The sequence below is a fragment of the Spirosoma horti genome, assembly GCF_054776595.1.
Window position 1 is genome coordinate 173,015 of the sequence record NZ_BAAHBQ010000007.1, and the last position, 230,686, is coordinate 403,700.

General features: G+C 50.1%; 172 protein-coding genes (1 of these 172 only partly in view). 112 read left to right on the forward strand and 60 right to left on the reverse strand.

All coding sequences use genetic code 11. The features are described from left to right. Positions 1 to 13: 13 nt before the first annotated feature. The 5 genes from ACYVAM_RS22330 to ACYVAM_RS22350 all read right to left on the reverse strand — a co-directional run bounded on the left by ACYVAM_RS22330 (position 14) and on the right by ACYVAM_RS22350 (position 6,056). A complete protein-coding gene (locus tag ACYVAM_RS22330; protein WP_461071180.1) occupies positions 14 to 910 on the reverse strand; it encodes a hypothetical protein in 897 nt (298 codons plus the stop codon). A gap of 31 nt (positions 911 to 941) precedes the next feature. Beyond that, complete coding sequence (locus ACYVAM_RS22335) at positions 942 to 3,200, reverse strand: TonB-dependent receptor family protein (protein WP_461071182.1); 2,259 nt, start codon at positions 3,198 to 3,200, stop codon at positions 942 to 944. Positions 3,201 to 3,231: 31 nt separating this feature from the next. After that, positions 3,232 to 4,347 (reverse strand): hypothetical protein, encoded by a 1,116-nt coding sequence (locus ACYVAM_RS22340; protein WP_461071184.1) that lies wholly within the window; start codon positions 4,345 to 4,347, stop codon positions 3,232 to 3,234. 303 nt (positions 4,348 to 4,650) lie between these two features. Then, positions 4,651 to 5,190: a hypothetical protein gene (locus ACYVAM_RS22345; protein ID WP_461071186.1), complete on the reverse strand. Its 540-nt coding sequence runs from the start codon at positions 5,188 to 5,190 to the stop codon at positions 4,651 to 4,653. 83 nt (positions 5,191 to 5,273) lie between these two features. Further along, on the reverse strand, positions 5,274 to 6,056 hold the full coding sequence (locus ACYVAM_RS22350) for a DUF2490 domain-containing protein (protein WP_461071188.1): 783 nt from the start codon (positions 6,054 to 6,056) through the stop codon (positions 5,274 to 5,276). Between the two features lie 201 nt (positions 6,057 to 6,257). On the opposite strand from ACYVAM_RS22350, the gene moaA reads away from it, so the two are divergent. After that, positions 6,258 to 7,238 carry a GTP 3',8-cyclase MoaA gene (gene moaA / locus ACYVAM_RS22355; RefSeq protein WP_461071190.1) on the forward strand — a complete coding sequence of 327 codons (981 nt, stop codon included), beginning with the start codon at positions 6,258 to 6,260 and terminating at the stop codon, positions 7,236 to 7,238. A gap of 34 nt (positions 7,239 to 7,272) precedes the next feature. Here the strand turns inward: moaA and ACYVAM_RS22360 are convergent, their stop codons facing one another. After that, a complete protein-coding gene (locus tag ACYVAM_RS22360) occupies positions 7,273 to 8,229 on the reverse strand; it encodes an ABC transporter substrate-binding protein (protein ID WP_461071192.1) in 957 nt (318 codons plus the stop codon). A 287-nt stretch (positions 8,230 to 8,516) separates the two neighbouring features. Then, on the reverse strand, positions 8,517 to 9,287 hold the full coding sequence (locus ACYVAM_RS22365; protein WP_461071194.1) for an NUDIX hydrolase: 771 nt from the start codon (positions 9,285 to 9,287) through the stop codon (positions 8,517 to 8,519). Between the two features lie 85 nt (positions 9,288 to 9,372). Between ACYVAM_RS22365 and ACYVAM_RS22370 the strand changes: the two genes are divergently transcribed. From ACYVAM_RS22370 to ACYVAM_RS22380, 3 genes are all read left to right on the forward strand, one after another. Further along, positions 9,373 to 12,162, forward strand: coding sequence for a PQQ-dependent sugar dehydrogenase (locus ACYVAM_RS22370; RefSeq protein WP_461071196.1), 2,790 nt, complete (start codon positions 9,373 to 9,375; stop codon positions 12,160 to 12,162). A 122-nt stretch (positions 12,163 to 12,284) separates the two neighbouring features. Beyond that, positions 12,285 to 13,310 (forward strand): sugar phosphate isomerase/epimerase family protein, encoded by a 1,026-nt coding sequence (locus ACYVAM_RS22375; RefSeq protein ID WP_461071198.1) that lies wholly within the window; start codon positions 12,285 to 12,287, stop codon positions 13,308 to 13,310. A 25-nt stretch (positions 13,311 to 13,335) separates the two neighbouring features. After that, entirely contained in the window at positions 13,336 to 14,175 is an 840-nt protein-coding gene (locus ACYVAM_RS22380; protein ID WP_461071200.1) for a ThuA domain-containing protein, read from the forward strand. Between the two features lie 63 nt (positions 14,176 to 14,238). Here the strand turns inward: ACYVAM_RS22380 and ACYVAM_RS22385 are convergent, their stop codons facing one another. The 4 genes from ACYVAM_RS22385 to ACYVAM_RS22400 form a co-directional block, all read right to left on the reverse strand. Continuing rightward, entirely contained in the window at positions 14,239 to 15,102 is an 864-nt protein-coding gene (locus ACYVAM_RS22385) for a polysaccharide deacetylase family protein (RefSeq protein WP_461071201.1), read from the reverse strand. Between the two features lie 127 nt (positions 15,103 to 15,229). Continuing rightward, the gene (locus ACYVAM_RS22390) at positions 15,230 to 16,168 is read right to left on the reverse strand and encodes a polysaccharide deacetylase family protein (protein ID WP_461071203.1); all 939 of its coding nucleotides are present in this window, start codon (positions 16,166 to 16,168) and stop codon (positions 15,230 to 15,232) included. A 189-nt stretch (positions 16,169 to 16,357) separates the two neighbouring features. Beyond that, complete coding sequence (locus ACYVAM_RS22395) at positions 16,358 to 16,645, reverse strand: hypothetical protein (protein WP_461071205.1); 288 nt, start codon at positions 16,643 to 16,645, stop codon at positions 16,358 to 16,360. Positions 16,646 to 16,691: 46 nt separating this feature from the next. Beyond that, on the reverse strand, positions 16,692 to 17,651 hold the full coding sequence (locus tag ACYVAM_RS22400; protein WP_461071207.1) for an HNH endonuclease: 960 nt from the start codon (positions 17,649 to 17,651) through the stop codon (positions 16,692 to 16,694). Between the two features lie 184 nt (positions 17,652 to 17,835). Here ACYVAM_RS22400 and ACYVAM_RS22405 point away from each other — a divergent pair, with 184 nt between their 5' ends. The 10 genes from ACYVAM_RS22405 to ACYVAM_RS22450 all read left to right on the forward strand — a co-directional run bounded on the left by ACYVAM_RS22405 (position 17,836) and on the right by ACYVAM_RS22450 (position 29,786). Further along, positions 17,836 to 18,393, forward strand: a complete 558-nt coding sequence (locus ACYVAM_RS22405; protein WP_461071209.1) for a gluconate 2-dehydrogenase subunit 3 family protein — start codon at positions 17,836 to 17,838, stop codon at positions 18,391 to 18,393. 28 nt (positions 18,394 to 18,421) lie between these two features. Continuing rightward, positions 18,422 to 20,131 carry a GMC oxidoreductase gene (locus ACYVAM_RS22410; RefSeq protein ID WP_461071211.1) on the forward strand — a complete coding sequence of 570 codons (1,710 nt, stop codon included), beginning with the start codon at positions 18,422 to 18,424 and terminating at the stop codon, positions 20,129 to 20,131. Positions 20,132 to 20,335: 204 nt separating this feature from the next. After that, positions 20,336 to 21,310, forward strand: coding sequence for an NAD(P)/FAD-dependent oxidoreductase (locus ACYVAM_RS22415; protein WP_461071213.1), 975 nt, complete (start codon positions 20,336 to 20,338; stop codon positions 21,308 to 21,310). A 150-nt stretch (positions 21,311 to 21,460) separates the two neighbouring features. Continuing rightward, complete coding sequence (locus tag ACYVAM_RS22420) at positions 21,461 to 23,626, forward strand: alpha-amylase family protein (protein WP_461071215.1); 2,166 nt, start codon at positions 21,461 to 21,463, stop codon at positions 23,624 to 23,626. Between the two features lie 89 nt (positions 23,627 to 23,715). Beyond that, the gene (locus ACYVAM_RS22425) at positions 23,716 to 25,485 is read left to right on the forward strand and encodes an L-lactate permease (RefSeq protein ID WP_461071217.1); all 1,770 of its coding nucleotides are present in this window, start codon (positions 23,716 to 23,718) and stop codon (positions 25,483 to 25,485) included. A gap of 56 nt (positions 25,486 to 25,541) precedes the next feature. Next, positions 25,542 to 26,498, forward strand: coding sequence for a D-2-hydroxyacid dehydrogenase (locus ACYVAM_RS22430; RefSeq protein ID WP_461071219.1), 957 nt, complete (start codon positions 25,542 to 25,544; stop codon positions 26,496 to 26,498). 10 nt (positions 26,499 to 26,508) lie between these two features. Next, positions 26,509 to 27,654 carry a glycerate kinase gene (locus ACYVAM_RS22435; protein WP_461071221.1) on the forward strand — a complete coding sequence of 382 codons (1,146 nt, stop codon included), beginning with the start codon at positions 26,509 to 26,511 and terminating at the stop codon, positions 27,652 to 27,654. A gap of 121 nt (positions 27,655 to 27,775) precedes the next feature. Next, positions 27,776 to 28,063, forward strand: coding sequence for a hypothetical protein (locus ACYVAM_RS22440; RefSeq protein ID WP_461071223.1), 288 nt, complete (start codon positions 27,776 to 27,778; stop codon positions 28,061 to 28,063). 92 nt (positions 28,064 to 28,155) lie between these two features. Beyond that, positions 28,156 to 29,148 carry an aldo/keto reductase gene (locus tag ACYVAM_RS22445; RefSeq protein ID WP_461071225.1) on the forward strand — a complete coding sequence of 331 codons (993 nt, stop codon included), beginning with the start codon at positions 28,156 to 28,158 and terminating at the stop codon, positions 29,146 to 29,148. A gap of 230 nt (positions 29,149 to 29,378) precedes the next feature. Beyond that, positions 29,379 to 29,786 carry a putative quinol monooxygenase gene (locus tag ACYVAM_RS22450; RefSeq protein ID WP_461071227.1) on the forward strand — a complete coding sequence of 136 codons (408 nt, stop codon included), beginning with the start codon at positions 29,379 to 29,381 and terminating at the stop codon, positions 29,784 to 29,786. A gap of 46 nt (positions 29,787 to 29,832) precedes the next feature. Here the strand turns inward: ACYVAM_RS22450 and ACYVAM_RS22455 are convergent, their stop codons facing one another. After that, on the reverse strand, positions 29,833 to 31,809 hold the full coding sequence (locus ACYVAM_RS22455) for a glycoside hydrolase family 127 protein (protein ID WP_461071229.1): 1,977 nt from the start codon (positions 31,807 to 31,809) through the stop codon (positions 29,833 to 29,835). Between the two features lie 280 nt (positions 31,810 to 32,089). Between ACYVAM_RS22455 and ACYVAM_RS22460 the strand changes: the two genes are divergently transcribed. Next, entirely contained in the window at positions 32,090 to 33,373 is a 1,284-nt protein-coding gene (locus ACYVAM_RS22460; protein WP_461071231.1) for a Gfo/Idh/MocA family protein, read from the forward strand. A 16-nt stretch (positions 33,374 to 33,389) separates the two neighbouring features. On the opposite strand, the gene ACYVAM_RS22465 is transcribed toward ACYVAM_RS22460, so the two are convergent. Next, on the reverse strand, positions 33,390 to 33,521 hold the full coding sequence (locus tag ACYVAM_RS22465) for a LuxR C-terminal-related transcriptional regulator (protein ID WP_461071233.1): 132 nt from the start codon (positions 33,519 to 33,521) through the stop codon (positions 33,390 to 33,392). A 136-nt stretch (positions 33,522 to 33,657) separates the two neighbouring features. On the opposite strand from ACYVAM_RS22465, the gene ACYVAM_RS22470 reads away from it, so the two are divergent. Beyond that, on the forward strand, positions 33,658 to 34,128 hold the full coding sequence (locus ACYVAM_RS22470) for a glucoamylase family protein (protein ID WP_461071234.1): 471 nt from the start codon (positions 33,658 to 33,660) through the stop codon (positions 34,126 to 34,128). Positions 34,129 to 34,162: 34 nt separating this feature from the next. On the opposite strand, the gene ACYVAM_RS22475 is transcribed toward ACYVAM_RS22470, so the two are convergent. Continuing rightward, entirely contained in the window at positions 34,163 to 35,659 is a 1,497-nt protein-coding gene (locus ACYVAM_RS22475) for an FG-GAP-like repeat-containing protein (protein ID WP_461071236.1), read from the reverse strand. A 177-nt stretch (positions 35,660 to 35,836) separates the two neighbouring features. Further along, positions 35,837 to 37,954, reverse strand: coding sequence for a S9 family peptidase (locus ACYVAM_RS22480; protein WP_461071238.1), 2,118 nt, complete (start codon positions 37,952 to 37,954; stop codon positions 35,837 to 35,839). Positions 37,955 to 38,098: 144 nt separating this feature from the next. Between ACYVAM_RS22480 and ACYVAM_RS22485 the strand changes: the two genes are divergently transcribed. The 23 genes from ACYVAM_RS22485 to ACYVAM_RS22595 all read left to right on the forward strand — a co-directional run bounded on the left by ACYVAM_RS22485 (position 38,099) and on the right by ACYVAM_RS22595 (position 62,273). Continuing rightward, the gene (locus ACYVAM_RS22485; RefSeq protein WP_461071240.1) at positions 38,099 to 38,800 is read left to right on the forward strand and encodes a DUF3431 domain-containing protein; all 702 of its coding nucleotides are present in this window, start codon (positions 38,099 to 38,101) and stop codon (positions 38,798 to 38,800) included. Positions 38,801 to 38,991: 191 nt separating this feature from the next. Then, positions 38,992 to 40,485, forward strand: coding sequence for a M20/M25/M40 family metallo-hydrolase (locus ACYVAM_RS22490; protein ID WP_461071242.1), 1,494 nt, complete (start codon positions 38,992 to 38,994; stop codon positions 40,483 to 40,485). 93 nt (positions 40,486 to 40,578) lie between these two features. After that, positions 40,579 to 40,977 carry an FtsL-like putative cell division protein gene (locus ACYVAM_RS22495; protein ID WP_460940378.1) on the forward strand — a complete coding sequence of 133 codons (399 nt, stop codon included), beginning with the start codon at positions 40,579 to 40,581 and terminating at the stop codon, positions 40,975 to 40,977. Next, positions 40,967 to 43,099, forward strand: a complete 2,133-nt coding sequence (locus ACYVAM_RS22500) for a penicillin-binding protein (RefSeq protein ID WP_461071244.1) — start codon at positions 40,967 to 40,969, stop codon at positions 43,097 to 43,099. The genes ACYVAM_RS22495 and ACYVAM_RS22500 overlap by 11 nt, the downstream gene beginning before the upstream one ends. 86 nt (positions 43,100 to 43,185) lie before the next feature. After that, the gene (locus tag ACYVAM_RS22505) at positions 43,186 to 44,664 is read left to right on the forward strand and encodes a UDP-N-acetylmuramoyl-L-alanyl-D-glutamate--2,6-diaminopimelate ligase (protein ID WP_461071246.1); all 1,479 of its coding nucleotides are present in this window, start codon (positions 43,186 to 43,188) and stop codon (positions 44,662 to 44,664) included. 105 nt (positions 44,665 to 44,769) lie between these two features. Continuing rightward, on the forward strand, positions 44,770 to 45,978 hold the full coding sequence (gene mraY / locus ACYVAM_RS22510) for a phospho-N-acetylmuramoyl-pentapeptide-transferase (protein ID WP_461071248.1): 1,209 nt from the start codon (positions 44,770 to 44,772) through the stop codon (positions 45,976 to 45,978). Positions 45,979 to 46,104: 126 nt separating this feature from the next. Next, entirely contained in the window at positions 46,105 to 46,548 is a 444-nt protein-coding gene (gene rplM / locus ACYVAM_RS22515) for a 50S ribosomal protein L13 (protein WP_461071250.1), read from the forward strand. Between the two features lie 6 nt (positions 46,549 to 46,554). Then, positions 46,555 to 46,941 carry a 30S ribosomal protein S9 gene (rpsI, locus tag ACYVAM_RS22520; protein ID WP_012929223.1) on the forward strand — a complete coding sequence of 129 codons (387 nt, stop codon included), beginning with the start codon at positions 46,555 to 46,557 and terminating at the stop codon, positions 46,939 to 46,941. Between the two features lie 171 nt (positions 46,942 to 47,112). Continuing rightward, positions 47,113 to 47,943 (forward strand): 30S ribosomal protein S2, encoded by an 831-nt coding sequence (gene rpsB / locus ACYVAM_RS22525; protein WP_461071252.1) that lies wholly within the window; start codon positions 47,113 to 47,115, stop codon positions 47,941 to 47,943. 193 nt (positions 47,944 to 48,136) lie between these two features. Further along, positions 48,137 to 48,970, forward strand: a complete 834-nt coding sequence (gene tsf, locus ACYVAM_RS22530; RefSeq protein ID WP_461071254.1) for a translation elongation factor Ts — start codon at positions 48,137 to 48,139, stop codon at positions 48,968 to 48,970. A gap of 472 nt (positions 48,971 to 49,442) precedes the next feature. Then, entirely contained in the window at positions 49,443 to 50,048 is a 606-nt protein-coding gene (locus tag ACYVAM_RS22535; protein ID WP_461071256.1) for an RNA polymerase sigma factor, read from the forward strand. Between the two features lie 10 nt (positions 50,049 to 50,058). Next, entirely contained in the window at positions 50,059 to 50,262 is a 204-nt protein-coding gene (locus tag ACYVAM_RS22540; RefSeq protein WP_461071258.1) for a hypothetical protein, read from the forward strand. Next, positions 50,259 to 51,101 (forward strand): mechanosensitive ion channel family protein, encoded by an 843-nt coding sequence (locus tag ACYVAM_RS22545; protein WP_461071260.1) that lies wholly within the window; start codon positions 50,259 to 50,261, stop codon positions 51,099 to 51,101. The genes ACYVAM_RS22540 and ACYVAM_RS22545 overlap by 4 nt, the downstream gene beginning before the upstream one ends. Positions 51,102 to 51,130: 29 nt before the next feature. After that, entirely contained in the window at positions 51,131 to 52,120 is a 990-nt protein-coding gene (locus tag ACYVAM_RS22550) for a DUF3078 domain-containing protein (protein WP_461071262.1), read from the forward strand. Positions 52,121 to 52,155: 35 nt separating this feature from the next. Continuing rightward, the gene (gene mscL / locus ACYVAM_RS22555) at positions 52,156 to 52,488 is read left to right on the forward strand and encodes a large-conductance mechanosensitive channel protein MscL (protein ID WP_461071264.1); all 333 of its coding nucleotides are present in this window, start codon (positions 52,156 to 52,158) and stop codon (positions 52,486 to 52,488) included. A 91-nt stretch (positions 52,489 to 52,579) separates the two neighbouring features. Further along, on the forward strand, positions 52,580 to 53,935 hold the full coding sequence (gene murD, locus ACYVAM_RS22560) for a UDP-N-acetylmuramoyl-L-alanine--D-glutamate ligase (protein ID WP_461071266.1): 1,356 nt from the start codon (positions 52,580 to 52,582) through the stop codon (positions 53,933 to 53,935). A gap of 61 nt (positions 53,936 to 53,996) precedes the next feature. Next, entirely contained in the window at positions 53,997 to 55,118 is a 1,122-nt protein-coding gene (locus ACYVAM_RS22565) for an FtsW/RodA/SpoVE family cell cycle protein (RefSeq protein WP_046576897.1), read from the forward strand. A gap of 109 nt (positions 55,119 to 55,227) precedes the next feature. Next, complete coding sequence (gene murG, locus ACYVAM_RS22570; RefSeq protein ID WP_461071268.1) at positions 55,228 to 56,319, forward strand: undecaprenyldiphospho-muramoylpentapeptide beta-N-acetylglucosaminyltransferase; 1,092 nt, start codon at positions 55,228 to 55,230, stop codon at positions 56,317 to 56,319. Between the two features lie 69 nt (positions 56,320 to 56,388). Further along, positions 56,389 to 57,774, forward strand: coding sequence for a UDP-N-acetylmuramate--L-alanine ligase (gene murC, locus ACYVAM_RS22575; RefSeq protein WP_461071270.1), 1,386 nt, complete (start codon positions 56,389 to 56,391; stop codon positions 57,772 to 57,774). 37 nt (positions 57,775 to 57,811) lie between these two features. After that, entirely contained in the window at positions 57,812 to 58,585 is a 774-nt protein-coding gene (locus ACYVAM_RS22580) for a cell division protein FtsQ/DivIB (RefSeq protein ID WP_461071272.1), read from the forward strand. Further along, complete coding sequence (gene ftsA / locus ACYVAM_RS22585; RefSeq protein WP_461071274.1) at positions 58,582 to 59,979, forward strand: cell division protein FtsA; 1,398 nt, start codon at positions 58,582 to 58,584, stop codon at positions 59,977 to 59,979. The genes ACYVAM_RS22580 and ftsA overlap by 4 nt, the downstream gene beginning before the upstream one ends. Before the next feature lie 80 nt (positions 59,980 to 60,059). Then, complete coding sequence (ftsZ, locus tag ACYVAM_RS22590) at positions 60,060 to 61,499, forward strand: cell division protein FtsZ (protein ID WP_461071687.1); 1,440 nt, start codon at positions 60,060 to 60,062, stop codon at positions 61,497 to 61,499. Positions 61,500 to 61,568: 69 nt separating this feature from the next. Continuing rightward, a complete protein-coding gene (locus ACYVAM_RS22595) occupies positions 61,569 to 62,273 on the forward strand; it encodes a DNA alkylation repair protein (RefSeq protein ID WP_461071276.1) in 705 nt (234 codons plus the stop codon). 71 nt (positions 62,274 to 62,344) lie between these two features. Here the strand turns inward: ACYVAM_RS22595 and ffh are convergent, their stop codons facing one another. Beyond that, positions 62,345 to 63,664 carry a signal recognition particle protein gene (ffh, locus tag ACYVAM_RS22600; RefSeq protein WP_461071278.1) on the reverse strand — a complete coding sequence of 440 codons (1,320 nt, stop codon included), beginning with the start codon at positions 63,662 to 63,664 and terminating at the stop codon, positions 62,345 to 62,347. A gap of 379 nt (positions 63,665 to 64,043) precedes the next feature. Here ffh and ACYVAM_RS22605 point away from each other — a divergent pair, with 379 nt between their 5' ends. From ACYVAM_RS22605 to ACYVAM_RS22620, 4 genes are all read left to right on the forward strand, one after another. Further along, positions 64,044 to 64,391, forward strand: a complete 348-nt coding sequence (locus ACYVAM_RS22605) for a hypothetical protein (protein ID WP_461071280.1) — start codon at positions 64,044 to 64,046, stop codon at positions 64,389 to 64,391. A 268-nt stretch (positions 64,392 to 64,659) separates the two neighbouring features. Continuing rightward, positions 64,660 to 68,004 carry a SusC/RagA family TonB-linked outer membrane protein gene (locus ACYVAM_RS22610; RefSeq protein WP_461071282.1) on the forward strand — a complete coding sequence of 1,115 codons (3,345 nt, stop codon included), beginning with the start codon at positions 64,660 to 64,662 and terminating at the stop codon, positions 68,002 to 68,004. Positions 68,005 to 68,022: 18 nt separating this feature from the next. Further along, the gene (locus ACYVAM_RS22615; protein ID WP_461071284.1) at positions 68,023 to 69,810 is read left to right on the forward strand and encodes a RagB/SusD family nutrient uptake outer membrane protein; all 1,788 of its coding nucleotides are present in this window, start codon (positions 68,023 to 68,025) and stop codon (positions 69,808 to 69,810) included. A 110-nt stretch (positions 69,811 to 69,920) separates the two neighbouring features. Continuing rightward, complete coding sequence (locus ACYVAM_RS22620; protein WP_461071286.1) at positions 69,921 to 70,760, forward strand: endonuclease/exonuclease/phosphatase family protein; 840 nt, start codon at positions 69,921 to 69,923, stop codon at positions 70,758 to 70,760. Between the two features lie 87 nt (positions 70,761 to 70,847). On the opposite strand, the gene ACYVAM_RS22625 is transcribed toward ACYVAM_RS22620, so the two are convergent. Beyond that, positions 70,848 to 72,551, reverse strand: a complete 1,704-nt coding sequence (locus tag ACYVAM_RS22625; protein ID WP_461071288.1) for an amidohydrolase — start codon at positions 72,549 to 72,551, stop codon at positions 70,848 to 70,850. A gap of 332 nt (positions 72,552 to 72,883) precedes the next feature. On the opposite strand from ACYVAM_RS22625, the gene ACYVAM_RS22630 reads away from it, so the two are divergent. Both ACYVAM_RS22630 and ACYVAM_RS22635 read left to right on the forward strand, forming a co-directional pair. Continuing rightward, positions 72,884 to 74,101, forward strand: a complete 1,218-nt coding sequence (locus ACYVAM_RS22630; protein WP_461071290.1) for an NADP-dependent isocitrate dehydrogenase — start codon at positions 72,884 to 72,886, stop codon at positions 74,099 to 74,101. 98 nt (positions 74,102 to 74,199) lie between these two features. Beyond that, complete coding sequence (locus ACYVAM_RS22635; RefSeq protein WP_461071292.1) at positions 74,200 to 74,607, forward strand: Dabb family protein; 408 nt, start codon at positions 74,200 to 74,202, stop codon at positions 74,605 to 74,607. A 234-nt stretch (positions 74,608 to 74,841) separates the two neighbouring features. Here ACYVAM_RS22635 and ACYVAM_RS22640 read toward each other — a convergent pair whose 3' ends face one another. Next, positions 74,842 to 75,348 (reverse strand): SixA phosphatase family protein, encoded by a 507-nt coding sequence (locus ACYVAM_RS22640; RefSeq protein ID WP_461071294.1) that lies wholly within the window; start codon positions 75,346 to 75,348, stop codon positions 74,842 to 74,844. A 112-nt stretch (positions 75,349 to 75,460) separates the two neighbouring features. Then, a complete protein-coding gene (locus ACYVAM_RS22645; protein WP_461071296.1) occupies positions 75,461 to 76,258 on the reverse strand; it encodes a 3-keto-disaccharide hydrolase in 798 nt (265 codons plus the stop codon). 123 nt (positions 76,259 to 76,381) lie between these two features. Here ACYVAM_RS22645 and ACYVAM_RS22650 point away from each other — a divergent pair, with 123 nt between their 5' ends. From ACYVAM_RS22650 to ACYVAM_RS22750, 21 genes are all read left to right on the forward strand, one after another. Further along, positions 76,382 to 78,283: a family 16 glycoside hydrolase gene (locus tag ACYVAM_RS22650; protein WP_461071298.1), complete on the forward strand. Its 1,902-nt coding sequence runs from the start codon at positions 76,382 to 76,384 to the stop codon at positions 78,281 to 78,283. A 5-nt stretch (positions 78,284 to 78,288) separates the two neighbouring features. Further along, positions 78,289 to 80,298: a c-type cytochrome gene (locus ACYVAM_RS22655; RefSeq protein ID WP_461071300.1), complete on the forward strand. Its 2,010-nt coding sequence runs from the start codon at positions 78,289 to 78,291 to the stop codon at positions 80,296 to 80,298. Between the two features lie 1,448 nt (positions 80,299 to 81,746). Further along, positions 81,747 to 84,071 (forward strand): GumC family protein, encoded by a 2,325-nt coding sequence (locus ACYVAM_RS22660; RefSeq protein WP_461071302.1) that lies wholly within the window; start codon positions 81,747 to 81,749, stop codon positions 84,069 to 84,071. A gap of 54 nt (positions 84,072 to 84,125) precedes the next feature. After that, a complete protein-coding gene (locus tag ACYVAM_RS22665; protein WP_461071304.1) occupies positions 84,126 to 84,791 on the forward strand; it encodes a sugar transferase in 666 nt (221 codons plus the stop codon). Between the two features lie 106 nt (positions 84,792 to 84,897). Further along, entirely contained in the window at positions 84,898 to 86,448 is a 1,551-nt protein-coding gene (locus ACYVAM_RS22670; RefSeq protein WP_461071691.1) for a lipopolysaccharide biosynthesis protein, read from the forward strand. A gap of 468 nt (positions 86,449 to 86,916) precedes the next feature. Continuing rightward, on the forward strand, positions 86,917 to 88,248 hold the full coding sequence (locus tag ACYVAM_RS22675) for a hypothetical protein (protein WP_461071306.1): 1,332 nt from the start codon (positions 86,917 to 86,919) through the stop codon (positions 88,246 to 88,248). A 79-nt stretch (positions 88,249 to 88,327) separates the two neighbouring features. Then, a complete protein-coding gene (locus ACYVAM_RS22680) occupies positions 88,328 to 89,404 on the forward strand; it encodes a glycosyltransferase family 9 protein (RefSeq protein ID WP_461071308.1) in 1,077 nt (358 codons plus the stop codon). A 62-nt stretch (positions 89,405 to 89,466) separates the two neighbouring features. Then, a complete protein-coding gene (locus ACYVAM_RS22685; RefSeq protein ID WP_461071310.1) occupies positions 89,467 to 90,705 on the forward strand; it encodes a glycosyltransferase in 1,239 nt (412 codons plus the stop codon). A gap of 89 nt (positions 90,706 to 90,794) precedes the next feature. Next, entirely contained in the window at positions 90,795 to 91,799 is a 1,005-nt protein-coding gene (locus ACYVAM_RS22690) for an acyltransferase family protein (RefSeq protein WP_461071312.1), read from the forward strand. A 200-nt stretch (positions 91,800 to 91,999) separates the two neighbouring features. Further along, positions 92,000 to 92,581 (forward strand): LbetaH domain-containing protein, encoded by a 582-nt coding sequence (locus ACYVAM_RS22695; protein ID WP_461071314.1) that lies wholly within the window; start codon positions 92,000 to 92,002, stop codon positions 92,579 to 92,581. Position 92,582: 1 nt separating this feature from the next. After that, positions 92,583 to 94,253: a GMC oxidoreductase gene (locus tag ACYVAM_RS22700; RefSeq protein ID WP_461071316.1), complete on the forward strand. Its 1,671-nt coding sequence runs from the start codon at positions 92,583 to 92,585 to the stop codon at positions 94,251 to 94,253. Next, positions 94,231 to 95,076, forward strand: a complete 846-nt coding sequence (locus tag ACYVAM_RS22705) for an aldo/keto reductase (protein ID WP_461071318.1) — start codon at positions 94,231 to 94,233, stop codon at positions 95,074 to 95,076. The genes ACYVAM_RS22700 and ACYVAM_RS22705 overlap by 23 nt, the downstream gene beginning before the upstream one ends. Positions 95,077 to 96,375: 1,299 nt before the next feature. Then, a complete protein-coding gene (locus ACYVAM_RS22710; RefSeq protein ID WP_461071320.1) occupies positions 96,376 to 97,209 on the forward strand; it encodes a glycosyltransferase family 2 protein in 834 nt (277 codons plus the stop codon). A 54-nt stretch (positions 97,210 to 97,263) separates the two neighbouring features. Next, on the forward strand, positions 97,264 to 98,547 hold the full coding sequence (locus ACYVAM_RS22715) for a WcaI family glycosyltransferase (RefSeq protein WP_461071322.1): 1,284 nt from the start codon (positions 97,264 to 97,266) through the stop codon (positions 98,545 to 98,547). Positions 98,548 to 98,850: 303 nt separating this feature from the next. Then, entirely contained in the window at positions 98,851 to 105,525 is a 6,675-nt protein-coding gene (locus ACYVAM_RS22720) for an amino acid adenylation domain-containing protein (protein WP_461071324.1), read from the forward strand. Between the two features lie 5 nt (positions 105,526 to 105,530). Continuing rightward, positions 105,531 to 110,723 carry an amino acid adenylation domain-containing protein gene (locus ACYVAM_RS22725; protein ID WP_461071326.1) on the forward strand — a complete coding sequence of 1,731 codons (5,193 nt, stop codon included), beginning with the start codon at positions 105,531 to 105,533 and terminating at the stop codon, positions 110,721 to 110,723. A gap of 1,287 nt (positions 110,724 to 112,010) precedes the next feature. Continuing rightward, complete coding sequence (locus ACYVAM_RS22730) at positions 112,011 to 114,596, forward strand: glycosyl hydrolase family 28-related protein (RefSeq protein ID WP_461071328.1); 2,586 nt, start codon at positions 112,011 to 112,013, stop codon at positions 114,594 to 114,596. Between the two features lie 530 nt (positions 114,597 to 115,126). Continuing rightward, positions 115,127 to 117,697 (forward strand): glycosyl hydrolase family 28-related protein, encoded by a 2,571-nt coding sequence (locus tag ACYVAM_RS22735; protein WP_461071330.1) that lies wholly within the window; start codon positions 115,127 to 115,129, stop codon positions 117,695 to 117,697. A gap of 903 nt (positions 117,698 to 118,600) precedes the next feature. Next, positions 118,601 to 119,077, forward strand: a complete 477-nt coding sequence (locus ACYVAM_RS22740) for a response regulator (protein WP_461071331.1) — start codon at positions 118,601 to 118,603, stop codon at positions 119,075 to 119,077. Positions 119,078 to 119,320: 243 nt separating this feature from the next. Then, positions 119,321 to 120,457, forward strand: coding sequence for a redoxin domain-containing protein (locus tag ACYVAM_RS22745; protein ID WP_461071333.1), 1,137 nt, complete (start codon positions 119,321 to 119,323; stop codon positions 120,455 to 120,457). A 12-nt stretch (positions 120,458 to 120,469) separates the two neighbouring features. Then, the gene (locus ACYVAM_RS22750) at positions 120,470 to 121,537 is read left to right on the forward strand and encodes a PLP-dependent cysteine synthase family protein (protein WP_461071335.1); all 1,068 of its coding nucleotides are present in this window, start codon (positions 120,470 to 120,472) and stop codon (positions 121,535 to 121,537) included. Between the two features lie 30 nt (positions 121,538 to 121,567). On the opposite strand, the gene ACYVAM_RS22755 is transcribed toward ACYVAM_RS22750, so the two are convergent. Beyond that, on the reverse strand, positions 121,568 to 123,043 hold the full coding sequence (locus ACYVAM_RS22755; RefSeq protein WP_461071337.1) for a M48 family metalloprotease: 1,476 nt from the start codon (positions 123,041 to 123,043) through the stop codon (positions 121,568 to 121,570). Positions 123,044 to 123,220: 177 nt separating this feature from the next. Here ACYVAM_RS22755 and ACYVAM_RS22760 point away from each other — a divergent pair, with 177 nt between their 5' ends. The 8 genes from ACYVAM_RS22760 to ACYVAM_RS22795 all read left to right on the forward strand — a co-directional run bounded on the left by ACYVAM_RS22760 (position 123,221) and on the right by ACYVAM_RS22795 (position 131,877). Next, a complete protein-coding gene (locus ACYVAM_RS22760) occupies positions 123,221 to 123,433 on the forward strand; it encodes a hypothetical protein (RefSeq protein WP_461071339.1) in 213 nt (70 codons plus the stop codon). Between the two features lie 61 nt (positions 123,434 to 123,494). Continuing rightward, a complete protein-coding gene (locus ACYVAM_RS22765) occupies positions 123,495 to 124,814 on the forward strand; it encodes a Gfo/Idh/MocA family protein (protein WP_461071341.1) in 1,320 nt (439 codons plus the stop codon). Between the two features lie 225 nt (positions 124,815 to 125,039). Next, the gene (locus tag ACYVAM_RS22770) at positions 125,040 to 125,579 is read left to right on the forward strand and encodes a hypothetical protein (protein WP_461071343.1); all 540 of its coding nucleotides are present in this window, start codon (positions 125,040 to 125,042) and stop codon (positions 125,577 to 125,579) included. A 358-nt stretch (positions 125,580 to 125,937) separates the two neighbouring features. Continuing rightward, positions 125,938 to 126,513 carry a carboxymuconolactone decarboxylase family protein gene (locus ACYVAM_RS22775; protein ID WP_461071345.1) on the forward strand — a complete coding sequence of 192 codons (576 nt, stop codon included), beginning with the start codon at positions 125,938 to 125,940 and terminating at the stop codon, positions 126,511 to 126,513. Positions 126,514 to 126,605: 92 nt separating this feature from the next. Continuing rightward, positions 126,606 to 129,383: a TonB-dependent receptor gene (locus ACYVAM_RS22780; RefSeq protein ID WP_461071347.1), complete on the forward strand. Its 2,778-nt coding sequence runs from the start codon at positions 126,606 to 126,608 to the stop codon at positions 129,381 to 129,383. Between the two features lie 68 nt (positions 129,384 to 129,451). Next, complete coding sequence (locus tag ACYVAM_RS22785; RefSeq protein ID WP_461071349.1) at positions 129,452 to 130,678, forward strand: MFS transporter; 1,227 nt, start codon at positions 129,452 to 129,454, stop codon at positions 130,676 to 130,678. Positions 130,679 to 130,732: 54 nt separating this feature from the next. After that, positions 130,733 to 131,287, forward strand: a complete 555-nt coding sequence (locus ACYVAM_RS22790; RefSeq protein WP_461071351.1) for a carboxymuconolactone decarboxylase family protein — start codon at positions 130,733 to 130,735, stop codon at positions 131,285 to 131,287. Positions 131,288 to 131,301: 14 nt separating this feature from the next. Beyond that, the gene (locus ACYVAM_RS22795; RefSeq protein ID WP_461071353.1) at positions 131,302 to 131,877 is read left to right on the forward strand and encodes a carboxymuconolactone decarboxylase family protein; all 576 of its coding nucleotides are present in this window, start codon (positions 131,302 to 131,304) and stop codon (positions 131,875 to 131,877) included. A gap of 168 nt (positions 131,878 to 132,045) precedes the next feature. Here ACYVAM_RS22795 and ACYVAM_RS22800 read toward each other — a convergent pair whose 3' ends face one another. Further along, positions 132,046 to 132,444 carry a hypothetical protein gene (locus ACYVAM_RS22800; RefSeq protein ID WP_461071355.1) on the reverse strand — a complete coding sequence of 133 codons (399 nt, stop codon included), beginning with the start codon at positions 132,442 to 132,444 and terminating at the stop codon, positions 132,046 to 132,048. 258 nt (positions 132,445 to 132,702) lie between these two features. On the opposite strand from ACYVAM_RS22800, the gene ACYVAM_RS22805 reads away from it, so the two are divergent. Together ACYVAM_RS22805 and ACYVAM_RS22810 are read left to right on the forward strand one after the other, a co-directional pair. Next, on the forward strand, positions 132,703 to 134,307 hold the full coding sequence (locus ACYVAM_RS22805; RefSeq protein WP_461071357.1) for a DUF1800 domain-containing protein: 1,605 nt from the start codon (positions 132,703 to 132,705) through the stop codon (positions 134,305 to 134,307). Between the two features lie 85 nt (positions 134,308 to 134,392). Further along, a complete protein-coding gene (locus ACYVAM_RS22810; protein ID WP_461071359.1) occupies positions 134,393 to 135,679 on the forward strand; it encodes a DUF1501 domain-containing protein in 1,287 nt (428 codons plus the stop codon). Positions 135,680 to 135,697: 18 nt separating this feature from the next. Here the strand turns inward: ACYVAM_RS22810 and ACYVAM_RS22815 are convergent, their stop codons facing one another. The 7 genes from ACYVAM_RS22815 to ACYVAM_RS22845 form a co-directional block, all read right to left on the reverse strand. Continuing rightward, positions 135,698 to 136,501, reverse strand: coding sequence for a mycofactocin-coupled SDR family oxidoreductase (locus tag ACYVAM_RS22815; RefSeq protein ID WP_461071361.1), 804 nt, complete (start codon positions 136,499 to 136,501; stop codon positions 135,698 to 135,700). A 3-nt stretch (positions 136,502 to 136,504) separates the two neighbouring features. Continuing rightward, a complete protein-coding gene (locus tag ACYVAM_RS22820; protein WP_461071363.1) occupies positions 136,505 to 137,053 on the reverse strand; it encodes a carboxymuconolactone decarboxylase family protein in 549 nt (182 codons plus the stop codon). Positions 137,054 to 137,247: 194 nt separating this feature from the next. Beyond that, complete coding sequence (locus ACYVAM_RS22825) at positions 137,248 to 138,420, reverse strand: methionine aminotransferase (protein WP_461071365.1); 1,173 nt, start codon at positions 138,418 to 138,420, stop codon at positions 137,248 to 137,250. Between the two features lie 36 nt (positions 138,421 to 138,456). After that, positions 138,457 to 139,416, reverse strand: a complete 960-nt coding sequence (locus ACYVAM_RS22830; protein WP_461071367.1) for a DUF1684 domain-containing protein — start codon at positions 139,414 to 139,416, stop codon at positions 138,457 to 138,459. Next, entirely contained in the window at positions 139,403 to 140,026 is a 624-nt protein-coding gene (locus ACYVAM_RS22835) for a redoxin domain-containing protein (RefSeq protein ID WP_461071369.1), read from the reverse strand. The genes ACYVAM_RS22830 and ACYVAM_RS22835 overlap by 14 nt, the downstream gene beginning before the upstream one ends. 65 nt (positions 140,027 to 140,091) lie before the next feature. Continuing rightward, positions 140,092 to 140,493 (reverse strand): hypothetical protein, encoded by a 402-nt coding sequence (locus ACYVAM_RS22840; RefSeq protein ID WP_461071371.1) that lies wholly within the window; start codon positions 140,491 to 140,493, stop codon positions 140,092 to 140,094. 84 nt (positions 140,494 to 140,577) lie between these two features. Continuing rightward, on the reverse strand, positions 140,578 to 141,399 hold the full coding sequence (locus ACYVAM_RS22845) for a phytanoyl-CoA dioxygenase family protein (RefSeq protein WP_461071373.1): 822 nt from the start codon (positions 141,397 to 141,399) through the stop codon (positions 140,578 to 140,580). A gap of 470 nt (positions 141,400 to 141,869) precedes the next feature. On the opposite strand from ACYVAM_RS22845, the gene ACYVAM_RS22850 reads away from it, so the two are divergent. Together ACYVAM_RS22850 and ACYVAM_RS22855 are read left to right on the forward strand one after the other, a co-directional pair. Continuing rightward, a complete protein-coding gene (locus ACYVAM_RS22850) occupies positions 141,870 to 145,091 on the forward strand; it encodes a SusC/RagA family TonB-linked outer membrane protein (RefSeq protein WP_461071375.1) in 3,222 nt (1,073 codons plus the stop codon). 106 nt (positions 145,092 to 145,197) lie between these two features. Beyond that, the gene (locus tag ACYVAM_RS22855) at positions 145,198 to 146,733 is read left to right on the forward strand and encodes a SusD/RagB family nutrient-binding outer membrane lipoprotein (RefSeq protein ID WP_461071377.1); all 1,536 of its coding nucleotides are present in this window, start codon (positions 145,198 to 145,200) and stop codon (positions 146,731 to 146,733) included. 129 nt (positions 146,734 to 146,862) lie between these two features. Here the strand turns inward: ACYVAM_RS22855 and ACYVAM_RS22860 are convergent, their stop codons facing one another. The 6 genes from ACYVAM_RS22860 to ACYVAM_RS22885 form a co-directional block, all read right to left on the reverse strand. Then, entirely contained in the window at positions 146,863 to 147,816 is a 954-nt protein-coding gene (locus tag ACYVAM_RS22860) for a phytanoyl-CoA dioxygenase family protein (RefSeq protein WP_461071379.1), read from the reverse strand. A 555-nt stretch (positions 147,817 to 148,371) separates the two neighbouring features. After that, positions 148,372 to 149,445: an L-histidine N(alpha)-methyltransferase gene (egtD, locus tag ACYVAM_RS22865; RefSeq protein WP_461071381.1), complete on the reverse strand. Its 1,074-nt coding sequence runs from the start codon at positions 149,443 to 149,445 to the stop codon at positions 148,372 to 148,374. Continuing rightward, positions 149,409 to 150,590 (reverse strand): ergothioneine biosynthesis protein EgtB, encoded by a 1,182-nt coding sequence (gene egtB / locus ACYVAM_RS22870; RefSeq protein ID WP_461071383.1) that lies wholly within the window; start codon positions 150,588 to 150,590, stop codon positions 149,409 to 149,411. Before egtB ends, egtD begins: the two co-directional genes overlap by 37 nt. Positions 150,591 to 150,665: 75 nt before the next feature. After that, a complete protein-coding gene (locus ACYVAM_RS22875) occupies positions 150,666 to 150,938 on the reverse strand; it encodes a UBP-type zinc finger domain-containing protein (RefSeq protein WP_461071385.1) in 273 nt (90 codons plus the stop codon). 90 nt (positions 150,939 to 151,028) lie between these two features. Next, on the reverse strand, positions 151,029 to 152,690 hold the full coding sequence (locus ACYVAM_RS22880; protein ID WP_461071387.1) for an NAD(P)/FAD-dependent oxidoreductase: 1,662 nt from the start codon (positions 152,688 to 152,690) through the stop codon (positions 151,029 to 151,031). Positions 152,691 to 152,748: 58 nt separating this feature from the next. After that, positions 152,749 to 154,158: an ATP-binding protein gene (locus ACYVAM_RS22885; protein WP_461071389.1), complete on the reverse strand. Its 1,410-nt coding sequence runs from the start codon at positions 154,156 to 154,158 to the stop codon at positions 152,749 to 152,751. A gap of 92 nt (positions 154,159 to 154,250) precedes the next feature. Between ACYVAM_RS22885 and ACYVAM_RS22890 the strand changes: the two genes are divergently transcribed. Beyond that, the gene (locus tag ACYVAM_RS22890) at positions 154,251 to 155,144 is read left to right on the forward strand and encodes a ChaN family lipoprotein (RefSeq protein ID WP_461071391.1); all 894 of its coding nucleotides are present in this window, start codon (positions 154,251 to 154,253) and stop codon (positions 155,142 to 155,144) included. A 177-nt stretch (positions 155,145 to 155,321) separates the two neighbouring features. Here ACYVAM_RS22890 and ACYVAM_RS22895 read toward each other — a convergent pair whose 3' ends face one another. Both ACYVAM_RS22895 and ACYVAM_RS22900 read right to left on the reverse strand, forming a co-directional pair. Beyond that, positions 155,322 to 157,769, reverse strand: coding sequence for an alpha-L-rhamnosidase-related protein (locus ACYVAM_RS22895; RefSeq protein ID WP_461071393.1), 2,448 nt, complete (start codon positions 157,767 to 157,769; stop codon positions 155,322 to 155,324). A gap of 89 nt (positions 157,770 to 157,858) precedes the next feature. After that, complete coding sequence (locus ACYVAM_RS22900; RefSeq protein ID WP_461071395.1) at positions 157,859 to 158,941, reverse strand: hypothetical protein; 1,083 nt, start codon at positions 158,939 to 158,941, stop codon at positions 157,859 to 157,861. Positions 158,942 to 159,001: 60 nt separating this feature from the next. Here ACYVAM_RS22900 and ACYVAM_RS22905 point away from each other — a divergent pair, with 60 nt between their 5' ends. The 6 genes from ACYVAM_RS22905 to ACYVAM_RS22930 all read left to right on the forward strand — a co-directional run bounded on the left by ACYVAM_RS22905 (position 159,002) and on the right by ACYVAM_RS22930 (position 164,613). Beyond that, the gene (locus ACYVAM_RS22905; protein WP_461071398.1) at positions 159,002 to 160,192 is read left to right on the forward strand and encodes a GlmU family protein; all 1,191 of its coding nucleotides are present in this window, start codon (positions 159,002 to 159,004) and stop codon (positions 160,190 to 160,192) included. Between the two features lie 71 nt (positions 160,193 to 160,263). Continuing rightward, complete coding sequence (gene holB, locus ACYVAM_RS22910; RefSeq protein WP_461071400.1) at positions 160,264 to 161,382, forward strand: DNA polymerase III subunit delta'; 1,119 nt, start codon at positions 160,264 to 160,266, stop codon at positions 161,380 to 161,382. Between the two features lie 126 nt (positions 161,383 to 161,508). Further along, on the forward strand, positions 161,509 to 161,997 hold the full coding sequence (locus ACYVAM_RS22915; protein ID WP_461071402.1) for an ATP-dependent zinc protease family protein: 489 nt from the start codon (positions 161,509 to 161,511) through the stop codon (positions 161,995 to 161,997). A gap of 55 nt (positions 161,998 to 162,052) precedes the next feature. Further along, entirely contained in the window at positions 162,053 to 162,961 is a 909-nt protein-coding gene (rimK, locus tag ACYVAM_RS22920) for a 30S ribosomal protein S6--L-glutamate ligase (protein WP_461071404.1), read from the forward strand. A 115-nt stretch (positions 162,962 to 163,076) separates the two neighbouring features. Further along, a complete protein-coding gene (locus ACYVAM_RS22925; RefSeq protein ID WP_461071406.1) occupies positions 163,077 to 163,631 on the forward strand; it encodes a hypothetical protein in 555 nt (184 codons plus the stop codon). 70 nt (positions 163,632 to 163,701) lie between these two features. Further along, positions 163,702 to 164,613 carry a TIGR01777 family oxidoreductase gene (locus ACYVAM_RS22930; RefSeq protein ID WP_461071408.1) on the forward strand — a complete coding sequence of 304 codons (912 nt, stop codon included), beginning with the start codon at positions 163,702 to 163,704 and terminating at the stop codon, positions 164,611 to 164,613. 105 nt (positions 164,614 to 164,718) lie between these two features. On the opposite strand, the gene ACYVAM_RS22935 is transcribed toward ACYVAM_RS22930, so the two are convergent. Further along, positions 164,719 to 166,155: a mandelate racemase/muconate lactonizing enzyme family protein gene (locus tag ACYVAM_RS22935; protein WP_461071409.1), complete on the reverse strand. Its 1,437-nt coding sequence runs from the start codon at positions 166,153 to 166,155 to the stop codon at positions 164,719 to 164,721. A 273-nt stretch (positions 166,156 to 166,428) separates the two neighbouring features. Here ACYVAM_RS22935 and ACYVAM_RS22940 point away from each other — a divergent pair, with 273 nt between their 5' ends. The 10 genes from ACYVAM_RS22940 (at position 166,429) to ACYVAM_RS22985 (ending at position 177,239) form a co-directional block, all read left to right on the forward strand. Then, positions 166,429 to 167,367: an RraA family protein gene (locus ACYVAM_RS22940; RefSeq protein WP_461071411.1), complete on the forward strand. Its 939-nt coding sequence runs from the start codon at positions 166,429 to 166,431 to the stop codon at positions 167,365 to 167,367. A 145-nt stretch (positions 167,368 to 167,512) separates the two neighbouring features. Continuing rightward, positions 167,513 to 168,445, forward strand: coding sequence for an RraA family protein (locus ACYVAM_RS22945; RefSeq protein WP_461071413.1), 933 nt, complete (start codon positions 167,513 to 167,515; stop codon positions 168,443 to 168,445). 1,274 nt (positions 168,446 to 169,719) lie between these two features. Beyond that, on the forward strand, positions 169,720 to 170,760 hold the full coding sequence (locus tag ACYVAM_RS22950; RefSeq protein ID WP_461071415.1) for a hypothetical protein: 1,041 nt from the start codon (positions 169,720 to 169,722) through the stop codon (positions 170,758 to 170,760). 120 nt (positions 170,761 to 170,880) lie between these two features. Next, positions 170,881 to 171,909 carry a hypothetical protein gene (locus tag ACYVAM_RS22955; RefSeq protein ID WP_461071417.1) on the forward strand — a complete coding sequence of 343 codons (1,029 nt, stop codon included), beginning with the start codon at positions 170,881 to 170,883 and terminating at the stop codon, positions 171,907 to 171,909. Between the two features lie 65 nt (positions 171,910 to 171,974). Beyond that, complete coding sequence (locus tag ACYVAM_RS22960) at positions 171,975 to 172,370, forward strand: hypothetical protein (protein WP_461071419.1); 396 nt, start codon at positions 171,975 to 171,977, stop codon at positions 172,368 to 172,370. A gap of 153 nt (positions 172,371 to 172,523) precedes the next feature. Further along, positions 172,524 to 173,129, forward strand: a complete 606-nt coding sequence (locus ACYVAM_RS22965; RefSeq protein ID WP_461071421.1) for a hypothetical protein — start codon at positions 172,524 to 172,526, stop codon at positions 173,127 to 173,129. A 4-nt stretch (positions 173,130 to 173,133) separates the two neighbouring features. Beyond that, positions 173,134 to 173,658, forward strand: coding sequence for a CsgE family curli-type amyloid fiber assembly protein (locus ACYVAM_RS22970; protein ID WP_461071423.1), 525 nt, complete (start codon positions 173,134 to 173,136; stop codon positions 173,656 to 173,658). Between the two features lie 48 nt (positions 173,659 to 173,706). Then, positions 173,707 to 174,132, forward strand: a complete 426-nt coding sequence (locus ACYVAM_RS22975; RefSeq protein ID WP_461071425.1) for a curli production assembly/transport component CsgF — start codon at positions 173,707 to 173,709, stop codon at positions 174,130 to 174,132. Positions 174,133 to 174,200: 68 nt separating this feature from the next. Then, on the forward strand, positions 174,201 to 175,664 hold the full coding sequence (locus tag ACYVAM_RS22980) for a CsgG/HfaB family protein (RefSeq protein ID WP_461071427.1): 1,464 nt from the start codon (positions 174,201 to 174,203) through the stop codon (positions 175,662 to 175,664). Between the two features lie 42 nt (positions 175,665 to 175,706). Continuing rightward, positions 175,707 to 177,239 carry a carboxypeptidase regulatory-like domain-containing protein gene (locus tag ACYVAM_RS22985; RefSeq protein WP_461071429.1) on the forward strand — a complete coding sequence of 511 codons (1,533 nt, stop codon included), beginning with the start codon at positions 175,707 to 175,709 and terminating at the stop codon, positions 177,237 to 177,239. 478 nt (positions 177,240 to 177,717) lie between these two features. Here ACYVAM_RS22985 and lgt read toward each other — a convergent pair whose 3' ends face one another. From lgt to ACYVAM_RS23015, 6 genes are all read right to left on the reverse strand, one after another. After that, positions 177,718 to 178,692: a prolipoprotein diacylglyceryl transferase gene (lgt, locus tag ACYVAM_RS22990; RefSeq protein WP_461071431.1), complete on the reverse strand. Its 975-nt coding sequence runs from the start codon at positions 178,690 to 178,692 to the stop codon at positions 177,718 to 177,720. 107 nt (positions 178,693 to 178,799) lie between these two features. Further along, a complete protein-coding gene (locus ACYVAM_RS22995) occupies positions 178,800 to 180,455 on the reverse strand; it encodes a glycerol-3-phosphate dehydrogenase/oxidase (RefSeq protein ID WP_461071433.1) in 1,656 nt (551 codons plus the stop codon). A gap of 131 nt (positions 180,456 to 180,586) precedes the next feature. Next, complete coding sequence (locus ACYVAM_RS23000) at positions 180,587 to 181,204, reverse strand: hypothetical protein (RefSeq protein WP_461071435.1); 618 nt, start codon at positions 181,202 to 181,204, stop codon at positions 180,587 to 180,589. A gap of 98 nt (positions 181,205 to 181,302) precedes the next feature. Further along, on the reverse strand, positions 181,303 to 182,055 hold the full coding sequence (locus ACYVAM_RS23005; protein ID WP_461071437.1) for a hypothetical protein: 753 nt from the start codon (positions 182,053 to 182,055) through the stop codon (positions 181,303 to 181,305). Positions 182,056 to 182,170: 115 nt separating this feature from the next. Further along, on the reverse strand, positions 182,171 to 183,694 hold the full coding sequence (gene treF / locus ACYVAM_RS23010; protein WP_461071439.1) for an alpha,alpha-trehalase TreF: 1,524 nt from the start codon (positions 183,692 to 183,694) through the stop codon (positions 182,171 to 182,173). Positions 183,695 to 183,792: 98 nt separating this feature from the next. Next, the gene (locus tag ACYVAM_RS23015; protein WP_461071441.1) at positions 183,793 to 185,382 is read right to left on the reverse strand and encodes an N-acyl-D-amino-acid deacylase family protein; all 1,590 of its coding nucleotides are present in this window, start codon (positions 185,380 to 185,382) and stop codon (positions 183,793 to 183,795) included. Between the two features lie 359 nt (positions 185,383 to 185,741). On the opposite strand from ACYVAM_RS23015, the gene mscL (ACYVAM_RS23020) reads away from it, so the two are divergent. From mscL (ACYVAM_RS23020) to ACYVAM_RS23035, 4 genes are all read left to right on the forward strand, one after another. Beyond that, positions 185,742 to 186,221, forward strand: coding sequence for a large conductance mechanosensitive channel protein MscL (gene mscL, locus ACYVAM_RS23020; protein ID WP_461071443.1), 480 nt, complete (start codon positions 185,742 to 185,744; stop codon positions 186,219 to 186,221). Positions 186,222 to 186,351: 130 nt separating this feature from the next. Continuing rightward, positions 186,352 to 188,334 carry a M1 family metallopeptidase gene (locus ACYVAM_RS23025; protein ID WP_461071444.1) on the forward strand — a complete coding sequence of 661 codons (1,983 nt, stop codon included), beginning with the start codon at positions 186,352 to 186,354 and terminating at the stop codon, positions 188,332 to 188,334. A 26-nt stretch (positions 188,335 to 188,360) separates the two neighbouring features. Next, positions 188,361 to 188,855 carry an NADH-quinone oxidoreductase subunit C gene (locus ACYVAM_RS23030; RefSeq protein WP_461071446.1) on the forward strand — a complete coding sequence of 165 codons (495 nt, stop codon included), beginning with the start codon at positions 188,361 to 188,363 and terminating at the stop codon, positions 188,853 to 188,855. A gap of 76 nt (positions 188,856 to 188,931) precedes the next feature. Continuing rightward, entirely contained in the window at positions 188,932 to 190,602 is a 1,671-nt protein-coding gene (locus ACYVAM_RS23035) for a hypothetical protein (RefSeq protein ID WP_461071448.1), read from the forward strand. A 15-nt stretch (positions 190,603 to 190,617) separates the two neighbouring features. On the opposite strand, the gene ACYVAM_RS23040 is transcribed toward ACYVAM_RS23035, so the two are convergent. Together ACYVAM_RS23040 and lpdA are read right to left on the reverse strand one after the other, a co-directional pair. Beyond that, positions 190,618 to 191,982 carry a M28 family peptidase gene (locus ACYVAM_RS23040; protein WP_461071450.1) on the reverse strand — a complete coding sequence of 455 codons (1,365 nt, stop codon included), beginning with the start codon at positions 191,980 to 191,982 and terminating at the stop codon, positions 190,618 to 190,620. Between the two features lie 92 nt (positions 191,983 to 192,074). Beyond that, the gene (lpdA, locus tag ACYVAM_RS23045) at positions 192,075 to 193,487 is read right to left on the reverse strand and encodes a dihydrolipoyl dehydrogenase (RefSeq protein WP_461071689.1); all 1,413 of its coding nucleotides are present in this window, start codon (positions 193,485 to 193,487) and stop codon (positions 192,075 to 192,077) included. A gap of 221 nt (positions 193,488 to 193,708) precedes the next feature. Here lpdA and ACYVAM_RS23050 point away from each other — a divergent pair, with 221 nt between their 5' ends. Then, the gene (locus ACYVAM_RS23050; RefSeq protein ID WP_461071452.1) at positions 193,709 to 194,278 is read left to right on the forward strand and encodes a hypothetical protein; all 570 of its coding nucleotides are present in this window, start codon (positions 193,709 to 193,711) and stop codon (positions 194,276 to 194,278) included. Between the two features lie 14 nt (positions 194,279 to 194,292). Here the strand turns inward: ACYVAM_RS23050 and ACYVAM_RS23055 are convergent, their stop codons facing one another. Further along, positions 194,293 to 196,473, reverse strand: coding sequence for an ATP-binding protein (locus ACYVAM_RS23055; protein ID WP_461071454.1), 2,181 nt, complete (start codon positions 196,471 to 196,473; stop codon positions 194,293 to 194,295). Between the two features lie 513 nt (positions 196,474 to 196,986). Between ACYVAM_RS23055 and ACYVAM_RS23060 the strand changes: the two genes are divergently transcribed. The 3 genes from ACYVAM_RS23060 (at position 196,987) to nth (ending at position 198,554) form a co-directional block, all read left to right on the forward strand. Further along, on the forward strand, positions 196,987 to 197,586 hold the full coding sequence (locus tag ACYVAM_RS23060; RefSeq protein WP_460941295.1) for an RNA polymerase sigma factor: 600 nt from the start codon (positions 196,987 to 196,989) through the stop codon (positions 197,584 to 197,586). After that, complete coding sequence (locus tag ACYVAM_RS23065; RefSeq protein WP_461071456.1) at positions 197,561 to 197,812, forward strand: hypothetical protein; 252 nt, start codon at positions 197,561 to 197,563, stop codon at positions 197,810 to 197,812. Before ACYVAM_RS23060 ends, ACYVAM_RS23065 begins: the two co-directional genes overlap by 26 nt. An 88-nt stretch (positions 197,813 to 197,900) precedes the next feature. Then, positions 197,901 to 198,554: an endonuclease III gene (gene nth, locus ACYVAM_RS23070; protein ID WP_461071458.1), complete on the forward strand. Its 654-nt coding sequence runs from the start codon at positions 197,901 to 197,903 to the stop codon at positions 198,552 to 198,554. A gap of 104 nt (positions 198,555 to 198,658) precedes the next feature. On the opposite strand, the gene ACYVAM_RS23075 is transcribed toward nth, so the two are convergent. Beyond that, positions 198,659 to 199,078, reverse strand: coding sequence for a nucleoside-diphosphate kinase (locus ACYVAM_RS23075; protein WP_461071460.1), 420 nt, complete (start codon positions 199,076 to 199,078; stop codon positions 198,659 to 198,661). Between the two features lie 218 nt (positions 199,079 to 199,296). On the opposite strand from ACYVAM_RS23075, the gene ACYVAM_RS23080 reads away from it, so the two are divergent. From ACYVAM_RS23080 to rdgB, 3 genes are all read left to right on the forward strand, one after another. Beyond that, entirely contained in the window at positions 199,297 to 200,313 is a 1,017-nt protein-coding gene (locus ACYVAM_RS23080) for a DHH family phosphoesterase (RefSeq protein WP_461071462.1), read from the forward strand. Positions 200,314 to 200,442: 129 nt separating this feature from the next. Beyond that, entirely contained in the window at positions 200,443 to 201,360 is a 918-nt protein-coding gene (locus ACYVAM_RS23085; RefSeq protein ID WP_461071464.1) for an FKBP-type peptidyl-prolyl cis-trans isomerase, read from the forward strand. Positions 201,361 to 201,426: 66 nt separating this feature from the next. Beyond that, a complete protein-coding gene (rdgB, locus tag ACYVAM_RS23090) occupies positions 201,427 to 202,005 on the forward strand; it encodes an RdgB/HAM1 family non-canonical purine NTP pyrophosphatase (RefSeq protein ID WP_461071466.1) in 579 nt (192 codons plus the stop codon). 88 nt (positions 202,006 to 202,093) lie between these two features. Here the strand turns inward: rdgB and ACYVAM_RS23095 are convergent, their stop codons facing one another. The 3 genes from ACYVAM_RS23095 to ACYVAM_RS23105 all read right to left on the reverse strand — a co-directional run bounded on the left by ACYVAM_RS23095 (position 202,094) and on the right by ACYVAM_RS23105 (position 205,688). Next, complete coding sequence (locus ACYVAM_RS23095) at positions 202,094 to 204,214, reverse strand: peptidylprolyl isomerase (protein ID WP_461071468.1); 2,121 nt, start codon at positions 204,212 to 204,214, stop codon at positions 202,094 to 202,096. A gap of 186 nt (positions 204,215 to 204,400) precedes the next feature. After that, positions 204,401 to 204,952, reverse strand: coding sequence for a sll1863 family stress response protein (locus tag ACYVAM_RS23100; protein ID WP_461071470.1), 552 nt, complete (start codon positions 204,950 to 204,952; stop codon positions 204,401 to 204,403). Positions 204,953 to 205,070: 118 nt separating this feature from the next. After that, positions 205,071 to 205,688, reverse strand: a complete 618-nt coding sequence (locus ACYVAM_RS23105) for a thioredoxin family protein (RefSeq protein ID WP_461071472.1) — start codon at positions 205,686 to 205,688, stop codon at positions 205,071 to 205,073. 755 nt (positions 205,689 to 206,443) lie between these two features. Between ACYVAM_RS23105 and ACYVAM_RS23110 the strand changes: the two genes are divergently transcribed. Beyond that, the gene (locus ACYVAM_RS23110) at positions 206,444 to 209,692 is read left to right on the forward strand and encodes an endonuclease/exonuclease/phosphatase family protein (protein WP_461071474.1); all 3,249 of its coding nucleotides are present in this window, start codon (positions 206,444 to 206,446) and stop codon (positions 209,690 to 209,692) included. 136 nt (positions 209,693 to 209,828) lie between these two features. On the opposite strand, the gene ACYVAM_RS23115 is transcribed toward ACYVAM_RS23110, so the two are convergent. The 3 genes from ACYVAM_RS23115 to ACYVAM_RS23125 form a co-directional block, all read right to left on the reverse strand. Beyond that, positions 209,829 to 210,929 carry a T9SS type A sorting domain-containing protein gene (locus ACYVAM_RS23115; RefSeq protein ID WP_461071476.1) on the reverse strand — a complete coding sequence of 367 codons (1,101 nt, stop codon included), beginning with the start codon at positions 210,927 to 210,929 and terminating at the stop codon, positions 209,829 to 209,831. 62 nt (positions 210,930 to 210,991) lie between these two features. After that, on the reverse strand, positions 210,992 to 212,194 hold the full coding sequence (locus ACYVAM_RS23120) for an AIR synthase related protein (protein WP_461071478.1): 1,203 nt from the start codon (positions 212,192 to 212,194) through the stop codon (positions 210,992 to 210,994). A gap of 139 nt (positions 212,195 to 212,333) precedes the next feature. After that, positions 212,334 to 213,302, reverse strand: coding sequence for a Gfo/Idh/MocA family protein (locus tag ACYVAM_RS23125; protein WP_461071480.1), 969 nt, complete (start codon positions 213,300 to 213,302; stop codon positions 212,334 to 212,336). A gap of 104 nt (positions 213,303 to 213,406) precedes the next feature. Between ACYVAM_RS23125 and ACYVAM_RS23130 the strand changes: the two genes are divergently transcribed. Continuing rightward, positions 213,407 to 214,270, forward strand: coding sequence for a DUF481 domain-containing protein (locus ACYVAM_RS23130; protein WP_461071482.1), 864 nt, complete (start codon positions 213,407 to 213,409; stop codon positions 214,268 to 214,270). Between the two features lie 67 nt (positions 214,271 to 214,337). Here ACYVAM_RS23130 and ACYVAM_RS23135 read toward each other — a convergent pair whose 3' ends face one another. Both ACYVAM_RS23135 and purE read right to left on the reverse strand, forming a co-directional pair. Next, positions 214,338 to 215,159, reverse strand: a complete 822-nt coding sequence (locus ACYVAM_RS23135; protein WP_461071484.1) for a LysM peptidoglycan-binding domain-containing protein — start codon at positions 215,157 to 215,159, stop codon at positions 214,338 to 214,340. Positions 215,160 to 215,185: 26 nt separating this feature from the next. Further along, entirely contained in the window at positions 215,186 to 215,659 is a 474-nt protein-coding gene (purE, locus tag ACYVAM_RS23140) for a 5-(carboxyamino)imidazole ribonucleotide mutase (RefSeq protein ID WP_461071486.1), read from the reverse strand. Between the two features lie 10 nt (positions 215,660 to 215,669). Here purE and ACYVAM_RS23145 point away from each other — a divergent pair, with 10 nt between their 5' ends. Beyond that, on the forward strand, positions 215,670 to 215,804 hold the full coding sequence (locus tag ACYVAM_RS23145; protein ID WP_461071488.1) for a hypothetical protein: 135 nt from the start codon (positions 215,670 to 215,672) through the stop codon (positions 215,802 to 215,804). Positions 215,805 to 215,843: 39 nt separating this feature from the next. Here ACYVAM_RS23145 and ACYVAM_RS23150 read toward each other — a convergent pair whose 3' ends face one another. Together ACYVAM_RS23150 and ACYVAM_RS23155 are read right to left on the reverse strand one after the other, a co-directional pair. Next, positions 215,844 to 217,091, reverse strand: coding sequence for a DUF1501 domain-containing protein (locus ACYVAM_RS23150; protein WP_461071490.1), 1,248 nt, complete (start codon positions 217,089 to 217,091; stop codon positions 215,844 to 215,846). Positions 217,092 to 217,195: 104 nt separating this feature from the next. Beyond that, entirely contained in the window at positions 217,196 to 218,635 is a 1,440-nt protein-coding gene (locus tag ACYVAM_RS23155; RefSeq protein WP_461071492.1) for a DUF1800 domain-containing protein, read from the reverse strand. A 26-nt stretch (positions 218,636 to 218,661) separates the two neighbouring features. Here ACYVAM_RS23155 and ACYVAM_RS23160 point away from each other — a divergent pair, with 26 nt between their 5' ends. Further along, positions 218,662 to 218,865: a hypothetical protein gene (locus ACYVAM_RS23160; protein ID WP_461071494.1), complete on the forward strand. Its 204-nt coding sequence runs from the start codon at positions 218,662 to 218,664 to the stop codon at positions 218,863 to 218,865. Between the two features lie 243 nt (positions 218,866 to 219,108). On the opposite strand, the gene ACYVAM_RS23165 is transcribed toward ACYVAM_RS23160, so the two are convergent. Together ACYVAM_RS23165 and ACYVAM_RS23170 are read right to left on the reverse strand one after the other, a co-directional pair. After that, the gene (locus ACYVAM_RS23165) at positions 219,109 to 219,615 is read right to left on the reverse strand and encodes a hypothetical protein (protein ID WP_461071496.1); all 507 of its coding nucleotides are present in this window, start codon (positions 219,613 to 219,615) and stop codon (positions 219,109 to 219,111) included. 32 nt (positions 219,616 to 219,647) lie between these two features. Continuing rightward, complete coding sequence (locus ACYVAM_RS23170) at positions 219,648 to 222,191, reverse strand: hypothetical protein (RefSeq protein ID WP_461071498.1); 2,544 nt, start codon at positions 222,189 to 222,191, stop codon at positions 219,648 to 219,650. 859 nt (positions 222,192 to 223,050) lie between these two features. Between ACYVAM_RS23170 and ACYVAM_RS23175 the strand changes: the two genes are divergently transcribed. Together ACYVAM_RS23175 and ACYVAM_RS23180 are read left to right on the forward strand one after the other, a co-directional pair. Beyond that, positions 223,051 to 227,106, forward strand: a complete 4,056-nt coding sequence (locus ACYVAM_RS23175) for a GEVED domain-containing protein (RefSeq protein WP_461071500.1) — start codon at positions 223,051 to 223,053, stop codon at positions 227,104 to 227,106. Between the two features lie 102 nt (positions 227,107 to 227,208). Then, positions 227,209 to 229,965: a S8 family peptidase gene (locus tag ACYVAM_RS23180; protein WP_461071502.1), complete on the forward strand. Its 2,757-nt coding sequence runs from the start codon at positions 227,209 to 227,211 to the stop codon at positions 229,963 to 229,965. 83 nt (positions 229,966 to 230,048) lie between these two features. Here the strand turns inward: ACYVAM_RS23180 and ACYVAM_RS23185 are convergent, their stop codons facing one another. Then, on the reverse strand, positions 230,049 to 230,686 hold the 3' portion of the coding sequence (locus ACYVAM_RS23185) for a S8 family peptidase (RefSeq protein ID WP_461071504.1). Its footprint extends 967 nt past the window's final position; the window shows 638 of its 1,605 coding nt (coding positions 968-1,605); its start codon lies beyond the right edge, outside the window — the gene reads right to left on this strand; its stop codon occupies positions 230,049 to 230,051.

The following is a 230,686-nucleotide window of genomic DNA, read 5'->3' on the forward strand; positions in this document are numbered from 1 at the left end:
TACGGTAGCTTACTTATTTCTTAAAATTGATTTGATACAACAGTCCCACCATGTAGCTGGTGCTCTGACCCACGTTCAACCCGTCTACGACATACCCGACGCGGGCATTGACGCCAATGTTATGCGGCTGCACTTTGGCGTACCAGCCTACGGATGTCGACTGCATGTTATTACTCGGGAATGGCATATCGTTCCGGCGAATATTGTCGCCGTTAAGGCACGATACCCGCTCAGCCCAGAACTCCGTTTGCCAACCCTTCCGCAGCACCCCCAGCCGAACGGCCGCATCGTACGTATTGGGGACGTGCACTTCGTTGGTGTTGTATACCCGGTCATCGGCCTGATAAGCGTCCTGATCGATTCGGGTATTGCTCCGCCAGCCATAACTGCCGTGGGCCGTCAGATAAAGACCCGTTCTTGGCTCCCGGTAGTTGGCCAGCAACCGCCCCGTAAACGTGCGGCACTGCAACCCAATCGACATGGGCAGAAAACTCGGCACGTAATTACCCAGCGGAATCGAGCCACCAACAACTGCGTTGAGCGAAAATCCACCGGCCTGAACCGCTTTCACTTTCAGCCAGGCCGACAAGTCCTGCACGCCATGCTGGCCCATAAGGTTGCCCGCGCTGGTGCTCGTCCAGACATACGGCAGGCTCAGAATAACGTTAACCCGTTTGCTGATCCCGATAACGGGCATCAGCATAAAGCTCTGGGTCGTTTGCGTGCCGATATTCAGGTTCTCGCGTTTGAGGCTGTTTTCCCAGTATTGATTCCAGGAACTGTGGGTATACATACCCGCCACGCAGACCTGGTTTTTATTCATGTAAATGGCATCCTGCGGCATCTGAGCCCGGACCACGAATGGGGTCAGCAGAAGGGCCAGGAGCAGATAGTTGAGATGTGTTTTCATTTGTCTGTTTTACGTTATAGTACGATGGATGTTAAATAGTCAGGCCAACCGTTAATACGGCACTGCGGCCATCCGATGGCCAGACACCCGGCCCCGGATAAAATGTCGGGCGTTTGGTAAAGTATTGCCGGTTCAGCAGGTTATTGATACTTCCGCGAATCGTTAAGCCACCTTTGCTATGCCAGGTGCCGTTCAAATCCCAGAGACTGTAGGCGGGCACCGGACCAACAGCACCATTGGCAGACGCAACGGGCGTGTTCAGCGCATCGGAAAACGTCTGGCTGACATAACTGTATTGCAGTGTCAGACTAGTGGTTCCACAGCGGGCGGTCAGTCCATTACGGCTGGTCCATTCCGGAGCCGATTCCACCTGATTTCCCGTTACCGACCGGTTCTCCGCGCCCGTCGAAACCCGCCCGTTGAGGTAACGCGCCTTGTTATAGGCCGTTGAGGTAAAGCCGCTGATCAGGATTCGATCCGTTCGAACCAGTTGGGTCTCCACGAGGGCTTCTACGCCTGTGCTCCGGCTATCGCCAATGTTCGTGCGGAAAATGTAGTTGGTGCCGTCCGCGTTGGTGAGCAGGACCGTACCCAGCCGATTCCGGTAGAGCAGGTCAAACACGGTAACATTCAGATGCAATCCCTGCCAGCGCCCATCAATCCCAAGTTCGGCATTGTATCCGTAGGCATCTTTCAGGTTCTTGTCGATTCGTTCATAGACGGATGTCGGAATGATATCCTTGAAAACGACCGGCCGATAGGCCTGTGACCAGCCGCCATACACTTTAACGGACTCATTGACCCGGTACTCACCATTGACGCCCAACAGCAGGAAATGATGGCTAATGTCGGTCGGTAGATTTTCCGGTGCGTAGTAGGTAATCGTACCGCGCATCTGCGTCTTCCCCCTTTCGAGCCGCATCCCCGGCGAAACGGTCAGCCGGTTCGTCAGGTGAAACTGGTTTTCGGCGAAAGCCGCTACATTTTGGGTTCGGTAATGCAGGTCGCGCTTAAAGGGGCTGGTCAACGATAGATCAAAATCCGTATCGGTCGTGCCCAGGCCGAGCTGCCGACGGTGCAGGTCATTATCCATTAATTGCACACCCACCGCCAAGGCGGAACCAACGTTGCCCAGCTTGTACTGATGCAGTAGCCGCCACTCGGAGGTGTAGCTATTAAAGTTGTCGATGTCGACCTGCCGGGGTTTGTATTGGCCCGTTATCCGGCTGATGGTATCGGGAACGGTAGCGAACGCATCCAGCTGAACACTGTTACGAGCGCCCAGAACAGCCGATAGCGTCCAGAGAATTCGGGTCCGGTCGGACAGTTGCCAGTCTGTTTTCAGCGACGGAATATAAATGTCCGGGTTGAAGTAATTCCGGCTTCGGGTCGACTGGCGCGGGTTCTGGGCAAACATGGCGTCCGTTAATGGCCCCGGAATCTGGTAGTTGTACGTTGACCGACCCAACTCGGCCGTAAAGCCCAGCCGTTGGGTTGCCTGGTACTGAACGCGGCCCAATTGCGCATTGGCGTCGGAGCGGCTATTTTCCCGGTACCCGTTCGAATGGCGCCGGTAATAATAGACATAATAAGTCCACTTCCCTACCCGACCGCCGAGGGCATTGTAGGTGCTCAGCAGCCCATAGGAACCAACCGAGTTTACCGTTTCAAAACCAAACGCACGTGTTGTATCGGCGCTCTTTGTTACGTAGTTAAGCATACCGCCAAATTGAGCCCCGTATTGCAGCGAGGCCGTGCCGCGAACCAACTCGATCCGGTTAATACTTTCCATCGGGGGCGAATAGTGGCTGGCGGGATAGCCGTACATATCGGAATTGGTAATGACGTCATTCTGGCGGATATTATTCTCCCAGGAGCGGTGCGGATCGAGCCCCCGAGTAGCGATATTGATCTGATTTCCGGTGCCATCCATATCGTATACGAACACCCCCGGAATCCGCGCAAATAGCTGACGGGGCGTTTTCTCGGCTACGTTGGCATCGATATCGGTCAGGCGAATTACTTCATTTCGCTTTCCACTCATTAGGTATGTACCGTGTACAATGGGTAACGACTCGACCACCGTTGGGCGGAAACCTTTCACCGTAACCTGCTTCAGCGTTCGGCTGGGCAACGAGTCTGTTGGTTGCCCTTGAGAGGCTCGTTGATTAAACGACCGAGCCGACAGGTTGCCAGCAAAGCTTATAGCCAGGCTGAACATCCAAAGTAGCTTTATCGCTTTATTTTTCATGGTCAGATTGCGCAGCGAAGAGAAAATGGCCGTTGCCATTTCTCTTCGTTCTGCCTTCAACGTCATTCACTTAAAACCAACGGGATACATTAATCGAAACCAGGTAATCGGCAAAGGCCGCATCGCCATGTTTCAGACCCAGGGGATCGAGCCGATCGGCATAACTCGTGATACGGTTGCGGTAAACGGCGACCGGCACTGTGGCTGCGATCGACGTTTTATGACGCATGTAGGCCAGGCCCGGCTCCACCGATACGATATAGCCAGGGCGACGGAACCCGTTGCTACCCCCGAAGGCATCGATGGCAGGTACCCCTTCTACCCGGCCACCCAACATAATGGCCAGGCCCGGAATCGCTTTGATGGATTGGCTTAAGCCAAGACGAGCGGCAAACTGATCGGCTACGGAGAAATTACCTGTTACGAGGTCAATCGTGGTGGCTTCCGGATTGCGCACTGTGCTGTTCGTTTCGCGCGGGTTGAACAGGTAAAAGCCGTTTGCGTAGGCGGTCAGCGTTTTGGTGAGCGATACATAGCCCTGAAGCTCCACGCTCACACCCACACCACCATCACCGAGCTGAATCGACTGATCGACGGGCTTATTGATCGTATAATCCGTGCCTTCCTTGGTCAGTTTGTGGAAATCATCGGTTGCGCCATAATTGCCCGTTGGAAGCTTTACCCCCAAACCCACCGCCAGGTTAGCTTTGGGTAACTTCACCGGATTCACCAGCCAATAGCTACCCGAAAGGCGAAGATCGCCAATCCCCTGCGATTTCGTATCGAACCGTTTCTGCTGAGGATTCTGGGCGATGGCATTGCCATAATGCTCATACAGCGACGAACGGTCATTGTATTGAATAGGCAAATTGACCGAGAACGACAACCGCTGGTTGACCATGTACGTGAGGCCCAGATCGATAGCGTGCGATATGTTGATGACGTTGGTGCCTTGCTGAACGCGCTGTTTCTGTTCTTCATCGCCAACAAAATGCTTGTAGGACCGGAAGAATCGGTAGCCTGCCGACACCTGCCAGTGGCCAGTCCGTTGTTTGAAATAATCGGCTGAGCCCGCCGGAGCAGCACAACTCATGTGGCGGACAGCCACACAACCCTGCGCCAATGCAGACGCACAAAAAATAACGGTACAGGCGAACGCCAATACGATTGTATAAATCGATTTCATAAAGAATAAAGTCTGAGTAAGAGAAAATGAATCGGGGTAGAATGCCTGTCGACAGGAGCCAACGCATAGCGTCCAGCCAGTGCAAAACACAAGCGGGCAACAGCCATTAGCTCATTGATAGCAGGAAACAGCCCTACAACCGTGTATGGAGCCAGTTAAGTAGCGGTGGGTAGTATAGACGATTGGCTGGTACCACGGCGGGCATCGATGCGCATCATCTACAGCCTGCTTACGCCATAAAGCGCAGCCAGACAGCCAGCAAAAGCTACTTGGAACAACCAGAAACACGATCAGGAATTCACCTCATACTTCGGGAGGGGGCGAATGAACGGGGAGGGCGCGGGCCGCCATCACAAACAGAAAGCCTGGGATGCGGGTCGCTTCACGCCAGACGGGAGAGCAAAAACTAAAAATATCGCGCGAATTGGGCGAGTATTCTTTTAAGAGAAACTTGAGCAGCTTACTGGCTTTTTTGTGCGAATCGGACGCACCGGAAACATGGTCGTTCATGAACGACAATAAATCGCTCTGCCAGAACGAATGACTCTCCGCCTGTAAGCCAGTGATGTGCAGTACATCGCCCTGAATTTCGAGGCTGACAACGCTATAATACTGACCGTGGTAGCTAAACCCGTCGGAGGTCGTGCGGGTGAGGGCGTTGGCATCGGGTTTGTCTTTCAGCGGAATCTGGAACTCCACCATACTATCGACCGAGCGGTATACCATAAGCTGTTCCGATAAGTCATGCTCTGCCTGCCACCACGTACCAACGAACACCAGCACATAGGCCAGCGTGTGGTAGAGGAACAGGCCAAAGAGACCAATGGAAACCGCCTTCTTCAAAACTAGAGTCAGTTAAAGTTTTCTCAAAAATAATACAAATTTTCCAACAAAAGGTATGTCTATCCGGTTTCTCGTAATTTTACTCAATTTTGAGGGGTAAAAAACCAGACGCCGACTTCTGATAAGTCAAAATTAGTGATCCAGGTGGCCTGTAACAAGTGCAGATAACGATGATCCTGCTGCGGATTACGAATTAAGTACTGATACATGTAGCCTAGTTCCAGTTTACCATATCGGCCTGTGTTGTAGCCAATCCCACCATACAACCAGTTCTCCCCATAAAAGGCATTTTTGGAACTGATCGGGCTATTTTTTGCGCCTGACAGACAAAGGAAAGCTTCGTTGGAAGCCGATGCATAAAACCCCTTCGACTGCTGTTTAGGATCGTACAAAGACAGATTAACGCCCAGTTGATACCGAAATAAGGTGGCGTAGGACCATTGGTTCGTCTTCATATTGAGCGGATACCGTTCTTCGTACCGCAGCCGATGCGATACTTTCAACCGACCCAGACTGGCTACATCGTGCGTAACAGCCACCTGCGCCCAAAGCCTGTTTTCGTTGACATGCAACCCAAACAGGTTGTGCTTTACATAGGCATACCCGACGCCCAACTGTATGTTCGGCCGGAATTTGTAGAGCAGACTCGGTTGCAGATAATATTGAAGGGCAGTGGCCGGAAACTCCTTTGTTTCAACGGTCTGGTGAAAAGCATCTATTGTCGACGACAGGTATACGTTGTACTGGAGCTTTTTACTCAGATTACCTGATTGGGAGATGGCTGGAAAAAAGCCATAAAACGTCCAGTCCTGCGCCAAGCTGATCGAACCTTGTACCAATAAACAAAAAAGATATACGTATCGCATTGATTAGTAGAACAGTGGGGTGAGGGCATTTCCACCGTTTACTTACCAAATAGCATGCCAGCGCAGACCTACATATAAACTTTTTCATCTCGAGTGCATAGTTAGATGGTGGCATGTTCCTTTCCGGGCAATGGACACGGGCAGATTTGGGATTGCGCTCTGCAATCAAAAGCTGTAGATTTGTGTTAGGTAGTCTACCGCATGATTTACGATAACCACAACCGCCCCATTACGTACGTCCGGCTGGCCGTAACGGACCGCTGCAACCTACGGTGCTTCTACTGCATGCCCGAAGAAGGCATTAAGTATCTACCGAAGCACCAGGTGCTGACCTACGAAGAAATGGAGCGGCTAGTTCGGGTACTGGCTCAGTTAGGCGTTCAGAAAGTACGGATTACGGGGGGCGAACCGTTTGTACGGGCTGGTCTAATGGATTTCCTGCATCGACTGGCCGAAATTGATGGGCTGAATGACATATCGCTGACCACGAACGGCGTTTTAACCGCTCCGCATGTCAGCGCCTTGGCTGCTTTGGGTGTCAAATCCGTGAATTTAAGTCTGGATACACTCAACCGGGAGCGATTCCATCAGATTACCCGCCGTGATGAGCTACCCGCCGTTCTGAAAACCCTCGATGCGCTGCTGGCAGCCGGTATTCATACGAAGATTAATGCGGTGGTGATGGACGGGCAGAACACGCAGGATCTGGTTCCGCTGACGGATATGACCCGCACAATGCCCGTAGATGTCCGGTTCATTGAAGAAATGCCCTTCAATGGGGAAGGCAGCCACTATCCGGTTCTTAACTGGACCCATCGCCGGATCGTAGAAGAGATACGCACCTACTTCCCCGATTTACAAAAGTTACCAGACCCGCCGTTTTCTACCTCGGCCAATTATCAGGTGCCGGGACACCAGGGTACCATTGGTGTCATTGCGGCTTTTAGTCGGACGTTTTGTGGCACCTGCAACCGAATTCGTATGACGGCACAGGGCACCCTGAAAACCTGCCTGTATGACAACGGTGTGCTGGATGTTCGGGCCTTACTCCGAGGAGGAGCTTCGGACGATGAGCTAACGGCCGCCTTCCTGAAAGCCTTTTCTCACCGCCCGGCCAATGGCTTTGAAGCGGAACAGCAGCGGGATACCGTCACCGAATCGATGTCTACCATTGGCGGATAAGTTATAAATACGTCGGCGTTCGTCTGCTTATTTATTAACGCATCATGGCGGGAACGCCATCCAGAAATTTGTTCGTGAACAAGGTATCGACATCCATGCGCTGAATCAACTCGCCATCCCGATCGCTGAGCAGGTGGTTTCGCACCATCCAGTTTACAAAAGACACCCACACATTGCGGTGCATAAAGCCCCAATGTCCTTCGCCATCCAGGTAGTAACCCGAAACCAGTTGCTGGCTTTGTTCCAGAAAATTTCGTTTTGTCAATGTCGGGTGATTGGCCGTTTTCATCAACAGCCGAACCGATTCATCCGGGTTTTTTATGGCGAACCGGTAGCCAGCCGCCGTCTCCTCCAGGAACCGGCGTAACGCATCCCCATTTTGTTCTGTCCACTGGCTGTGGGCTGTCAGCACAGGGTTATAGCCATACGGAATCTCGTATTCGTCAAACAAAAACTGGTTCAGGTCAACGCCCTGAATATCGGCCTGCACACCTTCCCAGGTCAACCAGCACCAGGCCGCATCGACTTCGCGGGTCAACAGAGCCCGCCAAATACCATCCCACCCTAGTTTATGGGAGATAAACTGCCCGCGTCCATCGTCATTCTGGATGAGCTGACGGATCATATCATCCTCATAACGAGCTCCGTAGGAGCCATACACTTTACCATCTAGCTCCCTCGGACGGCTGATGCCACTTTCTTTAAGGGTGACAATGGCGCTGATGTCCCGTGCAAGAACAGCCGCTACAGCTATCAGAGGAACCCCATTTGTCTGGTAGCTAACTACGCTCTCAGACGGCGTGATGGCCAGCTCGGCCTCCCCTGTCGAAACCCGGCGGGCGGGCATGGTCCGGTAATCATCCTGATCAGGCGATATGAGCGTTACATCGAGCCCAACCTGGCTATAGAACCCTTTGGCAAGGGCAACATAAAATCCTGTATGATTAGTATTAGGTGTCCTATCAAGGGCCAAACGAATGCGAGTATTCATACTACGGTAATGCTACGGCTTTTTTACGTGCCAGATTAAAAGGTAAATGACACTATCCAGGCCACTGAGAACAAGATTAATTTACTGATAACGAACAGGTTAACTAATACATCAATCAGGGTGACAACCTACCTACCTAATGCCATTAATTAACTCTACAACCGAATTAAGGTTTTTTTAATTAAAGACTGTTGGCCAGAAAAGTCAGTACCCGAATCAGTTACTACGAATCGGAAGAAGCCGCAGAAGCCACGTTCTGCTATTACTAACTCCGTTACACTACTCATTTAGCCCACAAACAAAATTTCGTCCTGTAGGGCTTTCTCGTATTTCACTTTATCGAACCGGTATAGGTACGGGGCCTTGTGGGCACCACCCGTTTTGCGCTCTTCCAGCCGTTCCAGAATGTCGTACCCGAGCATCCGTTTCTGAAAATTTCGCCGGTCAAGCGATTGGCCTAGAATCGTTTCATAAAGTTGTTGTAAATCGGGCATGGTGAATTTATCCGGCAACAGATTGTAACCAATAGGCTGATAGCTCAGTTGACGACGCAGGGTTTTCAGAGCGAGCGCAACCATATCGTCGTGATCGAAAAGCAAAGGGGGAATCTGATCGATATCCCACCAGCGGCATTCCTCCGTAAAAAAATCAGGTGAGGGCGTCACTTCGGCAAACTCGACCAGCGCGTAATACCCCACCGATACATCACGGGTAATGATTTCTTTTCCTATTTCGACGGGCAGACCCAGCTTTGTCAATGTTTCCTGGAATGTGTAATTTTTGTAACGCTCCACATTCCCAAAGGTGTGAAACTGTTGCAGAAAAATTTCACTCAGACCAGTCCGTTCCTGTAAGCTCCGGTGAGCTGCGTCATCCAGGTTCTCTCCGTGAAGCACCCGCCCACCCGGCAGGCACCAGTCTTCGGTTCCTTTCCAGCGCAACAACAACACCTTCAGTTGCCCATCGTGAAACCCGAATATGGTACAGTCGAGGGACACATGCGGCAAATAGTCCTTTAGCTCGTCCAGGAACCGCAACACTTCTTTTTGGTACTCCATACAGGAAATTTTAACTTATTTATAGTGTGTAAAATCAACACAATGAAAAATAATACTATTATTGTGTTGATTTTACACATCAAATATGCAACCTAGCTTCTATACCCCGAAAGCCTATCGTACGCTAACGGCCTTATGCCTGGGGGCTATAGGCCTGTGGGCTTACTCAGCCAAACCAGTAGTCGATCCGGGCAACTTACCCGACGAGAATCGCTTCACAAAGGTAGTACTCGCCGAAAAGTTAAACGAACCGCTCGAAATGGCCATTTTGCCCGATGAGCGGGTGTTACTCGTTGAACGACATGGGGATGTTCGCCTGTATTCGCCGGTGACCAAACAGCTCAAAACAATTGCGACGATTCCGGTCAGCACAAAATATAAAGATAAAGAAGGGAATGAAACCGAAGCCGAAGATGGGCTATTAGGCGTCAATATTGACCCCAATTTCGAGAAAAACCATTGGGTTTATCTCTATTACTCACCGGCTGGCACCGAGTCGAAGAATAGTTTAACCCGCTATGAGCTGCGGGGCGATGAACTGGTTCTTTCGTCTAAAAAAGTGTTGCTGGAAGTAGCCACCCAGCGCGAACAATGCTGCCACACGGGTGGCTCAATTGACTGGGACCGAGATGGGAATCTGTACCTTTCTACCGGCGATAACACCAGCCCCCGTGCAACACTCTACGCCCCCATCGACGAGCGCCCCGGCCGTGGCCCCTGGGACGCCCAGAAATCATCGGCAAATACCAACGATCTGCGTGGAAAAATCCTCCGCATCCACCCCGAAGCGGACGGTTCCTACACCATTCCCGACGGTAACTTGTTTCCCAAAGGTACCCCGAATACCCGCCCGGAGATTTACACGATGGGCCACCGCAATCCATACCGTATTTCGGTCGATAAACGAACGGGCTATGTGTATTGGGGTGATGTGGGACCCGATGCAGGCAGCGATTCGGTTGGGGTTGGACCAACAGCCGAAGATGAATACAATCAGGCCAGAAAGCCGGGAAATTTCGGCTGGCCATATTTTGTGGGCGACAACAAAGCGTATAACGACCTTGATTTTGCCACCACTAAATCGGGAGCCAAGTTCGACCCGGCTCACCCAGTCAACGACTCGCCCAACAATACAGGTTTACATGATCTCCCGCCCGCTCAACCGGCTCTGATTTCGTATCCGGCAGCGGAGACCAAAAAATTTCCGCTGATGGGGAGCGGGGGCCGCAGCGCCATGGCGGGTCCAACGTTTTATAAAGACGATTTCAAAAACGCGAAACGGCCGTTCCCTGATTACTACAACGGTAAAGTATTCATGTATGAGTGGATGCGCGACATGATTCTGGCCGTCAGCTTCGATGGTAAAGGCGACATGACCAACATGGAACGCTTCCTGCCTAACATGCCGTTCAGCCACCCGATTGATATGGCATTTGGCCCAAACGGCGACTTGTATGTACTGGAATATGGTACGGGCTGGTTCCTTAAAAACGACGACTCTCGTTTAGTACGTATTGAATTCAACGCGGGGAATCGTAAACCTACTATTCAGGTTGCAGCCAGCCAAAAAGCGGGCGCGGTACCGCTGAAGGTGAATTTATCGTCGGCCGGTACAAAAGATTTCGACGGAGATGCCTTAACCTATCAGTGGAAAATCGTTCGTCGGGCGGGCGGGCCAAAAGCTGGTGACCAGCCAGTTATTCTGAACGAGCCTAACCCGACGTTTACGTTTCAGAAACCGGGGCAGTACAAAGCCATTCTGACTGTGACCGATGCGAAAGGCCTGAAAGATTCCCGCGAGATCGATATCATGGCGGGCAACCAGCCGCCCCAGGTAACACTTGACGTCGCAAAAGGCAACAAGAGCTTTTATTTCCCCGGCCAAGCCATTGCCTATCAGGTCAATGTAACGGATAAAGAAGATGGTAGCCTCGCCAATGGTCGCATTCTACCTAAGCAGGTGATGGTGCGGGCGAGCTATCAGGACGAAGCTAACGCGAAGAGTGAGAGCCAGGCAGGCCATAAATTCTCCGAAGCGACTTATCTGGGTACCGGACAAGTGCTCATGGAGAAAAGCGACTGCAAGGCCTGCCATTTTATGGATAAAAAATCGGTTGGGCCAGCCTTCACCGAAGTGGCGAAACGCTACAAAAGCGATGCAAATGCCGTAGCCAGCCTGTCGAACAAGATTATCAAGGGCGGAGGTGGTTCCTGGGGCGACGCCATCATGACGGCGCACCCGCAACTGGCTATGCCCGATGCAAACGAAATTGTCAAGTATATTCTGACGCTATCAGATAAGAAAGTAGCTAGCCCGTCGCTACCGACGAAGGGTACCTACAAGCCCAAAGAAAACGAGAAAGGGGATTTAGTGTTACAGGCGTCCTATACCGACAAAGGCGCCAGTGGTTTACCAGCACAAATGGCCGAACAGGTGTTAGTCCTGCGCAATCCGCTGGTGGCCCTGGGCACCTCAAACAGCCAATCGAAGGGTGTGACGTTGTTTAAAATGGGTACTCAGCCGCACCCACTTGTGATTGTCATGGCTTCGGATACCTATGTAAAGTTCGATCAGCTCGATCTGACGGGCGTGCGAGCCATGGAGTTTGCCGTAGCCGTTCCTAAAGCGCAGTTGAACGCGGTTGGTGGGCGCATCGAAGTGCGGATTGATTCGCCAACGGGGCAACTACTAGGCCAGACAGACGACATTTCGGTGAACGAAAGCAAAGACCCGGCCGCCATGTTTAAACCCAGTATGGCCAAAGCGTCGATTACATCGACAGCCGGTCAACACGACATCTACTTTGTGTTCAAAAATGAAAAAGCGGGGAAATTACCCCTGTTTGTACCCATCACTGTCCAGTTTTTTAACTAAACTCACCTACCCCTTGCCCCCTCTTCCAGAGAAAAGAAAAAGGGGTGAATACTATAACTCCGGTTTCACCTATCTCCTGTTTTTCGGGAGAGGGGCTGGGGGTGAGGTAAACCCGTTCAACCATGACACAATCCCGTCGCGCTTTCCTGAATCAACTTGGCCTGACAGCCGCTGGCCTGGGGCTTGCCTCCACGTTTTCACCTGACCTATTTGCCGAAATGGCCCCGACTAAATTTACCTTCGACATCTCGCTGGCAGAGTTCTCCTTCGCGGGCGAACTGATGTCGGGAAAGATGACCAACATGGAATTCCCGGCCCGAGCCAAAAACGATTTCGGGATCAACGTCTTGGAATACGTTTCCATGTTTTTCAATGATAAACATACCGACCAGACCTATCTGAAAGAGCTCAAGCAACGTTGCGATGACCTCGGCATGAAGAACAACATGATCATGGTCGATGGCGCGAACATCGCCGATCTGGATGCAAAAAAACGGCAGCAAGCGGTGGAAGCGCACCATGCCTGGGTCGATGCCGCCAAGTTTCTGGGTTGCTCTTCCATTCGGGTTAACCTGGGAGATACGTCCAAAGCGCTGACGGGCGTAGCCGATGACCCGGCCGATGAAGCCGCCAAATCGGCTGCGGATGGATATCATAAATTGCTCGAATATGCCGCCAAATCGAACATGAACGTCATCGTGGAAAACCACTTCGGCAATTCCACCGATATCGACTGGCTGGTTGGCGTTCTTAAACAGGTCAACATGCCCAACGCTGGCCTCCTGCCCGATTTCGGGAACTTCTGTCGGCAGCGCAGCAAACCCGAAACCAACGATATCAAGGGCATTATGGGCACCAAATGCATTAAGGAATACGACCGATACGAGGGCGTTAAAAAGATGATGCCTTATGCCAAAGGAATCAGTGCCAAAACGCATAAGTTCGACGCTAGCGGCAATGAGACCGAAACGGACTTTCGGAAGATGTTCAAGATCATCAAAGACGCGGGTTTCAAAGGATACGTGGGCGTTGAATACGAAGGTGGCATTATGAGCCTGTATAACCCAACGGGTGGCTATTTACCAACCACCGAAGGTATTCGGGCAACAAAAACCCTGCTCGAACGCGTTCGTACTGAATTAGCTTAATTCTATCTTAGTCATTCCTTAAGCGATGCTCCGTAAACTCCTGAAAATTCTGCTGGGTCTGGTCTTGTTTTTGGCTCTGCTGGTGAGCGGATTCGTTGTGTTCGGGATGTACGTGACCCGCCAGCTGCCGTGGCAGAAACCCGTTTTTGATACCGTTCGACCGGCGGATCCGGGTCCGGTTGGCGAGAAAGGGGTGCTCATTTTTTCAAAAACCAACGGCTTCCGACACGAATCCATTGAACCAGGTATCGACGCCCTCAACAAAGTGGGCAAAGAAAAAGGCTGGGACGTTCGTACAACCGAAAACGGCGCTTTCTTCAACGACGATTACCTCCGTCGTTTTAAAACAGTGATCTTTTTGTCGACTACGGGGGATATTCTGACACTGGAACAGGAAAAAGCGTTTGAGAAATTCATCGAGAACGGCGGTGGCTACGTGGGTATCCATGCCGCTTCCGACACTGAATACGGTTGGGACTGGTACGACCACATGCTCGGCACGCATTTTCGGGATCACCCGTTGTATCCCGAACACCTGCCCGAAGCGGAAATTATTACCGATACCCAAACCCATCCCACGACCAAACATTTACCTGCCAAATTCCGACGCGTCGATGAATGGTATAATTTCAAACAGAGCGTGCGGGGCAAAGACAGTATTCAGGTATTGCTAACCCTGAACGAAGCTACCTATAAAGCCGTCTGGCCAAAAGCCATGGGTGGCGATCACCCCATTTCGTGGACGAACGTAGTGGGCAAAGGCCGCGTGTTCTATACCGGTTTTGGTCACACCAACGAAACCTTCAGCGATACATACGCCATGCCGCATATTGTCGCGGGTATCGAATGGGCCGGGCGATTTTGATGCGAGTTTGCAGACCCTATATTGTTGTGCTGTCGGTTTCTCAAAACTGACAGCACTAGACAATTACTTTCCCAGGTCATTATACCCAATCAGTTGAATCCCTTTTGTCTTGATCAGTTCTTTAACGCGGGGGTTCGTCCAGGTATCCGTTACGCCCTGCCGATCAGCGGCAACGTTCTCATAGCCAATGTGATGAATCGCCTGTACTTCGGGGGTATTCAGTCCGGGATGATCGACAAAAATATAGGTCTTCCCGGCTTCAAGGCTTTCGAGCATCTTCATAAAGCTTTGTAGCTTTTCGTCCGATGTCGTGTGCGCGCCAACGTAGCCCGCATGAATCACGCCAGCCTCGCCAAGCTTCACGTCATATTGAGGAATATGATACTCCTGCGCTAATTTCCTGACCAGTGCGTTTACTTCATCATTCAGACTCGTGCAGCCCATATGCCCCGACAGATGGCTTATCCGGGGAATTTTTCGCATGGCCAACTCAATTTGTGCCCGGAACTCCTTTTCAATATCGGCCAGTTTCCAGTCATTTTCCACGACCGAGCGTTTGGGATAGTTTTTGTTGGGACGAACCATAGGGTAAAAGTAGCCATCGGCATCCCGCAGACTGGGGCAGTCGGACAAGGGTCGCCATTTGACATTATCCCATTCGCTGGTGAGAGTCAAATGGATACCCACGTCGGCCGTCGGGATTTGTTCGAGCATGGTAACCGCTTCCGGAAACCAGGGCGAAGGGACCAGCACTTCGATCGATTTCTCGATACCGTCTTTATAACATGTCAGAATGGCTTCGTTACCCGCGTGCGAATAACCCATATCGTCTCCCCGAACGATCAGGCGAGGTGGATTCGACTGCGCCTGGACGAAACAAGGTCCAAAAAAAAGAAATGCTACCGTAAGTAGGGCTTTGCTGGTCATCAGGTATACGAACGCGTTGACGTTGATCTGTTGACGTAAAAGCAGCTCTCGAGTAAATCTCCTGATACGGTAAACGACAAAAAGCGACCGAAGCCGCTTTTGTCAGGTATAAAACACGTTAATGACTTTAATCAAAGCTCTGAATCATGTTCCGATACATGGTTGTGGCTTTCCACTGACCACCGGCAATGATCCGCCGAACAGTATAGAGCGGCATGCTATCATCACGCTTATCGGCCAGCGTAAACGCGGCTGCATAGCCCCGTTTCTGTAGCTCAGGCAGTGCCTGTTTATTCCACAGACCAAACGGATAGGCGAAATACTTAATGGGTTTGCCAACAATGGCTTCCAGTTTCGCTTTCGGTTCCTCGATCTGAATTTTCCAGTCCTCGCCCTGGTATTTTTTCACGTTGTGGTGATCCCAGGTATGGGCGCCAATGGCGTGTCCCCGATCCGACAGATCTTTGATCTGCGTTTTGTCCATGTATGGCTGTTTTCCATGTCGGCCAATGGCCACGGTCATGATAAAGAAAGCGCCTTTGAACCCATGTTTTTCAAGTTCGGGAGCCGCCACGGTATACTGATCGAGGTCGCCGTCATCGAAGGTAAGCATGATTGGTTTTGGCGGCAGCGGGGCGCCGGTAGCCAGGTAGGCATAAAGCTGATCGGGCAACACGGTATGGTAACCGCTATCGGCCAGCATCTTCATCTGTTCGCGGAAAGCGGCCACGGGAATAATATAATCTTTCGCCGATTTGGAGTCACTCGCACGCCAGTCGCGGATCTGGTGGTAACACAAAATGGGAACCTGCGGACGCGCCAGAATCGTAGCCGCATCGGCTATTTTACCAGCGGGAATGTTGGCTGGCGTCTCGGTCACGCTTTTTTCAGCGGCCTTATCGGTTGGTTTTTCGGCGACTGTTGCGCTGCCAGACGAATCAGTTGCTGAATCAGCAGCGTTTTCGGTGGCCGTAGATCCTTTGGACTGGCAACTCGACAACCCATTGGTGAATAACACAGAGAGGCCAAAGGCCAGGGCAAGCGGTAGAAACTGACGACTGAACATAAGACAGGAATATGCGCCAAACATAGTGAAAACTATAGTGTCACCAACAGAAAACGGAGAAATAGAGTAAACTTTATTTCTGATTATATAGGCCAGGTAGTTTAAACGCGATCCGCCCGACCCAGCCGTATGAACCAACACGTTTGCCGTGGGTGAATTGGCAACGAGAGGGCAATTTGATTATCGTTTCTAATCTGTTTTGGTCGACGGATCCTTATGCGTAGCCGTAAAATCCCCTTTTAGCCAACGCGGCTTAGGCGTCATACTATTATCAATCAAATAGTTACCCGTTTTTGTGTCAAGAATGATGATACTACCCTTCTCGCCCATAACCACCTGGTAGCGACGCACTTCATCGGAGGCTTCGTTTCGGTGTTCATCGGCTTTGTTAAAATTGGATAGCGACACAATGGCAAGTACGCTCAGGGCGCCAACGCAAATGGATTTAAGATCGAGGGTGATGGTTATGTTTTTCATGAATGAGTTTTGAAAAATAGTGGTTTAATGAGTGAGCAACTGCAAATTACCATTTAAATCGTTCCCGCATGTGCCACCGGAAACTCTCCATTTTTGGGTTGTGTACGTCACCGAAGGGCAATCGTAAGGGTTGGCCGTGAAACTGCTTTAAATTATAAGGGCTGGCCATGTTATCGGCTAAAGACGGCGAGACGACTACGCGTAACTGGTCATCAACGCCAATCATACCCCGATCAAAAGCAGTGTGCAGGTTGGGGCAAAGGGCAATGCCGTTGGTAACTTTGTCATCGCCCGATACGCTGATGGGTACGATATGACAAGCCTCCACCAGCGAGGCCCCATCAACCGAAATGACTTTCATTCCCGAAATCGCGCAGGTAAAATCATAGACTTTAGGTACCAGTTTCTTGAACAGACCACCCCGTACAAAACGTGTCTCTTCATCCTCCGTGGCTGCAAGGGATGCGTAAGGCACTTCTTTTTCGTTCAACAGGTAGGTTTCCAGATCGTGCAGGTAGCTACGTCCAGCGTTTTTGATACGAAGAAATTCGGCTTTGGTTGCGGGGAAATAAACGTCAAGAAGGGTGGTTTTCAAGTGCAGACGAGCGTAATCATTCAGTAGAAGATTGAACAGATCGTCGGCAAAGTAACCACAGTCGAGCCGGTCGCTGAGGGTTTGAACACTTCGGATATAGGCATCGAGCTTCTCCCCGGTTTTGGTCTTCAGAAACCAGAAGCCATCGTTTTGGAGGTAATAAAATGGCTGTGTGAAATCGTCCTTATGAGCCGTTTGTACCAGCAGCGAAAAGTTCTCTTTAAAGATCGCTACCAGTTCGGGCGTAATCGTCACCCGGTTTTCGGTGATGAGCCGCTTTTCAACCAGTTCAAGCAACGTGAGCAGGAAAACAGGTTTATGAGGAGCCTTGCCGTATTTAGTGCCACCTTGTTTAAGCTTCGTAAACTTTCGGGTGTAGAGGGCTACTTGTGTCTGGTCAAAAAGAGGCATAAGTCAAGGAAAATTGAACAGCTAAATATAGCGTAGCATCTGATAAACTTTTGGTCATACTTATTTTCTATCTTTAGTCTTCCTAAACTTCCTTACCAATACAATCAACAATAAAATCGAGGCACCAGCGCGGTATTAATTGCCCTCAATCGCCTTTACTAAACGTACTTAGCTAATACAACGAATGAACAGACGGGAAGCATTATCACGGGTTAGCCTCATGCTGGGCGGAACCCTATCAGCCCCGACATTACTGGCCTTCGACCGCTGGAACCAGACGGCCCCGGAAAGCCGGGCAAACAGCGCGTCCATACTGAATGAGGAGCAGCGCGAAATTATGGCGCGGGTGGCCGAACTCATTATTCCCAAAACCGATACGCCCGGTGCTATCGATGCAGGCGTTCCTGATTTTATTGAGATCATCCTGCGCGATTGCTATGCCAAACCCGTACAGGATACGTTTCTGGCGGGCCTCGGCGATCTGGCGGGAAATCGTTTCCTGACCGCTTCGGCCGATCAACAGACATCGCTCCTCAAACAGGTCGAAGCCAATGCGCTGGCCAACGCCAAAGCCGGTTCGGTATCGTTCTGGCAACTGATCAAAGAGCTGACCGTCTGGGGCTATTTTACATCGGAAGCGGGCATCAAGTCCTCATTCGATTACCAGCCTATTCCGGGAAAATTCGAGGCTATCAAGATCAGGCCGGGTCAGAAAGATTTTATGTACGGCAACCAGGTTTAACATCATCACCAGGTCGATCATTCACAGTATGAATCTGAATATAAACGCACAAAAAGCCCAAACCTACGACGCCATCGTGGTGGGTTCCGGTATGACGGGTGGCTGGGCCGCTAAAGAACTAACCGAAAAAGGGCTGAACGTACTCGTGCTGGAGCGCGGCTACGAAATCAAACACGTTGAGGATTATAAAACCGCCATGCAGGACCCCTGGGAGTTCGAGCACCGGGGCAAGATCACGACGGTAGCGGCCGAAGAGCACTATGCCAGCATGTTCTTCTCGGCCAAAGAGGGCAGCCAGTTCAATTTCACCAACGACAAAGAGCATCCGTATATCCAGAAACGGCCGTTCAACTGGATTCGGGGGTACCATACGGGCGGCAAATCGCTGATCTGGGGGAAACATACCTACCGCTGGAGTCGGGAAGATTTTCTGGCCAATGCCAAAGAGGGACTCGGAATCGACTGGCCCATTCGCTACGAGGATCTGGTGCCCTGGTACACCTACGTCGAGAAATTTGTGGGCGTTAGCGGACAAGCCGAGGGCTTAGCCGTGTTGCCTGACAGCACCTTTCTGCCGCCCATGGCGATGACCGCCCCGGAAGTGCATTTTAAAAAATCGGTCGCGCAGAAGTTAAATCGGCCCATTACCATTGGACGGGTGGCGCACCTCACCAAACCGCAGCCCTGGCATACGGCGGTGGGTCGGGCGAGTTGCCAGTTTCGGAACCGGTGTACGCGGGGCTGTCCGTTCGGGGCGTATTTCAGCTCCCTGGCGGCCACGCTGCCAGCCGCCCGAAGCACGAACCGGCTGACGATCATTCACAATGCCATCGTAAAAGAGATTATTCTGGACGATCATGCTCAGAAAGCCAAAGGTGTGCGGGTCATCGACCAGAACACGATGGAGGTGCGGGAGTTTTATGCCAAAGTGCTGTTCCTCAATGCAGGAACGATTGGCTCCACGTCGATTCTGATGAACTCAAAATCAGCCCGTTTCCCCAATGGACTGGGCAACGACAGCGATCAGCTGGGCCGCAACCTGATGGACCATCACCTGGCTGTTGGGGCCAGAGCCGATATCGAAGGATTCGAGAATGATCACTATTTCGGAGCGCGTCCGGGTAGTCTGTATATTCCCCGTTTCCGGAACTGGGGCAAGGACAAACGCGACTACCTGCGCGGCTTTGGCTACCAGGGCGGAGCGTCCCGTGCCGACTGGTCGAGGGGTGGTGCAGAACCGGGTTTCGGGGCCGATTTCAAGAAGAGAATGACGCAGCCCGGCCCCTGGAAAATGAGCCTGACCGGCTTCGGCGAGGTGCTACCCGACCCGAACAACCGGTTCTACCTCAGCCCCGACAAAACCGACAAATGGGGCCTGCCGCAGGTGGTATTCGACGCCGATTTCAGTGCCAACGACCGGGCCATGCGGAAAGACATCATGAACGACGGAGCCGAAATGCTGGAGGCCGCCGGTTTCAAAAACGTGGTTCCTTACGATAACCCGGCGGCACACATGGGACTGGGTATCCACGAGATGGGCACCGCCCGCATGGGACGCGACCCCAAAACGTCGGTGCTCAACAAGTACAACCAGGTACACACCTGCAAAAACGTATTTGTCACGGATGGCTCGGCCATGGCGTCGGCCTCGAACGTAAACCCATCGCTAACCTACATGGCCCTCACTGCCCGAGCCGCCAGCTACGCCGTAGCGCAGCTGAAAGCGAGGAGTTTGTGAGGAAGTACTGTCTGGGCCAATAACATATCCGTTAGGTTTCTCAAAACCTAACATGTCAGTTTAAGAAACTGACACCACTTACGGATCGGAGAGCCCCAACGTCCGGCTCTTAGCCCCTCCCCTGTTTTCAGGGGAGGGGTTGGGGTGGGGTAGATTCCACCCCAACCCCCTACCTTGCGCCCCCAACCATCATTGTCAACTTAAATGCCGTCTTCTCTTATTATTGGTGCGGGTATGGCCGGTCTGACCGCGGCCCGCGCATTACGCTTACAGGGTTGGGATGTCGTCGTGCTCGATAAAGGTCGGGGTGTGGGTGGACGCATGGCTACCCGGCGCATCGAACAGGCCCGAGCCGATCATGGTGCCCAATATTTCTCGGCTACAACACCCGAATTCCAACAAGTCGTCCAGCATTTGTTAGCTGATCAGGTCATTACCGAATGGAATCCGGAGCACTCCGGCCCGGCCGACACCTCCCCTGACCAGCCACACTACGTGGGTATAGGGGGTATGAACACCGTGGCCAAAGACCTCAGCAAAGACCTCACCGTGCTGACATCCGAAACCGTTATTTTCTTCGGTATAGAGAATAGCCAATGGCTCGTGAAGACCGAATCGGGGGGGCAATACCGGGCCGATACCTTGCTGATCACCATCCCGGCTCCGCAGGCACTGGCCTTGGCCCAGAAAAGTGGATTTACGTTATCAACCGCTGACCAATCGGCACTCGCGGCCATCCAGTACCAGCCCTCCATTGCTGTGATGGTGGCGCTGAACCGACCTGTTCAGTTGCCCGCTTCCGGTGCCGTTCGCTACGCAACCGGCGATATTGCCTGGGTAGCCGACAACGCCCACAAAGGAATTTCGCCCGCTCAACCCTCCCTAACCATCCACGCCAGCGCCGATTTCAGCCGAACGCATTTCGACGATGACCTCACCGCCGTTGGTCGACAACTTACCGATCAGTTACGGGCCTGGCTTCCGGTCGATAGCATCAGCACCATTCAGGTACACCGTTGGCGCTACAGCCTGGCCGACCAGCGGCATCCGGCCCCGTTTCTGGCTGTAGAAGCCCCGCTCCCACTGTTATTTGGGGGCGATGGATTTGGCGAAGGCAATGTAGAAGGGGCGTTTACGTCTGGGTTGGCGATGGCGGAGGCTTGTAGCGCGGATCTCTAGTCCGCGTAGCGTCAGGCTAAGATAGGGCGTATTAGTAGCCTGACGGCTACGCGGACTAACGATCCGCGGGTAGAGAGGTAAGAGTAGAATACGACCAAAACAATCTCTGTTTTTTTGAGAACCTGTCGTGTTCACCCGGGCCCTTACCTCATGGAACGAAGAGAGTTTATTAAGACGACCGGCCTGATTGGCGGAGCCTATGCACTAGCTAGTCAGTCGCTGGTTGCCAACGCCTTGTCGCCAACCGAAACACGCTGGCTCGACGGACCGATGCGCTGGGCGCAACTGGCGTTTGTAGAGCGCGACCCCGGCCACTACGATCCCGATTTCTGGCTGAGTTATTTCAAACGGATTCATGCCGATGGTGCACTACTCAGTGCCGGGGGCGTCGTGGCCTTTTACCCGACCAACATCCCGCTGCATCACCGAAGCGATTATCTGGGCAACGCCGATACGCTGGGCTATCTGGTAGAAGGCTGCAAAAAGCAGGGCATGAAAATCATGCTCCGCACCGATCCCCATGCCGCCCGGCAAAACGTATACGACGCCCACCCCGACTGGATTGCGGTCAACGTCGATGGTAGTAAACGCCGTCACTGGGCTAATCCGGAGTTGTGGGTGACCTGCTCACTGGGGCCGTACAACTTCGAGTTTATGCCCCAGGTGAACAAAGAAATCATGCAGCGGTTTCAGCCCGAAGGCATCTTCTCGAATCGCTGGGCCGGTCACGACATTTGCTACTGCGAACACTGCACCCGTAATTTTAAAGCGGCAACGGGTCTGGAACTGCCGAAGAAAATAGAGCGACTGGACCCTACCTACCGCAAATGGTCGGAATGGCGGACGAACCGGTTGCGGGAAGTGTGGGCCTTGTGGGATGCCGGTATCCGTCAGCAACGGCCCGCATCCCGCTTCATCCCTAACGGCTTTCCTGACAAAATTGTAACGGGCAAAGAAGCCGACCTTTTCTTCGCCGACCAGCAGGCCCGGCGGGGGCTCATGGCTCCGTGGTCGAATGGAAAAGGGGCCAAAGAATTACGCTCAACGCTGGGCATGAAACCGCTGATCGGCATTTTCAGCGTGGGTATTGAAGAGGAATACCGCTGGAAAGACTCTGTACAGAGCGACGCCGAAATCCGAATCTGGGTAGCCGAAGGAACGGCCAACGGGATGCGGCCGTGCTTCGTTAAGTTCGGGGGCGACATCTACGACAAACGCTGGATGGAAGCCGTAGCGAAGGTGTACGAAGGTTATCACAAAAACGAAACCTACCTCCGCAATACAGCGTCGATGGCGCGTGTCGGGGTGGTGTATTCCGAGCAAACCGACCGCAACTACGGTGGCAAACCCTGGCAGCAGAAAAGCAGCGACCACCTCGACGGTATCTACCAGACCCTGGTCGAAAGCCGGGTTCCGTTCGATATGGTAAACGATCGCCTGCTCACACCCGACGATCTGAAACGGTTCAAACTGCTGATTCTGCCAAATATTGCGGCCCTTTCTGATGCGCAATGTGGCCAGTTACAGGCCTTTGTGAAGGCGGGCGGGAGCCTGATGGCTACCTTCGAAACGTCGTTGTATGATGAAGAAGGCAACCAGCGCCCGGATTTTGGGCTGGCAAGTTTGCTCGGCGTATCGTACAATCAGAAAGTAGAAGGACCGATGCGGAACAGCTATCTGCATCTTCGTCACGATGCCAAAAACAGCCAGAGCCAGGCCATTCTGAAAGGGCTGGACGGTACACCCCGCATCATCAACGCCATTTATAAAGTCGATGTGAAACCCACGGCGACTTTCCCCAGTCCGGTCACGCTCATTCCCACCTACCCTGATTTGCCGATGGAAGACGTGTACCCACGCGTGGCCGAGACCGATACGCGGGAGATTTACCTGAGGCAGGTAGGCAAAGGGCGCGTAGCCTATATTCCCGGCGATCTGGACCGTTCGTTCTGGCAACTGCTCAACATGGACCACGGTCAACTGTTAAGTAACGTCATTAACTGGGCACTCGACGAGGCCCCCGTTGCCGCCGTAACGGGGCCGGGTGTGATCGATGTCAACGTCTGGCGGCAGGCCAGTTCCATGACCGTCCACCTCGTCAACCTAACCAACCCCATGATGCTGAAAGGCCCGTTCCGGGAGTTGATTCCGGTCGATGCGCAGGTGTCGGTTCAGGTTCCGGCCGGGGCCAAAGTGACGGGTGTAAAATTGCTCATGAGCGGACAAACACCAAGATTTGAGGTCAAAAATGGTCAAGTAACGGTCAATGTGCCGAAGGTTCTCGACCACGAAATTGTAGCGCTGGATTTGGCATAAGTGTGATAGCTATTGGGTTAAGGGTTATTCGATCCTTCAGAATACGACTTCACTCAATAACGACTAACCCAACAACCACTAACTAACTTATGACCTGGAAACAAGTTATTGACCCGTTCAACAGCATCGCTCTCTCGGTATTGGTAGCCTTGATACCCATCCTATTCATTTTCTGGGCGCTCATCATCCGAAAGATGAAGGGCTATCAGGCTAGCTTGATCGCTACCGCCCTCGCCATGCTGATTGCCACGCTCGTGTATGGCATGCCCGTCAAACTGGCGTTGCTGTCGGCGGCACACGGGGCGCTGTACGGCTTGTTCCCGATTTGCTGGCTGGTGATCATGGCCGTTTTTCTATTCAACATTACCGTCAGAAGTGGTCAATTCGAAATCATCAAACACGTCATGGGTGCCATCACGGCCGACCGGCGATTGCAGGCGCTGCTGATTGCCTTTTCGTTCGGCTCATTTCTGGAGGGTACCGCCGGTTTCGGTGCTCCCGTGGCCATTACGGCGGCTATGCTGGTGGGGCTGGGGTTCAACCCGCTTTATGCGTCGGGGATTTGTTTGATTGCCAATACCGCTCCGGTGGCGTTTGGCTCTATCGGCATCCCCATTACGGTGGCCTCGCAGGTGTCGGGTATTCCGGAGTTGCCCATTTCGCAGATGGTGGGCCGGACGCTGCCCATCCTGTCGGTCATGCTGCCGTTTTACCTGGTCAGTATTATTGCCGGATTCAGAAAAGCGCGGGAGATATGGCCCGCCGTGGTGGTGTCGGGCATCTCGTTTGCCTTTCTCCAATATTTTTCGTCCAACTTCCTCGGCCCCGCCCTACCCGACGTCATTGCAGGATTAGGGTCGATAATATGCCTGATGACCTTCCTGCGCTACTGGAAACCTAAAACCATCTGGCGCTTTGCCAATGAACCAGCCGCCACAGTCGATACCAGCATCAGCTACACCGCCGGGCAGGTGATCCGGGCATGGTCGCCGTTCATCGTGCTGACGATTATCATTATTTCGTGGGGAATGCAGCCGATCAAGGATGTGCTCAACTCCGCCGGTCTGTTCCAGTTCGAATTTCCGGGTCTGCACAACGCCATTCTGGGCAGCGACGGTAATCCAATACCGAAGCTCTTCAAAGTCAATTACCTCTCGGCGGCCGGAACGGCTATTCTGCTGGCAGCACTCATCGCTATTCCGCTGGTCGGGCTGACGTACCGGCAAGGGGTAAAGGTATTTGGCGAAACCCTGGTTCAGTTGCGGTTTCCCATTCTGTCGGTGGCCTCGGTGCTGGCGTTCGCGTATATTCTGAACGATTCAGGCATCACACTCACGCTGGCCGCCATACTGGCCAGCACGGGTAGTATGTTTCCCTTTTTCGCCCCTGTGCTGGGCTGGCTGGGTGTGTTCATCACCGGTTCGGATACCTCGGCCAATGCGTTGTTCAGCAAACTTCAGTACGCCACGGCGCAGTCTATCGGCGTCGATCCGGTAGTGACGGTGGCGGCCAATGTGTCGGGGGGCGTAGTGGGTAAAATGATTTCGCCCCAGTCCATTGCCGTAGCAGCTGCAGCCGGCAATTTAGTCGGTAAAGAATCGCAGTTATTCCGCTTTACGGTGAAGCACAGTTTTTTCATGCTGATCTTCATTAGCTTTCTGACGCTGGCACAGGCCTACGTACTGAAATGGATGATTCCGGTCTACGAAATGCTCGACGGCAAGAAAGCGGTTGTTCTGCCGGATCTGTCAAAAGGGTATCTGTATCTGGGTATATTGGCCTTGGTTTTGGTGGGGATAGCGGTTACGATCAGGTCAGTGGCGGGGAAGGTAAAACCAGCGACAACGGTGGCGAATTGACCAGAATCCGCCCCGTCCATACACCGTTTATCAAACGAACAAAAGAAAACACACTAATGAAGATTGTCGTATTAGATGGCTACACCCTGAATCCGGGTGATTTGTCCTGGGAAGGTATTGAAAAGCTGGCCGACGTAACGGTGTTTGACCGAACGCCCGCCGACCAAGTCGTAGAACGGGCCAAAGACGCCGATATTATTTTTACCAATAAAACACCTCTGAACGAGGCCACTCTTGGCCAATTACCCAACCTGAAATTCATCAGCGTCCTGGCTACGGGCTTTAATATTGTCGATATCGCCACCGCCAAAAAGAATGGGGTTGTGGTGAGCAATGTACCCGGCTACGGTACACCCTCCGTTGTTCAACTCACCTTCGCGCTGCTGCTCGAACTGACGCTGCACGTGCAGCGTCACAGCGATTCGGTGCGGGATGGCAAATGGGCGCGGTCGGTGGATTTCTGTTTCTGGGATTACCCGCTTATCGAGCTGTCGGGCAAAACGATGGGCATCCTTGGGTTCGGGAGTATCGGTGAGAAAGTAGCCGATGTGGCCACGGCCTTTGGCATGAACATCATCGGCTCCAAACGGCACCGCACCGACCAGTCGCACCGAACCAATTTCAAATGGGCGGAGATCCCCGAACTGCTGGCGGAGTCGGATGTGGTGAGCATCCACACGCCGTTGGTACCCGAAACGCAGGGATTGATCAACAAGGAAAATCTGGCCCTGATGAAGCCATCGGCCTTTCTGCTCAACACATCGCGCGGGCCAATCATCGTCGATCAGGACCTGGCCGATGCGCTCAACAACGGCGTCATTGCCGGTGCGGGAATTGATGTACTGTCGAAGGAACCTCCCCTGCCCGGCAACCCGCTATTCACCGCCAAAAACTGCCTCATCACCCCACACATTGCCTGGGCAACGCTGGAAGCCCGCACTCGGCTCATGAAAATTACCGTCGATAATCTGGCGGCATTCTTAAGCGGGAACCCTGTCAATGTAGTCAATTAGTCATTTTTACATGAAGCCTATTCGCATCCTGATTGCACCCAATGCATTTAAAAACAGCCTGAACGCAACAGATGTAGCGACGGCCATCGAACAGGGCCTAACGCAAAGCAACCTCGATTGCCGTTGTGAATGCTTTCCAATTGGCGACGGGGGCGATGGCACAGGGTCATTAATGATTCAAAAACGCGATGGTATTCTCGTTTCAGCAACCGTCAATGACCCACTCGATCGACCTATATCCTCTTCTTTTGGATTGGTGAACAATGGGCACACGGCAGTCATCGAAATGGCAAATGCATCAGGTCTTCAACTTCTGAAACCCGACGAGTTAGATCCCCTACGAACCACGTCATTCGGTACCGGCGAACTGATCAGGCTGGCCCTCGACAAGGGTGTCCGGGAAATTGTGCTGGCCATTGGCGGATCGGCAACGGTAGACGGCGGCACCGGCATTTTACGGGCCCTCGGTATTCAATTCCTGGCGGCAGATGACACGGTGCTCACTACCCCGGAAAGCCTGACCAACCTGGCAACCATTGACGTATCCGGGCTCGATCCGCGCCTATTGGCCTGTACAATAACTATCCTCTGCGATGTCGACAATCCGTTAGTTGGCGACCAGGGATCGGCGGCCGTTTTCGGTCCGCAGAAAGGGGCCACTCTCGAAAGTGTACGGAAACTTGAGACCAGCCTGCGCCGGTTTGCCGACGTAGCGCACCGCCAAACCGGTGTAGATATGACGCAAGTAAAGCATGGTGGTGCCGCCGGAGGAGTTGCGGCCGGGTTGCACACATTTCTCAACGCGAAGCTGGTCAATGGCATCGACTTTTTTCTTGCGTTTACAAGTTTCGGAAAAGCGCTGGATCAGGCTGATCTGGTCATTACGGGTGAGGGTAGCCTGGACGAGCAGACCCTGCATGGCAAAGGTCCGTTTGGCGTTGCGTTCCAGGCAAAGGAAAAGAAACTGCCTGTGCTGGGCATAGCGGGCAACGTGCCGCTGGAGCCAAACGAAGCATTAAACCAGTATTTCGACGTACTGCTGGCCATCGGCAATAGCCCCTCTTCCATAGAAACGGCTATACAACTGACCCGGCAGAACCTGATCCGTACGGCCCGTCAGTTAGGGAATTTACTGGCCCTAACGGAAAGGCCTTAGCGTAAAGATCTGTTGTATAAACCAATTGCCATTCGCTCGGTATAGCCTTTTTGGGTAGCCTTTCTGGTCTGTTTGTCGTTACATACTGGTAGATAACACAACCACTTGAAAAACGACGGATATGAAAAGGCTACTAATAATGAGTGTTCTGCTGGCTGGAATAACGGCTTTCGGTGCCGAGGCCCAAACGACCAACTCGGGTAACCGGAGCAAAAAGGGAAACTATAAATCGGGCAGGCGCTCACCGGATAGCAATCCGGCAGCTGACAGCGCGGCCATGATGAGTGCAACAGACGACGGGGCAAGTGGGCAGAGTGGCCGACCAATCGTTAACCCGGCGGCTCCCGTTACTAAAAGTGATTCGCTCAAAAACAAAGGCCGTAACCGCAAGGCCAAACAGGGTTCCTGAAGAAATGGCCAACGAGACCCTAACCACGTCAAGTTTAACAAAACAACGCGTTATCCGTTGGTAAGAGCGACTACGCGTTATATATACAACCTATGGAATACAGAAAACTGGGAGAATCTGATTTAAGCGTTTCCGCTATTACGTTCGGGGCCTGGGCCGCTGGCGGCTGGATGTGGGGCGGAACCGAACGACAGGGTGCAATCGATGCCATTCGGGCTTCGTATGATTTGGGCGTTACGTCCATCGATACGGCTCCGATTTATGGGCAAGGGACGAGTGAAGAAATTGTAGGAGAAGCCATCAAAGGCATCCCTCGCGACAAGGTGCAGATTCTGACCAAGTACGGCATGCGCTGGGATTTGGTGAAGGGTGATTTTGGCTTCAAAAGTCAGGATAACGATGGAAACCCGATTGATGTCTATAAATATTCCGGGAAGGAAAGCATCATCAAAGAATGCGAAGATAGCCTGAAACGGTTAGGCACCGATTACATCGACCTGTATCAGATGCATTGGCCCGATGTAACGACGCCCATTGAGGAAAGTATGGAAGCCGTACTCCGGCTGATCGAGCAGGGTAAGGTGCGCCAGGCCGGGGTGAGCAATTACAACGTCGACCAGATGAAACAGGCGGAAACGGTTCTCAAACTCGCATCGAACCAGGTGCCGTTCAGCATGATCAATCGGGGAATCGAAACGGAGCTTGTTCCCTACTGCATCGAAAACAAAAAGGCCATTTTGGCTTACAGTCCGATGGAGCGCGGGCTGTTGACGGGCAAAATCAAGCCCGGCCATCAGTTTGCCGAAGGCGACCACCGGGCGGGTTATCGGTTTTTCAACGAGGAGAATATTAAACAAACCGATGCCTTTCTGCAAAAGATCAAGCCGTTAGCCGATAGCAAAAATGCCAGTTTGAGCCAGTTGGTCATTCGCTGGACCATCGAACGTCCCGGCATCACGGTGGCACTGGTAGGTGCCCGCAATGCCGAACAGGCCATCCAGAATGCCAAAGCCATTGATATTCAGCTAACCGCAGAGGAGATTGCGTTTATCAATGAGCAATTGGAAGAGCTGGAACTGGTGTAGATTGATGTGATGTACTTGTGGTGTACTCCAAGGGCTGTGTCCCCACAGCCCTCCTGTATCGGTCCGCCGGATGAGTAGCTCGTTCAAGCGACTGAAAATCAGGCTCGAAGTGTGTTTTTTGTTAGTCTGACCATAGGAGTCATTAAGATTCCTGCTATGGCCAGACTAACAAAAAACACCTATTTTGATCTGAGAATGACCGTTTCAAACAGAATAAAACGACATAACCAATGATCGTAAAAACAGAAAAATGGGCCGTCAACTATGTTATTTTCATTCTGGGGGCATTCTTGGTTACCTGTTGCAGCCATGCGTTTTCACAGGATAAAAAACAAATGGTTCGGCTGGCCAAACTCGTCATTGATTCCCCTCAGTTAGAAGGCTACAAAGCCGCTCTTAAGGAGGAAATAGAAGCATCGGTGCGCCTTGAACCCGGTGTGCTGACGTTATATGCCGTTTCGGAGAAAGGCAATCCTACGCATATGACTATTCTGGAAATTTATGCCGATACAACGGCCTATAAGGCGCATTTGAAAACACCTCATTTTATAAAATATAAGACGGCTACAACGAAAATGGTCAAGTCGCTGGAACTTGTCGAAGCCACTCCGCTTGTGCCCGGCATGAAAATCAAGTAATGCTCGCTTCCTTTTGCTTTGACAAAAAGCAACCTCAACAATTGCGTTATCGCTTCACCTGCCCAAACCAGACGGCCATTTCGTTGGGTCCCCTGTGCGACCAGGCATAATAGGGAATCAGATTGAGCGAACGACCAGCCGACTTGCCCGATAATGACACAATACCACCCAGCTTCTCGGGCTGCAGCATTGGGCTGAACGTCATGCCAGCCGGAATCGCCAGGGCCAGGGCTTTGCCTCCGTTATCGACGCCTTCGGCACAATACAAAATGGGGCCGCGCTCGATGGCTACTTTATTCTGATCATCGGCCACCTGTCCATTTGCTTTTACTTCCCGAACGGGCATGTCCAGCGTCCACTCAAGCCGGTCGCCGGGTTTCCAGGTCCGGCTGATTCGGGCGTATCCATTTTCGACAGTATACTTGACCGACTGACCATTTACCCGCAGGACCAGCGGTTTTGATGCCGTGTTCACGTAGCTATACAAGCTTCCGGGCATGGGTTTCCCCGACGCCCAGCCCGGCATCCGAATCTGAAGCGTGAACGTCTGGGCTTTCTCCGGCCGAACCGTCACGGACACCTTGCCGTTCCAGGGATAGTTCGTCGCCTGCTGGATTTGCACTGGCTTGCCATTGACAACCAGCTTCGATTGGTTGGTCAGAAACAGGTTGACAAACACGTTATCCCCTTTTGTGGCATACACATAACCAGGCAGCGACGGCATAAACCGAACGACGTTAGTCGGGCAGCAGGATGTCCCGAACCAGGGCGCGCGGGTAGCGGCCTGCCCCACGTTGAATTTGCGCTGACCGTCGGAAGCTAGTGGGTTGACGTAAAAAAATGAATCGCCTTCGAGCGAAACGCCCGCCAGAAACCCGTTGTAAAGTACCCGCTCAAACACGTCCATGTATTTTGATTCGCCCGTCAGCAGAAACATGCGGTGGTTCCAGAGCATATTGGCTACGGCCGCACAAGTCTCGGCATAGGCAACATCGTTGGGCAGTTCGTAGGCCGCCCCAAACGCTTCCCCGTGTCCGCGGGCACCCAGGCCACCGGTCAGGTATTGTTTGCGTTCGACAACGTCGTGCCAAATGGCCAGCAGCGCATTCATGTAGGCTTTATCCTGCTGAATGGCCGCAATGTCGCTCATGGCGGCATACATATACCCCGCCCGCACGGCATGCCCAACGGCCTCTTTTTGTTGCGTAACCGGCATCTGATCCTGGAGATAACTAGCTCCCTGACCCGTATTGGCCGGATCGGGAAAGAGGGGCCGCTTGTCGGACCGGCCGCGCATATCGAGCAGAAAACGAGCGAAATCAAGGTATCGTTTGTCATTCGTAACCCGATAGAGCTTAACCAGACCTAGTTCGATTTCCTGATGCCCCGGCACGACAATCAGCTTATCGGGCCCAATGGTTCGCATGAGGTAATCGGCATTTTTCAGCGCCACATTCAGAAATGACCGCTTGCCCGTTGCCAGAAAATGAGCAACGGCCGCTTCGTACATATGCCCCACGTTATAGAGTTCGTGACTACCGGCTACGTACGAAAACCGGGTTGGCCCGGCCTGATTATCTTTTTTATTCGTACTGTCTTTCAGAATGGTACGGATGGTGTACAAATAGCCATCCGGCTCCTGGGCCGCGGCAAAAAGCGTAATCAGACTGTCCAGGTAGTGATCCAGTTGAGCGTCATATTTTGTCTGGAGCGAATAGGAAGCCCCCTCCACAACCTTAAACACATCGGAGTCGTCGTATCGTAGCCCACGAAAGGTCCCTTTGGCCAGTCCTCCGGCAATGGCGAAGTTGCTGATTCGGCCCGTTTCTTCGCATTTCTTAAAATCGAACGGAATAGTTACCGTTCGGTTGGTTGCCAGCCGGGGTTGCCAGAAACCGCCGTTTATCGTCACGCTCGTGAAGGGAACCGGAACAATGGGGTAGTCCTGTGCCCGGCCAATGCTTGTCCACAAAAGTAGTATGGCCACGATAGCCCTTCGCTGCGTCATGTAGGATGGATTCATGTGGGTATCTTCTATAAATTTTCATCTTGCGCACTACCCGCTGTGGCAGTATGCAAGATGAAGAATTGACTACTAAACCAACTTAATCCCAGACTAACCCCGATAAGCGTATTGGTTAACCTGATCAGGTAGATTAAGCAGCTTTTAGGCAAAACCTACCGGTCGTTTATGTAATTGATTTGGCTGGCTCAGAATTAACACTCTGATACAGTAGATACAGCGCTCAGATGCCATTATAGTCAAGAATTAATAACCTGTAAACCAAGTTGCTCCTACTGCCATGACACGCCAACCCAACCGCCGTGATTTTCTGAAACAGGGAAGTGCAGCCGCCCTGAGCCTGGCGCTGTTTCCGGGGATGAAACGAAAAGTAGCTCCCAGCGACAAGCTGCGGGTGGCGCATATTGGGTTGAACGGCATGGGCACCAATCACCTCAACTGGTTTGCCCGACTTCCCGAAGTCGACGTCGTTGGGTTATGCGATCTGGACGAGACGCATCTGAATAAAGCGCTCAATACCTTACAAACGATACAGCCGAACACGACCGCTAAAACATACGCTGACTTCCGGCACCTGCTCGACCGCAACGACATTGATGCCATCACCTGCGCGACCCCCGACCATTGGCACGCTCAGATTGCAATTATGGCTTTTCAAGCCGGTAAAGATGTGTATGGCGAAAAACCGCTCTCTTACAGCGTTCGGGAAGGGCAGAAAATGCTGAAGGCTGTCAATCGGTACGACCGGATTTTTCAGTTGGGCACTCAGATTCACGCAGGCGATAATTATCACCGTGTGGTCGAACTGATTCAGGGCGGGGCCATTGGCAAGGTGCATACCGTTCGGCTCTGGAAAACGGGCTTCCCGCCCGTGCTGGGGCCAGCTGTTTACCAGACTCCACCGGCTACCCTCAACTGGGACATGTGGCAAGGACCCGCCCCGGTTTCACTGTATACGCCCGAACGTTGCCATTTTACCTATCGCTATTTCCTGGATTACTCGGGTGGGGTGTTTCAGGATTTCTGGTGCCACATTGCCGACGTAGTCTGGTGGGCCATCAACCCAACCGGGCTGAAGAGCATCAGTGCCAAAGGGGCGGCTCCCGAAGGCATTGGCGATGCGCCCAAATGGATAGACATCGATTATGAATTCGATAACCTTTCGCTGCACTGGACGAGTACACCGCCCAACGTTCCGGGTGCCGAAAAGCGGGGCATCGGCGCTTATTTCGAAGGGGACAAGGGCACACTTCTGTGCGACTACAGTACGCGGGAAATTACCATTAATGGCGTCGTGATGAACGATATTGCCGAGATTCCTGTCACGCTGGAACGGTCGCCGGGGCATCAGCAGAATTTTGTCGACGCAGTGAAGTCCCGCAAACAGCCGGAATCCAATCTGGCCTACGCCCGCCAGATGACCATGCCCATGCACCTCGGGTTAATTTCGTACCGACTCGGCCAGCCCCTGGAATGGAACGCTCACAAAGAGAAATTCCGGCATAATGCCGATGCAAACGCGATGCTATCGCGGGACTACCGGAAAGGATGGAATTTGATGTGATAGTCTGCTTTCAGTACTAAATCATAAATTCACTCAGGTTCGTATCCGCATCCAGATCGAGTTTTTTCCGGAGCCGGTACCGCTTCAATTCAACGCTGCGGTGGGTTATGTTGAGCAGTTGGGCAATTTCTTTGGTAGACAGGTTCATGCGCAGGTAAGCGGCCAGTTTCAGGTCACCCTGGCCCAGGTCAGGGTATTTTTCCAGCAGGTGTTTCAGGAACTGTTCGTGTACCTTATTAAAGTTGGACTCAAATAGCTTCCAGTCCTGCTCACTCGAAATAGTATTGCAAGACTATAGTTCAACGATCTGGGGACTGACTGCCTGCGATGGGCCAAAGGATACAACGGTGGCCGACCGAAATTTCTTTTCCTACCGGGCACGGGGAGCCGCCATTCAGCAAGTTGTCGACGATGGGACTATTGCACCCACGGCTGCGGGCGGCTCGCTGGCGTTCGCACCTGAAATTTGCCTGCCTGCCTTGAAAGCTATGAAGACCAACTATGGCCGCAAACTATATGGTAAGTATGGCTTCCGTGATGCCTTTAATCCAACATATCGGTTCGCATCAGCTTATGCCAACGGCTCCACAACAAACGGATGGTTCGATATTGACTACCTTGGCATCGACCAGGGCCCGATTCTGCTAATGGCCGAAAACGCCCGAACAAATTTTGTCTGGAATTTGATGAAGCGCAATCCACATATTCAGAAAGGATTGAAACGCGCCGGCTTTACGGGTGGGTGGCTGAACTAAATTAATCTATATAGACACTTAGGATTCGTTTGCTTCATCGCGTCTTATTTCTCAATACGATCAATGGCAAATGCATATCCCAAGTTGGTTTTAGTCCCTCCTGAATAATAAACGTTTTCGAGAAGTTGCCCAGAATGACATCGGCATCCCCATCGTTGTCCCAGTCGTTCACGTCCATACAAATCCAGCGCCCAAGTCCGCTGACGGGTGGAGCATGCGGATGAAACTGCAATGGTTTTTGCTGCTCAAATAAAAGAAAGCTCTCGGCAGGATTGTGTTCAAAATCAGCAAAAAAGGCAATCGTCGCGATATCCAGATCGCCATCCTGATCAAAATCGGTGGCGACGGCTTTTGTACAGCCATTGATGGGATAAAAGTAGGCTTGTTTATAGCGCGTTCCCCCTTCGTTCAGGTAGATGTACACGCCATGATACGGTTTCAGCACTTTCGAATAATCGCTGTTATCGCCACAGGTATACAGAATATCCAACCGGCCATCTTTATTGAAATCGACTAATTGGAAGCTCGTAGAACCATAAACGGATGGAAACCGAAGCAGATTCCGTTCCGTAAAACCGCCCTTTTTATCGTTCAGGAACAGCCAGATGCCCTCATCGGCATGCGCAAATAAAACCATCAGGTCGGTCCAGCCATCGGCGTTGAAATCGCCCGTGACGGCCTGACTGGCTCCGGCCACCTCCCGAATAGGTACTTTGGTATACTGATGATTCGTGCCCTGTTTCAGCCAGTACAACCCGCCCATGTTGTGCCCGAATCCACAAACCACCCAATCCGTTAGTCCATCCTTATTGAAGTCGGCGACTATCGATTGAAGTGGCCGGGGTAAGTCGGTAGCTACTGCCGATGAATCGGCACCTTGTTTACCGGCTACGGCCAACGATATGAGTTCACCCTTCGAAATATCGGCAGCCCGCATCGTTCCCAAGCAACTGAACATACCCAACTCACGGCCTGCTTTGTCCCGAAAAAACGTAGCACTGACCCCGGCCGAATTCAGCTTGTTAAATAGGGCTGGTTGCAACGCCCGATTCCACCGATACAGGTTATTCAGAAACGCGTCGCTTGAATACAACTGATGACCAATTGTATCCATCGCCACCAGAGTTGTCATGGCCGTTTGAGTCGTGTCGAGCCGGGGTTTTTCGAGCGAAAACATGGCCCAGTCGTTCGTAACTGACTCCGGGGCTTTGACAGCTTCGAGCGTTTCAGGCGCCAGTGTCTGGTAGTAAAGAAGTAATTTTTGCCAATTATCGAACGAAATGGCGGCCTTTGATCCTGCATAATACACCCCTTCGGGATACACTTCAAGCCCCAGATTTGGCGCCATTGCGGGTAATACGTGCTTCACCCAGGTTTCTTTATCCAGCAAATCGGGCGAAGGAACCACGTGACACGTAGCACAATGCTGCTGCGCCAGTTGCTTTCCTTCAGCAATCAGCGGGTCATTTAGGGCAGCATCCTTTCCCGATTGACAATTAGTGATGAGAATGCCTGTGACAGCAAAGACCAAAAACCAAGTATAATAGTGAGAAAAGTAAAACTTTCCAAAGAGCATTTGCTGGCTATTTTTAAGACAAGAACGGCTTTTTCTGTCATTCTGAGGCAGGAAGAATCTCAACGTTTAAGATTCCTCCTGCCTCAGAATGACAGAAAAAGCCACCTTTTTTATAAAAAGCGAGATTTTTTTCTACTGACGCTCTCCCACCAGATTGAGGATGAACGCATATTCTAGGGCGATTTCTTTCAAGGCCTCGAACCGGCCCGAGGCACCGCCATGACCCGCTTCCATGTTGGTATGCAGCAACAGCTGGTTCTTGTCTGTTTTCATAACGCGAAGCTTGGCTACCCATTTGGCGGGCTCCCAATACTGCACCTGCGAGTCGTGCAGTCCCGTTGTCACGAGCAGGTTGGGATACGCTTTCTTCTCCACATTGTCATAAGGCGAGTACGACAGCATGTAGTCATAATATTCTTTGTTTTTCGGGTTTCCCCACTCTTCAAACTCACCCGTTGTGAGCGGAATACTTTCGTCGAGCATCGTTGTCACTACGTCGACGAAGGGAACTGCCGCCACCACGCCCCGGTACAGTTGCGGAGCCTGATTGATCACGGCACCCATGAGCAGTCCACCCGCGCTGCCACCCATGGCGAAGAGTTTACTAGTACTGGTGTATTTGTTCTTGATCAGGTAGTCCGATACGTCAACGAAGTCATTGAACGTATTTTTCTTTTTGAGCATTTTGCCATCTTCGTACCACCGGCGTCCCATTTCCTGACCGCCCCGAATGTGCGCAATGGCAAAAATGAATCCCCGATCCAGCAGGCTCAGACGCGTTGAACTGAACCCAGGATCAGTCGAGTACCCGTAGGAGCCATAGGAATACTGGAGCAACGGAGCCGAGCCGTCTTTCTTTGTGCCTTTGCGATAGACCAGCGACACGGGCACGTTCACGCCATCGCGGGCCGTCACAAAAAATCGCTCCGACACGTAGTTGTTCTTGTCGAAACCACCCAACACTTCCTGCTGTTTCCTGAGCGTTTTCACCTTCGTATCCATGTTGTAATCGAAGGTGGAGTTGGGCGTTGTCAGCGACGAATAGCTGTAGCGCAGCACATCGGTATTGAAATCAGGGTTATAGCTGATCCCCGCCACATAGGCTGGCTCGCCAAAATCGAGGTATTCATCGGAATTGGTGAGTTGGTTGATCACCCGAATATTAGTCAGGCCTGCTTTGCGTTCGCCCAACACCAGGTGTTTGGCAAACACATCCAGGTTAGCCAGATACACGTCTGGCCGGTGGGCAATCACTTCCTTCCAGGCCGTCCGATCCGTCGTTTTCCCTTCGGGCACTTCCATCAGCCGGAAGTTTTCGGCCTTCCAGTTGGTGCGAACGTAAAACTTGTCTTTGTAATGGACAATGTCGTACTCGTGCCCTTTTTCACGAGGCAGGAATGTGGTGAATTTCCCGGTGGGTTTGCTGGCTTCCAGCAGTTGGTATTCGGTGGCTACACCATTATGGTCGGAGCTGATTTCGATGTATTTTTTTGATTTCGAGCGTCCCAGACCCATGTAGAACTGGTTGTCCTTTTCTTCATAAACCAGCACATCATTTTTCGAGTCGGTTCCCAGTACGTGCCGGTAGACCTGATAACCGAGCAGCGTCTGTGGGTCTTTTTTGACGTAAAACAGCGTCTTGTTATCGGTGGCCCAGGCAAAACTTCCCGCTTCGGTGTTTGGAATGGCTTCGGGATAGAGCTTTCCCGTTTTCAGATTTTTCACCCGCAGTGTATAGAGCCTTCGACTTACGGTATCTTCGGCAAAGATGGCCAGCTCATCGTTGTCCGACACCTCGAAACCGCCGATCTGATAATAGTTATGGCCCTTTGCCATCGCATTTCCATCGAACATGATTTCTTCCGCGCCTTGCATCGAGCCTTTTCTGCGGCAATAAATCGGGTACTCGCCCCCCGTAATGAATCGGGTGTAGTAGTAATAGGCGCCTTCTTTGTAAGGCACCGATTCGTCCTGCTGTTTGATACGCCCTTTCATTTCCTCGAACAGCTTGGTCTGCAAATCCTTCACCGGTGCCAGTACCTGATCGAGGTAGGCATTCTCGGCCTTCAGGTAGTTGATCACCTCCGGATTTTCGCGTTCGTTGAGGTAATAATAATTGTCGATTCGTTTATGACCATTGGTGATCAATTCTTTAGGTTTCACAGCCGCTTTGGGCGGTGTAAGGGGTTGTGCCTGAGCCATGCTGTATAGCGAGAGAGAAGTAATGAAAAGTAGACAAGTCCGTTTCATAGGGGACGTCGTTTCAGATTGTTTCGGAAGTTCGTCCGTAAAAATAATGTTTGTTTGGGCGCAACGGTTAGCTGGGCCCATAAAGAGACCATTAATTTCTTCGCCATCTTTGCCTGACCGATCGGTTCTGACGGTTATGATTCCATGCTCGAACTCGTTGTTGCTCACTATACGGAAAACCTCAATTGGCTACGTAACCTGCCAATGGGCTTGCGCAGGACGGTGTATACTAAAGGTCCTGAGCCCATAACCGAGTATCCAACTCTCCCACTGCCCAACATCGGACGGGAAGCCCATACGTATTTGCACCACCTCGTCAGCCGCTACGATTCGCTGACCGAATGGACGATCTTCTGCCAGGGCAAGCCGTTCGATCATGCCTATGATTTCAAGAAGACAGTACGGGAGTTTGACTCGGAATTGTTGACTTGCACCGGGATTAATCCCGGTGCAAGTCAACAATTCCGGTGGTTCGGGCATCTGATCGACACCGACGATAACCAGGGACATCGGCTCTTTGTCCCCTGGAGTAAAAACGAAGATGGGCGATGCCTTGATTTGCCTGGGTTTCATCGTGCGTTAGTTGGCACCGATGGGCCAGATTTATATACCTTCGTGCTGGGTGCTCAGTTTGCGGTTCACAGAACCGTTGTTCAACGCAGACCGCGCGCCTTTTATGAACAGGCCCTGAACATCTCGGTTTCCTTTCCGGATGCAGCCCACTGTTTCGAGCGGAGCTGGGATCGTGTGTTCGGTGTCGTTGGTATTGACCCAAACTGGCTGGCGGGACGCCAAACCGTTTACCTGAAACCGATGAAACACCAGCAGATCGGGCAAGCCCAGTGACGAGTTTACCCGTACACGATGGCTCAAACATGGACCTTTAAATAAAAACTAAATTGAAAATAGGCCCTTATCCTTGAATTATATATTTTTCTTAAAATAGAGCGAACGCTTTACCCCTACTTTGCGTCTACTCTTTCGGCGTCTAAATCGGTTATCTTTTTTTAATTAGGCACTCTTCCATCTGTCTTCCCATGGCCCGCACATTTTACGTGCCTCGTTTTCGACTTGTGTTGCTCTATATTGGCACAGCCAGTACATTAACGGCTTTTTACCCCGGTACGCTTTCCTTTCGTAAGGCATTTACCCGCATAAACACGGAGGTAATCGAACACAGCCGCGCTTACGAAACCCTGGCCGATGCCTCTCAACGGGTGGGTCATCGACTAACGGGAAGTCCTAACGGGGCACGCGCCGAAGCGTATGCGTTCAACTTGCTGTCATCATATGGGTTTAAGGAGATTCGCTACGAGCCTTTTGAAGTAGAATCATGGATGCGCGACACGGTCACGCTGGCTATTGTCCCCAACAAGAGTGACAATTTTCGGGATGTCCCGGTGGTGGCCCTGGCCCATTCGCCCGTAGAAGCCCATGTGCAGGGAGAAATCGTTGACGTCGGCAACGGGCTGGAAGGCGATTTTGCGGCCCTCAAAAACAAGCTAAAGGGAAAAGTCGCGTTGGTGAACATCGGTCTGGCAGCCCCAACGCAGGGCGCCCGAAACCTGCATCGATCCGAAAAGACCGCCCTGGCTATTCAATATGGCGCTACGGGCGTCATCATGGTCAATCTGGTAGCGGGCAATGTGCTGCTGACCGGAACAGCTTCGATAACGGGCAAGCTGATCCCCATTCCGTCGGTTTGTATTTCTCTTGAAAGTGGTCAGGCGCTGCGGGCATGGATGCAGGAAGAACCTGAAAAATTACACGCGCAGATTCACATGACCAACACGAGCCGGAAGATACGGGCTCGCAATGTGGTGGCAACCCTGAGAGGCTCGACCTACCCCGACGAAAAAATTATCGTTGGTGGCCATCTGGACTCCTGGGATCTGGCCACGGGCGCTATCGACAATGGCATTGGCTCCTTTGCCATTATGGACATTGCCCGCACCTTCAAAGCCTTGAAATTAAAGCCCAAACGCACCGTAGAGTTCGTTCTGTTTATGGGCGAAGAACAGGGCCTGCTCGGCTCACGTGCGATGGTCGAAAAACTTAAAAAGTCGGGTGAACTGGACAAGGTACGTTATATGATGAACCTCGACATGACCAATGACCCGACTGGTCTGAACGCATTTGGCCGCTCCGATATGGTTTCGTTTTTGAACACCATCGGCGAAACGATGAAAGACGTTGAACCAGCCTTTCCCAATCAAATGGAAAACCAGGCCGGTCTGCACTCCGACCATCAGCCGTTTATGCTGGAAGGGGTTCCGGTGGTGGGGATGAATGGCCATTTGTCAAGAGAGGTCCTCGATTGCTACCACGCCAACTGCGACCGTATGACCCTCGTCAATGCCAGCCAGTTAAAAAACACGGTTCGGTATTCGTCCATGCTGCTCTACGCCCTGGCCGACGCCGATGACATTCCGGCCCACCGGCAAACGGATGCGCAAACCCGCGATTATCTGGTGACACAAGGGCTCCGTACGCCCCTGCAAATTGCCAACGAATGGCGGTGGAAAGAGTGAGTTAACTCGGATTTTGCAAAATTTAGCTACGACCGGGCGGTGTCCATCGCGATGATTTTGTTTCTTTGTACATACATCGTACCCTAACCCATCATGGCTAAAAATACCTTCCGGCAACCCGAGCGTATAGCCAAGCAGAAAAAACAACGGCGCAAGCTTAAACTGGCTTCCTGGCTCAATGAATTCATCGGGTTAGACCGTCTGTTTGGGGAAGATAATGCCTGGCCAATTCAGCACATCGACCGCATTCTGTGGGTCACGTTCCTGCTTATTCTCTACATTGGCCTGAATCACAACGCCGAACGGCTGGTTCGGCGAACCCAACGCGCCAAAGCCCAGGTCGATGAATTGAGATCGCAGTTTACGGTCCTGCAGGCCGACTTCAACAAGAGCGGCAAACAATCTGAAATCAGTAAACGTGTGGCAACACTCGGCCTGGCCGATAGCCAGACTCCACCCCATAAAATTGTGGTTAAGACCGATGAACATTAAGCAGGATATCATTCAACGGGCGAATCACGTCTTTTACATTGTCATTTTCCTGGCCGTTGGCGTCGTCATCCGGCTAGTCTCGGTTCAGTATTTCAAGAAAGACCTGAAAGGGAAATTCTGGCGGGAACGTGTGGCCGCCACCCTGATTCAGCGGGATACGGTGCGGGCTATGCGGGGAAATATCTACGCAAACGATGGCAGCTTACTGGCTACTTCGTTGCCAACTTATGTAGTTGGTCTGGACCCTACCATGGCCAAACCCGAGTACTTTAACAAAAAAGTAGATTCACTGGGCCTGCTGTTATCCCGAATTTACCGGGATCGCTCGGCGCGTGACTATACGGACCTTGTTCGGGATGCGCGCGTCCACAAACGCCGGTACGTGTTGCTAAACCGTCGGCGGGTCACGTTTATGGAGCGGCAGCAAATGCTTAAATGGCCGTTCTTTCGGTCTTCTAATAAAGTTGCGGCCCGGGGGGGTGTCCTCCGCCCGTATTACGAACGCTACCACCCCTACGACCAGATGGCCGAGCGCACGATTGGTAACCTCAATGCCAAAACGGGGCGGGGTCTGATTGGCCTGGAAGCTAGTTTTCAGCCAGCCTTAGCCGGTCGTAATGCCGTTGGCCTGGTGGAAGTATTATCGGGAGGAATCCGGAAACCCGTTGACGATGGCCCCGAAATGAGACCCGAACCGGGCATGGACCTGTACACGACGATTGACGTCAATTACCAGGATATGGCCGAATCGGCGCTGCGGACAACGCTGGAAAAATACAGTGCCTCTAAAGGCTGCGTGATCGTTATGGAAGTAGCCACGGGCGAAATCCGGGCGATGGCCAACCTGACGAAAGTAAAAGGCAGCGATGGTACTGTTCGTTTCGTTGAGAATTTCAACCATGCGCTGGCTGGCCGAACTGACCCCGGCTCTACCTTCAAGCTGGCCACTATGATGGCCCTGATGGAAGAGAAAGCCATTTCACTCAATCAGATCGTCGAAACGGGCCAGCACGCGGTTAAATACAATGGACTGAAAATTGTGGATTCCAATGGCGGTGGCTCAGGCACCCTCACGGCCCGTCAGGTATTCGAAAAATCATCGAACATTGGCACTCATTTGCTGATGCGCAGTTATTTCTATAAGCGGCCCGACCTCTATTGCCGTTACCTGCGGAAGTTTCACCTGACCCAGCCCACGGGTATTCACATGAAAGGCGAAGCCATGCCCGTTGTGCGCAATCCCGATATGAAAGGCTGGAGCAAAGTATCGCTGACGTCGATGTGCTACGGTTATGAAATGCAGATTACACCGTTGCAGATGCTGGCTTTCTATAATGCTGTCGCCAATGGCGGACGGTGGGTTCGTCCGGTTATCGTTAAGCAGATCAAACTGGCCGACGAGCTGATCGAGGATAACAAGCCCTACATCGCTCCCGACCCGATCTGCTCGAAAGAAACGGCGCGCAAGGCCCAGGATTTACTGCGGGGCGTTGTCGAACATGGTACGGCCAAACACATTAACAACCCGTTTTATGCCATTGCCGGCAAAACAGGCACTGCCCAGAAAGTGATTGACGGACAGTATCAGGTGGGGCGTTATTATACGTCGTTCATTGGCTATTTTCCGGCCAATAACCCCAAATACAGCATGATCGCGGTGGTTGACAATCCACAGCAGGGCGAAAATAAGGGTAGTTTATACGCGGGAGCCGTGTCGGCACCGGTCTTCAAGGCTGTAGCGGATCGGATCGTTGCTTACGACTATCAAATGCACGCACCTATCCGGGCTAATGTATCGCAACCCCGCTCATCGACAGATCTGGTAGCGGGCTATGCCGATGATATCCATACGATCAGTTCGGCTCTGAACCTGCCGAACGAGCCATCGACTGAAGGCTGGGTTGAAGCAACATCAAACGGGCATTGGAAAGGCCGGCCTACGCGCGCCGACCGCGTTCCCGATGTGCGGGGCCTGCCCCTGCGCGATGCGTTGTTTTTACTCGAAAACCGGGGCTTCCGGGTGCTGGTTGAAGGCCGGGGCAAAGTAAAAGAGCAGTCGATAACGCCGGGACAGGAAACCGATAAGACGACAGGAAAAGTAATAACCTTAACGCTGGGGTAAACCTGAGCAGATAAAATTAGGTAGTCCTGCCCCTAACCCTTTTTTTTGCATCCGACAAACGAACCTGTTGTTCGTTCGACCCGCGAATGCAACTCAAAGATCTCTTTTATAAAATTCCGCTACTGGCAACATCCGGTAGCATGAACACCGACGTAACGAGCCTAACCATGGACTCGCGCAAGGTCGGGCCGGGCAGTTTATTCATTGCCGTACGCGGCACCCTCACCGACGGCCATGCCTACATAGAAACCGCCATCAGCCAGGGGGCCAGCGCTATTCTGTGCGAAGAATTTCCGGCAGACATTGACCCGACTGTCGGGTATGTACGGGTGCAGGACTCGGCCAGGACAATGGGCTTTGCCGCAGCCAACTTTTACGATCAGCCCTCGAAGAAAGTAAAACTGGTCGGCGTGACCGGCACAAATGGCAAAACTTCCGTAGCCACGCTGCTATTCCGGCTGTTCCGTTCGCTGGGCTACCGCTGCGGCCTCCTTTCGACGGTTCAAAACCAGATTGACGACGAGGTGATACCCGCCACCCACACAACGCCCGATGTCATTACCACCAATCAACTCCTCACCCGAATGCTGGCACACGGCTGTACGCACGTGTTCATGGAAGTCAGTTCGCATGCGGTCGTGCAGGAGCGTATTGCCGGCTTGACGTTTGCAGGGGGTATTTTTACCAATATCACGCACGATCACCTCGATTTCCACGGTACATTCGACAAATACATCCGGGCAAAAAAAGGATTCTTCGACCAGCTTCCGGCAACGGCCTTCGCCCTGACCAATGTGGACGATAAGCGCGGACTGGTCATGCTCCAGAATACGGCAGCCCGGAAAGAAACCTACTCGCTGCAAACCCTGGCTTCGTTTAAGGGAAAGGTCATTGCCGACAGCCTGTTTGGGCTGAACATGCTCATCGACGACCGCGAGGTCTGGTTCAAGCTCATTGGCCGTTTCAATGCGTATAACCTTCTGAGCGTATACGGAACCGCCCTGTTGCTGGGCGAAGACCCGACCGAAGTCCTGACGTCCTTATCAGGCATTACGCCCCCGTCGGGCCGTTTTGAGCAGGTGGTTTCCGATGATCAGATTGTGGGTATTGTGGATTACGCCCACACGCCCGATGCCCTGCTGAATGTTCTGGAAACCATCAATGAATTACGCACTTCCGACGAACAGGATTACCTGCCGCAGGTTATCACCGTGGTCGGCTGTGGAGGCAACCGCGATGCCGCCAAACGCCCGATTATGGCCGACATCGCCTGCCGGTTAAGTAACCGCGTTATTCTGACCTCCGACAACCCCCGCAACGAAGAGCCAATGGCCATTCTGGAGCAGATGCAGGCTGGTGTGTCGCCCGTCGACGTCAAGAAGACCATGACGATAGAAGACCGGCACGAAGCCATCCGTCAGGCCGTTTCCTTGGCCCGTCCGCATGATATTATTTTGATAGCTGGAAAGGGACATGAGACCTATCAAGAGATAAAAGGCGTTAAATATGACTTCGATGATCGGGTTGTCCTGCGGGAGGCTTTTACAGAACGTCGAAATCAGTAACTTTGGTCCATGTACAATTTTGAATGAGTGAATGATTGAGTGATTGAATAACCGCCCTACTGTATTCAATCACTCACTCATTCACTCATTCACTCATTCGCCATTATGCTCTATTACCTCTTTCAGTTTCTTGACGAACGCTACAACTTCCCCGGCGCGGGGGTTTTTCAATATATTTCATTCCGGGCGCTTGGTGCTGTTATTACATCATTGCTCATAGCAGCTATTTTCGGTCGGCGCATCATCGATACGCTGCGTAACCTGCAAATTGGCGAATCCATCCGTGATTTAGGCCTCGAGGGCCAATTACAGAAACGCGGTACGCCCACCATGGGCGGCTTCATCATTCTGGCGTCTCTACTGATTCCCGCCCTGTTGTTTGCCAAACTGACAAATGTCTATGTGATCCTGGCGCTGGTATCGACCGTCTGGACAGGTTTAATTGGCTTCCTGGACGATTACATCAAGGTTTTCAAGAAAAACAAAGAAGGGCTGGAAGGGAAGTTCAAAGTCGTTGGGCAGGTTGGTCTGGGGCTTATTGTCGGCTTAACGTTATACTTCAACGACTCCGTTAAAATTCGGGTCTACGCGCCCCGGCTGCTGAATACCTCCAACGTACCAGACGTGTACACCGATATCAAGTCTACCCTGACAACGGTGCCGTTCATTAAAAACAACGAATTTGATTACCACTCGCTGCTCTTCGGACTTGTTCCGGATAGTTACACGTGGATCATTTACGTCATTATCTGCATATTTATCATTACGGCGGTATCGAACGGCGCGAATATTACAGACGGAATCGACGGGCTGGCCGCCGGAACGTCCGTCATTATTGGCCTTACGATTGGGGTATTGGCTTACCTGTCGGGTAACAAGGTTTTCTCGCAATACCTCAACATCATGTACATCCCGAATTCGGGCGAGCTGGTAATTTTCTGTGCGGCTTTTGTGGGGGCCTGCGTTGGATTTTTGTGGTACAACTCGTACCCGGCTCAGGTATTCATGGGCGACACGGGCAGTTTGATGCTCGGGGGTGTGATTGCCGTCTTGTTTCTGGCTATTCGAAAGGAATTGATGATTCCCATTATATGCGGCATTTTCCTGGTCGAGCTGGTGTCGGTAATCATGCAGGTCAGCTATTTTAAATACACCAAACGAAAGTATGGCGAGGGCAGGCGAATCTTCCTGATGTCACCACTTCACCACCATTTTCAAAAGAAAGGCTACCACGAAGCCAAGCTCGTGACCCGCTTCTGGATCGTCGGAATTATCCTGGCGGTACTGGCCTTGGCGACGCTGAAGCTGCGGTAGGCATGATTTCTTATTATCCCCTTGTATTTCAGTGCTATATCTCCTATATTTGCACTCCCGTTTCAGGACGGGCCTGTTTTTTATACAGGTAAGGTATTATAAATCAAACAATTAGTCTCCATAATAGTGAATACGCTCAGTTACAAAACCATCTCTGCCAACAAAGAAACGGCGCAGAAGGAGTGGATTGTGGTTGACGCTCAGGGTGAAGTGCTCGGTCGGCTGGCCAGCAACATCGCACGCCTGATTCGCGGCAAACACAAAACCAACTTCACGCCACACGTTGACTGCGGAGACAACGTGATTGTCATCAATGCCGATAAGGTTCGCCTGACCGGTGCCAAGATGACCGACAAAGTCTACGTCCGCCACACAGGTTATCCTGGTGGTCAACGGTTCGCATCGCCCCGGTTGCTGCTTGAAAAACACCCCGAGCGTATCATCGAACACGCCGTAAAAGGTATGTTGCCGAAAAATCGGCTCGGTCGTCGGTTGTATACCAACCTGTACGTTTATGCCGGTGGTCAACACCCTCACGAGGCTCAGCAACCAACAGAAGTTAAATTCTAAGTCATAATGGATCGTATTAATACCATTGGCCGCCGTAAAACTGCCATCTCCCGCATCTACATGTCGGCGGGCAGCGGAGCCATCTCGGTGAACGGAAAAGATTACAAACAGTATTTTCCTACCGAAGTCCTGCAAATCATTCTGAACCAGCCCTTCGCCACCGTTAACGGTGTGGGTGGTTATGACGTAAAAGTGAACGTTCGCGGTGGTGGTGTGGCTGGACAAGCCGAAGCTACCCGTATGGCTATTGCCCGTGCACTCGTCGAAATGAACGCTGAGTTCCGCCCGGCCCTTAAAAAAGAAGGCTTCCTGACGCGGGATTCGCGTATGGTAGAACGGAAGAAATACGGTCGTCGGAAAGCCCGTCGTCGGTTCCAGTTCTCGAAACGTTAATTTGGTTTCCCGTATTCAGTTTACGGTTTTCTGTCAGATTTTCAACTTATTTGCGGATAACCGACCACTGAAAACAGTAAATCTTATACCGATTTTGTCCAGACTACCCTTAGATGATGCCGACGGGTGGTGCTGCGTATTTTTTAACAACATTCATTTTCAAAGTCTGAAATGGCACAAATTGAATATAAAGACCTCCTCGACGCTGGTGTGCACTTTGGCCACCTTACGCGTAAGTGGGACCCCCGGATGGCTCCGTACATCTTCATGGAGAAGAACGGCATCCATATTATTGACCTCAACAAAACAGTTGCTGCGCTGGACGAAGCTGCGAACGCCATTAAAGGTATCGTTCGCTCAGGCCGGAAAGTGATGTTTGTGGCTACGAAGAAGCAGGCTCAGGAAATCGTTTCGGAAGAAGCGCGTCGCCTGAAAATGCCTTACGTTACCGATCGCTGGCAGGGCGGTATGTTAACGAACTTCGCTACGATCCGCAAGTCGCTGAAGAAAATGCAAACGCTGGACAAAATGCTGAAAGACGAGGAGACCGTCAAAAGTATTGCCAAGCGTGAGCGTTTGACCCGTAGCCGTGACAAAGAAAAACTGGAGCGCGTCTTGGGCGGTATTGCCGATCTGACCCGTTTGCCAGCTGCTTTGTTCGTTGTTGACGTAAAGCGTGAACACATTGCTGTTGCCGAAGCTCATCGTCTGGGTATCCCCGTATTTGCTATGTGCGATACGAACTCGAACCCCGAAGAAGTTGACTTCGCTATTCCAGCTAATGATGATGCATACAAGTCGATTTCGCTGATTACGCTTGCCATCGGTAAGGCCATCGAAGAAGGTCTGATGGAGCGCAAACAGGATAAAGACGATCAACGCGTTCAGGAAGAAGAAGAAGCCAAACGGTCTGAAGATCTTGCCCAGGCTAAGGCCGAAGGCGAAACTCAGCCAGAAGCTGCTACTCCGGCCGCTGTCGCTGAAGACGAGCAGGACGCATAAACAGGTTTATGGTATACAGTTTACGGTGGCCCGTCGCTACGGTTGTCAACGCCGAATAAACTGAATACCGAGTACGATAAACCCGACACTGAAATAGCCCGTAGCCAGCCGCTATGGGCTATTCCGTTTCGGGACACAACGCCTTGACTACCAAACATTTTTTGGCAATTTAATTAGACAATCCCCTATTATTATGGCAATTACTGCTGCTGACGTAAATAAACTTCGGCAAGAGACCGGAGCCGGCATGATGGACTGTAAAAAAGCCCTCACCGAAGCCGATGGCGACTTTGAAAAAGCAAAAGAAATCCTGCGTAAGCAGGGGCAGAAAATAGCCGATAAACGGGCTGACAATACAACGGCCGAAGGCATTGTCCTGGCTCACGTCAGTCCTGATGGCAAAAGTGGTAAAGTCATCGCCCTGGCTTGCGAAACCGAGCCCGTATCTAAAGTAGCTGACTTCCAGAACTTAGCGATGACGGTCATGAGCACCGCCGTTGCGACGGACGCGACGGACAAAGCTACGTTGCTGGCTACACCCCAAGCTGATGGTCGTTCACTTCAGGATCATATCACTGATCTGATGGGTAAAATTGGCGAGAAAGTTGATGTCGCTTCTTTTGAAACCGTTTCTGCCGACCAAGTTGTATCGTATATCCACTCGAACGGCAAATTAGGCGTATTGGTTGGCATGACGAATACAAATGGTACGGACGTAACGGAAGTGGGCAAAGACATTGCCATGCAGATTGCTGCTATGAAGCCGGTTGCTTTAGATAAAGACGGCGTTGATGCAACAATTGTACAGCGTGAAATTGAAATCGGCAAAGAACAGGCTCGCCAGGAAGGCAAGCCAGAAGCGATGCTCGAAAAAATTGCCATGGGTAAACTTAACAAATTCTACAAGGATAACACCTTGTTGAACCAGGAGTTTGTAAAAGACAACTCATTGACAATTGCTCAATTATTAGAGAAAACCAGCAAAGGACTAACCGTAACTGCTTTCAAGCGGGTATCGATTGGTTAAATTTCTTTGTCAACATTGGTAAAAATACCCGGCTGAAGAGCCGGGTATTTTTCGTTTATAGAGGTCCTATTTTAAATCGAAAAAGATAGCGCTGAATTAGATGATTCAGATAGCAGAGCGTACTCGGTTAGAAGCGTGTTATCCAATAAGTGTGGTGGGTTCTATCTAAACAAGATACAAACTGCTATAAGTATCTTTTTATTATACACTATTAATAATTTAATTTATACTTAACTAATCATTTTTTACTATTTTTGCTTCTTGTTGACCCTATTTTACATAATATCATTGACAGCAACTAGCCAGCAAAGCCGGACTGAAAAAGGGTTATCATGCAGCCTGATAGAAGTGACTCAGCCTCTTGTAACCTTTCCCTGGATAGTTTAACATTAATGACATTTTTTACTAATGGACCTTAAGCTGCTGTTACTTTCAGCACCTTTTCCTGTCTTATCAACCATCATTGTAAAGAATGGACACTATTTCAGATGAGGAGTTAGTACGTCTGTACGTAGAAACGCAGCGGAACGCATACTTTGAGCGACTATATGAACGATACTGCGATAGAGTTTATCGAAAATGCTTGTCGTTTATAAAAGACCCGGTCCGTGCGGAAGACCTAACGCATGATATTTTTCTCAAGCTGGTTGTAAAACTGAGTAGCTTTCGTGAGCAGGCCAAATTTTCAACCTGGTTATATTCAATTACTTATAACTACTGTACAGATCAGCTACGATCACAAAACCTGCGTCGGGAAGTCTATATGGACGATGGTTGGGAACGATTAGATGTTGGCAACGAAGATGGCCTGGCCGAACTGGCTGAGATGGAGGCTAAACAGCTTCAAATAGCACTACATCAACTCCCTGCCGACGAACAGGCTATGTTACTCATGAAATATCAGGATGACATTAGCATCCGGGACATTGCTGATCTAAATGGTCTGACAGAGAGTGCAGTTAAAATGCGACTCAAACGGTCGCGTGATAAACTGCGTAAACACTACCTCGAAGGAGCTGTATTCTGGCTGTTGATAGCCATTAAAGTAGCCCTTTCTATTCGCTGGCCTTTTCGCTAAATAACTCCCGATGGAAACCCCCAATCCGTTTAAAGAACTCGAATCAGATGCTCTCTGCCCACCTCATTTAAAAGATGAATTAGTTTCTGAAATAGATTTAATCCGAAATATGATCACCCTTGTCGATGTCTACATCGGCGATCTGTTTGATCTGGCTGCTGTTCTGGTAGACCCGCTTCTTGTAATACCCACTGAAAAAAATTCCTCTTTATGAAACAGCTTCCTAATCTGGCAGAAGTAATACGTAATACATTCCAGAATCTGATCAATCAATTCATTGAATTTGTCCCCCGCATATTTGGGGCAATGCTAATCTTGTTAATCGGCGTTGGTGTTGCCCGATTAGCATCTTTTATCATTCAGCGGGTACTGGGCCGGGTGGGCTTCGATAAAATTGGCAATCGGTTAAATGAGATTAGTATCATAAAACAACTAAAAACCGAAATTAAACTTAGCGAGATCATTTCTAAAATCCTCTACTACTACATTCTGCTGATGTTTATTACAGCGTCTACGGAAACGTTAGGCGTGGCGGTGATCACGGATATGGTGTCGTCGCTGGTGAATTTCATTCCTAAGCTGGTTGTGGCGGCCATTATGTTACAAGTAGGCGTTTTACTGGCCGATGCATTGCGGGAAGCCGTCCTTGGCTTATGCAAATCATTCAATATTAGTTCGGGTCGGCTGCTTAGTATGATTGTCTTTGTCTTTTTTCTGATTGTAACGATCATCAGTGCGCTGGGGCAGGCGGGCATCAATACGGAACTACTCGAATCGAGTTTCAATCTCATTATTGGGGGAATAATTTTCTCGTTTGCGGTGGGATACGGCTTTGCTTCGCGGGATTTGCTGGCCAATATTCTGTCTTCCTTTTATACAAAAAATAAATACAGAGAAGGGCAGACCGTACAAATCGACCAGGTGAAAGGCGAAATCATTAAAATTGACGCCTTGTCATTGACACTTCGCACAGGTGATACCACCACCGTGATTCCGATACAACTATTACAGACAAAAAACGTAGAGATATTCCAACCATCTGATTTACAGTAATTTCCCTATAGAAGCTCTCTTGTTTGTTTATGAAGAACCTAGTATACCTCCTGCTGGGCTGGTTATCTATAAGCCAGGTAATAGCCCAGGATTCAACCCGAGTAACGACAAACTTCAAGGATACAATAGCCGTTAAAATCGACACTTCCTATTGGCAGCGATCATTCAGTGGCGGCCTTAATTTCAATCAGGCATCGTTCAGCAACTGGTCGGGAGGGGGTGTAAATTCGATAGCTATTGGGGGCGTAATTGCGGCCCGCGCCTTGTATGAAAAGGGAAAAACTTCCTGGGACAATACTGCCGATCTTCAGCTGGGGTATGTTACGCAACTAGGAAATACCCGTAAAGCGGCCGATCAGATTATCCTTATTTCTGTGTTGGGTCATCAAATAGCGCCCAAGTGGGATTTGTTCATTTCGGGCACGTTCAATACATTTTTCGCTGCCGGTTACCGGTATGACAAGCTGCCAACCGATCAAACCAGCCTCAAAGTCTCTAACTTTTTTGCGCCTGCCCAATTAACCTTTGCCGCCGGTCTGGCCTATAAACCCACAGACTGGTTCGCCCTCCGCCTAAGCCCTTTAGCACCTCGCTTTACGTTCTTAGCGGATCAAAGCGTGCGCGTACGCCAAGACGCCACAACGGGTAATTATGTTGCTGACCCTACCCAAAAAGCCTATGGCGTTGATCCGGGAAAAAGCAGCCGAATGGAATGGCTGGCGTTTCAACTGCAGGCTGTCCTCAATAAAAATTTAAGCGATAACGTATCCTTAAACGCTCGTTATCAACTTTTTACTAATTACGCAGAGCTGGATAACATTAACCACCGGCTCGACCTGATTTTGACGGCTAAAGTCAGTCGGTATTTGAACACGACGTTTGGCTTTATCGCTCTTTACAATAAAGATTTTAGTGCTTCTTTACAAATTCAGCAAACGCTGGCAATTGGGCTTTCCTATAATTTAAGTTCTTTCCGTAAGAAGAAAGAGAAGGCCGACCCTACTTCTGGTCGCTTTTAGCGTATATTAATTTTCTAAACTAAGTTAATAGTCTTATGCTAAACGAATTTCGCACATTCATTGCCCAGGGTAACGTATTAGATTTAGCCGTTGGTGTCATCATTGGCGCTGCTTTTGGCAAGATTACAACCTCTCTAGTTGAGGATATTATCAACCCAATACTGGGGTTAGTTCTTGGCGGTGTCGACTTTAGTCAATTAAAAATTGTACTGAAAGAGGCCGTTGGTACAACCCCTGAAGTGGCTATCCGATATGGCAATTTTCTGAACACATTTATACAGTTCCTGATCATTGCCTGGGTTATTTTTCTGATCGTTAAACTAGCTAATCGTACCCATTTATCCAGGTCACTGGCCGCTAAGGACTGACGGCTGCTAAGAAAAAATTACTCTCGAAGCCCTGACCTATAGTCAGGGCTTCTTCATTTATGCGTTATTTTGCTGACTGTACATCTTTTTTATGTCAGTTCAAAAAATAGTCATTCTGGGCGGGGGCGAAAGTGGCGTCGGGGCAGCCCTACTGGCGCAAGCCAAAGGTTTTGATGTCTTCCTCTCTGATAGAGGGGCACTTAAGGCCGAATACAGGACCACTCTTCAGACAGCCGGCATCCCCTTTGAAGAGGGTCAACACACCGAAGAACGTATTCTAGCAGCTACTGAAGTTGTCAAAAGCCCCGGTATTCCAGCCACGGTTCCACTCGTTCAAAAGCTACGGGTCCAAAAAACACCGGTTATTTCTGAAATCGAATTTGCCGCCCGATACACCAAAGCAACGCTAATCGGGATCACCGGCAGCAATGGCAAAACAACCACCACACTTCTAGCGTATCACCTGCTTAAAACAGCCGGGCTAAATGTAGGGCTGGCCGGAAACATCGGCGATAGTTTTGCCGCGCAGGTCATTACGGATCGCTTCGATTACTATGTACTGGAACTGAGCAGCTTTCAACTGGACGATATGTATCAGACTCATCTCGAAGTCATGGTGCTGCTCAATATTACACCCGATCACCTCGATCGGTACAATTACACCTTCCAGAATTACGTAGACTCTAAATTCCGAATTCTACAGAATGCCCGGCCGCAGGACAAGTTCATTTATTTTATGGAAAGCCAACCTATCCTGGATGAATTGGCGAAGCGGCAGCCCGACGTACAGCACCTGCCCATTTCCTTAAAAGCTGCTCCCTCGCTCGGCGGTTATGTAACCGACGGACAATTAATCGCGAGAAACAAAGCGTCTTCGTTTACCATTTCGCAAAGCGATACGCCCCTACGCGGACCCCATAATGCCATTAATATGCTGGCAGCTATACTGATGGCTCAATCGGTGGGTGTATCAAATGACGCTATTGATGCTGGCCTGAAAACGTTCCAGAATGCCGCACACCGCCTTGAACCCGCCGGGACGATCAATGGCGTTCAGTTCATCAATGATTCGAAAGCCACGAATGTCGATTCAGTTTTTTACGCGCTTTCCAGTATGGACGCGCCAACAATCTGGATTGCAGGCGGCCAGGATAAAGGAAATGATTACAGCCAGTTAGACGAACAGGTACATAAAAAAGTAAAAGCACTGATTTGTTTAGGCGTAGACAATCATAAATTAGTAGATTATTTCGGAAGCAGGGTTCCATTCATTTACGAAACGCAGGATATTACTGATGCGATAGCTAAAGGACTCGAATGGGGAAATCCCGGCGATGTTGTGTTGCTGTCACCCGCTTGTGCGAGCTTTGACTTATTCAAAAATTACGAAGATCGCGGTAATCAGTTTAAAGCAGCCGTTCAAACCTCAATGATGAATTATAAATGATAAATGGTTTTATCTACCGTCATTTATAATTTACAATTCATCATTTATCATTCAAAAAAGCATGTTTCTTCGCGACTGGATTCGTACACATCTTAAAGGCGACCGTCAGATCTGGTGGATCGTGCTTTATCTGTCCATCATGAGTGTGCTGGTTGTTTACAGCGCAACGGGCACCAAGGCCTTTCGTGAACTCGATGGGAATACCGAAATTTTTCTGCTCAAGCATGGGTCCCTCCTGCTTATCGGGCTGGCCTGTACGTATTTTGCCCACAAGATCAATTATGTATACTACGCGCGGCTCTCGAAATTTGGCTTATGGCTCTCCATACCTCTATTGCTTTGGGCATTTTTCAAGGGGTCAACTCTAAATGATGCCTCGCGTTGGGTAACGATTCCGATTATTAACCAAACGTTTCAGCCCTCCGATTTAGCCAAGCTGGCCCTTATTTCCAATCTGGCCGCGATGCTGGCCAAGCGACAGCGTTTCATGAGCGATCCGATCGTGCTCTTTAACCTGATTCTCTGGATTGGCGTTATTTGTTCGCTCATTATCCTGTCCAATACGTCGACAGCGCTGCTACTGGGCGCAACCTGCTTTTTGCTGATGTACATTGGCCGGGTGCCCGTCCGCTACCTGGGCTATATGATTGCGGTCTGCGTCGTGTTTGGCGGTATAGCCCTGGCGGCCGGACAACGTTTTGGGACAGCCTCGAACCGGGTCAAGAATTTCATGAGCTCCGATACGATTTTTTACCAGGTCGAACAATCCTACATTGCCCTGGCCAATGGTGGCCTAACGGGTCAGGGGCCTGGCAATAGCCACCAGCGGAATACCCTTCCAAATCCATTTTCCGATTTCATTTACGCCATCATTGTCGAAGAATACGGTCTGTTACTGGGCGGTATTCCGGTCGTGCTGGCCTATATCTGGTTCTTATGGCGAGGCATGAAAACCCTCCAAAAGGCAACCCGCCCCTTTGGAGGACTGTTATCGGCGGGTTTAACGTTTAGCATCGTCTTTCAGGCTTTCGCCAGCATTTGTGTAGCGATTGGGTTGGCCCCCGTAACGGGTCAGCCACTCCCTTTGCTAAGTATGGGCGGCACCTCACTCATTTTCACGGGTCTGGCAATCGGTATTGTTTTAAGCGTAAGTCGAGACGAAGCCGACGAAAGTAAAATTTAACGTTCATGGTTTGTGGCTTACTGTTTATGGTTTGAGGAACGTTGGTCGTGATGAATGACCTTACCGTAAACCACAAACCGTAAACCACAAACTGTAAACCACATACTGGATGAAAGTTATTATTAGTGGGGGCGGTACTGGAGGGCATATCTATCCGGCTATTGCGATTGCCAACGAACTCAAGGCCATTGACGCATCAACAGAAATTCTCTTCGTGGGTGCCGAAGGGAAAATGGAGATGGAAAAAGTGCCCCGTGCTGGCTATACCATCGTGGGCCTGCCCATTGTTGGGATCAAACGCGAACTGACACTGGCAAACCTGGCCTTTCCCTTCAAATTGGGCACTAGTCTGCTTCGGGCCCGGCAAATTGTTCGCGATTTCAGGCCCGACGTAGCCGTAGGTGTGGGTGGTTACGCCAGCGGCCCCCTTCTTCTGGCCGCGTCTATGAATGGAACGCCAACCCTAATCCAGGAACAAAATTCGTATGCGGGTCTGACAAATAAAGTGCTGGCCCGCTGGGCGAAGCGCATTTGCGTAGCCTATCCCGGTATGGATGCGTTTTTCCCGGCCGAAAAGATCAAGATCACGGGCAACCCCGTTCGCAGTGATATTCAGTTTTCGGGCGAGAAAATAGCGGATGGCCGGGCGCTTTTTGGCTTGGAAAGCAACCGGCCCACCTTGTTGATTATTGGAGGAAGCCAGGGAGCCCGTACAATAAACGAGAGCATAGAAACTGGACTGCAACGCTTCGTTGACGCGGGTATTCAGGTGATCTGGCAAACGGGTTCAGGCTTCATCGAACGGGCAAAAACAGCCATAGCCACTATTGGATCAGACTTGATCAAGGCCTATGATTTTATTTACGACATGGACAAAGCCTACGCTGTTGCCGATTCGGTGGTGTCGCGGGCGGGTGCGTTGTCCGTATCGGAGTTATGTCTCGTTGGCCGTCCGGCCATTTTAGTGCCGTTTCCCGCAGCTGCCGAAGACCATCAAACCAAAAACGCTATGAGTTTGGTCGACCATAGCGCTGCGCTGCTCGTGAATGACCGAACAGCCAGACAGGAACTGGTTACAGCGGCTCTGAATCTGTTGGCGAACAAGACCCAACAGCAGCAATTAAGTCAGCAGATAAAGACGTTTGCCCGGCCAAATGCGGCTCGGGATATTGCGAATGAAGTAGTAAACTTAACAAAATGAGGTTAAATGGAGTAGTGTATAAGCATGTGACGTATATCCGTGCTCATCTGCTCCATCCTCCCAACAAGAATGACAGTAAACCAATTTAAGTACATTTATTTTCTGGGAATCGGCGGAATCGGTATGAGTGCACTCGCCCGATGGTTTCGGGTAAATGGCTATGCTGTAGGCGGATATGACAAAACCCCCACGGCGCTTACCGAAGCGCTTGAGGCAGAAGGGATGGTTATTCACTTTGCCGATGATATTGAGCAGATTCCGGCTCAGTTTCGGGAAAACCCAGCCGAAACGCTGGTCATCTATACACCTGCCATTCCTAAAACTCATTCCGAATATATATACCTCACGGAACAGGGATTTATCCTCCAGAAACGCTCACAGGTACTGGGGCTACTGGCAGGTCAGATGACCACGATTGGCGTTGCCGGCACGCACGGAAAAACCACGACATCGTCGATGGTGGCGCATATTCTACGCGATGCCGGGGTCAACTGCGCGGCTTTCCTGGGGGGTATCACTAATAATTATGGCACAAACTTTCTGCTTAACCAACCCGCCGACGACCTCCGGTCGGTAGTGTGTGTCGTCGAAGCCGATGAGTTTGACCGCTCTTTTCTAACCCTGTTTCCAACCTACGCCATTGTCACCTCCACCGATGCCGACCATCTGGACATTTATGGAGCCCATGACGCTGTTCTCGACTCATTTGGCAAATTTGTGAGCCAGATCGAGCCCGAGGGTGTGCTGTTCATGAAGCAGGGCTTGTCCCTTGCCGATAAAACAAAGGCCTCGGTTCGCCCCTATTCATTGACGGAAGGGGACTATTATAGCCAGAACTTACGGATCGAGCAGGCTACGTTCATCTTCGACCTGGTTTACCCAGGCGGTGTTATTACCGACATTCAGTTGACCGTTCCGGGCTTCCACAATGTCGAGAATGCGGTGGCTGCGGGAGCCGTTGCGCTTGAAGTCGGCGTCTCGCCGGAGGCTATTCGGTTGGCACTCAATAGTTACCGAGGGGTTCGCCGTCGGTTCGAGTACATCCTGAAAACTGATTCTGTCGTATTTATCGATGACTACGCTCACCACCCGGCTGAGGTACAGGCCTTTCTGTCATCGGTGAAGGCACTTTATCCAGATCGGGAAGTAACGGCTATCTTTCAACCCCATTTATTTAGTCGTACCCGGGATTTTGCCGAAGGTTTTGCAGAAAGTTTGTCGTTAGCCGACCATGTTATTCTACTGGATATTTATCCGGCCCGTGAATTACCCATAGAAGGCGTCACCTCAGATTTGATTTTTAAGGACGTTCACTCGAAAACAAAGAAAAAATGCACCAAAGCTGAATTACCGGACGTTCTTCGACAAATGAAACCCACATTACTTGTAACCATTGGTGCGGGAGACATTGACCAAATGTTAATTCCTTTAAAAAACATACTTGTAGACCAATAGATAAATATATCCAAGAAACAATCCAGCTTATTTACAGATGTTTTCTACCTTTAATTCATCCAAAAAGTGGTTACTCACGGCCGGAAGTGTTTTATGCCTGTTTGGGCTCATTGCTTTTACCGAAATTCGGCATGGCCAAAAGTCTGTCCGTGAGGTAATTATTCAGTTGGATCAGGTTGATGGTCATCGTTTTCTGACGCGTCGGGATGTGATGGGGTATTTGACCAATCAGGGAGCAGATCCGGTTATTGGTGAGAATTATGGCGAGGTCGATTTGCGTAAGCTGGAAACGAGGTTACAACAACATGGCTTAGTAAAAAAATGCCAGGTTTTTCGCGACTTAAGCGGTAGTCTCCTCGTCGTGATTGAGCAACCCCGCCCGTTGGCTAGGCTAATGCCTTCGGGTGATGGAGCGCGACAGGTATCAGGACAGTATGTAAGTGAAGAAGGGCGTTTTTTTCCGGTATCAATGAATTACTCGGCTCGTGTGCCGGTTTTGACGGGTAGTTATTTTGCCCAGAACCGTTCGCTAGCCAATGAGCGAAACAGGCCGTTGCTGGACTTGCTGAAACGGATTCATGATGATCCCTTTTGGCGGGCACAGATTACCGAATTGTCGGTCGATGAGCGGGGCGAGATAACGATGTGGCCTCAAGTGGGTAATCATACCATTGACTTTGGGCCACCGACGGAAATAGACGAGAAACTGAAGAAATTGAAACTAGTGTATACAGACGTTCTACCGGCTAAAGGTTGGGACCGATATAGTCGGGTAAGCGTTCAGTATCGAAATCAAATAGTGTGCGAATGATACCAACGGGCATGGACGAGAAAATAGTGGTGGGTCTGGACATTGGCAGCACCAAAGTATGTGCGGTTGCCGGTCGATTGATTCGAAACAATAAAGAACAGGAAACACTCGAAGTATTGGGTGTGGGCGAAACGAACTTGACCGATGGCGTAGCAAAAGGCTCTGTTGTCAATGTCAATAATACAGTAAATGCCATTAAACGGGCAGTCGCTGATGCATCGAACCAATCGAATTTAAACATTCATTTGGTTAACGTCAGCTTCAGTGGTTCGCACGTAACGTCGGTCAAGTCAAGCGGTAGCATTACCCGGTCGTCTTCGGGCGATGAAGTGCAGATCGAAGACATTGACCACTTGCTCAATGATATGTATCGTACCTCTATTCCGGCAGACAAGGAAATTATCCATGTCTTACCAATGGACTTTGTGGTCGATAACGAAACCAGTGTCAATCAACCGGTTGGCCGAAACGGCGTTAAACTAGGTGCTGATTTTCAACTCATTACAGCCCAGGCCAACGCAGCCCGAAACATTCGCAAATGCATTCTGCGCAACAACCTGGCGCAGGATACCATGATGCTGTCGGCGCTGGCATCGGGGCTGGCGGTGTTGACCGACGAAGAGAAATATGCGGGCGTTGCTCTGGTCGATATTGGGGGTGGCACTACCGAAATGGCTATTTATTACCGAAATGTATTACGCCATGTCGCCGTATTTCCCTGGGCTGGAAACAGCCTGACGTCTGATATTCAGGCTGGGTGCAAAATTCTCCCCAATCAGGCCGAACTCCTCAAGAAAAAATTTGGCAGCGCTAACCCCGGCGAATACAACCTCAACGAAGTTGTTGCCGTACCGGGCCTTAGCAACCGTAAGCCTAAAGATGTGCTACTCAAAAATGTAGCCGTCATTATTGAAGACCGGCTCCGTGAAATTGCCGCCCTGGTTCAGGCAGAAATTATTCGGTCGGGCTACGATGGCAAGTTACTGGGCGGTATTGTATTGACCGGCGGGTCGGCCCTGATTCCAGGTGTCGAGCACATTTTTGGTCGGGTAACGGGTGTTGAAGAAGTTCGCGTTGGTTATCCGGAGCATCTTGAACCCAATGGCCGGGCCGACTTAGTGGGCGACCCGGCATATGCCACGGCTGTGGGTCTGGTCTGGGCGGGTTACAAAACGATTGATAACCGAATCTCGTTTATCAGTGATCCGAATCGGGCTTACAAAGAAGACGAGCAGCCTGTTGTTCCCGTTCGCCCCGTTTACCCAACAGGAAGCAGCACCACCAAACCGCCATCCAGCGTTAAGATGCCCGAGCCCGAACCGAAGAAAAGTTGGTTTGATAAGCTTAAAGAAGCACTTCAACCAACCCGGGGTAACGAAACCGATACGTATTGATGATCGACCAAAACCGGTCTAAGCCGGAACAAAGGCAAGCAGGCAGTTTTCACAACGAACAGACACCACATACCCACACGATGAATAGTCAGGGCTATAGATTCGAACTTCCAGACGACAACCCAATCATTATTAAGGTTGTTGGCGTGGGCGGCATGGGCGGCAATGCCGTCAAGCACATGCACAAATTAAAAATGCAGGATGTCAGTTTTGCGGTATGCAATACTGACCGCCAAGCCCTTATGAGTAACCCCGTGCCAACCAAGCTGCAACTAGGCGATGGATTGGGCGCAGGTACCGAAGCCAAAGCCGGTGAAGATGCGGCTCGTGCCAGTATTGATGAAATTCGAAATTTGCTGGCTCCTCCTACCAAAATGGTGTTCATTACGGCAGGCATGGGCGGTGGTACGGGTACGGGCGCAGCGCCTGTAGTCGCTGAGGTGGCACGCGAAATGGGCCTACTAACCGTGGCTGTTGTGACGGCCCCGTACTGGTACGAAGGAACCGACAAGAAAGAGCAGGCCCGCGAGGGTATCGAGAAACTAAAGAACAGCTGCGATACAGTACTGGTTGTCCTGAACGATAAGCTAGCAGAGTTGTATAGCGAACTAACCTGGACAGAAGCCTACGCGCATGCCGATGATGTATTGGCGAACGCGGTGAAAAGTATCGCAGAGATCATTACGACACAGGGCGATATCAACGCTGACTTTGCCGACGTCAAGAAAGTCCTCGAACAGGCTGGGCAGTCCGTAATGGGATCGGCCGAGATCGGGGGCGAAGACCGTGCGCTACGGGCTATCGAAGCCGCTCTGAATTCGCCATTGCTCAATGACCATGATATTCGGGGAGCCAAACGGATTCTGCTCACAATCTCATCGAGCAAGGAACATGCCATGCGGTTGAAAGAACAGATGGCTATTTCGGAGCACGTCGCTAAAAAAATTCAGAGCGAAGCCAAGATGTTTAAGTTCGGCGCCATTACGGACGATAACCTTGGCGAAAATCTGCGCGTAACGATCATTGCAGCAGGCTTCGACGGCACCACGACCCTGATGGATCAGTTGAAGGATACGACCTTACCTGAGGTTGCTGCTGCGCCTGAGCCAGAGTCTGTACTTGTTGATTTCCCCGAAGGCAGTCAGGACCAAGAGGATACCAAAGAAGAACTGGTACTGGTCGATAGCGACGGCGAAGACGTTGATCCCGCTCTTCCAGGATTAAGTGTTAAGTCGGACGACAAGCAAACGCCAACCAGCTACAACGGTACAACGATCATTCGTCCCGAAACGCCCGGCATTATTCGTCCCTATCAGGATGAAGCCGATGTGCTGTTGCTCGACGATGAAGAGCGTCCCAGCGATGCCGACATGATCAAGCGCATGGTAGAGGCTTTTACAAAAGGACAATACCTGGCAGCCGACCTTGACCGACCGACTTTCGAACGGAACAGGACCATGCTTTACTCCCTACCCATGTTGTCTGAACAGGAGTTTGTGCGTTCGAAATTAAATGATTGATCAGACGTAGTTTACGTTCCAGCTAATGGGCAGAGATTCATGCGAATTTCTGCCTTTTCTTTTGTTCATATGGAATTAACTTCTACCGATGTCAGAAGTACATTGATAAGTCTGGCCCAGCCGGAGCGGGCCACTGCCCTAGCCCGTTTTTTCAAGACCGGACCGGGCCAATATGCCGAAGGTGATCAATTTCTGGGACTTTCAATGCCCCAACAACGGGTGATAGTCAACCAATACAGCGATCTATCATTAACAGAAGTAGAAAAATTAGTACAGGACCCGCTCCACGAATGCAGAATGGTCGGGTTGCTTATTTGGGTCAATCAATCCAGTAAAACGACTCCGGCTCAGCAGGCAATCATTCGGGAACGCTACCTGGCCAATCGACGCTACATCAATAATTGGGATCTGGTCGATGTTAGCTGTACCCATATTCTTGGCAAATACGCCCTGAAGAACGACCGATCGTTTCTTTACGAACTAGCCAGCGAAACTAACTTATGGAGCCAGCGAATAGCGATCGTGTCCACCTTATCGCTGATTCGGGCGGGTCAGTTCAGCGACACGTTTGCCATTGCCGAACAGCTGTTGCCTCATAAGCATGACCTTATTCACAAAGCTGTCGGCTGGATGCTCAGGGAGGTGGGCAAACGCAATGCAGATGCGCTGGAAGAGTTTCTGCACGACAACGTCAGCAAGATGCCCCGTACGGCCCTTCGTTACGCCATTGAACGATTTGAGCCCGCAAAACGGGCCTACTACCTGGCTTTATAAAGTTTGTGGTTTACAGTTTGTCGTTGGCTGACGTGAACAACAAACCGTAAACCACAAACCCAAGACCACTCTTACCGCGTCATCTTAGGCATTTTGCCCGATGCCTGCATGGTGTTCATTTTCTTCATCATCTTCCGCATCTCATCGAACTGCTTCAGCAGGTTATTCACCTGCGTGATGTTCGTGCCGCTACCGGCAGCTATGCGTTTCTTGCGGCTGCCATCGATAATATCGGGGCGACTGCGTTCTTTAGGCGTCATCGAGCTAATGATGGCTTCGATAGGTTTGAACGAGTCATTGTCAATGTCCAGGTCTTTGATCATCTTGCCCATCCCCGGAATCATCCCAAGCAGGTCTTTGACGTTACCCATCTTCTTGATCTGCTGCAACTGCGACAGGAAATCGTCGAAGTCGAACTGGTTCTTCCGCATTTTGGCATTGATGCGCTTGGCTTCGTCTTCGTCGAATGCCTGCTGCGCCCGCTCTACCAGAGAAATAACATCACCCATGCCCAAAATCCGGCTCGCCATCCGATCAGGATAGAACACGTCGAGGGCTTCCATTTTTTCGCCCGTACTGATGAACTTGATGGGTTTGTTAACGACCGTCTTGATGGATAGGGCCGCTCCGCCCCGTGCATCGCCGTCGAGTTTGGTCAGCACGACACCGTCGAAGTTTAGCCGCTCGTTGAATGTTTTGGCGGTATTGACCGCATCCTGTCCGGTCATGGAATCCACAACGAACAACGTCTCGCTAGGAGCAATGGCTTTCTTCAGCGCTTCGATCTCCTGCATCATGGCTTCATCGACGGCCAAACGACCGGCGGTATCCACAATGACTATTTTCTTCCCATTTTTCTTAGCCAGAGCAATACCGTTCTGGGCAATCTCAACGGCATTTTTGTTTTCTGGCTCCGCGTAAACCTCTACCCCAACCTGCTCGCCCAGCACTTTTAACTGGTCGATAGCAGCCGGACGGTAGATGTCGGCGGCAATCAGTTGCACACCCCGACCCTGCTTTTTGAGATATGAAGCGAGCTTACCTGAGAAGGTTGTTTTACCAGAACCCTGTAAACCCGCGATCAGGATGATCGCCGGATCACCTTTGATATTGATGCTTTGGGCTTCCCCTCCCATCAGTTCGGTCAGTTCTTCCTGCACGATCTTGACGAACAACTGGCCGGGTTCAACCGATATAAGCACCTTGCGATCGAGTGCTTTTTCACGAATACGATCCGTGATTTCCTTCGCCACTTTATAGTTAACGTCGGCATCTGTCAGCGCGCGACGGACTTCTTTAATCGTCGCGGCAACGTTGATTTCGGTAATACGGCCCTGTCCCTTTAAGGTCTTTATGGCCTTATTTAATTTATCCTGAAGGTTCTCAAACATAGTCTATCACAAACAATGACACAAAGATAACAGTTTCTGTCGGGCGTTTTTGCAGAGACATACTACTAAGATGAGCTTGTACGTTATTCTCGCATATCCGCTCTTCATCTGTTTGCAGGGAATTGCGACAATCTCGCTACCCGCACCCAAATCCATAAGAACTTTCTTTCCTGACAGTATATTGATCGGCAAAAATAGTAGCCAGGCAAAAAAAAGTTGGCACTGTGTTTGCAGCAGCCACCAGTAGACTAATTATTTTACAATTACTTAATGCAAATATATGAAGCAATAATACTATTACATATATTTGTGATGAAGGCATTCCACGTTGCAGTCGTCATAGATGTACATCAATAGGGATACTAAACTCAATTTCTTTATGAGAATCAATTTAAGAAGAACCGCAACGGGTTATTTTTCCATTGCCTCGCTACTAATCTGCCCGCTTATCTCTTCAGAAGTCAGCGCGATGCCCGCGCGAGATGCCTTCACGACTACATCGCTCTTGACCAAAGTACCCCTTATAGACACGCAAACACGACCGGTCAATCTGGACAAAACAGCTGTTTTAGTCCGAAACGCGCCAGCTAAACCAGAACCAGCGGTAACAACGGCGGTCGCAAAAGATAAAAAAGTAGAAGATAAGAAAACCATTGGCCGATGCTGGAAACGGCTCATGAACATGGCACGTGAAATACGGCACGCGCACACCAGCACGAACAAGTAATATTTTCTACCCTCACCTACGTGAATGCCCGGTGGTCGATTTAGACTGCCGGGTATTTGTGTTTATACGCTGTTCGCTACAGCCAGCAGAGCATCCAGCCAGTAAAAAAAGCTTAACATACGCCCGGTATCGTTAACGGTCCCTTAATATGGCCACCACTACTTTTGCAGCGCACTAAGCGGATTTTAACGCTCACTTCTATATGTAGTTCCATAGAGCAACTCTACAAATTTGTTAGTTCCTCCTTTTTTATGAACATACCACGAACATGATGAAACCTCTTTACCTGAACAGAATGTCGGTCGTCAGGATAATGCCTCTACAGTTTCTGCTGCTGGGTGCATGCTGTGACCTGGCCTTAGCCGAGGAAACGCTTCCTAAAGCGTTGTCTCATCAAACTAAACCCAGCACTACTTTTTCGCTTCTGACCGTGGCCCGTGCTGATCAGACCATAACGGGTACAATCAGCGATGAGAAAGGTGAGGTGCTGCCGGGCGTCAGCGTTGTTGTAAAAGGTACGCAACGCGGCACCACGACCGATGCCAAAGGTCAGTATAAGATCACGGTTCCGGATGGTTCGGCGACCCTGATCTTTTCCTTCGTTGGCTACTTGCCGCAGGAGATTTTAGTGGGTAATCAAAGCGTGCTGAGCGTAACGCTCAAGGCCGATTCCAAATCGCTGGACGAGGTAGTAGTCGTAGGTTATGGTACTCAGAAGAAAGTTAATTTGACGGGTGCCGTTGATCAGGTCACGAGCGAAGTGCTCGAAAACCGATCATTACCCAACCTGAGCCAGGGTTTACAGGGAACCATTCCTAACCTCAACTTAACCATGGGCGATGGGAAACCAACGCAATCGCCGTCTTACAACATCCGGGGCACAACGTCCATTGGGCAGGGGGGCAGTGCGCTGGTTCTGATCGATGGTGTTGAAGGCGATCCCAGCCGTCTGAACCCCAATGATGTAGCCACCGTTTCGGTGCTGAAAGACGCTGCTTCGGCCGCCATCTACGGGGCGCGGGGTGCGTTTGGCGTTGTGCTGATTACGACCAAAAGTCCAACGAAAGATCGGACGAGCATTACCTATTCGGTCAACCATTCGATCAAAAGCCCAACGACGGTTCCGAAATACGTAACGAATGGGTATCAATTTGGGAAGATGTTCAACGAGGGCTGGTCGGCCTGGAACGACTACTCGCAGACGCCCCAGAACATCAACAAGACGGTGAAGTTTTCGCCCGCTTACCTGACGGAACTGGAACGCCGGAATAACGATCCCAGCCTGCCCAAAACAGCCGTTGACCCCACCACGGGCGAGTATGTGTACTACGAAAACATGGATTGGTACGGCGAGCTTTACAAAAAGAACACCAGTGCCACGGAGCATAACCTGTCGTTTTCGGGCAGCAGCGGCAAGGCTGACTTTTACGTAACAGGCCGGTATTATACCCAGGACGGTATTTTCAAGTACAACTCTGATGATTACAAAATTCTGAGTTTACGCGCCAAAGGCTCTATCCAGCTGTATCCGTGGCTGAAGATTGGCAACAACGCCGACTTCTCGTCCATGAAGTACCACAATCCGTTGAACGTGGGCGAGGGCGGCAGTATCTGGCGCAACATCTCGGATGAAGGCCACACCGTGGCGCCAATGTTCAACCCCGATGGCACGCTGACCTACTCGGCGGCTTACACCGTCGGCGACTTCTGGTATGGCAAAAATGGCATCGACATGGATCGGCGCGTGTTCCGGAATACGGCCGATTTCTCGACCAAATTTTTCGACGATAAGCTTCGGGTAAATGGCAACTTTACGTTCCAGACGACCGATAACAATGAATTCCGGACGCGCGTGCCGGTTCCCTACAGCCGCAAACCAGGCGTGATCGAGTATGTTGGTACGAACTACAATGACCTGCAAAATCTCTACCGGGAAACGCAGTACCTAGCCACAAACCTCTACGCTGAGTATGAGCCACGGTTCAGCCCAAATCATTACGTGAAAGCGCTGGTTGGCTACAACTACGAGCAATCGAACTTTAAACGGCTCGAACTCGTGCGAAACGGGTTGATCTATCCCGATGCCAAAGACATTAACCTCGCCCTGGGACAGTCTATCACGACCAGTGGTGGCTCGGAAAAATGGGCCATTCTGGGTGGTTTTTACCGGCTAAATTATGCGTTCAAAGAACGTTATCTGGTGGAGTTGAATGGCCGCTATGACGGATCGTCCAAATTCCCGACCGATCAGCGATATGCCTTTTTTCCATCCGTTTCGGGTGGTTGGCGCGTGTCGAATGAGCCGTTCTGGAAAGTATCGCCAAAAGCCATTACCGATCTGAAAATCCGGGCGTCATACGGCTCACTGGGTAACGGCAGTATTGGTTCGTACGCCTTTCAGGAACAGTTTGCCATCTCTCAATCGGGCCGGGTGCTGAATGGGGTGAAACCACAAAAAACGGGGCAGCCCACCGTTATTCCGAACGGTCTGACCTGGGAAACCTCCACCACCTCCGACCTGGGCATCGACTTGGGTATGCTCAATAATCGCCTGACCTTTACGGGCGACGCCTACATCCGCAAAACAACGGGCATGTTCACAACCGGCATGACGCTACCGGCCGTTTTCGGCACCGACGTACCTAAAGGAAACTATGCCGACCTGACGACTAAAGGTTGGGAAGCCGTGCTGACCTGGCGGGATAAAGGTAAAGTGGCCAGCAAGCCCTTCAATTATGAAGTTCGGCTAACGATGTCCGATTACCAGGCGACCATCGACAAGTTCAACAATCCGAACCAGCGCCTGACGGATTATTATGCGGGTCAGAAACTGGGGGAAATCTGGGGGTTCGAAACGGCGGGGTTCTTCACCTCGACGGATGACATCGCCAAATCGGCGAAGCAAACCCTCTACAAAGCCTCCAACACGGGCCAGTTGCTCCCCGGCGACATTAAATTCCGCGACCTCAACGGCGATGGCGTCATTAACAACGGCGACAACACCGTAGGTAACCCCGGCGACCGGCGGATTATCGGCAACTCGACACCACGGTATACGTATGGTGTAATGCTTAACGCTGACTGGAACAACTTCTTTTTCTCGGCCTTCTTCCAGGGCGTTGGGAAGCAGGATTGGTGGCCGGGTTCCGAAGCCGGTATTTTCTGGGGCCAGTACAACCGGCCCTACAACAAGATACCCGAATGGCAGTTGGGCAACATCTGGTCGGAGCAAAACCCCGACGCGTATCTCCCCCGCTACCGGGGCTATGTTGCGCAGAACGGCTCGGGCGAACTGGCCCAGGCGCAAACGAAGTATCTGCAAAACGCGGCTTACGTTCGGATGAAGAATATTCAGTTTGGCTACAACCTACCCCGAACGCTGATTCAGAAAGTGGGGATGAGCAGTGCACGGGTGTTTGTATCGGGCGAAAATCTCTTCTCCTGGTCACCATTATATAAAATCACCCGGGACCTGGACATTGAGAATATTGGCCGTTCCGATACCGTGTTGAGCCCGCCAACGAACAATGACCCCAACAGCAACAGCAGTGGCAACGGCAATAACTACCCGATTCTGAAGAGTTTCACCATGGGATTATCGGCCACGTTCTAACCAAAACCTTGATTACTTATGAACACAAACTATAGCTGGCTTCTCCTGATCGGCCTTTTTGCGGCCGGATGCAGTGAGCTGGAACAGATCCCGGAATCCACTGCCTCCCGAGAAGCGGTATTTAGTAATACTGGCGGACTGGATTTATACGTAAACTCATTTTACGAAGGTACAAACACGGGCGTTTTGCCCAACGGAAACGATATTATCCGAAGCGACGAAATGGCTGATTTCTCAGCCCGCACGCAGGTGCCGGACTTCCTGCGGGATGGGGCCTATGGCCCTCGTCAGAGCACGGGTTGGGATTGGCGACCGTTGCGGAACATCAACTACTTTATTGCCAACTGCACCGACCCGACCGTTCCCGCCGAAACCCGTCGGCATTATATTGGACTGGCCCGCTTTTTCAGAGCCTGGTTTTATTTCGATAAAGTAAAGCGGTTTGGCGATGTGCCCTGGATTGGGAAAGCCATGACCATCGATGATCCGACGTTGTATAATGGCCGCGACCCACGCGCCACGGTGATGGATTCGGTGCTGGCCGACCTCGATTATGCTACCCAGAATATCAAAACGACCGGCGACAATACCCGCAGCCTGGTTACCAAATACGTAGCGTACGGGTTTAAGTCGCGGGTGTGCTTGTTTGAGGGCACCTTCCGGAAATACCGGACCAGCTATAGCCTGGGCAGCACTGCCGATAAGTGGCTGAATGAATCGGTAAAAGCCGCCGATGTCGTGATGAAAGAAGGTGGATTCAGCCTCAACGAAACGGGCGGTACGGATAAATCCTACCGGCAATTGTTCATCAACAACACACCGGTCACCAACGAGATCATGCTGTCGGCCGTTTCAGATGCCACATTGAGCGTGTATAATGACGCCAACTGGTGGTGGACCAGCGCTACGTATGGCTCGCGGGTAAGCCTTATCAGAACGTTTGTCAATACGTATCTGAACATCGATGGAACACCCTTTACGGATAAGCCGGGTTACCAGACGCTGACGTTCATGGACGAAGTAAAAGGCCGCGACAAGCGCCTGCAACAGACGATTCGGATGGGCAATTACACCCGCACGAACGCCGGAGCGGTTGAGCCTGCGCCACCCATTTTTTCTTACACCTACACGGGTTACATGCCCATCAAATGGTCGCTGGACGATACGTATTACGATGGCGGCACGCGCAACATCAATTCTATTTCCCTCATGCGCTATGCCGAAATCCTGCTTAACTACGCCGAAGCCAAAACCGAACTGGGTACGCTCACCAACGAAGACTGGTCGAAAACCGTGGGCGCTTTGCGGAAACGGGCAGGTATTACGGCAGGCTTATCGGTCAAGCCGGTGGTCGTTGATCCGTACCTGAAAGCCAACTATTTCCCGGATATTTCGGACGCAACCCTGCTGGAAATTCGTCGCGAACGGGGAATCGAGCTGGTGTTCGAAGGCTTCCGGTTCTCCGATATTATCCGCTGGAACCGGGGACCATTGATGGAGCAGACCTGGAACGGTTTCTACGTACCGGCCCTCGACACACCGCTGGATTTGAACGAAGACGGTAAGAACGATGTCGTTTTCTACAAGGTCAAACCCGCCACCCAACTGCCGGGCGTAACGTACATCAATGTGGCCGAAACGGTCAACGGCGTAACGAATCCACAGCGCCTGAAAAACGATACGTTCGGGGAGTTGACCTGGCTAAATAACATTTCACGGAAATGGGATGAAAAGTTCTACCTCTACCCCATTCCGGAGACCGACCGATTGATTAATCCGAAATTAGGCCAGAACCCAGGCTGGTAGAAGTAAGCTAATTTATGGTTTGTAGTCTGTAGAGGGTCTTATGGCCAGCGCCACCTGGAGCTCCACAGACTACAAACCACAAATTAATAATCCCTTTAAACTCAACCAAAATGCGCATTTTGCTTTTTATCCTGCTTGGCAGTTTACTAACAACAACTACGTTCGCTCAAAAAGATACCCCAATTACGGTTGCCACCTACAACCTCCGCTACAACAATAAAGGCGACGGCGTGAACGCCTGGCCGAACCGGAAAGAGAATGTAAAAGCGTTAATTCGGTTTCATGAGTTCGACCTGTTCGGAACTCAGGAAGCCCTGCGCGACCAGTTAAATGATGTAGCCGAACTGACTGAATTCGCGTTTCTGGGCGCGGGTCGTGATGACGGGAAGGAAGCGGGCGAGCACTCGGCGATTTTCTACAAAAAAGACCGGTTTAAACCTCTGGAGTCCGGTAACTTCTGGCTGAGCGAAACACCCGACAAACCCGGCAAGGGCTGGGATGCTACCTGTTGCAACAGGATTTGCTCGTGGGCAAAGTTCAACGACCTGAAAACGAAGAAGAACTTCTATTTCTTCAGCGTCCATTTCGATCACCAGGGCGTTGAAGCCCGTCGGCAGTCGGGGAAACTGATGGTCGAGAAGATCAAGGCGATTGCGAAGAACACCCCCGTTATCCTCGTTGGCGACTTGAATTCAACGCCCGAAACGGAGCAGGTCAAGACCATCCAGACGCTGCTGAGCGACGCGCATAACGTAACCAAAATGCCTCCCTATGGCCCCGAAGGCACGTTCAACAGCTTCAAATTCGATGCGCCTATGGACAATCGTATCGACTACATCTTTGTCAGCAAGCAATTCGATGTGCTAAAATATGGCGTCCTGACCGACGCTAAAGAGCAACGATATCCATCCGATCACCAGCCGGTGGTGGTGAAGGTGGTGCTGAACTAATTGCTCTAAAACTGGAATATCCGAACGGGGTCTTTACTCATAGTGAGTAAAGACCCCGTTCGGATATATAGACTTGCTCCTTAGAAATTACCTCGAGGACGACGACGAAACTTTAGCCGCAGCCTTCTCCTTCTCCACTTCTTTTTTCACCGCTTCCCGCTGATCGTCGCGCACCGTTGGGTACTTGATACCCAATTGCTCCAGGTACGTTTTGTACTTGCTTGGGTCGTAATAAAATTTCTCCAGCTTGGGTTTGAACTCGGTCATAATCTTTTTATTCAGATAGATTGCCGGTTGCTCCTTAGACGTAATCAACGATTCGTACTTGATATCTTTGGTCTGTTCGTCTTTGTAATACGCCCAGGCCTCCTTGATAATCTCCGGTTTCAGCAGCATATCCAGCAAAGTCATAGCCTCCGCTTTGGCACCTGCCACAATACCTTTGTGCGCAATAGGCGTCGCCATGGAAATAGCATTAGCCCAGTGGTGACCAGGCAGGCCTGGAATGTTACTAGGGTAGCGCAGAACGATGGTTGGTAGTGACCACGAGATATCGGCAATATCATCCGAGCCGCCCCCCATGGGCGTCATCGCCTGGCCACCCATCATCACCACAGGAGCCGTAGATGTCGGCATACCCATCGAATCCAGTTTGACGGCCAGACCTTCCACCTTAGGTGCCTGCAATTCCAGTTGAGAAGCCCGGGCCAGCAACTGATCATCGTCGGTCCAGGTGGGCAAACCTACTTTCTTGATGTTGTCGTACATGGCCGCAGCAATCGGGCGGTTCGTGTGCACCGGCCAGGCCGACCCCAGAATTTCATAAGTGAATTTGGTGTCGGTCATCATAGCAGCTCCCTCAGCCATCTTGACCCCCGTTTCGAAAAGCTTCTTGATTTTCGGATAGGTACGTTCACGGAAGTAGTACCAGACGGCGGCTTTGGAAGGGACCACATTGGGCTGATCGCCCCCGTCGGAGATAACGTAGTGCGAGCGCTGGGTCAATTCGAGGTGTTCGCGCCGGAAGTTCCAGCCAATGTTCATTAACTCGACCGCATCCAGCGCCGACCGACCGCGCCAGGGGGCACCCGCTGCGTGAGCTGCCTGACCTTCGAAGTTGAACCGAACCGATACCAGGCCGTTGTAGCCGTTATCGCCCCAGGAAACACCGAGGTTATTCCCCACGTGCGTGAAAATACAGGCGTCCACATCTTTGAAGTAGCCATCCCGAATGTAGAACGCTTTGGTACCCACGAGTTCTTCCGCAACGCCCGGCCAAAGCATGAGCGTGCCGGGAATTTTTTCCCGTTCCATCAGTTTCTTCACCGCCAGCACCGCCACAATGTTGAGTGCCTGCCCGGAGTTATGGCCTTCGCCGTGGCCCGGAGCCCCCTCAACAATCGGGTCTTTGTAAGCCACACCGGGTTTCTGACTGGCTTTGGGAATACAGTCGATATCGGAGCCAATAGCGATCAGCGGCTTCCCCGACCCCCATGTAGCGATCCAGGCCGTCGGGATTCCGGCAACGCCTTTCTTCACCGTGAAGCCTTCTTTTTCGAGGAGCGTCGTTAGGTATTTAAACGACTCTTCTTCCTGAAAGCCCAGTTCGGCAAAGCTGAACAACATATCGTTGATTTGCTGAGCCTGCTCCTTGTTGGCCTCCACAGCGGCCATGGCCTCAGCTTTGAGTTTATCTAGTTTATCTCCGCCCTTGGCTCCCTTTTTTGACTGCCCGAAGAGTACGGCCGGGATCAAAAAGAAGACAAGTACTAATTTTGTACAGTTTTTCATAAGTAATACCAAATTTTGTTTAGGCTTTTCCAATACGAACCAATAAATGTACCGATAAATAGCTTAAATGGCGTATTACCTATTATTAAAAATCACTCTTATATAAATAAATGAGAGAAGCGCGACGTCTTCGGTCATTCATTCAGAAACAGGCGAAGACTTGAAAACAATACAGACTCAACCGACTTATGCATTCACTGAACCCGCATGGGAATCAGGCACAGACTTGTTTCTTTTCATTTTCTCCCTTGCCCCGCTTTCACTACTTTTGCACCGAGCAGGCGGCCCTGTCAAGTTTTCGTATCGTTTTCAATCGTTTATAATCAAGTCAAATGGAAAAAATTAAAGTGGCAAATCCGGTTGTCGAACTGGATGGCGACGAAATGACCCGTATCATCTGGAAATTCATTAAAGACAAGCTGATTCTGCCCTACGTTGACGTTGACATTAAATACTATGACCTGGGTATCGAGTATCGCGATGAAACCAACGATCAGGTAACGATTGATGCAGCCAACGCAATCAAAGAGTTTGGTGTCGGTATTAAATGTGCAACCATTACCCCCGACGAAGATCGCGTTAAAGAGTTCAACCTGAAACAGATGTGGAAGTCGCCGAACGGCACGATCCGCAACATTTTGGATGGCACCGTTTTCCGCGAGCCTATCGTGATGAATAACGTTCCACGGCTAGTAACCAACTGGAAATACCCGATCATCGTTGGTCGTCACGCATTTGGTGACCAGTACCGCGCAACCGATTTTCTGGTACCGGGCAAAGGGAAGCTGACCATGAAGTTCGAAGGCGAAGATGGTACGGTGCTGGAATATGACGTATTCAACTTCCCCGGCGCTGGTGTAGCCATGGGTATGTATAACCTCGATGAATCGATCCGTGGTTTTGCCAAAGCCTGTTTCAACATGGCGATGCAGAAAAACTGGCCGTTATACCTTTCGACCAAGAACACGATCCTGAAAAAATACGACGGTCGTTTCAAGGATATTTTCCAGGAAATCTACGACACTGAATTTGCCGGTAAGGTTCATTACGAGCACCGCCTGATCGATGACATGGTGGCCTCGGCTCTGAAATGGGAAGGTAACTTTGTCTGGGCTTGTAAAAACTACGATGGCGACGTTCAGTCGGATACCGTAGCGCAAGGATTCGGTTCACTGGGTCTGATGACGTCGGTACTGGTTACGCCCGATGGCAAAACGATGGAAGCCGAAGCCGCTCACGGTACGGTTACCCGTCACTACCGCGAGTATCAGAAAGGCAACAAAACATCGACGAACCCGATTGCTTCGATCTACGCCTGGACGCGTGGTCTGGCTTTCCGTGGTCAGTTGGATGACAACCAGGCGCTCATCGATTTCGCCAACGCCCTCGAAGCCGTTTGCGTTGAAACGGTCGAAAGCGGCAAAATGACAAAAGACCTGGCCCTGTCGGCTTACCCTTCTGGTACGAAGTTAGTTGCTGGTGAGCATTACCTGAACACCGAAGACTTCCTGGAAGCACTGGACGAAAATCTGAAAGTAAAACTAGCTTAATCTGAAGTGCCCGGCGGCTCGCCGGGCACTTCAGATAATGCCGCTCATAGTAGGGCGGCATTTTTTTTATCTTTATAGCTCAAACCCCTGATCGCTGTATGAAGTATATGTTCACAATCGCCGTTCTTTCGTTGCTCACGATCGCGGCCTATGCTCACACGCCAACCGGCGAACCACCCGTTAAAAAAATGAAAAGCAGCTCTGTTCAGCACATCGTGCTCTTTAAGTTCAAGCCTGAAACAACGGCCGAAAAAGTAAAAGAAATTGTGGCCGCATTCGAAGCATTGCCCTCGAAGATCAGCCAGATCAAAGGATTCAAATGGGGCACAAACAACAGCCCTGAAAACCTGAACAAAGGCCTGACACACGCGTTCATCCTGACCTTCGATAATGAGAAAGATCGCGATGCCTACCTGCCTCACCCGGCGCATAAAGCATTTGGCGGCATCGTTGGTCCTTGGCTGGCGGAAGTTACCGTCGTCGATTTCACCGATCAGGCCAAGTAAATCGACCAGGTCAAGTAAGGGTTGTACTCGTTGTACCAGACAGCAAGATGCTGTCTGAGTCGCCTGGCCCTAAACCAAGTCACGAAATAACTGACGATTTCCCTCAGACAGCAAGATGCTGTCCGGTACAAGCAAAAAGCGGTGATAAGGCTTAAAACCTCATCACCGCTTTTTGTGTATAAAATACGCTAGCTGCCATTCTGGGAGCGGTAACTAAACAGGAGCAGTAGCCCATTAAGGAGCGGTTGGCTGGCCGTAGGTGCTTGAGAAAAAGGTCACCGAGTGCCGGAACGGCCCATGATGAATGCGCAACCGGAATAAATTGTCGAAGTCACCCGATTCTATTTTAGCCATTGTGGGTTTCGCGCCAAGCCCTCTGGCAATTTCCAGGATCGTATTGCTATGTCCCACCACCAATACGGTTTTATGGCGTATCACGTTGACCCGATTCACAATGGCTTCGGTTGGCTTGGCCGGATAGTCTGTCACCGGAACACCAATGCGTGTGGCTAATGCCTGAGCCGTTTGGCGGGTTCGGTAGTAGGGCGTCGAGAAAATAGAGTCGATTCCACGACTAGCCAGCGTTTCGGCGAGCGCAGTTGCCCGCGCATAGCCTGCCGGTGTCAGGTCGGTCGTATCCGTTTCGTTGAGTTTCTCGGCATGGCGCACAATGTAGACGGTGGTTGTGGAACAGGCTGTTGATATGAAAAGCAGAAGGACGAACAGAATAAAATGACGCATCGTAGTGGCTATAGACTAAGCTTAGAATTAGACAACAAGTATACAAAAAAAGCCCCCGGTATTCACCGGAGGCTTTCCTTACAGGTTCAGGTAATGACTGTGTTTACAAGTCTTACAACTCGCGGACCCAGATATTGCGGAAACCAACCGGGTTGCCGTGATCCTGCAACAGGATTGGACCGGCGCCATGGGGCTGAACTTTTGGATAACCGATGTACTCCGTCGTACCACGAATTGCTGCGTGATTTTGGACCAGAATACCATTCAGTAACACCGTTACGTAGGCGTAATCGAGCATCATGCCGGCTTTGTTAAACCGTGGCGCCTGATAAATGATATCGTAGGATTGCCACTCGCCGGGTTTACGACTTGGGTTTACCAACGGAATGGCCTGCTTGTAGATCGAGCCGACCATACCGTCCACATAGGTTGGGTTGTTGTAGTTGTCGAGTACCTGCAGCTCATAACGGCCCTGCAAGAAGACGCCACTATTGCCCCGACCCTGGCTGTTTCCCTCTACTTTTTCGGGCGTCTTGAACTCGATGTGGAGTTGAAAATCATTAAACTCCTTTTTTGAGCGAGCCGAAAACCCTTTGGTCGAGTACATCACGCCATCCGTTACCGGCCATTTCAACGGCCCTTCGTTGGTTTTTTCCCAGTTGGCGGGTGCATAGCCTTTGATTGCTACCCATTGATCCGTGTTTTTACCATCGAAAAGAACAACGGCATCAGACGGGGGCGTCGTGCCGCTTGTATTGGCCGAAAAATTACCGGGTGTCACAACGGGCGGCACCGGCTCCCAAATCTCGGTAGACTGTGGCGTTTGTTTGGTTGGTTCAAGCTGGGCTAACGCCTGATGTGTAAAGGCAAGGCTAAGGCAAACGGCCAGCGATACAGGTAAGTTTTTCATGAAAAAAATTCGGGTTAAAGAATTCCGGTTATAAAACGCCCAAAGATAGGTTAAATGTCAATTTGCGGTCTTTTACATGGAAAAAATGTAACTTTCAGTCCTCAAAACTTCATTATTTATCTCATGATAACCCCCCTTAGTACGACCCGTTTTTTCTGGTCGATGGGCGTAGGCTGGGCGGTTGGTATTGGGCTGGCAATCGCTCAACCTGCGCCAGCGCCTGGTATTACCGTTCCACTCAACGACTTAAGTGCGTTTACCTCCCCCACCGACAACTGGCGCATTGTTGGCAACGTTCGGGCTGACCTGGCTAAAGCCAATACGATTACAACTGAAAAAGGCTCCGGTATTTTAGTAAATGTCCCTCTGGCAAAAATGCCGACCGATGCCAAAAACCCCTACAAATACGATCTGGTCACCACACTTCAGCACGGCGACGTTGATCTGGAATTCGATTATATGATGGCGTCGAAGTCCAATTCGGGCGTGTACCTGCAAGGCCGTTACGAAATTCAGTTACGCGATAGCTGGGATATTCGTACGCCAAACGTGCATGATAATGGGGCTGTTTATGAACGCTGGGACGATAAACGCCCCGAAGGCCAGAAAGGCTACGAAGGCCACGCAGCCCGTCAGAACGCCAGCCGCGCACCGGGCTTATGGCAACACATGAAAATCTCATTCCAGGCACCACGCTTCAATACAAATGGGTCCGGCGGGGTACCGCAAAAAACTGAAAATGGGCGTGTGATCCGAATAGAACTGAACGGGGTTCCCATCCAGGAGGATGTTGAACTGACGGGCCCTACTCGTGGCTCGGCATTTGCGGATGAGAAACCGCTTGGACCACTCCGCTTTCAGGGTGATCATGGCGCAGTGGCGTTTCGGAATATCCGCTACGTTGCCTACGACAAACCCCGCCCTGAACTGCTGAACCTTAAATACGCAGTTTACAAGGGCAAATACGAAAAGGAACCCGATTATGACAAAACCGCTCCCGAATCGGAAGGAGCGACCAAGGTTCTTTCGGCCTCGGTCAGCCGAATTCCGAACGAGTTTTTGATTCGGTACTCGGGTACGCTGCGCGTGGCCGAACCCGGCGAGTATCGGTTCAACCTCGGCGTACCGGGGGGCGGAGGTATGCTCAAGATCAATAACCAGTCGGTGGTGACGCCAGGGGGGTGGAATGGCAGCGGCAGAGCGACCCTGCCCAAAGGCGATCTGCCTTTCGAACTCTTTTACGCCAAATTTGTGGATTGGGCCCAGCCCGCCCTCGGCCTGACCGTTGCCGGACCCGGTGTGCGCGAGTTTGTTATCAGCGAAGGAGCCGGTAGCAATGGCGAAGAGGTCGACCCAATTATCATTGATGCACCCAATAACACGGTTCTCCGCAGCTTTATGGATATGCCCGGCGAGAAGAATACGCAGGGACGTACGCTCCGCGTGGTGCACGCGATCTCCGTTGGCAGCCCCGAGCAAGTGCATTATACGTATGATCTGGACAAAGGTGCCCTGGTACAGGTTTGGCGGGGTTCGTTTCTGGACGCTACACCCATGTGGCATGATCGGGGCGATGGTTCATCCCGACCAATGGGCATGGTTCAACGGTTGGGTGCGCCGGTACTTTTCCTGAGCAAGCTGGCGTCGCCACAAGCCAACTGGATTGCCGATACCACCGGTTCCAGTTACCGCCCAAAAGGGTACGTGCTGGACGAAAGCGATCTACCCACATTTCGCTATCAGAGCTTTGGCTCATCGATTAACGACAAAATTCGGGTGTTACCCGAAGGAAAAGGCGTTCAACGTGAAGTGACCATCACCAATCCAGCCAGCGACTTATACGCCCGGCTCATTAGCGGATCAACCATTACGCCCATGGAAGGCGGTCTGTATCTGGTAGACGGTCAGGAATATGTCCGTATTGACGATGCCTCCGGCGCGAAACCAACCATTCGGGATGCCAACGGCCGCCAGGAACTGATCGTTCCGGTGAAAGGAAAAGTGACCTACTCAATCTTGTTTTAAAGAGAATGAAAAAAATACTAACCACGCTTCTAACAGCCGCCACGTTGACGGTTGCTTTGGCTCAGGAATCGCCGAAGGAAGAAGATTTTTTCAAGATTCTGAAAGTGTCGGCGCCCGAAGGTACGCTGCTCGAAGTGGGCGGCATGACCGTACTGCCCGACGGGAGCCTGGGTGTAGCTACCCGCCGGGGCGACGTCTGGATTGTTGAAAACCCGACCAGCCGCAAGCCGTTCTTCCGCAAATTTGCTTCGGGTCTGCACGAAATTCTGGGTCTTACCTACAAAGACGGCGCCTTTTACTGCGCTCAGCGTGGCGAACTCACTAAAATGATCGACTCCGACAAAAACGGGAAAGCCGACATTTTCGAAACCGTTTACGCCTGGCCGTTATCGGGTCATTACCACGAGTACAGCTTCGGTCCGAAGATTGCGCCCGATGGCCAGTTCTTTGTAACAGGCAATGTGGCCTTCGGCGATGAAGAATGGTGGCGGGGTGAGAGCCGCGTCCCCTGGCGGGGCTGGACGATGAAGATCAGCGAAAATGGGACGATGCAACCCTGGGCAACCGGTATGCGCTCTCCCTGCGGGCTGGGTATTTACGAAGGTGAACTTTTCTACACCGACAACCAGGGCGAATGGATGGGCTCGGGGGGTGTTTTCCACGTCAAGAAAGGCTCGTTTACGGGCCATCCGGCGGGTTTACGCTGGACGGGGCTAGCCAACTCACCCGTTAAATTCACAACCGAACAGTTTGTGGCCAAGATCGACGAACGCCGTCGTCGGGATGAAAACGGCCGGGCTATCAAACCCGAGAACGTCGTGAACGAGACACCTACCCTGCTCTATGGATTGAAAGAAATGTTTCCGAACGTGGATGTACAGACGCCCGCCGTTTGGTTACCCCACGGCATTCTGGGCATTTCGAACTCAGAAATCGTAGAAATTCCGCAAGGTGCTTTTGGTCCATTCTCGGGTCAACTGCTGGTTGGCGATCAGGGCATGAGCAAGATCTCGCGGGTATTTATGGAAAAAGTAAACGGCGAGTATCAGGGCGGTGCCATTGAATTCCGCAATGGATTCCGGTCGGGTGTATTACGGATGGCCTTTGCAAAAGATGGCTCCTTGTTCGTTGGTGAAACCAACCGGGGCTGGGGATCAGCCGGTGAAGCTAACGAGGGCTTGCAACGCGTAGCCTGGAATGGCGCGATTCCCTTCGAAATGCGTACGGTGAAGGCCATGCCCGATGGGTTCGAAGTCGAATTCACAAAACCCGTCGATCGGAAATCGGCTGAGGATCTGGCATCGTATCGCGTCGAGAGTTTCCTGTATAAATACCACGCGGTATACGGCAGCCCGACGATCAATAAAGAAGCATTACCCCTGAAAGGCGTAAAGGTTTCGGCAGATGGGCTGAAAGCCCGAATCATTGTGGGCGACTTACGTAAATACTACATCCATCAGTTAACGCTGGATGGCGTTCGGGGCGCCGAAGGCTCTTATTCGCTGGTTCACCCAATTGCCTACTACACGCTGAACAACATCCCCGAGGGTGAAAAATTAGCCTTAAGTGACGTAAGCACCCGAAATTCGGCGGCTACTCCGGCAACTCCAGCTGCGGCTGAAACGGGCAAGAAAGCAACTCCTGCCAAAGCGGGAGCAAAACCCGTTACGGGTGCTAAACCTAAACTGGTTGAAGGTCAGGCCGTCACAATGGCCAAAGCGCCGACCTACGATGAGGTAAAAGGCCTTCTTAACCGCCACACCTGTGCGGCCTGCCACCAGGCCAATAAACGGCAGGTTGGCCCGGCTTTCGCCGATGTAGCGAAACGTAAATACACCAACGATCAGATTCTGAATTTGATCTACAATCCAAAGCCAACCAACTGGCCCGACTACGCTACCGAAATGCCGCCCATGCCACAGGTTCCCAAAGCAGATGCCTTGAAGATAGCGGCTTGGATAAACTCGTTGGCAGCGTCGAGTGGTAGTTCATCGGCAGGCGAGCCGAAGCCTTAATTCAGCACAACCGAAAATCAACGGTAACCTATAAAGTTAGGTTGATGCCGGAAGTTCGTTGCTCGGTAACTATGTTGTGTGTAAACAAGAAAGCCATGATCGTATTGATCATGGCTTTCTTGCTTATAGCCCATTGGCCATTTGTTTGCGTTCGTCACCGGTCTGTTTAGTATAGCCTACTCTCACCGCCCCGTTCGTCAAAAACAGCGCAGCAGTTGCTGGCAGGCACTTAAAAGATTAGTCCCACCAGCCAGATAACAAGCAGCACGAAGACGATAATTACAATCGAAAACAGGATTGTCCAGGGGCCGGGCACAAAGGGGCTTTTCTTCATATAGATAATCTAAGGCCATTACGGTTTGCTACAAAATACGTACTTCCCGAACGAAGTATGTATTTTGGCAAGTACAAACTTGTAAAAAGCAAAAAAGTAATCGGTGACCAGTAACGATCTCTTTATTCGCTATATAGGCATCAACCTAGTAAACAAGTGTTGACTTTTATAATAACGCTCGTAAAGGGCCATTCTGGGTAGGAATTTTGACCGTGAGCCTACAAACTTCTCTTATCTTCTTCATTAAATTTAAATTTCACTATCTACAAAGCGACCAAGCCAGTAACTGGCGAATCACTCGTACACAATAAGACTACCTATCGACTATACTAATAAATATACAATTTGTGGTACGCTATAACTTATCAAGCCAGTAAATAATATTGAATCCTGTTTTAAAACAATCTTCTTATCCCTACATAGAAGCTCAAAAGCCGGGGTTATCTATTCAGTGGTGATAATGAGGAATATTCATACTAGCACCTAAAAAAGTACAAGTGATTATTTTCTTATTTCCCATAAAAATAAACTTAAACAAAATATATGGTACCAAATAACGCAAGGTCTGAAACTTAGAAATAATAAACCAATTCATATCATACACTTACAGCTTTTAACATTATAAAAAGCTCTTTACCTTCATAGTGTTATTTCAATAACCCACTTACCAATTATTCGTCTGATAATACGCTTTGAGCTGTTTGTTAACGCGTATAAGAGCAAACAGACTCAACGAAGTATAGCTTAGGCTTTACGATTCAATATAGTAAACGATAAAACAGCCGGCAATAAGGTTTTTGCGCAGGATGACTAGCTTTTTCGCTATCACCTTGGCTAAAATTATAAACTTAGAACCCAAACCAGTTAATCAGTTCCGGACTGTCTACATACACTTACTGAATTTAGTCAGTAATTTTTGCCTGCCCATCTGTAGCATTTGTTGGCAGAAATTACATACAATAAGCGATTATCAATAAAGAATTGCTCAGGACATTGTGTGCTTATTTTTAATAAGTAGCTACTTTATCCTTTCTAGTTTGTGATTACGTTTTCTAATCAGCAATGAACATCAATACAGTATTCATACCAACAATAATTTAAAACCTTTCAGATTATGTCAGCTAATACGTATACGTACACTCAACATCAATTAGTCGAATCAGATGGTTTAAATATTAGGGCATTGCTATCAAAGTATAGTAAACTATGGCCCTGGTTTCTCCTATCTACGACACTAATGCTTACTATTGGCCATATATATTTATCAAATAAACAACCAATATATAAAATACAAGCTAGTTTACTCGTTCAGGACCAACAAAAGGGAAGTGAACAATCCAGTTCATTAAAAGAATTAGGCGTATTTGCTCATAAGCAGGTTGTTGAAAACGAAATTGAAATTCTACGCTCGTTCACCCTTATGAATCGGGTTGCAGAAAAACTTCATTTAGATGTACGTTACTTTCAGAACACCACCTTCGGCAAGCGGGAGATTTATACAGATTCGCCAATTGAATTAATCGTTGAGTCAGGAAAAGCTGAGCTATATAAAAAGCCACTGGAAGTATTCGTACTGAGTAATAAAGCAGTAAAAATAAATGAACAGGTTTATCCGGTAAACCACGCGATAGAAACACCCTATGGCCGGTTAAAAATAATAACCCAAAAGCAACCCGTTGACAGCTCAAATCCCTATTTTATCCAGGTAACAAAACGAGCTACTTCTGTCAAAAATTACCTGACTAATCTCCATGCAATTCCTACCGGAAAAGGGTCAACGGTAATCCTGCTTTCACTCGAAGATGCCGTACCAGCCAAAGGAGAAGCTATCTTAAACCAGCTAATAAGAGAATATAATGAGGCCGCTATAATGGATAAAAATAAAGTAGCGGCCAGCACATTGAAATTTATTGAAGACCGGCTCAATATAGTATCGGGAGAATTGGCCTCGGCCGAGAAAAATGTAGAACAATATAAATCACATCAGGGTATTACGGACCTGAGTGTACAAGCGCAAACATTTCTGCAAACTGTACAACAAAATGATGCCTTAATGAATCAGGTACAAATTCAGCTGGCTACACTGAATGATCTGCAAAAATATATAGAAGGTAAAAGCGACACCAAAGGAAGTACGCCAGCTGTAGTTGGTTTGAGCGACCCGGTTCTATTGAGCCTTATCAGTAACCTGACACAGCTTGAACAGCAACGGGATCATCTTCTGCATACGACTTCAGAATTAAATCCACTTCTGGAAGCGGTCGATAGCCAAATCAGATTAACTAAAAATAATATGGCGAGTACGATTCGTACCATGAAGGATATGCTGCTGAGTACGCAACGCCAATATGTCGATAAAAATGGTTCAGTTGAAGGCGCTATCCGGACAATTCCGCAGAAAGAACGAGTACTTATGGACATTACCCGACAACAAGCTATAAAAAATAGTTTGTATACGTACTTGCTCCAGAAACGTGAAGAAACAGCCGTCGCTTTTGCCTCGACAATGGCTGATACACGTACCATCGATACGGCCTTGAGTGAAGACGACCCGGTTAGACCAAATAAATCAATTATTTATGCCTTGTTCAGCCTTTTAGGACTCGTTATACCGGTTGCTGTAGTGGCCAGTAATGACGCCTTAAATAACCGGGTAACGCGCCGGGTCGACGTTGAAGAAGTTACACAAGTACCAATTCTTGGCGAGCTGGTAAGAAAACGGCAGAAAGGCTCCCTGGTCATTACGCCAAAAGGGCAATCCGTTATTGCTGAGCAAATTAGAACATTGCGTGCCTGTCTACCCTCGCTAAGGAATGAAGCTACCGAAAGCCAGGTGCTACTCTTTACATCGAGCATTAGTGGAGAAGGAAAGTCATTTGTTTCAATCAATTTAGGCATGAGTCTGGCTTATGTCAATAAACCAACCGTCATCCTGGATATGGATTTGAGAGCCCCTAAACTCCATAAAGTTTTTGGTCTCATTAATACAATAGGTATTAGCGATTATTTACAGGGAGAAGCCACTCTTGACGATGTTCTGACACCTGTTCCCGGGAGCACCAATTATTATGTCGTTACCAGTGGAAATATACCCATTAATCCTTCCGAATTATTGAGCAGTCCACGGCTAGCCCAATTAATTGCGGAGCTTCGTGAACGATTTGACTATACAATTATTGATACACCGCCTGTCGGGCTCGTTTCAGATGCGCGAATAATTGCGCCATTGGTTGATACTACGTTCTTTATGGTTCGTCATAATGTCACGCCCAAGAATCATCTCCGAATGATTGATAAACTACATATGGATAATCGGTTCCCCCGATTGAATATAATCCTGAATGCTGTTGACGGCAGCGACGCTTATCAATACAGCAATAACTACAGCGAAGACTACGTATACGGAAAGCAAAGCCGAAAAAAATGGATATTATCCTGATAACGTAGCCGGTGATAATTCGATAAGGTATTCTCATAATAAAACATATCCACTATGTTAACTTCTATTAACGTCAAAACTTTTCAGCAGGAAGTAGAGACTGACATGTTGTTTAGCAAAAAAAAACATATCAGTCTCTACAAACGCTTATTTGATCTGTCGTTAGCCAGCCTCATGACGATATCAATTCTGATATGGTTAATTCCACTGGTTGGCCTTCTTATTAAGCTGGAATCACGAGGGCCTGTCTTCTTTATTCAACTGCGGACGGGGCGAAATGGCAGACCGTTTTCCTGCTTTAAATTCAGAACGATGGCCTATGACCGTAATGCTGTTTTTAAGCAGGCTATAAAAGATGACGATCGCGTAACACGCATCGGAAAATTCTTAAGAAAGACGAATATAGATGAGATGCCACAATTCTTAAATGTACTGCTCGGCAATATGAGCGTTGTCGGACCCAGACCACATGCCGTTGAGCATGATGCAAACTATTGGGGCGTTCTGAAAGGCTATCATAATCGTTATGCGACCTTACCCGGAATTACTGGTTTAGCGCAGGTCCGGGGCTCACGCGGCATTACGGATAAATTTGTTAAAATTCACCATCGCTTACAGTACGACCTATTTTACATTAAAAAATACACATTACTTCTCGACTTGAAAATTTGTTGGTGGACTGTAACGGAAATGCTTAAAGGTGATAAAAATGCCTGGTAATAATTTATTGTACACGATCCATCAAAATTCCGGCTCAATTATCAACTTATGGACAGGAAAATCTACAGTAACGAGACGCCTATTATTTAATTCAATTGACTCATTTATGTCTACAGCATCACGGGTAATATCTGGCAGTGCAGCATCCTGGGCACAGATTGCGGTCACCATGGTATCGCAGATAGCGCTGGTTCCAATTTATTTATCCCACTGGAATGTTGTCACGTATGGTGTCTGGTTATCTACCTATGCAATGATCAGTATCTTATCAATAGTAGACTTTGGCCACCAGGAATTTCTTGGATATGAATTTTTACGAATAGGAAAAAATAATAATCATGAACTGAGCAATTATTTATGGTCAGGAATATCCATTAATATACTCATCAATCTGGCCGAAGTTCTGTTAATTATTATTTTACTCAATACAGATGCATTAGCTTTTCTAATTAGTAAATCAAAGAATACAGATTCTACCCTTATTCATGACGCTGGCCTTGTTTTATTGTTTCAGAGTTTTACCTGGCCCGTTTTTGGTATAGCAGGTATCTTTTTTCGAGCACTGGCTCCTTATGGGCATTCTCCACGCATGTTCTGGTGGAATTTTCTAACCGCGATCGTAAATTCTGCTGCACCGATTACAGCCGTGATTTTGGGGGCTGATCTATTAACAACCGGATTAATAACAGCCTGCGCAATAACCCTATTTAATATTCCGATCTATATAGATTTGTATTTTTTAGCCCGCAAAGAAAAGATCCGATTCAGTAAGCCATCCTGGAAATTAGGATCGTATAACTTCGTCCGTTCACTGGCCATATTTGGAAAAGTGCTGCTTGAAAATGTCCGCCAACAGGGCGTACGGCTTTTTCTGGCCCCCTTAGCCGGTGCTACCGGACTGGTCGCCTTCTCAACCATGCGTACGGGAGCCAATGTAGCCTTGCAGGGGCTGAGAACCATCACGAATCCGCTCATGCCCGAGCTGGTACGTTTTTTACACCAGCGCGACCAGGACCGGGTAGATGCCTCGTTTGGCATCATCTGGATCATGGTAGTCGCGCTTATTGCACCAGCCATCGTTGTCTTACAGGCCGTTGTTGAGCCGCTTTATACGATCTGGACTCGTGGGCAGGTCCCTTTCGACCCGTTATTATTTGCTATACTTTCACTGGCTATCCTGGTTTATGCCGTAGCACAACCGGCCATGGCAGTCGTGATCGGCAATAATATGCTGAAGCCCCAGGTTGTGCTTCCAGCCCTGGCAGCTTTTATTGTGGTTGCCGGACTCTTTATTCTGGTACCGGACAATGGCATACTGGGCGCGGGTGTTGCCTTATTGCTGGCCGAAATAGCTGCTGCCATTGGGTATAAAACAGTAGCCGAACGCTGGCTGGAAAATAATGACTTGCGGTGGCCTACACAGCCATTCCGTATAGCAGTCACGGCGATTTGGATCGCTGCCCTTGCTATGGGCGCCATGACACAATTTCCCCAAATGAAGTGGATGATACTCGTGGCGGCTATCGTTCTGTTTTCCTGGAATTTCTGGCGGTATTGGCAAATCCTACCCTCGTTTGCAACAGACCGTATTCGAAAACTCCTGATGAATTTACCGGGTGTACGAAAAATGCAGCCCGTCGATCAATTGTCGGACTAATCCCTGACCGGAAAGCGTACTTCTCTTTGATCATTTTTCTTTAAACAGCCTGTCTCCCGCTATCCAAGACTTTAACCGTTAAGTAGCATGACTCCGCAGATACCTGATACATATGCACGACCAATGGCACACCCGGAACAGGACCCGTTCGCTCCGAGAGCAACAGAAAAGTTTGTTTTTGTTGTGGCGAGGTGGTCCTGGATTGCACTTATCATAGCCTCTATCCTGCAGTGCATTCTTTTTCAGGTTACTGCCAACTGGGTAGCCGTCATCTGTGTACTGATAGCCTGGGCCATTACGACAAAAGTCTTTTTGCGTTCGAGCGTCTTATTGAACTATCCTCTGTCCACCATTTTAGTCCTGGGGTTTGCCTCGACCCAATTTTACTTTCCCTTACTGTTCACACTTATTGAAGGCAAGCCCATTATTTTCAATCTGGAACGGCCCTACGATGTATTCCTACATTCAATGGCCTCCCTCTTCGTAATTGTCCTGGCGCACATTTTTTATCAGTTAGTCTTCAAAAAAACTATTAATCGAACGAATTCTATCTTGAATAAAGTTGGCTTTTTTAGCCCGCCGACTAACCTTCAATTATGGCTGATGGGTATGATGGGCGTTGCCGCTACATTTTATAGCTATATATACACCCCCGTCGGGTGGTCACCAACGGGGGCTGCCTCCGACAAATTTATTCAGGCCTTAATTCCATTTTCGTATGCGCCTTATTTTATCCCCGTTGGAAAGCTATATGGCAATAAAGAAACAATCACAAAAAAAACGACGATTCTTTTACTTTTATTTACACTCTTCCTGTTTGTCGTCAGTATTGCCCGTAATAACCGCACTGGATTTATAGTCGGCTTTACGTCTATTAGTTTTGCTTATGGATTAGGCCTGTTGATCGACTATTTCAAGCCCCGGTTTTTTACATTAAAAAACGTCTTAACTGCCAGCATAAGTTTATGGATTATTACAGGCCCCGTAGCCGACATTAGCACGGCTATGGTTATGGTCCGAGACGATCGTCATAATATCACATACACGGAGCTTCTTGAGCGAACGTTTGTTAATTTCTTTGACAAAGAAGGAATCCGGTTATTTCGCCTAATGGGCAACGATGTTGCCGAGAATCGATTCTGGGACGAATATTACATGGATAATATTTTCCTGGCTAGGTTTTCTAACCTTAAATACAATGATTTAAGCTTGATTATGGCATCGAAGGTAAGCAATCCAGACTCGGATATGCTGAACTATACCATTGATCATTTCTTTGCCATATTGCCGCTCCCTTTTCTACAAACGTTGGGCATAAACGTAGATAAAGGTTTTGTCAGCTCCGGCTCATTCGGTGATTATTTCCATTACAAAGTTACAGGCAATCCATGGGCTATTGGTGGCTTTCGCACGGGACATCTCTCGGGCGTAAGCATGGCAGCCTTTGGCTGGTGGTATTTAGCCATTTTAGGCATTGGCATTATCCCTATCTTCATCCTATACGACAAGTTTTCAATAAGAAAAAAGTCTCGATTTTTCTCATCAAAACCAACGCCAATAACCTTTAGCTTATGCGGCTTACTGGTATTGACAGATATATTCCGTTTTCTAACGATCGAAAGCGTTGAAGGCATCGGTACATTCCTGCTACGTGGGTGGATACAGATAATACTGCTCTATTTTTTATTTTATCATTCAACACGATTACTAGACAAGATTATTAAAGGAAAAAGTAGCCAAATCAATCCTAAAGTAAGAAATACATATCCAGAAAAAATATATTTTCCCAGTCCATCTTAAACCAAACAAGCTTTGGATAAATAGGCAAAAGAAAATTCTGGACATATTAATTTTTCGTCGATACGATACAACCTCTATTATGAAAGAGATGGGAAATAAAGTTCTTATTTATAGACTTGGCAGTTTAGGTGATACAGTGATGGCGCTCCCTTGTTTTCACAAGGTAAAAGAGTCTTTTCCACATGCCGATCTAACCTTGCTCACCAACCGTCCGGTTGCAACAAAAGCAGCACCATTGGAAACCGTTTTAGGAAAAGATTATTTTTTCGACAGGGTAATGAATTATCCGGTTGGCACCAGAAACCCGTTTGTTTTTGCCGATTTGATCTGGAAAATACGATCCCTAAAAATCGATACAGTCGTTAGTCTGATGTCGACCAGATCGCAACTAGCGATCAAACGTGACCGGTTTTTCTTCAAAACGGCCGGCATTAGCCAGTTCATCGGTTTCGCCGACCAAACTAGTGATACGGCTGCCAATGGTTCTGAAGAACCCGAATGGGAAGCTGTCCGATTAGCTCGACAGGTGAAGGCGCTGGGCGCTGTTGCGCTCGAAGAAAACCGATATTGGGACCTTCGGCTTACGGCTTTAGAGCTTCAATTCGCTGAACAGGCCCTGTACACTATTCCAGCCCGAACCCCAATCCTGGCCGTCAGCATTGGCACAAAAAATCAGGCCAATGATTGGGAGGCACACAACTGGACTCAGCTCGTCAACCAGCTTCGAACATCCTTACCAAGCTGGCGATTGGTATTGATCGGGGCCGCTGAAGAAGCTGAACGGTCAGCTAGTCTTCTGGAAGCCTGGGGGGGCAAAGGCCTGAATCTCTGTGGAAAGCTAACGCCCAGGGTCTCAGCCGCTGTTTTAAAACGGGCCAGTGTTTTTGTTGGCCATGATAGTGGCCCCATGCATCTGGCCGCCTGCGTTGGAACGCCTTGTATCGGCATTTTTTCGGCGAGAAACCTGCCTGGCCGGTGGTTTCCCCGAGGAGCCAAAAACCGAATTATTTATCACCAAACGGAGTGCGCCGGTTGCGGCCTTGAAGTATGTATTGAGAAGCAGAAGAAATGTATCCTCTCGATCACCGTCAGCGAAGTGAAGGAGGCTATACTGGAAACCATTTCGATCCGGGAACAGACTGGCTTTTTAGCCTGAATACAACGTCATCCTCTACAGTATCCGTGAACCCTACTGGCTCCTAAAGCACTCCTCCATCCATGAGAATTCTCCATGTCATTTCCGGCATGAATCCAAACCTGGGCGGTGTTAGCCAGGCTGTCCGAACAATGTGTACCGAGCTTTCGAAACAAGGGATATACAACGAAGTCGCAGGTCTGGATAGTCCTGGGGCACCTTTTCTGCGAAACGAGCCGGTGCTCATTCACATGCTGGGCCCGGCAAAAACACCCTGGTCTTACGGCACCAGGTTCAGGCCCTGGCTAGTCGATAACCTTCATCGATTCGATATTGTCTTACTTCATGGCCTGTGGCTTTACCATGGCTATGCGTTGCGGAAAGCTATTCAGACCTGCCGGAGCCAGTCAGGAAACGAAGCGCAGCCGAAAGTCTTTATCATGCCGCATGGTATGTTGGACCCTTATTTTCAACAGGCACCAGGCAGAAAAATGAAGGCTCTTCGCAATTGGCTTTATTGGCAACTAATTGAAAATAAAGTTATTAATGACGCGGAAGGCTTATTATTCACCTGCGAAGAGGAACAGCAACTCGCTCGCGAGCCCTTCCGACCCTACAAACCGAAATCGGAGGCCGTCGTTGGCCTGGGGGTCGAGGAGCCGCCCGCATACACGCCCGCCATGCGGAAAGCTTTCCTTGAGAAATGTCCGGAGCTGACCAATACACCCTACATCCTGTTTCTGAGCCGTATTAATCAGAAAAAAGGAGTCGACATGTTAGTGAAAGCCTACCAGCAAGTGGTCCAGACCTATGCCACCGCCGAGGTAAGCGTTTCTCAACATGAAGCCATGAGTGATGCAGAGATGCGCATACCTAAACTCCTCATTGCGGGCCCCGGTCTGGATACACCCTACGGGCAGGCTGTTCAGCAGTTGGCTCAGGCGGATCAAGCGCATGAATCCGCCATTTCCTTTGTCGACATGCTCAGTGGCGATGCTAAATGGGGGGCCTTTTATGGGTGCGAGGCTTTCGTGCTACCGAGCCATCAGGAAAATTTTGGTATTGCCGTCGTCGAAGCACTGGCTTGTGGCAAACCCGTCCTGATCTCGAATCAGGTAAATATCTGGCGGGAAATTGACCGGTCAGGTAGTGGTTTTGTAGCGCCTGATTCCGTTGACGGCGTCTATCAAATAGTACAAAAGTGGCTGGATCTATCCATGGAGGAGAAACAACAAATGAGTAAAAATGCCCTGAAAACGTTTCAGAAAAAATTTTCAATAGTACCCACCACGCAAAACCTGATTGACGTATTCAGTACTTAATAACAGATTTTTTGCAACCGTATCTTCCCTATGCTACGAACTGCCAGTAGTTAAAGCCCGTACTTATAAATCCTACATGGATTCTTATTATGAAACGACATAAACTTGACAGCCTGATACTCTTAAGAGCTATAGCCGTAATTGCTGTATGCTTCTGCCATTTTGGGTATCCGCTATACGCTGAAAATGCCTATAACAGTTTATTTGTCTTCTTCTACGATTATGGAAAATACGGCGTTCAAATATTTTTTGTCGTATCCGGCTTCGTTATACCCTTAAGTTTATACATGGCCCGGTATTCAATAACGCATTATTTTCGCTTTCTCCTGAAACGGCTTCTCCGTTTGCATCCACCTTACCTCGCAGCCCTGGTTCTTACTTTATTAATAAGTCTTTTCTCGTATAAAATACGCGGCATACATTATCCCGAAACAGTTGAATCAATTATTGCCAGTCTATTCTATTTTCATTTCCCTGACGATAATCCTGTTTTCTGGACGCTGGCCGTCGAAGCAGAATATTACCTTTTCATCGGTTTATTCTATACCATAATTATAAAATTCCCTAAAGCCTACATTCTCATTCTTACGCCCATTCTCATACTGGTTGGCCAGTCACAAGTAGCAGAATACATACTTTTTTTCGCGTATATCGTGTATTTTTTGATTGGCGTTATCGGGTTCATGATCTACACAAACCAAGGCTCAAACGTATTTAACACAATTGCGTTAGTAATCCTACTTCCATTGACCTATGCCTTGTATGGAGTTACAGAAGCGCTCGTTGCATCAGCCACAATCGGTTTTATTCTATGGTACCAGGGCTCTATAGGAAAGACTATAAATTTCGTGGGTGAAATATCCTATTCCTTATACCTGATTCACTTTCCTCTTGGCATTAAGTTTATCAACTTACTCAATCCCTATTTTTCTCCAGCTAACAAATGGATACTTTTCCTACTGACCATTTTAGTGACGACATCCTTAGCCTGGCTGTTCTATACTATTTTCGAAAATCCTTTTGCCAAACTTTCAACAAAAATAAACTACAAATCCTCGGCCCGAAACTATTCCGTTTTGGAATCAGAGGCTTGATTTCGTTGTACCTGTGTCTCAAAATAAAAACATAAATAACAATTAATAGCCTTCAAAGAAATTCACCCGTATCCGTTTTACATACTTAAATCTGGCAAACACTCACCTAAAAAATCATAAAACTATGAACAATTATTACCAATACTCACGACTACGAAGGCTTAGGAATTTAGTAAAAAAAGTATAAACAGGGTACATCTATGGTATCAAGTCATATCTATTTGAGTCCAGATCCTTATCTGCGGCCTTCATTTTCGATCCGTAATAAACTGCGTCGGCTGTTGTGGGGTGTTACCTGGCGTTTACTCTGCCAGTGGACGCCTAACCCGATGCATGCCTGGCGCATCTGGGTTTTACGGCAGTTTGGCGCTAAAATCGGCCAGACAAATTTCATTTATCCCACGTGCAAAATATGGGCACCCTGGCTATTGGAAACAGAAGATGTTGTTACGATTGGTTCCGGCGTTGAGATCTACAATCCCGGAGGAATCTATCTGGGCCACCATGCCATCCTTTCCCAGGACGCTTACTTGTGTGGTGCAACGCATAACTACAACAGTGCCGAATTCACCTATTTAAAAAGTAAGATTACCATTGGCCCTTACGCCTGGGTTTGCGCCAGAGCGATTGTATTACCGGGGGTACATTGCCGGGAGGGAAGCGTACTGGGGGCGGCTGCACTCACATCGAAAAGCCTTGACCCGTGGACAGTATACGGTGGCAACCCCGCCAGACCCCTAAAAGAGCGCCATAATTTTACACGTAAGGAAGTAGTTTATTAATATGATTGCAGACGTTTTCTCCCAGAAAGAGTACGATGTATGCGTGGTAGGCAGCGGTCCCGCAGGCATTACACTCGCTCTTGAGTACAGCCGCCTGAACCGGAACCGGCAAGTGCTGCTCATTGAATATGGCTACAAAGGGCAAGCCACCACCAATGATCTCGACGATACAATCGAGATTAAAAACGCTGTAAATCATCATAGTCCCTATGAATGCACCAACAAGGGACTGGGCGGCTCTTCGGCCACCTGGGGCGGGCGATGCGTCATGTACGACGAGGTCGACTTCATTGATCGGCCCATTGTGGCAGACGGTTGCACCTGGGGACCTGATCTGTTTCAGGAAATGACGAAGTATGTTCCCCGTGCAGCCACCTATTTTGAATGCGGCAAACCCGTTTTCGATCTACATGAATCACCTGAATGGGGGAATGCCAGAATCGCTGAAAACTTTCGGGAGGGGATTGTGACTGACTCTGTTGTTGAGCGCTGGAGTATGCCTACCCGGTTTGGCGAGCGGTATGCCAACGAGATTGCCGACCGGGAAAACCTTACCTTGATTCAGGGATATGAAGCCCGGGACTTTGCCACGCCAGACCAGACGGGTAACGTGTCGTCACTGCTTATCCGAAACGTAAAAGACAAAAAAGTCTACGAAATAAAAGCAAAAGCCTTCGTGCTGGCTGCAGGAACGCAGGAAACTACGCGCATTTTACTTCGAAATACACAGCTTTTTACTAACCTAGGCGCTACCCCAACCGCCTTGGGTAAGTATTATCAGGGGCATGTTTCGGGGAAAATTGCCTCTATCCAGTTTACAGGAAATCCATCGAAAACGGATTTTGGGTTCCTGCGCGATAGGGATGGAACGTATATTAGACGGCGTTTTCAGTTTTCTTCGAAATTTCTGGCCGAACAAAACCTTCTCAATACAGCGATCTGGCTCGATAATCCGCTTTATTTCAACCCAAACCATCGCAGCGGGGCCATGTCGTTCATGTATCTTGCTATGCTCACGCCTATTTTAGGGAAAAAGCTGGCTCCTCCTGCCATCGCGCACTCGATAACAAAAGGCAAAGTAACGGGTGTGCCACACCATCTTTTGAATATCGTTCGCGGTTTACCCAACTCCTTGGTAACCCCAGCGTCTATTTTCTATAAACGGTATTTTCTTGACCGGAAGTTACCGGGCGTTTTCCTATTTAGCCCGGAAAACCGATATGCGCTTCATTTTCACGCCGAACAGGTGCCGGATGCCGCCAATCGAATGGAACTCGGCCCCGATGGGGAAAGCCTGGTTGTTCATTATGAACTGACCGAGAATGACGTTCTGTCGGTGATCAAATTACACAGCGTTCTCGATGCCTGGCTGCGGGACTGTGGCTGTGGCGAGTTGGTTTATTGGTACACCGAGGACGAATTGCCATCCGCCATCCGCAGCATGTCCCGAGATGGAATTCATCAATCGGGAACGACCAGAATTGCCGATTCTCCCGCCAAAGGTGTCGTTGATAAAAACCTGAAGGTGTGGGGTACACAAAACGTCTTTGTGTGCAGTAGTTCTGCTTTTCCAACATCCGGGCAGGCCAATCCCACCTTCTTTTTAGGCGCTTTTGCCATACGGCTGGCTGACCATTTAAGCAAAGTATATGAAAAAAGTGGAGTTAGTTAGCGGCATTAAGTCATCTGCTTTGGGCTTTGGCTGCGCCCCCATTCTGGGCTCGGTAGATAAAGTGAAAGCACAACGGGCGCTCGACTGTGCCCTCGATTGTGGTATTACCCACCTCGACTTAGCCCGCTCCTATGGATACGGAGAGGCTGAAGAGTTTGTTGGAAAGCGCATCAAAGGACGTCGGGATCAGTTAATACTAGCCAGTAAATTCGGGATCCAGGCCAACTGGAAAGCCGCCTTGATGCGACCCGTCAAACCATTGGTTCGCCTGGTGCTGGATAACTGGCGCAGGCAGTCTCTGCCAGGCAACATACCATTGACTTTGACTAAGCCAGCCGCAATGGCTGATCGTTTCCATGACCGAACGCCACTACGCGCCACCTCGATGCGCCAAAGTCTGGAAAAAAGCCTGCGGGCGTTACATACAGATTATCTGGATTATTTTTTCATCCACGAACCTCAGGAGGGTCTTGTCTACTTCGATGAATTAGCTCTTATGGCTGAGCAACTGAAAAAAGAAGGAAAAATTCGCGCCTGGGGTCTGGCTTATTTCAGGTCGCAGGAGTCTATTCACAAAGCCTACCTCTCAAAGTTCGATGTTCTACAGTTCGACAACTCTCCAGGCTCGTCAGGCTATGATCAGGTGGTATCAGAGCGGGGATCTCGGGCCAATATTTTATTCTCGCCACTCAGTGGCGGCACAAAAACCATGACCCCATCCGAAAAGCTCAATAAACTTTTTGAAGATTTTCCTAACAGCGTAGTTCTGTGCTCAATGTTTAACCAGCAACATTTAAGGAATAATACTGAGTTGATACGCTAACTCAATTGTACAAATAAATTAGCGTATCAACTCAACAGCATCATCTTATATCACCGGCTAAGTTTTTAATTTATTTAGTTAGTTAAATCAAACGTATATCTATTTATATAGACCCAACTAAGTATAATTAGATAAACTGATTTATTTCAAATAGGTCACCGGAAATATACTAGTGTAGTGTTGATATACCTAAAATTAATTATATAAAAAATGTATTCATAAATGAATCTATTTTTTACAGGAAAAGTCCAATATATTTAATCAAAATAGGACTATAATAAAAATGTAAGAAAGCAGACTATGCCAACGAGAACTAGCATGTCATTCTTTTCTTGCCATTTTTAGGATAAAGAACCCTTGAATTATTTCATTTTCAGGCATTAATCAGTAAAATAAAGTACCGGGTTAATCGCGCATTAAAAAAATTTTACTGAGCGGAATTTCAATTTGATAATCAAGCACTTAAGGCTAAATCTGGTCTATTTTACAGAAAATAAAGCTCTTTTTATAGCGACAGATAATAGCGGTCTTCAAAGAGCTTAATGGTAAACTAAACGATAATTATTGATCTTTTTAAGAAGCTTACTATTTACAAAATCTGATTATCGATAATAGTTTTTAAGGGATTATTCATTAAGTCGGCAAAAAAACCATTCATCTCCTTATTAAAGTATATTGATTTACAAAAATCAGTAACCATTTGAAAATCAGCGCATTTACTTGTTTGCTAGATATCAAATGAGTAGTCTTGTAGTATGACTTTTTATCCATCCTGTTACTCTTCTGAATAAGCCCACTGGGTTACCATTAAGGAGGTACTATCAATTCATACTGATCATGAAACATTTGTCCGATTCAATACATATAAAAGTTAATGTCAAAAAAATACCTGACAAACTTGCCTCTCAGGCTATGTCAAGTAAAAACAAGTTGCTACTCATTGAATTCACTCAGCGGCTGGCCAGCTACAGGCGCACAAGTTACGAGACGTTGGAACGTTGGAATCTAATCCAAAAAGAAGTAATGGATTTATAATTACAACGTCTCAATCGATACATCTCCGGTGCCTATTTACCATCCTATACGTAGAAAAATTTACAGATGAGTTAGCCAATCTGTACACTAAATCATGTACCTGATAAATACCATCGACGCTAGACTTTTATTATCACTCCGTTTCTGACTACCTGGCTTCCTAACCACACAGTAATACACCAGTTAAGAAGCTAATATATTTAGTAAAAAAGGATACTTATTTAAAGGTATGGTTCATCAAAAAGTGATTTAGTTCGATACGTCATGATATCAGTACTTATACTTACTAAAGACGAAGAGCAGGATTTACCTAAATGCCTGAAATCAGTGGCATGGTGCGATGACATTCATGTATTCGATTCATTCAGTACCGATCGAACAGTTGAAATAGCCCGGAAAGCGGGTGCAATCGTTACACAACGAAAATTCGATAGTTATGCAGCCCAACGTAACGCAGCGCTACAGAATTTACCGTACAAATATCCGTGGCTATTTATTCTGGATGCAGACGAGCAAATTCCTGGCCAGCTACTTTCTGTATTGCAAGAGCACATACAAAAAGCGACGGATACTACGAATGGTTTTCGGCTTAGGCGCAGAGATTATATTGGCAAAAAATGGCTCAAATATTCTCAGATGACGCCTTTTTATGTTCGTCTGATCCGTTTGGGGAAAGCCCATTATCACCGGGAGATCAATGAAGTTCTGGAAGTCGATGGAACGGTAGAAGAAATCGATGGCTATTTCAATCACTATCCATTTTCGAAAGGGTTTCGGCACTGGCTCAACAAGCACAATCAGTACTCATCCATGGAGGCTAAACGCTGGGTTGAAGAGCATAAGGGAAACATCAAATTCTCGGTAAAAAAAGCCCTTCTTAACCGTGATTTTAGCGAACAGCGTTACCACCAGAAAGGCCTTTTCTACAAGTTACCCGCTCGGCCGTTGATCAAGTGGTTTTATATGGTTTTCTGGCGTCTTTCTTTTCTTGACGGTCGGGCTGGCTTAACCAATGCCACCCTTCAGGCCATTTACGAGTACTTTATCGTACTGAAAACAAAAGAGTTACTAAGTGAACAGGAGCAGCAAACGAGCTAATGCCTGACGATATATAACCTGAAATAAATCTTCCTCTTTTTTTAAGCAAAGCTAATGAACATCTTAATTTACGACATCAACTATGCGCCGGAACTTACTGGAGTGGGCAGGTATACCGGCGAAATGGGTGCCTGGCTGGCCCAGCAGGGACATTCGGTACGGGTGATCACGGGCATGCCCTATTACCCTGAATGGAAAGTACATAAGAAGTATAGAGGGAAGCTATGGTTTACGGAAACCATTGAGGGGGCAACGGTCAACCGCTGCCCGTTCTACGTTCCCGCCAAGGTAACCTCGCTCACCAGAATCCTCCATGAATTCTCCTTTGTGGCCAGTAGCCTGATTTATTGGTTCGGTATTTTTTTCGCGAAACGCTACGATGTTGTCATCTGCATCTCGCCACCGTTCCACATCGGCATACTGCCCGTTATTTATACGAGGCTTCGTAAAGTACCGCTCTGGTGTCATATACAGGACTTGCAAATCGACATGGCCAAAGAGCTCAAGATGTTCAAAAACAAGAACTTCCTCAAGCTATTGTTTTTAATAGAAGAATTTATTCTGAAGCGATGCACCATCGTATCCACCATCAGTGAAGGAATGGTGCGTAAAGTAGCTCAAAAGAATGTGGTTCAATCAACCTGTCTATTGTTTCCGAACTGGGTGGATGAAACCTATATCAGACCCCTACCTCGTGAGGAGTCGCTGCGGAAGGAACTGGGGCTAAGTGAGCACGATAAAGTTGTCATGTATTCAGGTAGTTTGGGGGAAAAACAGGGGCTGGAGTTGATCATTGAAGCCGCCAACCATTTCGCGGTCAAAAGCAATGTTAAATTTTTGATCTTTGGCGCTGGCGGAGCCAAATCATCCTTGGAATCCCTGGTGAAGGATCGAAACCTGACAAACGTATGGTTCCATCCGTTACAGCCCTATGAAAAATTATCGGCCCTGCTGGCCACAGCGGATATTCATCTGGTCCTGCAAAAAAAATCAGCGTCTGACTTGGTCCTTCCGTCAAAGTTAACGGGTATTCTGGCGGCTGGCGGCTGCGCGTTAGTGTCTGCCACACCCGGCACCACCCTATACGATATTATCAATCGGCATCAGATTGGCATGCTGATCGAGCCGGAGTCGAGTGAAGCCCTGATCATGGGAATAAACAAAGCCCTGAGCCTCGACTTATCTGAACTAAAGGATAAAGCGCGGTCATTTGCCAGAAACAACCTTGAGAAACAGGCTATTCTCCAGCAGTTTGAACGAGAGCTATTGAGTTTAAACAAGGTGGCCAATCAACCCAGTAAAGCGTTTAGCCCGTCTACTGTTAGCTTAACCAAATAATCGCGCAGAATTAAACTGAACGTTGACAAAGCTGATTATCAGGCAACGAAGCTCCGTTCTACAAAAATTTGGCGCTGGTTACTTACACAGGCTGTACACTTCACGTCTAGATAGTCTCTGTTAACGGCCTTCGCCATTCCCATCCTATGTCATAACTAGTCCGGCCCTCAACGTTACTTCTTCTTTTATTCATAACAGGGCTTTGGTAACCCAGCGCTGCCAAAGCCCTCCATCAGTAAGCTCCGTATCTCTTTACAGGCTTATCGTGTGTAAGCCTGCTTAAGCATACCATAAATCTGTGCGATGAGAGACATTTACCACAGCCGTTCAATTGATAGAAAAGCATCGACTGAGACCTCCCCTCAGCCCGTAGTTCAGTACCCAAATGAACAGACCATTCCCGCTTTATTTTCTAAACAAGTCAACAAGTGCCCGGACTGTGTTGCTGTACAGTTTGAGGGCCAACAACTGACCTATCGCCAACTGGACGAGCGATCGGCTCAATTGGCCAACTACCTCCGGAAACGTGGCGTGACCGAAGAAACGCTCGTGCCGATCTGCCTCAACCGCTCCCTGGACATGGTTATCGGGCTGCTGGCCATTCTTAAAGCAGGTGGCGCCTATGTGCCCATTGAGCCCGATTATCCGCAGGAACGGCTGCGTTACATTCTATCGGATGTCGGGGGAAACATCGTCGTAAGCAATAGCCAGTCCGTTTCGTCATTGACAGACGTAACATCCACGCTGGTCTGTATCGACCGGGATTGGGAAGCCATTTCTCAGGAGTCGACCCAGGCTCCTATCACGGCGTTGGCCCCTCACAATCTGGCATATGTCATTTATACGTCGGGTTCCACCGGCCAACCCAAAGGGGTTATGATTGAGCATCGATCGATCGTGAATGAAATCAGCAGCTACTCCGCGCTGTTTGGCTTCGATAGCTCGGATAAGCAACTGGTGCTGGCCAGTTTCGCCTTTGATGCCTCTGTTGAACAACTATTCGTGCCGTTGATCAGTGGTTCCTGTGTTGTTTTAATTTCACTGATTGATCAACTCGACCCGGATACAGTAGCCAGAACGATTGATGAAGAAGGCATTACCCATTTTCAAACGACGCCAACCTTCCTACGAACGATAAAGCCGCGCCCCTACACTCGATTAAAACGCGTTTGTTCAGGTGGTGAGGCTTGCCCGGTCGAACTGGCCGAACAGTGGAGTCAATATGTTCGTTTTTTCAACAAATACGGCCCAACCGAAACGGCCGTTAACGTAAGCTATCATCCATATGATCTAAAGAAAAAATACGAAACGCACCTCCCGCTTGGAAAGCCACTCCCAAATACACAATTCTACGTTTTAGATGAATCGGATACGGTCGTGCCCATTGGCGGAACGGGTGAATTGCACGTTGGGGGTATTCAGCTGGCCCGTGGCTATTTGAATCAGGCAGAGTTAACAGCCCGCAAGTTTGTTCAGGCGGCAGTTAGTCCAGCTAGTTCCCGCCTGTATAAAACGGGCGATCGGGTGCAGCTCCTGCCAGATGGCGAGTTGGCCTACATTGGCCGAACCGACGATCAGGTAAAGGTTAGAGGGTATCGAATCGAATTAGGTGAAATCGAACAGGCGCTCAGTCAACATCCATCGGTTAGCCAATCGGTCGTCGTCACGAAGGAGGACTCTACGGGGGCTAATCAACTGGTTGCGTATGTGATCCCCGAAAAAGAGTTTGACGAAAGAACCCTTACGCTTTATCTAAAAAATAAGTTACCCAACTACATGGCCCCCGCCTTTATAGTGGAAACAGACCGTTTCCCAGTCAATAACAGCGGCAAAATAGATCGAAAAGCACTGGCTATGTTAGCCATCAAAAGGCCGGCATTAGCGACGCTGTACCGAAGGCCGGAAACGCGCCTGGAAAACCAGCTGGCCGACCTATGGAAGTTAGTCCTTCACCTGGACGAAGTGGGGACCGATGACAATTTCTTTGCGCTGGGTGGAAATTCACTCTTAGCCATACAGTTCATCGCGACCCTACAGAAGCAGCTCAATTATCAACTACCCATCGCCCGGCTGTATCAGTGCCGAACGATCAAAACTATAGCTCAATTTCTGGAACGAAAAGACGACATCAACCCAAAAATCAGCACAAAAAATCAACTGGCTCACCACCCGGCCCACGAAGTCGCGGTCATTGGCATGGCCGGACGCTTTCCGGGTGCCGATACGATCGATGAGCTCTGGACGCTTTTGAAAGACGGCAAGGAGACCATCCGCTTCTTTTCTGATCAGGAACTTGACCCCAGCATACCCGATCGTCTGAAAGCTGACCCGACCTATGTGAAAGCACGGGGCATCATCGACAACATCGACAAGTTCGACCCCGCTTTTTTTGGTATCAACCCCAAAATGGCGGAGTTGATGGACCCCCAGCAACGCGTCTTTCTGGAAATAGCCTGGGAAGCCCTGGAAAGTGCGGGCTATGTGCCCGACAATTATGATGGCCAGATTGGCGTTTTTGCCGGATGCCGCTTCAATTCGTACTACCTCAACAACGTTGCCTCGAATCCTGATTTAGTGGATAAGGCGGGCTTTTTCAACGTCATGACGGTCAATGATAAGGATTACATTTCGTCGCGGACAGCCTATGCCTTAAATTTAAAAGGGCCTGCCGTTACCGTGCAATCGGCCTGTTCTACCTCGCTGCTGGCCATTGTTCAGGCGGTGGAAAGCATTCGAAAAGGGCAGTGCACGATGGCGCTGGCTGGTGGAGCCACCATTACGGCACCCGTCAACAGTGGGCATTTATACGAAGAAGGGTCCATTCTGAGTAACGATGGCCATTGCAGGCCATTCGATGTGAATGCCAGGGGAACGGTGTTCAGCGATGGCGCTGGGGTTGTTCTGTTAAAAGACCGACAACAGGCCGAAAAAGATGGAGATACGATCTATGCCGTTGTCAGGGGCGTTGGCGTAACCAATGACGGGGGCGACAAGGGTAGCTTTTCCGCGCCCAGCTCCGATGGGCAGGCGGCTGCCATCAGGATGGCGTTGCAGGATGCCGGCGTAGCTCCGTCGTCTATTTCGTACGTTGAAGCGCATGGCACCGCCACACCTCTGGGCGATCCGATCGAGATCGAAGGCCTGAAAAAAGCGTTCGATACACAGGCCGAAAATCAGTTTTGTGCACTGGGCTCTATCAAAAGCAACATGGGCCATTTGGTAAGCGCTGCCGGTGTCGCCGGATTTATAAAAACGGTTCTGAGTTTGCATCACAAGCAACTTCCGCCTTCCTTGTTTTACAAAACGCCTAACCCGGCCATCGACTTCAAGAACAGCCCTTTTTACGTAAACGCGTCACTAAAAGATTGGAAATCAAGCACCATCCGCCGGGCAGGCATCAGCTCATTTGGCGTTGGCGGCACCAATGTCCACGTTGTCGTCGAAGAAGTTGAACCTAAACCACCCCTGTCGACGAACGAACGCAGCCGCCCTTACCAGCTCATTACGTGGTCGGCCAAATCCGTTGACAGCCGCGACAATTATGCCCGGAACCTGATTACATATGGTCGGCAGGCTAGCCAGGTCAATTTAGCCGATGTCGCCTTTACCCTGCAAACAGCCCGATCAGCCTTTGCGCATCGCCGGTTTGTGGTGGCGGCCTCGCAGGATGAATGCCTAGAGAAGATCAATGCCTCATCGTCCACCAACGCAAAGACGGTTAAACAGACGCCGGGGCCCGTCGTGTTTATGTTTCCTGGCCAGGGTTCACAATACCCCAACATGGGTCGCGAGTTTTACGAAAATGAGCCCGTATACCGCAACGCCATTGATGAATGTGCCGAACTGCTCGAAGCCTATCTGGAAACAGACATCCGGCAGGTTCTTTATTTCGATAAAGGAAACAAAAGTGCCGAAGAGCGCTTACAAAATACCCGCTATACCCAGCCCGCTTTATTTAGTACCGAATATGCCCTGGCCAAATTATGGATGAGCTGGGGCATTGAACCCGCTATTCTGTGTGGACACAGCATCGGCGAGTTTGTTGCGGCTCATCTGGCTGGTGTTTTTACCCTAACCGACGCCCTGAAACTGATCAGCATACGGGGGCGTCTGGTGAGCGAACTGCCTCGTGGCAGCATGCTATCGGTACGCATGGAAGCGGAAAAGATTGGCGCCCTCATGCCGGAGCCTTTGTCCATTGCGGCCATCAATAGCCAAAAGCGCTGCGTTGTGGCTGGTCATGATGAAGACATTGCGGATTTCGCCAGTGTTCTGGACGGCATGGATATCCCTAACCGGGTTTTGTCGACCAGTCACGCGTTTCACTCGGTCATGATGGAACCCGTTATTGCCGACTTCGAAAAAATACTCGCTGAGGTTTCCCTGAACACGCCGACCAAGCCAATCGTATCGACCGTTAGTGGCACCTGGCTATCGAATGCCCAGGCCACGGACCCCCATTACTGGGCCACTCACCTACGTCTGACCGTACGTTTTGCCGATGCGCTCGACACGATTTTGGCGCAAAATCAACCTATCCTTCTGGAGACCGGCCCCGGCAATGCGACAGCCTCCTTTGCTCGCCAGCAGGCAGGTTTCCAATCAGTAGCCATCCTGACCAGTCTGGAGCGCAAGGAAGCTAAAACTGACTACGAATCAATACTGAACGCCCTGGGTCAGCTCTGGCTAAATGGGCTTGAACCCGACTGGCAGGCCTTTTATACCCACCAGAACAGGATACGGGTAGCCTTGCCCACCTATGCGTTCGACAAGAAACGATACTGGGTTGACCCCGCCGTTAAAACGCCCCAGGTAAACTACGTTCCGGATAGCCCGGCAACGCAGGGCATACCGGATGAATTGTCTGCTGAACAACCTGTCAATTCGGTTAAGATGAGAAAAGATATACTAGTCGACAAGGTCAAAGATATACTGGAAGAAGCGTCGGGATTCGACATGAGCAGCGTTACGGGCGACATGAATTTTCTGGAAATTGGCCTCGATTCACTGCTGCTTACGCAACTATCCTTACTCCTTAAAAAGCAGTTCCAGGTGCCGATCACCTTCCGGCAGCTAAACGAAGAGTACGCTACACTCGATTCACTGATCGGCTACCTCGACAGTAATTTACCCGCCGGAGCCTACGAGCCGCCCGTTAGCCCACGGCCCGTTACTCACTCCAGTTCGCCCTCGCATACGGCTCCGGTTGTTAGGCCAGCCCAACCAGATGGCCATTCGGTATTGGACCTGATGGCCCAGCAGCTTCAGATTCTATCGAAGCAGGTGGCGCTGATGCAGGCCGGAAACCAGGGAACGACCACACTGCCTGATGTTGCTTCGAATTCGGAGCTGACCAGCAAGCCGGTTTCTCCAATAAAGGCTGAGCTGACGCCCGAGGAAGAAATCGAGCTAAAGAAACCATTCGGGGCCAGCGCCCGCATCGAACGTCAGCTTACAGAGCTGAGCCCCAAACAACAGGCTTTCCTGCGGCAGCTAACGGATCGGTACAACCAGAAAACAAAAGGGAGCAAAGCCTACACGCAGCAACACCGCCCGTATATGGCTGACCCACGGGTTGTTTCGGGCTTTAAGCCAGCCACGAAAGAACTCGTTTATCCCATTGTCATCAACAAATCCAAAGGCAGCCGCTTGTGGGATCTGGACGGCAATGAGTACATCGATATGCTCAATGGGTTCGGCTCGATCATGTTTGGCTATCAGCCCGACTTTATCCGGGACGCCCTGTACAACCAGATCGATAGCGGCTACGAGATTGGTCCGCAACATGAACTGGCGGGTGAAGTAAGCCAGTTACTGTGCGATTTCACGGGTCATGACCGAGTAGCGCTCTGCAATACGGGCTCAGAGGCCGTATTGGGCGCAATGCGTATTGCGCGCACGGTTACGAACCGATCCCTCATTGTTGCCTTTTCGGGTTCGTATCATGGCATCGTCGATGAGGTCATTGTACGGGGATCGCAACGGTTAAAATCATTTCCGGCCTCACCAGGCATCATGCCAGAAGCCGTTCAGAACATGCTCATTCTGGACTATGGCACGGATAAAAGCCTGAACATCATTCGAGAAAGGGCGCACGAAATAGCGGCTGTCCTGGTCGAGCCGGTGCAAAGCCGCCGACCAGAGTTTGTCCCGATCGACTTTCTCCAGGAATTGCGGAAGGTCACGGCAGCCTCCGGAACGGCCCTGATTTTTGACGAAGTCATTACCGGCTTCAGAATGCACCCTGGCGGCACGCAGGCGCTGTTTGGCATCAAAGCCGATCTGGCAACCTACGGCAAAGTCATCGGGGGCGGGCTACCTATTGGGGTCATAGCAGGCAAAAAGGAGCTTATGGATGCCCTGGATGGGGGCTCCTGGCAATACGGCGATGCCTCTATTCCCGAACAGGGCGTAACGTATTTTGCGGGCACTTTTGTGCGGCATCCGCTGGCACTTGCGGCAGCGAAAGCGTCTTTACTGCACCTGAAGGCCGCAGGGCCGGGGCTACAAAAAGCCCTGACCGACAAAGCGCAGCGCGTGGCAACGGCCTTGAACACGGAGCTTGAGCGGCATCATATCCCGCTGTTTGCGGCCCAGTTTGGCTCTTTGTGGCGACTCAAAGCGCAGGAAGAGGTGCCTTATAGCGAGCTGCTCTTTACGCTGTTGCGGCAAAAAGGCTTTCATATCTGGGATGGATTTCCCTGCTTCATGACCGAAGCCCATACCGAGGCCGACATCAACCGATTCATCGATCTGTTTCGTGAGAGTATCGCCGAGCTGATGGAGGCCGACTTTTTCAGAAAAACGCAACCGCCTACCGCTACTCCGCCCAGCGAACTCATCGCGTCTTCATCGTACGAATTCAAGAAGCCCCCGGTGCCCGATGCCAAACTCGGTAGAGACCGGGCTGGTAACCCAGCCTGGTTCATTTCAGATCCGGCTCAACCTGGCCATTACATACAAGTTTATTCACACTAATAGCTATGACTGAAAACTTTACTTTCCCAGACATCAACACGAGCGATTTCGATCCCTTCGCTGGGCCGGAAATTGTGCGCGTAGCACCCGCCACTGAGCCCCAACTGGAAATATGGATAGCCTCTTTGCTGGGTGGCGAAAATGCAAGCCGGTCGTATAACCTATCCAACTCACTACGGCTCGAAGGTAACATCAACAGGCTTGCCATGGAGCAGGCCATACAGGCACTGGTTCATCGGCACGACGCCCTGCGCTTGGTATTCAGCGCCAACGGCGAACATCTGTTTATCCTCAGGGACGTCAAAACGTCAATCGCCTACCAGGACATTTCAGCAGCCGCCCCGGATAAACAGGCCCAACTGATTACCCATTATTTAACGCTGGATGCCCGGCGAGTGGTCAATCTGGCCGAGGGGCCTTTCCTTAAAGTAGGGTTGTTCAAACTAGCCGAGCGGGTTCACCACCTGGTCTTAACGTCTCATCACATTATCCGTGATGGCTGGTCGATGGGCATTATGCTACAGGACCTAAGCGCACTTTATACGAGCTACGCGCAGGGGCTTACCCCCAATCTGCCCGCAGCTCCCTCGTTTGCTCAATACGCGGAAGAACAGCTTGACTTTGCCCAAACGGACACCTACCGGGCAACCGAAAAATTCTGGGTCGATATCTACAAGAACAGCATTCCTTCGTTCGATCTGCCAACCGATTATCCACGGCCTGCGGTGCATACGTTCGAGAGCAAACGGCTGGATTATCCGATGGATAGTGAGCTGGTGACGGCCGTCAAAAAGATGGGACTGAAAGCCGGATGTAGTTTTGTCACAACGATGCTGGCCGCTTTCGAGGTGCTGCTGCACCGGTTATCGGGTCAGGAAGACATCGTCGTCGGTTTGCCGACCGCCGGGCAGTCAGCCACGGGCAACAAACGACTGGTTGGCCACTGTGTGAACCTGTTGCCCATACGAAGCCAGCTCGATTCGAATCTGCGATTTTCTGATTTCCTGAAGGTTTGCAAAAGCACGGTCCTGGATGCGCATGAACACCAGCGGTTAACGTTTAGTCACCTGTTACGAAAACTGAACGTGACCCGCGACCTGTCGAGAACACCCTTCGTTTCGGCCGTCTTCAACGTAGACCTGGGCATGAACGACGGCGTCGATTTCCATGGCCTGACTCACCAGCTCATTAGCCATCCGAAAGAATACGAGAACTTCGAGCTATTTTTCAATGCCAGCGGATCGGAAAGCGCCCTGACGCTGGAATGGGCCTATAATACGAACCTGTACAAAGCAGAGACGATCGATCGGATGATGACCGATTTCGATAATCTGCTGAGAACAGTCGTTGCCACGCCGTCTATATTGATCAGTGATATTGCCTTCACCTCCGAGCGCAAACTTCTCCAGAATCTGGCGCAATGGACGCCTGCCAAGACGGTCTATCCGCGCCAAACTCCGGTTCATCAGTTGATTGCACAGACGGCCGCTACCTATCCGACCAAAATTGCGCTGTCGTTCAACAACCGCGACATCAGTTATCAGGCCGTCAATGAAACAGCCAATCAACTCGCCCACGGGCTGATTCAGAAAGGCCTACAGGTGGGACAGGTTGTCGGGATTGCGCTGGACCGCTCGCCGGAAATGCTCATTACGTTGCTGGCCGTTCTAAAAACCGGCGCGGCTTATTTGCCCCTCGACCCAGACTATCCCACCGATCGGCTGACGTTTATGCTAACGGATTCGGCCGCTGCCATGCTGATTACCAGCGGAAAATACCAGGGACGATTAAGTTCTCCGGCAAGAGAAGTCCTTATTGAACCATCACTCACCGAATCAACGGCATACCCTGTCGCTGAACCTGACCGCTTTGTTTCGGGCGATGATCTGGCCTATGTACTGTACACATCGGGGTCGACCGGAAAACCAAAAGGTGTTATGATCGAACACCATAACCTGGTTAATTTTCTCTGGAGCATGCTGGCAGCGCCCGGCATCACGAATGACGATGTGTTGCTGGCGATCACCACCATATCGTTCGACATAGCCGGTCTGGAATTATATCTGCCTTTGGTTGCCGGTGCCACGATTCTGATGGCCGATACGACCACCGCCCGGGATGGCCGTGCGCTGCTCGCCCTGCTTGACACGAAGCGGGTAAGCATCATGCAGGCCACGCCCTCTACCTGGCGAATGATGCTTGATGCGGGCTGGAACAAGTTTCTACCGCTAAAGGCACTTTGTGGCGGAGAAGCATTGTCCCAGGATCTGGCAGAAAAGCTCACCGACAGATGCCATGAGCTGTGGAACCTATATGGCCCAACCGAAACAACGATCTGGTCGACGGTTAAAAAAATAGACAAAACCGAGTTGGTAACGATCGGCCAACCTATTAACAATACGCAAGTCTATATTCTCGATAAATTTCTCCGTCCCGTAGCAACAGAAACAACCGGCGAATTGGTCATTGGCGGGGAGGGCGTGGCTCGGGGCTATCTGAACAGGCCAGACCTGACAGCCGAACGGTTTATAAAACTATCGTTCGATAACCAACCGGAACGCCTGTTATACCGTACGGGCGACCTGGGCAGGGTACTGAAAAATGGCGATATTCAATGCCTTGGCCGGGTCGATCAGCAGGTAAAAATAAGGGGGCACCGCATCGAGCTGGGTGAAATAGACAATGCCCTGGTGGCCATTAGCGACATAAAAGAAGCCGTTGTGGTTGCGCAGGAAGACCGGCCGGGAGAGCAGCGATTGATTGCCTATGTGGTTCCAGAATCCATCGCGTCCAGCGACTCGGTGAGCTGGCAGGAACGATGGGATGCCATTTATTCTACAGGCCTGAGCGTTGCCGAACAGGTCGGCGGTCAGAAAGATGTCAAAGAGGAATTAAAGGATTGGGCTAAGCAATCGCTCAACCGAATCAAGCGCTTACAACCAAAACGCGTACTGGAAGTAGGCTGTGGCGATGGGCAACTGCTTCTCGAACTGGCACCCGAGGTCATTCAGTATACCGCTACGGATTATTCGCAGGCGGCAATCGATAAATTGCAGCACATACTGGCTACCGATCCGGCCCGGTGGCATTCGGTAACCGCATCGGTAGCGCCAGCCGATGAGTTCAGTAGGATTCCGGATGCCTCGCTGGATCTTGTCCTCATTCACAGCGTGGCTCAGTACTTTCCCGACACCGGCTACCTGCAACGCGTGATTGAGCGGGCAACCAAAGCGGTTGCGCCGGGAGGCTGCATTTTTATTGGGGATATGCAGGGAAAAAATACGCTGCGAATGCACCATACAGCCGATCAGTTTCAGCGCTCATCCGACGAAAGTACCGTGGCTGATTTCAAAAAAGTTACGGAGCGACGCGTCCTGATCGACGACGAATTGATGGCCGACCCCGCTTATTTTTATTTACTACAGAATCACATACCGTCGATCTCCGCAGTCGATGTGCAACTTCGGGAAGGGAAGTTTCTTAACGAAACGACCAAGTATCATTACGATGTCTGGCTGTATGTTGGCAATCCACCCGAGGTCGTCAATCCCACAGTTGTTATTGACTGGCAACCCGATTTTTCTCTTGCCTATCTGGAACAGACTCTGGCGAAGAAACCGCATGCCAGCCTGCAGGTGAGGAACATCGTCAACACCCGCACGGCACAGGATCACAGCCTTCTTCAGCTTATCGACGGCTTAGCGGATGATTGTTTGCTCAGCGAGGCCCGGCAAAAAATGAGTCCGGGTCAAAACGGCGTCGATCCGTCTGTACTCTGGTCATTAGGGGAAAAGTATAATTTTTCGGCTCACGTAAGGTGGTCTGCCGACGGCACAGATAATTTAATGGATGTCATTTATATTCCGCATAACGCCCGGAAACAGATACCCGGTCCACCAGCAATCGGTGAAGCCGGAAAGGCCTCTTTAAAGGATTTTTGTCGTAATCCTTTTGCCCCTACCCTGGCCGTTTCACAGCGTCAGGAATGGAAGCAACAACTCAGACGAACGCTTCCGACCTACATGGTTCCAGGTGACTTTGTCATACTGAGCAGCCTACCGCTCACACTAAATGGCAAAATAGACCGCAAGGCGTTGCCACCGGTTGGTCGGCAGGAAGCAGATAGTCACCCTGCGCTAATGCCTCCAAGAACAGACATCGAGAAACTAGTCGCTGAGATCTGGATGGAAAGCTTACGGCTTAACGAAATCAGTGTACTCGACAATTTTTTCGAACTGGGTGGGCACTCGTTGATTGCCGTTCAGATCATGACTCGTTTAGAAAAGGAGACTGGCAAACACCTGCCTCTGTCTATGCTATTCGAATACCCAACGGTGGAGAAGTTATCTCTGGCGCTACAGATGGATGGAAAATTCATTGTCTGGGATTCACTTGTTCCCATAAAGCCGCAAGGCACCAAAACCCCGCTTTACATCATTCATGGTGCCGGACTGCACGTGATGTTATTCAATACGCTGGCGAAAAACATGGATGCTGACCAGCCTATTTATGGCTTGCAGGCCAAGGGAATAAATGGTGTCGATGAACCATTGAGCAGCATTGAAGCCATTGCGGCCTATTACATAAACGCTATTAAGGCGCAGAATCCAACGGGCCCTTATGCCTTGGCAGGTTACTCGTTCGGCGGAATTATAGCGTATGAAATGTGCCGACAGCTGCAGCAGGCTGGCAGTGAAGTCAAGGTACTGGCCATGTTCGATACACACGCTGATCAGTCGAATTACCTTGACCCCTGGATAAGTAAGATTTGGAATACGTTGCAATCCAATATAAAGAAGTACCTGTACACATTTATTCTACTAAAAAATGATATTGCAGGAACAATCAGTTACAAAAAAGGCTCTATAAAGCGTAGAGTTAATAAGTTATATGGTAAACTAAAATACACAGAGGACTACCATAAAATGTTTTATGGCAATCAGTATAAAGTATATAAAAGTAACCAGCAGGCCACCCGTGATTATCGGCTGACTCCACAAAATGTAGCTATCGATTTATTTCGTGCAGAAAAGCGGATGTATTACATACAGGACTTTGAATTTCTGGGATGGAAACCGTTTGCCTTGCAAGGCGTCACTGTTCATAAAGTGCCGGGTGATCACGCCAGTTTATTCAATCCGCCTAATGACAAAGAATTTGCCCGTATACTTCAGAACTTGCTAAACACTAAAGCTTAACTTTTTTATTTCCTCTAGTTTTTAGGCAGTGTTATTTAACACTATATTATCTACTATAATAATCATTCCTATATAAACATTAATTTATAAAAGCGGTGCTATTTATAGCTTTCATTAGCTATAAATAGCACCGCTTTTCATATGAAAATAGAAGAACACTCTAAATTTTAGCGAGTTGACGGCAGGCAAATATTGATGGGCTGTTTCCACACAGGCCCTAAAAAGTATCGCTTGTTAAAGAAAGGCGTACATAAATACCATAGCTTTCTTGGAAGATAAGGCCTGACTTTAATAGACCAAATTCGCAATAGATTATATAAGTGCACACATTTAGAGAATCAGTATTGTCATCAATAAAATTTAATGTTACTGATAATTAAAAGTGATTAATATAAATAGGTAATTTTGTTGGAATAGCCTTTTGGCTTGGAACCAGGTTTTAAGCTGTTTATCCAGTTTGAATAGTATTGCTTGTGAACACGTAACTATAAAAAAACAACTGGGCTACCCCACCTATCTAATCCTCCCAGGAATATTTAACAAACCTGTTAATCCTGGTTTAGCTACAAAAATCCAGGAAGGTGAAAACGTAAAACACACGTATAGAGTGTATTTAAAAATCAATTTTAATTGACTTAGCCACAAAAGAGACTATTTATAAAAAAGCAGGCACAAAATTTAATTTATAGATCCATCAACTCTATATGAACAATTTTCATGAATAGGAACAACCTGACAAATACAGGTGCAACCATTAAAAAATATCGTTCAACAGATCATTTGTTTACTATAGCCAGCTTAATGAATACCCAAAATCATATAGAAGTATACCTTTACTGGATTATTAATTAATTACTTATCTACGCTTATCATACAAGTTAGTTTAAGAAAATAATTCGCCAGTTAACAGTGAAAAGGCGACTTGATTAATAGCTTTTTTTCATATATAAAAAATATTATTTATTAAGCGGTAGCTTTACTATGTTTGTATAAATTCTTCAACAAACTATCATATATATGTAGACAAACGCGTATGAGTTACTCACTACTAATTGCTAATTCCTGCCTGAATTAGTTAATCAATTGTTGTCTTTAATGGGTAGCCGTTTTGAGCCTAGTATAGCTCTTTATGTAGTCTTCGACTATCCATACCTTATGGCCGTGCTCATCAATTAATCAACCCACATTCACTGAACGTATATCGTCGTCTGGTATAAAATCTGCGCAAGATTTTATAGGTGGCATCGCTGTGTCTGTAGGGCAACCATTACGTTTAAACATTATTTCATGATTCGCCGTACTTTATTCTCGTTTCTGTTGCTTGCTCTCGCGCTGCTCACCCTCCCCCCCGCCAGCGCCCAACCCGTCATCTTCAACATCAGTCCATCCATCCAGCCCGGTGAAGCCATCAGCCTGCAGGGAAACTTCTCCTCGGCGGCAAAAGCCTTTATGCTGGCGGGCACCGCAGACACTCCCATCACCCTGCCCATCCTGGTCCAGACCACAGGACAGGCAACCGTACAGATACCCGCCAACATCCCAATCGACCGATACCAGATCTGGCTCCAGGACCAGGGCGCCAACTCCCCACGCGTCAATCTCAATCAGGCATGGCCCATGCACGCCGACTCGCCCGACATCAACCCCGGCGGACAACTCCGAATCTTCGGCCGTAACCTGCTCCTCAAACGGGGGACACCGGCGGTCCGGCTCGTCGAAGGCAGCAACTCCCTGCCCGCCACCGTCCTCTCCGATCAGAGCAACGCCTTCTGCCTGACCATCCAACTGCCCACCACCCTCCAGCCCGGACGAACCTACACCCTGTATGCCTCCAACGGGCTGGGCGGCACCACCACCGCCACCGAAACCAGGCTCGAACAGCCCCTGACGGCCATCCCCACCACCTCCGACTACTTCCAGCTGGGCGTCCCCTGGGCCAACAAGTTCGACTTCTACCGAAACGTCTACAACGTCAAAACCGACCCCAGGCTCCCCGCCAAAGCCACCGGCAACGGTTCCACAAACGACCAGACCGCCATCCAGGCCGCCATCGACCGGGCCAGCGCCGATGGCGGGGGCATCGTCTTCCTGCCAGCGGGCACCTACAAACTCACCTCCCCCTACTTCGAGTACATCCACATGCGCGACCGGGTCGTGCTGCAGGGAGCGGGCAAAGACCAGACCCTGCTCAAGTTCGGCTACCAGCTCGACCAGCCCCACATGGGCCTCTACTGGCCCCCCACCACCACCCTGGCCGGGCTGGCCGACCTGGCCCTGATCAACGTCGACAACACCGGCAGCGAGCAGGTGGGCAACATGCGCGGGCAGGCCAAAGAAGCCTTCTTCCAGCGCGTGCGCTTCGAGCTCAACCAGGGCGACTGGCTGTGGTGGGCCAACTCGGAGAAGATCCTGCTGGCCAACTCGGACTTCCTCCAGGGCGTCGATAGCCGCACCCACTATCATGGCCCCCTGATGTTCAATGGCTGCACCCACTTTGTGATCCGCGACAACAAGTTCACCTATGCCGTCGACGGGCTCAACCTCAACTTTGCCCACGACGGCGTGTTTCAGAACAACCAGGTCTTTCGCGACGGCTCGGCCCGCTACCCCGCCAGCACGGTCAACCATGTGCTGGTGGTCAACTTCACCTACAACCTGGCCGTGCTCGACAACGTCTTCAAGGTCATCAACGGGCCGGCCCAGAACCGCAATGATGGGGAGACCATCATCAGCGAGGGGGGGGGCGGGGACCGCATCGATGAGGAGACGGGCACGGTGAGCTGGGCGGGGGGTGTCAACCTGCGGGACGAGGCCAAGAACTGGGGGGCGTTTCGGCTCAGTCCGGTGGTGGCCATTGTGAGTGGGAAGGGCATGGGGCAGTGGCGCCGGATCACCAGCCGCAGCGGCAACACGCTGAGTCTGGAGAGGGCCTGGGATGTGGCTCCTGAAGCGGGGAGCCGCTACACGATCTTCAACTGGGGTTCGCGCAACTGGCTGGTGTCGGGCAACTACATGGAGGGCAACCGGCGGGGCATCACCCTGTATCACAACGCGACCACGCAGGTGGCCCTGGTGCTGAACACGCTGGTCAACAGTGGCTCGATCGATCTGACGCCCATGCAGCTCAATGACGGTAGTCAGAAGTTCATTCCTATGTATACCAATCAAATTGTTGGCAACCTTGTCGCGAATACAAATCGTTCGAATGGGGTGTTCATTGGTGTACACACCGTGCAACATGCACAGGAACGCACATTCGGCACCTCGGTCATTGGCCTGGAGGTACGGGGTAATAATGTTGTTGCCGGACAACCCAATACGCCAGCTATAGTCGATGACACGTTCCCCGAAGGCTATTTGAATTATCTGGAATATCACCCTATGACGTTCTATAATGACGAACGCATACCGGCCATACTAGGGAGTATTTTCCAAAATAACTCAGCGACCAATTGCGACAATGCTCTTTACTTGAATACCGGCTCCTACAACACGTACATCTGTAACTTAAGCCTGGAGAATTCAGCTAATTTAATAAAGGACACTGCATTTGATCGGGTTACTCACGCTGCAGTTGGCACAGCCTCCTGTACGCCCCTTCCACAACGATCGGGTCGGTTGGCGGAAGCAGAAGAGTTACTCATAAAGGCTTATCCAAATCCAGCCACATCCGAACTGCATGTCAGCCTGACCAGTGCGGGTGCCCGCATACTTATTTATTCAACGACGGGGGTGATTCTCCTGGATAGCCGTACCGATACGGCAGAGGCTACCCTGAATATCCAGCGACTTACACCAGGCGTATACACCTTACTTGTCATACCAGACAAAGGACCACAATCCAGACAGCATTTTATCAAACAGGATGGTTGAGCCGGTATTCCACTTCTATCAGCTACGTACATTCCATGCAGTATTAGGATCGTATCTGAAGTGATTTTCAAGAACTGATCACTGCTGAAAACCGCGTAAGGGCCATGACCTATCGATAACAGATAGGTCATGGCCCTTATGTATTTTACTGGCTTGAGATCAGCTTGAGCAAGAGCAACTAACGCAACCTGTATCGCTACTTAAGCAGCTGATAAACAGACTTAAACAAAAACTACCGTATAATATTTTTAGGCATTATCGATCGCACAACATTGCCCGCGAAGTGTATATTTACTGTACACACAACCCGTTGACTGGGCAAAAAAAGACCTGACCAAATACAGGTATTCGTTTAGTAAATTTTGCATACAAAGGTCAGCCGGGGGTTTATTAAAATTGCTGTTCGAGATACAAATACAGGATAAGAAAAGGTACTGAAAGATCCGGTCTACTTGATTGGAAAGTAGCCAATCTGACCTTTTTATTAATCAGCATTAGGCGATCTCCTATCCTACTAAACTTATTTTTTTATGACTCATCGTTCGCTGCATCCATTTCTGTTGCTTGCTCTCGCGCTGCTCACCCTCCCCCCCGCCAGCGCCCAACCCGTCATCTTCAACATCAGTCCATCCATCCAGCCCGGTGAAGCCATCAGCCTGCAGGGAAACTTCTCCTCGGCGGCAAAAGCCTTTATGCTGGCGGGCACCGCAGACACTCCCATCACCCTGCCCATCCTGGTCCAGACCACAGGACAGGCAACCGTACAGATACCCGCCAACATCCCAATCGACCGATACCAGATCTGGCTCCAGGACCAGGGCGCCAACTCCCCACGCGTCAATCTCAATCAGGCATGGCCCATGCACGCCGACTCGCCCGACATCAACCCCGGCGGACAACTCCGAATCTTCGGCCGTAACCTGCTCCTCAAACGGGGGACACCGGCGGTCCGGCTCGTCGAAGGCAGCAACTCCCTGCCCGCCACCGTCCTCTCCGATCAGAGCAACGCCTTCTGCCTGACCATCCAACTGCCCACCACCCTCCAGCCCGGACGAACCTACACCCTGTATGCCTCCAACGGGCTGGGCGGCACCACCACCGCCACCGAAACCAGGCTCGAACAGCCCCTGACGGCCATCCCCACCACCTCCGACTACTTCCAGCTGGGCGTCCCCTGGGCCAACAAGTTCGACTTCTACCGAAACGTCTACAACGTCAAAACCGACCCCAGGCTCCCCGCCAAAGCCACCGGCAACGGTTCCACAAACGACCAGACCGCCATCCAGGCCGCCATCGACCGGGCCAGCGCCGATGGCGGGGGCATCGTCTTCCTGCCAGCGGGCACCTACAAACTCACCTCCCCCTACTTCGAGTACATCCACATGCGCGACCGGGTCGTGCTGCAGGGAGCGGGCAAAGACCAGACCCTGCTCAAGTTCGGCTACCAGCTCGACCAGCCCCACATGGGCCTCTACTGGCCCCCCACCACCACCCTGGCCGGGCTGGCCGACCTGGCCCTGATCAACGTCGACAACACCGGCAGCGAGCAGGTGGGCAACATGCGCGGGCAGGCCAAAGAAGCCTTCTTCCAGCGCGTGCGCTTCGAGCTCAACCAGGGCGACTGGCTGTGGTGGGCCAACTCGGAGAAGATCCTGCTGGCCAACTCGGACTTCCTCCAGGGCGTCGATAGCCGCACCCACTATCATGGCCCCCTGATGTTCAATGGCTGCACCCACTTTGTGATCCGCGACAACAAGTTCACCTATGCCGTCGACGGGCTCAACCTCAACTTTGCCCACGACGGCGTGTTTCAGAACAACCAGGTCTTTCGCGACGGCTCGGCCCGCTACCCCGCCAGCACGGTCAACCATGTGCTGGTGGTCAACTTCACCTACAACCTGGCCGTGCTCGACAACGTCTTCAAGGTCATCAACGGGCCGGCCCAGAACCGCAATGATGGGGAGACCATCATCAGCGAGGGGGGGGGCGGGGACCGCATCGATGAGGAGACGGGCACGGTGAGCTGGGCGGGGGGTGTCAACCTGCGGGACGAGGCCAAGAACTGGGGGGCGTTTCGGCTCAGTCCGGTGGTGGCCATTGTGAGTGGGAAGGGCATGGGGCAGTGGCGCCGGATCACCAGCCGCAGCGGCAACACGCTAAGTCTGGAGAGGGCCTGGGATGTGGCTCCTGAAGCGGGGAGCCGCTACACGATCTTCAACTGGGGTTCGCGCAACTGGCTGGTGTCGGGCAACTACATGGAGGGCAACCGGCGGGGCATCACCCTGTATCACAACGCGACCACGCAGGTGGCCCTGGTGCTGAACACGCTGGTCAACAGTGGCTCGATCGATCTGACGCCCATACAGGTCGATGACGGTAGTCAGAAGTTCATTCCCATGTATACGAACCAGATTATTGCCAATTCCGTCGCGAACACGGATGGCTCGAATGGGGTGTTCATTGGTGTACACACCGTTCAGGCTATACAGGAGCGCACGTTTGGCACCTCGGTCATTGGCCTGGAGATCCGTGACAATAACTTACTCACGGCCCATCCTAACATTCCGGCCATTGTGGATGCCCCTTTCCCCGAAGGTTATTTGAATTATCTGCAGTTTCAGCCACTCAACAAATCGTACGTCGAAGAAAACATACCGGCCATATTAGGGAGCATTTTCCAGAATAACACAGCCGCCAATTGTGACAATGCGCTCTATGTCAATTCGGGTTCTCATAATACACTCGTGTGTGGTATGAGTTTAGAAAATACGACCAATTTACTTAAAGATGACCGCCTTGATGGTACGAGTCAAACATCCATCGGAACGACGTTATGCCTGGCCAACCCGGTTGGTACGCCACGCTCCGATATAAAAATTTACCCGAATCCGGTTACCACTGAACTACACATACAATTGCCTACGGCTGGTGCCCAGTTTAAGGTTTATTCGATGGCGGGGGTGCTGCTTGTCGATACACGCTCCTCAACAAATGCCATTGATCTGGACGTAAAGAGTTTACCAACTGGAACTTATGTCCTGCTGGTCGAGCCTGACGAAGGCGGAAGGATGAGCCAGAACTTTATTAAGCAGAAACTCTGATTCCGGCTCCTGAGGGTAAACTTGAGGGTTTGCAAACAGCTGTTTGTCTGGTGGTGACAACAGTCATTCTGACCTTTTTATCAAATGGATATTCATGTTGATAACCAATAGGTTATACAATTAGCGGTTGACTTATCAGCCAGCATCAATCGTAGTTATTAAAAATATTAATTAGCTACCCTATACTACCAATCTGGTAGACTCATTTAGAGCATTTACCTTTTTCAAGAATCCTATATGTATACATAATTATACTATTGACAATAGTTTTCAGGTCCATTTCTGGTACATTCCCAAAAATGATCGGCCATCTAACAAAGGAAGTTTATTCGTTTTCCACAAAAGTAACTATCTGTAAATCAGAAAGTTCACTTGTTTTCTACTATCTAATTGAGTAGTCTTGTCATAAGACTTTTTATCCTCTGGATACGCTTCACTAAAAGCGCCATGAATGGCCACCGATAAAGCTGTATCGACTTTATTACTCGCTTATGGAACATTTTTTTCTACTCCCGTACCTTTCCGGTCACTCCTTCTTACCACCCGTTGGTTCAACCCCTCAGAATCCTGTATCAGAAAACAGGGAGCATCCGGGGGTTGCACTCACCCGCTAAGCAACAATACGTTGAAACGATAAGACCAGTTTGGCCTTGTGTTACGCTGAAACAACTTGCCAGAAAGGCCAGGGTTTCTATCAATAAGTCCGCTGGACCAAGAGAATCAACGGATTATAGAACGGGCAACAAAAGCTTATTTTTCACCAGCGTCTTATTCAGGACACTAGTAAAGAGGGGCCGATTTACGCCTATTCCTCTATGCCAACACCCATCAGAAATCTATTTGATGGTTCCTTACGCTTATCCTTAACAACCAATTAACGAACGACTTAACACGCTCCTATTCATGGCTACCACTACTAACCCAAAACGTCGAAAGGCAAACCGGACGCCGATCTTAGTCGTAGAGAGTAACGCCGATCACTGGCTCATCATCCGCTCGGCGCTGGCTCAATGCTTCCCCGAAGTAGAACCGATCTGGATGAATCACGGCACCCAAACCTTGTCTTACCTGGACAAGTGCTCGACAGACAGCAATCGATTGCCCCGGCTGATTTTACTGGAGCCTTATTTACCCAGCCAGGAAGATGGCTGGGCCCTGCTAAAATCAATTAAAGCACATCCGCAATACCAGCATATTCCGGTTATCACCCTGAGCCATTCCCAGGATTACAAAGACATTGTCAAGTCATACAGTTTCAGCGTAGCGGCTTACATTACCAAACCTACGGTTTACCATAAATGGCTTTCGTGTTTTTATACCTTACGGCGCTATTGGTGGGAATTGGCCATTTTACCCGCTCCCACCTTGTTGCCTGATTAATTCCGATCGATTTTCCCTGCGAAGTCGGTTACTCAACTTTAACTCCACTTAAGTCTGTTTTCTTAGGAAAGCCAATTCGTTCACGTTCGTTTTGCCTATCCAGGCGGCCCTAAAATGAGTACACATGACACCCGGTGATCGGTGTCATGTGTACTCATTTGCCTTGAAATAGCCTATTCCAATAGCTTAACCTACCTTTTTCTGCTATGTTTGAGCACCAAAATCAACAAACGAATCAATCGTATGAGGCATTCAATTCTGGCCACGCTGATCGTAACGCCTTCGCTACTCTGGGCTCAGAGCGGTTCCTTTACCCTGAACGGGAAGTTACCCGCTTATAAAACGCCTGCCAAAGTGTATCTACGCTATATGGAAAGTGGTACGGCGAAAATGGATTCGGCCCAAATCAAGAACGGCCTGTTCTCGTTCAAAGGAATGCTTGACAATCCAACTCAGGCCACTTTATTCGTCGATAAACTCGGAACGGGCTTCAGCCGAACCCGGCCCACGGCCGCCAGTAGCCTTTATCTGGAGCCGGGGACCATTACCGTAACCAGTACCGATTCGCTCGACAATGCCATTGCCAGTGGTACCCCGCTGAATGCCGATTATCAGAAGCTGAACGCGATGATGAAGCCCGCAGCCGATAAAATGGCCCAGCTCATGAAAGAATACCGGGCCTTAACCCCGGAGCAACGCAAGTCCAAGGAAATTGAAGAAGCCCTCGACAAGCGTTACGAAGCCATTGAAGCCGATCAAAAGAAAGTCCGGGCGCAGTATATCAAGGAAAATCCATCCACTCTAGTCAGTCTGGACGCCTTGCAGCGGTACTCGTACACACCAGAGTATGCCGAAGTAGGTCCCCTGTTTGACGGCCTGTCGGATAAAATCAGGAACAGCAAAGGAGGTCAGGACTATGCGAAACTGCTGGCGACGATCAAATCCACCTCTATCGGGTCGATGGCGCCCGAGTTCACCCAAGCCGATACATCGGGCAAGAGCGTAGCGTTGAGCAGTTTCCACGGCAAATATGTATTAGTTGACTTCTGGGCGAGCTGGTGCGGTCCCTGCCGGGCCGAAAACCCGAATGTGGTCAAGAACTTCCATCAGTATAAAGACAAGAACTTTACCGTTTTGGGCGTTTCGCTGGATCGGCCCAACGCCCGGGAAGCCTGGCTAAAAGCCATTCATAAAGATGGGCTGGACTGGACGCAGGTGTCGGATCTGAAATTCTGGGATAATGAAGTCGCCAAACAGTATGGCATCCGGTCTATCCCCCAGAATTATCTGATTGGTCCCGATGGAAAAATTGTCGCCAAAAACGTTCGGGGCGAGGAGTTGGGCAAAAAATTAGCCGAAATCCTGGTGGCCAAACCCTGATCATCAACCAGCATGACGTCACCTATCGAACCGACCATAAAACCGGCTATTCAGGAAAAATTTGAACACCTCTGGCATTTGGTCGGCAATACGCCCATGCTGGAATTGTTCTATACCGACCGGGGCCAGCCGCGTTCGCTCTACGTTAAGTGCGAACACTATAACCTGACCGGCAGCATGAAAGACCGAATGGCGTTGCATGTCCTGCATCAGGCCTATCGGGAGGGAAACATTCGGCCGGGCGACCGTATCGTTGAAGCCACCAGCGGCAGTTCGGGTATTGCCTTTTCGGCGGTGGGACGTGCACTGGGGCATCCCGTTACGATCATCATGCCGGCGGGTATCAGCCAGGAGCGCATCGACATCATTCGGAGTCTGGGTGCCGATATCGTGCTGTTTACCAAAGAGGAAGGCGGCTTTATGGGTGCCATCCGGCGGTCGGAAGAACTAGCCGCCAGCGATCCGCACGTGTTCCTGCCCCGACAGTTTGCCAACAAGTACAACGCCGACGCGCACCGCCTGACAACGGGCAAGGAAATCTGGCTGCAACTCCAGAGCGTGGACATTACCCCCGATGCGTTTGTGGCGGGTGTTGGCACCGGCGGAACGGTCATGGGCGTAGGGCGCTACCTCAAATCCCGCAAACCCGACATTCGTATTCACCCGCTCGAACCCGCCGAGTCGCCAACGCTGTCGGTGGGGCATAAAACCGGAACGCATCGGATTCAGGGCTTCTTTGATGAGTTTATTCCGGATATTCTGAAGCTGAACGAACTGGATCACATCGTGCAGGCCAGTGATGGCGACTCCATTTTAGTTGCGCAGAAGCTGGCTCTCCAATTGGGCGTAGCGGTGGGCATTTCGTCGGGTGCCAACTTGATCGGGGCCATCAACCTTCAGCGCGAACTGGGTCCCGACGCCCGTGTCGTGACTATTCTCTGCGACAGTAACAAGAAATACCTCAGTACGGATCTGGTGCGGGAAGAGCCCATCAAGCCGGGCTACGTGGCCCCCGATATTGACTTTACCGATTACCGGCCCATCAGCCGACTATTGGTCGGTCGACCGGGTGTTTTCTGAAATGCAATTGCCTAAGTGACGATCAAGGCCCTACCGGCTTATTACTTTGACCAAAGCGCCCTTCGCTACGCGATCATCAGCTTTAAGGCCATTCAATACACCGGCCTCCTCTACCCGACTGGCGGGTAAGCCCAACGCTGTTACTACTTCCCGGAACGAACCATCGCGGGGAGAAGCCTTCACAAAGACCCGCTCTGCTTTCCGATTGAGTTTATCAGTATCGGAAAGCGAGCGGAAATTCTCGGCTACCTGCTTAAATGTCCCGAAACTTGTCGTAAAGTCGGGGGTGGCAGCCAACCCATGCAGCGCATAGACGGCATTGTTGTACTGAATCAGCCAGGTGCCGATTTGAAGAGCCGTTTTAGGATCTTGTGCCTGTTGCTGACCTTGCTGTTGTTGGGTCTGTTGCCGCGAAATGAGTACGTAGGCCGGGTTACCATGTATGGTGGTTTTACTGTTCTCCAGCACGTTCAGGCTCAATTCTTTTACCAGATTCTGAGCTGCTTCGTCCAGTGAGCTTCCTTTCGCCAGCATCAGAATCATCGCAGATTTACCGTCTTTCGCGGCCATTTGAAACTGGGTAGGTGAGTTTTGGGCCTGCCAGCTGTTTGGTACAGGAAACTGAAAACGTAGCTCAGGATGATAGAAATAGCCGTTTTCAACAAACCCCTGCTTCGGGTCTTCACCATACACAATTCCATTGATCAGCCGCAGATATTGGTCGCGATCGACCCGGTAAGCCGTTGGGTTCTTGGCCTGATACTCTTTTGCCAGGTCATGCACGCGCGTGAACCGGTTGCCCGGATCGGGGTGTGTCGACATAAACTGAGGTATGGCCTGGCCTGAGTTGTCGGAAAGGCGTTTGAGCGTTCCGAAAAAATCCGCCATCTGGTGCGCATCGTAGCCAATCTTACTGGAGTATTCTACCCCGAGCTTATCGGATTCCGATTCGTGGTCGCGGCTGTATTTTAGCGACAGAAGGCCCATTCCCTGTTGAAGCGCTTCCATATTCTGGCCAACAACCTGAGGGGCCAGCACAGCGCCACCAATCAGCGCAATCGTACTCAGCAGTTGACTTTTCTGAGAGCGTGCTGCGTGCTTGGCCGTAATATGACCGATTTCGTGACCCAGTACTCCGGCAAATTCAGCTTCATTGTTAAAGTGAGCCAAAATACCCCGCGTAAAATAAACGTAGCCCCCTGGTACGGCAAAGGCATTCACAATGGGGGAATCAACGATGTAAAACTGGTAAGGAAGATCGGGCCGGTGCGAAATCCTGGCCATGGCTTTTCCCTTTTCATTCATAAACGCCTGAAGATTTTTGTCCTCATACAAACCCATCGTGGCAACAACTGACGGATGAGACTCTTTACCGATGGCAATTTCCTGCTCGGTCGACATCATGCTTATTTCGCGCTTGCCGGTAACCGGATTACGGGCGCAGGCAAAGGCAACCAGAAATATACAGATAATAATAAGTTGTCTTCCGTATGTGTGTGTATACATGGTGGCGTATTAAATCGTGTGTAGCGCATCGTTCCGCTTGGAAAAGGCAAGCCGATCTTTGTCAAACCTAGTATTAACAATAAACGACCCTCCATTTGTTTAATGCGTTTTTAATCTCACACCCATTTGAACACAGGTTTTCAGCTCACCGCTCCATGAAAACGGGTAAAAGAGCCTATGGAAAGGACTTTACAGGAAATGGACAAGACGACAGTCTATTTTTTACAGATAGTCGGATTAGCCACTTTACTGGCGGTTCAGAGGGCGTCGGCAAAAAAACAACCCGTCGATCTGGCGAATCCGCTGGTCGATTCGACCAACTTCCGCGGGTTCTTTTTTAACTCAGCTACCCGCCCGTTCGGCATGGTTCAGCCTAAAGCTAGCTGTTAAGCGTGTTGGCATTTTGACAATTACCTGCATAGACATCTAAACCCTTTAACGTAAATCAATAATGAAAGAGGAACAGCCAATCAATCGCCGGGATTTCGTCGCGAAAGCAGCCACGGCCGTGGCCGGATTTATGATCGTTCCCCGCTTTGTTCTGGGTGGCAAACGACCCGATGGCTCCCCCTATATAGCCCCCAGTGATGTCATTTCGCTGGGTTTTATTGGCACAGGCAAGCAGGGAAGAGGATTGACGACGTCATTCCTGAACACAAATGAAGCCCGAATTGTCGCCATTAGTGAGGTCTACAAAGCAAAGGCTCAACTGGCTCTGGATCGAATTAAAGACCATTATGCCAAGAATACACAGTTGGGTACCTTCTCCGATATTCCGGTTTATACGGACTTCCGGGAGGTACTGGCCCGCAAAGATGTCGACGCCGTCGTGATTGCCGCTCCCGATCACTGGCACGCAGCCATGGCCGTTCGGGCCGCCGAAGCCGGAAAAGACATCTACTGCGAAAAGCCGCTGGCACTGACCGTAAAGGAAGGCCGGGCCATGGTCAATGCCACGCGTAAATACAATCGTGTTTTTCAAACGGGGAGTATGCAACGCTCATGGCCTGAGTTCCGACAAACGGCCGAGTTGATCCGGAACGGCTACATTGGCGAAGTCAAACGCATCAAAGTAAACGTTGGCCCTCCGCCTATTCCCTACAACCTGACGGCCGAACCCATTCCCGAAGGACTGGACTGGTCATCCTGGCTTGGCCCGAACGCACCTGTACCGTTCAATGCGGAACTGGCTCCTCCCATTACGAAGGACGTCTTTCCGAACTGGCGAAACTACCGCGAATTCGGCGGAGGCATGGTGACCGACTGGGGTGCGCACATGTTCGATATTGTGCAGTGGGCCTTGGATATGGACGACAGCGGTCCAGTAGAGGTGATTGCCCCGGACGGAAAAGAGCATCCCTTCCTGACCTATCGGTATGACAACGGCATTGTGATGACCCATGAGCCCTGGGAGTGGAACAACGCGATCCTCTTTACCGGAACGGAAGGCGAACTTCGGGTACAGCGCCGAAAACTGGAAACAACCCCCGCTTCGCTGGCAACGAAAGTTATTGGCGAAACCGAAAAACACGTGTACGCGAGCGAAAACCATTACAAAGATTTTCTGAATGCCATGCGCAAACGGAGCAAGCCCATTTGCGATGTAGAAGTGGGCCACCGAACGGCATCGGTCTGCAACATTGGCAACATCGCCTACCAACTCAAACGCTCATTAGCCTGGAACCCAAAAAAGGAATCCTTCAAGAATGACCCCGAAGCCAACGCCCTGCTCGGCCGATCCATGACCAATAAATGGGGTATTAAGTTGTGAGTAGTTTCTCAAAACCTCGTTGATCAACTGGCAGGTAGCACAAGGTTTAAGAACCTGACACCACCAATTAACTGATAAATAAGGTAAAAATCTGACAATCAACACATAGTTTCTATCCGGGCAGTCTGGTTATCCGAATCATTTTTGGGACGGCTATTGAGCAAACCCGTAGCTTTGTTTAAAATTTAGTACTATTATTGGAAAAAATTTATCTGTGGCATTCGTGTGAAGAAGGCAATATCGATTGGTTTGTTTGGTTTGCTCCTGCATCACATCCTGGCCTATGTGCTGGTGTGCGTGGGTATGTGGTGGCAAGCCGAACATGATCTTTCTCAACGCCTACAGGTATACCGCTCCGTCGATAGCATCGTAGAATTTCAGATTCCCCTCAAAGACAAGCCCGATGCCAGTGCAATCACCCGCACGACATCGGATGGTTTTACGTATCGAGAGCAGTACTATTCAGTCATCAGCATGAACATTCAGGGAGATACCCTGTACATTGCCGGCTTCCAAACGGACAATGATTCGTTCTGGCACGGTGACTTACTATCGTTCATGCAAAAGCACGTGACGGGTGCGGGCGACTCGTCTGGCAAAGCCAATTCGTTGCTGAAATTCCTGATGAAGGAGTACTCAACGACCCCGCGCGTTGCCTTCAGTTTCCAGTCGCCCCGTTGGCATAGCGATAGTCGGATTCCTGAAAAACCGTTTCTAATGCATCAATTAGCCTTGCGGGTTTCTTCTCCACCGCCCGAAATCTGACGGGGATTTTCTGTCTGTTGTGTAGTTTCCGAACTAGTCGCGATCCGGCTTCCGGATGGATTGTCGTACCTGTACTGGTAACGACCTATTCAGTATGGCCCTGAAAACTGTAGCTGTAACGAAACTCGTTACTAGCTAATCGGCTTCGTCGGGCGCATCCGGCAGTGAACAGGCTTATTCCCCGCTATTTCTCCCCAACAATTCTGTTCAACGAGAACGATTTCTGAGATCGTTCTGAGCTTTTTCTAAACGCTGGTCAGGCGTTTAGAAATGGTGTGTCATTTTACTCACGAACATGTCAGTTACAGACCGCTACCGGACGTAGTGATCGTAACTGACCTCAACATTGCCTTACATCATGCCTCATATTCCTTTACCGGACCATTTGCCGGGTATTACGGGCTTGCTCGAATACCGGCTCGATACGGCCATGCCCATTCGCGAACTGACCCAGTTATTACTACGGGGCGAATCGACGCTAACACAGGGCGAACGCGAGTTCATTGCCGCGCTCGTCTCGTCGCGCAACAGTACAAATTTTTGCAATGCCGCTCATACAAAAGCCGCCGACCTGCTTGTGGGTGACAACACAACAGCGGCTGCGGTGAAGGCCGACATCGAAACGGCGCCTGTCAGCGAGAAAATGAAAGCACTTCTGCAAATTGCCGCCCTGACGCAGCAATCCGGTCGTGCCGTTTCGCCGGAGGCCGTCGCCCGCGCTCAGGCGGCTGGTGCCACCGACCGCGAAATTCACGATACGGTGTTGATTACGGCGCTGTTTTGCCTCTACAACAAATACGTCGATGGCCTGGCGACCGTAACACCCACCGATCCAGCCTATTACGACACGCTGGGCGACCGCATTGTGAACCGGGGATACAACCGCCCACCGGGAGGCTATCCATCTCCGCAATCAAATTCAACTAATTCATAATCAGACCACTACAGAGCAGTTTAACTCTCCGGCACACTTAGTACAGGCCAGGAAGGGACAGAACTGTATAAACGTCACTAAGATTTTAACTCATGAACATTAAAAAGCACGCCTTGCTTTTCGCATGGTTCTGGCTCATTAGTACCGTCACGCTGGCGCAATCAGTCAACGTGACTGGCTCGGTTATCGACCCTGTTACGCATAAACCATTGGCTGGTGCAAGCATTAGAGCAAAAGGCCAATCGACAGGTACTGTTACAGACAATACCGGCGCTTTCCGCTTTTCTATCCCCCGAAAAGGACCGCTCACGATCCATATCTCGATGGTTGGCTATGAACCACAAACGGTTTCGGTAACAAATACCAACGCTCCACTTACGATTCAGTTGAACCCGGCCACAAGCGAATTGGATGAAGTGGTTGTGGGTGCTTCCCGCGTTGAAGAGCGATTGGTCAGAGCCCCGGTTACAATTGAGAAGATGGATGCCCGCAGCATTCGCGAAACACCATCTGCTACGTTCTACGAAGGTATCAATAACCTGAAAGGCGTCGATATGGTGACGAGTGGGCTTACGTATCGGCAAATCAACACACGGGGCTTTGCCAGTACAGGCAACAGCCGTTTTCTGCAACTCATCGACGGCATCGACAATCAACCCGCCGGGTTCGGCTTCTCGGTAGGTAATATGTTTGGGTTGAGTGATCTGGATGCCGAAAGTGTAGAGCTGGTACCCGGTGCGGCCTCGGCGTTGTATGGCCCGGCCGCTTTCAACGGGGCCTTGCTGATGACAAGCAAAGACCCATTTACGTATCAGGGATTGAGTGTCCAGGCCAAAGTGGGTGTGAATCACCTCAATGACCCCAATACAGGTGCAGCTATTTACAACGACCATGCCATCCGTTACGCCAAAGCGTTCGGCAATCGGTTTGCCTTTAAAGTGAATGCTTCCTACATGCAAGGGCTCGACTGGTTTGCCACCGATTATACTGACGTAAACCAGTCTACTCCATCGGAGCAGCGTGGTGCGCAGAACCCGGCCCGAAATGGACTCAATATTTACGGCGATGAGGTGGTCAGAACCTTGCCGGGCGCGGGGCAGGTATCGCGGACGGGGTATCTGGAAAAAGATCTGACCGATTATACGGTCTACAGTTTGAAACTAAACGGGGCGCTTCACTACCGAATCACCCCGAAGCTGGAAGTGATTTACGCCCTTAATTACGCTAAAGGGACCGCCAATTACACGGGCTCTAACCGATTCTCAGTCAATGGTTTCTCGCTCACACAACATCGACTGGAAGTACGCGGGAAGCAGTTTTTTGTCCGCTGGTACAGCAATGCCGAAGACTCGCACGACTCGTACAACACCCGGTCGCTGGGGCAGCAGATCAACCGGACATGGGTCCGCGACCTGAACGGCAACGTCGTAACGCCCGACAAAGCCGATGATACGTGGTTCGCCCGGTATACGGCGGCCTACAGCGGCACCGTCCCGACCGTAACCGGTACCGATCAAACGGCCGCCCGTGCCTTCGCTGATCAGGGTCGATTGCTGCCTGGCACGGCTGAGTACGAAGCGCAGAAAAACCGCTTGACGACCATTCAGGGCTCGGCGGGTGCAGGTATTCTGAGCCAGACTAGCATGTGGCATGCCGACGGGCAATATAACCTGACATCGGCGCTCAACAACGTAGCAGATGTGCTCGTTGGCGGTAATTTCCGGCAGTATAGTTTGTTTACCAACGGTACACTTTTCGACGATAAAGGCGGCCGGATTCTTTATCACGAATTCGGTGCCTTTTCCCAGATCAGTAAAGCATTGTTGGCCGACAAACTCAAACTAACGGTATCGGGCCGGTACGATAAAAACCAGAACTTCGCGGGTTATTTCACGCCCCGTGCTTCGGCGGTGTATTCGGCAACGGACCGGCACCATTTCCGGGCCAGTTACCAGACCGGTTTCCGCAACCCCACTCCCTCCGATCAGTTCATTAAACTCAATGCGGGGCCCATTACGATTCTGGGGGGTGCACCCAGCAACAGCGCGGGTATGAACGTCTACGAAAATTCGTATACAGCCGCGAGCGCCAATCAGTTTGGGGCTGGTTTCGGAGCTGATGTAAATAAGGTAGGGCCGCAACAGGCGCTCTTGAACAACAAGGATAAACTGCAGAAATCGAACGTACCGTACATAGCGCCCGAACGGGTCAATAGTTTCGAAGTAGGGTACCGTGGTCTGCTCAACAGCCGCCTGTCGGTCGATGCCAATTATTACTACGGCGTTTATACCAACTTCATTCTCAACACGGTTGTCTTACGTCCTGATAGTCCGGTGCTGGGGTCAGATGGCAAGCCCAATGCGGCAGCCGCCCAGGAAATTCTGAATGGTAAGGCGCAGTTGTTCCAGCTTTATACGAACGCCCCCGACAAGGTATCGGCACAGGGGGCCACGCTCGGCCTGACGTATCGGACAGCGGGCGGCTACCAGATCGGGACCAACGGTACGTGGTCGTCATTCAACATACGAAACGCCGATCCCAACAACGTAGCGGCTTTCAATACGCCCCGTTTCAAGACCAACGTAACGCTCGGCCACCGCAATATTGCACCGAATATCGGTTTTAATGTTGCGTGGCACTGGCAGGAAAGCTTCGACTGGGTGAGTTCGTTCAACGCGCTCATTCCGGGACGCGTACCGGCTTACCATTTGCTCGATGCGCAGGTCAACTACCGGGTACCATCGTTGAAGACAGTTCTGAAACTTGGCGCGACCAACCTGACAAACCAGTATGTCGTGCAGGCCTATGGTTCTCCGGCGGTAGGCGGACTTTACTATGTATCAATCGTATTTGACCAGGGACTTAAATAAACAGTGAACGAGTGAAAGAGCGCCTGGCAAATGGTCTTCGCTCTTTCGCTCATTCACTCGTTCGCTATATGGAAACAATCGTAGCTAAACCCGAAACACTACAGGCCAACTGGCTCGCCTTTGGTCTGTGCGCACTGTCGTACTTGCTGGGCGGGACGGCCTCTACGCTCATGGCGACGTTCCTGCCCGTGGCTATACCGGAGTTGCTGGGCCAGTCCGTTTCTGCCACTCAACTGGGTGACATTGGGGCCTACATCAGTGCTGCTTTTTTGTACGGCTGGATGGCCGGTGGGCTTTTGTTCGGCCTGATCGGGGATCGGATGGGCCGGGCGCGTGCCGTTGCGTTCGTTACGTTCCTCTACGGTGCGGCCATGCTATGTACCGTTTTTGCGCCTACCTGGCCGGTGCTGCTACTGTGCCGATTTTTGACCGGCGCGGGGGTAGGTGGTGTGTTGCTATTAACGACGGTTTATCTGTCAGAAATCTGGCCGGAGAAAAATCGGGCGGTGGTGCTGGGCATTCTGGCTGTCATGTTTCCGGTGGGTATCGTAGCGACGGGCGGGCTCAATGCCGGACAAGTTCCCTGGCGACAGGCGTTCTGGCTGGGTCTAATTCCGGTGCTAGTCGCTATGCTGATGCTGGCTCGTCTGCCCGAATCGGCCCACTGGGCGCGTCAGCGCCAGCAACCAAACCCCGAAAAAGCCTGGACAGCTACCGACCGAACCAATCTGCTGACGGGCGTCCTGATTTTTGGCGCGGTACTGATCGGGTTATGGGGTACGTTCTCCTGGATTCCGACCTGGGTGCAATCGCTACTGCCTGCGGGCCAGACGGGTGGGCGGGAACGGGGGCTGACTATGATGCTGCTCGGTATGGGTGGCATTGCTGGCGGCATGTTGTCGGGCGTCCTGATTGGGCGGATTGGTTCGCGAACAACGCTTTTACTGACCTTCGCAGGCTGTGCAGGCGGCTGTGCGTTGCTGTTTCTATCGAACCGCCAGTTTTCCCCGATTATTTATGCCGAAACCGCCTTCGTCGCCTTGTTTTTTGGTATCAGCCAGGGTGCCTTATCGAGCATTATTCCCGCCTTATTTTCCGTTCGTATCCGCGCAACAGCGGCTGGTATCAGCTTCAACGTTGGCCGTTTTTTTACGGCAACGGCCGTATTTTTCGTCGGTATGATGGTCGCGGGATTAGGTGGTTTCGGCAATGCGCTGCTGGTTTTTTCCGTGGCGTTTGTGGTTGCCTGGCTCGCTGTTTTTATTCGCTACAAGCCTGATCTTCAATCGGTATAGTTTGTCGCTACGTTACTACATCAAGCAGTTTCCTTTCTAAACGTTTTTTCACTAATGGCTCATATTCAACTCAATAATGATGCACCGGGTATTCGCAGTCTGGTTATCTACCGACCCGACACGGGCAAACCTCTTTATGAACTGGCTCAGGCCCTGCTTCGGGCGGGTTCGCCCGACAGTACACTTACGGACGCTGAACGCGAACTGATTGCCGCGTTTGTGTCGAGCCAGAACCGCACGGATTTTTGCATGAACAGCCACGCGGCCGCTTCACGCTATCTTTTCGGCGAACAGGCTGACCTCGTGGACCAAACGCTGCAAAGTCCGGAAACGGCACCTATCTCGGCTAAACTTCGTGCTTTGATCACTATTGCCCAGCGTGTAACGGCCGATGCCCGGACTGTGACGGACGATGTGGTCGCGACTGCCCGAACGCAAGGCGCAACCGATGGTGATATTCACGATACGGTGCTGATTGCCGCTTCGTTTTCGATGTATAACCGCTACGTGGATGGCCTGGCCACGCTAACCCCTGAGGACCCAACCGCTTACGCGGCCATGGGTGAACGGATGGGAACACTGGGCTATGTATTACCCAGACCGAACTAAAACCAAACAACCCGATGCCTCATATCGACTTTATGCCCGGACTGCCGGGCATTCGAGGACCGATGGCGTTCAGCCCCGAGACGGCCCGCCCCCTCAACGACCTCGTTAACGTATTGCTTCGCGCGAACGCAACCCATCCTGAATCAACACTTAGTGAAGGGGAACGGGAACTGATTGCCACGTACGTATCGGCCCGCAACGACTGTTTTTTCTGCCAGACCATTCATGGCGCCGTAGCCAGTCATCACCTGGGCGATACTGACTGGTCGCTGGTACAATCGGTGAAGCAGGATTATGCTAATGCGGCCATCTCGGATAAGCTGAAGGCGTTGATGGCCATTGCCGGAAGCGTACAACAGGGCGGGAAACACGTAGCGGCCGAGCAGATTGACAACGCCCGAACCGAAGGCGCTACCGACCGCGATATTCACGATACGGTGTTGATTGCGGCCGCGTTCTGCATGTTCAACCGCTATGTCGATGGCTTAAATACGTGGGCACCTGAGAACCCAGATTTGTACCGGTACCGGGCGCAGAAAGTAGCCGAGTATGGGTACACCCACGAGGATCACTACCTACCGCCAAGCTGATTTCCGGCCACGTACAGTAACGACAATTATTACCGCCTGTCGGTTATTTATAACTAACAGGCGGTGATAAGAACCTGGCTTCCTCAATCAGATTCGCCTATTCACCAAGGCAAAAAGGCGTCCCTGTTTAGTCAGAGACGCCTTTTTAGCTCTTTCGAGTATAATCTGTTAGTTGATCGCAACAAGGCGGGCAGGCGCTTCTTGCTGTTTAGTCGATAGCGTTACCTGGTGTTTTGTCGTTTCAACACCGTTCGTAATTTCGACGACATACACACCATCGGGCAGTTCACTCATATTCAGGCGGCTACGATAGATTTTTTCATTTTTGCCAAGATGCTGGCTGTAGTAAATCTTACCGTCAGTCCCTTTAAGCATAACATCAACCGGGCCCCCTTTCTCTTTATCGAGGCCAATGTTAAGCTTCCCGTCGACCGATGTATAGATACCCGCCTTGTAGGCAGCTACCGTTGCTGGACGAGATCCGGGTTTACCTTCGGCAAAGGAAGCAACTGAGGAAAGAACACCTAGTGAAAGGGCAACTACGAAGGTTTTAACGAGCGTTTTCATGTTTGTATGGTTTTATTTCTTGGAGTAAATGTTGATCGGGTTATTCCCGATTGGTGAAACAAAGATATAGGCCACAGACAGTACTATGCATTGCAAACTACTGGAACGGTTCTTAAACAGGATGAATGGATGAAAGCTTGGCCGACTGAGCAAACGGCATTGGTAGCTTTAGTTAAACTTCCGTTAAAAGTGAGCCAGTTATGGCTTGTCTGTGTTAAATAGGGACTGTAAAGCCATTATCTATCTTAAATGGACCTTATGGAAACGACCGAGACCGCCCTTCAGCTAGTGCCATTTCGCGGTAAATGGAGCGACGAAGACGTAAAGCATCTGCTGAAGCGTACAACGTTTGGGGCCAGGCCCGAGGATGTTGCCCATCTGCGTACGCTCTCCATCCGAAAAGCCCTGAGCGAACTGCTGACCGACGAACCGACACCTCCCCCACCCGTCAACAACTACAACGACGAGAAATATACCGACGACGAGATTCAGCCCGGCGAAACCTGGACAACATCCATCAATTACGATGGCATGAACAACGGACGGCGAAAAAACTCGTTCAAAGCCTGGTGGCTGGGGTTAATGCTGAACCAGAACCGCAGCCTGCGCGAGAAGATGGTGGTTTTCTGGCATAACCACTTCGTTACGGAGACCAACATGGTTGACAATGCGCTGATGTGTTACCGCCATAATGCCCTACTGCGGCAACATGCGCTGGGCAATTTCAGGGAGTTGGTCAAAGCCGTAACCAAAGATCCGGCCATGCTCAAATACCTGAACGGTACGGCCAGCAACAAAAAAGCCCCCGACGAAAACTACGGCCGCGAGTTGCAGGAGCTATTCACGGTAGGAAAAGGCCCCGGCTCGCATTACACCGAAGCCGACGTAAAAGCAGCGGCCAAAGTACTGACCGGCTTCCGGAATGACACCACCACGTATGTGAGCCTTTTCGATCCGGGTCGGCATGACAGCAGCGACAAAACCTTTTCAGACTTCTACGGGAATACCACCATAAAAGGACGGCGCGGGCCAGAAGGCGAACAGGAATTGGATGATCTGCTCACGATGATTTTTGCCCAAGAAGAAGTGGCGCGGTTCATCTGCCGAAAGCTTTACCGCTTTTTTGTCTACCACCAGATCGACGCCGACACCGAAGCCAACGTCATTACGCCCCTGGCCGATGTTTTCCGGGCCAATAAATACGAGATCAAGCCGGTGTTGCGCGAGCTATTCGGAAGCCGCCATTTTTTTGAAGCCAACAATCGCGGGGCAATTATAAAAAGTCCTCTGGACTACACCGTGGGCCTTTGTCGTGAGTTTGGCATCGCGTTTCCCGATGCCACAAACTACGCGGATCAATATGGGCTTTGGCTGGCGGTTCAAAATCAGACGTCGGCCATGCAGCAGAATATTGGTGATCCGCCGAACGTGGCCGGTTGGCCAGCCTATTATCAGGAACCCATGTTCGACAAAATCTGGGTCAATTCCGATACACTACCTAAGCGTAACGTCTTCTCAGATGGCATGACAACCGGCAGTATTGGTCGTAACGGCAAAAAACTACTCATCGATGTCATTGCCTATACCCAGACGCTGCCCAATCCCGCCGACCCCGTCGCCCTGATCGATGATGCCGTTCGGCGATTGTATATGCTGGAACTGCCGGATAAAGACAAAGAGTACATTAAAACCAGCATTTTGCTCTCGGGTCTGCAGGACATGAAGTCGGACCATTACTGGACGCAGGCCTGGCAAAATTTAACGGCCAAACCCGACGACACGGTCAACAAAACCAACGTGACCCGAAAGCTGAAGAGTTTGTATAAGTACCTCATGAACTTACCTCAGTATCAACTCACTTAATGGCGAACGGGCGAATGAGTGCAAGAGTGAAAATTGGCCAATGCCTATTTCACTTCTGCGCCATTCACGCTTTCGCTCTTTCCCTATGCAACGTCGAGACTTCCTGAAAAATACGGCTATTGCCGGGGTTGTGCTACCCCAATTTTTAAGCGGGTTTTCCATAAAAGCCATGGCACAAACGTCGTTGATGCCAGCCAGCGGCCATGATCTGACGAATGATCGGGTGCTGGTCCTGATCCAGTTAAATGGCGGGAATGACGGCCTGAATACCGTTATTCCAATCGATCAATATGGGGCCTATCAGGCCGCGCGATCCAACATTGCACTCCCGCAGAACAAAATCCTGAAACTAACCGGTAGCGACGCAACGGGCCTGCACCCGGCATTGGCAGGCATTCAGCAATTGGTCAATGATGGCAAGGCAGGGATTGTGCAGGCGGTGAGTTACTCCAAGCCAAACTTCTCCCACTTTCGGGCCACCGACATCTGGATGACGGGTTCTGACGCCGATAAGATCCTGACTACGGGCTGGGCGGGCCGTTACCTGAACGATTCATTTCCAGGATTCCCCGATAAATACCCCAACGAAACCATGCCCGATCCGCTGGCCATTCAGGTGGGGTCGGTAGTGGCGTCGGCTTTTCAGGGACCCTCGTTTACCATGGGACTGGCGATTAGTAACCCCGGCAATTTTTACAACCTGATCGAAGATAAGACCGATGCTACCAGCAACACACGCTGGGGTGAACAGCTGGCCTACCTCGAAAAAGTATCGCAGAAAACCGACCAGTATGCCGGAGTCATCAAGAAAGCCGCGCTGAGTATCACAAAGCAGTCAGACAAGTACCCGGCACAGGGCAAAAACCCCCTCGCCGACCAGCTGAAAATTGTTGCCCGGCTCGTGGCGGGTGGCCTTCGGACAAAAGTATACCTGGTGAGTACCGGCAGTTTCGACACGCACGCCAAACAGGCCGAACCCGACGACACCACAACGGGCGTCCATGCTCAATTGCTGGGTCGGGTGGCAGAGGCCGTTAGCGCGTTTATGGACGATCTGAAGGGGCTTAACGTAGCCGATCGGGTGATGGGCATGACTTTCTCCGAGTTTGGTCGGCGGATAAAATCCAACGCCAGCGGTGGTACGGATCATGGTGCAGCAGCCCCGGTTTTTTACTTCGGAAATGCCGTTAAAGCGGGCATCATCGGCACCAATCCGCAACTACCCGCCAATGCTACCGTAAACGACAACATTGCCATGCAGCACGATTTTCGGTCGGTCTACGCTACCGTCTTACAACAGTGGCTCAACCTGCCGCCCGACGACGTACAGAAAGTGCTGATGGGGCAGTTTCCTTTATTGCCCATGGTGTAGCCCGGCCGCGATACAAAATTACCGCGTCAGCAGACCCGCATCCAGCACAAACTGCGAACCGGTCACATACCGGGACTTATCCGACACCAGAAACAGCACCATCGCCGAAACGTCTTCCGGTTCTACCCAGGGTACAGGCAGCAGGTTACCCGCCGAACGTTCGGCGATTTCCTGCGTGGTAGTACCTTCCAGTTCAGCCAGTCCATCGTTCATCGGGGTATTGACGCCCGTCGGGTGAATTGAGTTGACCCGGATGTTGTGCGGAGCCAGTTCAATGGCCCACGACTTCGTCAGGCCGACCAGCCCCCACTTCGACGCGGCATAATGGCTCAGTCGGTTCATGCCGCGAAGCCCGGCAATGGAGGAATTATTGATAATGACCCCCGATTTCTGCTGCATCATGACCGGAATCACACGCCGGGCCACCAGCCAGGCACCCTTTAAATTAATGTCGATCATAGCATCCCACTCGTCCTCGGGCAATTCATGCACGAGCCCGTACGCACAGATACCGGCATTGTTGAACAGTATATCGATACGGCCGAAACGGGTCATAGCTGCATCAACGGCCTGTTTGATATCGGCATCGCGCCGGACATCGCCCTGGGCTGCCACACAGGAAACCCCAAGGGCTTCCACCTCACGGGTCAACGAGTCGAGCTCACTTTCGGAGCCGAGCGCATAACCGGGATACGCCAGCGGTTTGGCCAGATCGAAGGCTACAATGTGAGCCCCTTCCCGGGCTAACGCCAGCGCCACGGCCCGCCCCTGTCCGTGAGCGGCTCCGGTTATAAACGCGACTTTGCCTTGTAATTCAGCCATTGGCTAGGGTTGAGTTTTGTTGGTTAAAGGCAGATACGGGTACAGATACTCATCAATGTTGACGTCGAGCACGTTGTTGAACACATTGGTCGCAATCATCTGGCCCGCAAATGCCACCAGCACCACAATCTGCTGATCCGTGTAACGCTCCGCAATGGGGGCATACAGTTCATCCGAAACCTCACCTTTATGCTGCGCAATGGCACTGCCGAAATCAATAAGTGCCTGTTCGGAATCCGTTAGGTGAAGATCTTCGGGACGTTCGCCATTGTCGATGATGATTCGCCGGAAAAAGGTCGTGCACAACGGGCAGTTCGACCCCTCCGAAACAGCGTGCGCAAATAAATACGCCTGCCGGTTCCCCACAATTTTCTTGACCTCTTCATACAGGGGGTACCACTGCATATACACCTGAAAAGCCAGCAGGGAGCGGCCCAGCGTGGCTTTCATATTGGTGATTCGGCTACCGGGGTAATCGGTCACGTGATCCTTAAACGCTGCGTCGATAGCAGGTGTCGCTTCGGTGGCAGGCAGGGGCGTAATACGAGGCATGGCTGGTTGAGTCAGAAAAAAGTTTGTAGTTTGTCGTTTGTGGTCTCGTTCAGGGGTAAACCCATTCACCGTTTCCAAGGCCCGTATCCTCACGGTGCGCATATGCAATTGGCAAAGTTGACGGTCGGGCATGTGCGGTCCGTGTCCTCACGGACCCAGGAAAACGCGCTAACGACATTAATACAAAGCAGCCCTTACAACGTACTTAACCGCTCGGCGGCTTCCTGCAAAACGGCGTCCTCTTTAGCGAAACAGAAGCGCAGGATGTTGTAGTCGTTTTTCTGGTGGTAGAATACAGACACGGGAATGGCTGCAACCCCGATCTCTTTAGTAAGCCGTACGGCCAGATCGTAGTCGGGCTCGTTGGTGATAACCGCGTATGAAACGGTCTGAAAAAAACTACCTTCTGCCGGTTCGATCGTGAACCGTGAGCCGCGCAACCCATCCAGAAACAAATCGCGCTTACGCTGGTAAAAAGCAGACAGTTGCTGGTAATGCTCCGGTTGCTTCAGGTAATCGGCCAGCGCGTACTGAATTGGGGTGACGGTGCTAAAGGTCAGGTACTGGTGAATTTTACGAAACTCCACACTGAGACTTTTCGGGGCCAGACAATACCCGATTTTCCAGCCGGTAATGTGATACGTTTTTCCAAATGATCCCACCACAAACGTGCGCTCCTGCAACACCGGATGCGTCATAAGGGAGTGGTGGGTCCGACCATCGAACAGGATGTGTTCATATACTTCATCGCTCACGATCCAGATGTTGCGGTCGTAGATCAAATCAGCCAGCTGATTCAGGTCATCGGCGGTCCAGACGTGGCCCGTTGGATTGTGGGGTGTATTGACTAAAATAAGCCTTGTCTTGTCCGTAATTTTTGCACCAACAGCCTGCCAGTCAATGACATAATCCGGTGGGATTAGCGTCACATAAACAGGAACACCGCCATTGAGTTCGATGGCGGGCACATAACTATCGTAAGCGGGCTCAAAGACCAGCACTTCATCACCGGGGCGCACGACGGCTGCCACAGCCGCAAAGATTGCCTCCGTCGCGCCCGATGTAACGGTTACCTCCGATTCCGGGTCATAGGCGACACCATACTGTTCAAACGTTTTCTGGGCCAGGGCTTCGCGCAGAGTAGGCACGCCGGTCATGGGCGCATACTGGTTGAAGCCTTTCCGCATATACTGCTCGACCAGCGACACCAGTTCGGGCGAGCAGTCGAAGCCGGGAAACCCCTGCGACAGATTGATGGCACCCGTTTCGGTCGCCAGTTTGGACATAACGGTAAAAATCGTCGTGCCTACATTTGGTAGTTTGGTTGCAAGTCTGGCCCCTACCCGTTCTAATTTTTGTGTGCTCATGCTGGCCTAATTTACATTACTTTTCCGTCAGCCCGCTCAATGATCGCCATAGCGTTTTTCGCCAGCAGTTACAGCCAGCGCCAGCTTGTTCTGTTTGGGCGGTATCGGGCAGGTAGCATAGGGAGTAAACGCACAGGGCGGATTAATGGCCTGATTAAAATCAAGGGTAACCAGCTCTTTTTCAGTTACTGAATCCGTATTCCCGCTAGCAGAAACGGGTTTATCGGCGTACAGAAACCGGCCAGAACCATACGTTTCGTGTGCGTTTGTGTTATCGCCGAAGAGAATAAAGAGCTTCTCTCCTTCGCTAACGGCATCCAGCCGATAGGTTTTTCCGGCTCGTTCAAAAACCAGCGTACCCGCCAGTGGCTGTTGCGAGGTGATGCCCAGTACGTCGATGATCGGGATCGTTTTCGGTGACGACGGCGCTTCGAAACGGGCTTTCACGCGCCAGCTTTCATCGACGGGGTAGCGGTCAATAGGTTGAAATTCTTTCAGATAAGAACTTTCCAGATCACGCAACCGAACGCCGTATTTGTCACCCCGCTTGATGATGAACCACCGCAGCGAGCCATTGGCCAATACCGTTGGTTTCGTATTGGATGCAAAAATGACGAGTGGTTCGCTGACGGGCTTGCCATCGACCAGCACCGTTTTGGCCGTGTTAGGCGCAAAGCGTACCTCTCCTTTTTCGAGGTAGAGCGTACCCAGTTCAGCGGGAGCGTCGGCAGCCGGGAACGTCAGATCAAAATCAGCCCCACGGCCAAGCGAGTTTTTGCCTTCGTTGAGCCAAAATAATCCAGCCAGGTTCAGCCAGCCCGTTTCACTTTTAAGCGACTTCACCCGGTTCTGGTGCCACTCGTCGATCTGTGCTTTGTACGACGGGCCATCGGCATGTTTCCACCCGACAGACACGACCATCGCGAGAAACCACAAAGCAAAAAAACACCGTGAATAGCCATTGAGTGGCCCCACTGCTTGCTCAATACGTTGCATGATGAACGAGGTTAAGGGTCTCAATAACGGAAGAAATTGCTTCCGGGTCGAGGGTACGATCAAAGTTTTCGTCCAGAAAATGATAGGCAATCCGCCGATCCTGCCCAATCACGTACAAGGCGGGTGTAAAGGCCTCTTCCGAAATGCCCGACACGCGCTCCCAGACAGGGTAATCTTCACTATACACCCCAAACCGTTGCGCTACGGTCGATTCGGCATCGTAGGCTACACGAAAGTCCAGGCTACCTACCTGCCGCGCCAGAATGCTGGGCGATTCATTAGAAAACACAACTAACTCCGCATCAACAGCCAGTAATGTCTGGTTGAGCCGAATGAGCGATTCCAGATAAGGCCGGGCGTAGCGTCCCCAGCAAGGGCAGTAGAAACTAACCACCAAGGGGCGCTCATTGACCAGATCGAACAGCGACGTTTCGCCACCCGATAATTTCTGGCCAAAAACGGACGCCCGCCAATCATACGGTGCACCCGACAAACTGAAAAATGGAGCCAGGTCGCCCGTTTTTAATGGATTAAGAGGCTCCCTTTTCAAGCGCGGCTGCGTACGAACTATACGAATATTACCCAGTTCATTCTGAAATTCGAGCGTCATAATTAGTTCTGTTTACTGGTTTTTTATCTTTATGGTACGCAGTTCCGTTTCGCTGGTGAGTAAGCTTAGCGTGCGCCATACACCAATTGGAAATAGCGTTTTTGAACGAATGAGAAATACGCCCAGATCGAGAGACTGCCGATGTACCCCAACACAATCAGCAGGGGATCTCCCGGGGTTATGTACAGCGCCAGCCACAGCACTTCCAGCCGACCTATTTCCAGGTACAGCACCCAGCGACGTTGCTCAAGCAAAGCCCCGAAGTTGATCACCGTCAGCAAAATAAACAGGCGAATGTCGAGCAGGGCATACTGACGGTGCAAATATTCGTAAACGACGTAAAAAGCGCCCGTCGTGAACGTATCCAGAAACCGTTCGGCAATGCCAACGTTAAGATTAGCCACCGAATTATTGAACCGAAAGTAGGACTTCCCCTGCCGTTTGGCCATCAGGTATTCCAGTCCCATGAAGAACAAAAACAACGGAACCGCGAGAGCCAGCCAGTTATACTGCCTACCGAAACGATACGGATTGAGTTGACGAAAGTGGGGTTACCGAAGAATTTTAGCCCCTAACCGATGGTAGAACGGCGTTTTACTAGCTGCATTCTTTGGCTGATAGTCGCCCGTAACCAGCGGGATGTACATGACCCGACGGCGGCTCTGAGCCCCGATATTGGGCGACTGCTCCACCCGATGCCAAAGACTACCGTTATGAATAGTCAGATCGCCCGCTTCAATATCGAACCCAACTTCACGTGGGTCAGGACGATGGTCGATGAATTGACGTTTACGAAACAGCGTCAGCAGTGTGTTTTGTTTGTGGGTGCCCGGCAACACCCGTAAACCGCCGTTGCTCATCGGGCAATCGTCCAGGTGCAGCCCTACATTCAGCATCGGCCTGATACGCTGGCCAAGAAACAAGTCGCGCGGGCTATCGGTATGCCATCCCATGCGCGAGAAATTACTTTCGGGGGTGCGGACATAATGGTTTACGACCAGACCGTCTTTTTCTTCCTCTCCAATGCGCCCGCTATAGGGTTGCAGAAGGCTGGTAAGGCCTTTCAGGCGTTCATCCTGTAAAAACTCGTGCAACACCGGACTAAAGAGTGATGCAAACGCAAACCGCTGAACAATACGCTGTCCAGTTTCATCACGGCCATATTTGATCGGAATACCATTGATTTTATCAACGTTTTCGGCAATCCAGCCCGTTTCAACATGCTGTAATTCACGCAGAAAAACCTGCACAACGTCACGACCGACGAAGTTTTTGATGTGCAGAAAGCCATTTTTTTCGAAGAAAGCGATTTCTTCCGCGCTTAATGTTTGTGCCGAAACAACAGAGGCTAAATTACCAGATAATGCTACCATTGGATTGAACGTTCGTGTCGTTTAAATTAAATTTCCTTTATTCCCATTTACTATACAGATTAAGTATAGTAGTAATTAGTAGTAAAAGGCAAACATTTGTTTACCGAAAAAAGAGGGGTTTACTAGGGTCTATTTAAGCGGGGAGAATCAATCTAGCAACAACACATACCCATCATCATAGCTGGATGACTGACTACCGAATGGGCTACTGAGCGCGAGCAGGCTGGTTGTTGGTCAAATTTCATAAGCTGACGGGCTATACAGATTAATAGTCGCTTAGTTTGATGGGCAAAGGTGAATAATGATTTTTCTATTTCCAAATTTTTAGTGAAGGATCTCAAAATCTATACCCATATAGAAAGAAATTTAAAGTAGATACAGCAAATAATCTTCTTTAGAGTTTTGTGATTTAAAGAAGATTATTTTGCACTTATTTGAATGAATGAACCTATAACCAACTTGCTACTTTTATGAAACATAATTTACGGATAAGGATTAGTGCCTCATTAGTATACATCTGGGTTACTTTCCTGATCAGTCAAGCAGCCTTTGCGCAGGATCATCGAGTCACAGGCCGGGTATTAGCAGGCAAAGATCAGCAGCCAATACCAGGGGTGAACATCCTGGTCAGAAATACTCAGTTAGGCACGACAACAGATGGTAGTGGAAATTTTACGCTGAACGTTCCTGCCAATGCAACCCTAGTGTTTAGCGCCATTGGCTTTGCCGGCCAGACACTGGCCATTGGTAACCAGACCCAACTGACGATCACCCTCCAGGAAGCCGAGCAAAGCCTGGGCGAAGTCGTTGTTACGGCACTGGGCATTAAGAAAGAAGCGAAACGCCTGGGCTACGCCACGGCCATCGTGAATCCCGAACAGGTAACCACGAACCGGTCCGTCAACTTTATAAATGCCCTGCAGGGTAAAATTGCTGGGGTAAACATTTCCAGCCTTGGTACGGGAGCCGCCGGTACGAGTAAAATCCGGATCCGGGGCCAATCGTCCTTCTCGGGTCAGAACAGTCCGTTGATCGTTATCAATGGCGTACCCGTCGATAACACCAACTTCGGCCAGAACAACGGCAATACAGGCAGCGACAACTCCATCGGTAGCCGAGACCGTAACTACTCGGATGGAGGTGACGGGCTGTCCTCCATCAACCCGGACGATATTGAAGGAATGACCGTTTTGAAAGGCGGTACAGCGGCCGCTTTATATGGCTCTCGGGCAAAAGACGGGGCCATTCTGATTACCACCAAAACCAAAGGGACAGGTCAGGGAATCGGCGTTACGTACAATATGAACTACACCAGCGATCATCCGCTGGATTACACCGACTACCAGTATGAATATGGTCAGGGCGAATACGGCGTTCGGCCAACGGCACCCAACCCAACTTCGGGCGTCTGGAGTTTCGGGGAGAAGTTTGCCGGGCAGACGCAGGTGTTGTTTGGGGGCATAACAGTGCCTTATGCGCCGGTTCGGAACCGGATCAACGCGTTCTATCGCGATGGGTCAACGATGACCAACTCGGTTGCCGTTTCGTCAGGCAACGAGAAAGGGGGTTTCAACCTATCGGTTTCCAACCTGGACAATAAGGGAATTACCCGCAACAACACCTTCAACCGGAAAACCATCAACCTGGGTTTCAGCTACAACCTGTCATCGAGGCTGACCGTAACGGGTACGATGAACTACTCGAACGAGTATAACAAAAACCCGCCCCAGATTGCCCAGCAGGACAACAGTACGCCTACCGTACTGTATACGCTGGCCAACTCTATGCCGCTCGACGTGCTGGAAGCCAATCAGATCAACCCGGCCACCGGCAACGAATTCATTTATTCGCGGTTTATGAACCGGACAAATCCCTACTTTGTACTCAACAACAAGTTTGAAAACATCCGCCGGGACCGTCTGTTCGGTAATATCTCCGCTCGCTACAACGTGACCGACTGGCTCTATATTCAGGGCCGGGTAGGACAGGATTACTGGTCACGCGACCAGGATTATAACTTCCCTACCGGGCAGGCTTCGCTGGCTGCCGCTCCGGCCGGTTTTGTGAACGGGGCTTATGTGCAGGAAGCCCGTCGCTTCCGCGAAGTCAATACCGACTTTCTGATTGGCGCTAACCACAAATTCGGCATTCTCGGCATCGACCTGACGCTGGGCGGTAACCAGCTCTATCGCCGGTCTGATCTGAACAGCGTTTTGGCTACTGATTTTGTTGTCCGGGGGCTTTATACCCCACAGAATGGCCGCGTCAAAGATCCGCAGTATAGTCTGAGCGAACGCAAAGTGAACTCGTTGTATGCAGCCGCTGAATTTTCGTTTAAAGATGTTCTCTTCCTGAACGGAACCGTTCGGAACGACTGGTTCTCGACGCTGTCTCCGGCAAACCGTAGTATCTTATATCCATCCATAACGGGTAGCTTCGTCTTCTCCCAGGCCTTCAATAAAATGCCCTCCTGGCTGAACTTTGGTAAGTTACGGGCTGCTTATGCCGAAGTGGGTAGTGATGGCGATGTAGGGCCGTATTCGAATAATCTATTCTACGCCGTCAATGCCAACCTCTTCCCGAACCCTGCCGGTAATGGCCAGCCTCTGGGCTATATTACCTCCAATACGGTTCCCAGTACTACGCTCAAACCAAGTCGTGTAGCCGAAACGGAATTAGGTCTGGAGTTGAAGCTGTTCAACAACCGGGTTGGTTTGGATGTGGCGGTTTACAACAAGATCACCAGCGACCAGATTGTCGCCAAGCAATCGTCTGACGCGTCTGGCTACACAAGTTCGCTCATTAATAGCGGCCAAAGCCGCAACCAGGGCATTGAAGTATTGCTGAACCTGGCACCCGTGCGAACCAAAGATTTCTCGTGGGACATTACGCTGAATGGTTCATACAACCAGACCAAGCTGCTCAAGTTATTGACCGATGACGATGGCACACCCGGCAAAGATTATAACAACGATAAATTACCCGAGCAAATCGTAGTCGGTACAGGTATTTACGTCGGTGAACTGCGGCAGGTAGTTGGCCAGCAATTGGGCCAATTGTATACGTACGGCTATAAGCGCGATGCGCAGGGGCAACTGATCAATGGAAGCGATGGTCTTCCTGCGAGAACAGACTCGCCCATCTCGTTTGGTTCGGCCCTGCCCAGGTACGTTGGTGGTATTACCAACAGTTTCAATTACAAAGGCATAAGTTTATCCTTTCTGATCGACTTTAAGCTAGGTGGAAAAATGATATCCGGTACCAACCTGAACGCGTTCCGGCATGGTTTACAAAAAGAAACGTTAGTGGGTCGTGGCGATGCAGACAACAAAATGGTTGGACCGGGCGTCAACGATAAGGGCGAAGCGAACAATGTGCGGGCGTTTGTGCAGGATTACTATTCGGTAGGTCGTTCCAAGAGCCTTGGCGAACAGGTCGTGTATGATGCTGGCTTATGGAAACTGCGTCAGATTAGCCTGGGTTACGATTTTACTAAACTTCTGCCCAAAACACTGTTCATTAAAGGCGTACGCTTGAGCGCCGTAGCGAACAACGTGGCCATTATCAAAAAATGGGTACCCAATATCGACCCCGAACAGTTTGGCTTTAGCTCCGATAACCTGATTGGCCTGGAATCGACGGGCTTACCCACTACGCGCAGCATAGGCTTTAACCTGAATGTTAAATTTTAAACGAGTCCGAGGTTCGTAGTTTGATGTTTGTAGTTGATTGACACACAGAATCTGTCGACAATCACAAACGTCAAACCTCAAACCACAAACGACAAACTCATTCTCCATGAAAAAGACACTCTTATATATACCCCTGGCCGCCCTGCTTTTCACCACGAGTAGTTGCGACAAGGGGTTCGATGAACTGAACGTCAACCCAACAGCGGCAACGACACTTAACCCCGTTTTTACGTTCAATAATGCCATGGTCAGTACGTCCTTTCCGGGCAGTATCTTGACCTTCGAGGAACCTACGGTTCAGCAGATGTTCACCCCGAACTCGGGCATCGTTGCCGGCGGTAATTTCAATATCGATAACCGGGGACCATCGGGCGTGAATGGAGGTATCTGGCGGCAGTATTACCAGAACGTAGTTCGTTATCTGGTCGATGTCATTAACCAAACCAAGACTGATGCAAACCGGACCAACCTCTATAACATGGCCCGTATCTGGAGGGCTTACACTTTTAACGTATTAACAGACACTTACGGTGATGTTCCTTACACGCAGGCCGGTGTGGGTTATATTTCGAGCAACGTATTACCGAAGTATGACACACAGGAAAGTATTTACAACGACCTCATCAAAGAGCTAACCGAAGCAACAGCCGCCCTGGATGCATCCAAACCGACCGAAGCTGGTGAAATTACCTATGGGGGCGACATTACCAAATGGAAGAAATTTGGTAACTCGCTGCTGCTTCGGGTGGGTATGCGGCTGTCGAAAGTAAACCCTACGCTGGCGCAATCAACTGTTCAGAAAGCCGTTGCAGGAGGCCTCATGCAATCGAACGCCGATAATGCACTGGTTCGCAACAACGCCAACTACACCAACGCCGTAGGCGCTACAGTAAACTCGACCGAAGCGGCCAACTATTACCTGACCAAGACATTTGTCGATTACCTCAAATCGACATCTGACCCACGTCTGGTATCCATTGCCGTGCGCTATGTAGGGGCTAAAAGCGGCCCAGAACAAACGGCAACCCTGGCAACCCGGGATCCAGCCCAGCAGATTGGTATGCCTCTTGGCTACGACAATGGCACCATTACAGCCCGTGCCACCACCGACCTTGGCGTTCCCTTCTTCTACGGGTATTCGCAGCTTGACCGGACGCGTATGGGTAGCCAGTTTGCACCCTGCTATCTGGTTACGTATGCGCAAACGCAACTGCTACTGGCCGAAGCCGCTCAGCGCACGTGGACAACCGGCAACGCTGCCGATTTCTACAATGCAGGCGTCACGGCGCACATGAAACAGCTAGGCGACTATGGAACCACATCGGCGGTAGCGGATGCCGATATTGCGGCTTACTTAGCCAAGAATCCGTATTCGGCAGCCAAAGGTCTTGAACTGATCAATACGCAATACTGGATAGCCTCTTTCCTCAACGGCCCTGAAGTATTCGCTAATTTCCGGCGAAGTGGCTTTCCTGTCCTGACGCCTAATCCTTATCCGGGTAAGGAAATAAAAGGCAATTTCATTAATCGCTTATCCTACCCGGATTCTGAGCAGTCGGTCAATACGGCCAACCGGCAGGAAGCCGTTACACGGCAGGGGGCCGATAATCTGGACACCCGCGTCTGGTGGGATAAACAGTAAACCGCTTTCGTTCTAGTCCACACAAACAAGCCCGACCGTAACTGGTTGGGCTTGCTTATATCAGAGAAGTCGATTTCTCAGAACGGGACTTCGTTTGAAGAAGAAAGAAATATTGACTACGGGTTGTACTCAGTAAACTCGGTTCTTAATCCTGTTTAACATGGCGTTTGGGATCAGGCTTTTAGCCACCGAGAGCATTAAGCCTCTTAATGCTTGTGGCAGAATGTTTTTTTGCATTAACAACAGGTCGTGTGGCAGTAGTGTAGACACTGACGTTTGCGGTAACGTAACATAATCTGACCGAGTGCCAAACCCTAAATAACTCAGAACTTCAGGACTTGTATCGTTTACAAAGGCGGGATTGATCAGCAGCCGCTCCCCATGACCCACATAGTTCTCCGAAACCTCATCTACCTGAAAAATAAACGTATACCGTCTGAAACCAGCACATTTGAACGGCTCGGCCCGGTGGACCAGGTGTGAATTAGATAAAATGAGCGTTCCTTTTGGCGCGCGGACAGACACGATTTGATCCGCATAGTTATCGTTGATGTATTTATCTGAAAAATAGCGATCCGTACTTGAATCGGCCCAGGTGTAGGAATCCGGAATTAATTGAAACGGATTGATATCCGATACATCACTCAGGTAAAACAGGAAGACCAGTCCAGGCATGCTGTGCTTGGCTTTGTATTTATTCTCCGCCAGAAGATTATTATCTGTATGCCATGGCAGATGCGCCTGGGTATGTGTTTCGTATAGGCGCTGGCTACTTAACTTAAATGATCCCTCAAAATAGTTTCGACAGATAGCCCTCACCTGTTCGGACGTAATAATGTCATAACACTGCTGTGATACGGCTAATGTATGTGAAAGAAAGTTGCTCCAGGACGAGCGAACAACACCTACGTTGTTGCTATTTATCAGATAATCTTTTAGCTCAATTTTGTTGACAATAGCTGATAATGTTCCTGGTGTCAACGCTTTTTCAAAAATACAATATCCTTTTCTAGCTCTAAGTTCATCGGCGACTTCCTTAGGGTCCGCTTCATTAAAAACAGGGGTGAATAGTTGTTGAACCATAGTAGTGAATAGTAAAATATAGTAAACGAGGAAGGGATGTACCACACGTGTTTTATTCACGTTACCAAGCTGACGAACAGCACTATATACCTAGTAATTTTTACAATGAAAGTAATACTATTTTTTAATATCTGAGATGGGACAACTAACCGCTAAATATATTTATCGCTCTAAAAATTTCTCATTAAAGCGTTGATAATGAAATAAATACCAAAACAAAACTCTTAACTGAAAATGAATAATCGACTATAAACTGTTCATGTTACAACCAATAATAAACTTATTGCTTGCCTACAGGATGGTATAGAACATACAGGCTCTGCGCCAGCACAGTATAGTATTCATAAAAAATAGAATTGATGAACATTTAATTAGCGTAAATACTCATAATTATACATAGTCCTCTTCGGCGACTTTAAACAAAACATCACCTGAACTGCGCCCTTTTCAGCGGCAGTTCAGGTGACATAGACCTTACTAGTTTATATACGGCTATTCGTCTTTAACGTACTTGGGAACGAAACATAAACTGCCTAATCGCAGCGTGTTGACTTATTAACGCACAAAAACTACGTCAGCAAAATAGCCCTTACTATCCGTAAACAAACTTGTTACGGTGAAGCCTGTTTGGCTGGCCAATTGCTCGATCTGTACCCGACTGAATTTACGCGATATTTCTGTATGGATTATTTCGCCAGCCTGAAAAGACACCTGCAAATCCAGCGCCTTAATCGTTACGGGCTGCGCTTTCTGACTGACCAGATAAGACCGCGCTTCGCCATTTTCAGGATTATAGGTCTCATAATGGTCAAACGAATCCAAATCGAAATTGGCCTCCAGCTCACGATTGATTCGCCGGAGTAGGTTCAGATTGAACGCTTTCGTTAAGCCCTCCCGGTCATTGTAGGCCGTATGAATTACCGCCGGGTTTTTTTGCAGATCAAAGCCCGTCAACACCATGTCACCAGGTTTAAGCCGGTCATGCAGTTGCTGGTAGAAATCAACGGCGTCGTCGGGCGCAAAGTTGCCAATATTCGAGCCCAGAAATAGAACAACCTTGCGGTTGTCCGTTTCTTGAGAAAGCAGTTCCAGCGCGCTGAAATAATCGTCATGACGTGGACTCAACGGCAAATCGGGCCACTGCCTTCGCAAGTCGGTGACTAACCCTTCGAGTGCATCGGCCGAAATATCAATGGGCGCATACGTGAAGTCAGCTTTTTGACTTTCGAAAAAACCAAGCAGGATTTTTGTTTTCAGGCCATCGCCTGCTCCGAGTTCTACCAACTCGAAAGACCGCTTGTCTGGCGAAAACTGCTGCAACATAGCTGCTTTATGCGTTTCCAGAATTTCATACTCCGATCGGGTCAGGTAGTAGTCTGGCGAGCGCATAATTTCAGCAAACAGCCGACTCCCTTCGGCGTCGTAGAAAAAACGTGACGACAGGCGCTTGGGTGTTGCCTGTAGACCTGTTCGCACTTCATTCGCCAGATCTGACGACTCTGCTAGTGGGCTATCGACCACATCGATCTCCAGTCCAGCCTCCATACTCCCTCGCTCTACTTCGTCGGCTCCGTGCCGAATGCTCACTGTCTTTAGTTCTTCACTAAACGTATCCCCGTATACTGCCATCGCTTGTCTGGTTGAAAAAAATTGCGGTAAGTGGCCCGGGAGTGCCCCTCGGGTGTGGCTACAGATGCCCCGCGCAAAACCATCTGTCCACTCATAAATTTGCCGTTATATTCGCCCACGGCACCTTCGGCGGTTATAAAACCGGGATAAGGCAAATAAGCGGAGTTTGTCCACTCCCACCGCGCACCCCAGTTAAGTTGTGGAGCACTGGCTTCCCATTCAAATTCGGTTGGCAGCCGCTGGCCAGCCCAGCGGGCATAAGCGTCGGCTTCGTAATGGCTCACGTGACAAACCGGCGCATCCAGATCGACGAGCCGGAGTCCATCAACGGTGTAGTACCACCACTCGCCGTCAATCCGGTGCCAGTATAAAGGTGCCTGAATACCGTTTGCCTTTACCCACGCCCAGCCATCGGAAAGCCAGTGCCGAAACTCCTGATAGCCCCCTGATTCAATAAAGGCCAGATAGGCTTCATTGGTCACCAGACTCCCGCTAAGCGTCGTTTTGTTGAGGTACACTTTGTGCGGCCCTACCTCATTATCGAAGTAAAAAGCACCAGCACCCTGACCATCTAACGACTGGTAACCAATGCTATATATGCCTTCAGCAAGTATGGCATCTGGCCTGGGCAGTTGCATCTGGTGCTCCTGAAAAGGCATCTCAACAGCCGGTAGCAACGGGTTATGTCCCAGAATATATTTGATATCGGTAATGAGTAGCTCCTGGTGCTGCTGCTCGTGGTTCAGGCCCAGCAGAATCAGCGCATGGAGGTCCGTTGAGAGTTCAGCCGTGTCCAGAAAACGGCTCATCTGTTCGTCTACGTAAGCCCGGTAGGCATACACGCCCGCTACCGTTGGACGGCTGAGGTTTCCGCGGTCGGTGCGTAAAACACGTTTACCGACTGTCTCGTAATAACTATTGAAAACGTAGCTGAAGTCGTCGTGAAAAATACGGTAGTCGGGTACGTTGGGTTTTAACACAAATGTCTCCCAAAACCAGGTTGTATGCCCCAGGTGCCATTTGGGCGGGCTAACATCAGCGACTGGTTGCACGACATAATCTTCGGTTTCGAGGCCCCGGCATATGGCTTCAGAATGCAACCGTACACGATAGTATTGTTCGGTAAGCGTTTGTTCGGCAATCATTCAGATTTGTCGTTATGAGCACTCTAAAAGTCTATAGAGAGTGCTATTTCTTTAACGATAAATGAAGCACCTTGTTCAGTAACCAGCCATTTGTTCATCAACAAAACACCAAAGCCAGCGTTCGCCGGGTTCGGCAGACATTACGACCGGGTGGTTACTCGCCCGAAAATGCTTCGTTGCATGCTTATTGGGCGACGAATCACAACAAAGTGTTGTTCCGCAGGTCTGGCAGGTACGTAGATGCACCCATGAATCGCCCGTTTTGATACATTCTTCACAAACATAGTCGCTGGCAACACGGAGTTCCGTGATGGCGGCTAAATGGGAACAAACTGTTGGCTCAACCATAAGAAAAAAAGGATGTAGGATAAAAATGCAGGATGTTGGCTATGGGATGTATGGCATATAGCAACATACATCCCATAGCCAACATCTCTTCTAACTTTCTGCCAGGTATTTATGAACGAAACTTACGGCCATGGCACCTTCGCCAACGGCCGAGGCAACCCGGTTCATAGCCCCGGCCCGAACATCACCGGCGGCAAAAATACCCGCGCTACAGGTTTCAAGCGAGAATGGCTCCCGGTTATATCGCCAGACTTGCTTGAAATCAGCGTACTTCGCCAGATCGCGGCCCGTGGCAATAAACCCTTTAGCGTCTTTGATGATGTCCATTTCAATCCAGTCGGTCAGGGGTTTGGTACCGATGAAAATGAAGAGACCACCAGATTTTACAGTCCGGCGTTCTTTATTATCCATGTTTTCCAGCACCAGGCATTCGAGTCGTTCATTACCCAAACCCTCCACGACTTCGGTACAACCTAGTACGGTAATATTGGGCGTCTTGTCGATCTGATCGATCAGATACTGCGACATCGTATCGGACAGATCAGATCGGCGCACACAGATGTATACTTCGGAAGCGGTTCGGGAAAGGTACATGGCGCCTTGTCCCGCCGAATTTCCTCCACCAACAACGTAAACGGGTTGGCCTTTGAAAGCAAAGGCCTCGGTGGTAGCAGCGCCGTAATAGACGCCCGCACCCGTATATTTCTGAAGGCTCTCGTTGTCCAGCTGGTGATACGAGACACCCGTACTCAGGATAATCGACCGGGCTACGACCTCGTTGCCACCACCCAGTTCGATGTGCTTGTACTGCCCCTGCGACTTTATGGACACGACTTCCTGGGGAGCCAGAAACTCCACCCCGAACCGTTGGGCCTGCGTGATTGCCCGCCTTGTCAGGTCGGCTCCACTCAGGCCATTGGGAAAGCCCAAGTAGTTTTCAATCCGTGAGCTGGTTCCAGCCTGCCCGCCCGGAGCACGCTTATCGATCAAAATTGTTTTTAAGCCTTCGGAGCCACCGTATACGGCAGCCGCCAGCCCGGCCGGACCCGCACCAATAATGGCCAGATCGTATAATCCTTCGGATGCTTTGGGTTGTAAGCCAAGTTTCTCGCCCAAGTCGGCCAGCGTGGGCTGTTTAAGCACGGTTCCGCTGTCGAGAATAACAATGGGCAGATCACTGGCACTTAGTTCGTGCAGCTCGAGCAGTTCCTGCGCCTGCGTATTGCCTTCAATATCGAACCATTGGTAAGGGAATAAATTGCCCGCCAAAAAGTCCTTTAACTCATGCGAACGGGGCGAAAACTGGTAACCAACCAGTTTTAAGCCTGCGGAGGGCGGTCGGTAATCCGAAAACCAGTCGCTCAGCAGATCGTCTAATATAGGGTACAGTTTTTCTTCAGGCGGGTCCCAGGGCTTGGCAATGTAATAATCCAGTTGAACCTCATTGATAGCCCGCACAGCCGCATCGATGTCCGAGTAAGCCGTTAGCAGTACCCGTTTCGCATTCGGGAATGCCTTCCGGGCCTGTGTCAAAAACTCAACACCTGTCATACTTGGCATCCGCTGATCGGACAGAAAGAGGGCAACCTCCTCCCCTTTTTTCTTCAATTCAGGCAGCGAGTCAAGGGCTTCCTGGGCCGAGCTGGTGCAAAGAATCCGGTATTTCTTTCGGTATTGCTGTCGAAGATCATGCTGGATAGCCTGTAAGACCTGCGGATCATCATCAATAGAGAAAATAATAGGTAGTTTCATAAAGAATGAGGAAGGATGAATTATAAATGATAACTCGTGTAGTATAAATAGTTCATCATTAATTTACGGGCAAGCAAACACTAAATTCGGTGTGTCCGGGTTCAGACTGTACCTTAATCGATCCGTTATGATGTTTCATAATGCCTTGCACAATGTCGAGACCAAGTCCGGTACCTTTGCCAATCTCTTTAGTCGTAAAAAAGGGTTCAAATATTTTATCCCGTATGTCTTCCGGAATACCGGGTCCATTGTCGATGATCTTAGTCAGGACAAACGTTTCCTCTTCTGACCGCCTGTCGGGCTGGCTACTGATTTCGAGTTTGCCACCGTTCGGCATGGCGTCGATGGCATTGTCGATCAGGTTGGTCCACACCTGGTTCAATTCGCCGGGCCAGCCACAAACAACGGGCAAATCATCGGCAATTACCAGTGTCAGGTCGATTTGCTTGCTCTTAATTTTGTGGGCCAGCAGCGTAACCGTATTACGAAGGCCTTCGGCCAGCTGGACTTCCTGCTTGCCCACGCCCCTATCCATTTGGGTGTAGTTTTTGATGGAGTCAATCAGCGTGGCAATGCGCTTCGAAGCCTCGCCAATATCGGACACCAGTTTCTCGGTCACCAGATTATTGACCAGCCAGTTGGCTACACCGGCTAGATTTTCGTCGCCTATTTTTTCGAGTATCCAATCCAGATCCTCGACTGTAAATCCATAATCGACCAATGGCCCCGCCAGATCCATATGATCCTCAACGCCATGATCGTCCAGCCAATCCGTCACATCATCTTCCAGACTCGTTCGTTCGAGTAGGGTTAACTGACGCCTGTCGACGGTTGACTGCTGGTCCAGTTTTTTGAAAAATACATCTGTCACACAATCGACCTGACCGCTCGTCAGATTGAGGTTCATAACGACTTTGAACGATTCGGGAGTGGCCCGCAGGTGCGTATTAAGCGTATCGACCGAGCGCACAACAGCCGCCACGGGGTTATTAAGTTCATGGGCCAGCCCCGCCGACAAACGCCCTAATGAGGCCATTTTCTCATTTTGCTGGGTTAGCTTCGTGTAGTCACGAACGCGGGTGGTCATTTGGTGCACCAGCGATTCGGTAAGTTCATAGCAGTTTTTCGCCAAATCGGGCAGGTCGTCACGGTGAAGCCGCAGCAGCGTTGTCGACCGCTCGGTAATGAGCCGATTCGACATGCTTTTCATCCGGGAAAACGGTAATATGCCCAGAATAGAGTGATCGCCATACACAATCAATTCATCGTCGGCACCGTTAGCCCCGGCATCGATGCGAAGGCGACCCTCCAGCAGCAATAGTAAATGATCGATGGACTCGTGGGGTTTGTAGAGTACGGTTTCTTTTGGGAAAGTCACCTCCTCGCCCCGGTCAATAACCCATTGTAATTGCTCATCCGGCACATTGGCAAAAGCCGAAAATTCGCGTAGCGTTTCTAACAGATTCATAAAAAGGAGGGCATTAACAGACAGACTGGTAACCAATTATAAAACAGATTGGTTACAGCATTACGTACGAACTGCCTACTTATACTTATCCAATGCGTCTTACGATTCTGCTACTTTGTTTGTTGGCCTTCGCTTTTCGGGACGACAAACCCGCCTACCGTTTTTATACGCCGGGCCTGAAAACGACCAGCTACGCTAAATTGCTGCGTCAGGCAGGCGAAGCTGATGTCGTACTGTTCGGCGAACTGCACAACAACCCAATCTGTCACTGGCTGGAATTTCAGTTAACAAAAGATTTGCAAGCCGCCAAAAAGGGCAATCTCGTGCTGGGAGCCGAAATGTTTGAAACAGACAACCAACTGGCCCTCAGCGATTATGTACAAGGTAAAACGACCAGTAAGGAGCTGGCTACCCAGGCTCGTTTGTGGCCCAATTTCGATACGGATTACAAACCCATTACCGATTTTGCCCGTGAGCAGCACATTCCGTTCGTAGCCACGAACATACCACGTCGGTATGCCCGGCTCGTTTCCAGACAGGGTTTGTCGGCCCTCGATACGGTGTCGACCGATGCCAAGCGCCAGATTGCGCCACTGCCCATATCCGTCGATCTGACCTTACCCGGCTACAAAGCCATGATGGAGATGATGGGCGGTACGGATAGCAAATCCGGTAACAGCCCACACGGAGCACAACCCGATATGACGGCTAATTTTGCGCGGGCCCAGGCGGTTAAAGATGCCACCATGGCCTATTTCATTCTGCAAAATCTGAAACCTGGCCAGACGCTGCTGCATTTCAACGGCGATTACCATTCCAAAAATTTTGATGGTATTGTCTGGTACCTCCGCCAGAAACAACCTACCTTGAAAATTCTGACGCTCTCTTCCGTCGAATTAGCGGATATCGAAAAGCCCGGCACCGACAATCGGAATCTGGCCGATTTCGTTCTGGCCATTCCCGCCGACATGACGAAAACGTATTAACCGTTTTGTCTCAAACAGCTGGAAGCTGTTTGAGAAATAGTACTATGGATACCAAGTCACGCAAACAGCTGGAATCTGTTGGGTATACGTCAAAACGTAATTCGCTCAAGTTCGCGTTACGGATGATTTCTCCTTTACGGCTTGGTCTGTGATTTAGGAGTCGAGTGTCTATCAGTCTTATTTCAAACGCACACGTATCGAACTACCGGTGACCTCAACAAAGTCAGTATCAGCATCGCTCTGCACGGGCACTTTTTTGCCATTTATTTGCCAGTTACGGTACTGGCCTTTTGGAAAGATCAGCCTCACGGTCCAGCTCGGTTGTTTTTGAGTAATCGACAAGGTTAACTGTCCGCCCGCTTTGGCATAGTCCATCGATAGCATATTATCGCCCATGGCCACTTGGTCAACACGGGCCTTTGCCCAGGCACTAGGCATTTGAGGCCGAACAACCACTACGTTGTGCGACGCTTCCGGGCGAATACCAAAAAACTGTTTGACGATCGGTACGGCATAGCTATACATATTCCAGGCCTGCGTAACCATGCCGTAGTCGGGCGATACTTCGTAAATGGAGCCCGGAAAGGCATAGCTAAACGTTTTGGTCATTCGTTTCAGATAGCCCAGCGCTTCATCAGGATGGCCGTAATTATTTTCACCAATAGCTGCCACACCCGTTGGCAGGGTCATCACCGCCCCGGTATAGGTAAATACCTTTTTGTTTGTATTGAACGACCCCTCGTCGGTCCCGGCCGATTCGTCGCGGTCAATACCCGTTACGAACACCCCAAACGGGTTCGTGAATTTACTGGCCGTCCGAAGCGAAATAGCCGCTTTGTCGGGATCGGCAACACCCGTTTCCATGGGCGTGTTGACCACCCAGTTATGGTGGAGCACAAAGCCTTTTTTGGTGTCATCGGGCAACAGACGCAGCTTTTGTTGGGTGGCTTTCAATTCCTCAACGGCCCAGGGTTTATGCAGCGTATCCGCGCGCACGATGGCCCCGTCCACAAGCGCCAAAGCCTCGGCTTTTGTCCCGATAAAATCGGCATACGAACCACTTTCGGGCACCCAGAAATCGGTATTTATTTTCGTTTTCAGGGTGGAAGCGTTACGCTGGTACTCCATCGCCAGCGTTTTGTCGCCGAGTTCCGACGCCATATAGGCCGCATTGGCAAAAGCGACCTGCGTATACACCGCCACATCGATCATCTCGCTGTTCATGCCGTGTATTTCCATCATACCGAAGCCATCGGGAAGCAAGTTCTTGTCTTTGTCATTTTCCGCCAGCAACCAGGACATCCCCTTTTTTACCGTCGGGAAGTACTTGCGAAGAAAGTTTTTGTCGCCTGTCCATCGGTAGACTTCAGCGATCATGCTGGCAAACTGGGGCACTTCGTTTAAATTGCCGGGGTTGTACACCGCGCCGTTCGTCGATACCTCGTGGATAATCCGGCCGTTGCCATTTTCCTTTTCGGAGATTTTATTCAGCAGATCGACCGAATCGTACACCAGTTGCCGGTTTCCCGTTGTGATCAGGCCCGATAAGGTATAACAGCCATCGGCCCCAAACCACCACGGATAATCGGGCAACCCAGCCGACAAACCCCGGCCGATTTCGGGCACTTCACGAATCAGCCAGTCGGTATTATATTTCACCCAGCGAAATGCCTGTTCCAGTTTTTTATCCGGCACCCGTACCGATGCCAGTTGGTCGATTGTGGCGTAGCGACTTTTCTTGCTGACCAGATAGGCGTAAGCATTTTTCTGAACGTCAACGAAAGTTCGATTGGCGGCTTCCGCTGATTTATAGGAACCGGCAATGGTAATCGGTAGTTGTGTTTTTCCATTGGCGGGCACCGTAATTGTGTACACCAGCGAAGCCGCGCATCCTTTCCCGGCCGACACAAACTCGCAACCTTTGTTCTGATGATGCTGGCGGGCGGGAACGTTGGCGCCAAATACCACGAACCAGTCATTTTTTTGATCCTTAGCAACCCAGGTCTGCGTTTTTTCCTGCCAGGTCGCCTGGTCAGGCGCATCGACCATGTTGGTCCGTTCGCCCAGCCAGGTCGGACGCAGGTCCGTATGAGCGGTCCAGGTAAACTGAAACGTGAGTGGCTTTGATTGCTTGTTTACAAAGGTGTACTCCACCACCATGCTCTCTTTGTTGTCGGGCACAAACTGAAATCGCTCGATGTCCAACCCGTCGGCCACCCGTTGATACAGGTGCTTATTGGCAAACGGATAATTAATGAACGTATCAGCTTTAGTCAGGCAAACTGGTTGCTGATTGATGGTTACCGACGCCGTAAAGCCATCCATCAATTTGATCGGATGATCCCATAGGCCGCCCATTTCGCCCGTTATGTGCCAGCCCAGATCCGGGAATGTTCCATCCTGATGACCAACCATGTACAACCGATTCCCAGCCGTTACAAACGGAGATGACAGGTACTCTTTCTTCCCGGAAATAGACTCGACCTGCTTCAGAAGCCCCTGAAGCGGTTGCTGCGCGGCCAACTTCTGAATACAGCCTGATAAAAAGACAACCACAGCTAAACCGGCTATAGCGAGCTTATTTCTACGAAAAGTTCCGAAAGCCGACTGACCGTGTGTTTTCATAAATGGCTCATTTATATGTCTGTAAAGTTACGCCTTTATCCCTTGTTCGCCTATTCCGGTTGGCCCCGCTTTGTCCCGACACGCCAGGCTCATACATCATACATAACCCTATATTCTGCCACCAGCGCCCAACAGTGAGCCTCGCACTGCCAGCGCATTTGCATCAATTGGCGGTCGGCGAAACGACGCAACCAGGGTTGTTCGTAAGCGGTGAGTAGCCCCGCAATGAAGAAGTGAAAATCGGCAAAATCTCGTTCGATGTCTGTCAGGTCAATGGCAGGAACGACCTCGCCTAAGCGGTGCAGAGACGTTGCCAGTAGCAACTGCTCTACCCGGTTTTGGGAAGTCGTCATCAGCAAACGGGCATCGGCAATCAGGCGAGGGCGAGTGGGCTCCAGTTCGGCAATAGAAAAAGCCGACATGAGTCGGGCCAAATGGTAGATAATGAGTGCCGTACGCGCATAGTGGGGCGCACAGCGAAACGGCTCCGACACATATCGGCCCGTTTCGACTATCGACTTAAGGTAGGCCAGTGAATCGGTATCATGCTGGTTTCTGAGCAAATCATATTGATAGATGCAATACAGGATATTACTCAACGCGCAGGCATCGAAGTCGACGCCCATATTCTTGCCAAACCAAGTCGAGTAAGCGCGCAGTTGCCGGTATTCCGGATAGGTATTCCGGATGCGTTGGAGCTGACTTCCATTAGCATGTTGTCCCAGTTTTTCCTTTAGCCAACGTCGTTCGTCGGGTGCGGGCGTGGTAGTGAGGTACACCATCGCCGTATCGTCGATGTCATCGGGAATCCGAAAGTGCTCGAAATGGCGAAAGATATAGCCGTTGGAAAAGTGCTGCGAGGGACGCGTAGGCCAGAAATTATAGGTTTTCAGCCCGTCTTTATTCTGAAAAATAGGGTAAGCGGTTTGGGCCCGACTGGCAATACGGTCGATCAATTGCTGACTTTTAGGGGATACCGCCGAACGGAGCTGTTGCAACGTAAACACCGTTACGGCCGTAAAGAAAACATTGGTATCCGGACGACGGTAGAATACGGCTGGATTATGCCGAAACGAAGCAAACAGGCCCGTTTTGGCCTGCAAATCAGCAATTCGCTGGATAATACCGTCAAGGGATAGGACTGCCATATTTTCGCAAAAGTACCGTTTCATACGTTCTCTTTTTCCAGATTAAGGTTGGATATTTGCCACCTGATTACCCTGATGCAATCAATGCCAACTTTGATTTTATTTGACGATCCAGTCATCCGCACGGCTCTGTTACCCCTTACGTTTACGCGGCCGGTGGCGGGGGTCCGTATCGGTACACTCACGCTGGCCGAAAAATGGGCCAATACTCTCGAACAAACGCCGTCGTATCTGACCGAAGCTTATTTGCAGGCTAAATTCCCGCAGAACGCTGGTGTCGATAACTGGTATATAAATGGAGCTGTTTGCCCGACCGATGCCTTAAAAGAAACGATTCTGGCGCTACCCCGTAATACGGGCCTGATTACCCACGACGGCTTGCTGCTGGCCCTGCGGACAAATACCCCGCTAACCACTGCGCCGACGGTAACTGACGACTTTCCACTCCGCACATTTATGGAGCCGTTGACGATTGTCCACCATCTGTGGGATATTTTTGTGCATAATGGCGATCAGCTCCGGGCCGACTTTGCCCGACTAACAGCCGGCCGAACATCCGAACCCATTACCGACCCTTTCACCCGGTGCTATGCGCCGGAAAACATTTTTATCGAACCTGGTGCTACCATTCGGGCGGCTGTTCTGAATGCGGAGGGAGGCCCTATTTACATTGGTCGTGATGCTACGATCAGCGAAGGCTCCATTGTGATCGGGCCGTTTTCGCTCGGCGAAGGCTCGACCGTCAACTGGGGCGGCAAAATGCGGAGTAATACCACCATCGGGCCCTATTGCAAAGTAGGTGGCGAGGTAGGAAACTCCGTTTTTTTCGGCTACAGCAACAAAGCGCACGATGGTTTTCTGGGTAATTCGGTGATTGGCGAATGGTGTAATCTGGGTGCCAACGTCAACAACTCGAATCTGAAAAACGATTACAGCAACGTGAAGCTCCACTCCTACGCCACAAACCGCCTGGAAGATACGGGACGGATTTTCTGTGGCCTGATGATGGGCGATTTTACCAAAGCGGGCATCAGTACGATGTTCAACACCGGAACTGTAGTGGGAGTCAGTGCCAACGTCTTTGGCGCGGGTTTTCAACACAAACATGTTCCTTCTTTTTCGTGGGGTGGTGCCGCCGAAGGCATTACACCCTATCGTATCGAAAAGGCGCTACACGTAGCGAAAGAAGCGTTTATTCGACGTGACAAGGCGTTCGATGAGGTGGAGGAAGGGATTTTAAGACATATTTTCTCAATGATAAATGATGAAGTATAAATGATGAAAATCCAACCAGGAATCATTCATCATTTATACTTCATCATTCACTATTCACCATTCCAACAAACGTGTTATTCAACGAAATAATAGGCCTTGACGAAACCAAGCAGATGCTGTTGCGGGCGGTGCAATCCAACCACCTGGCGCATGCCTTGCTTTTCGATGGGCCAACGGGTAGTGCGAATCTGGCGTTGGCGCTGGCATTGGCCCAGTATGTCAACTGCGAAGATAAACAGCGCGAGGATTCCTGCGGCCGGTGTGCATCCTGTATAAAAGTTCAGAAGCTCGTGCACCCCGACCTGCACATGGTTTTTCCGGTCACGAATCAGGGGAAAGGGAAAACATCGGAAACGTATCTGACCGACTGGCGGAAGTTTTTGCTCAGTTCGCCCTACCGCACTCTGCCCGACTGGCTCGAGTCGGTTGGGGCTGACAATAAACAAGGCAATATTTCGGCTGAAGAGGCCCGAAATATTCTGCAGAAGCTATCCCTGAAAGCCTATGAGGGCGCGTATAAGATTATGCTTATCTGGTTGCCCGAGCTGATGAACGTGACTTCGGCCAATGCGCTGCTGAAGGTACTGGAAGAACCGCCTGCTCAAACGCTGTTTCTGCTGGTAACCAACCAGTCGGACAAGTTGCTGATCACGATTTTGTCGAGGACCCAGCGCGTTGCCGTCAGGTCATTTACGGACGAGGAAGTGGCCACCTACCTACGCCAGCACCTGAACCAGGACGAAACAACCGCCCGACGGCTGGCTTACCTCGCCGATGGCAATCTGGCCGAAGCCTTGCAATTGAGCCAGCACGATACCAGTTCCACGGACCAGCATGTCTGGTTCGCCGAATGGATGCGTACTTGCTATCGGCAGGATTTAATCGCGCTCGTTAAACAGGCCGACCAGTTTGATGGTTTCAGCAAGGAGAAACAGAAAGGATTGCTCGATTACAGCATTCGACTCTACCGTGATTTGTTTCTATGGCAGCAGGGAGCCGCCGAATTACTACGGTTGCCTGACGACGAGATGGCCTTTGTAAAGAATTTCGCCAAGATTCTGACAATCAACCATATCGAGCACATTGTTCATGACCTCAACGAAGCCGCTTATCACCTCGAACGGAATGCCCGCGCTAAAATGATCATGTTGGATATGTCACTCACCTTCAGCCGGTTAATACGCACGTAGCACGATTTATGGTTTGTAGTTTTACGGTTTGTGGTTTACGGTTAGCTGCCGCGTTAGCAACACTCGTGCGCCAGCCAACTACAAACCACAAACCAGCCAACCACAAACCAACTACCCACTTTCCTCATGAAGCCCCGTTCTCCTAGGCCCAAGCAAATTATTGGCATGACCGATCTGGTCGATTTCCCGGATCTGGGTTTGTTCGATATACAGGCGAAAGTCGATACGGGTGCGTTTACATCGGCGCTCCATTGTAAAGACGTCCGGCTGGTAAAATCAGGATTGAAAACAAAGTTAAGTTTTTGGTTGATCGACAAAACGGGGCTGCCAGCCCGAAAATTCCGTAGCGAGTCCTTCAGCCAGCGGATGATTCGCAATTCGTTTGGGGTGGCCGAATTACGGTATGTTATCACGACCCGTATCGTTATATTCGGACGAACCATCCGGGCTGAGTTTACGCTTGCGGATCGCGAACAACTAAAAAACCCTGTACTTTTGGGCCGAAAACTGCTCCGGAATCGCTTTATCGTCGACGTGTCCGAGAAAAATCTGTCGTACGAAGCCAAACTAGCCCGTAAATCCTGCTCTTTATCCACTCAGTCAGAAAACGATTAAGCTCACTCACACCTGTTCGCTGACAACTATTCACGAATAACTGATCACTGAATCAATGCGAATTGCCATTTTATCGGCCAATCCGAACTTATACTCGACGCAACGACTGCTCGAAGCTGCCAACCAGCGCGGCCATGAGGGCGTTCTTGTGAACCATTTGAACTGCCACGTCATGATTGAAGGTGGTAAACCCTCGGTGCTTTACGAAGGCCGGGAATTAGACTCATTCGATGCGATTGTTCCCCGGATAGGGGCCTCCGTAACAGACTACGGTTGCGCGGTTGTTCGACAGTTCGAAATGATGAACGTGTTTACAACCGGCAAATCGCAGGCAATCATGCGTTCCCGCAATAAGCTCCGCAGTTTGCAGGTCCTCTCCAAAGCGGGCGTTGGTTTGCCCAAAACCATGTTCGCCAATCACCCTAAAAACGGCGACATCACCCAACTCATCCACCTCGTTGGCGGCCCGCCCGTTGTGATCAAATTACTGGAAGGAACGCAGGGCATTGGCGTAGTACTCGCCGAAACAACCAAAGCGGCCAAGTCGACCATCGAAGCGTTTTACGGCTTGAAGAAGAATGTTTTGGTTCAGGAATTCATTGCCGAGGCCAAAGGGTCGGACATTCGGGCGTTTGTGGTGGGTGGCCGCGTGGTAGGTGCCATAAAACGCCAGGGCCTGGAGGGCGATTTTCGATCCAACCTTCACCGGGGCGGTAATGCCGTGGCAGTTGAACTGACTCCGCACGAAGAACAAACGGCCATTGCGGCTGCCCGCGCTCTGGGGCTGAAAGTGGCCGGTGTCGATATGCTTCCCTCCGACCGCGGCCTTCTGGTGCTGGAAGTCAATTCGTCTCCCGGACTGGAAGGCGTCGAAAACGCCACCGGCATCGACGTTGCCGCGCACATCATCGCCTATATCGAAGACAAGATCCGCGCCGACGAAGGCGATACGGTGGGCGTTTAGATATGAATGATGAATGATGAATGATGAATGATGAATGATGAATGATGAATGATTACTTAAAGCAAAGTTATTTTTACATTCATAATCCATAATTTATCATTCATCATTAAACAATATGCCTGCTCTCGATCCTGATCTCAAAAAAGCCATCGTTCGTATGCCGGGCGGGGAGAAAGATAAATTGCTACTTCGGCTGATTGCGAAAGATGCTGTATTGACCGAAAAGCTTCAATTTGAGTTGGTTGAAGAGGGAAAAACTGTTGACGAACGACGTAGCCTGATCCGGGAGTTCATTGACCGCACCTCCAGGCTGCATGCCGATACGCCCGGCTGGCTGATGATGGATATGCGGACAGCGAGCGGTTACATAAGTCGCCACCTCAAAGTTACAAAAGACAAATACGGCGAAGTTGAACTGATGCTGTGCATGCTCAACACGTTTTACGAGCACAACGCGCACCTCTTGCAGAAGTACAACTCCCGTTCCGACAAAGCCGCCGAATACATTGCCAAACGCACCGATCAGGTGTTGAAAAAAGCCCTGAAACTCGACCCCGATTATCATATCGAGTTTGCCGATGAGATCAATAAGCTGCTGAGCTGGGTGCATTATACCGCTCCAGCCCACTACGCCCGGCAATTGGGTTTACCCAAAGACTGGCAGCTATAGTCTTCTGGTTTACGAACACCAGGGGCCTTTGGTGTGTTATGACTAGACCCGCCAACCAACATGCTGACGTATGAATCAAACAGTTTTAATTACCGGGGGCACTGGCTTCATCGGCCGTCGCCTAATGCAACTGCTCAAGCAGGCAGGTTATCAAGTGTCATTGTTGAGCAGGTCACCCAAATCCATCCCCGATGTACGTGTTTATCAATGGGATATAAAAAAAGGGCACATCGACCCCCAAGCCATTGCCACAGCCGATTATATCATTCACCTTGCGGGTGAAGGAATTGCCGATGAGCGCTGGTCAGATCAGCGGAAAGAAGACATTCTAAATAGCCGAACTCAATCGACCGACTTGCTGGTACAGGCACTGGCGAAGAACCCTCACCAGGTGAAATCGTTTATGGGTGCCTCCGCGATTGGCTATTATGGGGGCGACACCGCCGACCGGCCGCTTACAGAAACCAGCCAGGGCGGGTCTGATTTTCTGGCTCAGGTGGTGCGGGCCTGGGAGCGTTCGGAAGAACAGGTTGCGGCCCTCGATATTCGTACCGTAAAGTTTCGGATTGGCGTGGTGCTGATGTCGGAAGGGGGAGCACTGCCTAAGCTAGTGCAACCCATTCGACTGGGTGCTGGCGCGCCCATTGGCTCGGGTCAGCAATACATTTCCTGGATTCACCTCGACGATCTGTGTCGATTATTTATTCGGGGCCTTTCCGACGAGACCTGGCAAGGCGTTTACAACGCGGTTGCCCCTAATCCCGTTACCAACGAAACCTTGACCCGGACCATTGCCGAGGTACTTCATCGGCCTATTCTACTGCCCAATATCCCAAATTTCGCCATCAAACTGCTATACGGCGAAATGGCGATTGTTGTTACGGGCGGTAACTATGTACTCAATAAACGGATTGCCGATGAGACGGATTTCGCCTATCAGCATGCCGGTTTGCGAATGGCGCTACAAGATTTATTAGAGTAGCGCCATTCGCACGGGCGCCCCCGATCCTGTCTGCATAGCCGCATTGGATGTCAACTCAACGGTTATGCAGGCAGGATCGGGGGCGCCCGTGCAAATGGCGTTACATTAACTCCACTCGCGGTCGGCAGAATCTTTTGTGTTCCAGATCTCGGTTGGCGCAAACCAGGTAGCGCCTTTCTTGAGGAATTTTTTGGCGGCATCTTCATTTAGCTCAACACCCAGGCCGGGCTTGTCGGGCACTTTCACAAAGCCTTTATCAACAATCGGCTTCATGCCCGTAACCAGGTCTTCCCAACCAGCGACGTCCACGCCGTGGTGTTCGAGGGCTACGAAATTCTCGGTAGCAGCCGCACAGTGTACGTTAGCCATCATCGAAATGGGCGAACCGGCAAAGTGCATGGCCATTGGAATACCTTTTTCTTCAGCATAGTCACCAATCTTCTTGGTTTCGAGCAGGCCACCCGATGTCGCCAGATCGGGGTGGATCATGTCGATGGCTTTGGCGTCGATGAGTTTGATGAACCCTTCCTTCAGGTAAATATCTTCACCCGTTAGTGTCGGGGTGTCAATGGCATCGGTAATCTGTTTCCATTGATCCGTATAGAACCAGGGCACCAGGTCTTCGAGCCAGGCCAGCCGGAATGGTTCCATTGCCTTGCCAATCTGAATGGCTGTGTTCACATCGAAATGACCAAAGTGATCGGCGGCCAGGGGAGTATCATACCCAACGATCTCCCGCACTTTACCAACGTGTTCAACCAGTCTATCAAGGCCCTTTTTGGTGACCTGAATTCGAGTAAATGGGTGCTTCGTGTTGGCATAATTACCAAGCTTCCCCGACTCTCTGTCGTTCCACTGCTGCTTAACGCTCCAGTTATTGGCATTGACCAGCATGCCCGGCTGATCGGCCAGCATCCCGATGCCGAAGTCCATTTTCAGGAAGGTATACCCCTGATCCCGGCGCTTCTTCATGTTTTCGGCAAACCCTTCGTACGTGTTGGATTCGGGCGTATCGGCATAGAGCCGGATAAAGTCGCGGTACTTTCCTCCCAGCAGTTGATAAGCCGGGACGTTATAGGCTTTACCAGCCAAATCCCAAAGGGCCATTTCAACACCACAAACCCCGCCAGCCGCACGGCTCTGGCCACCAAACTGCTTGATCTGTTTAAAAATCTGTTCTACGTTACAGGGATTTTTGCCCAGCAGCCGGCTTTTCAGCATCAGCGCATAATTGGCACTGGCCCCATCGCGGACTTCGCCCCAACCGATAAGACCCTGATTGGTATCGATCCGAATAATAGGGCTACTGAACGGTACGCCGTTCAAGACGGCAACCCGCATGTCCGTAATTTTCAAATCGGCGGGCTTCGAATCGCGGGGTACTTTTTGGGTAATGTATTCCATTTCCTGCTCGGCAGCATAGGCGGTCTGCTTGTCGAACATAAAACCGAGGGACAAGCCGCCTAAACCAGCATTTCGCAAAAAGTCACGGCGGTCAGAGGGATTGTCAGAGGCCGACAATCGGGAGAAAATGTTCTTCATGGCAAAAAAGGATTCAGGAGTTAATGGCGTTTATGGACAGTTTCTGTTCCAGGCTTATGGCCCGCTGGCCGTAATGAATCAGGACATTATCCAATAGTTACATAAGTATGTTAATACCAGTATTTTACTTATGATCTCGTCTTTTTGACTAAAATTCTCTCTATAAATTCTTCTTTCGTTCATGCAAAAAAGTGATGCGATAGGCGCAGATTGTATTGCCCACTCAATCAAGCACTTACTTGTCTCCTCAACCCGTTAACCTTTATTAAAACCATGTTAAAAAAAACGTTACTAGTTGCTACAGCCATTACCCTGATGGGCGGCTTTGTAGCCCAGGCCCAACGGGTAGGCTCATCGCCAGAATACGTTAAAGCGTTGACCGGCAACTGGAAAGGCGAGCGCTTTCCCGATGGTCGGCCCAAGATTCCAGATATTGTTCTGGAACGGCTGGCCAATTGCACACTGGAGCAGATTTGGGGGTATCTGGGTCAAAAAGGGTACCGCAATCAGGTCGAGAAAAACTGGATCATCCTCAAACCCGGCGAAACCATGACCGGGCGTGCCGTTACGGCCCAGTTCATGCCGACCCGTCCGGACCTCGATAGCCTGGTACGGGCGGAGGGGAAAGCAGAAGGCCGCTCCCAGAAAGGGGGTATTAACATCTGGCCAATCGATGTCTTGACGAAAGGCGATATTTATGTAGCGGATGGCTTCGGCAAGATTAAAGATGGCACCCTGATTGGCTCAAGCCTTGGCAATGCCATTTACGGCAAAACCGGAAAGGGTGTAATTTTTTACGGCTCGGTACGGGACATGCAGGAATTGAAGGATACCAAAGGATTCAACGCCTGGGTGAAAGGGCATGACCCGTCGTATATCAAAGACATGACGCCAACCTCCATCAACGCTCCGATTCGGATTGGCGACGTAACGGTAATTCCCGGGGATGCGGTATTTGCCAATGAGTATGGCACGGTGTTTATTCCGGCCCACCTTGTTGAAGGACTGGTGTCAGCTTCTGAAATGACCGCGCTCCGTGACGAATTCGAGCGGGTACTCCTGCAGCAGGGGAAATACCCATCGGGGGAAATTCATGGCGACTGGTCCGACAAAATCAAAGGTGAATTTAGAACCTGGGTTGGTAAATACCCGAAGAAACTAGCCATAACCGATAAAGACCTGGAAGCCTATTTAGCCAAAGAAGGACATTAACTACCTTTACACGTTGTAAATTGGTCCGTTGCCGAATCGTAAACAGCCACCGTAGAGTTACCTCCCACGTGTCTGTTACTTACGGTTCGGCAACGTCTGATTTTGGGCCTACTTACTCACTTACTTTCATTAATTAACCGGACAAATGAAATTCAGAATTGCGCTTTTAGTATCGTGCATCACCGTATTCTGCACTGGCCGTTCCGTATGGGGGCAAACCATCCCGAAAGACGAGCTGGTCTTTTTAACCTCGGAGTGGAAGGGTGATCGGTTTCCGGATGGACGTCCGAAAATTTCCGATGATCTGGTCGAACGGGCCAAACACATTGGAATTGATGATGCCTGGACGGTTTTAAAAAACGAAGGGTATACCAACCAGTTTGAAGGAAATTGGAAATTGATACACGACGACGTGCCGGTTACGGGCCGCGCCGTGACAGCCATGTTTATGCCTAGCCGACCCGATGTCGAGAAAACGATTAAGGAGCGGGGTATCTCGAAACAGGGCCGTAAAGGAAATACCAATACCTGGCCCATCGAAGTACTGACCAAAGGCGATGTCTATGTAGCCGATGCGTTTGGCAAGATTGGCGGGGGAACGCTCATGGGCGCTACACTGGGCAATGCCATTTTCAGCAAAACCGGCAATGGCGTCGTTTTTAACGGAGCAGCCCGAGATTTACAGGAACTCCAGAACATTAAGGGGTTCAACGCTTTCGTTCGCGATTTTCATCCGTCTTTTCTGGAAGAGATGGTTTTGATGGGGTTAAATGCCCCCATTCGCATAGGCAGTGTGATGGTGTTGCCCGGCGATCTGGTCATTGCTCAGCGGGAAGGGGTTCTGTTCGTGCCCGCTCACATGGCCGAACAGGTTGTCAGCACGGCCGAGTTTGTTACCCGCAAGGACCAGTTCGGCTTCGAAATGGTTAAATCGGGTAAATACACGACCGGTCAGATCGATAGCCAGTGGACCGATGAGATCAAAACGAATTTCCTTACCTGGCTTGGTAAACACCCCGAACTGGGTACCATGACCAAGCCTGAATTAGATAAAGTAATGAGCAAACGAACCTGGTAATGGCTGACGGAAGCCGTTGAGTAATCAAGCAAACGGATAGGCGAAAACGTTTACCGTTGCTTGATTACTTGAATCAGATTTGTCTATATAGCAGCCAACGCCTTGCCAAGGCAAGAAGAAAATATTTATTTGTTTAATAATTCCGACAACACTTAGTAAAACAAACTAACCATACAATAAACCACTTACATTGGTATTAAAATAAGCTGTTACCATAAATGAGTTTTTGATCAAAAAGACTTAAAAACAGCGCCGAAATAGTATAATTTTTATTGATAAATTACCTGTCTGTATGTACAGTGTATATTTGAATAGTTATAAATTAAAATGACATACTAAATAGGTACGATGACTACCGCTTGCTAAATATGGTGGTCATAAAGGTGGTAAAACACGGCTATATAGTGCCCCACAACTATGTTGAATAAATACAAATATGCTTTATTCCTGATACTTGACTAAATGGTACTATATCCTGATTATGAATCAATTAAATACTGCGTAAACTATTATTTAGATTATTTGCAAGAAAATATTGTACAATTTAATGACAGCTTAATGAACATAAGCTATAGCTCCGGTAGATAAACCATGTATTGGTTTTTTGATTTGTCCCTTTACCTTTGATTCATCCAAACGCGAAAGTTGTGTCACTTGATCTGAGGTTTTGGCTTTACGGCAAGTATTTACAGGGCTCACGTTAACTATCCACTTAACTATGATAACACATTTTCCTTCCTGCTTCGTCAGCAATTGGCAAGACTCCTTTATAGAGTGTGGTTTGTCTATGTTGTCTCAAATGATCACCTGATTCTACGGGTATTATTTCTATCGATTTTTTCCTGGAATGTAGCGAATAACGGGTAATCTTACCCTTTATCATAGGCTGGCCTGTTGCCAAAAAAATAACAGCGCGAGCAGCTGGTCATCTTCAGGGAAATAAACCAGACGACTTGTTCTCTACTGTGCAAGTACACCCATAAATATACAGCTAGCGGGTAGCGGTTAGCCGACAGACCCAGGAAACAGTCCTGTTTCCAAACGATGATTCGTGTGCTCAGGCAGGACCTACACCGGGTTCAGGCCGATGCAACCCAAATCTGCCCACGGTGATTGCTGACGCAACGTTGGGTAACGCACGCAGAGTATGGTGACGACGCTCGCTGGCCAGGAGATAGTCACCCACCCGAACCGTACTACGACACACACGGGCGAAAAGTCGCCGAAGACCTTACTTTCAATTCATTCTTTTTAATTTTTCTCTTTCATAAACCATGAAAAAAATAATTCTTTCCGTTATTGCCGTTTGTGCACTCACTACAACCTTCGCGCAAAACAGTGCTTCTTTAAGCCAAAATGGAACAGGTAACAACTCCAACTCAGCGCAGGTTGGCAGCTTTCAAACAGTAAACGTGGTGCAGGACGGAGCCAATAACGTAAACACCAACCAACAATTCAGCCACTATACGCAACAGGCCAACGTTACGCAAACCGGGCTGACGAATACGGCCAATACCTACCAGAACGCTGATGCAGGCCCAGGTAACTTTATCACGGTCAATCAGAACGGTACGGGTGTTGGTGGGAACAAAGCATTGGTTGATCAGTCTAATTTCTGGACAATTAATTCTCAGGCCACTGTTCTTCAAAATGGTCAAAATCTGCAATCACGCGTTGTTCAGTTGGGTGCTCAGAATGATGTGGCTAAAACCGATCAGGTGGGCGCCAGCCAAAATGCTACGATCAATCAGGGCAATGGCAATTTTCAAAGTAGCACAAATAGCTCTGCCTATATCCAGCAGTACAGTAATTTTGGTCCTCAGGATGCTACGATCAATCAATTAGGGGACAACAACAACGCGCAGATTTACCAGAGCAACAACGCTGGTCCAAACAACGTGGCAACTGTCAATCAGAACGGCAATAACAACATTGGCTTTCTGGATCAGTCCGATTTCGCTACGGTGTCCACCACCGGCTTCATTTCCCAAGTGGGTAACGGCAACCAGGCCTACCTCCAGCAGCGCGGTGGCGGTGCATTCACGAGTGGCTCGTCGGCAACCATTGGACAAACGGGCAACTCAAACTTCGCGAACCTGACCCAATACGGTGGTATCAACAACCAGGCGGCAATCAGCCAGACCGGTGACCAGAACATTGTAACAGGTATATCTGGCTCTTCTGCCCTGCAAATTGGCGCCAGCAACTCACTAACGGTAACCCAGGCGTCCTTAGTTGGCGGCCCTGGACAATATGCTCAGGTTCAACAACTTGGAACTGGAAACGTTGGTACAATCAACCAGACAGGTAACTAATTACGCTTATCCAACCTAATCTAGATTACCCTGGGTCAATGCCGACAAACGTCAGGTATTGCCCAGGGTAGATAGTTCGGTAGCCCGTTTGTCGATGCTGTTATTAAGTCTATCCCCACGATGAAGAAACTTTTCCTTTCCGGCGTTGCTTTCATGACGTTGTCGGTGGCTATTGCTCAAAACCAGGCTACACTTAGCCAAGTTGGTATGCAGCAAACCAGCCAGCAAAGTCAGGCAGGCAGTTACCTGAATTCGGCGGTAACGCAGGGAATGGGAACAAACACAACGCTTAATGCCAACAACAAAGCCTCGACCATTCAGGTGGGTACGTACCAGACAGCTGAAATTAATCAAAGCAATCTGGCAGTCGACAACACCGCTCTTTTGTTTCAACACGGCAACAACAACCTGACTGCCCATATTCAACAAACGAACACCAGCTTTAACAACAAGGCCTATCTGAATCAATACGGCGACAATAACAACGAAGCCCGCATTACCCAGTCGAATAGTTCCTCTACTAACAAGGCGACAATTGACATGGGAGGAGATGGGCCAACCGGCCTATACCCGGCTGGCTGGACACCCGTAAACGGCGGAACGGCTAGCATCGATCAGAGCGACAACAGCCACGATAACGTTGCCAGAATCGGTCAATCAGGTAATGGCCACGATGGACGTATATACCAAACCGGTAGCATAGGTAACAGTGAAGCCTACATTGATCAGTTCCCGTCTGGACTGGCAAATACGGCCGTTATCCGACAAACCAATCAGGTATCAGGAACGGCACGAATTATCCAAAACCAATACAGCTTCGGGAGTGGCAATGGAAATAATGTGGCCGAAGTAACGCAGGGAAGCGGCAGCGCTGACCTATCAGGCGGCAACTATACACTTGTCACGCAAGAGAATGCCAACAACATAAGCCGTAACCAACAACTGGGTACCAGCAATTTTGCCAGTATCAACCAGACAGGAAATGGCAACCTAGTGGAAGGGCTGGGCGCTGATTCAATTGCCCGGCAGATCGGCTCCGGAAACCAGCTATACATCCTGCAGAACAGTATGGGTGGAGCCGGAAACATAGCTCATGTCAGTCAAATGGGTACGGGCAATAGAGCAGTTATTACCCAAACCAGCAATTAACCATTCAATCAGGAAACCAGTCTATTACGCTTTATTCCTATTTATCGATACAATACAGCAAACATATGAAAAAGGCCCTTTTTTTAAGTTTTGCAACGCTTGGCAGCGTAGCCGCGATGGCTCAAAATACAGCCGTCATTAACCAGCAAGGCAACACCCACGATGTGTCAGTCGTGCAGCGGGGTGCTGGAAACACCTCTGTTGTCAGCCAGTCCAATGCAGGCTCTTCAAACAGCGTGGTTATTTCTCAGTCGGGTGCCGGCAATGTAGCGACCATTACGCAGGGAGGTATACCGGATGGTGCCACAGAGCCCAAAAACTCAGTAGTCACGTCGCAATCGGGTGAGGGCGAAACGATTGTCAACCAGTCCAATGACGGAAACACGATCAGTGTTTATCAAACAGGCCCCGCCCCGGCTGAGCAGAAAAAGAAATCAGAAAAAAAACGACCCCGAAACTAACGTGTACTTACGGGCTTTAGCCCGTGTATAATTGGCAGGCCATACGGGTTGAAGCCCGTGGGTACAGTAACACCACCAATGGACTGTACGCTAACTATACTAGTCAAATCATTCAACGAGGTGGTTTACCAACGAACTAAACATGAACGAGTTATGAAGCGCTTTTTCTTAGTTTCTTTCTGGATTGCCGGTACTGTAGCGCAGGCTCAGAGCAATGCGGGTGCCAGTAATAGCCAGGACGCCTTCTGGAATTTAACCTCCATACCCAGTCAGGCACAGGCAACACTGAAACTGGGAACAAACAGTGCTCCCGATCCCACCTCCTCATTAAACGACGTCACGGCTCATCAGAATGGAACCAGCAATACAGCTTTATTATCGGTTGTGTCGGGTTCTCAAAACCGGCTGGAGGTGAACCAGACCAATGGCTATAACTATAGCGACGTGACGCTGTCGGGCGTAAACAACAGTGTGCTATTGAACCAGACAGGCGGCAACAATAGCGCTTCGTTTGGGCTGAACGGTGCCAACAATCGGTTTATGCTCACCCAGGATGGCGGTGACCGCCTACAGATGACCGGGCTTCAGCAATCGAACACCCGGCTCGAAGTTGCCCAGGGGGCAGGCAGCAATACGCTGACCATTGACAATACGTCGTTGTTCCGGGATGCAACGGGCGCGGGCATTCCCAACCTGCGAATTGAGCAAAGCGGAGGAGCGACCGCAACGATTCAAAACGGACGGCTTTTCGGAAACTAACGCGATGGAAAAGCTACGACGGGGACTGTTCCTTATCCTATTTGGGCTGCTAAGCGGTGCTACCTGGGCACAGGACCCCGAACTGGAAGGCAGGCTCGAAGAAGATATTTTGACCGAAACGGTTGTCGCCGAAGAAGGAACCGAGACGCTGCTGCTGGATAACACGCGCTCAAAAATTGGGCGTGATTTTTACGAAGCTTTTTTTCGGCATTATGTTGAGTTACCCAAAGCCGTTTCGCCGACTGCACTGGCCGATAGTACGCTTAAAATAACACCAAAACTTGAACTTGATATTAACGCATTTCTAGTGACCATTGATGAATTACCGGCTTTTGGCATCGGCACAAGCATCATTTCCGTATCGCTGAACGACCAGATCGTCTGGCAGAATTACGTACAGATCCGGCAGGAAATTCTCGAACAATATGCCTTCAATGCGGCCGAAGTGGTGAACCAGTATGTCCTGAATTACCAGGAGGTTCAGCGGTCTCTCGAAAATGAAGACCAAAAAGGCAGTGGTTTATTTTAATAAACTAACGTGAGTTTATTGGCTTACAGCTTCGTCAACCTATACAGTATGAAAAACACGCTACTTCTCTTTCTTCTCTGCTTTGGCGTACGTGCGTATTCGTCAGGCCAGTCGTTTGTGTATCATCCGAATAACCCAAACTTCGGTGGCAATACATTCAATTACTCCTGGATGCTGAGTTCGGCCCAGGCACAGGACAGAACAAAGGACCCAACAGCCACTACAGCATCCCGGACAACCACAACCGGTGCCCCGAACTCACTCAATAATTTTGCCCAGAGTCTGCAAAATCAGCTCCTCAACCGAATCACGAATAGCCTTGTTGGGAATCAGTTTGGCGAGGGTACCTTAAAACCCGGCAATTATACCTTCGGCGATTATCAGGTTCAGATCAGCAATGGAACCGATGGCGTCGTTGTCCGTATCGTGGATGGAAAAGGGGGCGAAACGTCTATCACCATCCCCTATTTTTAATGGCCTCGTTCGGGATTTTGCACCACTACCGGAAACTAATTGCGCTTACCCTTCCTCTTTTTTATACCATGAACGTACGTTTAGTTGTCGCCATCCGGGCCTGTGTTCTGAGTGGTTTGGCTGGATGTTTAGCCGGCTGTTCGGCTTTCTTCCACCAGCCGACACAGGCCCGGCGCGCCCGGCTGGGCGAAGAAACGCCAACCACGGTGTCGCTTCGAGAGTTGCCCCTAGCCAAAGAAAAAATTGTAGCTGCCGTTTATAAATTCAGGGATCTGACGGGCCAGTATAAACAAACCGAAACGGGAACGGGCTTTTCGACCGCCGTCACCCAGGGAACCACCAACATTTTGCTCAAAGCGCTCGAAGAAAGTGGCTGGTTTGTGGCCATTGAGCGGGAGAATGTCAGTAATCTGCTCAACGAACGAAAAATCGTCCGCTCCAGTGTTGCGCAGTTTAAGGAAGGCGAAAACCTGCCTCCGCTCCTGTTTGCCGGTATTATTCTGGAAGGTGGCGTTGTTTCGTACGACGCCAATATCATTACCGGTGGCGGGGGCGTGCAGTACTTTGGCGCAGGTGGCGCTACCCAATACCGCCAGGATCGGGTAACGGTTTATCTGCGGGCTGTTTCGACAAAATCGGGAAAGATTTTAAAAACGATTTACACGTCAAAAACCATTCTATCTCAAACCGTTAATGCCAGTCTGTTTCGCTACGTAACCTTCAAGCGGCTCCTGGAAACAGAAACGGGCCTGACAACAACCGAGCCCGGACAACTGGCGGTGACCGAAGCCATCGAGAAAGCTGTCGAAGGGTTGATCATTGAAGGAGTTCGGGATGGGTTATGGACGGCGGCTGATAAATCGGCCGGAGCAATGAAAAAAACGCTCGATGCCTACGAACAGGAAAAAACGGTGATGAGCGAGACGGACGTGTACGGTCTGCGAAAAGAACTGGCTCCTCCTTTTCTTAGTCTTCATACCTACGCCGGCGTTATTCGTTATTACGGCGATTACGCCCGGCATACGCTCAAAGGAAGCTATGGAGCCTCACTGGATTTTCACATCACGCCCACTTTTGGCATTCAGGTCAATGGCGCCACGGGCGTGCTGGCCAGCGAGGGTGCCTTTTCCCGGAATATTTCCTCGCTGGAGGGTAATCTGATTTTCCGAACAATGCCGTATGAACGCTGGACACCCTTGCTGTTTGTTGGGGCAGGTGCCGTAGCGCAAAGCGGGGCTACTCCCTTCCAGTTTCAGGGCGCCAGCTATTTACAGGCGCAGGGCGGAGTGGGCGTACAGTTTTCTGCCAGTAAAGCCATTGGCTTCCGGTCGACTATCTCTTACAATCAACCGTTCACCGATGCCCTGGATGGCCGAGTTGCGGGGGCGCGCAACGACTACTACCTGCGGGGTACGCTGGGATTGGTTATTCATATTGGCCGGTTCTCTCTACCCAAATCCCGACCCGTTTCATCTCCACAAACAACGCCCCAGCCCAATGCGGCTCTGCCCCGCCCGACGCAAAAAAAATAACTGTTGCTTCATCACACAATACGAACTGACTCCTCACCATCAATGAATTATCTACGTTATTTACTTATTCTGTTTTCGAGCCTGCTGGTTTGCTGGAGTTGCAATGAAGACACCTACGTCGATCCCATTCAACTAGCTACCGTTCGGGGACGGGTTCTGTATAGTGTCAACCAACAACCCATTCGGAATGCAACGGTAACGTTATCGCCAACCAGTCGCGTTGTCACTACCGACTCGTCGGGTAATTTTCGTTTCGACAGCGTGCTGGTAGGTAGCTATACGATTCGGGTGGCCAAAGTCAACTATGGTACCGAATCGTCGACCATTACCGTAACGGCCGATGCCTCGCCCCTGGTCACGGTTTTATTGACCGACGACCAAACCCAAAATCGCCCGCCAACGGCACCAACGCTGGTTTCGCCAGCCTCTACCACGACCATTGGGTCAACTCTGCTCACGCTCAAATGGCGCGCAACAGATCCCAACCGAGATAGTCTGACGTACGATGTCTTATTGTTCAGATCAGGGAGCGCAACACCCACAGCATCCTATACAGGTCTGAGAGTCGATACGCTGAACCTGTCGAACCTGCTTTATAATACGACGTATTTGTGGCAGGTGATTGTTAAGGACGGCATCAATACCGTAAACGGTCCGATCTGGTCGTTTACCACGGGCCCGGTGCCCGATTATAGTTTCGTGTTTGCGCGCCGGATCAATGGGCAATATCAGCTCTTTACGGCGAACGCAACGGGCCCGATGGCGCAACTCACGCGGGATGGTAGCAACTGGCGACCTATCGTTAGCCCCAATCGACAGCAAATCGCCTATATTTCCAATATCAATACCGACCCGCAACTATTCATTATGAACGCCGACGGTAGTAATAGCCGACAGGTGACGACCGTGCCCATTGCGGGGCTGTATCAAACGGATTTGTCGTTTTGCTGGTCGCCGGATGGCACGCAGCTACTCTACCCCAACAACGACAGGCTTTTTGCCATTCGGACCGACGGAACCGGTCTGCACGTTGTGGCGCAGGCATCTTCCGGGCGCATCTTTGCGGGTTGTGACTGGACTCCGCAGGGCAACCGAATTGCCGCCCGAACGACGGGTACCAGTGTGTATGACAATGAAATCATAACGTTTGCGGCCGATGGCTCGGGGACAAGATCCGTTTATGTGCGTCGGGACAACCGCGTCGGTAATCCCGCCTTTTCGGTTGATGGGCGCCAACTGGTTTTCTCGGCTGATGTCAGTGGCTATATGAACGAACAGGGCCGCCAATTGGATGCCCGGCTTTACCTGCTCGATTTGACGACGAATGGCTTAACGGATTTATCGGTTACGCCAAATTCGTCGGCAAGCACCAGTCAAACGAATAAGCCAACCGGCACGAATGACCTGGACCCACGTTTTTCGCCGAACGGCTCACAACTCGTGTTCACTAATGCCGACAATACAGGCAACGGCACACGGTCGGTGTATACCATCGAGTTGACCGGAACAGCCCAGCCCACACAAAACCGCAAACTGCTGTTTACCTCGGCCGAGATGCCCTATTGGCGCCAGTGAGTTATTTTTCACGGCAACCGAACTAGTGGATAACGTAGTATGAAATTCCTTCGAAGCCAATCAGCAGCGCTAAACAGGAAAATGTCACGTTCAACTTCTCTCGGGAAACGGGCTCTGGCTCTGGTCAATGGGGGCTTAGATACGCACGATGGAGATGTTTAATGCCCTGTCGTTTGCAATCAGAAATGGTATGTAACCAATAAACTGTTGCAAAAGTAAACGGATCATTTGATGGGTCAAGTAGTAACTAATAGCTTGACTCGCTTATGTTGGAAAACAGCTACCCAAAAGACCTGGCTGGTTAATGTACAAACGTTTGTAACAGCCCCTGAAATTACAATGAGCTAATAGGAGTAAGAAAGATGAATCGTGTCGGTTTCAATCCCGTTGCTTATGTTTAAAGCACAGTCTCGGATCTGAATCCGATATTTAGATTATAGTAAAGAACTTACGTTAGAAAACTGCTTCTTGATTTTCACTATACGGTTGTAACACCTTGAAAATGTCTTATTTCGAGAGAACGCTTACCCGAAACTAAAGCTTCACATCTCTTCGAATTGGCCTTCCTGGAGGCTGGTAGAGCTGACTGATAATCGCATTGATAACAAAGGCTCGACGATTGAATCACCAGGGCAACCGGAAGTAGGGAAGCAGGTCTGATAAAATTCCTTAGAAGTAAAATCAACCCCAGCAAAATGGCGGGTATACTTAATAGTTGACCCATGTTAAGGCTCATACTATCTTCAAAAGTAACTTGGTTTTCTTTAAAGAACTCCCAGACGAAGCGCAGGCCAAACACCCAAACTAAGGAGATGCCTAACATAGTCCCCGATGCCGCTTGGTTGCGGTAGTTCTTCCAGTACCAGAATAGCCCTATGAATAAAATCAGGTAAGACAACGATTCATAGAGTTGGGTAGGATGGCGAGGTACCTGACTAAACTCGTGATCTCTCAGGAAGATGAAAGCCCAGGGTACATCGGTCGGTTTCCCAAAAATTTCGGAATTCATTAAATTACCAAATCGAATAAAGGCCCCTGTTAAAGCCGCCACAATGCAAATTCGATCACTAACCCATAAAAATGTTTGACCACTGATTTGACTCGACTGACGACGTGAGTAAAGCCAAAGGCCAATAATGATGCCCAGTATACCCCCATGACTAGCCAATCCACCAAAAGGGGGTGTTATGATGTATAACGGATCTCGAATGAACATGTAAGGTTCATAAAACAAAAAGTGCCCTAGTCTGGCCCCTAGAACCGTTGAGATAACCATTGTCAGGAGCAACGGATCCGTATCAGAAAGGGGCTTCTTCTCAGTTCTGAAAATGTGATTCATAATTTGAACGCCAATCAGGAATCCAATAGCGAACAGCAAGCCGTACCATCTCACAGGCAAAGAGCCAATCCGAACGATTTCAGGATCAACATTCCAGATAATGTATTGAAGCATATTTTCCTGTATAAGTAGCGTTCTGCTAATCAGAAGTAGATCCAAGCCTGTTATTCGCCTGTTTTAGAGCGTTCAACTTGTAAAATTCCAGACCATACCCGTAACGGTCAGTTAGTTTCTACGACTGATTGACTGGCTGTTAATCCGGCCTGTTTGCTAAATGATTCCAGTAAATTCCGGTACGCCTGTATCTGCCCGACCTGGTGCGCATCGCCCCACATCAATTCATTGCCCATCAGGCTGGCTACCTGTGGGATTAGCTGAGCGGTCAGTTGCCAGTCGGACAGCTCAAGCCGCCATCGGCGAGCCAGTACATCACGCAGAGTAACGGCCATTTCTTCCCGAACCTGGTACACCACTTCGGCCTTAATAAAGGGCTGGCTATCAGTGAGTTTTTCAGCCAAAGAGGGCTGTTTTTCGGTGAGTTGAGCGATGCGTTCCGCCCGGTTTCCGTACGTTCGCATCAGGTGCTGGCAAACATCAGTTGGCAAGCCATATTGGGTTTGCAATAGCTGCCAATCGTCGAACCGGTACGCTTCGCCCCCAATGAGGTAGTGCGTTTCTGTGCGGCCGGGCACCGTTCTTTTCAACAGTTCACCTGCCCGGTCAATCGCGTCCTGGGCCATTAGCCGGTAGGTTGTCCATTTGCCGCCCAGTAAACTCAGCAAACCAGACTCCGAATCATGTTCCACTTCGTGGTCGCGAAGAAGTGTTTTTGTATCGGCACGACTACTCACAATCAGTGGGCGAATGCCCCCAAAACCGGCCTGTACCTCCGAACGGAGTGGTGTTTTAGCCAAATAGGGCTTTACGGTTTCGAGCAGGTAGTCGACTTCATCCGGCTCCAGCACTGGTTCCAATGCCAAATCCGAGTAGTCATTATCGGTTGTTCCCACAAATACGTTATCGCCGAATGGAATGGCAAAAACTACGCGTCCATCTTTCGTTTTCGGAATCAGTACGGCGTAATCACTTTGCAGCGTTTGGCGGGGCAGCACAATATGCACACCCTTGCTGGGCCGAATGCGCGGTTCGAGAGCGGGGTTAGCCAGCAATCGGATTCCATCGGCATAAGGACCTGTACAATTTAAAAATACAGTTGCCCGAACAGATATAGTCTCTCCTGTCAGTTGATCCTGAACAACAGCCGTTTTGAGCTGGCCTTTCTCCCGGCCAAAATCAGTAACAGCGGCATAATTGACGACGGCAGCACTGGCTTCGTCGGCCGAGTGAGCGAGAGCCAGCGCGTAACGGGCATCGTTAAACTGACCATCGTAGTAAAGTACGGCGCTGTGCATCTGACGCGTAAGCATCGGGCTTTTTTCCAGGGCCTGTGCCTGATTAAGCCAACTGCCTTTGGGAAAGGCATCATGGCCCGCAATAAAATCGTAAAGCGATAGGCCGATGGTCATATACATACCTTCAAACCAACTGAATACGGGCGTCAGAATAGCCAGCGGATGCGCCAGATGAGGGGCATTTCGAATAACGGTCCGGCGTTCGGCCAGGCCGTGACGTACCTGCCGTAGTTGCGCCAGATCGAGTTTTTTAATGGCCTGTTCCAGATACCGGACCCCGCCATGAATCAATTTGGTGGATCGGGAGGAAGTTTCTCCGGCAAAATCACCCCGGTCGATGAGCGCTACGCGGTAACCGCGCAAAGCCGCGTCCAGAGCAGCACCAGCGCCACTGGCGCCCGCCCCGATTATACAAATATCAAATGTTTCCTGCCGCAGCCGCTCCCAGTTTTTTTTCCGATTCATACGTAAAGGTACACGGTTATTGGCTAAGTTACTCAACAAGGCATCTCATCTGACCGCTATCTAAATAGGTGCAGAACAGCGCATTTAGTTCACGGGACTCCCAAATCCAGCCCCTTCCCTTAACCCGTTGCCTAGCCCGAAAAACTTCGGCTACGGCCACCAAAGAAACCACTCCGACCACCCGATGGCCGAACCGTGCGGGTTACACGCGATGTACGGATATTCTCCCCAACCTGCGTTGACCGCTGATAGAGGCCCGGATTCGCATACACGCCAGAGCCGTATCGACGTTGGTCATTAACATACTGCGATGAATTGGATCGGCCCAGCATGTATCCCAAACTTCCCCACAGCAATACATTGGCCAGACCATTGTGATGATGCGCCTGGTACGCATTTGGATTATTGAGGTAAGTGCTTGTAGACTGGTCCGTTTCGACGAGTTTCTTGGCGGCTTCTACGCTCAGCGTGTCCCGATGGCCATCGAAGTAGCTAACGATGGCCCCCGCCTGATCAGGTCCCGTTTGGACCTCGTCGGTGATTTTAAAATTACCGGGCGCGGTTTCGGTGATGTAGGTTCGAACACCTTTCCGGAAGCTTGTTTCAGTTCGTTCTGCCGCTTCGTCGGAATTATTGCTGCCGCAACTCTGCAACATAGCAGCTCCATTGAGCAGCGCCAGACTGAGGGTAGCACTGAGGGTGATGTCTTTTACGCGCCGAAGAACGGCATGCCGACGAAGGGGTGTCATGGTCTGAATAGGATGATGTTCAGCCACTAAACTACGGTACTAAGCCGAGGGTTACAACCCGATGCGGATGAACCGTCGGCTTAGCCAACCAACGGTCGCTAGAAAGGACGGAAGCTGTTGCCAAATAATAACGTTATACCTGCCGATACACTAACGACGCTAACGACTCTGTTGCTGCTGTAAACCAAACTTTCTGAACGAATAGATCCGTTTGTAGCGGTGGACGTCAGGTTATTGAACGTGAAGTCGGCACGGCTGTAGTCGGCATTGAGGTTGAGGGCCGTACTGCGTCCAAGGCGATACCGCAGGGTTACTCCGCCCCCCAGAGACAAGGCCGTGCTTTGGGAGCCGGTTGTCTGGACCGCCATTTCCGTTGCCCCGAAATTACCGGCCATGGCCGTATTAGGCAGCACCGCCAAAGCCCGGCCAGCCAGTAAGCGTCCATCTATGGAAAAGAGCCCCATCGGAATAGAGATGTATGGGCCAGCCATTATGCTGAGAACAGACCAGTTATCGGCTTTAGCTGTCCAGACGTCGGAGTCGTTGCGGTAGAGTGCATTGAGCATGGCGCTGGTATTTACGGTATTCCGATGCTGCTCTCCCCGGATCATAAGACCAATGGGGCCAGCAATCCGATAGCCGGTTGATAGGTTAAACGCAAACCCCTGACCGGCCATACAAGCCTGTCCATCAGCGGGTTCACAGCTGGCATACCGCCCAATGGGAAGACTGGCCCCTGCCGAAACGGAGAAAAATCCTTTTTTATCCTGATGCGATAAAATAAACGTCTTCTGACAAAAGGCAGCGGTGGTCATACCAGCGGCCAACACCGTGAGGAAGAGCTTTTTCATGGCGAATTACGTATCGAGTAAAGTAGTAAAAGCTCACTCTACAAATTCAGTGCCATAAATAAAAAGCGAATGAGTGAACGAGTGAAGAATTTGCCACATACATTCGCTCGTTCACTCATTCGCTCGTTCGCTCTTTATCCATCGTCAGATAGACGCCATTCGTCCAGCCGAAGCCGTCCTGGTTAGGGTACTCCCCTCCGCCAGTGGTAAGAGCCGCATGAACGACGTTGTACTTTTCCATCATTTTGCCCGTTACCCGAAATACTTTATCGTTTAAGTTCATCCAGCGGTTTCGGCCTTCGCGCGCCGTTTCCACAAAGCCATAATTGAGTAATGCCTGATAAACAACCCATTGTAAGGGAGCCCAGCCGTTAGGCCAGTCCCATTGCTGGCCTGTCTGATGAAGCGTAGTGACCCAGCCACCCGGCTGCAGAAAGTCAGCTTTGAGCCGTTCGTGAACGCGGGTTGCCTGCTGGGGCGTGGCAAGCTTAAAAAATAAAGGGAACACGCCCGCTAACGTTAGGGCCTCCGTTTGTCGCCCCGTAACAACGTCATAATCATGAAAAAATCCAGTGTCCTCGTTCCAGAATATTTGCTGGATCGCTTGCGCACGCTGGTCGCTCGCTGCGGCCATTTTTTCGGTTACATCTGGTTCGCCGGGTGCCTGATGCAGGGCTGTTTCCAGTGAGTAGAGCAGGCAATTCAGATCGACGGATACGATGTGTGCCGTATGAATACTGGTCATCGTTTTCTGGTCGCTGAACCAGCGGCTGCTAAAATCCCAACCCGATTCGCAGGCCGACCGAATATGCGTATAGAGCTCGGCAGGTACAACCCCAAGTGGTTCGGCGCTCTGCGACAAGTCAACTTCCTGCCGGTAGGCTTCTGGCCGTGGTCGGGGCGTGTCGTCCCAATAGCGATTCAATACATACTGACCGGCTACCTTTGCGACGCGGCTGCATATAGGCGTTTCGTCCGACAGCTTCTCCTGATTTTGCATCCAGAAATCATGTTCACACTGCAGTTGCGGCTTGTACGTCACCCATGCTTCAGGGCCTTCGATATCAGCCAGTAGGCCCACCATCAACGCAAAATAGGGTGGCTGCGACCGGCTCAGAAAATAAGTCCGGTTCCCGTTCGGAATAAAGCCAAACTCATCGATCAGAAACGCAAAATTATCGAGCATGTCCCGAATCAAATCCACCCGCCCGGCTTCTTTTAAGCCAAGCATGGTAAAGTAGGTGTCCCAATAGAAGATTTCGCGAAACCGCCCGCCCGGCACTACGTATGGATGCGGCAGCGATATACGTGAACTGCCAGCGATTGGCGCTCCATCGGCCTGACGAGTGAGGTGATCCCACAGCCGGTTGATGTGCTCAGTCGTACTGATCGACGTATCGCTAATGTACTTATCCGCCACTTTTTCGGGCATCGTAAAGTAAGCATGCACAAACGTACTCAGATCGAAGTCGGGCTGGTTTTTCTGGTTCTCGTATTGAGCAACGACTTCGGCCGGCTCCCGTTTAGGTGTGCAGTCTACAAATGTTTTAGAGTCGGCAAAAACATGACCAAGTTGTACATCACTAAACAAATTGCCGAACAGTTGATCGGGGGGTTCCGGGAATGCTGAATTTACCAAAATGCAAAAAGACGTTTCAGATAGTTTATCGCAAAAGGACTACTTAACCGTTTGGGTTCAATCAGGAGAGAAAAAAGATGTATCCTATATCCCTCTTCTCACTTCACATAACCCGGTCCCATGAGCAACTGGCCTGGACGCTGGCCAGTATGCCGGTTATTTTCGACAACGGGCGTACCATTCACCAACACCCAGGAAATACCCGTCGTGTAGGCATGTGGCTGATTGTAAGTAGCTTTATCGGCAACGGTTTTTTCATCAAACAGAACGATATCGGCGGCATAACCTGGCCGGAGCAATCCCCGATCCGTTAGATTAAACCGCTGGGCGGGCAAAGAGGTCATCCGCCGAATGGCTTCTTCCAGTGGGATAACATGCCGTTCGCGCACATAACGGCCTAACACGCGGGCGTTGGTGCCATAAGCGCGCGGGTGCGGCATGCCCGAGCCCAGTGTAGCCACGCCAGCGTCCGACGCAATCATGGTATTCGGATAGCGCATGATGGTTTCTACGTCCGTCTCCGACATCGTATGGTACACCATTTGTATATTTTGCAGGTTGGTACGCTCCATCAACTCCATAACTAGATCGGCTTCCGTAGCGGCAGAATTCTTACGCCCTAACTTCTGATTGATCGCACTAATGCTCATTCCATTAAAGCTGGAATCCGGTTTGTAGCTGGCAACTACGGCATATTCATAGCTCCTGCGTAGGTTTTTTGCCAGAGCGTCCAGCATCTCAGTCCTGATTTTGGCGCGGGAAACGGGATTCCGAAACCGGACCAGTACGGCCGAATCACCATCGGCCAGTGCCCAGGAAGGAACGATACTCTCCAGCGACGTGCTGGAAGCCGTATAAGGGTATTGGTCAACCGTTACGTCGAGCCCCTCCCGGCGAGCCGCTTCCACGAGTTCGACCGTCTCAGTACTTTTTCCCCAAAGCGGTTTGCTCGCGACTTTAAAATGCGATATTTCAACGGGTATCCTGGCTTCCCGACTGATCAGAATAGCCTCTTCGACCGCTTGTTTGACGCTCTGGCCCTCGTTACGGATGTGCGAAGCGTAGACCCCGCCATAGCGCGAGACCACTTTAGCCAGATTGACCACTTCGGGCGTTCGGGCGTAGGTGCCGGGCGTATAAATCAACCCGGTCGATATACCGACGGCACCATCTTTCATGGCCTGCTCCACCAGACTTTCCATGTCGGCCTGCTCGCGGGCGGTTGGTTCACGAAACGCCATTTTCATGACTTTCATCCGTACCGTATTATGCCCGATCAGCGAACCCAGATTCACCGAAATGCCCTGCATGCGAAGGGTGTCGAAATACGTACGGAGGTTGGTGCTTGATCCCCCGCAGTTACCTGTGATCATAGTGGTTACACCGTCGAAAATAAAATTTGGCGCCCCGGGTTGCACCTCCAGGTCACCTTCCACATGCGTATGAACATCAATAAATCCGGGAGCAACAATAAGTCCGGTCGCATCAATGGTGCGTTTGGCATCGGTTGCCTTGAGGGTGCCGATCCGGGCAATACGGCCATTCTGGACAGCCACGTCGGCATACACCCAGGGATTGCCCGTTCCATCGACGACGCGGCCATTTTTGATAACCAGATCATACGGCTGCGCGTACGTTAGACCAGAAATAAAAAGACATAAGAATAGAGGCAGGAAGCGATCGTGCATTGAGTGTATTGCGAGGTTGTATGAAACGAAAAACCAGGTATCAATGTGGCTGTTTTTAAGCTCAAAACAAAACCGGGCTGCCCTAAGACCGTGAAAACGTTGCAGCAATACGAACCGTCAATCAAACCAAAACGCACCTCCGCACGAACCGACCGAAAGCGCCTGGATACCAGTTAACTGCTGGTAACCGTCCATTTTCGACTGGTTAAGCGAAGCCATGTCTATCCATAAATAAATACGAAAATAGGCTCATTAGTTAGCCCATAGAATAAATAATTTACTAATATCCAACAGCCTATCTATCAGATAACTACCTTTTCATCAAACGTCCATTTTTTAACGAGTAAACACATACACACATGCTTAAGGAATTCAAAGAATTTGCCATGCGTGGCAATGTTATGGATCTGGCAGTTGGGGTGATCATTGGGGCCGCTTTTGGCAAAATCGTTGATTCGGTTGTAAATGACCTGATTATGCCACTGGTGGGCCGGGCCGTTGGCAATGTTGACTTCAGCAATTTGTATATTCCGCTCTCCGAAAAAATTACGGAGGGATTGTCGTTGGCGGACGCCAAAAAGCTGGGGCCCGTTTTCGCTTACGGTAATTTTCTGACCATCCTGATTGATTTTCTCATTCTGGCCTTCATCATTTTCCTGTTTATTCGCAGCATGAATCGCCTGATGCGGGTTAAAGCCGATGTTGAGGAAGTGCCCCTGGCTCCAACCAAGGAGGAAGTTTTACTGACTGAAATCCGGGATGCTTTACGAGCGAACCCACTGGCAGCACGTTCATCCGGCATCAATTCCCTGGAGGTTGGCGACAAACAAATTCCCTGAGGCATTTGTGCTTTCCCGGGCTGGGTGGTTGGGGTATAGCTGAATGACGGGCCCTCCCGATAAACGCTATTCGGTTGCAATCACGCGTGGTTTTTCGGTACTTAGCCACTTGTACCGAATCGCCCCGGCCATGAATCAATTTTTATCCCTGCTTCTGCTGGGTATATCGTTAAGTGGCTTTGCTCAACCTGCAAAGCCTATTTTCTCGTCGCCCCTAAGCCCACGCCTGGCCAATTACCAAATTGACGTGGCGCTGGACCCCGTTTCTAAAAAAATCAAAGGGCAGGAAACGCTGACCTGGCGTAATCCGTCCAACGATGTTATCCGGGAATTACGGTTTCACCTCTACCTGAACGCGTTTCGCAACGAAAAATCAACGTTCATGCGCGAGTCAGGCGGGCAGTTGCGGGGCGATGTCATTGACCGGAATGCGAAGGAAAATCCGTATGGCTCCATCGACATTGTGTCGATGAGTCGGCGCGGTGGCCCGTTGGCAGGCGCATCGGAGCCGCTGGCCTACCAGTTCGTTCAACCCGACGACCAGGCGGCCGGAACTGAAAATAGAGACGACCATACGGTTATCCGGGTGCCATTGAGCAAACCCGTTGGGCCGGGCGAGACCATTGTTCTCGACATTGCGTTTCGGGCCAAGCTGCCGAAAATATTTGCCCGTACGGGTTTCAGCCGGGATTTTTTTCTGATCGGGCAATGGTTTCCAAAGATTGGCGTCTATGAGCCTGCCGGAACGCGTTACGCCAAAGTAGGCCAGTGGAACTGCCATCAGTTTCATGCCCACTCTGAATTTTACGCCGATTATGGAGTGTACGATGTAAAGATTACCACGCCCAAAGACTATTGGGTAAGCGCAACGGGTCTGTACCAGTCCGAAAAACTGCACGCCAACGGCACCAAAACCATTCTGTACCATGCCGAAGATGTCGTTGATTTTGCCTGGACAGCCTCTCCCCATTTTAAGGTCATTGAAGACAAGTGGAAACGCCCCGATGGTGGCTTTGTTAGTCTGGAGCTGGTCATGCAGCCGGAACACGCTCACCAGGCGCAGCGACACCTCGATGCAATTAAAGCAGCCCTGGCCTACTTTGACAAACACCTCGGCAAATACCCATTTCCGAACCTAACCATTGTTGATCCGCCATTCCATGCGCAGGGTTCCTTTGGCATGGAGTACCCCACGTTTATTACCGCTGGCAGCGCCTGGTTTTTACCCGCCGGAGCTCGGTTTCCGGAAGAAGTGACCATTCATGAGTTTGGGCATCAGTACTTCATGCAATTACTGGCAACCAACGAGTTTGAAGAAGCCTGGCTCGACGAGGGCTTCAACCAGTATTATGAGGGCCGGATCATGGACGCTACCTACGGGGCTCGTTCGTCGCAAATCGACTTGTTTGGCTTCGGGATGGGCGATCTGGAAAGTTCGCGGGATAGTTATGTGCATCAGGACAATCCCGCCATTGGATCGTCGTTCGGCAACACCTGGCAATTACCCGAAGGTCAATATAGCGTGCTGACCTACTCCAAAACGGCTACCTGGCTACGGACGCTGGAAGGGCTGGTCAGTCGGCCGGTGATGGACGAAATCATGCAGACGTATTTTAGCCGATGGCAGTTCAAACACCCCGACGGTCAGGACTTCATCGACATCGTGAATGAGATTGTCCCTAAGCGGCTTGGCACGAAATACGGCCCTGATATGAACTGGTTTTTCGATCAGGTTTTGTACGGCGACAAGGTGATCGACTACGAACTTATTTCGTTAAGGAACAGAACGCAAGCCGGCCAAAAACAGAGTGTTATTACGGTGCAACGCAATGGCGACGGGATTATGCCCGTTGATGTGCTGGTGCATTTTGACAATGGCCGTGAGTTAATGCTATTCTGGGATGGCAAGGGTCGTCAGCGCCAGTTCACCATAACCGAAAATGCCAAGGCCATTTGGGCCAATGTCGATCCGAAGCAGAAAATCTACATGGACACCAACCTGAATAACAACAGCTTGACCTTGGCCCCGTCCTCGGCCCCGTCCGCTAAATTTGCGACCAAGTTTCTGTTCTGGATCGAAAACTGGATGCAGTGGCTGGCCTGGCTGGCGTAGTACGACAAGCTATATTTTTAATAATAATGACCTTTTCCGAGCTAACCAACCTTCTTTCGCTACACTTCGGGCCTGATACCGTAGTAGCCAACACCCAGAATCTACAGCCTTACCTCACCGTTCGGGTTGATCAATTAGTCGAAATTTGCCGGTTTCTGCGCGATGATGAGCGACTGTTTTTCGACCTGCTGGCCTGCATTACCGCCATCGACAATGGCGCTCAACTCAACACGATGGAGGTTGTTTACAATGTCACGTCTATTCCCTACGAGCACAATCTGATGCTTAAGGTGGTGGTATCACGCACCACGAGTGGCACAAAACTACCCGTGGTGCCGAGTGTAGCCTCTATCTGGCGAACCGCCGACTGGCACGAACGGGAAGCGTTCGATCTTGTCGGTATTCAGTTTGAAGGCCATCCTGACCTACGCCGAATTCTGCTGCCCACCGATTGGGTTGGCCACCCCCTTCGCACCGATTATCAGGAAGAAGAGCAATACCATGGCATAAAAACGAAATAAGCTGTCGACATTTCAGTGCATTTGTTGACTGTTTTCGGTTTTCGGTTGTTATTGCTTTATCTGTATGCCTAAACCAATGAAAAATCTTTCCCGACCCATTTGTAGTGGATTGCTAAGTACGCTCCTGTTCATTTCGTTTTTAAGCCACGCCCAAACCGACTCCGTTATCGTTACGGGCCGTATTCGCCATTTGTCGGCCCGGCTGTATCGGGAGTCGCCCACGGTTCTGGTGAGCCGCAATAACATCCTGCAAGCCAGCCGCGAGCTGGTTCGTCCGGCTCCCCTGGCCGTCGATGGCACCTTCCGGGTATCGCTTCCGCTGATTTATCCGCAGGAAGAAATGTACTTTAATTACGGGCGCATTTCAACCGCATTTCTGGCTGCTCCCGGCACCCTAACGATTGACCTGGACGCAGACTCGCTGTTCACGGCAGCGGTTCCGTTTCGGTTTGGGGGTGTGAATGCGCAGGTGAACAGCCAGTTTGCCCGCTATAAAGCCTTTGAAGCGTCTTTCTCCGACAAGCCGGATGGCAAAAAACTAACAACACAAATAGCCAGCCTCTCCGGCGAACGAGCATTTGATGTACTAAACAAAGCCTATCAGGCCCCTTTTGTTGCCTTTAATCGGAAAGAAAAAGCGTTTCCACTGGTGGCCCGCTGGATCACAGCCAGCAACCGCTACAATGCCGCGGCCTTTTTGTATGACAAAGCAGCTTATGAAGCCGAAAAAATTCCAGTTTCGTTGACGGATTCGCTCCGGCCAGCCAACGATAACATACTGACCGCAGCTCGCGCGTCGGCCATGAATCGCTTCGCCAGCTACGCCACCCAACGGGTAATGACCGAGTCAACCAATAGCCGGTCGAATGGACTTACCGTGCGCGCCTTATCAATTTTACTGGAACGGTATGGCAAAAACCTGACGGCTGATGAACGCCTTCGGCTTAGTGATTATGCCCTGGCAAACTCGGCCAAATCATCAGACTTGAAATTTTTCGACGGGCTGATTAAGCGAAGTCCCGATACGCTTCAGCGACTGGTCAATTACGAAACGTTGATTCAGCGTAGTATCCGTCAGTTCGACAGTTTGGCAGTGAATTATATTGCTGCTTACTGGTTAGCGACCTCCCTGCCTGGATTAACGCTCAACTTTGCCGAACTGCTGTACGATTATGGTCGTCCGCAGGTCAAGGATCCCGCTCTGGCACAATCACTCGACGAATTGTATCGGCTTGAAGTGAAAGACAGCACCCGGATTCGGGCGGCTATTCAAACGCTGAGAAAAGCAGGCAATACGGCATCTTCGTTAGAAATCTCACCCGGCGTTTTCGTCACAAAATCTACCTCTGGGAACGGTTCTTCCCTTTTTGATCAGGTTGCTAATTCCAATCGGGGGAAAGTAATTTATCTACTTTTCTTCTCGCCCACCGATGAGGCCGGTCGGCAGGCGGCAATTGATGCACAGCGCCTGCGAAACGCCTACAGCTCGCGCGATTTCTCGCTTGTCTATCTGCCCGCACCAGGTACTGATCAATCGTTATGGCCCGAAATTGCCACTCGTTATAATCTCGCAGGCGACCATCTTTTACTAACGGATAACCAATTAATCGACGCCGTTGAGCGGCTCCGTTCTGATAATGACCTCTCAGGAACAGTCATTAATCGAACGGGAAAGATTGTAAAACGAAACGCGCCCTTACCGGACGCGTTCGACGAAGTCAAAAAATTGATTGATAAAAACCTGTAGGCAGTCTGTTTACGTTTACAACCCGTGCTGATCCAGCAAATAGACTAAAGCAGCCATTGAAGCAGCACCGAGTTCAAGCTCCCGCTGGCTAACAGTTTCAAACTTGTCTATCGTTGTGTGGTGATAATCGAAATACCGTTGCGAATCAGGTTTAAACCCAAATAACACCGTTCCCGACTGCGCTAACGGACCAATGTCGGCACCACCGCCACCGGCACCTATTTCCAGAAGGCCGTAGGGTACCAGCAGGGGTTTCCAGGGCATAACCTTGGCCCGTTGATCAGGTGTACCCACAATGCCGAAACCGCGTGGTGTGAACCCTCCGTTGTCGGACTCGACGGCAGCAATGTGTTTTTCATTATTCTTTTTGGCTAAATCAGCATACTGAATACCACCGCGCAATCCGTTCTCTTCGTTCATGAACATAACCGCCCGAATAGTACGCTTTGGCTTAATGCCTAATGCTTTCATAATGCGCAGTACTTCAATAGACTGCACACAGCCCGCGCCATCGTCGTGTGCGCCTTCGGCCAAATCCCAGGAGTCCAGGTGACCACCCACAACAATGATTTCATCGGGTTTCTCGCTGCCCTTGATTTCGCCTACGACATTATAGGACTTGGCATCGGGCAAGGATTCACAATTTTGCTTGAAATAGAATGTCAGACCGGGGTTTTCGGCTAAAGATTTGCTTAATAAATCGGCTCCGTTGGTGCTTATGGCTGCCGTTGGAATCAGGGGAACGCCCATACCATAACGCATGCCACCCACGTGGGGGTTATCGTCGTGTATGTTAGTCATGGAGCGCACAATAGCGCCCACAGCGCCTAACTTCGCAGCTTCGGTAGCACCGTTGGCCCGCTGATCAACCGCTCCACCGTAGGCTTCGAAGGTATTTATTTTGGTTGGGTCCATGGGGCGGTTAAAAAAGACAATTTTGCCCTTTACTTTATCGGGTCCCAACTCCCGCAACTCGGGAAAGCTTTTCACTTCAATAACACTCGCTTCGATACCCTTAGATCCGGTGGCCACAGAACCGCCCAGGGCCGCAATCGGCACCGTTGTTTTCTGTTTCCCAATACGGATAAAGGCTTCTTCTTTAGCGCCCCGGACCCAATATGGCACCATTACATCCTGCAAAAACACCCGGTCGAATCCCTCCTTCTCCATTACCTGCTTCGTCCAGTCGACGGCTTTTTGTGCTCCTGCCGAACCGCTCAGGCGGGGCCCTATCTGCTTTGTCAGGTAGCGCAGCCAGTCGTAGGATTTGCCATTGGCGAGCGCTTCATTATATATTTTTCGGATGGCGACCGAGTCGGCGTTTTGTGCCTGTGCATACCCGACCAGCACAGTAAAGAGTAGTGTAATTGTTTTTTTCATGGTAGGCGGTTGTATTGGTTAAGAGGGCAATATACAGAAAAGCCCGGCCGCTTTCCAGCAGCCGGGCTCGTACATTCTGATAGCAAATAAACCTACATATTGATCGCCCGGTTGTCGGTAGCGGCCAGACAAGCCTCTTTGAAGGCTTCGGTGTAGGTCGGGTGCGCATGCGACATGCGCGATACGTCTTCGGCAGAGGCCCGGAATTCCATGGCAACAACTGCTTCGGCAATCATATCGGCCGTACGGGCACCGATCATGTGAACGCCCAGAATCTCGTCGGTTTCTTTATGGGCCAGTACTTTTACCAACCCATCCACGTCCATGCTCGCGCGGGCACGACCCAGCGCCTTGAACGGGAACGAACCGACTTTATATGGAATGCCTTCCTGCTTCACTTCCTCTTCGGTGTAGCCTACCGAGGCTACTTCCGGCCAGGTATAGACCACACCCGGAATCAGCCGGTAGTGAATATGGGGCTTTTGACCAACGATGGTTTCGGCAATGAAGGTGCCTTCCTCTTCGGCTTTGTGCGCCAGCATAGCACCCCGAATAACATCGCCAAGGGCATAGATGTGCGGAACGCTGGTACGCAGGTAATTGTCTACTTCAACTTTTCCCCGAGCATCGGTCTTCAGGCCAGCCGCTTCCAGGTTCAGCCCATCAGTATAAGGACGACGACCAACCGAAACCAGGCAATAGTCGCCGGTGAGGGTGATTTGCTCACCCTTAGGCGTGTCAACGCTGACAACGACTTCATCACCCGTGTTCTCAACTTTAGTCACTTTATGACTGAAATAGAAATCGGCACCGAGTTTTTTGATGGACTTCTGAAGTTCTTTGCCCATCGTTTTATCCATCGTCGGAATCATTGAATCGGCAAACTCCACAAACGACACTTTCGAGCCGAGCCGGGCGTATACCGAGCCGAGTTCCGCGCCAATAACACCCGCTCCAATCACAATTAAGTGCTTTGGAATTTCAGGAAGATTGAGCGCTTCGGTGGAGGTAATTACCCGCTTCTTATCAATGGGCATCGAGGGAAACGACATCGGCTTGGAGCCCGTTGCAATCACAATGTTTTTGCCTTTGATAACCTGCTCAGAACCATCTTCCTTGGTAATTTTGATGGTATGCGGATCGACAAAGGAGCCAAAACCATGCAGCTCATCGATCTTGTTTTTCTTCATCAGAAAGGTAATTCCTTTCGTTGTCTGATCGACCACACTTGTTTTGCGGGCAATCATCTGAGCCAGATCGACCTGCAGGTCAGCCAGTTTAATGCCATGCTCAGCAAACGTGTGGGCGGCATTGTAGTAATGCTCCGACGAGTCGAGCAGCGCTTTCGATGGAATGCAGCCTACGTTAAGACAGGTGCCACCAAGCGACTGGTATTTTTCGATAATGGCCGTTTTTAGTCCGAGTTGGGCACAGCGAATCGCGCCGGTATAACCACCCGGCCCCGAACCAATGAAAATCACATCGTATTCCATGAATGAAATTATTTTTTTGATGTTTGTGGCTTGAGGTTTGTTGTTAGCTCACAAGTAAATCCATTGCCTGTTTGGCAACCGAAAACCTCAAACTACAAACATCAACCTGTTTACTAAGAAAGCATTCTGACTGCAAATTTGGTTCAGAATTTGATTACCCAAACCGATTTGTTAAAAATCGTGTTGGTTCTCTTGTAAGCCTCTCTTCATCAAAGGCTGTTTTGTCCTGATTTATGCGTTTCATTTATCCCGTTCTTCTCTTATCCACACTGTTAATCAGTAGTTGCAACGATCCTGCCCAGCAAACGCAACCGAACGTTTATTACGACGTGCTGAGCTACGTGAAAGGCCAGATTACCGACTTGTCGGCCCGAAAACCGCTCATCCGCAAGACGGTTGCCATCAATGAAAAACGAAACCAACAAACGACCAGTGCTATCAGTTGGACTCGCGAACTGGAGTTATTTACGCAGGCCGATATTAACAAGCCCGCTCTCCGAAGCAGCTACCAGATCACTCGACCCGACTCGCTAACGTATCAGTATACCCTGAAAAATTCGGAAGAGCGGTTGACTGTTCGGTCACTCACGGTGCGACTTGATTCTGCTACCCATAAACCAAGCCGAATTGAGGCCGTTTTGCAGACCAAAAACCCGCTTTATTCTTCCGAGCGCCGTTTGTTACTCGACAGCGGGCCTAGTGTCGGTAAAGACTGGGGTATCCGACATTATACCGTGTCGGGTTTCCAGAAACTACCTTATTTCGACAAAAATGAATTTCTGGTTGACGGGCAGGTGCAATAACGATTAGCCGTTGGTCAGGCTATAGCCAGATTTGGGGCAACAGGCAGAATAAAAATAAACGTGGTGCCCTCACCTTTACTGGAGTGAATCTCGTAGCGACCCTGAATAAGATCCATACGAGCCTGAATATTATGAAGGCCCATGCCCGTGGCATCGGTCGGATCCATACCACAACCGTTATCCTTGACGATCATATTCAGTTCATTATTGAAACGCCGGAACAGAATATCGGCCTCCGTAGCTTCCGAGTGCCGAAGGATATTACTGCAAAGTTCGATGCAAATCGAATAAAGGTTAAACTCAGCCGTTTTGCCTAAGCGCGGCAATTCATCATTATCTAACCGAAACGTTATTTTCTGGGTCAGATTAAGCTTGGTAACCAACCGTATCAGAGCCTCCGACAAGCCTTGCTTTTCTAGTTCGTCGGGTTGCAGGTTATGCGACAGGTACCGAATTTCGGCAAAAGCCTCTTTGGTCATGTTCAGCAGATTGTAATAAATCTTCTGCTCCCCTTCGGCCATATGTGCCGGGTTGAGGGCCGACATGCTGGTTTTGATAGCGGCCAGTAAACCACCCAAACTATCGTGCAGATCGGCAGCCATACGCTTTCGTTCGAGCGTTTGCCCACGCAGAAGGGCTTCTTCAATTTCCCGATTTTTGGCCCGCAACTGGTCGTTGGCTAGTTTCAACTCAACCGTCCGGGCAAATACTTTATCTTCCAGATCTCTATTCAAGCCTTCGATCTCCCGCTTCTGGCGATTGATCAGCCGATTTTTCCGATAATAAACCATGACAAAGCCAAGCAGCATGGCTAATCCGCCCACCATAACGACCCGCATCAGATTGGCCTGCTGAATATCATGACTCAGCTTATCAATATGTGCCCGATTCTCCAAGCGGCTTTTCTGCGATTCTGCGCGAATCCGTTCCGTTTCTATCCGCTGCCGAAGCTGGCTTACCCGGGTTTCTCCAGCCAATTGTTCGCGTTCCGCTTCTGCCCGTAGCCGGGCGATTTCTGATTGTCGGCGAACATTTAGTAGCTGCTGTTGCTGAATAACCCGTTCTTTGTCGGCAGCAAGACGAATCTGATTGATGTCATACTTCTTTTGCACGGTCGATAGTTCCTCTACCCGCTTCAGATTGGTCAGACTATCGCGAAGCATACTATATTCTTCGTACATGGCGAGTGCCTGAGCGGGTTGATTGGCCAATCGGTAAGCCTGGTACAACGACTGAGTCGCCATCTGCCGTATCCGGATAAAGCCCATCTCGCGGGCAACAGCAACGGCTTTTTCGCCAAACTCAATAGCCAGCTCTGGTTTGTTGGTTAACGTATATCCCTCCGACAGCCGTGCCCACACAGCCGCTTGCCCTCCCCGATCCCTAAGCTGAGTCCAAACAGCCAGTGCATCATTAAAATAGTTGATAGCCTCCAGAGGTTGATGCCGACTGAGGAAAAAGTCGCCCAACCGTTCGTTTGTGTAAGCCACATTTAACTGTGAGCGTGCCTCCAGAGCAATCGTCAAACTGGTTTCGAACTGATGGCGTGCCAGTTCGTACTGGCCGCGAATTTCATAGACCTCACCTAGCTGAGTAATGGCCTGGCTGATGAGTAATTTCCTATTTTTGGGGGTCAACGATGTATTGTATCCCAGCAAAGTTTGTGAAAGCTGGTAGCTTCGCAATGCATTATCATATTCTTTCAACAACAGATAAATATCGCCCATATTCATCTGAACCTGCCATCTCGGGGAGCTTTCGCGGGGTAGCTTTATACACAACTCAGAAGCCCGCTGATTAATGCGCAGTGCCTGGGGGAAATCGCCTTTAATCGTTCGAATGTAATGTTCCTGCAACATCATGGCCCGTACCATATAAAGCGTATTTCGGTAATGCCGCGCCTGTTCTTCTAACTGCCTGGCATATAAGAAGCTGCTATCACGCTGTGTGCCCCGCATTTGCTTAAACACCAATGCCATAAACCGTAATCCTTCCAGACGTAACGTATCGTTCGGCAAGGTTCGGGGCAGCCCGCTGGCGATCTGCCGATGCGTTCGGCCCAGAGAAAGTAAACTATCCATGTAAACGGCGTCGCCCCGCCGGTCGAAGTTTAATGCCGGCAGTTTAGGACACACTTGTCCAAAGCAGGTCGTATACCAGCCAAGCAATAGGATTCCAGGCCAACGTGACTTCATAGGGCATATATCAGCTTATGGAGCAGCTGACAGGAACTCTAAAGTAAGTATTTACTACAGTAAATCAATGGGTTGCTTAAAAAATGTCACCTCATTCATGGATGATCGACCGCAGACTCGTAAATTTACAAGGAAGTGAGTTTACGGGTGGCTTGGGCTACGCTAAGCTCTGAAAGCGTTTGGTGACTTATTAAAAAATAAGCTAAAAATTTTAATTTTATTTTAAACGATTCACCTTCTAATTGAATCTATAAAAAACTATCAAACGTAAGTACAATTAATTCTCTGAATAAGCTATATTTGGTAGTAGGAGTACGATTCAGTGCCTTTCTTGAAGAAAAAATAAGTTTTTCGTAGAAAAGCTACCGTTTGGCAGATTTTTTGCAACATTTATTTGCAGTTGAGCCTATTTTTTTCTTACTTTTAAGGCTGGAAAAATAAAAATCCTCAAAAACTTAACACACTATACACTATCGAAACACTGCTCTACGTTACCTAATTGTCTTACTGAAAATGGAAAAAGCCCAGGTAAACGACAGTGAGTTGATTTCCCTGTACATCCGTGGTAATGAAAAAGCCTTTGCTAAATTAGTGCAACGGCACAAATCGAAGATTTACACAACAATTTACCTGATCGTTAAAGATCAGTACATTGCAGAAGACTTAATGCAGGACACGTTTATCAAAGCGGTGGACACCATTAAGTCGGGTAGATACAACGAGGAGGGAAAATTTCTACCCTGGATTATTCGAATTGCTCACAACTTGGCCATTGACTATTTCCGAAAAGATAAACGCTACCCTAGTGTGGTGTTTGAAGACGGAAGCAGTGTTTTCAATACGCTTGAGTTTGCGGAGGATTCAGTTGAATCACTCCAGATTCGACAGGAAACACACGAGCATTTGCGCGAACTGATTCAGCGATTGCCGGAACAACAGCGTCAGGTGCTTATCATGCGGCACTACGAGGAAATGAGTTTCCAAGAGATTGCCGATGCAACCGGCGTCAGCATCAACACGGCTTTGGGGCGTATGCGTTATGCGTTAATTAATTTGCGCAAACAACTAAGCAAACGTTCGCCGAGTTATGATAAAAACATTTACCCAAGATGATGTGATCCGGTATGTCTATGAGGAGACCTCGCCAGAGGAAAATCTGCTCATTGAAGACTCCCTAATGACGGAACCGGAATTGATGACGTTCTTTCTCGAAGCCCTCGAACTGCGGGCTTTGATGAACAAAATCGAACGTGAACCCCGCCGAAATACGGTTCAGTCAATCCTTAATTATTCTAAAAACCATCCGGCCAACCCAACTGCGCGCTTACAACAAACGTAGCGAATAATTGGATTGGCCGGTTCTAGTGTCTTGGGCTTTGTCTGGGTATCCGTTGGGTGCTCAGACAAAGCCTAGGACACGTATTACCATGCAAAAGAAAGAACGGTTCCGGCGCTTTATCGAGTACTTCACGGAGCATTACCCGAAGCCTAAAACAGAGTTGAATTTTGGCAACCCATATGAGTTGCTGGTAGCCGTTATCTTGTCGGCCCAATGCACAGACAAGCGAATTAACCAGATTTCGCCTGCCCTATTTGCCCGGTTCCCGGAAGCAGAATCGCTGGCAGCAGCCTCGTCCGACGAAGTCTTCACCTACATTCGTAGTGTGTCCTACCCAAACAATAAAGCCAAACATCTGGTCGGAATGGCCAGGACGTTGATGGAAAAATTTGGGGGAGAAATTCCGGCAACAGTAGAAGAATTGCAGACACTGCCGGGCGTAGGCCGCAAAACGGCGCATGTGATTCTATCGGTGGTTTATAATGAGCCGACAATGGCAGTCGATACCCACGTTTTCCGGGTATCGCATCGGCTTGGGCTAGCTCCGTTAACGGCCACTACGCCCCTGGCGGTGGAGAAAGCACTCATGGCACACATCCCTAAACAATACGTCCCGAAAGCGCACCACTGGCTCATTCTGCACGGTCGTTATATATGCCTTGCCCGAACCCCCAAGTGCGAAGTTTGTGCATTGCGGGAGTTTTGTAAATACTATGAGAAATTAAAACCGGGATTTTTCTGATTTTACAACCTGGGTATGATTTCATGATCGCTTTTTTGCGAAAGTGAAATCATACCTAGTCCATATGGTCAGAAAAAACCCGTTGACCGCTCTTGCGATTCAGGTTAATACTGCTCTGTTCCTGCGAAGAAGAAGCTGCCCTCTATGGCTGCATTTTCATCAGAATCGGAACCATGAATGGCGTTGGCTTCAATCGATTTAGCGTACAGTTTACGAATCGTACCTTCTTCGGCCTGGGCTGGATTGGTGGCGCCAATCAATTTGCGAAAATCAGCAACCGCATTTTCTTTCTCCAGAATCATTGGGACGATCGCACCCGAAGACATGTATGTGCGCAAGTCATTATAGAACGGCCGTTCGCTATGCACAGCATAGAACTGACCCGCCCGCTCAGTAGTTAATTGCGTTTTTTTAATTGCTACGATCCGGAAGCCCGCTTCTTCAATCAGTTTAATAATTGCTCCCGTATGCCCAGCCTCTACAGCATCAGGCTTGATCATAGTGAATGTTTGGTTCGTTGCCATTTTAAATGTTTATATCCAAATTTTATTTCCCTTCGCGGGTTGTCTGCAAATGTAAGGCTTTACCCGATAAATGCCACGTTGTCTCCGTCACAAGCCCATTTGTAGGGAGAGCCCCAGGCGCTTAGGCGCAAAGTTATTGGCAACGATCGCTAAATCGTCAATCGGAATTAGTATTATTCGTACTTTTGGGTTTCGATTATGGCCAAGGCCATTTCTATATGCAAGACATTGAAGCAATTGGTGCAGTTATCGGGCAAGCCCAGACCGTACTGATTACGACTCACCAGAATCCCGATGCCGATGCGATGGGGTCATCGCTGGGGCTGGCGGGCTACCTTCGCAAAAAAGGCCACCACGTAACGGTTATTACACCAACCGATTATTCTCAGAACCTTCATTGGATGGCGGGTAATGACGACGTCATTGCGTTCGATGAAAAACTACGCGTTCCGGTTAGCCAACTTATTGCCGACGCTGACGTTATCTTTTGTCTTGATTTTTCGAGCCTCGACCGTATTCGCGAATTAGCACCACTCGTTCGCCAGTCGCGGGCCCGTAAAATTCTGATCGATCATCACCTGGAACCGGAGTCCTTTGCCGACATCGCCCTCTGGGACCCAACGGCGGCTGCTACCGCTGAATTAGTTTTTCAGCTGATTGTGACGCTGGGCGATAAAGACTTGATCGATATTCCCATTGCTGAGTGCTTGTATTCGGGCCTGATGACGGATACCGGATCGTTTCGGCATCCGAATACAACGGGCAACGTTCACCGCATGGCGGCCGAATTGGTAGATCTGAAGATTGATGTGAGCAGCATTCACCGGCGTATCTTCGATAACGTAACCATTGACAAGTTTCGCTTGCTGGGGTACGTCTTAAACGAAAAACTGCGGGTATTACCAGAATACAAGTTCGCCTACATTACCCTCACCGACGCTGAACTGAAGCGATACCGGTCTAAAACGGGCGATACGGAAGGCATGGTCAATTATGCACTGGCCGTAGAAGGCGTAGTGATGGCGGCTATTTTAATCGATCGAAATGACGAGATACGTATCTCGTTTCGTTCTATAGGTAATTTTTCTGTACGTGACCTGGCCAATAAGTATTTTGATGGTGGCGGTCACCGCAATGCCTCCGGTGGACGGTCTAAGCTGTCTCTAGCAGAAACAGAACAAAAACTGTTAAGCATTTTGCCGGAATATCAGCAGTTGCTGCTGGAAACAGTGTAGAAACATTACGGTGTTCGGCTTATAGTTTACGGTAGTAAGCCGATGTAGTCCGAGTATGATTACCGTAAATTCCAGCGGGGAACCGCCAGTACCGTAAACGCATTCTAAGTATAAACCAAGTAATCTCTCATGTCTCTTAAAAATTTCGGGAAAGCCGCCCTACTTGTCGCTGTTGTTGCGGCCTGCGGTAAAAACCGCCAACAGGTGACGGAAAACGGCCTGAAGTACACAATTCACGAACAAACCGAAGGAAGCCGGAAAGGTAAAGTTGGCGATATTCTCACGCTCCATCTTACCCTGATGAATAACAAGGATTCCGTTCTGCGCGATACCCATAAAGAAGGCGTTCCCTTCCAGATGTTGCTCCAGGTACCTCCTTTCAAGGGCTCTTATGAAGAAGGGCTAACGATGCTTGGCAAAGGGGACAGTGCCACCTTCTATGTAAGCGCTGATTCACTCTTCACACGCGCCATGCAACCGCTGCCTCCGGGTGTGCAGAAAGGTACCGACATTGGTATCGCCGTAAAGCTTTTGAATGTACAAACGGAAGATGAGTACAAAAAAGCCCAGGCTATCGATATGGAAAAACAAAAGGGTATCGATGCCAAGGTTATTGAAAATTACCTCGCCAAAAATGGTTTGGCGGGCAAAGCGCAGAAGACCGAGTCAGGAGTGTATTATGTTGTAACACAACCCGGTACAGGCCCGACTCCCAACAAAGGGGATGTAGTGCAGGTGCATTATACAGGAAAGCTGTTAGATGGCAAGGTGTTCGATAGCTCACGGACAAACCCCCAGGCAGGCGGCAAACCAGCGCAATTTCAGATTGGCGTTGGCATGGTTATTCCAGGCTGGGAAGAGGGCGTAAGCAAGATGCATAAAGGCGAGAAAGCAACGCTGATCATCCCCTCGACACTGGCTTATGGCCCACGTGGAAATCAGGGTATCGCCCCAAACTCTGTTCTGTTGTTCGACATTGACCTGATCGATATTCAGAAAGGACAACCGGGTCAGGGACAACCAGGCATGCCACAGCCAGGCCGGTAAACCAGTACGCTAATTTTAGCAAAAGCCGTTTGCAGTTACGACTGTAAACGGCTTTTTTTGTTGCCTATGGAACTATGCTTTGCCACGAACAACGAACATAAATTAGCGGAAGTCGCTGCCAGACTCGGTGATGCTTTTACGCTAAAAACACTACTAGACATTGGTTGCACGGATGAGCTACCTGAAACCTCGGGAACCATTCCGGGCAACTCCCGCCAAAAAGCCGACTATGTCTGGACACACTTTGGCGTCTCCTGTTTTGCGGATGATTCTGGTCTGGAGGTCGATGCCTTACAGGGTGAGCCGGGCGTCGATTCGGCCCATTATTCAGGGAGTCGAAACCATAAACAAAACATTCGGAAACTACTGAACAAGCTGGCTAATGAACACAACCGGAAAGCTCGCTTCCTTACGGTTTTTACACTCGTGCTACATGGGGTCGAACACCAGTTCGAAGGCATCGTTAATGGCCAAATCATGGAAGAACCACGGGGAACGGGTGGGTTTGGCTACGATCCTGTTTTTCTGCCAGATGGACACGACCGTACGTTTGCTGAAATGACAATGGATGAGAAAGGCCTCATTAGTCATCGAGCGCAAGCGCTGGCTAAAATGATTGCCTATTTGAAAGAGCAGGTAAAGTAGCGAGGACCCAACGTCCATGCTATAAAAGAAAATGCCCCCGTCTACCATAGACGGGGGCATTTTCTTGAACTTATACGATGAATGAAGGCTAATAGAACTTAGCCCGGCGATCTTCAACTTTAGCGGCTTCTTTGATGGCTTCATTGATGTAGAAACCAATTCGCGATGTATTGTTCTGCTGAATCTGTGTTTTATACATCGTGTAATCAGCAATGGCCGGAGCGGGTGTCTGAGCTATTGTTTCCATAACTAACACCCCTCCTTCACCAGCAAATGGCTTGGAGTGCTTACCTGGCTTCTGTCCAAACGCTTTACCTAACGCTACAGGATCAACGCCGGCACTACGAAGGAAGCCCGTTGCCAGGTTCACATCATCAACAACTTCGACCAGAGCACCAGCGCCGAATTTCTGCGCAATACTTTCCAGTGTACCACTGGTGTTACCCAGTTTAGCAATGATCTGCTCCCCTTTCAGTTCGTTACGAACTTTAGCGGTCAACTCATTCCGGTAATCATTGACTTCGACTTTGTCTTTGGACGTTTTGTTGGTCAGTACGGCGATGACATATTGATCGCCCACTTCGAACGGTTCAGAAACAGCGTTGATATCTGTTTTGTCATTGAAGGCCCATCGAACTATTTGCCGGACTTCTGATCCCGTCAACGCGTTGATTTGGTTAGCGCCTTCCGGAATACGATCAGCCGTTGCAACAACCAGCGATTTATCTTCTTTCACTTTAGCGTCAAATGCTTCTTTCGTATTCACATCTGATGCAAACTGATCGGCTTTACGCAGCGCTTCGTCCCGGGTGGTTTGGCTTGGCGTAATTGATTTACCGATAGCCGCAATGCGATAGAGTACGTTAGTCTTGGGTTGCGTAACCTTGATGATGTGGTAACCGAATTCGGTTTCGACCAGACGAGGAATCAGCCCCGCCGATGTAGCCCCAAAAACGGCCGTTTCGAAAGGCTTCACCATTTGACCATTATTTTTAAAATAACCCAGGTCGCCACCAACCGAACGCGAGCCATCGTCGCTATTGGTTTGCGCTAATGCTTCAAAGCTTGCCCCGCCCTGAATCTGCTTCAGAATACCTTCAGCCCGGCGACGGGCATCGGCTTTAGCTGAATCGGCAAGGCCTTTGGTTTGAATCAGAATATGGCTGGCACGAGCCGTAAAGTTGGTGTCTTTCTTGGTTCCACTGTATTTGTAAATGAAATACGTGTTTCCCTCCCGGAAAGGACCATAAATACCGCCAGGCGAGAATGTAGGAATGGCCGCCCGGAGTTGCTCTGGCATTTCGCCAGCCGTCAGGTAAAGCGGTACCCGAACGTCGCTGTTTTGCTGGGCAAAGGTTGAATCGTTTGTAGCAGCTCCCAGGCCACGAGCCAGCGATTTGATCTGGCTATAGAGCGCTGCACTATCTTCTTTGGATGGAGCGACCGAGAAGGTCACATACTGAAGTGAACGGCTATCTGTGCCGGGATATTCATCTTTGTGCTTCGAGAGGTAATCCTGCAACTGCGCATCCGTTACTTTTACAGTCGTATCATTAATTGTGTAATACGGCACGAACAGCATTTTCACATTTGCCTTCGAATTCTGAGCCTGGTATTCTTTCTGTGCTTCGGCCGTGGTGGCAAAAACCGATAGGCGCATGAGGCCTTCGTATTTGTCCCGAAGCCGGTTGGAGGCCAGATTCTTTTCAAAACTAGCCCAGGCTGCCTGCTGTTGAGGAGGCAGGTTTTTTAACCCCTTGAGATAGCTGATAATTGAGCTTTTGTCGAAAACGCCCGTCTGCGGATTCGTAAACGCCTGACGAACGGCTGGGCTGATATTGTTGCCCTGTACCATATCGACAAGTTCTTCCGACGAAACCGTAAGGCCCAGTTTATCGAACTCTTTCTGGTAGGCAATGTCAAACAGCATCTGGTTCCAGGCTTGCTCCCGAATCTGGGCTAAATCCTGATCGACGGGTGGCCGTCCGGATTGTTGCTCAAACTGTGCCCGAAGTTCATCTACTTTGGCGTTGAACTCTTGATAATCAATGGATTGACCCGCAATCTCACCAACTTCCTGCTGGTTTCCCCCGAACAGCAAGCTACGGCCGCCCAGCAAATCACCACCTACAATGAACAGGATCAAACTGACGGCAATGATACCGACAGCCAGCCCCGAACGTTCTCTGATCTTATTAATGACAGACATTTCGCTTTTAACAGTCAATTTAGCCCGCAAAATAACAATTTTCCCCGTTGGAATACAAGCGCTACCTGCATATCTATCCTCAAAACTGAGGAAAAGGCTCTACAGTGTTTATAAACAAAAAAAGTGCCGACTTTTAAAAAAGTCGGCACAACCTGTGTAAAAACCAGTAAGCGAGATTTCTCAGGATTAGTTATTATCCCGTTTGAGTTTGTCCCCAGCTTTGTCGAAGGCATCCCCTATCTCATGGCCCGCTTGCTTAAACCCGGCCTTCACATCTTTCCAGGCATCGGCCGTCGCATTTTGAGCTTTGTCCATATCCTCACCCAGCTCTTTCCGCTCTACCTCAAGCTTCGCTTTTTGACGTTCGGTCTCCGCTTTAGCTTTATCACTCTGTTTATCAGCTTTTACTTTCAATTCATCGATTTTGGCGTCCAGCTTGTCTTTTTGGACCTTCATTTTAGCAACGGCCTCATCTCGTTCCCGTTTGAAATCAGCAGCCATTTCGTCCGATTTAGCATCTGCTTTATCACCCGCTTCACGCATATCCTCCTTAGCATCGGCGGCTGCATCTTTTGTATCGGCAGAGATTGCATCACCCGTTTTTTCGAGAGCGTCTTCAGTTCGGGATTCATTTTTGTTGTCGGAGCCACAAGCCTGTAGAAGTGCCAGCGATGACACCAGCATTAATGTACCAGCAACGTGTTTGATCCGGGTCAGCATCAATGGATATTTTTTCATAATCGTTGTGTAGTTTGATTTTCATCAACTCAATAGACAAACGATATGCCAAAAAAGACAGAAAGCCGAAACTAAGCCACAGAAAGCGATGGCTAAACCGATTCAATTGGACCCGTTTTTACTTCCATTTTATAGCACAACCAATCGGTTTTGTGATCGGGGATTGCACAGGACGACCGCTGAGGAGACTACTAACCGCTTCATCTACATACCGACGCTGGGCGCTGGCACCATCCTGCGGGCTATCGTCAATGGCGCCCATGTATTCAAGAATAAACTGACCGCCTGCCTGCTTCAACACATATACTTCGGGTGTACGGGTAGATCCAAAAGCACGAGAAGTCGTCTGCGTTTCGTCAATGGCATACGCAAACGAGTAACTTTTTTCGCGCGAGCGAATCTGCATATTCTCGAACGAGTCGTCTTCATAAGCTTTGGGATCATTAGGCATGATGGCCAGCACCGGATAGCCCTGCGGTGAGAATTTACGATCCAGGGCAACAAGGCGATCTTCGTAGGCTTTCGAAAAAGGACAGTGGTTACTCATAAAAACGACGATCAGCCCTTTCTGAGATCGGTAATCGGCCAGTGTAACCTGACGGTTGTCCACATTTTTTAATCGAAAATCGGCAATAGCATCGCCAAGATTGTAGCCTTTTGTATTCTGGGCAATGCCTGATTGAGTCAGTATCAGAACCAGCAACCCAGCTAATGACCAACCCATGAATGATTTCATTTGTAAATTTTTAAATGTTCAGTGATTAGATAGTAAACGCACCTAAAAGATTAATCTACATTCCCTTTGGTCGAATACTATCTCAGCGACTCTTTCCCAAGCTAGCCATTTTATACATACATCACTTTAACGGTGTTTACGTTTTTTTCGTTTTGGCTATTTGAAAAACCGCTATTTTCAGCAATACTCTCATTAACAAAACCTTAGCTCTCCAAATGATTTTGGGGGATTATATAACTTGATCCAATCTAGAGCTGGCCTAAATGAACGAACGTGCAGGACAAAAGGGAAGCACTTTAGCATGGCAATATGACCCGAGTTTTCGGGTCATTCTATTGATCTATAATCATCAGAAGTACAACCAGGTAAGTATCCGCTAAAAATCATTTAGTCTCTTATAGATATACTTACAGTAACCGATAGATCGAAAATATATAAATGTTTATAACATAACAATTTGGTAAGATAGAATACAGGACAACTAGGTTAGTTTTGTAATAAAAGCGCAAACAAGTCAACTCAATTTCATGAAACAAACTATACGAACGCAAGTCGTCCGAGGGCTATTCTTGTGTGGAACTTTACTATTTACATCTGGTACTTTCGTAACCTCCCATTTATTCGGGAAACCTACTGGGGAAACTAGTGAACGTAAGGCAGGCCCTTCCCGGCCACAACCAACAACTTATAGTAATTCCTATGTAGGGCTATTAAACAACACGTCGAAAAACAAGCTGGCTAGTGGGTATAGTAGTTTGAAAGGAATATCCAATACATTACTTAAGCCAACCAACGCAACTTACTATACGCTGGCATCGGGACCATTTCAACAAAACTGGACCAACACAAACCTGATAACGACGGATAATAACTGGGATAATGTACCAAGTATTATTGGCTACCGGGGCGACGACCTGACAACAGCTACCGGCACCGATCCACAAACTATACTGGCAAATGGCTCATCGACACCAGTGAATGTATTGGCTAATCTGACAGCGGTATCCAATAATACAGGCGCTGTAGCTGAGTTCGAAATTGCTAATCCAACCATTGCTCTTCAGGGCTCAGGAACAGCCGACGCCCCGCATATTGTTATCTTCCTGAATACAACGGGGATAACAACCGCAACGATTGCCTATAACCTGCGCGACATCGATAATACAACAGACAACGCGAACCAAGCGGTTGCGTTACAGTATCGAGTGGGTGGAACGGGCAATTTCACAAATATTCCTGCTGCATTTGTAGCTGATGCAACGAGTGGCCCCAGCAGTGCCACACAGGTAACGGCCGTTAGCGTTAGCCTGCCCAATGCAGTCTTGAATCAGGCACAGGTCGAACTCCGAATTATAACGTCCAATGCGGCTGGTAATGACGAATGGGTCGGTATAGATGATATTTCCATTACGGGTACAACAACGGGGGTAACACCACCAACCTTATCGGCCAATCCGTTAACGCTATCAGGCAGCCAAGGACCTGCTTACCTAGTAGGCAGTGGTCCAGCCAGCGTTAGCTTGGCTTTGAGCGGCAGTAATCTGGATCCAGTTAGCGGTACAGTTACGGTAGCGTCATCTAACTCGGCTGTTTTTGCCGTATCAAGTGATAATGTAAATTTCGGTGCAACATCAACGATTCCATACAGCAATTCAGCTTTGTCAAATGTACCCATATATGTGCAGTTAGTAGGCGGTCAGGGAATTGGAAATTACACAGGAACAATTGCTATTGCGGGTGGTGGAGCCACTCTGAATGTGCCATTTAGTGGAACGGTATTGAGTAATGGCAGTGGTACACGAATCCACGACATTCAGGGAATAGCTCACCTTTCCCCGCTTAATGGTCAAACCGTTTCCAACGTGCAGGGAATCGTTACGGGCCTACGAAGCAATGGCTTTTATATGCAGGATCCCAGCCCGGACAATGATGACCGTACATCGGAAGGTATTTTCGTCTTTCAAAATGCGACCCCAACGGTTCCTATTGGTGCATCCGTAACGGTAGGCGGCACCGTCAGCGAGTTTCGCTCAGGTGGCAGCAGCGGGGGAAATAACCTCACAACTACCCAGATCAATGCGCCAACAATTACGGTACTCACCACCGGTAATGCATTACCATCGGCGACAATCCTTGGTAATGGCGGCCGTACCATTCCAACGCAGATTATTGAAGACCAGGCCGGTGATGTAGAAACGAGCGGATTGACGTTTGACCCGGCCAGTGATGGCATTGATTTTTACGAGAGTTTAGAAGGTATGCTTGTGGCAATCAATAACCCGGTAACGTCTGGCCCTACACTGGATAACAGCTCAATCTGGGTATTAGCCGATAACGGTGCCAATGTTACAGGTCGTACGGCACGCGGTGGCATTGCGATCAGTGCCAATGACTTTAATCCGGAACGCATTTTGTTATATACCGGCGGTGGTGGCAGCTTTCCGGCCACTTCGCTTGCAGGCATTAATGTAAATGCAGGCATCAGTTCACTGACGGGAATTATGGACTACTTCGGTGGTGATTATGAAGTTCTGCCGACTACAGCCCTTACCATCACACCCAGCACACTGACTCGCGAAGTGTCGTCGTTAGTACCAACCGACAATCAACTGACGGTAGCTACATTCAATGTCGAGAATTTAGATCCCAATGACGGAGCAACCAAATTTGGCAACTTAGCCAGCCGCATCGTCAATAACCTGCGTTCGCCAGACATTATTAATCTGGAAGAAATTCAGGATAACAACGGTGCTACAAACAATGGTACGGTCGATGCCACAACTACGTTTCAAACACTTATTAGCGCCATTACGGCGGCAGGTGGCCCAACGTACTCATTTCGGCAAATCGACCCGGTCAATGGGCAGGATGGTGGTGAGCCAGGCGGTAACATTCGTGTCGGCTTTCTCTTCAATGCAGCTCGTGTCACGTTTGTCGACCGGCCGGGGGGTACTTCCACAGCAGCCGTTAGTGTAGCGAACGTGGACGGCCAGCCGCAACTCTCGTTCAGCCCCGGTCGGATCGATCCAACTAACTCAGCTTTCTCAAGCAGCCGCAAGCCCCTGGTCGGTGAGTTTGTCTTCAATGGGCAGAAGATTTTTGTCATCGCGAACCACTTCAACTCCAAAGGAGGTGATCAGGACCTGTTTGGAAAAACGCAGCCACCAGTGTTAAGCAGCGAAACTCAGCGCAGACAGCAGGCAACCATCGTGCGGAATTTTGTGTCCAGTATTCAGGCAATCGACCCGAATGCAAGCATCGTTGTCGCTGGTGATTTGAACGATTTCCAATTTTCGGCTCCACTTACCATTCTGAAGGGCAGTGGCCCAACTTCGCTCACAACACTGGTTGAAACCCTGCCGTTGAATGAACAGTACACCTACAATTTCGGTGGAAATGCGCAGGTAATCGACCATGTTATGGTGAGTAGCGGGCTGAGAAGTCGGTTAGATGCGTATGACGTCGTACATATTAACTCAGAATTCTTTGATCAGGATAGTGACCATGATCCAAGCGTAGCCCGGTTTACGATACTTCCAGTTGATTTGTCGCCAATTATCCGGCTTCCTCAGGCAAACTTCTTGGCATCTGGGGCTGATGCGACGCGGGGCTTTACGGTAGAGCTAAGTGAATTTAGCGGCCAGCCGACATCCAGCGGAAACGTAGTCATTACAATCACGGCCCCACTGGGTTATACACTTAGCTTCGACAACACCCGTACTGCAATTGATGTCACGGGCGGCACCACCAACCCGGTAGCTGTGGATAACGCAAACTGGACGCTTACAAATTCAGTGAGCAACCGCCAATTAACCCTAACGATAAACACCGGTCAAGCAATTCCTGCTTTAGGCAAAGCTACGCTTGGTTTTACCATCACCCGCACGGCAGTAAACTCGGGAAGTACATCAAATCTTACGGTAAATGTTAACGACGACCCCGGTAAGACATACGACGGAAATACAGCCAATAACATCTTCGTTCGTATTCTTAATGCCCTGTAAGTGAGATACGTATGCGTTACACTGGCCTAGTGTCATAAAGCACATCATGCCTAAAGACCCAATAACCCAACCAGTCGACTGGTTGGGTTATTGGGTCTTTAGGCAGACCAGTTTGTCTATTACGCCAAACATCTGGCTAGCGGATCAGTACGGTAAACGTCTGCCGATGGTCTTTTATAATCACCTCAAGCCAGTACAGCCCAGATGGCAGAGGTTGTTCAAAAATTAAATCAGCCTCGCCGGGTTGTCTGTCAATCCGCCCAGCCAAAACTTGTCCTGTAGGGGCTACCAACTGGATTATAGCCTCATTGGCATTCCAGAGCCGCACATGGATTCGGTCAGAACTGGCCGGGTTGGGATACACACTTACTGTCGGTTCATTGGCCCGTATGATCGTTGATATAACGCCGTAGGTATGAACGGCCCCGCCTGCGTCGATCTGCTTCAATCGGTAATAATTGGCTCCAGGGCGGGGATTGAAGTCGGTTAGCCCATAATACTGTCGCTCATTTGTGGTGCCAGTGGCGGTGACGTTACCAACAGGTATGTATGTTTCTACATCATAGCTCCGTTCAACTACAAAGCGGTCGGTGTTGTGCTCGCTGGCTGTTGACCAGGCCAGTTGAACACGGTCGCCTTCGGGTTTGGCCGTGAACGAAAGTAAGGTAATTGGCAGGACCACAGCGTTGATCTGAATCTCATCCAGTTTGAGCGTTCCACCGCCGGCCGTTGGATTGCAGGCATAAATGCGGAACGTGATGCCATTTGATTGATTCATAAACCCGGCGCCGGTCAAGGCAATGGAGGCCGTCTGATAATTCGTTGCCGTACCTTGCGAATGAATATCACTACTGAATCCATCAGCGCTCGACCGAACGGTTAGTTGTTGCGGTCCCTGCGCCGATCGGGCAAAAGCGAACGAGAGGGTAGTTAACGTAATGGTAGCTGTACCGACCGGTTGCACGGAAAACTGAACATATTCCGTCTGGTCGCAACGCGATGTCGACCAGTTTTGGACATTGGCTCCTGAATTGACGTAGCCAGATGAATACGGACTAACGGCCAGTAAATTGACACCCGTATACGTAACCGTAGAGGCATTCACTAACCCGCTCGACGAAGTACCGTTATCGTTTCCCTCGAAACTCCAGCTAGCCGTAAACGGAGTTGTCTGCGCGTTGCCTATCGACAAGGCCAGGAGCCAGACAAGTGCAGAGGTCGTAAAAAATTTCCTCATAGACAGGCGTATTGATGTGAAAACACATATTCCGCCTGCAATCTATGAAATTAACAAGTAACCTAGTACACAAATTTACCTACTTCACTTTCTATGGTCACTCGCTTGCCATCGAAAGGCTCTACCCGTCCAATTACCTGAGCATCAATACCAAAGGTTTCAGCGATATCAATGACCCGCTGCGCATTTACTTCAGGCAAATAAATCTCCAGCCTGTGTCCCATGTTGAAGACCTTGTACATTTCCTGCCAGCTCGTACCACTTTCGGCCTGAATCAGCCGGAACAAGGGCGGAATTGGAAAAAGGTTATCTTTAATGATGTGCAGATTTTCCACGAAATGTAAAACTTTCGTCTGTGCGCCACCCGAGCAGTGAACCATTCCATGGATCTGCGACCGGAGTTCATCTAGCAGCACTTTGGCTACGGGGGCGTAGGTGCGGGTGGGCGATAGAATGAGCTGTCCTACGGTAATATCAGCCGGAACGGTGAGTTGTGCTGTTCCGCTTTCAGAGGAGACAGCTGCCAGGGTATCCGTTAGTTTTTTGGAGCCGCTATAAATCAGCGATTTGTCAATGGTGGGATCGAAACTTTCGGGGTATTGACTGGCCAGGTAATGAGCCAACACATCGTGCCGGGCCGATGTCAGGCCATTGCTGCCCATACCACCGTTGTAAGCCGTTTCGTAAGCGGCTTGCCCATACGACGCCAGGCCAACCACCACATCACCGGCCTGAATTCGGTCATTACTGATGACCTGATCGCGTCGCATCCGGGCGATAACCGTGCTGTCGACAATAACGGTTCTCACCAAATCACCCACATCGGCCGTTTCGCCCCCGGTGCTGTAAATCTCGATGCCGTGCTCGCGCAACATCTGCAACACTTCCTCGGTGCCGTTGATAATTTCGGCAATCACTTCCCCCGGAATCAGGTTTTTATTACGACCAATGGTCGACGACAGAAGCATGGGGCCCGTTGCACCGGCACAGATCAAATCGTCGGTATTCATGACGACTGCATCCTGGGCAATCCCCTTCCAGACGCTCAGATCACCGGTTTCGCGCCAATAAAGATACGCCAGTGCCGATTTTGTGCCCGCTCCATCGGCGTGCATAATGGTACAATACGCCGGATCACCAGCCAGTGTATCAGGCACAATTTTGCAGAATGCTTTCGGAAACAGGCCTTTATCGAGTTGGGCAATCGCGTTGTGAACGTCTTCTTTACTGGCGGAAACCCCGCGCTGGGCATAACGATCTGTCATCCTACTGATGAATGATGAATAATGAATGAGCACAAAGGTAAGAAAGTGTGCCTAAACCGGCCTCCATTTCATGTGAACAGAGGCAGGATAGTTTAGGCACTTGTTCTTACCCGTCAGTAAAGGCATCATCGCTCTGTCATCAGGCGTAAACGATTCCCGCTTCGGCCCGAACGGCATCCAACAACGCCATCAGGTTCAGGCTATCGTCGAGCGACCAGAGCGGGCTTTCGGTTCGTTCTTCACTCAGGCACTGCATCACATGCCGGGCTTCGTAATCGTAGCCATGCGTGGTACGGGTAAAATCGAAATCGGTTGGTTCTCCGTCTTCCGTGATGAGGGTAACACCCATCGTTTCGTGGAATCGGCTATGAATACGGATCTGCCCGGTTTCGCCCTGAATCAGACCAATGCAGTCCGTTTTTGCCTGTAACGTACTGTCCAACAAGGCGATCTGGCCATCGGCATAGGTCAGTACCATCCCACATTGTTCATCGACACCCGTTGAGCCGAAAATGGCCGATGCCTTTATGCCGGTGGGTTTGCCCAATATGAGGTACGATAAAAACAGCGGATAAATGCCAATGTCGAGTAACGACCCGCCCCCTAACGCTTTGTCGAAAAGCCGACCTTCTGGCGAGAAAGGTGCTTTAAAGCCAAAGTCTGCCTTCACCGAAACGACCTTGCCGATGGCACCGGACTGGGCAAGTTCCAGGGCTTTTTCAATGCCGGGCATAAATCGGCTCCAGAGGGCTTCCATCAGAAATACCCCCTTCGAACGGGCCAGATCAACCATGTCCCGAACCTGTTCGCTGTTCATGGCAAAGGGTTTTTCACCCAATACGGAAACGCCCCCATTGAGCAGCATCAGCGCATTTTCGTGGTGTTTGATATGTGGGGTGGCCACATAAACCACATCCAGATCAGGCAAAGTGAGTAGCTCTTCGTACGAACCGAACGCATGCGGTGCATCATATGCAGAAGCAAATTCTTCCGCCCGTTGCTGATTTGTCGACGCCACGGCATATAGTTGGGCATCCGGTAAGGTAAGCAGATCCTGTGCAAATTTGTGGGCAATACGGCCCGGTCCCAGAATTCCCCAGCGAGTCATGATAAAGGATTGAGAGAGGTTAGCTATTGGATAAATTGACCAGCCGGTCAGCCGTCAAATGTATCTTTTTTTTCTAAGTTGCAGCCTCAACAACTCAACAATCCGTGAAAAGCAGTCCATTCTTCTTTTTATCTTTCCTTTTTTTTCTGGCTTACACAACCTCGTTCGCCCAAATTGTCGAGCAACCCGACCCGTTGCGCCCATCCACAACGACACCCGATAGTACAAAGGCGAAAACCCCGGCAGACTCAAGCAAAAAGGCCATAGATAGTACGAGTACAATTAAAAAAGACACAACTACGCCAACGCAGACGCATATTTTTCGATACCGGTTTACGGCCGATGGTACAATTACATCGGGCAACGTCAACCGGGCGCTCCTGCAACTGACCAGTGCCGTCGATTATGAACTGAGCCATTATTTTAAACTATCGAGTAGCCCCTCGTTCGTGTATGGCGAACAGAGCGGGCTACTGGCCGAACGGGAATGGTTTGGTGATTTTCGGACAACGTATCGGTATGAAAAAAGGCTCTATTACCTGGCGTTCGGATCGTATGAGCGCAGTAATCTCCGGCAGATCAATAACCGGTGGACAGCGGCAGGCGGTATTGGCTACAAACTCCTTAATCACAAACGAGCCTACATCTCGATTACCGATGTGATTATGAATGAAAATACCGACTTCATTGAACTGGAAGACATTTATATCGTTCGTAACTCGCTGCGTGTCTTTGGTGAATATTCGTTAGCGAATGATCGCGTTACCGTTACGCACACGGCTTTTTATCAGCCTGCGCTGGGCCAGTACAACATACGGTGGAATGCCAGCCTGAGCGTTCAGGTAAAGTTGACGTCGGCCACCAGCCTGCGCACAACGTTGGCCAATGCCTACGAGAGTCTGGTGGTGCCCGGCCGCCAGAACAATGACCTTCGGTTCACGGTGGGATTGGTATATGAACGAAAATAAAGAGGAGTGGCCGACACGCTAAAACTCGCGCGTCGGCCACTCCTCTTTATTCTTAACCCTAAAAATGTTACTGTTTTTCCGGGAAAGGAATAATTAGTTTTTCGCCCCGTTGGGCAATGTCTTTGTCTTTTTTGTTGGCACGCATGATGGCTTCCTTACTGACGCCATATTTCTGCGCCACTACGCGCAGCACATCGCCCGGCCCAACCGTATGAACGGCCATCGCTTTTACGTTCAGCTTTGTTACTCCTGCTTTGATATCACTCTCGGATACGCCCGGATTCAGTTCTTTCAGGGTGTTGATTTTCATGTTATAGCGACTCGCTACGCCGTAAAAAGTTTCTCCAGCCCCAACTGTATATTTGCTGGCTACACCACCCGGCTTGATCTTCGGCCGGACGATCTCTGGTTTTGCGGCAGCAACTTCCGGCTTAGGCTTCTCTTTAGCCTTAGCTTCGGCGGCTTTCTCAACAGGCTTTTCTTTCGGTTTTTCGGCAACGGGCTTCTCTTTCAGCTTTTCGTCGGGTCCAGGTTTGCCGTCGGTTGTTTCCCGATTTTCTTCGGCCACTTCTTCGGCTTTGACATTAGCCTCAGGTGCATCGGCTGGCGGTGTCGCCTGCGAGAGGTCGACGGGTGCCGGTTGCGACGAGGTGTCTTTCTCTTCGGGCGCCATCAGCATTTCGGGGTCGTTCTGCGATATTGGCTGTTGCGAAGCCGTATCGAGCGCCACATTGGTCAGTTCGTCAGAGCCATTGGTGTCATCCGTAACGTAGCCGTAGCCAATGTATAACAAGGCTGCAATAAGCCCCACCAAAACAACGAGTGTGATGGCAGGAAGACTGGAATTACCAGAGGGACGCGGATTGGATGATTGATTGTCAGCCTCCATAACGTAAAGTATATTGGGTTGGGTAGTTATAACTGGCGACTCATTTCAGCCACTTTTTCTTTTAAACTTTCTTTGAACCGGATCAGGTTAGCGGCCACGGTCTCATCGAACGTAGCCACAATCTGGGCAGCCAGAATCCCGGCATTCCGTGCGCCATCGAGCGCCATTGTGGCGACGGGTACACCGCCGGGCATCTGCAGAATGGACAATACCGAATCCCAGCCATCAATTGAATTACTGGATTTTACAGGAACGCCGATGACGGGCAATATGGTCAGGGAGGCCACCATACCGGGCAAATGCGCGGCTCCACCTGCTCCCGCCACAATCACCCGAAGGCCCCGTTCCCGGGCTGACTTGGCGTACTCGACCATTTTCTCGGGGGTTCGGTGGGCCGACACAATATCCATTTCCCACGTTACGCCCAACTCTGTTAAGATGTCGGCGGCCTCCTGCATGACCTTTCGGTCGGAGAGGCTACCCATTATTATACCTACCATTCAGAAGACTATGAATTTGACTCTCTGCGAAATAACGGAGTTTAAAGCAGATTCTGGCCGTATGCCAGCTAATTTTTTCTGCCGGGCCCATATCCAGTTCGTTTCCCGGGAGGTCATGCAAATGTATGGCTACCCGTTTGCCTAGTCGCACGCTCGCTTTACAGAATCGAATTACCATACGTCATCAGACAATTTTTAGTCCATCGAATTTCCGGCCCAGAATGGCCACATCGTCGGCACCGAGGTAATCGTGGAGCAGCGTGGCATAGATCTGCCGAAAATCGACCGAATAAGTCAAGTCGCCTTCGGTTAGTTTTGTGAGGTCTGGCGCTTCGTTCAGCACCCGTTGGGCGGGTAGACCACCGCCAATCAAAAATACGTTGTTGGCCGTTCCGTGATCCGTGCCATTGCTGGCATTTTGTTTCACTCGTCGGCCAAATTCAGAAAAGGTCATCAGCAATACATCCTTCTGGCGACCAGATGTTTTCAGATCGGCCATAAACGCACCGACGGCTTCGGCATACTGGCCCAATAATCGCTCCTGTTGCCCCGGTTGGTTGATGTGCGTGTCGAACCCACTGATGGATACATAATACACGCTGGTTTCGACGCCCGACTGGATGAGTTGCGATACGGTTTTGAGCCGGTCTCCCAGTTCGTGATTCGGGTAGGTTGTCAGCGTGGCAGAAGCGGAAGCCGCCGAAACAGGCCGTGTGGTACGGCTCACTTTTTCATACACATAATCGGCCGACGATACGGTTTCGGCCAGGGTTTTATAGAGATACGCTACCGATTCGGGTTCGTGGGTTCCGTTGGTATGCGCCTGTTCATGGCTCAAACCCGTTACGAATTTGCTGCGGGTCTGGTTATACAGCTTCTTAGGGTCCAACACGGCCAGCCCATTCAGGTTACTGCCTTTCAGGGCCAGGCTCAAGGTGTCATCTACCTCAATGGTCCGAAAAGGCTGCTGGGCTTTTCCGGTACAGGACGCATCCAGATACCGACCAACCCAGCCCGTATTGAGGTATTTATCCGAATCGCTGGCCGTTTGCCAGATGTCCATCGAGCGAAAATGCGACCGGTCGGGATTGGGGTAACCCACATTGTTGATCACCGTCATCAGCCCGTCGTCGTACAACGCTTTCAGAGGGCCCATTGCGGGATGTAAGCCAATTTCGTCATTCAATGGAAGGACTTTCTCGGCTCGTATGGCAATGGTCGGGCGTTCCCGGTAATAAATGTCGTTTCGGTAAGGCACAACAGTATTCAGGCCATCGTTGCCACCCGACAGTTGCACCACCACCAGAATTTTACCGTTCGACGCTGGCCCTTTGCCCAGCATCTGCGACTCATAGGCTTTCAGAAAATGCGGAATCAGCATAGTGCCCGCCGTCGTAAAAGCTGATTGTTTAAGGAAGTTTCTGCGGTTCATGGTTTTGAAGAGCGTAAGAATGAATAAGTTGGACCGCCGACGCGGAGTGAAAACCGCCTGAGTAGCCAGAGTTTTTACACCAGATGGTTTTCACTCATTCGCCATTAAGTAAGTTGATACTCGGGCAGGCTCATTAAGGCGACCGTCAGCGTCTGAATGCGTTCGGGACGCGTTTGAGATCCGGGAGCCTGACTGTCAATTAAGGTACGCTGGTCTGGACGAAGCGGAAGGGGCAACAAGCTTAAAGCAAGTGCATCGGTCAATTCGGCATCGGGTGTTTTGGCAAAGGCAGCTTCAAAATCGGCCCAGTTAACCCTTGTACGAAATTTCGCATTTCCTTTCCGGGCCAACAACTGGGTATTTACGTCACCATCTTCTTTGGGCTGTACCGCTACTTCCGTAGCGTTCAAAACGTAGTTTGGCAACTGCATTCGAAAGAGTAGGCTCGATGAGTCGATCCAGTTTTTCCCGCCCGGCCAGCCCGCCACATTGGGTGGATAAAACAGAACTTGCCCCAAGGTGCGCTGCACAAAAATCTGCGATTGTGGCTGCTCGAACTGGATACCCAGTGTATGGCGCAGTCCAACCAGCAACTCCACCGGCGACTTGATATGAGCTCCCCTATTTTTGGGGTCATAAAACCAGTCTGCCGTAAAGATGGTCTCCATCAGGTCACTAATGTTGTAGCCGCTTTTGTAGAACTGCTCCGCCAGTGCATCGACCTGCTTTTTATCTTCAGTTTCGTTGACGAAAAATCGGTAAATCTTAGCCGTAATGAAGCGCGCCGTTTGTGTATTCTCAAGCAACATCGCGATCACATCTTCGCCGGTGAATGAGCCGGTTTTGCCGAAAATCGTTTTATCCCCTTCGTCGTGTACCTGTTTCCGGAAAACAAACTGTCCTTCGGGTGTAAACTGCCAGCCCGTAAAGGCGCGGGCGGCATCTTTGATATCGTGCTCCGAATAGTTGCCCCGGCCGAGCGTAAATAACTCCATTACCTCGCGGGCGAAGTTCTCATTGGGCGCGTTCTTGCGATTTTGCTGGTTGTTCAAAAATTGGAGCATGGCCGGTTCTTTTGATACCGCCATCAGCAAATCGCCGAACCGCCCCAACGCATGTTGCCGGATCGTATTCGCATATTGCTGCATAAGGAGTGGATTTCGTCCCTGCGTTCGGCAGGCAAAATGCCCGTGCCAGAATAGAGCCATTTTTTCGCGCAAGGCTCCTCTACCAGACGCCATCCGGTCGAGCCATTGCAGATTCAAATCGCGCACCTTTTCGGCGTTGAGCCGGATGCGTTCTTTGAGCGTTTCTTTATCGAGTTGCCCATCCCGAACCAGGCCCTTAAGCTGCTTTTTCGTTTCGATGGCGTCCGGCTCCACGACATGTAGCTCCTGTACAGATTTACTATCATCGAACAGGTACCGTACAATTTTCCGCGCCGATTTGCGATCCAATGCCTCGTCCAGTTCAGCGGGGGTAGTGCCAAAGCCAGCCCGTGCAAAGAGGTAACGGATTTGTTGTTGTTTCGTCAATTTATCCATGCCTGTCAACCGTTGGCTATTGGCGTATGACAAGGCAAGACGGCAAACGTTTAATAGGCGGAGGATTAAAATTTGGCGAAGTGGCTGATCGGACGGACATAAGCGCCGTGAGCAGTGACTTATTTCCCTTATCATATAACATCATTCTTCATCCGGCCCACCCGCACTTCAATCAAATTCGGGTTCTCAGCCAGGAAATCCAGCCTGTCGATCGGCGGCTTTGGCGGTAGTGGCTTAAGGCAATAATAGAACCGTTTAATCGGCGGGAGATTAAAATTTGAATGAGCACCTGAATATAATGAGGACCTCCAGCAGTCACTAATAAAAGTGCTACAGGCCAGTCATCAGTAAAGTATACTAACAGCTGGCCCGTGGTTATGCGGTTTATAGTTTTAGTTAAACCTTATACATTCATATACTTTATTTAAGTAGCTTTTTCTACAAACTGACCAAACTATTTAAATAATCATGGCTCACTTATGCTCTATATACGGAAAAGGCCCGTTTTTAGTCGTAACATGTCCATCTTTAGAAATCATAATATCAGCGGATATTGGATCATAGGAAAACCCTAGGTCATTATCGGCAGGTAATCTTTTACTCCGGTTTAGTTTATCAATGTGCAGTAGCCTAGTATACTTTTTTAGCAAGTACTGATAACAGGCTGGAGCTGTTTGTACAATTGAGCCCTTGCCTGTATAAAGCAATGCTTCACGACCAGCAAATATTACAATTGACGTAGGAGGATTCTTTTTAATCGAATTCGTCCAGATAAAAGCACTAATAAAATAGTGAGTTGTGTCGCCCTTAGTCTCAACGGCTACTATGGGAATTTCGTGATTGTCAACATATTTTAAATAGCCTTTTATTGTAGCCGTTAATACACTATCTCCGGATGATAACTCCTCAACACATAGTTTAGGAGTTATTTTTTGAGTTGGTTGCTGACTTTTTGACAGAGAGATGCTAAACATCATCATGAATATCAGGGCGATTGTCTTAGGAAAAGATATCATCGTAGTTCTTCGACTATGTTTTGATCCAATTCGCAATTGAATATGTTTTCGTAGTTATAATCAAGTACACTAGAAATTTGACCACTAGCACTCACTTTGAATATACCTCCGTCTGAAATATTATAATTAGGTACTTTAAAAAGTTTGGCTAACGCTACATCTTTATCAGATGGACTATCCACCCACTGATCGCCTGTAGGATGAGTATGCACTACAGCCTTTATGTAATAAACGACATTATCTTTAACAAAAGATTGGCTACCAGGATCGCCAATAAAATCAGATATTGAACCAAGAACGCTCGTGTTCACAGTATTCTCATTATCAGGTAACCAAAATACACCCTTATCTGTTATTATAGCCATTTGCTCCTTATGTGTATCATTATTTTGGCGATCCCACATTTCTTTAAACGTCTTACAAGCATCACTCTTTGATGATTTCTTTGATTTTTTTATACGGTCAGGTAAAAGCGAGTTATCGTCAGCAAGTACTGGTAATGTCCAAACCCCATCAAAGAACTTATAGTAAGTAATATAACCAAAGTTTGGGTCAACATGAATATGTATATAGCCATCAGGTGGGTTTGATGGATGGTTGCCTTTAACATCGACTTCCTTCAAAACAATGCACCAGTTTATGCCATCCCAGATATAGGTCACTCCCGAAGACGAGGTGTAAGTGGTACCTACAGGTGGTCTGGTTGGTGTACCGTTAGGTGTAAACGTATCACTGCCCGATTGGGTATATGTAGTGCCTCCACCTGTACTTCCAGTAGGTTCAGCTCCGGCTGGGGTTGCAGTCACGGTTACATCAATATCTAGCCAGACGCCCGGCCAATTCGAATCAGGGTCAATTATTGCTCCCCCAGCGTGGACATGACAAGGAGAATCAAAATCATACATGCTATAGGTGTTTTGCTCATTAGGGAATTGTTGAGCGACAAAGCCATTAGCTGAGTGAAAAAGTTTCGAAGTTAAATGGCGATTATTCAACTCGCTCTTTGACTGGACAGGCGTAGTTTCTAAAGCCACATCATCAAAATAAACCGGTACTTTACTGTAATTATGTAAACGAATTACAGCATAACCATCTTCAGGTGCCTGCCCGTCAATACGCAAAACCTGCCAGCCCTCGCGAGCAGTTTTATTAATTTCTACCTGCTGGCGATGCATAAATCTACCTTGTTTGTTGTAGAATGCTAACTCAAGTCCAGCATTAGGCACCCGATTGGCCAACAGCGACTTCACTAAAGGCACCATAAGCGCTGTACTTACGCCAAGAGTAGGTGCGAGCTTATTCACATGTCGTTGATCGGGCGCAACGGTATATTTCTGAGTTAATGCCAAACCTGCCAGTACACCACCCACAGCAGCAGCCGTTAGCTGGGGAGTAAGATTAGGCTTTGATTGAACTAGGGCAAAAGCATAAGCATTCAATGATAAAATACCCTGTTTGACTGGAATTAACCGACTCGTTAAAGAAGTAATATTATTCGCACCTTTGCTCATAAGCTGAAGCGAAATTGAACCTGTATGTGCAACAGCACTTGAGCGGGCTTGTCCACTTCGCGGAAAGACGCTGGCTATACCCGTCTGGCATTCAGGATCGAAACCTTGCGTAGATGGCGAATTGGGGCATGTTTGAGTTACTTTCGGACTACCCGGAATATGGGTATTTGTACCGGAATATTTAACCGAAATTGTCAGAGCAACTCCAGCTTTATATTGATTGGGTAGGTTTAGATTAAAGCCAAAACCATTGTAGCCAGAAACTCCAAGGGCATTTGCTACGTCCTGACGACTTCGGGTTGCTGGCACACCAGCCGCTGCTAACCATCCATTTACATATACATCAAATTTTGTGGACTGGTTGGGCGTGTTTGCATTAAATATCCAGCCACTTATGCTATTACAATCAGCATAGTCAAAACTACCGTTTAAATTATTACCTGCCGTGCTGGGTGGATTCTGAGGGTTGGTCGTAGGGTTATTAGTAGTTGTCGTATGCGGATCATTTTGCGCAAAACACGCCAGTTTACTAGCATCATAGCCCGCGACAGATAACCAACTTCGAGGCTTAAATCCAACACTCCCATCTTGATATGCCGCATACAATATGCCATTAAAATAATGAGCATGAATTTGCTCGCCATACCAATTCAATAAGAACTGGCCTTCTGAGTAAGCACAGTTGCCCGACGGCGGATTTTGCGTTGGTGGATTAGTTACGGGTGGTATTGGTGTTGACATCAAGGGGTTATTCACAGCAAAACAACTTACTTTACCAGGATCAAATCCCGTAGCTTGTAGCCAGCTTTGAGGTTTGAACCCTTCACCTGCGTTTTGGTAGGCTGCGTATAAAATGCCGTTGGCATAGTGAGCGTAAATTTGCTCGCCATACCAGTTTAGTAGAAACTGACCCTCCGAGAAAGCACAGTTGCCGGATGGTGGATTAGACGTAGGCGGGTTGGACGTGTTCCCACCATTCGAGGACGAATGCGGGTCATTTTGGGTAAAACAACCGAAGGAATTAACCATCTTCCCCGTAGCCTGTAGTCAGCTTTGAGGTTTGAACCCTTCGGAAGGATTCTGATACGAAGCATACAAAACGCCGTTGTAATAGTGGGCGTAGATTTGCTCACCATACCAGTCGAACAAAAACTGTCCTTCCGAATATGAGCAACTTTGTGCATTGGCTATATTTGTAAAGGGTATGGCCCATAATAGCATCAGGGCTCCTACACGATAAACTAAATGCTTTTTCGCGACTCTATCACAAAATAGCCTACGCAACATCAACAGGTAGGCCGTACCTGTCCCATTCTGTAAAAGTTTCATTACATTTGATTGGTTTAATGGTAACGCATTGAACTTTCAAAAAAGCCCCACGTATGGTTGCAAGCTGACGTGGGGTTTTTTGTGCGCCAAACCTAGGGGTGCCTATGCATAAAATTATGCGTGCAGGGTCTGAAAATGCGTGAAATCACCATTTTTCCGGATAAAATCACCAAAAAAGTTTTAAACCTAATTACTAAACCAATTGCATAAGTTTACTTACTTTTATATGTCTATATTAATTAATAATTAAACTAATTAGCAGCGTAAACTTGTCATTATGGTTATATAAATCAAACAATAAACCATCATACGATTGACAAGTGACTTGTTACAAGATAAACTTTCTTGTATACGAGGTATAGTTACAAAAATCTTAATCTCATTATAAAACGCAATACGCAACAGAAACACCCTCTTTTTCGTACTGACTATGGGCCTTACGGATTGAGTTATAAGCTTGTTTTTTGTCATGCTTCTACTACGGTGGCCCGTCTCTGTCCGTATGACAAAAATGTGGTTCAACTCTATTCAATTATTTTTACTTAAGTGCTTACTATGTATGCGACAACGTTTATGGAACCACCTGTATTGGTTAGCCTTTTTATTGGGAGCAACAGCTTTCACACAGGTAACCGCCCAGTCTTTGCCACAGTACACTATACAGCAGCGGACACAGCAAAGAGAGCTACAAAAAACAATTGAGCAGGCCCAAACCGAAAACTACCGCCAGGCCGTTGCCAAAGCCCAGCAACTCAGTCGTCCAATTCGACAAATTTCACCCACGGGGCGGGTGGTTATGTTGCGCGGCATCACTTCCACCGGTGAACTCCTCTACGATGCTACCTACAGCACCACCAAGGCGGGTATCAGCACCCACACGAACTCATTGTATGCAGGCGGCAGCCTGGGTGTTTCGCTCTCGGGCAGTACGCTGACGAACAAGCTTGCCATGTGGGATGGCGGTAAAGTACGGGATACGCACGTTGAATTCCGAAATGGCACGGGCAGTCGCGTAGCTCAAATCGATAATTCTGCCACACTGGTCAGCCACTCCACCCACGTGGCCGGAATCATGATGGCAGCCGGTGTCAATCCCGACGTAAAAGGCATGGCATTTGGAACGAATCTACGTGCCTATGATTTCAACAGCGATGTGACGGAGATGAGTGCCGCAGCTGCCAATCTGCTCATCTCAAACCACTCCTATGGCTCCAATGCAGGTTGGGTCTACAACGATACCCGAACCACAACAACCAAATGGGAATGGTGGGGCGACACAACCATTAGCAAGACAGAAGATTATAAGTTTGGCTTTTATGATGCCACAACGGTTTCGTGGGATAGAATTGCCCAAAATGCTCCTTACTACCTGATTGTTAAATCGGGCGGAAACAGCCACGGCTCCGATGGCCCCGGCGCAGGTCAGCCCTATTACCTGGGTACGAGCAACCGGACCAGTACAGTAGCCCGTAGTAATCAGGACGGCTACGACCAGATTAGCACCTACGGCAACGCTAAAAATATTCTGGCCGTGGGTGCCGTTGGCAATCTGAACTATGGCTACAACCAGGCGGGCGACGTACCGCTGAGCGACTTTACCAGTTGGGGTCCAACCGACGATGGGCGCATTAAACCCGATATTGCTGGTATCGGTGTCGGTATTCTTTCGTCAAGTTCGGAGAGCGATAGTGCTTATGTTGTGTATGATGGCACCTCCATGTCATCGCCCAACGTGGCGGGTAGCCTGCTGCTTTTGCAGGAATTGTATTCGCAACGCAACAGCGGCAAATTTATGCGCTCATCGACGCTGAAGGGTCTGGCGCTTCACACCGCCGATGAAGCGGGCACCACACTTGGCCCCGATTACCAGTTTGGCTGGGGACTCCTGAATGCCGAAAAGGCCGGACGGGTCATTCTAAACACCAACCAGAACCATTTGCTCGATGAACGAACCCTGAACCAGGCTGAAACCTACTCGCTCACGGTTGTTGCATCGGGACTGGGGCCGCTCGTATCGACCATTTGCTGGACAGACCCCGCCGGAACCGCGTCTATTCCCTCTACGGCCACGCTGAACGACCGGACACCCAAACTCGTCAATGATCTCGACATCCGCATCAGCGACGGCCAAGCCACCACGTTGCCCTGGATTCTGGACCCGAATAACCCATCGGCAGCCGCCACACGGGGCGACAATATCCGCGACAATGTTGAACAGGTCTTAGTAGCCAATCCGATACCGGGACGGTCCTACACGATTACCGTTACCAATAAAGGAACCTTAAGTGGCGGCAAGCAGGATTATGCCCTGCTCGTGAGTGGTGTTGGCGGCAAGGCGTACTGCGCATCGGGAGCGACTTCCACCGCTGACACGAAAATCAACCAGGTTCAGTTTGGCAGCATCAATCAGGCCGGGGCCAGCGGGTGTACGTCCTACAACGATTTCTCGCAGGCCGTAGCCACCGTGCAGGCAGGTCAGCAGATTCCCCTAACGGTGTCTCTGGGCACCTGTGGAGCCGTCAAAAACGTGATTGTGAAAGCCTTTGCCGACTGGAACCAGAATGGCAGCTTCGACGATGCCGGTGAAACGGTAGCGACGTCGGGAATACTGGCTCATTCGGCTCAGTTCACCGCAACGGTCACCATTCCCGGCACGGTTCAAACAGCCCAGAACGTCCGGTTCCGAATTGTGGCCGTAGAAACCAGCGACCCCGCAGCGGTGGTTTCGTGTGGCAATTACGGCAATGGCGAAACGCAGGATTACGTGCTGAATGTGGTTCAAACGACGAACGACGTGGGCGCTACCGCACTTCTCTCGCCCGAAGCGAATTTCTGTGGACAAACAGGCACTGATGTTACGGTTTCCGTGCGGCTCCACAACTATGGCACCGCTAACCAGACCAATGTGCCCGTCAGTGTTAAAATTACCGATGCCACTAACAATGAGGTAACGACATTGACCGGTACTGTTCCAAGAATTGCTGCCTTTCGGGAGAGTACAATTACCCTAAAACTACCGGCCAGTATTTCCCTTGCGGCTGCACAGACGTATCGGTTCACCGTATCGACAAGTCTCAACAGCGACCAGAACACGGCCAATAATACCATTACCGCAACCCGTGCTACCGCCCCCACACCGGCCAATGGCATCTTTTCCGTCACGCGTTGTGGCAGCGATACGGCCATCTCATTGCGGAATATTGGCACGGGCACGGCCTTCTGGTATGATGCCCCAACGGGCGGTAACCTACTGGCAGCTGGTAATCAGGTTGGCGTTAAGGCATTGCCTGCCAGTGGCCAGTTCTACGCCACGCTGAACGATTTTTCGGGCTCCATTGGCCCCGTCGACAAAACCGTCTACGGCGGTGGCACCTACGGAACCGGTTTTCAGCCCGCGCCCCTTATTTCGACCCAGGTTCCGCTGCTGATCGAAAGTGCCCGTCTGTATATCGGCTCGGCCGGAACGCTGACCTTCACGGTTCGTAAATACGATAATACGGCTGTTTCGAGCGTAACGCTGGATGTTTCGCCCACGCGTACGCAAAGCATAACCGCATCGACCGGCGGCACCTATCCCGATGACCCCGACGATCAAGGAGCCATTTATGCCCTGAATTTACGCATTCCGGCAGCGGGCGATTATAAAATTACGATTGATTACGGCGATGGCGCGTCTATCTTCCGTAGTAACGTCTCGGTCGCTGGTTTTCCTTACCAGCTAAAAACGCAGACGGGTCAGCCTGTTGTTACCATCAAAGGGTCTTTATTCGATAGTGGCACATCCACAGATACCTTGAAAACGGCCTGGTATTACTTTTACAACATGCGGGTTCGGGCGCTCGACTGCCCCAGTCCGCAACGGATAGCGGTTACACCGACAACGGGCGCAGGGGCCACGGCCAGTATCACGCCAAATGGGTCAACGAGTATCTGTCAGGGGTCCAGCATTACCCTGCAGGCCAACACAGGTACTGGCTTTTCTTACCAGTGGTATCGGAACGGGCAACCGATTACCGGAGCTACCAGCAGTACGCTGGCAACGGCAACCGCAGGGAGTTACGTCGTTCAGGTCGCCAATAATTGCTTGCCCGTTAACTCGACGGCTGTTGCGGTAACGGTAAAAACAACCCAGACACCGTTCATTACGGCCAATGGCTTTTCGCTTAGTTCCAACGTAACGACCAATATTCAATGGCTGGTGGACGGCGTAGCTATTCCAGGAGCCACATCCCCTACCTATACCGTTGTCAAAACGGGGCGTTATTCGGTCAAGGGTAGCGTTAATGGCTGCGGGGAAGCTATCTCCGACGAAGTCTATCTGACGATACTGGCCACGGAGCCGATTATCGATGACGGGAATCTGAGCGTTTATCCGAATCCGGCAGTCCGACAGGTTACCGTATCGCTGGTCGCTTCACTGGCTTTACCCAAACCGCCATCCGTTCGCCTGACGAATCTGAATGGTCAAACGGTACGTACCGGAACACTTTTGCGGGACGGAAAAAATTATTCAACAAGTTTCGATGTAGCCGATTTACCCGGCGGTACGTTTTTTGTGGTTGTAGAAGATGACCAGACACAGAGCGTCCGGGTAAAACGGATTCGCAAGCAATAATTGTCCACGTATCTGCAGCAGCTATATCGAGGTATTTTTTCGAGAGAAAACGGGGTACAATGCAGTGCAGGAGGCTTTTCTCCCATTGCAGGATACCTCGTTTTGTCGTTTCTGATCGGTGTCGTTACCCGGACCAATGCTCAATCAATCCCTAAAATAACTGGTCAAGGCTGGCAAATAGAACTAACCACCCGGCATTCCAGCCTTCGGGAACGTACACTACAGGCAGCCAAAACGAACAGTTGGTTCCTTAGCAAAAACTATTCCAATCAGCGCCTACTGACCCTTCAGGAGATCGACCCGTTTGGTCAGCCCGTTTATTATACACTTCACAATACAGAAGCTGCCCGTGGCACGAAAACCCAGGCGCTGTATGGCACCGGCTCACTGCCCATCGCCTTATCGGGCAATTCGGCTTCTATGGCCGGGCGGTTGGGGCTGTGGGATGGTGGCCGGGCATTGGGATCGCACCACGAATTTGCCGGGGCTACAGGCACCACCTCCCGAATTCTTCAGAAGGATGGGGCAACCCTGAACAACCACACAACACACCTGGCCGGCACACTCATCGCCAAAGGCGTTAATGCCCCGGCAAAGGGAATGGCTTACGGCTCTCAGTTATCAGTCTGGGATTATACCAACGACATCACGGAATTGGTCACAGCAGCTCCCAATCTTCTGGTCTCCAATCATTCGTATGGGCCGGTGGTAGGCTGGGTCTATAACGAATCGCGGCCCGGCACCAACCCGGATCTAAAATGGGAATGGTGGGGCAATACGGCCATTAGTGCTTCGGAAGATTATCTGTTTGGTTTCTACACAACCAACGCCCGAGACCTGGATCGGATAGCCTACAATAATCCGTTTTTCCTGATGGTCCGTTCGGCAGACAACAAACGAAGCGAAACCGGACCACCCGCCGGAACGCCTTACTTTCTAAAAAATACAGCCATCCAGAGTACGCTGGCTCGAAATCGCAATGACGCCTATGATGTTATTCCGGCCGAGGCAAACGCCAAAAACGTACTCACCGTGGGGGCAGCGATGGTCTCATTTACCAACAAAAATAAAGTCGATCTGATCGGTTCGACGGCGTTCAGCGGTTGGGGACCTACCGACGACGGCCGTATAAAACCAGATTTGCTGGGTATTGGCTCCGACGTTCTCTCGTCAATAGCCACCAGCGACACCGCTTATGGTACATACAGTGGTACGTCAATGGCAGCCGCCAATGTTAGCGGATCGCTGTTTTTACTCCAGGAATTATACGCCAGTCAACGGGCACCAGGTCTGCCTACTGGTGGGCAATTTATGCGGGCGGCCACGTTAAAAGGATTGGCCCTGCACACCGCTAACCGAACCAATCCAGAAGCAGGCCCCAATTATCGACAAGGGTGGGGTTTGTTAAATACCGAAGCCGCGGCCCGCCTGTTGTTAAATGAAAATCAGTCCAATTTGATTCTGGAAAAAAGTCTGACGCCAGGTGGCACGTTTACCCAATCCATTACTGCTCAGGGAAATGAACCGCTGGTGATCACACTTTGCTGGACAGATCCCGAAGGTGTGGCGACAAACCTAACCGCCAGTTCCGTTAACAGCCGAACGCCGAAACTCATCAACGATCTCGACCTGCGCTTGAAGACAAAGCAGAAAACCGAGTTTCCCTTTGTATTAAATCCAGCTCAACCGGCTCAGGCAGCGACACGGGACGACAACATTCGTGACAATGTTGAGCAAGTATACATTGCCAATCCCGTTGCTGGTCAGACGTACACACTTTCGGTCTCGCATAAAGGCAAAATGACCTATTCCAGCCAGCCTTTTTCTATCCTTGTTAGTGGTTTACGAAGAACGAACTGCCAATTGACAACCGCTATCCTTCCTAAACAGGATACAACCATTTGTCGTGGAACACACCTTGTGCTTGAGGCAGCCAATAAACCAACTGGCTTACGGTACCAATGGCTACGCAATGGCATTGCCATACCCAATGCGCCGGCAGACGCTTATCAGGTTACGGAGACGGGGTCTTACCTGTTGCGGGTTACTGACAGTAAGGGCTGTGCAGCCACGTCTCAGCCGGTGCAGGTTCAGGTACGTACCGCAGCGGCAACCATCAGCCCCGGTGGTGATCAATGGCTTTGCCCGAATAAACCAGCGGTTGCACTTCAAACGTCAGCCACTACAGACGAAGCCGTTATTGACTGGCTACGCGACGGTATCGTTTTTGCCCATACGGCAACAGTCTCTGCCAGCCAGCCAGGCCGCTATCAGGTCCGGGTTACCCAAGATGGCTGCCAGGCACTGTCGGCAGAAACGGACGTATTGCTTAGTGCTGTCAATAGCCTTACCCTAAGCCCGGAAGAAACAGACTTGACGCTACCCCAGGGCGCTTCAGTGACCTTGAAAGCGCCCATCGACTCATCGTATCGCTACCAATGGTACCAAAAGGATCAAGCTATAGCCAAGGCCAATGAGTATCGTCTTTTAGTTACGCAGCCGGGTATTTATAAGTTACAGGTTAAACAACGGGAATGCGTGGCCTGGTCGACCGCGCGAACGGTAAGCCCAGCCTCCCTTGTCACCGCCCTGCCAACCGACCCGAGCGATCAACTTTTCGTTTATCCCAATCCTGCCGAACATACGCTTTCGGTACGCTATGCCGGTTCACGAACGAAGCAGTCAACGATCAGCATCGTCGATTTACGGGGCGTGATGCAACAACCTCCGCTTTTAGTTAATAGCCAGAATGGCCAGATAAAAGCCGACATATCTATTCAGACCTTGTCGGCGGGCGTCTACATCCTTTGCCTTACAGATGGCCAGTCTAGCCAGACAGCCCGGTTCCTAAAAAAATAGAACCGGTTTCCGAGGGAAGTCATGCCCTCAGAAACCGGTTCTATTTTTCTATATATCCGGTGACGGATACGTTATCTACTTTTTTATTTCCCTTTTCCGGTAGCCGCTTCCTGCGTTAAAGCCAATTTAACGGCATCGTACAAATTGACAACACCACCCGTTTTTGACAGGGAAGCAAAAGCTACCGTATCGGTCGACTCTGGTTTCGTCACCTTTGTTGCATAAGGCGTTGCCGACTGCAGAATAATGCGTTTTATGTCGGCATAGGTCAGCTTGGGGAAGTATGACTTCAGTACAGCCGCCACACCAGCAACGACGGGCGAGGCCATGCTCGTGCCACTGTTGTTTTCATACTTACTGCCCGGCACCGTCGAATAAATGTCTTTACCTGGAGCAAACACATCCACGTTCTGCTTACCATAGTTTGAGAAGCTGGCCACCAGATCAGCCGTATTGGGTTCGGCGCTGGCCCCTACCGTAATTACGTTTGGAATAGCGGAACCGTCTATAAAGCGGGGAGCCGGGTAATTAGCGGCTGTATCGATGTCTTTGCCATCATTGCCCGCAGCATGAATCATTAAAACCCCTTTTGACAGCGCATACCGCTCAGCGTCTTCAACCGTCTTACGCTGGGGTGAATAATCTTTCCCGAAGCTCATGTTGATTATTTGCGCTCCGTTGTCAACCGCATACCGAATGGCGTTAGCGACATCTTTATCGC

Excerpts from the sequence above, each read along its gene's own strand:
- ACYVAM_RS23075 (WP_461071460.1), bottom strand. The coding sequence starts at position 199,078 with ATGGCAACGAACCAAACATTCACTATGATCAAGCCTGATGCTGTAGAG.
- tsf (WP_461071254.1), top strand. The coding sequence starts at position 48,137 with ATGGCAATTACTGCTGCTGACGTAAATAAACTTCGGCAAGAGACCGGA.
- ACYVAM_RS22785 (WP_461071349.1), top strand. The coding sequence starts at position 129,452 with ATGGAAACAATCGTAGCTAAACCCGAAACACTACAGGCCAACTGGCTC.
- ACYVAM_RS22485 (WP_461071240.1), top strand. The coding sequence starts at position 38,099 with ATGCTCGAACTCGTTGTTGCTCACTATACGGAAAACCTCAATTGGCTA.
- mraY (WP_461071248.1), top strand. The coding sequence starts at position 44,770 with ATGCTCTATTACCTCTTTCAGTTTCTTGACGAACGCTACAACTTCCCC.
- ftsA (WP_461071274.1), top strand. The coding sequence starts at position 58,582 with ATGATACCAACGGGCATGGACGAGAAAATAGTGGTGGGTCTGGACATT.
- ACYVAM_RS22735 (WP_461071330.1), top strand. The coding sequence starts at position 115,127 with ATGACTCATCGTTCGCTGCATCCATTTCTGTTGCTTGCTCTCGCGCTG.
- mscL (WP_461071443.1), top strand. The coding sequence starts at position 185,742 with ATGCTTAAGGAATTCAAAGAATTTGCCATGCGTGGCAATGTTATGGAT.
- ACYVAM_RS22340 (WP_461071184.1), bottom strand. The coding sequence starts at position 4,347 with ATGAAATCGATTTATACAATCGTATTGGCGTTCGCCTGTACCGTTATT.
- ACYVAM_RS22860 (WP_461071379.1), bottom strand. The coding sequence starts at position 147,816 with ATGGTTCAACAACTATTCACCCCTGTTTTTAATGAAGCGGACCCTAAG.
- ACYVAM_RS22855 (WP_461071377.1), top strand. The coding sequence starts at position 145,198 with ATGAAAAAGACACTCTTATATATACCCCTGGCCGCCCTGCTTTTCACC.
- ACYVAM_RS22665 (WP_461071304.1), top strand. The coding sequence starts at position 84,126 with ATGTTAACTTCTATTAACGTCAAAACTTTTCAGCAGGAAGTAGAGACT.
- rpsB (WP_461071252.1), top strand. The coding sequence starts at position 47,113 with ATGGCACAAATTGAATATAAAGACCTCCTCGACGCTGGTGTGCACTTT.
- ACYVAM_RS22405 (WP_461071209.1), top strand. The coding sequence starts at position 17,836 with ATGAACAGACGGGAAGCATTATCACGGGTTAGCCTCATGCTGGGCGGA.
- ACYVAM_RS22775 (WP_461071345.1), top strand. The coding sequence starts at position 125,938 with ATGCCTCATATTCCTTTACCGGACCATTTGCCGGGTATTACGGGCTTG.
- ACYVAM_RS22730 (WP_461071328.1), top strand. The coding sequence starts at position 112,011 with ATGATTCGCCGTACTTTATTCTCGTTTCTGTTGCTTGCTCTCGCGCTG.
- ACYVAM_RS22620 (WP_461071286.1), top strand. The coding sequence starts at position 69,921 with ATGCGCATTTTGCTTTTTATCCTGCTTGGCAGTTTACTAACAACAACT.
- ACYVAM_RS22670 (WP_461071691.1), top strand. The coding sequence starts at position 84,898 with ATGTCTACAGCATCACGGGTAATATCTGGCAGTGCAGCATCCTGGGCA.
- moaA (WP_461071190.1), top strand. The coding sequence starts at position 6,258 with ATGATTTACGATAACCACAACCGCCCCATTACGTACGTCCGGCTGGCC.
- ACYVAM_RS22965 (WP_461071421.1), top strand. The coding sequence starts at position 172,524 with ATGAAGCGCTTTTTCTTAGTTTCTTTCTGGATTGCCGGTACTGTAGCG.
- ACYVAM_RS22980 (WP_461071427.1), top strand. The coding sequence starts at position 174,201 with ATGAACGTACGTTTAGTTGTCGCCATCCGGGCCTGTGTTCTGAGTGGT.
- ACYVAM_RS23055 (WP_461071454.1), bottom strand. The coding sequence starts at position 196,473 with ATGAAGTCACGTTGGCCTGGAATCCTATTGCTTGGCTGGTATACGACC.
- ACYVAM_RS22875 (WP_461071385.1), bottom strand. The coding sequence starts at position 150,938 with ATGGTTGAGCCAACAGTTTGTTCCCATTTAGCCGCCATCACGGAACTC.
- ACYVAM_RS22705 (WP_461071318.1), top strand. The coding sequence starts at position 94,231 with ATGAAAAAAGTGGAGTTAGTTAGCGGCATTAAGTCATCTGCTTTGGGC.
- rpsI (WP_012929223.1), top strand. The coding sequence starts at position 46,555 with ATGGATCGTATTAATACCATTGGCCGCCGTAAAACTGCCATCTCCCGC.
- ACYVAM_RS22710 (WP_461071320.1), top strand. The coding sequence starts at position 96,376 with ATGATATCAGTACTTATACTTACTAAAGACGAAGAGCAGGATTTACCT.
- ACYVAM_RS22635 (WP_461071292.1), top strand. The coding sequence starts at position 74,200 with ATGAAGTATATGTTCACAATCGCCGTTCTTTCGTTGCTCACGATCGCG.
- ACYVAM_RS22480 (WP_461071238.1), bottom strand. The coding sequence starts at position 37,954 with ATGAAACGGACTTGTCTACTTTTCATTACTTCTCTCTCGCTATACAGC.
- ACYVAM_RS22390 (WP_461071203.1), bottom strand. The coding sequence starts at position 16,168 with ATGTTCAGTCGTCAGTTTCTACCGCTTGCCCTGGCCTTTGGCCTCTCT.
- ACYVAM_RS22370 (WP_461071196.1), top strand. The coding sequence starts at position 9,373 with ATGCAACCTAGCTTCTATACCCCGAAAGCCTATCGTACGCTAACGGCC.
- ACYVAM_RS22815 (WP_461071361.1), bottom strand. The coding sequence starts at position 136,501 with ATGGCTGAATTACAAGGCAAAGTCGCGTTTATAACCGGAGCCGCTCAC.
- ACYVAM_RS22845 (WP_461071373.1), bottom strand. The coding sequence starts at position 141,399 with ATGGTAGCATTATCTGGTAATTTAGCCTCTGTTGTTTCGGCACAAACA.
- rimK (WP_461071404.1), top strand. The coding sequence starts at position 162,053 with ATGCGAATTGCCATTTTATCGGCCAATCCGAACTTATACTCGACGCAA.
- ACYVAM_RS22625 (WP_461071288.1), bottom strand. The coding sequence starts at position 72,551 with ATGAAAAACTGTACAAAATTAGTACTTGTCTTCTTTTTGATCCCGGCC.
- ACYVAM_RS22605 (WP_461071280.1), top strand. The coding sequence starts at position 64,044 with ATGAGAATCAATTTAAGAAGAACCGCAACGGGTTATTTTTCCATTGCC.
- ACYVAM_RS23105 (WP_461071472.1), bottom strand. The coding sequence starts at position 205,688 with ATGAAATCATTCATGGGTTGGTCATTAGCTGGGTTGCTGGTTCTGATA.
- ACYVAM_RS22955 (WP_461071417.1), top strand. The coding sequence starts at position 170,881 with ATGAAGAAACTTTTCCTTTCCGGCGTTGCTTTCATGACGTTGTCGGTG.
- ACYVAM_RS22755 (WP_461071337.1), bottom strand. The coding sequence starts at position 123,043 with ATGTATACACACACATACGGAAGACAACTTATTATTATCTGTATATTT.
- ACYVAM_RS22540 (WP_461071258.1), top strand. The coding sequence starts at position 50,059 with ATGGAAACCCCCAATCCGTTTAAAGAACTCGAATCAGATGCTCTCTGC.
- purE (WP_461071486.1), bottom strand. The coding sequence starts at position 215,659 with ATGGTAGGTATAATAATGGGTAGCCTCTCCGACCGAAAGGTCATGCAG.
- ACYVAM_RS22350 (WP_461071188.1), bottom strand. The coding sequence starts at position 6,056 with ATGCGATACGTATATCTTTTTTGTTTATTGGTACAAGGTTCGATCAGC.
- ACYVAM_RS22335 (WP_461071182.1), bottom strand. The coding sequence starts at position 3,200 with ATGGCAACGGCCATTTTCTCTTCGCTGCGCAATCTGACCATGAAAAAT.
- ACYVAM_RS22805 (WP_461071357.1), top strand. The coding sequence starts at position 132,703 with ATGGAAACGACCGAGACCGCCCTTCAGCTAGTGCCATTTCGCGGTAAA.
- lgt (WP_461071431.1), bottom strand. The coding sequence starts at position 178,692 with ATGCTTCAATACATTATCTGGAATGTTGATCCTGAAATCGTTCGGATT.
- ACYVAM_RS22925 (WP_461071406.1), top strand. The coding sequence starts at position 163,077 with ATGCCTGCTCTCGATCCTGATCTCAAAAAAGCCATCGTTCGTATGCCG.
- murC (WP_461071270.1), top strand. The coding sequence starts at position 56,389 with ATGACAGTAAACCAATTTAAGTACATTTATTTTCTGGGAATCGGCGGA.
- ACYVAM_RS23065 (WP_461071456.1), top strand. The coding sequence starts at position 197,561 with ATGATAAAAACATTTACCCAAGATGATGTGATCCGGTATGTCTATGAG.
- mscL (WP_461071264.1), top strand. The coding sequence starts at position 52,156 with ATGCTAAACGAATTTCGCACATTCATTGCCCAGGGTAACGTATTAGAT.
- ACYVAM_RS22840 (WP_461071371.1), bottom strand. The coding sequence starts at position 140,493 with ATGGGACTGGAATACCTGATGGCCAAACGGCAGGGGAAGTCCTACTTT.
- ACYVAM_RS22535 (WP_461071256.1), top strand. The coding sequence starts at position 49,443 with ATGGACACTATTTCAGATGAGGAGTTAGTACGTCTGTACGTAGAAACG.
- ACYVAM_RS22465 (WP_461071233.1), bottom strand. The coding sequence starts at position 33,521 with ATGAACCTGTCTACCAAAGAAATTGCCCAACTGCTCAACATAACCCAC.
- ACYVAM_RS22435 (WP_461071221.1), top strand. The coding sequence starts at position 26,509 with ATGAAGCCTATTCGCATCCTGATTGCACCCAATGCATTTAAAAACAGC.
- ACYVAM_RS22430 (WP_461071219.1), top strand. The coding sequence starts at position 25,542 with ATGAAGATTGTCGTATTAGATGGCTACACCCTGAATCCGGGTGATTTG.
- ACYVAM_RS23025 (WP_461071444.1), top strand. The coding sequence starts at position 186,352 with ATGAATCAATTTTTATCCCTGCTTCTGCTGGGTATATCGTTAAGTGGC.
- ACYVAM_RS22330 (WP_461071180.1), bottom strand. The coding sequence starts at position 910 with ATGAAAACACATCTCAACTATCTGCTCCTGGCCCTTCTGCTGACCCCA.
- ACYVAM_RS22445 (WP_461071225.1), top strand. The coding sequence starts at position 28,156 with ATGGAATACAGAAAACTGGGAGAATCTGATTTAAGCGTTTCCGCTATT.
- ACYVAM_RS23175 (WP_461071500.1), top strand. The coding sequence starts at position 223,051 with ATGCGACAACGTTTATGGAACCACCTGTATTGGTTAGCCTTTTTATTG.
- ACYVAM_RS22810 (WP_461071359.1), top strand. The coding sequence starts at position 134,393 with ATGCAACGTCGAGACTTCCTGAAAAATACGGCTATTGCCGGGGTTGTG.
- ACYVAM_RS22800 (WP_461071355.1), bottom strand. The coding sequence starts at position 132,444 with ATGAAAACGCTCGTTAAAACCTTCGTAGTTGCCCTTTCACTAGGTGTT.
- ACYVAM_RS23100 (WP_461071470.1), bottom strand. The coding sequence starts at position 204,952 with ATGAAAAAATATCCATTGATGCTGACCCGGATCAAACACGTTGCTGGT.
- ACYVAM_RS22580 (WP_461071272.1), top strand. The coding sequence starts at position 57,812 with ATGTTTTCTACCTTTAATTCATCCAAAAAGTGGTTACTCACGGCCGGA.
- ACYVAM_RS22375 (WP_461071198.1), top strand. The coding sequence starts at position 12,285 with ATGACACAATCCCGTCGCGCTTTCCTGAATCAACTTGGCCTGACAGCC.
- ACYVAM_RS22820 (WP_461071363.1), bottom strand. The coding sequence starts at position 137,053 with ATGCCTCGTATTACGCCCCTGCCTGCCACCGAAGCGACACCTGCTATC.
- ACYVAM_RS22945 (WP_461071413.1), top strand. The coding sequence starts at position 167,513 with ATGAAATTCAGAATTGCGCTTTTAGTATCGTGCATCACCGTATTCTGC.
- ACYVAM_RS22960 (WP_461071419.1), top strand. The coding sequence starts at position 171,975 with ATGAAAAAGGCCCTTTTTTTAAGTTTTGCAACGCTTGGCAGCGTAGCC.
- ACYVAM_RS22760 (WP_461071339.1), top strand. The coding sequence starts at position 123,221 with ATGGAAAGGACTTTACAGGAAATGGACAAGACGACAGTCTATTTTTTA.
- ACYVAM_RS22745 (WP_461071333.1), top strand. The coding sequence starts at position 119,321 with ATGAGGCATTCAATTCTGGCCACGCTGATCGTAACGCCTTCGCTACTC.
- ACYVAM_RS22660 (WP_461071302.1), top strand. The coding sequence starts at position 81,747 with ATGTCAGCTAATACGTATACGTACACTCAACATCAATTAGTCGAATCA.
- nth (WP_461071458.1), top strand. The coding sequence starts at position 197,901 with ATGCAAAAGAAAGAACGGTTCCGGCGCTTTATCGAGTACTTCACGGAG.
- ACYVAM_RS22885 (WP_461071389.1), bottom strand. The coding sequence starts at position 154,158 with ATGAATCTGTTAGAAACGCTACGCGAATTTTCGGCTTTTGCCAATGTG.
- ACYVAM_RS22825 (WP_461071365.1), bottom strand. The coding sequence starts at position 138,420 with ATGAGCACACAAAAATTAGAACGGGTAGGGGCCAGACTTGCAACCAAA.
- ACYVAM_RS22750 (WP_461071335.1), top strand. The coding sequence starts at position 120,470 with ATGACGTCACCTATCGAACCGACCATAAAACCGGCTATTCAGGAAAAA.
- ACYVAM_RS22360 (WP_461071192.1), bottom strand. The coding sequence starts at position 8,229 with ATGAATACTCGCATTCGTTTGGCCCTTGATAGGACACCTAATACTAAT.
- ACYVAM_RS22780 (WP_461071347.1), top strand. The coding sequence starts at position 126,606 with ATGAACATTAAAAAGCACGCCTTGCTTTTCGCATGGTTCTGGCTCATT.
- ACYVAM_RS22970 (WP_461071423.1), top strand. The coding sequence starts at position 173,134 with ATGGAAAAGCTACGACGGGGACTGTTCCTTATCCTATTTGGGCTGCTA.
- ACYVAM_RS23035 (WP_461071448.1), top strand. The coding sequence starts at position 188,932 with ATGAAAAATCTTTCCCGACCCATTTGTAGTGGATTGCTAAGTACGCTC.
- ACYVAM_RS22630 (WP_461071290.1), top strand. The coding sequence starts at position 72,884 with ATGGAAAAAATTAAAGTGGCAAATCCGGTTGTCGAACTGGATGGCGAC.
- ACYVAM_RS22505 (WP_461071246.1), top strand. The coding sequence starts at position 43,186 with ATGCAACTCAAAGATCTCTTTTATAAAATTCCGCTACTGGCAACATCC.
- ACYVAM_RS22500 (WP_461071244.1), top strand. The coding sequence starts at position 40,967 with ATGAACATTAAGCAGGATATCATTCAACGGGCGAATCACGTCTTTTAC.
- ACYVAM_RS22595 (WP_461071276.1), top strand. The coding sequence starts at position 61,569 with ATGGAATTAACTTCTACCGATGTCAGAAGTACATTGATAAGTCTGGCC.
- ACYVAM_RS23000 (WP_461071435.1), bottom strand. The coding sequence starts at position 181,204 with ATGACACCCCTTCGTCGGCATGCCGTTCTTCGGCGCGTAAAAGACATC.
- ACYVAM_RS23050 (WP_461071452.1), top strand. The coding sequence starts at position 193,709 with ATGCGTTTCATTTATCCCGTTCTTCTCTTATCCACACTGTTAATCAGT.
- ACYVAM_RS22905 (WP_461071398.1), top strand. The coding sequence starts at position 159,002 with ATGCCAACTTTGATTTTATTTGACGATCCAGTCATCCGCACGGCTCTG.
- ACYVAM_RS22995 (WP_461071433.1), bottom strand. The coding sequence starts at position 180,455 with ATGAATCGGAAAAAAAACTGGGAGCGGCTGCGGCAGGAAACATTTGAT.
- ACYVAM_RS22610 (WP_461071282.1), top strand. The coding sequence starts at position 64,660 with ATGATGAAACCTCTTTACCTGAACAGAATGTCGGTCGTCAGGATAATG.
- murG (WP_461071268.1), top strand. The coding sequence starts at position 55,228 with ATGAAAGTTATTATTAGTGGGGGCGGTACTGGAGGGCATATCTATCCG.
- ACYVAM_RS22440 (WP_461071223.1), top strand. The coding sequence starts at position 27,776 with ATGAAAAGGCTACTAATAATGAGTGTTCTGCTGGCTGGAATAACGGCT.
- ACYVAM_RS22740 (WP_461071331.1), top strand. The coding sequence starts at position 118,601 with ATGGCTACCACTACTAACCCAAAACGTCGAAAGGCAAACCGGACGCCG.
- egtB (WP_461071383.1), bottom strand. The coding sequence starts at position 150,590 with ATGATTGCCGAACAAACGCTTACCGAACAATACTATCGTGTACGGTTG.
- ACYVAM_RS22410 (WP_461071211.1), top strand. The coding sequence starts at position 18,422 with ATGAATCTGAATATAAACGCACAAAAAGCCCAAACCTACGACGCCATC.
- ACYVAM_RS22460 (WP_461071231.1), top strand. The coding sequence starts at position 32,090 with ATGACACGCCAACCCAACCGCCGTGATTTTCTGAAACAGGGAAGTGCA.
- ACYVAM_RS23145 (WP_461071488.1), top strand. The coding sequence starts at position 215,670 with ATGAATTTGACTCTCTGCGAAATAACGGAGTTTAAAGCAGATTCTGGC.
- ACYVAM_RS22400 (WP_461071207.1), bottom strand. The coding sequence starts at position 17,651 with ATGCCTCTTTTTGACCAGACACAAGTAGCCCTCTACACCCGAAAGTTT.
- ACYVAM_RS22725 (WP_461071326.1), top strand. The coding sequence starts at position 105,531 with ATGACTGAAAACTTTACTTTCCCAGACATCAACACGAGCGATTTCGAT.
- ACYVAM_RS22765 (WP_461071341.1), top strand. The coding sequence starts at position 123,495 with ATGAAAGAGGAACAGCCAATCAATCGCCGGGATTTCGTCGCGAAAGCA.
- ACYVAM_RS22675 (WP_461071306.1), top strand. The coding sequence starts at position 86,917 with ATGGCCTCCCTCTTCGTAATTGTCCTGGCGCACATTTTTTATCAGTTA.
- ACYVAM_RS22425 (WP_461071217.1), top strand. The coding sequence starts at position 23,716 with ATGACCTGGAAACAAGTTATTGACCCGTTCAACAGCATCGCTCTCTCG.
- ACYVAM_RS23085 (WP_461071464.1), top strand. The coding sequence starts at position 200,443 with ATGTCTCTTAAAAATTTCGGGAAAGCCGCCCTACTTGTCGCTGTTGTT.
- ACYVAM_RS23165 (WP_461071496.1), bottom strand. The coding sequence starts at position 219,615 with ATGATGATGTTTAGCATCTCTCTGTCAAAAAGTCAGCAACCAACTCAA.
- ACYVAM_RS23080 (WP_461071462.1), top strand. The coding sequence starts at position 199,297 with ATGCAAGACATTGAAGCAATTGGTGCAGTTATCGGGCAAGCCCAGACC.
- ACYVAM_RS23125 (WP_461071480.1), bottom strand. The coding sequence starts at position 213,302 with ATGACTCGCTGGGGAATTCTGGGACCGGGCCGTATTGCCCACAAATTT.
- ACYVAM_RS22365 (WP_461071194.1), bottom strand. The coding sequence starts at position 9,287 with ATGGAGTACCAAAAAGAAGTGTTGCGGTTCCTGGACGAGCTAAAGGAC.
- ACYVAM_RS22695 (WP_461071314.1), top strand. The coding sequence starts at position 92,000 with ATGGTATCAAGTCATATCTATTTGAGTCCAGATCCTTATCTGCGGCCT.
- ACYVAM_RS22985 (WP_461071429.1), top strand. The coding sequence starts at position 175,707 with ATGAATTATCTACGTTATTTACTTATTCTGTTTTCGAGCCTGCTGGTT.
- ACYVAM_RS23095 (WP_461071468.1), bottom strand. The coding sequence starts at position 204,214 with ATGTCTGTCATTAATAAGATCAGAGAACGTTCGGGGCTGGCTGTCGGT.
- ACYVAM_RS22650 (WP_461071298.1), top strand. The coding sequence starts at position 76,382 with ATGATAACCCCCCTTAGTACGACCCGTTTTTTCTGGTCGATGGGCGTA.
- ACYVAM_RS22940 (WP_461071411.1), top strand. The coding sequence starts at position 166,429 with ATGTTAAAAAAAACGTTACTAGTTGCTACAGCCATTACCCTGATGGGC.
- ACYVAM_RS22880 (WP_461071387.1), bottom strand. The coding sequence starts at position 152,690 with ATGAAACTACCTATTATTTTCTCTATTGATGATGATCCGCAGGTCTTA.
- ACYVAM_RS22640 (WP_461071294.1), bottom strand. The coding sequence starts at position 75,348 with ATGCGTCATTTTATTCTGTTCGTCCTTCTGCTTTTCATATCAACAGCC.
- ACYVAM_RS22615 (WP_461071284.1), top strand. The coding sequence starts at position 68,023 with ATGAACACAAACTATAGCTGGCTTCTCCTGATCGGCCTTTTTGCGGCC.
- rdgB (WP_461071466.1), top strand. The coding sequence starts at position 201,427 with ATGGAACTATGCTTTGCCACGAACAACGAACATAAATTAGCGGAAGTC.
- ACYVAM_RS23115 (WP_461071476.1), bottom strand. The coding sequence starts at position 210,929 with ATGAGGAAATTTTTTACGACCTCTGCACTTGTCTGGCTCCTGGCCTTG.
- ACYVAM_RS22795 (WP_461071353.1), top strand. The coding sequence starts at position 131,302 with ATGCCTCATATCGACTTTATGCCCGGACTGCCGGGCATTCGAGGACCG.
- ACYVAM_RS22455 (WP_461071229.1), bottom strand. The coding sequence starts at position 31,809 with ATGAATCCATCCTACATGACGCAGCGAAGGGCTATCGTGGCCATACTA.
- ACYVAM_RS22415 (WP_461071213.1), top strand. The coding sequence starts at position 20,336 with ATGCCGTCTTCTCTTATTATTGGTGCGGGTATGGCCGGTCTGACCGCG.
- ftsZ (WP_461071687.1), top strand. The coding sequence starts at position 60,060 with ATGAATAGTCAGGGCTATAGATTCGAACTTCCAGACGACAACCCAATC.
- egtD (WP_461071381.1), bottom strand. The coding sequence starts at position 149,445 with ATGGCAGTATACGGGGATACGTTTAGTGAAGAACTAAAGACAGTGAGC.
- ACYVAM_RS23135 (WP_461071484.1), bottom strand. The coding sequence starts at position 215,159 with ATGGAGGCTGACAATCAATCATCCAATCCGCGTCCCTCTGGTAATTCC.
- ACYVAM_RS22550 (WP_461071262.1), top strand. The coding sequence starts at position 51,131 with ATGAAGAACCTAGTATACCTCCTGCTGGGCTGGTTATCTATAAGCCAG.
- ACYVAM_RS22930 (WP_461071408.1), top strand. The coding sequence starts at position 163,702 with ATGAATCAAACAGTTTTAATTACCGGGGGCACTGGCTTCATCGGCCGT.
- ACYVAM_RS22830 (WP_461071367.1), bottom strand. The coding sequence starts at position 139,416 with ATGCAACGTATTGAGCAAGCAGTGGGGCCACTCAATGGCTATTCACGG.
- ACYVAM_RS22835 (WP_461071369.1), bottom strand. The coding sequence starts at position 140,026 with ATGACGCTCGAATTTCAGAATGAACTGGGTAATATTCGTATAGTTCGT.
- ACYVAM_RS23030 (WP_461071446.1), top strand. The coding sequence starts at position 188,361 with ATGACCTTTTCCGAGCTAACCAACCTTCTTTCGCTACACTTCGGGCCT.
- ffh (WP_461071278.1), bottom strand. The coding sequence starts at position 63,664 with ATGTTTGAGAACCTTCAGGATAAATTAAATAAGGCCATAAAGACCTTA.
- ACYVAM_RS22715 (WP_461071322.1), top strand. The coding sequence starts at position 97,264 with ATGAACATCTTAATTTACGACATCAACTATGCGCCGGAACTTACTGGA.
- ACYVAM_RS22685 (WP_461071310.1), top strand. The coding sequence starts at position 89,467 with ATGAGAATTCTCCATGTCATTTCCGGCATGAATCCAAACCTGGGCGGT.
- ACYVAM_RS23160 (WP_461071494.1), top strand. The coding sequence starts at position 218,662 with ATGACAAGGCAAGACGGCAAACGTTTAATAGGCGGAGGATTAAAATTT.
- murD (WP_461071266.1), top strand. The coding sequence starts at position 52,580 with ATGTCAGTTCAAAAAATAGTCATTCTGGGCGGGGGCGAAAGTGGCGTC.
- ACYVAM_RS22950 (WP_461071415.1), top strand. The coding sequence starts at position 169,720 with ATGAAAAAAATAATTCTTTCCGTTATTGCCGTTTGTGCACTCACTACA.
- ACYVAM_RS22645 (WP_461071296.1), bottom strand. The coding sequence starts at position 76,258 with ATGAAAAACTTACCTGTATCGCTGGCCGTTTGCCTTAGCCTTGCCTTT.
- ACYVAM_RS22420 (WP_461071215.1), top strand. The coding sequence starts at position 21,461 with ATGGAACGAAGAGAGTTTATTAAGACGACCGGCCTGATTGGCGGAGCC.
- ACYVAM_RS23170 (WP_461071498.1), bottom strand. The coding sequence starts at position 222,191 with ATGGTTAATTCCTTCGGTTGTTTTACCCAAAATGACCCGCATTCGTCC.
- ACYVAM_RS22450 (WP_461071227.1), top strand. The coding sequence starts at position 29,379 with ATGATCGTAAAAACAGAAAAATGGGCCGTCAACTATGTTATTTTCATT.
- ACYVAM_RS22495 (WP_460940378.1), top strand. The coding sequence starts at position 40,579 with ATGGCTAAAAATACCTTCCGGCAACCCGAGCGTATAGCCAAGCAGAAA.
- ACYVAM_RS23005 (WP_461071437.1), bottom strand. The coding sequence starts at position 182,055 with ATGAAAAAGCTCTTCCTCACGGTGTTGGCCGCTGGTATGACCACCGCT.
- ACYVAM_RS22395 (WP_461071205.1), bottom strand. The coding sequence starts at position 16,645 with ATGAAAAACATAACCATCACCCTCGATCTTAAATCCATTTGCGTTGGC.
- ACYVAM_RS22850 (WP_461071375.1), top strand. The coding sequence starts at position 141,870 with ATGAAACATAATTTACGGATAAGGATTAGTGCCTCATTAGTATACATC.
- ACYVAM_RS22915 (WP_461071402.1), top strand. The coding sequence starts at position 161,509 with ATGAAGCCCCGTTCTCCTAGGCCCAAGCAAATTATTGGCATGACCGAT.
- ACYVAM_RS22900 (WP_461071395.1), bottom strand. The coding sequence starts at position 158,941 with ATGAAACGGTACTTTTGCGAAAATATGGCAGTCCTATCCCTTGACGGT.
- ACYVAM_RS22490 (WP_461071242.1), top strand. The coding sequence starts at position 38,992 with ATGGCCCGCACATTTTACGTGCCTCGTTTTCGACTTGTGTTGCTCTAT.
- ACYVAM_RS22895 (WP_461071393.1), bottom strand. The coding sequence starts at position 157,769 with ATGAAAACACACGGTCAGTCGGCTTTCGGAACTTTTCGTAGAAATAAG.
- ACYVAM_RS22720 (WP_461071324.1), top strand. The coding sequence starts at position 98,851 with ATGAGAGACATTTACCACAGCCGTTCAATTGATAGAAAAGCATCGACT.
- ACYVAM_RS23040 (WP_461071450.1), bottom strand. The coding sequence starts at position 191,982 with ATGAAAAAAACAATTACACTACTCTTTACTGTGCTGGTCGGGTATGCA.
- ACYVAM_RS23155 (WP_461071492.1), bottom strand. The coding sequence starts at position 218,635 with ATGGATAAATTGACGAAACAACAACAAATCCGTTACCTCTTTGCACGG.
- ACYVAM_RS23150 (WP_461071490.1), bottom strand. The coding sequence starts at position 217,091 with ATGAACCGCAGAAACTTCCTTAAACAATCAGCTTTTACGACGGCGGGC.
- ACYVAM_RS22975 (WP_461071425.1), top strand. The coding sequence starts at position 173,707 with ATGAAAAACACGCTACTTCTCTTTCTTCTCTGCTTTGGCGTACGTGCG.
- ACYVAM_RS22680 (WP_461071308.1), top strand. The coding sequence starts at position 88,328 with ATGAAAGAGATGGGAAATAAAGTTCTTATTTATAGACTTGGCAGTTTA.
- ACYVAM_RS22380 (WP_461071200.1), top strand. The coding sequence starts at position 13,336 with ATGCTCCGTAAACTCCTGAAAATTCTGCTGGGTCTGGTCTTGTTTTTG.
- ACYVAM_RS22890 (WP_461071391.1), top strand. The coding sequence starts at position 154,251 with ATGCGTCTTACGATTCTGCTACTTTGTTTGTTGGCCTTCGCTTTTCGG.
- ACYVAM_RS23060 (WP_460941295.1), top strand. The coding sequence starts at position 196,987 with ATGGAAAAAGCCCAGGTAAACGACAGTGAGTTGATTTCCCTGTACATC.
- ACYVAM_RS22655 (WP_461071300.1), top strand. The coding sequence starts at position 78,289 with ATGAAAAAAATACTAACCACGCTTCTAACAGCCGCCACGTTGACGGTT.
- ACYVAM_RS22385 (WP_461071201.1), bottom strand. The coding sequence starts at position 15,102 with ATGACCAGCAAAGCCCTACTTACGGTAGCATTTCTTTTTTTTGGACCT.
- ACYVAM_RS22545 (WP_461071260.1), top strand. The coding sequence starts at position 50,259 with ATGAAACAGCTTCCTAATCTGGCAGAAGTAATACGTAATACATTCCAG.
- ACYVAM_RS23015 (WP_461071441.1), bottom strand. The coding sequence starts at position 185,382 with ATGCACGATCGCTTCCTGCCTCTATTCTTATGTCTTTTTATTTCTGGT.
- ACYVAM_RS23120 (WP_461071478.1), bottom strand. The coding sequence starts at position 212,194 with ATGACAGATCGTTATGCCCAGCGCGGGGTTTCCGCCAGTAAAGAAGAC.
- ACYVAM_RS22690 (WP_461071312.1), top strand. The coding sequence starts at position 90,795 with ATGAAACGACATAAACTTGACAGCCTGATACTCTTAAGAGCTATAGCC.
- ACYVAM_RS22935 (WP_461071409.1), bottom strand. The coding sequence starts at position 166,155 with ATGAAGAACATTTTCTCCCGATTGTCGGCCTCTGACAATCCCTCTGAC.
- ACYVAM_RS22565 (WP_046576897.1), top strand. The coding sequence starts at position 53,997 with ATGTTTCTTCGCGACTGGATTCGTACACATCTTAAAGGCGACCGTCAG.
- ACYVAM_RS22790 (WP_461071351.1), top strand. The coding sequence starts at position 130,733 with ATGGCTCATATTCAACTCAATAATGATGCACCGGGTATTCGCAGTCTG.
- ACYVAM_RS22700 (WP_461071316.1), top strand. The coding sequence starts at position 92,583 with ATGATTGCAGACGTTTTCTCCCAGAAAGAGTACGATGTATGCGTGGTA.